The organism is Geomonas oryzae (genome assembly GCF_004117875.1).
Classification (GTDB): Bacteria; Desulfobacterota; Desulfuromonadia; order Geobacterales; family Geobacteraceae; genus Geomonas; species Geomonas oryzae.
Window position 1 is genome coordinate 1 of sequence record NZ_RAHW01000002.1, and the last position, 230,686, is coordinate 230,686.

General features: G+C 61.5%; 187 protein-coding genes, 1 other RNA gene and 1 pseudogene (1 of these 189 cut by a window edge). 94 read left to right on the forward strand and 95 right to left on the reverse strand.

Going from position 1 to position 230,686, the window contains the following annotated elements; genetic code table 11:
- Positions 1-320: 320 nt before the first annotated feature.
- Positions 321-905 carry a superoxide dismutase gene (locus D6Z24_RS04815; protein ID WP_129125432.1) on the reverse strand — a complete coding sequence of 195 codons (585 nt, stop codon included), beginning with the start codon at positions 903-905 and terminating at the stop codon, positions 321-323.
- 358 nt (positions 906-1,263) lie between these two features.
- Here D6Z24_RS04815 and D6Z24_RS04820 point away from each other — a divergent pair, with 358 nt between their 5' ends.
- The 6 genes from D6Z24_RS04820 (at position 1,264) to D6Z24_RS04845 (ending at position 7,194) form a co-directional block, all read left to right on the forward strand.
- Positions 1,264-2,508 (forward strand): efflux RND transporter periplasmic adaptor subunit, encoded by a 1,245-nt coding sequence (locus tag D6Z24_RS04820; RefSeq protein WP_129125433.1) that lies wholly within the window; start codon positions 1,264-1,266, stop codon positions 2,506-2,508.
- On the forward strand, positions 2,509-3,234 hold the full coding sequence (locus D6Z24_RS04825; RefSeq protein ID WP_129125434.1) for an ABC transporter ATP-binding protein: 726 nt from the start codon (positions 2,509-2,511) through the stop codon (positions 3,232-3,234).
- Complete coding sequence (locus tag D6Z24_RS04830) at positions 3,231-4,460, forward strand: ABC transporter permease (protein ID WP_129125435.1); 1,230 nt, start codon at positions 3,231-3,233, stop codon at positions 4,458-4,460. The genes D6Z24_RS04825 and D6Z24_RS04830 overlap by 4 nt, the downstream gene beginning before the upstream one ends.
- A 34-nt stretch (positions 4,461-4,494) precedes the next feature.
- Positions 4,495-5,976, forward strand: coding sequence for a TolC family protein (locus tag D6Z24_RS04835; protein WP_129125436.1), 1,482 nt, complete (start codon positions 4,495-4,497; stop codon positions 5,974-5,976).
- 80 nt (positions 5,977-6,056) lie between these two features.
- Positions 6,057-6,314, forward strand: a complete 258-nt coding sequence (locus tag D6Z24_RS04840; RefSeq protein WP_129125437.1) for a hypothetical protein — start codon at positions 6,057-6,059, stop codon at positions 6,312-6,314.
- Positions 6,315-6,417: 103 nt separating this feature from the next.
- Positions 6,418-7,194 (forward strand): tRNA threonylcarbamoyladenosine dehydratase, encoded by a 777-nt coding sequence (locus D6Z24_RS04845; RefSeq protein ID WP_129125438.1) that lies wholly within the window; start codon positions 6,418-6,420, stop codon positions 7,192-7,194.
- 120 nt (positions 7,195-7,314) lie between these two features.
- On the opposite strand, the gene D6Z24_RS04850 is transcribed toward D6Z24_RS04845, so the two are convergent.
- Positions 7,315-8,280 carry a DUF72 domain-containing protein gene (locus D6Z24_RS04850; RefSeq protein ID WP_129125439.1) on the reverse strand — a complete coding sequence of 322 codons (966 nt, stop codon included), beginning with the start codon at positions 8,278-8,280 and terminating at the stop codon, positions 7,315-7,317.
- Between the two features lie 189 nt (positions 8,281-8,469).
- Between D6Z24_RS04850 and D6Z24_RS04855 the strand changes: the two genes are divergently transcribed.
- Positions 8,470-9,126 carry a methyltransferase gene (locus tag D6Z24_RS04855; RefSeq protein WP_129125440.1) on the forward strand — a complete coding sequence of 219 codons (657 nt, stop codon included), beginning with the start codon at positions 8,470-8,472 and terminating at the stop codon, positions 9,124-9,126.
- Here the strand turns inward: D6Z24_RS04855 and D6Z24_RS04860 are convergent.
- Positions 9,123-9,458 carry a phage holin family protein gene (locus D6Z24_RS04860; RefSeq protein WP_129125441.1) on the reverse strand — a complete coding sequence of 112 codons (336 nt, stop codon included), beginning with the start codon at positions 9,456-9,458 and terminating at the stop codon, positions 9,123-9,125. The genes D6Z24_RS04855 and D6Z24_RS04860 overlap by 4 nt on opposite strands.
- 559 nt (positions 9,459-10,017) lie before the next feature.
- Between D6Z24_RS04860 and iorA the strand changes: the two genes are divergently transcribed.
- The 12 genes from iorA to D6Z24_RS04920 all read left to right on the forward strand — a co-directional run bounded on the left by iorA (position 10,018) and on the right by D6Z24_RS04920 (position 21,807).
- Positions 10,018-11,772, forward strand: a complete 1,755-nt coding sequence (iorA, locus tag D6Z24_RS04865) for an indolepyruvate ferredoxin oxidoreductase subunit alpha (protein ID WP_129125442.1) — start codon at positions 10,018-10,020, stop codon at positions 11,770-11,772.
- Positions 11,769-12,350, forward strand: a complete 582-nt coding sequence (locus D6Z24_RS04870) for an indolepyruvate oxidoreductase subunit beta (RefSeq protein ID WP_129125443.1) — start codon at positions 11,769-11,771, stop codon at positions 12,348-12,350. Before iorA ends, D6Z24_RS04870 begins: the two co-directional genes overlap by 4 nt.
- 172 nt (positions 12,351-12,522) lie before the next feature.
- On the forward strand, positions 12,523-13,827 hold the full coding sequence (locus D6Z24_RS04875; RefSeq protein ID WP_129125444.1) for a phenylacetate--CoA ligase family protein: 1,305 nt from the start codon (positions 12,523-12,525) through the stop codon (positions 13,825-13,827).
- Between the two features lie 12 nt (positions 13,828-13,839).
- On the forward strand, positions 13,840-14,271 hold the full coding sequence (locus tag D6Z24_RS04880; protein ID WP_129125445.1) for an ACT domain-containing protein: 432 nt from the start codon (positions 13,840-13,842) through the stop codon (positions 14,269-14,271).
- Positions 14,272-14,327: 56 nt separating this feature from the next.
- Positions 14,328-15,470, forward strand: coding sequence for an ABC transporter substrate-binding protein (locus D6Z24_RS04885; RefSeq protein WP_129125446.1), 1,143 nt, complete (start codon positions 14,328-14,330; stop codon positions 15,468-15,470).
- A gap of 40 nt (positions 15,471-15,510) precedes the next feature.
- On the forward strand, positions 15,511-16,650 hold the full coding sequence (locus tag D6Z24_RS04890) for an ABC transporter substrate-binding protein (protein WP_129125447.1): 1,140 nt from the start codon (positions 15,511-15,513) through the stop codon (positions 16,648-16,650).
- 9 nt (positions 16,651-16,659) lie between these two features.
- Positions 16,660-17,544, forward strand: a complete 885-nt coding sequence (locus D6Z24_RS04895) for a branched-chain amino acid ABC transporter permease (protein WP_129125448.1) — start codon at positions 16,660-16,662, stop codon at positions 17,542-17,544.
- Positions 17,545-17,601: 57 nt separating this feature from the next.
- Complete coding sequence (locus tag D6Z24_RS04900) at positions 17,602-18,567, forward strand: branched-chain amino acid ABC transporter permease (protein ID WP_129125449.1); 966 nt, start codon at positions 17,602-17,604, stop codon at positions 18,565-18,567.
- Positions 18,560-19,312 (forward strand): ABC transporter ATP-binding protein, encoded by a 753-nt coding sequence (locus D6Z24_RS04905; protein ID WP_129125450.1) that lies wholly within the window; start codon positions 18,560-18,562, stop codon positions 19,310-19,312. Before D6Z24_RS04900 ends, D6Z24_RS04905 begins: the two co-directional genes overlap by 8 nt.
- Positions 19,313-19,324: 12 nt before the next feature.
- Positions 19,325-20,068, forward strand: coding sequence for an ABC transporter ATP-binding protein (locus tag D6Z24_RS04910; RefSeq protein WP_129125451.1), 744 nt, complete (start codon positions 19,325-19,327; stop codon positions 20,066-20,068).
- A 25-nt stretch (positions 20,069-20,093) separates the two neighbouring features.
- Positions 20,094-21,395, forward strand: coding sequence for a phenylacetate--CoA ligase family protein (locus tag D6Z24_RS04915; RefSeq protein WP_129125452.1), 1,302 nt, complete (start codon positions 20,094-20,096; stop codon positions 21,393-21,395).
- Positions 21,396-21,486: 91 nt separating this feature from the next.
- Entirely contained in the window at positions 21,487-21,807 is a 321-nt protein-coding gene (locus tag D6Z24_RS04920) for a c-type cytochrome (RefSeq protein WP_129125453.1), read from the forward strand.
- Positions 21,808-22,060: 253 nt separating this feature from the next.
- On the opposite strand, the gene D6Z24_RS04925 is transcribed toward D6Z24_RS04920, so the two are convergent.
- The 3 genes from D6Z24_RS04925 to D6Z24_RS04935 are packed head-to-tail and all read right to left on the reverse strand — an operon-like array spanning position 22,061 to position 24,086.
- A complete protein-coding gene (locus tag D6Z24_RS04925) occupies positions 22,061-22,435 on the reverse strand; it encodes a pyridoxamine 5'-phosphate oxidase family protein (RefSeq protein ID WP_281275016.1) in 375 nt (124 codons plus the stop codon).
- Between the two features lie 17 nt (positions 22,436-22,452).
- Positions 22,453-22,833 carry a VOC family protein gene (locus D6Z24_RS04930; RefSeq protein ID WP_129125454.1) on the reverse strand — a complete coding sequence of 127 codons (381 nt, stop codon included), beginning with the start codon at positions 22,831-22,833 and terminating at the stop codon, positions 22,453-22,455.
- A gap of 50 nt (positions 22,834-22,883) precedes the next feature.
- Positions 22,884-24,086 (reverse strand): MFS transporter, encoded by a 1,203-nt coding sequence (locus D6Z24_RS04935; RefSeq protein ID WP_129125455.1) that lies wholly within the window; start codon positions 24,084-24,086, stop codon positions 22,884-22,886.
- A gap of 227 nt (positions 24,087-24,313) precedes the next feature.
- Between D6Z24_RS04935 and rd the strand changes: the two genes are divergently transcribed.
- The 18 genes from rd to D6Z24_RS05025 all read left to right on the forward strand — a co-directional run bounded on the left by rd (position 24,314) and on the right by D6Z24_RS05025 (position 47,200).
- Positions 24,314-24,472, forward strand: a complete 159-nt coding sequence (rd, locus tag D6Z24_RS04940; protein ID WP_129125456.1) for a rubredoxin — start codon at positions 24,314-24,316, stop codon at positions 24,470-24,472.
- Between the two features lie 13 nt (positions 24,473-24,485).
- Entirely contained in the window at positions 24,486-25,820 is a 1,335-nt protein-coding gene (locus D6Z24_RS04945; protein WP_129125457.1) for an FAD-dependent oxidoreductase, read from the forward strand.
- A 10-nt stretch (positions 25,821-25,830) separates the two neighbouring features.
- Positions 25,831-28,632 carry an aconitate hydratase AcnA gene (gene acnA, locus D6Z24_RS04950; protein WP_129125458.1) on the forward strand — a complete coding sequence of 934 codons (2,802 nt, stop codon included), beginning with the start codon at positions 25,831-25,833 and terminating at the stop codon, positions 28,630-28,632.
- A 222-nt stretch (positions 28,633-28,854) separates the two neighbouring features.
- On the forward strand, positions 28,855-29,145 hold the full coding sequence (locus D6Z24_RS04955) for a metal-sensitive transcriptional regulator (RefSeq protein WP_129125459.1): 291 nt from the start codon (positions 28,855-28,857) through the stop codon (positions 29,143-29,145).
- A gap of 18 nt (positions 29,146-29,163) precedes the next feature.
- The gene (locus D6Z24_RS04960) at positions 29,164-31,665 is read left to right on the forward strand and encodes a heavy metal translocating P-type ATPase (protein ID WP_129125460.1); all 2,502 of its coding nucleotides are present in this window, start codon (positions 29,164-29,166) and stop codon (positions 31,663-31,665) included.
- A gap of 3 nt (positions 31,666-31,668) precedes the next feature.
- Entirely contained in the window at positions 31,669-31,887 is a 219-nt protein-coding gene (locus D6Z24_RS04965) for a heavy metal-binding domain-containing protein (RefSeq protein ID WP_129125461.1), read from the forward strand.
- Positions 31,888-32,137: 250 nt separating this feature from the next.
- Complete coding sequence (locus tag D6Z24_RS04970) at positions 32,138-33,298, forward strand: ABC transporter permease (protein WP_129125462.1); 1,161 nt, start codon at positions 32,138-32,140, stop codon at positions 33,296-33,298.
- A gap of 9 nt (positions 33,299-33,307) precedes the next feature.
- Positions 33,308-33,976 (forward strand): ABC transporter ATP-binding protein, encoded by a 669-nt coding sequence (locus tag D6Z24_RS04975; RefSeq protein WP_129125463.1) that lies wholly within the window; start codon positions 33,308-33,310, stop codon positions 33,974-33,976.
- Positions 33,977-34,283: 307 nt separating this feature from the next.
- Positions 34,284-35,633: a TolC family protein gene (locus tag D6Z24_RS04980; RefSeq protein ID WP_129125464.1), complete on the forward strand. Its 1,350-nt coding sequence runs from the start codon at positions 34,284-34,286 to the stop codon at positions 35,631-35,633.
- Between the two features lie 34 nt (positions 35,634-35,667).
- A complete protein-coding gene (locus D6Z24_RS04985; RefSeq protein WP_129125465.1) occupies positions 35,668-37,068 on the forward strand; it encodes an efflux RND transporter periplasmic adaptor subunit in 1,401 nt (466 codons plus the stop codon).
- Positions 37,069-37,101: 33 nt separating this feature from the next.
- Positions 37,102-40,239, forward strand: a complete 3,138-nt coding sequence (locus D6Z24_RS04990; RefSeq protein ID WP_129125466.1) for an efflux RND transporter permease subunit — start codon at positions 37,102-37,104, stop codon at positions 40,237-40,239.
- Between the two features lie 148 nt (positions 40,240-40,387).
- Positions 40,388-40,855: a hypothetical protein gene (locus tag D6Z24_RS04995; protein ID WP_129125467.1), complete on the forward strand. Its 468-nt coding sequence runs from the start codon at positions 40,388-40,390 to the stop codon at positions 40,853-40,855.
- A 168-nt stretch (positions 40,856-41,023) separates the two neighbouring features.
- A complete protein-coding gene (locus D6Z24_RS05000) occupies positions 41,024-41,911 on the forward strand; it encodes a GerMN domain-containing protein (RefSeq protein ID WP_129125468.1) in 888 nt (295 codons plus the stop codon).
- 76 nt (positions 41,912-41,987) lie between these two features.
- A complete protein-coding gene (locus tag D6Z24_RS05005; RefSeq protein ID WP_129125469.1) occupies positions 41,988-43,214 on the forward strand; it encodes a two-component system sensor histidine kinase NtrB in 1,227 nt (408 codons plus the stop codon).
- Between the two features lie 14 nt (positions 43,215-43,228).
- Positions 43,229-44,578, forward strand: a complete 1,350-nt coding sequence (locus D6Z24_RS05010) for a sigma-54-dependent transcriptional regulator (RefSeq protein WP_129125470.1) — start codon at positions 43,229-43,231, stop codon at positions 44,576-44,578.
- Positions 44,579-44,918: 340 nt separating this feature from the next.
- Positions 44,919-45,446, forward strand: a complete 528-nt coding sequence (locus D6Z24_RS05015; RefSeq protein WP_246014573.1) for a DNA-binding protein — start codon at positions 44,919-44,921, stop codon at positions 45,444-45,446.
- 21 nt (positions 45,447-45,467) lie between these two features.
- Positions 45,468-46,352 (forward strand): transporter, encoded by an 885-nt coding sequence (locus D6Z24_RS05020; RefSeq protein ID WP_129125472.1) that lies wholly within the window; start codon positions 45,468-45,470, stop codon positions 46,350-46,352.
- A gap of 35 nt (positions 46,353-46,387) precedes the next feature.
- Positions 46,388-47,200: a hypothetical protein gene (locus tag D6Z24_RS05025; protein ID WP_129125473.1), complete on the forward strand. Its 813-nt coding sequence runs from the start codon at positions 46,388-46,390 to the stop codon at positions 47,198-47,200.
- A gap of 46 nt (positions 47,201-47,246) precedes the next feature.
- Here D6Z24_RS05025 and D6Z24_RS05030 read toward each other — a convergent pair whose 3' ends face one another.
- Positions 47,247-49,508 carry an ATP-binding protein gene (locus tag D6Z24_RS05030; RefSeq protein WP_129125474.1) on the reverse strand — a complete coding sequence of 754 codons (2,262 nt, stop codon included), beginning with the start codon at positions 49,506-49,508 and terminating at the stop codon, positions 47,247-47,249.
- Between the two features lie 14 nt (positions 49,509-49,522).
- Entirely contained in the window at positions 49,523-50,371 is an 849-nt protein-coding gene (locus D6Z24_RS05035; protein WP_129125475.1) for a phosphate/phosphite/phosphonate ABC transporter substrate-binding protein, read from the reverse strand.
- Positions 50,372-50,537: 166 nt separating this feature from the next.
- Between D6Z24_RS05035 and D6Z24_RS05040 the strand changes: the two genes are divergently transcribed.
- Positions 50,538-50,843: a hypothetical protein gene (locus tag D6Z24_RS05040; protein WP_129125476.1), complete on the forward strand. Its 306-nt coding sequence runs from the start codon at positions 50,538-50,540 to the stop codon at positions 50,841-50,843.
- Between the two features lie 505 nt (positions 50,844-51,348).
- Here the strand turns inward: D6Z24_RS05040 and D6Z24_RS05045 are convergent.
- The gene (locus tag D6Z24_RS05045) at positions 51,349-52,068 is read right to left on the reverse strand and encodes a creatininase family protein (protein WP_129125477.1); all 720 of its coding nucleotides are present in this window, start codon (positions 52,066-52,068) and stop codon (positions 51,349-51,351) included.
- A gap of 73 nt (positions 52,069-52,141) precedes the next feature.
- Positions 52,142-55,927 (reverse strand): PAS domain S-box protein, encoded by a 3,786-nt coding sequence (locus D6Z24_RS05050; protein ID WP_129125478.1) that lies wholly within the window; start codon positions 55,925-55,927, stop codon positions 52,142-52,144.
- Positions 55,928-56,190: 263 nt separating this feature from the next.
- Here D6Z24_RS05050 and D6Z24_RS05055 point away from each other — a divergent pair, with 263 nt between their 5' ends.
- On the forward strand, positions 56,191-57,015 hold the full coding sequence (locus D6Z24_RS05055; protein ID WP_129125479.1) for a CvfB family protein: 825 nt from the start codon (positions 56,191-56,193) through the stop codon (positions 57,013-57,015).
- 86 nt (positions 57,016-57,101) lie between these two features.
- Here D6Z24_RS05055 and D6Z24_RS05060 read toward each other — a convergent pair whose 3' ends face one another.
- Positions 57,102-57,776 (reverse strand): Bax inhibitor-1/YccA family protein, encoded by a 675-nt coding sequence (locus D6Z24_RS05060; RefSeq protein ID WP_129125480.1) that lies wholly within the window; start codon positions 57,774-57,776, stop codon positions 57,102-57,104.
- A 223-nt stretch (positions 57,777-57,999) separates the two neighbouring features.
- On the opposite strand from D6Z24_RS05060, the gene D6Z24_RS05065 reads away from it, so the two are divergent.
- Positions 58,000-58,323, forward strand: a complete 324-nt coding sequence (locus D6Z24_RS05065) for a hypothetical protein (RefSeq protein WP_129125481.1) — start codon at positions 58,000-58,002, stop codon at positions 58,321-58,323.
- A 77-nt stretch (positions 58,324-58,400) separates the two neighbouring features.
- Here the strand turns inward: D6Z24_RS05065 and D6Z24_RS05070 are convergent, their stop codons facing one another.
- The 3 genes from D6Z24_RS05070 to D6Z24_RS05080 all read right to left on the reverse strand — a co-directional run bounded on the left by D6Z24_RS05070 (position 58,401) and on the right by D6Z24_RS05080 (position 60,542).
- Positions 58,401-59,465: an NADH:flavin oxidoreductase/NADH oxidase gene (locus tag D6Z24_RS05070; protein ID WP_129125482.1), complete on the reverse strand. Its 1,065-nt coding sequence runs from the start codon at positions 59,463-59,465 to the stop codon at positions 58,401-58,403.
- A gap of 121 nt (positions 59,466-59,586) precedes the next feature.
- Positions 59,587-60,399 (reverse strand): bifunctional DNA-formamidopyrimidine glycosylase/DNA-(apurinic or apyrimidinic site) lyase, encoded by an 813-nt coding sequence (gene mutM, locus D6Z24_RS05075; protein WP_129125483.1) that lies wholly within the window; start codon positions 60,397-60,399, stop codon positions 59,587-59,589.
- A gap of 11 nt (positions 60,400-60,410) precedes the next feature.
- Complete coding sequence (locus D6Z24_RS05080) at positions 60,411-60,542, reverse strand: hypothetical protein (protein ID WP_342782619.1); 132 nt, start codon at positions 60,540-60,542, stop codon at positions 60,411-60,413.
- A gap of 402 nt (positions 60,543-60,944) precedes the next feature.
- Here D6Z24_RS05080 and D6Z24_RS05085 point away from each other — a divergent pair, with 402 nt between their 5' ends.
- Together D6Z24_RS05085 and D6Z24_RS05090 are read left to right on the forward strand one after the other, a co-directional pair.
- Positions 60,945-63,284: a PAS domain-containing sensor histidine kinase gene (locus D6Z24_RS05085; protein WP_129125485.1), complete on the forward strand. Its 2,340-nt coding sequence runs from the start codon at positions 60,945-60,947 to the stop codon at positions 63,282-63,284.
- A 312-nt stretch (positions 63,285-63,596) separates the two neighbouring features.
- Complete coding sequence (locus tag D6Z24_RS05090; protein ID WP_129125486.1) at positions 63,597-64,301, forward strand: GntR family transcriptional regulator; 705 nt, start codon at positions 63,597-63,599, stop codon at positions 64,299-64,301.
- Positions 64,302-64,314: 13 nt separating this feature from the next.
- On the opposite strand, the gene D6Z24_RS05095 is transcribed toward D6Z24_RS05090, so the two are convergent.
- The 5 genes from D6Z24_RS05095 to D6Z24_RS05115 form a co-directional block, all read right to left on the reverse strand.
- Complete coding sequence (locus tag D6Z24_RS05095; protein ID WP_129125487.1) at positions 64,315-65,232, reverse strand: sensor histidine kinase; 918 nt, start codon at positions 65,230-65,232, stop codon at positions 64,315-64,317.
- A 235-nt stretch (positions 65,233-65,467) separates the two neighbouring features.
- Complete coding sequence (locus tag D6Z24_RS05100; RefSeq protein ID WP_129125488.1) at positions 65,468-67,246, reverse strand: acyl-CoA dehydrogenase family protein; 1,779 nt, start codon at positions 67,244-67,246, stop codon at positions 65,468-65,470.
- A gap of 37 nt (positions 67,247-67,283) precedes the next feature.
- Complete coding sequence (locus tag D6Z24_RS05105) at positions 67,284-68,456, reverse strand: thiolase family protein (RefSeq protein ID WP_129125489.1); 1,173 nt, start codon at positions 68,454-68,456, stop codon at positions 67,284-67,286.
- A 41-nt stretch (positions 68,457-68,497) separates the two neighbouring features.
- Positions 68,498-70,846, reverse strand: a complete 2,349-nt coding sequence (locus D6Z24_RS05110) for a 3-hydroxyacyl-CoA dehydrogenase/enoyl-CoA hydratase family protein (protein ID WP_129125490.1) — start codon at positions 70,844-70,846, stop codon at positions 68,498-68,500.
- 24 nt (positions 70,847-70,870) lie between these two features.
- Complete coding sequence (locus D6Z24_RS05115; protein WP_129125491.1) at positions 70,871-72,679, reverse strand: AMP-dependent synthetase/ligase; 1,809 nt, start codon at positions 72,677-72,679, stop codon at positions 70,871-70,873.
- Between the two features lie 314 nt (positions 72,680-72,993).
- On the opposite strand from D6Z24_RS05115, the gene D6Z24_RS05120 reads away from it, so the two are divergent.
- Positions 72,994-73,296 (forward strand): hypothetical protein, encoded by a 303-nt coding sequence (locus D6Z24_RS05120; protein ID WP_129125492.1) that lies wholly within the window; start codon positions 72,994-72,996, stop codon positions 73,294-73,296.
- Between the two features lie 17 nt (positions 73,297-73,313).
- On the opposite strand, the gene D6Z24_RS05125 is transcribed toward D6Z24_RS05120, so the two are convergent.
- The 10 genes from D6Z24_RS05125 to D6Z24_RS05170 form a co-directional block, all read right to left on the reverse strand.
- The gene (locus tag D6Z24_RS05125) at positions 73,314-75,026 is read right to left on the reverse strand and encodes a putative bifunctional diguanylate cyclase/phosphodiesterase (RefSeq protein WP_129125493.1); all 1,713 of its coding nucleotides are present in this window, start codon (positions 75,024-75,026) and stop codon (positions 73,314-73,316) included.
- Positions 75,027-75,028: 2 nt separating this feature from the next.
- On the reverse strand, positions 75,029-78,541 hold the full coding sequence (locus D6Z24_RS05130; protein WP_198419509.1) for a PAS domain S-box protein: 3,513 nt from the start codon (positions 78,539-78,541) through the stop codon (positions 75,029-75,031).
- Between the two features lie 17 nt (positions 78,542-78,558).
- The gene (locus D6Z24_RS05135; protein WP_198419510.1) at positions 78,559-80,142 is read right to left on the reverse strand and encodes a sensor histidine kinase; all 1,584 of its coding nucleotides are present in this window, start codon (positions 80,140-80,142) and stop codon (positions 78,559-78,561) included.
- On the reverse strand, positions 80,139-80,537 hold the full coding sequence (locus tag D6Z24_RS05140; RefSeq protein ID WP_129125495.1) for a response regulator: 399 nt from the start codon (positions 80,535-80,537) through the stop codon (positions 80,139-80,141). Before D6Z24_RS05140 ends, D6Z24_RS05135 begins: the two co-directional genes overlap by 4 nt.
- Before the next feature lie 170 nt (positions 80,538-80,707).
- Entirely contained in the window at positions 80,708-82,948 is a 2,241-nt protein-coding gene (locus D6Z24_RS05145; protein ID WP_129125496.1) for an ATP-binding protein, read from the reverse strand.
- A gap of 14 nt (positions 82,949-82,962) precedes the next feature.
- On the reverse strand, positions 82,963-85,002 hold the full coding sequence (locus D6Z24_RS05150) for a pilus assembly protein PilZ (protein WP_129125497.1): 2,040 nt from the start codon (positions 85,000-85,002) through the stop codon (positions 82,963-82,965).
- A gap of 66 nt (positions 85,003-85,068) precedes the next feature.
- The gene (locus D6Z24_RS05155) at positions 85,069-85,557 is read right to left on the reverse strand and encodes a response regulator (protein ID WP_129125498.1); all 489 of its coding nucleotides are present in this window, start codon (positions 85,555-85,557) and stop codon (positions 85,069-85,071) included.
- A 12-nt stretch (positions 85,558-85,569) separates the two neighbouring features.
- Positions 85,570-86,712 (reverse strand): sensor histidine kinase, encoded by a 1,143-nt coding sequence (locus D6Z24_RS05160; protein ID WP_129125499.1) that lies wholly within the window; start codon positions 86,710-86,712, stop codon positions 85,570-85,572.
- Positions 86,713-86,912: 200 nt separating this feature from the next.
- Complete coding sequence (locus D6Z24_RS05165; RefSeq protein ID WP_129125500.1) at positions 86,913-87,464, reverse strand: DNA-3-methyladenine glycosylase; 552 nt, start codon at positions 87,462-87,464, stop codon at positions 86,913-86,915.
- 23 nt (positions 87,465-87,487) lie between these two features.
- Entirely contained in the window at positions 87,488-88,117 is a 630-nt protein-coding gene (locus tag D6Z24_RS05170; RefSeq protein WP_129125501.1) for a DUF4136 domain-containing protein, read from the reverse strand.
- A 179-nt stretch (positions 88,118-88,296) separates the two neighbouring features.
- Here D6Z24_RS05170 and D6Z24_RS05175 point away from each other — a divergent pair, with 179 nt between their 5' ends.
- Complete coding sequence (locus tag D6Z24_RS05175; RefSeq protein WP_129125502.1) at positions 88,297-88,779, forward strand: universal stress protein; 483 nt, start codon at positions 88,297-88,299, stop codon at positions 88,777-88,779.
- A gap of 25 nt (positions 88,780-88,804) precedes the next feature.
- The gene (locus D6Z24_RS05180) at positions 88,805-88,978 is read left to right on the forward strand and encodes a rubredoxin (RefSeq protein WP_129125503.1); all 174 of its coding nucleotides are present in this window, start codon (positions 88,805-88,807) and stop codon (positions 88,976-88,978) included.
- A gap of 45 nt (positions 88,979-89,023) precedes the next feature.
- Here D6Z24_RS05180 and D6Z24_RS05185 read toward each other — a convergent pair whose 3' ends face one another.
- On the reverse strand, positions 89,024-89,284 hold the full coding sequence (locus D6Z24_RS05185; protein WP_129125504.1) for a hypothetical protein: 261 nt from the start codon (positions 89,282-89,284) through the stop codon (positions 89,024-89,026).
- A 110-nt stretch (positions 89,285-89,394) separates the two neighbouring features.
- Here D6Z24_RS05185 and D6Z24_RS05190 point away from each other — a divergent pair, with 110 nt between their 5' ends.
- The 11 genes from D6Z24_RS05190 to D6Z24_RS05240 all read left to right on the forward strand — a co-directional run bounded on the left by D6Z24_RS05190 (position 89,395) and on the right by D6Z24_RS05240 (position 115,258).
- On the forward strand, positions 89,395-90,075 hold the full coding sequence (locus D6Z24_RS05190) for an ABC transporter ATP-binding protein (RefSeq protein ID WP_129125505.1): 681 nt from the start codon (positions 89,395-89,397) through the stop codon (positions 90,073-90,075).
- Positions 90,068-92,566: an ABC transporter permease gene (locus tag D6Z24_RS05195; protein ID WP_129125506.1), complete on the forward strand. Its 2,499-nt coding sequence runs from the start codon at positions 90,068-90,070 to the stop codon at positions 92,564-92,566. Before D6Z24_RS05190 ends, D6Z24_RS05195 begins: the two co-directional genes overlap by 8 nt.
- An 84-nt stretch (positions 92,567-92,650) precedes the next feature.
- On the forward strand, positions 92,651-93,328 hold the full coding sequence (locus D6Z24_RS05200; RefSeq protein ID WP_129125507.1) for an arylesterase: 678 nt from the start codon (positions 92,651-92,653) through the stop codon (positions 93,326-93,328).
- Between the two features lie 212 nt (positions 93,329-93,540).
- Positions 93,541-95,154 (forward strand): PfaD family polyunsaturated fatty acid/polyketide biosynthesis protein, encoded by a 1,614-nt coding sequence (locus D6Z24_RS05205; protein WP_129125508.1) that lies wholly within the window; start codon positions 93,541-93,543, stop codon positions 95,152-95,154.
- On the forward strand, positions 95,151-102,551 hold the full coding sequence (locus D6Z24_RS05210; protein ID WP_129125509.1) for a type I polyketide synthase: 7,401 nt from the start codon (positions 95,151-95,153) through the stop codon (positions 102,549-102,551). Before D6Z24_RS05205 ends, D6Z24_RS05210 begins: the two co-directional genes overlap by 4 nt.
- 2 nt (positions 102,552-102,553) lie before the next feature.
- Positions 102,554-109,720 (forward strand): beta-ketoacyl synthase N-terminal-like domain-containing protein, encoded by a 7,167-nt coding sequence (locus D6Z24_RS05215; RefSeq protein WP_129125510.1) that lies wholly within the window; start codon positions 102,554-102,556, stop codon positions 109,718-109,720.
- 280 nt (positions 109,721-110,000) lie between these two features.
- Complete coding sequence (locus tag D6Z24_RS05220) at positions 110,001-111,044, forward strand: 3-oxoacyl-ACP synthase III (protein ID WP_129125511.1); 1,044 nt, start codon at positions 110,001-110,003, stop codon at positions 111,042-111,044.
- Positions 111,041-111,925: an alpha/beta fold hydrolase gene (locus D6Z24_RS05225; RefSeq protein ID WP_129125512.1), complete on the forward strand. Its 885-nt coding sequence runs from the start codon at positions 111,041-111,043 to the stop codon at positions 111,923-111,925. Before D6Z24_RS05220 ends, D6Z24_RS05225 begins: the two co-directional genes overlap by 4 nt.
- Positions 111,926-111,942: 17 nt before the next feature.
- Entirely contained in the window at positions 111,943-113,592 is a 1,650-nt protein-coding gene (locus D6Z24_RS05230; RefSeq protein WP_129125513.1) for a fatty acid CoA ligase family protein, read from the forward strand.
- Positions 113,580-114,572: an NAD-dependent epimerase/dehydratase family protein gene (locus D6Z24_RS05235; RefSeq protein WP_129125514.1), complete on the forward strand. Its 993-nt coding sequence runs from the start codon at positions 113,580-113,582 to the stop codon at positions 114,570-114,572. The genes D6Z24_RS05230 and D6Z24_RS05235 overlap by 13 nt, the downstream gene beginning before the upstream one ends.
- Entirely contained in the window at positions 114,569-115,258 is a 690-nt protein-coding gene (locus D6Z24_RS05240; protein ID WP_129125515.1) for a 4'-phosphopantetheinyl transferase family protein, read from the forward strand. The genes D6Z24_RS05235 and D6Z24_RS05240 overlap by 4 nt, the downstream gene beginning before the upstream one ends.
- Before the next feature lie 79 nt (positions 115,259-115,337).
- Here the strand turns inward: D6Z24_RS05240 and D6Z24_RS05245 are convergent, their stop codons facing one another.
- The 4 genes from D6Z24_RS05245 to D6Z24_RS05260 form a co-directional block, all read right to left on the reverse strand.
- Entirely contained in the window at positions 115,338-115,721 is a 384-nt protein-coding gene (locus D6Z24_RS05245; protein WP_129125516.1) for a type II toxin-antitoxin system YhaV family toxin, read from the reverse strand.
- A gap of 2 nt (positions 115,722-115,723) precedes the next feature.
- On the reverse strand, positions 115,724-116,590 hold the full coding sequence (locus D6Z24_RS05250; RefSeq protein ID WP_129125517.1) for a hypothetical protein: 867 nt from the start codon (positions 116,588-116,590) through the stop codon (positions 115,724-115,726).
- A gap of 7 nt (positions 116,591-116,597) precedes the next feature.
- A complete protein-coding gene (locus D6Z24_RS05255) occupies positions 116,598-116,864 on the reverse strand; it encodes a hypothetical protein (RefSeq protein ID WP_129125518.1) in 267 nt (88 codons plus the stop codon).
- A gap of 106 nt (positions 116,865-116,970) precedes the next feature.
- Entirely contained in the window at positions 116,971-117,261 is a 291-nt protein-coding gene (locus tag D6Z24_RS05260; RefSeq protein ID WP_129125519.1) for a hypothetical protein, read from the reverse strand.
- A 203-nt stretch (positions 117,262-117,464) separates the two neighbouring features.
- Here D6Z24_RS05260 and D6Z24_RS05265 point away from each other — a divergent pair, with 203 nt between their 5' ends.
- From D6Z24_RS05265 to D6Z24_RS05280, 4 genes are all read left to right on the forward strand, one after another.
- Positions 117,465-118,085, forward strand: a complete 621-nt coding sequence (locus tag D6Z24_RS05265) for an OmpH family outer membrane protein (protein WP_129125520.1) — start codon at positions 117,465-117,467, stop codon at positions 118,083-118,085.
- A gap of 204 nt (positions 118,086-118,289) precedes the next feature.
- Positions 118,290-118,757 carry a DUF2844 domain-containing protein gene (locus D6Z24_RS05270; RefSeq protein ID WP_129125521.1) on the forward strand — a complete coding sequence of 156 codons (468 nt, stop codon included), beginning with the start codon at positions 118,290-118,292 and terminating at the stop codon, positions 118,755-118,757.
- Positions 118,744-120,198, forward strand: coding sequence for a DUF3443 family protein (locus tag D6Z24_RS05275; RefSeq protein WP_129125522.1), 1,455 nt, complete (start codon positions 118,744-118,746; stop codon positions 120,196-120,198). The genes D6Z24_RS05270 and D6Z24_RS05275 overlap by 14 nt, the downstream gene beginning before the upstream one ends.
- 264 nt (positions 120,199-120,462) lie before the next feature.
- A complete protein-coding gene (locus D6Z24_RS05280; protein WP_129125523.1) occupies positions 120,463-121,986 on the forward strand; it encodes a S10 family peptidase in 1,524 nt (507 codons plus the stop codon).
- Between the two features lie 7 nt (positions 121,987-121,993).
- On the opposite strand, the gene D6Z24_RS05285 is transcribed toward D6Z24_RS05280, so the two are convergent.
- Positions 121,994-122,761 (reverse strand): DNA/RNA non-specific endonuclease, encoded by a 768-nt coding sequence (locus D6Z24_RS05285; RefSeq protein WP_129125524.1) that lies wholly within the window; start codon positions 122,759-122,761, stop codon positions 121,994-121,996.
- A 79-nt stretch (positions 122,762-122,840) separates the two neighbouring features.
- Complete coding sequence (locus D6Z24_RS05290) at positions 122,841-123,041, reverse strand: hypothetical protein (RefSeq protein WP_129125525.1); 201 nt, start codon at positions 123,039-123,041, stop codon at positions 122,841-122,843.
- A gap of 220 nt (positions 123,042-123,261) precedes the next feature.
- Between D6Z24_RS05290 and D6Z24_RS05295 the strand changes: the two genes are divergently transcribed.
- Entirely contained in the window at positions 123,262-124,143 is an 882-nt protein-coding gene (locus D6Z24_RS05295; RefSeq protein WP_129125526.1) for a hypothetical protein, read from the forward strand.
- A gap of 12 nt (positions 124,144-124,155) precedes the next feature.
- Here the strand turns inward: D6Z24_RS05295 and D6Z24_RS05300 are convergent, their stop codons facing one another.
- From D6Z24_RS05300 to D6Z24_RS05320, 5 genes are all read right to left on the reverse strand, one after another.
- Positions 124,156-126,129, reverse strand: a complete 1,974-nt coding sequence (locus tag D6Z24_RS05300) for a (Fe-S)-binding protein (protein ID WP_129125527.1) — start codon at positions 126,127-126,129, stop codon at positions 124,156-124,158.
- Positions 126,130-126,298: 169 nt separating this feature from the next.
- Entirely contained in the window at positions 126,299-127,627 is a 1,329-nt protein-coding gene (locus D6Z24_RS05305; RefSeq protein ID WP_129125528.1) for an electron transfer flavoprotein subunit alpha, read from the reverse strand.
- Positions 127,628-127,686: 59 nt separating this feature from the next.
- Positions 127,687-128,499 carry an electron transfer flavoprotein subunit beta/FixA family protein gene (locus tag D6Z24_RS05310; RefSeq protein ID WP_129125529.1) on the reverse strand — a complete coding sequence of 271 codons (813 nt, stop codon included), beginning with the start codon at positions 128,497-128,499 and terminating at the stop codon, positions 127,687-127,689.
- A 102-nt stretch (positions 128,500-128,601) separates the two neighbouring features.
- Entirely contained in the window at positions 128,602-129,405 is an 804-nt protein-coding gene (locus tag D6Z24_RS05315) for a GNAT family N-acetyltransferase (protein ID WP_129125530.1), read from the reverse strand.
- Positions 129,406-129,407: 2 nt separating this feature from the next.
- Positions 129,408-130,262 (reverse strand): radical SAM protein, encoded by an 855-nt coding sequence (locus tag D6Z24_RS05320; protein WP_129125531.1) that lies wholly within the window; start codon positions 130,260-130,262, stop codon positions 129,408-129,410.
- Between the two features lie 772 nt (positions 130,263-131,034).
- On the opposite strand from D6Z24_RS05320, the gene draG reads away from it, so the two are divergent.
- A complete protein-coding gene (gene draG, locus D6Z24_RS05325; protein ID WP_129125532.1) occupies positions 131,035-131,973 on the forward strand; it encodes an ADP-ribosyl-[dinitrogen reductase] hydrolase in 939 nt (312 codons plus the stop codon).
- A 477-nt stretch (positions 131,974-132,450) separates the two neighbouring features.
- Here draG and D6Z24_RS05330 read toward each other — a convergent pair whose 3' ends face one another.
- The 9 genes from D6Z24_RS05330 to nifV form a co-directional block, all read right to left on the reverse strand.
- Positions 132,451-133,242 (reverse strand): NAD(+)--dinitrogen-reductase ADP-D-ribosyltransferase, encoded by a 792-nt coding sequence (locus D6Z24_RS05330; protein ID WP_129125533.1) that lies wholly within the window; start codon positions 133,240-133,242, stop codon positions 132,451-132,453.
- Positions 133,243-133,331: 89 nt separating this feature from the next.
- Entirely contained in the window at positions 133,332-133,661 is a 330-nt protein-coding gene (locus D6Z24_RS05335; protein ID WP_129125534.1) for a NifB/NifX family molybdenum-iron cluster-binding protein, read from the reverse strand.
- Positions 133,662-133,891: 230 nt separating this feature from the next.
- On the reverse strand, positions 133,892-134,155 hold the full coding sequence (fdxB, locus tag D6Z24_RS05340) for a ferredoxin III, nif-specific (protein WP_129125535.1): 264 nt from the start codon (positions 134,153-134,155) through the stop codon (positions 133,892-133,894).
- Between the two features lie 174 nt (positions 134,156-134,329).
- A complete protein-coding gene (nifX, locus tag D6Z24_RS05345) occupies positions 134,330-134,719 on the reverse strand; it encodes a nitrogen fixation protein NifX (RefSeq protein WP_129125536.1) in 390 nt (129 codons plus the stop codon).
- Between the two features lie 215 nt (positions 134,720-134,934).
- On the reverse strand, positions 134,935-137,691 hold the full coding sequence (locus D6Z24_RS05350; protein ID WP_129125537.1) for a bifunctional nitrogenase iron-molybdenum cofactor biosynthesis protein NifEN: 2,757 nt from the start codon (positions 137,689-137,691) through the stop codon (positions 134,935-134,937).
- A 156-nt stretch (positions 137,692-137,847) separates the two neighbouring features.
- Positions 137,848-139,311: a nitrogenase molybdenum-iron protein subunit beta gene (gene nifK, locus D6Z24_RS05355; RefSeq protein WP_129125538.1), complete on the reverse strand. Its 1,464-nt coding sequence runs from the start codon at positions 139,309-139,311 to the stop codon at positions 137,848-137,850.
- A gap of 73 nt (positions 139,312-139,384) precedes the next feature.
- Positions 139,385-140,827, reverse strand: a complete 1,443-nt coding sequence (gene nifD / locus D6Z24_RS05360; RefSeq protein WP_129125539.1) for a nitrogenase molybdenum-iron protein alpha chain — start codon at positions 140,825-140,827, stop codon at positions 139,385-139,387.
- Between the two features lie 44 nt (positions 140,828-140,871).
- The gene (gene nifH, locus D6Z24_RS05365; RefSeq protein ID WP_129125540.1) at positions 140,872-141,741 is read right to left on the reverse strand and encodes a nitrogenase iron protein; all 870 of its coding nucleotides are present in this window, start codon (positions 141,739-141,741) and stop codon (positions 140,872-140,874) included.
- Between the two features lie 594 nt (positions 141,742-142,335).
- Positions 142,336-143,478 carry a homocitrate synthase gene (gene nifV, locus D6Z24_RS05370; protein WP_129125541.1) on the reverse strand — a complete coding sequence of 381 codons (1,143 nt, stop codon included), beginning with the start codon at positions 143,476-143,478 and terminating at the stop codon, positions 142,336-142,338.
- A 437-nt stretch (positions 143,479-143,915) separates the two neighbouring features.
- Here nifV and D6Z24_RS05375 point away from each other — a divergent pair, with 437 nt between their 5' ends.
- The 3 genes from D6Z24_RS05375 to D6Z24_RS05385 all read left to right on the forward strand — a co-directional run bounded on the left by D6Z24_RS05375 (position 143,916) and on the right by D6Z24_RS05385 (position 145,862).
- Positions 143,916-144,293 (forward strand): response regulator, encoded by a 378-nt coding sequence (locus D6Z24_RS05375; protein ID WP_129125542.1) that lies wholly within the window; start codon positions 143,916-143,918, stop codon positions 144,291-144,293.
- Positions 144,294-144,302: 9 nt separating this feature from the next.
- Entirely contained in the window at positions 144,303-145,136 is an 834-nt protein-coding gene (locus D6Z24_RS05380; RefSeq protein ID WP_129125543.1) for a glycosyltransferase family 25 protein, read from the forward strand.
- Between the two features lie 66 nt (positions 145,137-145,202).
- Entirely contained in the window at positions 145,203-145,862 is a 660-nt protein-coding gene (locus D6Z24_RS05385) for an HAD family acid phosphatase (RefSeq protein WP_129125544.1), read from the forward strand.
- 339 nt (positions 145,863-146,201) lie between these two features.
- On the opposite strand, the gene D6Z24_RS05395 is transcribed toward D6Z24_RS05385, so the two are convergent.
- Positions 146,202-146,954 (reverse strand): DUF1499 domain-containing protein, encoded by a 753-nt coding sequence (locus D6Z24_RS05395; protein WP_129125546.1) that lies wholly within the window; start codon positions 146,952-146,954, stop codon positions 146,202-146,204.
- A 63-nt stretch (positions 146,955-147,017) separates the two neighbouring features.
- Positions 147,018-148,019 (reverse strand): methyltransferase, encoded by a 1,002-nt coding sequence (locus D6Z24_RS05400; RefSeq protein ID WP_129125547.1) that lies wholly within the window; start codon positions 148,017-148,019, stop codon positions 147,018-147,020.
- Between the two features lie 375 nt (positions 148,020-148,394).
- Between D6Z24_RS05400 and D6Z24_RS05405 the strand changes: the two genes are divergently transcribed.
- Positions 148,395-149,768: a sigma-54-dependent transcriptional regulator gene (locus D6Z24_RS05405; RefSeq protein ID WP_129125548.1), complete on the forward strand. Its 1,374-nt coding sequence runs from the start codon at positions 148,395-148,397 to the stop codon at positions 149,766-149,768.
- A 292-nt stretch (positions 149,769-150,060) separates the two neighbouring features.
- Positions 150,061-150,342, forward strand: a complete 282-nt coding sequence (locus D6Z24_RS05410; RefSeq protein WP_162605075.1) for a carboxypeptidase-like regulatory domain-containing protein — start codon at positions 150,061-150,063, stop codon at positions 150,340-150,342.
- Positions 150,343-150,605: 263 nt separating this feature from the next.
- Here D6Z24_RS05410 and D6Z24_RS21780 read toward each other — a convergent pair whose 3' ends face one another.
- Positions 150,606-150,767, reverse strand: a complete 162-nt coding sequence (locus D6Z24_RS21780; RefSeq protein WP_246014575.1) for a hypothetical protein — start codon at positions 150,765-150,767, stop codon at positions 150,606-150,608.
- Positions 150,768-151,260: 493 nt separating this feature from the next.
- On the opposite strand from D6Z24_RS21780, the pseudogene D6Z24_RS22060 reads away from it, so the two are divergent.
- From D6Z24_RS22060 to D6Z24_RS05425, 4 genes and pseudogenes are all read left to right on the forward strand, one after another.
- Positions 151,261-151,455: pseudogene (locus D6Z24_RS22060) on the forward strand (carboxypeptidase-like regulatory domain-containing protein); the annotation flags it as partial.
- Positions 151,456-152,292: 837 nt separating this feature from the next.
- A complete protein-coding gene (locus D6Z24_RS21785) occupies positions 152,293-155,721 on the forward strand; it encodes a fibronectin type III domain-containing protein (protein ID WP_246014576.1) in 3,429 nt (1,142 codons plus the stop codon).
- Between the two features lie 324 nt (positions 155,722-156,045).
- Positions 156,046-156,558, forward strand: a complete 513-nt coding sequence (locus D6Z24_RS05420) for a hypothetical protein (protein WP_129125551.1) — start codon at positions 156,046-156,048, stop codon at positions 156,556-156,558.
- Between the two features lie 129 nt (positions 156,559-156,687).
- Positions 156,688-157,695, forward strand: a complete 1,008-nt coding sequence (locus D6Z24_RS05425; RefSeq protein ID WP_162605076.1) for an exosortase/archaeosortase family protein — start codon at positions 156,688-156,690, stop codon at positions 157,693-157,695.
- 85 nt (positions 157,696-157,780) lie between these two features.
- Here D6Z24_RS05425 and cysK read toward each other — a convergent pair whose 3' ends face one another.
- The 5 genes from cysK to D6Z24_RS05450 all read right to left on the reverse strand — a co-directional run bounded on the left by cysK (position 157,781) and on the right by D6Z24_RS05450 (position 162,697).
- Positions 157,781-158,734 carry a cysteine synthase A gene (gene cysK / locus D6Z24_RS05430; protein ID WP_129125553.1) on the reverse strand — a complete coding sequence of 318 codons (954 nt, stop codon included), beginning with the start codon at positions 158,732-158,734 and terminating at the stop codon, positions 157,781-157,783.
- A gap of 155 nt (positions 158,735-158,889) precedes the next feature.
- Entirely contained in the window at positions 158,890-159,957 is a 1,068-nt protein-coding gene (locus tag D6Z24_RS05435) for a sulfate/molybdate ABC transporter ATP-binding protein (protein ID WP_129125554.1), read from the reverse strand.
- A gap of 11 nt (positions 159,958-159,968) precedes the next feature.
- On the reverse strand, positions 159,969-160,841 hold the full coding sequence (gene cysW, locus D6Z24_RS05440; RefSeq protein WP_129125555.1) for a sulfate ABC transporter permease subunit CysW: 873 nt from the start codon (positions 160,839-160,841) through the stop codon (positions 159,969-159,971).
- Between the two features lies 1 nt (position 160,842).
- Positions 160,843-161,691, reverse strand: coding sequence for a sulfate ABC transporter permease subunit CysT (cysT, locus tag D6Z24_RS05445; RefSeq protein WP_129125556.1), 849 nt, complete (start codon positions 161,689-161,691; stop codon positions 160,843-160,845).
- A 4-nt stretch (positions 161,692-161,695) separates the two neighbouring features.
- Positions 161,696-162,697 carry a sulfate ABC transporter substrate-binding protein gene (locus D6Z24_RS05450; RefSeq protein WP_129125557.1) on the reverse strand — a complete coding sequence of 334 codons (1,002 nt, stop codon included), beginning with the start codon at positions 162,695-162,697 and terminating at the stop codon, positions 161,696-161,698.
- A gap of 461 nt (positions 162,698-163,158) precedes the next feature.
- Between D6Z24_RS05450 and D6Z24_RS05455 the strand changes: the two genes are divergently transcribed.
- From D6Z24_RS05455 to mnmA, 7 genes are read left to right on the forward strand one after another with little or no spacing between them, the layout of a single operon-like run.
- Positions 163,159-164,412 (forward strand): O-acetylhomoserine aminocarboxypropyltransferase/cysteine synthase family protein, encoded by a 1,254-nt coding sequence (locus D6Z24_RS05455; protein ID WP_129125558.1) that lies wholly within the window; start codon positions 163,159-163,161, stop codon positions 164,410-164,412.
- A 48-nt stretch (positions 164,413-164,460) separates the two neighbouring features.
- Positions 164,461-164,676: a sulfur carrier protein ThiS gene (thiS, locus tag D6Z24_RS05460; RefSeq protein ID WP_129125559.1), complete on the forward strand. Its 216-nt coding sequence runs from the start codon at positions 164,461-164,463 to the stop codon at positions 164,674-164,676.
- Complete coding sequence (locus tag D6Z24_RS05465; protein WP_129125560.1) at positions 164,673-165,485, forward strand: HesA/MoeB/ThiF family protein; 813 nt, start codon at positions 164,673-164,675, stop codon at positions 165,483-165,485. Before thiS ends, D6Z24_RS05465 begins: the two co-directional genes overlap by 4 nt.
- Position 165,486: 1 nt before the next feature.
- Positions 165,487-165,888 carry a Mov34/MPN/PAD-1 family protein gene (locus D6Z24_RS05470; RefSeq protein ID WP_129125561.1) on the forward strand — a complete coding sequence of 134 codons (402 nt, stop codon included), beginning with the start codon at positions 165,487-165,489 and terminating at the stop codon, positions 165,886-165,888.
- A gap of 36 nt (positions 165,889-165,924) precedes the next feature.
- Positions 165,925-166,869, forward strand: a complete 945-nt coding sequence (locus tag D6Z24_RS05475) for a 4Fe-4S dicluster domain-containing protein (RefSeq protein WP_129125562.1) — start codon at positions 165,925-165,927, stop codon at positions 166,867-166,869.
- A gap of 21 nt (positions 166,870-166,890) precedes the next feature.
- Positions 166,891-167,115: a sulfurtransferase TusA family protein gene (locus tag D6Z24_RS05480; protein ID WP_129125563.1), complete on the forward strand. Its 225-nt coding sequence runs from the start codon at positions 166,891-166,893 to the stop codon at positions 167,113-167,115.
- 30 nt (positions 167,116-167,145) lie between these two features.
- Positions 167,146-168,216 carry a tRNA 2-thiouridine(34) synthase MnmA gene (mnmA, locus tag D6Z24_RS05485; protein ID WP_129125564.1) on the forward strand — a complete coding sequence of 357 codons (1,071 nt, stop codon included), beginning with the start codon at positions 167,146-167,148 and terminating at the stop codon, positions 168,214-168,216.
- A 3-nt stretch (positions 168,217-168,219) separates the two neighbouring features.
- Here the strand turns inward: mnmA and modC are convergent, their stop codons facing one another.
- The 4 genes from modC to D6Z24_RS05505 all read right to left on the reverse strand — a co-directional run bounded on the left by modC (position 168,220) and on the right by D6Z24_RS05505 (position 172,923).
- A complete protein-coding gene (gene modC / locus D6Z24_RS05490; protein ID WP_129125565.1) occupies positions 168,220-169,278 on the reverse strand; it encodes a molybdenum ABC transporter ATP-binding protein in 1,059 nt (352 codons plus the stop codon).
- A complete protein-coding gene (gene modB / locus D6Z24_RS05495; protein ID WP_129125566.1) occupies positions 169,278-169,961 on the reverse strand; it encodes a molybdate ABC transporter permease subunit in 684 nt (227 codons plus the stop codon). Before modB ends, modC begins: the two co-directional genes overlap by 1 nt.
- Positions 169,962-170,406: 445 nt before the next feature.
- On the reverse strand, positions 170,407-172,056 hold the full coding sequence (locus tag D6Z24_RS21495; protein WP_162605077.1) for a methyl-accepting chemotaxis protein: 1,650 nt from the start codon (positions 172,054-172,056) through the stop codon (positions 170,407-170,409).
- Positions 172,057-172,140: 84 nt separating this feature from the next.
- On the reverse strand, positions 172,141-172,923 hold the full coding sequence (locus D6Z24_RS05505) for a tyrosine-protein phosphatase (protein WP_129125567.1): 783 nt from the start codon (positions 172,921-172,923) through the stop codon (positions 172,141-172,143).
- Between the two features lie 158 nt (positions 172,924-173,081).
- On the opposite strand from D6Z24_RS05505, the gene D6Z24_RS05510 reads away from it, so the two are divergent.
- From D6Z24_RS05510 to ssrS, 5 genes are all read left to right on the forward strand, one after another.
- On the forward strand, positions 173,082-174,056 hold the full coding sequence (locus D6Z24_RS05510) for a 4Fe-4S dicluster domain-containing protein (RefSeq protein ID WP_129125568.1): 975 nt from the start codon (positions 173,082-173,084) through the stop codon (positions 174,054-174,056).
- Complete coding sequence (locus D6Z24_RS05515; RefSeq protein WP_129125569.1) at positions 174,053-174,901, forward strand: FAD/NAD(P)-binding protein; 849 nt, start codon at positions 174,053-174,055, stop codon at positions 174,899-174,901. Before D6Z24_RS05510 ends, D6Z24_RS05515 begins: the two co-directional genes overlap by 4 nt.
- Entirely contained in the window at positions 174,898-175,656 is a 759-nt protein-coding gene (locus D6Z24_RS05520) for an NADH-quinone oxidoreductase subunit B family protein (RefSeq protein ID WP_129125570.1), read from the forward strand. The genes D6Z24_RS05515 and D6Z24_RS05520 overlap by 4 nt, the downstream gene beginning before the upstream one ends.
- Positions 175,640-176,911, forward strand: a complete 1,272-nt coding sequence (locus tag D6Z24_RS05525) for a Ni/Fe hydrogenase subunit alpha (RefSeq protein ID WP_129125571.1) — start codon at positions 175,640-175,642, stop codon at positions 176,909-176,911. The genes D6Z24_RS05520 and D6Z24_RS05525 overlap by 17 nt, the downstream gene beginning before the upstream one ends.
- Before the next feature lie 309 nt (positions 176,912-177,220).
- A non-coding RNA gene (ssrS, locus tag D6Z24_RS05530) (6S RNA) lies at positions 177,221-177,405 on the forward strand.
- A 495-nt stretch (positions 177,406-177,900) separates the two neighbouring features.
- On the opposite strand, the gene D6Z24_RS05535 is transcribed toward ssrS, so the two are convergent.
- Positions 177,901-178,749: an NAD-dependent epimerase/dehydratase family protein gene (locus D6Z24_RS05535; protein WP_129125572.1), complete on the reverse strand. Its 849-nt coding sequence runs from the start codon at positions 178,747-178,749 to the stop codon at positions 177,901-177,903.
- Between the two features lie 167 nt (positions 178,750-178,916).
- Between D6Z24_RS05535 and D6Z24_RS05540 the strand changes: the two genes are divergently transcribed.
- The 4 genes from D6Z24_RS05540 (at position 178,917) to D6Z24_RS05555 (ending at position 182,768) form a co-directional block, all read left to right on the forward strand.
- A complete protein-coding gene (locus D6Z24_RS05540) occupies positions 178,917-179,480 on the forward strand; it encodes a tetratricopeptide repeat protein (protein ID WP_129125573.1) in 564 nt (187 codons plus the stop codon).
- A gap of 16 nt (positions 179,481-179,496) precedes the next feature.
- Entirely contained in the window at positions 179,497-180,927 is a 1,431-nt protein-coding gene (locus D6Z24_RS05545; RefSeq protein WP_129125574.1) for a nicotinate phosphoribosyltransferase, read from the forward strand.
- Positions 180,928-180,955: 28 nt separating this feature from the next.
- Entirely contained in the window at positions 180,956-181,588 is a 633-nt protein-coding gene (locus tag D6Z24_RS05550) for an isochorismatase family protein (protein ID WP_129125575.1), read from the forward strand.
- Between the two features lie 112 nt (positions 181,589-181,700).
- Complete coding sequence (locus D6Z24_RS05555; protein WP_129125576.1) at positions 181,701-182,768, forward strand: 3-deoxy-7-phosphoheptulonate synthase; 1,068 nt, start codon at positions 181,701-181,703, stop codon at positions 182,766-182,768.
- Positions 182,769-182,983: 215 nt separating this feature from the next.
- On the opposite strand, the gene serA is transcribed toward D6Z24_RS05555, so the two are convergent.
- The 10 genes from serA to trpE form a co-directional block, all read right to left on the reverse strand.
- Positions 182,984-184,582, reverse strand: coding sequence for a phosphoglycerate dehydrogenase (serA, locus tag D6Z24_RS05560; protein WP_129125577.1), 1,599 nt, complete (start codon positions 184,580-184,582; stop codon positions 182,984-182,986).
- A 70-nt stretch (positions 184,583-184,652) separates the two neighbouring features.
- Positions 184,653-185,273 carry a phosphoribosylanthranilate isomerase gene (locus D6Z24_RS05565; RefSeq protein WP_129125578.1) on the reverse strand — a complete coding sequence of 207 codons (621 nt, stop codon included), beginning with the start codon at positions 185,271-185,273 and terminating at the stop codon, positions 184,653-184,655.
- Positions 185,274-185,330: 57 nt separating this feature from the next.
- Positions 185,331-186,686, reverse strand: coding sequence for a TrpB-like pyridoxal phosphate-dependent enzyme (locus D6Z24_RS05570; protein WP_129125579.1), 1,356 nt, complete (start codon positions 186,684-186,686; stop codon positions 185,331-185,333).
- Between the two features lie 46 nt (positions 186,687-186,732).
- Positions 186,733-187,533, reverse strand: coding sequence for an indole-3-glycerol phosphate synthase TrpC (gene trpC / locus D6Z24_RS05575; RefSeq protein WP_129125580.1), 801 nt, complete (start codon positions 187,531-187,533; stop codon positions 186,733-186,735).
- A gap of 3 nt (positions 187,534-187,536) precedes the next feature.
- A complete protein-coding gene (gene trpD, locus D6Z24_RS05580) occupies positions 187,537-188,595 on the reverse strand; it encodes an anthranilate phosphoribosyltransferase (protein ID WP_129125581.1) in 1,059 nt (352 codons plus the stop codon).
- Positions 188,596-188,649: 54 nt separating this feature from the next.
- Positions 188,650-189,219 carry an anthranilate synthase component II gene (locus tag D6Z24_RS05585; RefSeq protein WP_129125582.1) on the reverse strand — a complete coding sequence of 190 codons (570 nt, stop codon included), beginning with the start codon at positions 189,217-189,219 and terminating at the stop codon, positions 188,650-188,652.
- Between the two features lie 234 nt (positions 189,220-189,453).
- Entirely contained in the window at positions 189,454-189,900 is a 447-nt protein-coding gene (locus D6Z24_RS05590; protein ID WP_129125583.1) for a response regulator, read from the reverse strand.
- A gap of 95 nt (positions 189,901-189,995) precedes the next feature.
- Positions 189,996-191,876 carry an ATP-binding protein gene (locus tag D6Z24_RS05595; RefSeq protein WP_129125584.1) on the reverse strand — a complete coding sequence of 627 codons (1,881 nt, stop codon included), beginning with the start codon at positions 191,874-191,876 and terminating at the stop codon, positions 189,996-189,998.
- Between the two features lie 23 nt (positions 191,877-191,899).
- On the reverse strand, positions 191,900-193,948 hold the full coding sequence (locus D6Z24_RS05600) for a response regulator (protein WP_129125585.1): 2,049 nt from the start codon (positions 193,946-193,948) through the stop codon (positions 191,900-191,902).
- Positions 193,949-194,333: 385 nt separating this feature from the next.
- Positions 194,334-195,809, reverse strand: coding sequence for an anthranilate synthase component I (trpE, locus tag D6Z24_RS05605; RefSeq protein ID WP_129125586.1), 1,476 nt, complete (start codon positions 195,807-195,809; stop codon positions 194,334-194,336).
- Between the two features lie 127 nt (positions 195,810-195,936).
- Here trpE and D6Z24_RS05610 point away from each other — a divergent pair, with 127 nt between their 5' ends.
- Both D6Z24_RS05610 and htpG read left to right on the forward strand, forming a co-directional pair.
- Positions 195,937-197,004, forward strand: coding sequence for a 3'-5' exoribonuclease (locus D6Z24_RS05610; RefSeq protein ID WP_162605078.1), 1,068 nt, complete (start codon positions 195,937-195,939; stop codon positions 197,002-197,004).
- Positions 197,005-197,554: 550 nt separating this feature from the next.
- Complete coding sequence (gene htpG / locus D6Z24_RS05615; RefSeq protein WP_129125588.1) at positions 197,555-199,489, forward strand: molecular chaperone HtpG; 1,935 nt, start codon at positions 197,555-197,557, stop codon at positions 199,487-199,489.
- A 312-nt stretch (positions 199,490-199,801) separates the two neighbouring features.
- On the opposite strand, the gene D6Z24_RS05620 is transcribed toward htpG, so the two are convergent.
- The 18 genes from D6Z24_RS05620 to D6Z24_RS05705 all read right to left on the reverse strand — a co-directional run bounded on the left by D6Z24_RS05620 (position 199,802) and on the right by D6Z24_RS05705 (position 220,884).
- Positions 199,802-202,783, reverse strand: coding sequence for an ATP-binding protein (locus tag D6Z24_RS05620; RefSeq protein WP_246014577.1), 2,982 nt, complete (start codon positions 202,781-202,783; stop codon positions 199,802-199,804).
- A gap of 224 nt (positions 202,784-203,007) precedes the next feature.
- Positions 203,008-203,886 (reverse strand): response regulator, encoded by an 879-nt coding sequence (locus D6Z24_RS05625; RefSeq protein ID WP_129125590.1) that lies wholly within the window; start codon positions 203,884-203,886, stop codon positions 203,008-203,010.
- A gap of 170 nt (positions 203,887-204,056) precedes the next feature.
- A complete protein-coding gene (locus D6Z24_RS05630; RefSeq protein ID WP_129125591.1) occupies positions 204,057-204,704 on the reverse strand; it encodes a TPM domain-containing protein in 648 nt (215 codons plus the stop codon).
- Positions 204,704-205,579, reverse strand: a complete 876-nt coding sequence (locus tag D6Z24_RS05635; protein ID WP_129125592.1) for a TPM domain-containing protein — start codon at positions 205,577-205,579, stop codon at positions 204,704-204,706. The genes D6Z24_RS05630 and D6Z24_RS05635 overlap by 1 nt, the downstream gene beginning before the upstream one ends.
- Before the next feature lie 51 nt (positions 205,580-205,630).
- A complete protein-coding gene (locus D6Z24_RS05640; protein ID WP_129125593.1) occupies positions 205,631-206,215 on the reverse strand; it encodes a LemA family protein in 585 nt (194 codons plus the stop codon).
- A gap of 95 nt (positions 206,216-206,310) precedes the next feature.
- Complete coding sequence (locus D6Z24_RS05645) at positions 206,311-207,528, reverse strand: amylo-alpha-1,6-glucosidase (RefSeq protein ID WP_246014578.1); 1,218 nt, start codon at positions 207,526-207,528, stop codon at positions 206,311-206,313.
- Positions 207,525-208,364 (reverse strand): metallophosphoesterase family protein, encoded by an 840-nt coding sequence (locus D6Z24_RS05650; RefSeq protein ID WP_129125594.1) that lies wholly within the window; start codon positions 208,362-208,364, stop codon positions 207,525-207,527. The genes D6Z24_RS05645 and D6Z24_RS05650 overlap by 4 nt, the downstream gene beginning before the upstream one ends.
- Positions 208,365-208,629: 265 nt before the next feature.
- Positions 208,630-210,039: a serine hydrolase domain-containing protein gene (locus tag D6Z24_RS05655; protein WP_129125595.1), complete on the reverse strand. Its 1,410-nt coding sequence runs from the start codon at positions 210,037-210,039 to the stop codon at positions 208,630-208,632.
- A gap of 290 nt (positions 210,040-210,329) precedes the next feature.
- The gene (locus D6Z24_RS05660; protein ID WP_246014579.1) at positions 210,330-211,166 is read right to left on the reverse strand and encodes a cytochrome c3 family protein; all 837 of its coding nucleotides are present in this window, start codon (positions 211,164-211,166) and stop codon (positions 210,330-210,332) included.
- Positions 211,167-211,287: 121 nt separating this feature from the next.
- Positions 211,288-212,187: a cation diffusion facilitator family transporter gene (locus tag D6Z24_RS05665; RefSeq protein ID WP_129125597.1), complete on the reverse strand. Its 900-nt coding sequence runs from the start codon at positions 212,185-212,187 to the stop codon at positions 211,288-211,290.
- Positions 212,181-213,899, reverse strand: coding sequence for a single-stranded-DNA-specific exonuclease RecJ (gene recJ, locus D6Z24_RS05670; protein ID WP_129125598.1), 1,719 nt, complete (start codon positions 213,897-213,899; stop codon positions 212,181-212,183). The genes D6Z24_RS05665 and recJ overlap by 7 nt, the downstream gene beginning before the upstream one ends.
- 115 nt (positions 213,900-214,014) lie before the next feature.
- Positions 214,015-214,590 (reverse strand): tetratricopeptide repeat protein, encoded by a 576-nt coding sequence (locus D6Z24_RS05675; RefSeq protein WP_129125599.1) that lies wholly within the window; start codon positions 214,588-214,590, stop codon positions 214,015-214,017.
- A gap of 9 nt (positions 214,591-214,599) precedes the next feature.
- Positions 214,600-215,502: a protein translocase subunit SecF gene (secF, locus tag D6Z24_RS05680; RefSeq protein WP_129125600.1), complete on the reverse strand. Its 903-nt coding sequence runs from the start codon at positions 215,500-215,502 to the stop codon at positions 214,600-214,602.
- 14 nt (positions 215,503-215,516) lie between these two features.
- Positions 215,517-217,115, reverse strand: a complete 1,599-nt coding sequence (secD, locus tag D6Z24_RS05685; RefSeq protein WP_129125601.1) for a protein translocase subunit SecD — start codon at positions 217,113-217,115, stop codon at positions 215,517-215,519.
- A gap of 36 nt (positions 217,116-217,151) precedes the next feature.
- On the reverse strand, positions 217,152-217,475 hold the full coding sequence (yajC, locus tag D6Z24_RS05690; RefSeq protein ID WP_129125602.1) for a preprotein translocase subunit YajC: 324 nt from the start codon (positions 217,473-217,475) through the stop codon (positions 217,152-217,154).
- A gap of 32 nt (positions 217,476-217,507) precedes the next feature.
- The gene (tgt, locus tag D6Z24_RS05695) at positions 217,508-218,632 is read right to left on the reverse strand and encodes a tRNA guanosine(34) transglycosylase Tgt (RefSeq protein ID WP_129125603.1); all 1,125 of its coding nucleotides are present in this window, start codon (positions 218,630-218,632) and stop codon (positions 217,508-217,510) included.
- Between the two features lie 133 nt (positions 218,633-218,765).
- A complete protein-coding gene (queA, locus tag D6Z24_RS05700) occupies positions 218,766-219,791 on the reverse strand; it encodes a tRNA preQ1(34) S-adenosylmethionine ribosyltransferase-isomerase QueA (RefSeq protein WP_129125604.1) in 1,026 nt (341 codons plus the stop codon).
- 1 nt (position 219,792) lies between these two features.
- Positions 219,793-220,884 (reverse strand): SpoIID/LytB domain-containing protein, encoded by a 1,092-nt coding sequence (locus D6Z24_RS05705; RefSeq protein WP_246014580.1) that lies wholly within the window; start codon positions 220,882-220,884, stop codon positions 219,793-219,795.
- A gap of 366 nt (positions 220,885-221,250) precedes the next feature.
- Here D6Z24_RS05705 and D6Z24_RS05710 point away from each other — a divergent pair, with 366 nt between their 5' ends.
- The 4 genes from D6Z24_RS05710 to D6Z24_RS05725 all read left to right on the forward strand — a co-directional run bounded on the left by D6Z24_RS05710 (position 221,251) and on the right by D6Z24_RS05725 (position 225,750).
- Positions 221,251-223,365 carry an HD domain-containing phosphohydrolase gene (locus D6Z24_RS05710; RefSeq protein WP_129125606.1) on the forward strand — a complete coding sequence of 705 codons (2,115 nt, stop codon included), beginning with the start codon at positions 221,251-221,253 and terminating at the stop codon, positions 223,363-223,365.
- Positions 223,366-223,457: 92 nt separating this feature from the next.
- On the forward strand, positions 223,458-224,420 hold the full coding sequence (locus tag D6Z24_RS05715; RefSeq protein ID WP_129125607.1) for an ABC transporter ATP-binding protein: 963 nt from the start codon (positions 223,458-223,460) through the stop codon (positions 224,418-224,420).
- A 53-nt stretch (positions 224,421-224,473) separates the two neighbouring features.
- A complete protein-coding gene (locus tag D6Z24_RS05720) occupies positions 224,474-225,403 on the forward strand; it encodes an ABC transporter ATP-binding protein (protein ID WP_456237285.1) in 930 nt (309 codons plus the stop codon).
- 62 nt (positions 225,404-225,465) lie between these two features.
- Positions 225,466-225,750, forward strand: coding sequence for an ArsR/SmtB family transcription factor (locus D6Z24_RS05725; RefSeq protein ID WP_162604587.1), 285 nt, complete (start codon positions 225,466-225,468; stop codon positions 225,748-225,750).
- 56 nt (positions 225,751-225,806) lie between these two features.
- Here the strand turns inward: D6Z24_RS05725 and D6Z24_RS05730 are convergent, their stop codons facing one another.
- From D6Z24_RS05730 to D6Z24_RS05745, 4 genes are all read right to left on the reverse strand, one after another.
- Entirely contained in the window at positions 225,807-227,147 is a 1,341-nt protein-coding gene (locus D6Z24_RS05730; protein ID WP_129125609.1) for a TldD/PmbA family protein, read from the reverse strand.
- A gap of 217 nt (positions 227,148-227,364) precedes the next feature.
- The gene (locus tag D6Z24_RS05735; RefSeq protein WP_129125610.1) at positions 227,365-227,814 is read right to left on the reverse strand and encodes an N-acetyltransferase; all 450 of its coding nucleotides are present in this window, start codon (positions 227,812-227,814) and stop codon (positions 227,365-227,367) included.
- Positions 227,811-229,472: a DNA repair protein RecN gene (gene recN, locus D6Z24_RS05740; protein ID WP_129125611.1), complete on the reverse strand. Its 1,662-nt coding sequence runs from the start codon at positions 229,470-229,472 to the stop codon at positions 227,811-227,813. Before recN ends, D6Z24_RS05735 begins: the two co-directional genes overlap by 4 nt.
- Positions 229,473-230,339, reverse strand: coding sequence for an NAD(+)/NADH kinase (locus tag D6Z24_RS05745; RefSeq protein ID WP_129125612.1), 867 nt, complete (start codon positions 230,337-230,339; stop codon positions 229,473-229,475). It lies immediately after the preceding gene.
- 138 nt (positions 230,340-230,477) lie between these two features.
- Between D6Z24_RS05745 and D6Z24_RS05750 the strand changes: the two genes are divergently transcribed.
- Positions 230,478-230,686, forward strand: partial view of a glycogen/starch/alpha-glucan phosphorylase gene (locus D6Z24_RS05750; protein ID WP_129125613.1) — the start only. Its footprint extends 2,287 nt past the window's final position; only the first 209 of its 2,496 coding nucleotides appear in the window; the start codon lies at positions 230,478-230,480; its stop codon lies off the right edge, out of view.

Sequence of the window (230,686 nt, forward strand, 5' to 3'; positions counted from 1 at the left end):
TAAGATCGGGTTGCGACAACGGCGGCCTCCTGAGTATTTGTTGGTTGGGGAACCTCAAAATAACCCAGTGCTGTCGTTGTCGCATTTATTTTTTGTGCCCCGTTCCCGGAATTTCCTGAAGAACCTTCGCAAAGGGGGGAGCGCGAGGTCACCTGCAGCGCTTCGTGGACACACCCGTCATTCCCCGAAACTCCCGGATGAACCTTCGCAAAGGGGGGCGTCATGCTCATGCAGCGCTTCGTCGACATCTATGAAGAAAAAAGGAAAGGGCCTCCGTTTGCGAGGCCCTTTCCTTTACTCTTCAACCCGGACTGCCCTGATTACATCTGCATCCTTTCCTCGGCTTTGGTCCACTCGATGTTCTGGAAGAAGGAGTTGATGTAGTCGGCGCGCTTCAGCCCGTAGTCGGTCATGAAGGCGTGCTCGAATACGTCCATGACGAGGATGGGAACGCAGCCTGCTGGATGCCCGGTGTCGTGTTCGTTAATCCAGAAGTTCAAAAGCCTGCCGTTGGTCACGTCCTGGTACAGGATCGCCCACCCGATGCCGCGCATGGCGCCCACCGATTTGAAGTCCTGCACCCACTCATCGAAACTACCGAAGTCCTGGTGCAACCGCGCGGCCAGTCTGCCGTCCTGGTTGATGGGCGTGTTCCCGCCCAGGTTCTCGAAGTAAAGCTCGTGCAGTCTCATGCCGTTGAATTCCCAGCCGAAACGCCGCTTCATCTCCGCAAACATGGGATCGGCTCCCTTGCCGTCCTTGCGCAGTTGGATGAGCTGTTCGTCCAGGGTGTTGGTGTTTTTGACGTACCCCTGGTACAGCGTGAAGTGGTTGTTGAGGAGCGCCTCGCTAAACCCTGGCATGCCTATCAGTTCCGAGAAGTCTTTCGCCGTGAACGCCGCCATATTCTGTCTCCTTTTGTTGGATTTACCGGCCAGCAAAAACACGGCCCAATTGTATAGGAACGATTAGCCCTGTCAAATCCTTGGGCGCATCTGTTGCCGCGCAACCATACTCTCACGATTCGACCGGTCGACATCCTGCGATAACCTCGAAAGCGGGGACGTTCGGTGAGGGAAAGGTAATTTTTGTTGACCCTTAGTTGCAGGATGTTTAAAGTGCTGGTTTGGCCGCAGGAAAGAGAAAATGCTGCAATCATTTCATCTTTCTTGCACATTTAGCATTTACCGTACTGGGCAGATGACCTCGATGCGGAGGCTCAGATGCTATTGCAGGGATAATGATCATGAATGAGGTGGATCAGTGAAAAGAATCATAGGCGCCGTAATACTCCTTTCCGTTCTGGTAACGGCCGGTTTCTTCTACTTCAAACAGCCGCCCAAGGTCGAGTACAAGACGCAAAAGGTCGAGCGGGGCGCCATAGCCTCATCCGTCTCGGCGACCGGCACGCTGAACGCCGTGGTCACCGTCCAGGTCGGTACCCAGGTTTCCGGCACCATCGCGAAGCTTTACGTCGATTTCAATTCCCAGGTGAAAAAGGGGCAGCCGATCGCCCAGATCGACCCGGCGCTCTTCAATTCGGCGGTCCAGCAGGCGCGGGGCAACGCGCTTAACGCCGAGGCCAACCTCGCCAAGGCACGCGTTACCGTGAGCGATACCAAACGGACCATGGCGCGCAACAAGGAACTTCTGAAGGAAGGGATCGTTGCCCAGAGCGACATGGACGCAGCACAGACCGCTTATGACGCGGCCGTAGCCGGCGTCAGGGCCGCGGAAGCCGCGGTGATGCAGACCCGCGGCGCCTTGAAACAGGCCGAGACGAACCTCAACTATTCGACGATCAGGTCGCCCGTGGACGGCATCGTCGTGTCCAGAAACGTCGACGTCGGCCAGACCGTCGCCGCTTCTTTCCAGACGCCGACTCTTTTCACCATCGCCCAGGACCTGACCAAGATGCAGATCGACACGAGCGTGGACGAGTCCGACATCAGCAAACTGAAGGTGGGCCAGAAGGCTACCTTCACCGTGGATGCCTATTCGGACCAGCAGTTTGAGGGGACGGTCGTTCAGATCCGCAATGCCCCGGTGGTGACCCAGAACGTCGTCACCTACGTGACCGTGATCGCCGTCGACAACAAGGACCTCAAGTTGAAGCCCGGCATGACGGCGAACGTTTCCATCGAGACGGAGAAGAAGGACAACCTGCTCAAGGTCCCGGCCGCCGCGCTGCGCTTCAAGCCCAAGTCAGGCAAAGAGAAGGCCGCCAAAGGAAAGACCGGACCGGGAAGCATGACCGGCACCGGCGGCGGTTCCGGCGCGGGAACCGGCCCCGGAGGAAAGCCGGGCGGGAAGGAGCGCGGGCAGACCGTCTACCTGCTCAAGGGGGAAAAGGCGGTTCCGGTATCGATAAGCACCGGCATCTCCGACGGCGGCATGGTCGAGGTGGTGAGCGGAAACCTGAAGGAAGGGGACGACGTCATCATCGAGCAGGCGGGCCAGGACAAGAAGAAGGGCGGCATGGGATCGCCGATGGGGCCGAGGTTCTAAATGGACGAAGTGGTTCGGCTAAACGACGTGGTGAAGATATACACGATGGGGGAGGAGCGCGTCGAGGCGATGAAGGGGGTCTCCTTCACCGTGAACCGCGGCGAGTTCGTCTCCATCATGGGTGCCTCCGGGAGCGGCAAGTCCACCTGCATGAACATCCTGGGTTGTCTGGACGTTCCCACCAGCGGCAGTTACCTCTTGGACGGCGTGAACGTCGGCGAGCTTTCCGCCGACGCGCTCGCCGAGGTGCGCAACAAGAAACTCGGCTTCGTTTTCCAGGGCTTCAACCTCCTCGCCCGGACCACGGCGCGCCAGAATGTGGAGTTGCCGCTCGTGTACGCCCAGATCCCCGCAGCCGAGAGGAAAAGCCGTGCGCTCGAGGCACTGGAGAAGGTGGGGCTTGCAAGCCGTGAGGGTCACTACTCGAATCAGCTCTCCGGCGGACAGCAGCAGCGCGTGGCCATCGCCCGCGCCCTGGTGAACCGCCCGTCCATCATCCTGGCCGACGAGCCGACCGGCAACCTGGACTCGAGGACCACCATCGAGATCATGGCCATCTTCCAGGAGTTGAACCGTCAGGGGATCACCATCATCATGGTGACGCACGAGCCTGATGTCGCCGAATTCACCAGTCGGCACATCATCTTCCGTGACGGCCTGATCATATCGGACGAACCGTACCAGGCGAAGACCGCGGTCCCGCCTGTCGAGGTGGAAAAGCTATGACGACCCTGTGGCAAAGCCTTCTCATAGCGCTGCGCGCGTTGCGGGTGAACAAGATGCGCGCTCTCCTCACCATGCTCGGGATCATCATCGGCATCGGTGCTGTGATCGCCATGGTCGCCATCGGCTCCGGCGCGAGCAAGATGATCTCCGACCAGATCTCAAGCATCGGCTCCAACCTCCTCCTGGTGTTGCCCGGTTCGGTGACGAGCGGCGGCATGCGTTCGGGCGCGGGCGGTACCCAAACGCTCACCTACGACGACGCCCGGGCCATCAAGGCGGAATGCCCGTCGGTCGGAGCGGTGGCTCCCAGCGTGCGGGGCTCGGGCCAGGTGGTCTTCGGCAACCAGAACTGGTCCACCGTGCTCTTCGGCGTCACTCCCGACATGGTGACTGTGCGCGACTGGACCATCGTGGCGGGTCGAAACATCACCCAGTCCGACGTCGACGGCGCCACCAAGAACTGCTTGATCGGTCAGACCGTCGTTGATAATCTCTTCGGCGGCACGGACCCGATGGGGAAGATCATCAGGATAAAGAAGATCCCCTTCACCGTGGTGGGTATTCTCGGACGCAAGGGACAATCTCCCCAGGGGCAGGACCAGGACGACGTGATCTACGTTCCGCTCAGAACCGCCCAGAGAAAGCTTCTGGGAAGCCAGTTTCCCAACGTGGTCGGCTCGATCATGGTGCAGGCGAAGGACGCCGAGGTGCTCGACAAGGCCGAGGAAGAGGTCACCGAACTTTTGAACCAGCGCCACCGCATCGGACCGAACCGCGAGGTGGACTACACGATCAGGAACCTCTCCGAGCTACTCGCCGTCACCGAGCAGTCCTCAAAGGTCATGTCCATTCTCCTCGGGGCGGTCGCTTCCATCTCCCTCGTAGTCGGGGGGATCGGTATCATGAACATCATGCTGGTTTCCGTCACCGAGAGGACCAGGGAGATCGGCATCCGCATCGCCATCGGCGCGAAAAAACGTGACATCATGCTGCAGTTTCTGACCGAAGCGGTGCTTTTGACCACCTGCGGCGGGATCATCGGCATGCTTTTAGGCGTCGCGGGGGCGCGTCTCGTGGCGAGCCTCATCGGGTGGCCCACCCTGATCTCGGTCAACACCATCATCATCGCCTTCGGCTTTTCCGCCGGGGTAGGGGTCTTCTTCGGTTTCTATCCGGCACGCAAGGCTGCGGCGCTGAACCCGATCGACGCCCTGAGATATGAGTAATCACGCAACATCGCTGATCGAAAGGATCGCACCTATGAAGAGAAACAGAAATACCGTGGTCGCATGTGCCTTCAGTATCGTGCTCGGTACCGCAGTCACCGCCTCGGCACAGCCCACCGTCAGCCTGAAACTGCAGGACGCCATCACCATGGCGTTCGAGAAGAACCTCGACCTCAAGGTCGAGCTCTACAACCCGGCGATGGCGGAGGCCGACATCCGGCGCAATTTAGGCATCTACGACCCGCTGCTCACCCTGGGCGCAAACTACCAGCGCTCAAACAGCACCAACACCCTGACCTTCAGGCCGCAGGCGATCGACCAGGTTACGGCAAACGCCGGGGTGAGCCAGCTGCTTCCGACCGGCACCCTCCTAGGCGCAACGGTGACGAGCGGTTGGGTGAATAACTCCACGCGTTACTACTCGACCGCGCTCGACCTGACCCTCCAGCAGCCGCTGCTCAAGGGCTTCGGTCGCGAGAACACGGAACTGGCCATCAACGTTTCGCGCTTCACCAAGTCGGAAACGCTGAACGCGTTCAGGACCCGGCTGAGCGACACCATCGTCCAGGTGCGCAACGACTATTTCAAGCTGTACAACCTGCGCGAGATTCTCGAGGTGCGCAAGACCTCGCTCGCGCTGGCGCAGCGCATCCTCCAGGACGACCGTGGTAGGGTGAAGGCGGGTGTACTGCCGGCCTACGAACTCTTGAACTCGGAGTTCCAGGTGGCGACCCGCGAGAAGCAGGTCATCGACGCGGAGCGCGCGGTGCGCGACCAGATGGATGTGCTGCGCGTCGAGCTGCAGCTTCCTTCCGGAAGCGAGATCGTGCTTGCCGACGAGCCGTTTCGCGGCGATTACGCCGTCGCCGAGGATCAGGCCCTGTCCCGTGCCATAGCGAGCCGCCCGGAGCTCGCGACCCAACGCGACGTCATCAGGATCAACGACCTGCAGCAGCGCGTGGCGAAGAATCAGACGCTGCCGGATCTGACCCTCAACGCGACGGTCGGGACCGGCGGTTTTGACCGCGGTTTCTTGAGCGGACTTGAGAAAACGGCGACCATCGACGAGCCTACCTGGGGTGTCGGCGTGCAGTTCAGTTATCCGCTCGGCAACCGCGCGGCGGAGAACGACTACATCAGGAAGAAGCTGGCGCTCGAACAGTCCAGGACCCAGTTGCAGAGCCTGGAATCCGGAATCACCCGGGATGTTAAAACGGCGATACGGCTGGTAAACGCAAACTTTCTGCAGCTGGACGTGACTGCGCGGGGGAGGGCGTACGCGGAAGACCGGCTGCGCGCCTTCCAGAAACGCCACGATGTGGGGCTCGCCACAACGAAAGACGTCTTCGACGTGGAGAACGACCTTGTTGCTGCGAAGGGAAACCAGATCCAGGCGCTGGTTGATTACAACAACGCGATAACGCAACTGTGGCGGGTGACCGGCGAAATTCTCGAGCGTGAAGGGGTACAGGTCAGCGAAACCCAGGCCGACCCACTCTATGAAAAAATGAAGTAGCAAATGCGTCAGTAATGGATTTGCCTCCCGGCTGAAGCACGCTAGAATTGGCGGGTGCTAACGCCGGCCGGGAGGTCTCTATGCAAAGGATGCGCTACGAGCATGTTCACCAGATCAAGTTCACCGCGGTCGGGGCGCGGACCATCGGTGACTTGATCCGCAACTTCGAGGAGAACCTCGAGCTGTTCAAAAGGTGGGAAGAGAAGGGGATTCAGCTCGATCCTCACGGCGTGGGGAGCAACTACGCCATCTTCTTCACCTATGACGAGAAGGTTGCCCAAGAAGAGAACTTCGAACGGATACGTACGGAGTCGGGAAACCCTCTGCCGAGGCGCTGATAGTTGTTGAGCCGCCGGTTAAACTTTCACTTCCAAGATACGTCCCACCTGTGCGATACTTTGCCGTCACCATCACCTCGATAGCGTTTAAGGCAAAGGAAACATGTCACATCTGCACCGCTTCTCCCGTACCGAACTTCTCATCGGACCCGCCGGACTCAACACCCTCAAAAATGCAACCGTCGCCATCTTCGGACTGGGCGGGGTAGGGAGCTACGCCGCCGAGGCCCTTGTGCGCGCCGGGGTAGGGCGTCTCGTCATCGTCGACTTCGACGAGATCTGCCTCACCAACGTCAACCGACAGCTCCACGCCATGGACGGCACCGTCGGCAAGGCCAAGGCCATGGTCATGGCCGAAAGGATGCGCCAGATCAACCCGCAGGCGGAGATCGTCCCGTACCAGGACTTCTATTCCGCGGAAAACAGCGAATTCCTGCTGGGTGAAGACTACGATTACGTGGTCGACGCCATCGACCATATCACCAGCAAGCTGCACCTCATCCGCACCTGCCGCGAGAGGAACATCCCGATCATCTCCAGCATGGGGGCGGCCGCAAAGCTCGACCCGACCAAGATCGGGGTCGCCGACATCTCCCAGACCCACAAGTGCCGCATGGCGCGCTCGGTAAGGAAACTGTTGAAGAAGCAGGGGATCGAGAGCGGCGTGAAGGTGGTTTTCTCCACCGAGGAGTACCGCGAGCAGGAGGTTAAGGACGGCGGCTGCAAGGGGAACTGCATCTGCCCGAACAAGGAAGACCAGAAGTTTTCCTGCGAGCACCGGCGCGTGATCTTAGGGAGCGTTTCCTTTATTCCTTCCATCTTCGGACTGACTATGGCGGGGGTCGTGGTGAATGACCTGTTGGGGGCGCGGAAGGAGTAGTTTCCTGATTGGGAGGGCTTTTCAATTGCTGGTTGGCTGGTCCAACTAAGGCAAATCCCCCCTGTCCCCCCTTCGCCAAGGCTACGGGGGGCAGGCTCCCCCTTCGCAAAGGGGGGGACGTCAGCGCTCGTGCGGCGCTTCGTGGGAACACACACCTTGCTCCTCGAGATTGTCCCTATCCCCCCCGCAATTTTCGCTCTTTCGTAGGCAGTGGTCGCGCATGCGTAGGGCGTTTGTCGCGGCGTAGCCGCGGCGGCAGTTGTTGAACATGATGAAGGTGGTTCGCGCAGTCTCGCTCAGGCGCAAGGCGTGACGGGCGATCTCTTCCAGTTCCGCTTCGGGGTACAAGTACTCGTCGGTGGGCGCTCCGCCGTGCCAGGAGTCGCCGTTTCTGCCGTGCAGCCTCAAATAGGCGATGCCGGTGGTCGCTTCGGGGTGGAAAGGGGCGGTTGAGAGGTTGCCGTACTGGGGTTCGTCGCAGGTGATGTAGGTGATCTTGTGCTCTCGGAGAAAGGCGAAGACCTGATCGCGGTGATGCGCGGTGAACCAACTGCCGTGCCTGAACTCGACGGCAATCGGTACTCCAGTCATCAATTCCCTGCAGTAGCCAAGGTAGGCGAGGTTCGCCTTGCTGAAGCCGAACCACGGCGGGAACTGGAATATGACGAATCCCATCTTGCGCGCTTCCTTAAGCGGCGCCAGCGCTTCCAGCATCTCCCGGGCAACCCCCTTCAGCAATTCGGGCTCGGCTAGGTGCAACTCCTCTTTCACCCGATCTGACTCCGGCAGCATCAGTCGCAAATGCTCAGGGAGCCTTCTGGGGTCGATGTTGTGGCCGGTCAGGGCACCGAATGCCTTGGCATGAAAGAGAAAGTTCGGCGGGGTGCGGCTGACCCATGCGTGGGCCATCTCAAGGGTGGGGATCTGGTAATAGGAGCTTTCGATCTCAACGGTGTCGAAGCGGTGGGAGTAGTACTTTAACCGGGCCTTGGGCGTGCCGGCGCCGTGCGGATAGAAGGCACCGCTTTCGATGAGACTGCTTTCCGTCCAGGAGCAGGTGCCGATACGGATTCTGCCCGGTGCCATAGTAGCCTCCGAACTCTCCTTTTCAGTAGCAGAGGCGTCCCCTCTCCCGGAGGGGGAGGGACAGGGAGGGGTCGCACAGCGTCTTTTAACGGCTTCCCCCCCTCCCAACCTCCCCTCTCCAGGGGGAGGAGTCCAATTCAAGGGAATGCGCTATTGTCGGGCGCCGCACACTCGAAAAGGGAAATGGTAATGGATCGATCTTCCAAGAACCGTCTGACCCAGCACATGCTGCCGCACTTCGCGGGGGATACCCTTTTTGATCGCATTGCCCGTGCGGTGTGCCGGGCGGGATGTCTGCCGCGCAAGGAGCTTTACGAGGCATGGGAGGTGGCGCGACGGGTGCACCGGCGCTTCCGTGGCGGACGGGTCGTGGACCTCGCCGCGGGACATGGCCTGCTGGCGCAGGTGCTGCTTATCCTCGATCGAGACATATCGTCGGCGGTTGCCGTCGACCTCCGTATTCCTGAGAGCGCGGCGCGCCTGGCCGCCGAGGTGGCCGCCGACTGGCCCGCCGCTGCGGCGCGCTTTCAAATCCTGCAGCAGGATCTCAATGAAGTAGAACTGAACCCCAGCGACCTGGTCGTTTCGGCCCACGCCTGCGGCGCACTGACCGATCTCGTTCTGCGGCGTGCCGCTGCTGCGCGCTGCCGGGTCGCGGTGCTTCCGTGCTGTCACGACCTGCTGACCTGCGATGACGGAAGCCTCAAGGGGTGGCTCGACGGGCCGCTCGCCATAGACGTCACCCGTGCTGCCTGGCTGCGCGCGCAGGGATACCGGGTCTACACCCAGACCATCCCCGGCGACATCACCCCGAAAAACCGGCTGCTCATGGGAGAGCCGATCTAAAGAACGATATGGTTCAACAGGAAGCTCACGATCGAGAGCACCAGGCTGAACAAAAGCGCCCATCCGAAGCCGTGCACCGTGAAGCCGCTCACCAACGCGCTTGTCAGCATGATGAGCAAGGCATTGATGACGAAAGTGAGCAGTCCAAGCGTCAGGATGTTCAAGGGGAGGGTGAGCAGCAACAGCACCGGCTTGATGAAGGTGTTGATCAACCCCAGAACCAGTGCCGTGATGAGTGCTGCACCGAAGCCGGTGAGGCTAACGCCCGGCAGAAGATATGCTGTGATAACGATCGCTAGGCCGTTTAACAACCACTTGATGATGATTCCCACGTCGAACCTCCTTTAATCCTTCCCAAAGACCCGCAAATTATACCTGATTCTCCTTAAGCACAAGTTGAACATTGCTGTGTTCGGAATGAACGAACTTTTATATGCCTCCTGGCTCCGGTTACGCGGCAGGTAAAGGCAAATCCCCCCTGTCCCCCCTTCGCAAAGGCTACGGGGGGCAGGCTCCCCCTTCGCAAAGGGGGGAACTATGGTGCTTATGCAACACGTTGTGGCCAGTTGTGCTCAGCGCTTCACCGAAATCTGAGTAGAACCATTTGTCAGGAAATGGGGCAATGGACTCTTTGACATGACCAACTAAAAGATCTTGTTTCACCTTCGGGTTTGAGCACGTCAAAACGATGTTAATTATGACAGTAAACATGCCGTCTCTAGTATGTCATAAATCTTTCTAACACTGCTCAAAAGGCTCATCTCATCGCGCCTAACTCCGCATAAATACTTATTTTAGCGATTAACTCGTTCCTATAAAGCAGTTGACAGCGCAGCCAATACTCTAGTATATTTCGCCGACTCTCACATTAATAAAGAGGACCGTCTATCTATGAAGGAAATACTTTCCGGCAACGAAGCCATTGCCAGAGGTGCCTACGAGGCAGGAGTGAAAGTCGCCTGCGCCTACCCGGGCACCCCTTCCACCGAGATACTTGAAAACACCGTCCGCTACAAGGAGATCGATTCTTCTTGGGCCACCAACGAGAAGGTTGCTCTCGAGGTAGGCATCGGCGCTTCTTTCGTCGGGGCCAGATCTCTGGTCACCATGAAGCACGTCGGCGTCAACGTCGCGGCCGACCCTCTTTTCACGCTCTCCTACACCGGCGTTAACGGCGGCCTTGTGCTTGTCTGCGCCGACGATCCGGAGTTGCATTCCTCCCAGGACGAGCAGGATAGCCGCAACTACGCCAAGTTCGTCAAAATCCCGATGCTGGAGCCTTCCGATTCCCAGGAGTGCCTCGACTTCACCAGGCTCGCCTACGAGATCTCCGAGAAGTACGACACCCCTGTGATGCTGAGGACCACCACCCGCATCTCGCACAGCAAATCCGTGGTGACCTTTGGCGAGCGCATCGACACGATCAAGGATGCGAAGCTCGAAAGGAACCCGGCCAAGTTCGTCATGCTCCCCGGGAACGCGCGCGGGCGCCACTATGTGGTCGAGGATCGTACCCTCCAGCTTTCCAAGGACGGCGTCTCGCTCCCCATCAACCGAGTCGAGATGCGCGGAACGAAGATGGGGGTCATCACCGCCGGTATCAGCTATCAGCACGTGCGCGAGGCGCTTCCCGAGGCGTCCGTTTTGAAGCTCGGCATGGTGCACCCGCTTCCTTTCGACCTGATCCGCGAGTTCGCCTCCAAGGTCGACAAGCTCTACGTGGTCGAGGAACTGGACCCGTTCATCGAGGAGCAGGTCAAGGCGATCGGCATCCCTGTCACCGGCAAGGAGATCATCCCGATCTGCGGCGAGCTTACCCCGGGAAGGGTGAGAAAGGCCTTCGGTCTCCCCGAGAACGCGTCCTCTACCGTCGAAAAACTCCCCGGGCGTCCCCCCAACATGTGTCCGGGCTGCCCGCACCGCGGCGTCTTCTACACCCTTAAGCAATTGAACGCCTACGTCTCCGGCGACATCGGCTGCTACACCCTGGGCTTCATGCCGCCTCTCTCCGCGATGGATACCTGCGTATGCATGGGTGCCTCCATCGGCATGGCGACAGGCGCGGCGAAGGTACTTCCTCCCGAGGAGAGGAAGAAGGTAGTGGCCGTGATCGGCGACTCGACCTTCCTGCACACCGGCATCAACGGCCTCATGGACATGGTCTATAACAAGGGGGCTGCGACGGTGATCATCCTGGACAACAGGATCACCGCGATGACCGGACGCCAGGAAAACCCCGGTTCCGGCCATACCCTGATGAACGATCCCACCAACGAGGTGGATTTCGAGCTCCTGTGCAAGGCGATCGGCGTCAAGAACGTGCGCACCATCAACCCGCTCGACCTGGACGAGTGCCGCACCGTCATCGCCGAAGAGATGGAGCGTCCCGAGACCTCGGTGATCATCACCGACAAGCCCTGCGTCCTCATCAAGAGGGAAGGGGTGTTCAAGCCGGGCGCACCGCTGCAGGTGGTTGACGATGCCTGTGCCGGCTGCCGCGCCTGTTTGAAGATCGGCTGCCCGGCCATCGAGTGGATTCCTGGGAGCGGCAAGAAGGGCAAGGCCCACATCGATCCGCTTCTGTGCAACGGTTGCGACGTCTGCAGCCAGCTGTGCAAGTTCTCTGCGATCAAGGAGGCAAAATGAGCGACAAGGTAACCAATATCGTCCTGGTAGGCGTTGGCGGCCAGGGCATTCTGCTCGCCGCCGAGATCCTTTCCGAGACCTTCATGCTGGCAGGCTTCGACGTCAAGAAGAGCGAGATCCACGGCATGTCCCAGCGCGGCGGTTCCGTCGTGTCGCACGTCCGTTATGGCAAAGAGGTGTTCTCCCCGATGGTGCCGGAAGGCGACGGCGACATCCTCTTTGGTTTCGAGCTTATGGAGAGCTACCGCTACCTTTCCCTTTTGAAACCGGGTGGGACCGTGGTGGTGAACGACCTCTGCATCGCGCCTCCCTCCGTGCTCATCGGCCAGGAGCAGTACCCGGCCGACATGGCGCTCAAGATCCAGGAGCTCTTCCCGGACTGCCTGCTCGTCGACGGCCAGAATCTCGCCATCCAGGCGGGCAACGCGCGCGCCGCGAATACCGTGCTGCTCGGCGCCGTGTCCAAGCGTCTCGATATCGAGGAGAAGTACTGGATTGAGGCAATCGAGAAGATGGTGCCGAAAAAGGCGCTCGAGGTGAACCTCAAGGCGTTCCAGATGGGGCGCGGGCTCAAGTAACGTCAAAAGCATATTTGTAACGCAAAGACGCAAAGACGCTAAGACAGACAAAGGCAAAAGCATTTAGGGGTTAAACCAGTTTTAGGTATTCTTTGCGCCCTTGCGGCTTTGCGTTAAATAAGCCTTGAGAGTCTTTAAGCCTGCGCTGTCAGTATCAGTTAAGGAGTCAGTCATGTTTTTCAACGAGGAATTCGAGACACTGCCGAGGGAGGCGCTCGAGGCGCTGCAGCTGAAGAGGCTGAAGGCGATGGTGGCGCGCGTCGAGAAATCGGTTCCCTTCTACAAGGAGGCGCTCGCCAAGGCGGGCGTCACCGCGGACTCGATCCAGTCGCTCAAGGATCTGCAGCGGCTCCCCTTCACCTACAAGCAGGACATGCGGGACTCCTACCCGTACAACCTTTTCGCCGTGCCCATGGAGGACATCGTTCGTATCCACGCCTCCTCCGGCACCACCGGCAAACCGACCGTCGTCGGCTACACCAAGAAGGACATCGAGACCTGGAGCGAGCTCATGGCGCGCTCCTTCATGGCGGCCGGTGTGCACAAGGGTGACATCATCCACAACTCCTACGGCTACGGCCTCTTCACCGGCGGCCTTGGCGCACACTACGGCGCCGAGCGGCTGGGCGCTTCGGTCATCCCGATGTCGGGCGGCAACACGAAGAAACAGATCATGATCATGCAGGACTTCGGTTCCACCGTGCTCACCTGCACCCCTTCCTACTCGCTCTTCATGGCCGAGGCAGCGAAAGAAGAGGGGATCGATTTCCGCGACCTGAAACTCAGGGTCGGCATCTTCGGCGCCGAGCCCTGGTCCGAGGAGATGCGCCGCGACATCGAAGGGAAGCTGAACCTCTCCGCCGTCGACATCTACGGCCTTTCCGAGATCATGGGACCGGGCGTCGCCATCGAGTGCTGCGAGGCGAAGAAGGGGCTCCACATCTGGGAGGACCACTTCATCCCGGAGATCATCAACCCGGAGACCTGCGTGGTGCTTCCCGAGGGTCAGATGGGCGAGCTGGTCATCACCACCATCACCAAGGAGGGGATCCCGCTCATCCGCTACCGCACCCGCGACATCACCTCCATCACCTACGAACCCTGCATCTGCGGCAGGACCCACGCCCGCATCGCGCGCATGAGCGGCAGAAGCGACGACATGCTCATCATCCGCGGCGTCAACGTCTTCCCGTCCCAGATCGAGGCGATCCTCATGGGTGTCGAGGGGGTCGAGCCGCACTACGTCCTCATCGTGGAGAGAAAGGACAACCTCGATACACTGGAGGTCCAGGTCGAGGTGGGCGAGAACCTCTTCTCCGACGAGATCAAGCATCTCCAGGCACTCTCGTCCAAGATCGAGAAGCAGATCAAGGAGATGCTCGGCGTCACCTGCCGCGTAAGGCTCGTGGAACCGAAAAGCATCACCCGCAGCGAAGGGAAGGCGAAACGCGTCATCGACAACAGGAACAAAGCCTAAGGGGGAAAAGTCATGTACGTAGAACAGATCTCCATATTCATCGAAAACAAGTTCGGACGTCTGGCGGAAGTGACCCGCATACTGGGTGATGCCGGTGTCAACATCCGCACCCTTTCCTTGGCGGACACCTCCGACTTCGGCATCCTGCGCCTCATCGTGAACGACACGGAGAAGGCGCGGACCGTGCTCAAGGAGCGCGGCTTCACCGTCAGCAAGACCGACGTCGTAGCTGTCGAAATCCCGGATCGTCCCGGCGGGCTCGCCGACATCCTCCAGGTGCTGGACGGCGACGGGATCAACGTCGAGTACATGTACGCGTTTGTCGAGCGCTGCGGCGAGAATGCCGTGATGATCTTCCGCTTCGACGAGACGCAAAAAGCGATCACCACCTTGACCTCCAAAAACTTCAACGTGCTGCCGGGGGAGAGACTCTACAGCATGTAGTTTCTGTACGACCTGTTCATATTCAATGCGATTAACCAAGTAGAGGGGGGCAACAGATGAGAAAGATGCTCGCTGTAATCAGTATCACCATGCTGCTTCTGACCACCGCCACCGCGGCCTTTGCCGCCGGCACCATCAAGATCGGCGGACTCTTCGCCGTCACCGGCCCTGCCTCTTTCCTCGGTGAACCGGAAAAGAAGACCCTTGAGCTTCTTGCCAACGAACTAAACGCCAAAGGCGGCATCAACGGCTCCAAGGTCGAGGTCGTCATCTACGATACCGGCGGGGACGTCACCAAGGCTCTCCAGCTCGCCAACAAGCTGATCAAGAACGACAAGGTCGTCGCCATCGTCGGACCGAGCACCACCGGCGAGTCCATGGCGGTTGTCCCCATCGCGGAAAAGGAGCAGGTCCCGCTCATCTCCTGCGCCGCCGGGATCAAGATCACCGAACCGGTGAAGAAATGGGTCTTCAAGACCCCGGCGAACGACCATGTCGCCGCGGAGAAGATCCTCATCCAGGCTGAAAAGCTGAAGCAGAAGAACATAGCGCTCATCACCGTTTCCGATTCCTTCGGCTCCTCCGGGCGCGAACAGCTGAAACAGATGGCGGCCAAGCGCGGCTTCAAGATCGTGGCGGACGAGGTTTACTCGCCGAAGGACACCGATATGACGCCGCAGCTCACCAAGATCAAGGCGGCCAAACCGGATGCCATCATCTGCTGGGGAACGAACCCCGGCCCCGCCATCATCACCAGGAACATCCAGCAGCTCGGCATCAAAACCCAGATCTACCAGAGCCACGGCGTTGCCTCCAAGAAGTACATCGAGCTGGCGACTCCGCAGGCATCCGAAGGGATCATGCTGCCGGCTGGCAAGCTCGCCGTCTTCGACCTGCTGAAAAGCAGCGACCCGCAGGCGAAACTGCTCAAGGACTACAACACCTCGTACAAGAAGAGCTACGGCGTTGAGGCTTCCACTTTCGGCGGCTATGCCTATGACGGGTTCCAGCTCATACTGGCCGCGGTGAAGAAGGGTGCCACCACCCCGGCGCAGATCCGCGACGGCATCGAGAAAAACGGCCGGCTGGTCGGGGTATCCGGCATCTTCAAGATGACCCCGGCGGACCACAACGGGCTCGACCTCGGTGCTTTCGAGATGGTGCGCATCGTCAAGGGCGACTGGGTAATCGTGAAATGAGAATCGCGGCTAACGCCGCACCAAAGGGGAGGGAGGATCTGTGAAAAAACTGGTCTCGACTGCTTTTGCTTCGCTTGCGTTGTTTTGTCTGTCCACCGCCGCACTGGCGGCTCCTCCGATCAAGATCGGCGCGCTCTTCGCCGTAACAGGCCCGGCTTCTTTCTTGGGCGAGCCCGAGCGCAACACCGCCCAGATGGTGGTCGACGAGATCAACAAGGCAGGCGGCGTGAAGGGGCGCAAGCTGGAACTGATCACCTACGACACCGGCGGGGACGCCACCAAGGCCGTCCAGCTCGCCAACAAGCTGGTGAAGAACGACCAGGTCGTCGCCATCATCGGCCCGAGCACCACCGGCGACACCATGGCGGTCATCCCGGTCGTCGAGAAGGCCCAGGTGCCGCTCATCTCCTGCTCGGCCGGCATCAAGATCACCGATCCGGTGAAGAAGTGGGTCTTCAAGACCGCCCAGAACGATACCCTCGCCGTCGCGCGCATCTATGAGCAACTGAAGAAGGAGAAAAAGAGCAAGGTCGCCATCCTCACCGTGTCCGACTCCTTCGGCTCCTCTGGGCGCGAGCAGCTTAAGGCGCAGGCCAGGCATTTCGGCATCCAGATCATCTCAGATGACACCTACGGTCCGAAAGACACCGACATGACGCCGCAGCTCACGAAGATCAAGTCGGCCAAGCCGGACGCCATCATCTGCTGGGGCACCAACCCCGGTCCCGCGGTCATCGCGAGGAACGCGAAACAGCTCGGGCTTGCCATTCCGCTCTACATGAGCCACGGCGTATCCTCCAAGAAGTTCATCGAGCTTGCCGGCGATGCGGCCGAGGGGATCAGGCTTCCGTCCGGGAAAGTGCTCGTTGCCGACCTGCTGCCCAAGAGCGACAAGCAGAAGGGTTCCCTGCTCGCCTTCATCAAGGACTACCAGAACCACTACAGGGCGGAAGGCGACCACTTCGGCGGCCACGCGTGGGACGCCATGATGCTTCTGAAAGGTGCCATCGAGAGGGGAGGGGACACCCCCGCCGGGATCCGCAACGCCCTGGAAGCGACCCGCAATTTCGCAGGCATCGGCGGCGTGTTCAGCTACTCCGCCAAGGACCATGCGGGGCTCACCAAGGACGCCTTCACCTTGGTCGAAGTACGTAAGAAAGACTGGGTGCTGGTCAAGTAAAGAGGATTCATGGAGCTTCTAAACCAGGTAACGCAGTTCGTCATATCGGGGCTCGCCACCGGTTCCATCTACGCCCTGATCGGACTGAGCTTCGCCATCATCTTCAACTCGACGGGGATCATCAACTTCGCCCAGGGTGAGTTCGTCATGCTGGGCGGGGTGCTGACCATCTTTTCGCTGAACGTGCTGCAATTACCGCTTGCGGCGGCCATCGTGGCCGCCGTGGCGGTGACCACGGTAATAGGCATCCTCTTCGAACGGCTGGCGATCCGACCGCTCAAGAACGCGACGCCGCTTGCTCTCATCATCATCACCATCGGCGCGAGCATCCTCATCCGCGGCGTGGTCATGCTCCTCTGGGGGAAAGACACCCAGGCACTCCCGGCCTTTTCCGGGACCGACCCCATCACCGTCGCGGGAGCGACGCTTCTGCCGCAGCACCTTTGGATCTTCGGCGTCACCGTGATGGTCATCGTCGGCTGCCGCCTTTTCTTCAACCACACCATCAGCGGCAAGGCGATGCGCGCCTGTTCCTTCAACCGCCGTGCCGCGAACCTCGTCGGCATAAGCGTCGGGCGCATGGTGCTCTTTTCCTTCGTGATCAGCGCGGCGGTCGGCTCGCTGGCGGGGGTCATCATCGCGCCCCTCACCATGACCTCCTACGACGTCGGGGTGATGTTAGGCCTCAAGGGGTTTTGTGCCGCGATCATGGGAGGGATGGGGAGCGGTCTCGGGACGGTGCTCGGCGGGCTGATCCTCGGCACCCTGGAGTCCCTCGGTGCAGGTCTCGTTTCTTCAGGCTACAAGGACGCCATCGCGTTTTTCATCCTGCTCCTGATCCTCTTCATCCGTCCTCAGGGGCTTTTCAAGAAGGGCGAAACCGAGCGGGTGTGACGCTCTCTTTTGAAGCGGTTCCCGTTTTACAAACGACGCTGAACGACAAGGTTTACTTTGAGATCCGACAGAATTAAATTCATCGTTTTCGCTCTTGTAGTGCTGCTGTTACCGCTGCCGTTGTCGGGGGGGTACCTGACCAACGTCCTCATCTTCGTCGGGATCAACGGCGTGCTGGCGCTCGGGCTGAACCTCCTGCTAGGTTACGCCGGGCAGATCTCGCTCGGGCAGGCAGCCTTCTTCGGTTTGGGCGCTTACGGCTCGGGGGTGCTCACCACCCAGTTCGGCTTCAATCCGTGGGTGGCGATGGTCGTGGTGGCCCTGTGCGTCGCCGTTTTCGCCTTCGCCCTCGGCTTCCCGGTGCTGCGCCTGAAAGGGCATTACCTCGCCATGGCGACCCTCGGCGTCGGCGTCATCGCAAACATCGCCTTCAACGAGACCGTCGACCTCACCGGCGGCCCCTCCGGGCTATCCGGCATCCCGAACCTCGCCATCGGCACGCTCACCTTCGACTCGGACCTCAAGAACTACTACCTCGTCTGGTGCTTCGCGCTCGGTATGATCCTTCTCTCGCTGAACCTCGTCAACTCCCGCTTCGGCAGGGCGCTCAGGGCGATCCACGACTCCGAGGTGGCGGCGCGCGTCATGGGGGTGAACGCAAGGCTCATGAAGGTGCAGGTCTTCACGCTCTCCGCGTTCATGTCCGCCATCATGGGGAGCCTCTACTGCCATGTCATGACCTTCATCTCGCCCGCCTCCTTCGGGTTCGGCTTTTCCGTCGAGGTTCTCACCATGGTGGTCATCGGCGGTCTGGGAAGCGTCTACGGCTCAATCCTCGGGGCACTCTTGCTGACCCTGCTCCCGGAGATGCTGCGCGCCTTCCAGGACTACGACATCATCGTGTACGGCCTGCTGCTCGTCACCATGACCATCTACATGCCGGGCGGGCTGGTCCAAGGGATACCCGCACTGTTCAGGCTCATCATGCCGGCGAAGAAAGGCTCGGAGGTGGGCAATGCTTAGCCTGAACGGCATCGGCAAGAGGTTCGGCGGGCTCACCGCTCTCGACGGTATCAGTTTCGAGGTAGGGAAGGGGGCCATCACCGGCATCATCGGCCCCAACGGTGCCGGAAAGACCACCCTTTTCAACGTCGCGACAGGAATTTATCCCCCTTCCTGTGGTGCCGTGCTTTTCGAGGGGAAGGACATCTCCAAACTCCCGCCGGAAGGGCGCGCGCGCCTGGGTCTGGTGCGAACCTTCCAGAACATCGAGCTTTTCGGGAAGATGACCGTTCTCGAGAACGTGATGGTCGGGCTGCACACGCAAAGCGGCTCGGGGCTCTTCGCCTGCTCGTTCAGGATGCCGTGGCAGATGAAGGAGGAGCGCCGCATCCGCGAACGGGCCCTCGAACTGCTCGAGTTCGTCGGCATCCCGGAACTGGCCGATGTGCAGGCGGGAACGCTCTCGTTCGGCAAGGGACGCCTGCTTGAGATTGCACGCGCCATGGCGCTCGAGCCGAAGCTTTTGCTCATGGATGAGCCTGCCGCCGGACTAAACAGCGGCGAGACCGCGGAATTGGGCGATTTGATCAAGCGTATCCGGGACCTGGGCGTAACCGTGGCCCTCGTCGAGCACGACATGGAACTGGTCATGGACATCTGCGACCATCTCGTCGTGCTGAACCTGGGGACCAAGCTGGCGCAGGGGACGCCGCGCGAGATCCAGGACAACAAGGCGGTCATCACGGCTTACCTCGGGGAAGAGTAGGCGAGGACAGAGATGCTTAAGATCAAGAACATAAACGCCTACTACGGCAAGGTGCACGCCCTGAAAAACGTGTCGCTGCACCTGAAGCCGGGCGAGATAGTCACCCTCATAGGCGCGAACGGCGCGGGGAAGACGACGCTTCTCAACACCCTTTCAGGCATCATCCCGACCGCAAGCGGCGAGATCGTGCTGGAGGGGAGGGACGTCGCGGGGCTTTCCGCGGACCGCATCGTTTCTCTAGGGCTTTCGCAGGTGCCCGAGGGGCGCCAGGTTTTCAACCCGCTCACCGTCGAGGAGAACCTCGAGCTCGGCGCTTATCTCCGTTATCGCACGAGGGGCGAGAAGAGTGAGATCGCCGCGGATCTGGAGAAGATGTTCCTGATGTTCCCGAGGCTGAAGGAGCGCAGGCGCCAGGCCGCAGGGACCCTTTCCGGCGGCGAACAGCAGATGCTCGCCATCGGCCGGGCCCTCATGGCGCGTCCGAGGCTATTGCTTTTGGACGAGCCGTCCATGGGGCTCGCACCTCTGGTCGTGCAGGACATCTTCAAGGTCATCGAGCGTCTGAGGGGCGAGGAGGGTACCACCATCCTGCTCGTCGAGCAGAACGCGCGTGCCGCCCTGAAGGTCGCCGATCGCGGTTACGTCCTCGAAACAGGTAAAGTGATTCTTGAAGGAAAGGCGTCCGAGTTACTGGAAAACAAGGATGTCCAGCGCGCCTACCTTGGCCGGGATAAGAAGGAAATTTGGGAGCGTTGATACTGTAATTGAAGAGAGGTTTTACATGCAGATTTGGGATCCCGATTACGAGTGCATGCCGCGAGAAGAAATCGAGCAGCTTCAACTGGAACGGCTCCAGGCTACTCTGAACCGCGTCTACAAGAACGTCACCTGCTACCGCAACAGGTTCAAGGAGATGGGGATCGTCCCCGAGGATGTACGCTCCCTCGCCGACCTTTCGAAACTCCCGTTCACCACCAAAGAAGACCTGCGTCTTAACTACCCGTACGGCATGTTCGCGGTGCCGCTGCGCGAGGTCGTGCGCATCCATTCCTCTAGCGGCACCACCGGCAAGCCGACCGTCGTCGGCTACACGAAGAACGACCTCAAGGTGTGGTCGACCCTGGTCTCGCGGTTCATGACCGCGGCGGGGGTCAACAGCGACGACGTGGTCCAGATCGCCTTCGGCTACGGCCTCTTCACCGGTGCCTTCGGCCTGCACTACGGCTCGGAGATGATCGGCGCCTCGGTCATCCCGATGGGTGCAGGCAACACCGAGAAGCAGATCATGATCATGCAGGACTACCGCACCACCGCGCTCGTTTCCACCCCGAGCTACGCGGTCACCATCGCCGAGCGCATGGAGAAGATGGGCGTCGACCCGAAAAGCCTCACCCTCAAGGTCGGCCTCTTCGGCGGCGAGCCCTGGTCCGAGGCGATGCGCCGCGAGATCGAGGAGCGTCTCGGCATCACCGCCACCGACAACTACGGACTCTCCGAGGTCATCGGCCCGGGTGTCGCCGGCGAGTGTCTCTGCAAGCGCGGCATGCACATCTCGGAGGATCATTTCATCGCCGAGATCATCGATCCCGATACCGGCGCGGTGCTCCCCCCGGGGAGCGTCGGCGAACTCGTGCTCACCTCGCTCACCAAGGAGGCGTTCCCGATGGTGCGCTACCGGACCCGCGACATCACCTCGCTCGACTACGCGAAATGCGATTGCGGCAGGACCTTCGTCCGCATGAAGAAGACCATGGGGCGCTCCGACGACATGCTCATCATCAAGGGGGTGAACGTCTATCCCTCGCAGATCGAGGACGTGCTGTTCGCCATCGAGGGGTGCCAGCCGCACTACCAACTGGTCGTCGACCGCAAGGGGGCGCTGGACACCCTGGAGATCCGCATCGAGGTGACCGAGAACATCTTCTTCGACGAGATGAAGATGCAGAAGGCCTTCCTCGACAAGGTCGAGAAGAAGATCGACTCGGTACTCGGCGTCGGCGCCGTGGTGAAACTGGTCGAGCCGAACAGCATCCCGAGGGCCGAAGGCAAAGCCTCCAGGGTCATTGACAACAGGAAAATCTAGACTAGCATTGATTCCGCTTTTGCCGTCCTAAAGTCACAGCCTTGACCGCTGTGAACTGTTGGGCGCAGGAAAACATCCAAGGAGGAATCAGATGAAGAAAACTATCGTTGCAGTTGTCGCCGTAATGTCTATGTCTGTGATGGTCGCTCCCGCCTTTGCTGCAGCGAAGGTAGACGCGAAGGCGAAATTCGATCAGCACTGTGCCGCCTGCCACCCCAAAGGTGGCAACATCATCAACCCGAAAAAGACGCTCAGCAAGAAGTCCCTTGCCGAAAACGGGGTCAAGTCCGAGAAGGACATCGTCGCGAAGATGCGCAACCCCGGTCCGGGCATGACCAAGTTCGACGCCAAGGCGGTGCCCGATGCCGAGGCCAAGGCCATCGCCAAGTACATCCTCGCCACTTTCAAGTAGTCAGTTTTCACGCAAAAGACGTATTACAAACACCTGTCGGCCCTGGGCCTTCAGGTGTTTTTTTGTGAAAAAATCGGCTGGGTAGGGGAGATGCGGCAAGGTAGTTGATGTCTTTGGGGTGTTTGTACGCACAAAGCAGATCCGCCCTGTCCCCCCTTCGCCAAGGCTACGTGGGGCAGGCTCCCCCTTCGCCAAGGCTACGTGGGGCAGGCTCCCCCTTCGCAAAGGGGGGAACCTGAGGCCTTATGCCGTCTTACAGGGTCTGCTTTGCCGAGGTGATTTTTATCTCGAGAACGGCGCGCGCCCAGGGGAACTGGGCCTTGGTGGAGTCGTAGGTGGCGCCGCTGTCCACCACGGTCCCTTGACCTTCAACGAGAAAACCTGTGCCCGGACCGTGCGTTCCTTCGACTTCACGGGTTCCCAGCGTCATGAGGACCCTCGGGTTCTGCGCCAGGTTGTTTTCCGTGAGGTGCATGTAGCCCACCGGCACAAGAAGCTTGCCGTCGTCGCTGATCCTCAGGTAGCTGTTCCAGGTGTTGACCATGTGGGGGCCTTCGATCCCCTGTGTCACAATCGCCACCACGCCTTCGTGCGCCATCACTTCTTTCATCTTCTCCGGGATCATCATATTTCCTCCTTTGGTGGCTACCACTGTCTCAGTTCGATGGGAAAGCCGTCGCAGTCATGAATTTCGGCCCGTTTGGAAGGCCCAAGTGTCACGGGTCCCCAACTTGGGGTGATGCCTTTGCCGGCAAGATAGGCGAGGGCGGCATCCATGTCCTCCACCTCCAGCGCCATCATCCGGTAACCGGTTCCCCATGGCTCTGCCGCGGTTATCGTCGGGTCCTTGACCCGCATCAGCTCCAGCACGGTATCGCCCAGCGCCAGGTACGCAATTTCCTCCAGCGGCGCAGCTGTCACGGACATCCTTTGTTTAACGGAAAACCCCAGGATGTCCGTGTAAAACGCGATCGAGCGCTCCAAGTCGGTAGGGATTATCTCTATATGATCGATTCGCTTGAACATGATGACCTCTTTATCGGTGTATGTACTTACCGCTTTATCAGTGCAGAAATTCAGTTTGGATTCTCAATGAGTGTAGCATCCTGCGTCTTGCCTGGAACCCGCATCCACTGTGCCGCGATGAGCGAAATGACTCCTAGCACGCTGCCTGCTATGAAAGGGATGCGGTAATCCATCATCCAGAAGTAACCGCCCAGGGCGGGCAGGAAAACGGCTGCTATGTGATTGATGGTGAATCCGACTGACATTGATGACGCGATATCGGCCGGATCGGCCACCTTCTGGAAGTAGGTCCGGATGGCAACGTCGAAATTGTAGAGGATGTTGTCCAGTATGTACATGAACATGACGAGATTTTTCGACGAGGTGAAGGCATAGACGAGGAAGATGACGATGACGCCGCTGTACTCGATGGAGGAGATGGAGCGTTCCCCGAAATGGTTGATCGCCTTGCCGATCTGGGAGTTCAAGACGTAGGCGACCACGTTGTTGACGATGAAAAGAATGGTCATCTCGCGCACGGTGAAGTGGAAGACCTGGACGAGAAGCAGGATGGAGAAGACGACGAAGATCTGACGGCGGGCGCCGGATAGCAGGGTCAGGATGTAAAAGAGCGAGTAGCGGCGCCTCAGGATCATCTTTTTGCGCTGCGGCACGATCCCCGCGTGGGTCGGGTTCTGGAAGAGTCCCCAGATGCCGGCGGCAAGTACGATAGCACCGATGGCCAGGTACATCCCCCGGTACTGAACAACCCCGCTAAGACAGAAGACGATGATGCCGGCTATGACACTCGATACGGCGGCAAGCGCGCGTAACCGCCCGAAGATGAGCGGTGAGACCGCCGTAGAGAAGTACTGCAGCGTGAGGGACTGGTTGGTGGTCTCGTAGTAGTGGAACCCGAAGCTCATCACCACGGTGGTGAAGATGACCCAGCCGTAGGAGGGGATGAGAGCGGTGATCCCGGTGCCGAGCCCCAAAAGCGCGACGGAGAGCGCGGCGAGTTTGTGTTCACGGACCAGCAAAAGCACGAACACTACGAGCAGCGTCAAAAGGCCGGGGATCTCCCGGACCGACTGGGTGATGCCGACCTGGCTGCCGTTCAGGTGCACCATCTCGGCGGCGAAGTTATTGAAAAGGATGGTGTATCCCTGAAGCCCGATGGTGGAAGCGGCGGTAAGCACCACCAGAAAGCGCAGCATCGGGCGCTGCTCGGAGGAAAGCAATGAGGTGTCTAGTTTGCCTGGTGCAGCTTTCATCGGTACTCCAGTGTCGTGATTTTTCGCTGTCGCGCACAATTAACGAGCAGCGCGGTCGGCTATCTTTAGCACCAATAATTCCCGCTGTATATACTGCTCTCTCTAATGATCTGGACGACTTGACATTACTTTGGCGGCGGCTACTTTTTATGGATGTTTTTTCGGCACCCGGATGGGTGAATGACTTAAAACCGGTACAGTAACTCGCGGTGAAAAAGGAGGATGTCATGCAGAAATTTCGTTGCACAGTGTGTGGTTATATCTATGACCCGGAAGTAGGCGACATCGACAGTGGTGTGGCCCCGGGGACTGCCTTTGAAGACATTCCCGAAGACTGGGTCTGTCCTGTCTGCGGCGTAGATAAGAGCATGTTCGAGCCCGCCTAACTTCGGAGTATCCATGAAGACTGTCATCATAGGCGGCATTGCCGCCGGGTTGTCCGCGGCGAGCCAGATCAAGAGGCAGGATCCCGAAGCCGAGGTGGTTGTGCTGGAGAAAAGCGGCGACGTCTCCTACGCGGCCTGCGGCATGCCCTACAACCTGTATTTCAAGGAAAAGCCGGTGGAAAAGCTGTACGCGATGCCCCTCGACACGATCCGGAAGGAGAGGGGGGTGGACTACCGGCTGTATCATGAGGTCACCAGGATCGACGCGTCAGGAAAGAGTGTCGATGTGACCGATCTGAAGAGCGGTCACAGCTACCGTGAAAGTTACGACTTCCTTGTTTATGCGACGGGCAACAAGGCGATCCGCCTGGATTACCCCGGCTTTGACAGCGAAGACGTCTTCTACTTCAGAACTCTGGAAGATACCCGCCGGGCCAAGTCTTTCCTCTATGAGAAACCGCCCGCCAAGGTGCTGCTGATAGGCGCCGGTTACACCAACCTCGAAGTTGCCGACGTCCTCACCAACATGAAACTGAAGCCGGTGATCGTCGAAAAGGCGGCCATGATCCTTCCCTCCTTTTGCGAGGAAGTGCGCGCCAAGGTGATGGAAAAGGCGGCCGAGAAGGGGCTCGAGCTCCTGACCGGGGTGGATATCGAGGAAAAGGCCGGACGTGTGGTCCGCACCTCGGCGGGCGCCTTCGAGGCGGACATGGTCGTAGTCGCCGCAGGTGCGCGCCCGAACACCGCTCTCTTCGCGGCGGCAGGCGGTGAACTCGGCGTCGCGGGCGCGGTGAAGGTGGACCGTTTCCTGCGCACCAACCTGGACGGCGTCTTCTCCGGCGGCGATTGCGCGGAACACTACGTGCGGCAGCTCGGGCGGAATTCCTACTTCCCCCTCGGACCCGCGGCCAACAAGCAGGGGCGCCTTATCGGCCAGAACATCTGCAACCCGGAAAAGATGGCCGAGTTCTGGGGCGTCGACCAGACCGCCGTCTTCAAGTTCTTCGACTACACCGTCGCCACCACCGGCCTTTCGGAGTTGCAGATGCAGACGCTTGGAAAGAACGTGGTCAAGGTGACGGTGGATGCCCCCACGCGCGGCGAGTTCCCCGGCGGCGGCACCATGCGCATCGTCCTTTTCTGCGAGAAGGGAAGCGGCCTCGTGCTCGGGTGCCAGATGGTCGGCGAGGACGTGGTGGCGAAAAGGCTCGACGTGCTCGCGACCGCTATCTACAAGGGTATGACCGTTTTCGAAGTAGCCGAGCTCGACCTTAGTTACTCCCCTCCGTACGCACCGGTTTGGGACCCGGTTCTCGTGGCGGCAAACGTCGCCGTAAAAAAAGTCTGAGGAGACCAGCATGGCCAACAACAGCTACAACACCCTCTCCACGCTCAACGTGGACGGCAAGACCTATCGGTATCACTCGCTGAAGGCTTTCGCGGCCAACTCCGGCATCGACATCTCCAAACTTCCGTACTCCATGAAGATCCTCCTTGAGAACCTTCTGCGCCGCGAAGACGGTGTCGTGGTGAAGAAAGAGGACATCGAGGCGGTCGCCCGCTGGGATGCGAAGGCGGAACCGGACAAGGAGCTGCAGTTCATGCCTGCGCGCATCCTGTTGCAGGATTTCACCGGCGTCCCCGCCGTCGCAGACTTGGCCGCGATGCGCTCGGCGCTGGACCGGCTCGGCGGACGCCCCGCCGACATCAACCCGATGCAGCGCGCCGATCTCGTCATCGACCACTCGGTCCAGGTGGACCAGTACGGCAGCCAGCTCGCCCTCCAGGCAAACTCGGTTCTCGAATTCGAAAGAAACCACGAGCGTTACCAGTTCCTGCGCTGGGGGCAGTCCGCCTTCAGAAACTTCAGCGTCGTCCCCCCGGCGACCGGCATCTGTCACCAGGTGAACCTCGAGTACCTCGCACAGGTGGCCCTTGTTAACACGGTCGACGGAGAGGATTGGGTGCTCCCGGACACCCTGGTGGGGACGGACTCCCACACCACCATGATCAACGGTCTCGGCGTAGTCGGCTGGGGCGTGGGGGGGATCGAGGCCGAGGCGGCCATGCTCGGGCAGCCCTGTTCCATGCTGATCCCGCAGGTGGTCGGCTTCCGGTTGACCGGTTCCCTAAGTCCAGGTGCCACGGCGACCGACCTCGTGCTTACCATCACCCAGATGCTGAGGAAGAAGGGGGTGGTAGGCAAGTTCGTCGAGTTCTACGGCCCCGGCGCCGCTTCGCTCAACATCGCCGACCGCGCGACCATAGGCAACATGGCGCCCGAATACGGCGCCACCATCGGCGTATTCCCGGTGGACGAGCAGACCACGGCATACCTGCAGCTCTCCGGCAGGGGCAAGTTCGTACCGCTCGTGGAGGCGTATTTCCGCGAGCAGGAGTTGTGGCGTTCCTCAGACCGACCCGAGCCTGTCTTCAGCGACACCCTCGAGCTCGACCTCGCCGACGTGGAACCGTCCCTTGCCGGACCGAGCCGCCCGATGGACCGGGTCCGCTTGAAGGAGGTGCGCGGCTCGTTCAGAAAACAGCTCGTCACCCTGAAGCAGCAGGACGCGGCGCACGTCGACAAGGAGACCCTGAACCGCTGGCTCGGCGAAGGGGGCTCGCCGGTCACCGTGGCGCCCGAACTGATGGCCGAGCACCCCGACAAGGCGCTTGGTAACCTGGGACAATGCGTCCCGGTGCGCCAGCCGGACGGAACGAGCTACAACCTCTGTCACGGCTCCATCGTCATCGCGGCCATCACGAGCTGCACCAACACCTCGAACCCGTCGGTCATGATCGGCGCAGGTGTGCTGGCGAGAAACGCGGTGCGCCGCGGGCTCCAGGTGCGCCCCTGGGTGAAGACGAGCCTCGCTCCCGGCTCCAAGGTGGTCACCGATTACCTCGCCGCGGCCGGACTCACCCCGTACCTGGACGCCCTGCGCTTCCACCTGGTGGGGTACGGCTGTACCACCTGCATCGGCAACAGCGGTCCGCTGGCGGACCATATCTCGCGCGCCGTGGTGGAGGGTGACCTCGCCGTCGCGGCGGTGCTTTCCGGCAACCGCAACTTCGAGGGGCGCATCAACGCACACGTCCGGGCCAACTACCTCGCCTCGCCGCCGCTCGTGGTCGCGTACGCGCTGGCGGGCAACATCAACATCGACCTGACCCGCGATCCGCTCGGCACCGACCCGAACGGCATGCCGGTCTACCTGAAGGACATCTGGCCGGATGACAAGGAAGTCGCCCAGCTCGTTCAAAGTTGCGTGCACGCCGAGTCCTTCGCCACCAACTACGCGGACGTCTTCCATGGCGACGACCAGTGGCGCGGGCTCTCCGTCCCGAGCGGCGAGTTGTACCAGTGGCAGCAGGACTCCACCTATATCAAGGAGCCGCCGTTCTTCCTCGATCTGCCGGCGCAACCCGAGTCGATCGCGGACATCAAGGGGGCGCGCTGCCTGGCACTGCTCGGCGATTCCATCACCACCGACCACATTTCACCGGCGGGCTCGATCGGCAAGGGCACTCCGGCAGGACGCTACCTGATGTCGCTCGGCATCGAGCCGAAGGACTTCAACTCCTACGGGGCACGCCGCGGCAACCACGAGGTGATGGTGCGCGGCACCTTCGCGAACACGAGGATCAGGAACGCGCTGGTAGCCGGTGTTGAAGGTGGTGTCACCAGGCATTTCGCCCAAGGGGACGCCACCGGCACTCAGACGTCGATCTTCGAGGCCTCAGAGAAGTACCAGTCCGAAGGGGTTTCGCTGGTCGTCATCGCAGGCAAGGAGTACGGCACCGGCTCTTCCCGCGACTGGGCGGCCAAAGGAACCAAGCTCCTCGGCATCCGCGCGGTCATTGCCGAGAGTTTCGAGAGGATTCACCGCTCGAACCTGGTGGGGATGGGCATTCTGCCGCTGCAGTTCCTTCCGGGTGACAACTACAAGAGCATCGGGCTGGACGGGACCGAGACCTTCGAGATCGCCGGCCTCGACGCACTTGTTCCGGGTCAGGAGGTTGAGGTCGCGTTCTCCAGGGTCGACGGGAGCACCGGGTCCTTCAAGGTCCTAGCCCGCATCGACACCTCCAACGAGCTCGACTATTACCACCACGGCGGCATCCTGCCGTACGTGCTCAGACAGTTCCTCAAGGCGTAATCCGACCGACAAGCGCCCCCTCCCGGCCGCTCTTAACTCCCTCCCCTGGAGGGGGAGGGCTGGGGAGGGGGAGCTTCCCCCCTCCCGACCTCCCCCCCCATGGGAGAGGCTCCACACCAACTCCTGGACGACCTTTTCCATCTTGACAGTGGATACCCATGGGGGGTATGTTTATTTCGGAATGCATACCCCGTGGGGGTATCAAAAGAGCAGGAGGGAGCCATGACTGACTCACCTAAAGACAAGCTGACAATGCGCGTCAAGAGGATCGCCGGGCAGGTGGCCGGGATCGAGCGGATGCTGGATGAGAAGCGCTATTGCGTCGACATCCTGAACCAGATCTCCGCCGTACGCTCGGCGCTGGATGCACTGGGGGTGGAACTCTTGACCCGGCACCTGGAGAACTGCGTGTTGGGGCAGGGGGGCGAGAAGCAGCACGAAAGCGCCAAGCCGATGAGCCAGCAGCAGCTGCTGGACGAGGTGAAGACGGCGCTGTCGCGTTTTTTGAAGTAGCAAAGGGAGGAAATGGATATGTCGGAACAACTGGTTTTACGCGACCCCGTCTGCGGCATGGACGTGTCGAAATCCGCGCCGTTTAGCGCCGTGCACGAGGATGTCACCTACAAGTTCTGCTCGGCAAGCTGCATGGAGAAGTTCGTCGCTTCGCCGGAGAAGTTTCTCAAGGAGGCGCCCGCCGACGCGCCGAAGGCCGCACCCGCACCGGGAACGGTGGATCAGTGCGAGTTCCCCCTCTTGGGGATGAACTGCGCAGGGTGCGCCGGGCGCATAGAGAAGACGCTGAACACGACTCCGGGCGTCGTCACCGCCGCGGTGAACTTCGCGACGACGCGCGCTACGGTCAAATACGACCCGAACGCCACCGGCCCGGATGCCCTGAAACAGGTGGTGCGGGACATGGGCTACGACGTGCTGGAAGCGGGCGCCGGCGGCGAGGCAACCGACGAGGCCGAGATGCTGGAGGCCCAGACGCAGGTGCACGAGGCGCAGTACCGCAAAAACAGGACCAGGTTTTTCATAGCGCTCGCCCTCACCATACCGGTCGCCTTCCTGGCGATGGCAGGGCACGTGGTTCCGGCCCTGGCCGACGCTCTCAACTTCCCCGGCCGCGCATGGGTTGAACTTGCACTCACCACGCCGGTTCTTTTCTGGGCCGGGCGCGAGTTCTTCACCGGTGCCTGGGCGGCCGCCAAGCATCGCGTCGCGGACATGAACACCCTGGTCGCCTTGGGTACCCTGTCCGCCTACATCTTCAGCCTCGTTGCCACCATAGCGCCCGAATGGCTCATGGCCGGGACCTCCGCCGCGGACGGCGCGGCAGCGGGACATGCCCACGGCATGGCGGCACCGGTAGGCGTCTACTACGAGGTCGCCGCCATCATCGTCACCCTGATCCTCATGGGGCGCCTGCTCGAGGCGCGCGCCCGCAGCAAGACAAGCGGTGCCATCCACGCCCTCATCGGCCTGCAGCCGAAGCTCGCGCGCGTCGTGCGCGACGGCAAGGAACAGGACATCCCGATTGCCGAGGTGCAGTTGGGCGATGTCATCGTGGTGCGTCCCGGCGAGAAGGTCCCGGTGGACGGCGAGGTGATCGAGGGGAATTCATCAGTCGACGAGAGCATGCTGACCGGTGAACCGTTGCCGGTGCAAAAGCAGACCGGGGACACCGTTATCGGCGCCACCATGAACAAGACCGGCTCCTTCCGCATGCGCGCCACCAGGATCGGCAAGGACACCGTACTGCAGCAGATCGTCCGACTGGTGCAGCAGGCGCAGGGGAGCAAGGCGCCCATCCAGCGTCTGGCCGACCTGATCGCGAGCTACTTCGTCCCGGTGGTGATCAGCCTCGCCATCGCGACCTTCGTGGTCTGGTTCGACGTCTCTCCGCAGGAGACCCGGCTCAACATGGCCGTTCTGACCTTCGTCTCCGTGCTGATCATCGCCTGCCCGTGCGCACTCGGGCTCGCCACGCCAACCGCCATCATGGTAGGCACCGGGCGCGGCGCGCAAAGCGGCATCCTCATCAAAGGGGGCGAGGCGCTCGAGACGGCGCACAAGCTGACCACCATCGTTCTCGACAAGACCGGCACCATCACACGCGGGGTCCCGTCGGTGACGGATATCGAAGCGCAGGGGATGGACCGTAGAACTCTGCTCCAGTTGGCCGCCTCAGCTGAAGCGGGAAGCGAGCATCCTCTTGGCGAAGCGATCCTGCGCAGCGCGGAAGAGGAGGGGATCGAGAAGCTCCCGGTCTCCGGCTTCAACGCCATCCCGGGACACGGCATCGAAGCCGAGGTCGGCGGCAGGAAGGTGCTGATCGGAACGCCGCTGCTGCTCAAGAATCACGGCATAGAGGTCGATGCCGCATCCGCTCACGACCTCGCCGATGCAGGGAAAACGCCGATTTTCGCGGCCGTGGATGGTGCCTACGCCGGTGTCATAGCCATTGCCGACCCGATCAAGGATGGTTCTGCCGGAGCCGTAAAAAGGCTGCATGAACTCGGACTGGAAGTGATCATGCTGACCGGCGACAACAGGCGCACCGCCGACTCCATCGCACGGCAGGTCGGGCTCGACCGTGTCGTCGCCGAGGTCCTCCCGGACGGCAAGGGGGAGGAAATCAGGAAACTGCAGGCGCAGGGCAAGGTGGTCGCCATGGTTGGCGACGGCATCAACGACGCACCGGCCCTGGCCCAGGCGGACGTCGGCATCGCGATGGGAAGCGGCACCGACGTCGCCATCGAGGCGGCCGACATCACCCTCGTAAAAGGGGACCTGAACGGCGTCATCTCGAGCATCGCCCTGTCGCGGGCCACCATCGCCAACATCAAGCAAAACCTTTTCTTCGCCTTCATCTACAACATCCTCGGCATCCCGATTGCGGCGGGCATCCTGTACCCGTTCACCGGCTGGCTGTTGAGCCCGATCATCGCCTCGCTGACCATGGCGATGTCGTCGGTAAGCGTCGTCACCAACGCCCTGCGCCTGCGCGGGTTCACCGTGGAAAGGGGATAGATCATGGATACCGCACCGATCATAGTCACCTTGGGCGGCATCGCCCTGATAGCCTTCACCCTCTGGTTCTTTTTCGGGAAGAAGAGCGCGACCCAACCTTCATCACCGAAGGGCGCCCTCTATGCCTGCCCCATGCATCCCTGGATTACCAGCAGCGACCCGACCGCGGATTGCTCGATCTGCGGCATGAAGCTGGTAAAAAGCGACGAAGTCGGGAAGTAGCAAGACGGCCGTGTGTGGAATATTCCTCGAGGCACGTTGAATATTCTTCCGCGGCCGTGCCTCGTTTTTCCCTTCCGCGTCAGGATGCAACGAAGTTTCGGCTACTTGAGACAGATCCAAAGGCTTGGCACGCACCTTGATAATGAGAAGGCCGGTAGTCGTTGAAGACAGATGCCGTGGGATACCGCCTCCTCGGTCCCACGGCATCGACCGAGCACCCCACGAATCGACCCCGCATCACGGAGACAAGATGAAACTGCACACCATCTCGATCAACAACCTGAAACGACGCAAGGCGAAGATGGCTTTCCTCACCATCGGCCTCATGGTCGGCATCGCCACCATCGTGACCCTCGTCACCCTGACCCGTTCCATGTCCAACGACATAGAACGCAAGATGGACGAGTTCGGCGCGAACATCCTGATCACACCGCAGAGTAACGGCCTGTCCATGAACTACGGCGGCATCAGCCTTGGCGGCGTCACCTTCGACCAGCGCGAGATCAAGCAGGAAGACCTGGAGAAGGTCCGCAAGATCAAGAACAACAAGAACATCTCGGCGATCTCGCCCAAGGTGCTTGGCGGCGTGAAGATAAACGGCCACGACGTGCTGCTGGTCGGCGTCGAATTCCCCGCCGAACTGAAGATGAAGCAGTGGTGGCAGATTTTCGGCGAGGAACCGAAGGGTGAGCACGACATACTCCTCGGCAGTGACGCGTCCAATACGTTGAACGCAAGTTCCGGCGACACCATCGAGATAAAAGGTGAAAAGTTCAAGGTGGCGGGGGTGCTGAACCAGACCGGCTCACAGGACGATTCGCTGGTTTTCGCCTCGCTTCCGAAAGCACAGAAGGTCCTCGGCAAGGAAGGAAAGATCACCATGGCCGAGGTGGCCGCCCTCTGCTCCGGCTGCCCGATCAGCGACATGGTGAACCAGATCGCCGAACTGCTTCCGGACAGCAAGGTTTCCGCAATTCAGCAGGTAGTCGCCGGGCGTCTTAAAGCGCTGGACCAGTTCAAACGTTTCTCCTACGCCATGGCGGGCGTGGTCGTCTTCATCGGCTCCCTCATCGTCTTCGTGACCATGATGGGTAGCGTGAACGAGCGCACCACGGAGATCGGCGTCTTCCGCGCCATCGGCTTCAGGAAGAGCCACATCATGCGCATCATCCTGCTCGAGGCGGCGTTGGTCAGCATCCTGGCCGGTCTGCTAGGCTACGCGGCCGGTATGGGCGGGGCGAAGCTCGCCCTGCCGTTCATGGCCGAAACCAAGAACGCGCATCTCGTGTGGGACACGACGATCGCCTTCGGCTCGGTAGGGCTCGCGCTGCTCCTGGGCATCCTGGCGAGCCTCTACCCGGCACTGCACGCAAGCAAGATGGATCCGACCGAAGCCCTCAGGGCCCTTTAAGAGGACGACATGGCTATCATAGAAATCAAGAACGTGAAGAAGCAGTATCAGACCGGAGCGGATCTGGTTGAGGCGCTGCGCGGAGTGGACATAACCATCGAGGCCGGTGAGTTCATCACCATCATGGGGCAGTCCGGTTCAGGGAAGAGTACCCTGCTGTCCGTTCTCGGCGGCATGAACCATCCCACTAGCGGTGACGTCGAGATGGCAGGGGTCAAGCTGTACCAGTTGGGAAGCGAGCAGTTAGCCGACTTCCGGGCCCAGAACCTCGGGTTCGTGTTCCAGTCCTTTCACCTGATCCAGTACCTCACCGCGCTGGAAAACGTCATGCTCCCGCTTGCCATCGTGAAGATGAGCACGGCGCAGAAGAGGGATGCGGCGCAAAAGGCGCTCGAGCGGGTCGGTCTCGGCGCGAAAACGGACCGGCTTCCGAACCAGCTCTCCGGCGGCGAGCAGGAGCGCGTCGCCATCGCCCGCGCCATCGTGAACAACCCGCACATCCTTCTTGCCGACGAGCCGACGGGGAACCTCGACTCCAAGACGAGCGAGGAAGTCATGGCGCTGTTCAGGCAACTGAACGAGGCGGGGCAGACCGTGGTAATGGTCACGCACAACCCCGAAAACGGTGCTTATTCGGATCGGACCATACACTTGAAGGACGGTCTTATCAGCGACTAGTATCGCAAGCCCCTCGCGGTCCTTTGTCATGTGAGGGGGGGAAAACACGACTTCAGCCTGAGGAATCTGGAGAACACGCTTTTTTTCACTCAGTGTTCTTCAGATTTTTCCTTTTATGCCGAAAAATATCAGGGTATTGCGTTAAATATTCCCCGGTGGCTGTATAATATTCCACGCCGTCTGGTGAATATCCTTCTCGCACAGCAGCATCTTCTGCAGTGAATCACTTCTAAGTCAGTATGTTACGCGCCCGGCACGGATCGTGTAACGCCAAAGCTAAAGATATCGCCAAGTTTCCGGAGTCACCATGAAATACCGGCTATTTCCGCTGTACCTGTTACTGTCGCTGCTGTTGGTCGCCCCCGCGGCCCACGCCGACGCCGCGAAGCCCGCCACCGAAAACCTCGACCAGCTGGTGCAATCCGCCCTGGAGAACAACCCTGAACTGAAGTCATCCTCCGCGCGGTGGCAGATGTACAGAAACCGCATCAAGCAGGCGGGCGCCCTCGAAGATCCCATGCTGATGCTGAAGATCCAGAACGGTGTCGTCACCGACCCGGTCAACTTCAAGCGCGACGGCATGACCCAGAAGGTGATCGGCATAAGCCAGTTGTTCCCCTTCGCCGGAAAACGGCAGCTCAAGGAGGACATCGCCGCCGCCGAGGCGGAAGGGTACCACTGGAGCGTCGAGGAAAGAAAACTTGAACTCACTCGGATGGTGAAGGAAACCTACTACCAGATCTACTCCACCGACCACTCCCTCGCCATCCTCGACAAGAACATCAAGATCCTCGACGACTTCATCACCCTGGCCCAGACCAAGTACTCGGTGGGGCAGGGGGCGCAGCAGGACATCTACAAGGCGCTCCTGGAGCGCTCCAAGATGCTCGACATGAAGATTTCCCTCGAACAGCAGCGCAGAAGCCTCGAGGTCAACCTCAACCTGCTGCTGAACCGTCCGCAGACCACCAAGGTGGGCGAGATAAGCGACTTCAAGCTCACCCCGTTCGGTTACACACCGGATCAGTTGCTCGACATGGCCGAGGAGAGCCGTCCGCAGTTGAAGACGGTCCGGGCCCAGATCGAGAAGGGTAAGGCGGGGCGCCTCTTGGCGCAGAAGGAATCCTACCCGGACTTCAACGTCTCCTTCGAATACATGCAGCGCGACAAGGCGATGGGAAGCGACGGCTCCGACATGTACTCGCTGGGCGTCACCTTCAACCTCCCCATCCAGAAGGCGCGCCGCCAGGCGATGGTGGCCGAGTCCACCTCCGAGGTGAGCATGGGTGACGCCGAGCTCGCGGCGGTCAGAAACACCATCTCCTCCGGTATCAACGATCTTCTCGCCCAGATGGATCGGCGCAGGAAACTGGTCGATCTCTACACCACCGGGATCATCCCGCAGGCCGAGCAGTCGCTTGAATCTGCCGTCATCGGCTACCGGGTCAACAAGGTCGACTTCCTGACCCTGCTCGACAACCGGGTGACCCTCTTCAACTACGAGCGCGAGTATTACGACTCCATGGCGGACTACCAGATGAAGCTTGCCCAGTTGGAAGCGCTGGTCGGCAGGGATCTCTCTTCTGCGCCTACCTCTGATGCACCTCCGGTGCAGGAGCCGAGCAGCCGGAGCGAACATGCCGCAGGGCACCAGTGATGTTATTTAATTTCCACCCACGAGGTATCTACCTATGAACAAAAGCTTGAAGGTTGCGGTTCCCATCATCCTGGTCCTGGTCGCGGCAGCGGGCGGCGGATACTACTTTTGGCAGCAGAAACACCAGGCTCCCGCGGGAAAGGAAAAAACCGCCCAAGGGCCGGTGCTCTACACCTGCGCGATGCACCCGTTCATCATCAAGGACAAGCCGGGAACCTGCCCCATCTGCGGGATGCAGCTGATCAAGAAAGTCGAAGGGGCGCAGGCGAGCCCGGAAGAGCAGAAGATGCTCGGCCATGTCTCCCTCTCGCCGACCCAGTCGGTCATGGCCAACGTTGCGACGGTGCCGGCAGACTACGAGCCGCTCTCCAAGGAGATCAACGCGGTCGGCATCGTGCAGTACGACCAGGCGAAGCAGGCTAAGGTCACCGCGTGGGTCGCGGGGCGCATCGACAAGCTGAACGTGAACACGGTAGGTGCCTACGTCTCGAAGGGGAGGCCGGTCGCGGAGGTCTACTCGCCGGACCTCGTTGCCGCCCAGCAGGAGTACCTTCTCGCCCTTAGAAGCCGCGACCAGTTCAAGAAGTCGAGCATAGACGCGATTTCGCAGGGAGGCGAGGGGTTGGTCGCCTCGGCGCGCCAAAGGCTCAAGCTTCTTGGCGTGAAGGATGCGCAGATAGCAGGCCTCGAGAAGGCCGGGCACCCCAACATCAAGCTCCCCGTCTACACGCCGCTCTCCGGGATCGTGATCGAGAAGATCGTCCAGGAGGGGCAATACGTCAACATGGGCGATCCCCTCTTCAGCATCGCAGACCTCTCCAGCGTTTGGGTCGAGGTCGAGGTGTACGAAAACGAGTTCTCCTTCGTGAAGATGGGGCAGCACGTCGAGATCGTTTCGCAGTCCTACCCGGGCAAGACCTTCGCCGGGCGCGTCTCCTTCATCTATCCCTTCCTGGATCCGAAAACCAGGACCGTGAAGGTTAGGGTGGATCTGCCGAACCCCGGGTTGAAGCTCAAGCCGGACATGTTCGTCAACGCGAGCATCAAGGCGCCGCTTGGAAAGGCACTGGTGGTTCCGGCCACCGCGCTCATGGACACCGGGAAGCGCCAGGTGGTCTGGGTCGAGTCACAGCCGGGGATGTTCGAGCCGCGCGACGTGCAGGTGGGCGCCCGTGTGGGGGACAAGGTGCAAATCCTCTCCGGCGTGAAACAGGGCGAGAAGGTCGCGGCTTCCGGCGGCTACCTGATCGACTCCGAGTCGCAGCTTTCCGGCGGCTCCGGCGGCGGCGCGCACGAAGGGCACGGCGGGGCGGCTCCCAAGCAAGGCGCTCCCGCTGCTCCGGGTGCGGGCGGCCACGAGGGACACGGCGCCCCGGCCGCACCGGCCGCTCCGAAGAAGGGTGGCGGTCTGGACATGGGCGACATGAAGATGTAACTGCGGGCACTCCATTGAACACTGAGGTTTTACATGATTGAAAAGATCATCGAATATTCCGCCCGCAACCGAGTCATCATCCTGATGATGTTCGCCCTTCTGATCGCGTGGGGGGTGTGGGCCGTCTATAAGACGCCGGTGGATGCCATCCCGGACCTTTCCGACAACCAGGTAATCGTCTTCACCGACTACCCCGGCCGCTCGCCGCAGGTGGTCGAGGACCAGGTGACCTATCCCCTCGCGGTGAACCTGCAAGGGCTCCCGCAGGTTCGCGCGGTGCGTGCCTCCTCCGCCTTCGGTTTCTCCATGATCTACGTGATCTTCGAGGACAAGGCGGACATCTACTGGGCGAGGACCCGCGTCCTGGAACGCCTGAACTACGCGGCATCGCTGCTTCCTGCAGGTGTTGTGCCGACCCTCGGTCCCGACGGCACCGGTGTCGGCCACGTCTTCTGGTACACCCTGGAAGGGAAGGGGTACGACCTCGAACAGCTGCGCACGCTGCAGGACTGGTTCGTCCGCTACCAGTTGAACACGGTTCCCGGCGTGGCCGAGGTCGCCTCCATCGGCGGGTTCGTGCGCGAGTACCAGGTAGACCTGGATCCGAATCGCCTCTTCGCCTACAACATCAAGGTGGGGCAGGTGGCCGATGCGATCAAGAAGTCGAACAACGACGTGGGGGGCAGGCTCCTCGAGCAGGCCGACGCGGAGTACCTGATCCGCGGCCGCGGCTACGTGAAGTCGACCGCCGACCTTGAAAACATCGTCGTGGGCGCCGACATGCGCGGCACCCCGATCTACGTGAAAAACCTAGGTACGGTGCAGTTGGGCGGCGCCATCCGACGCGGCATGCTCGACATGAACGGGCAGGGTGAGGCGGTTGGCGGCATCGTGGTCATGCGCTACGGCGAGAACGCCAAGGACGTCATCGACCGGGTCAAGGAGAAGATCGTTTCGCTCGAGAAGGGGCTTCCTCCCGGCGTGAAGATCATGGTTTCCTACGACCGAAGCGACCTGATCGCCCGCGCCATCGACACGCTGAAACACTCGCTCATAGAGGAGTCGATCGTCGTCTCGCTGGTGATCCTCGTGTTCCTGCTCCACTTCCAGAGCGCGCTGGTCATCGTGCTGACCCTGCCCATCGCCGTGCTGGTCTCCTTCATCACCATGAAGCTCATGGGGGTCACCTCCAACATCATGTCGCTCGGTGGCATCGCCATCGCGATCGGCGTCCTGGTCGATGCGGGCGTCATCATGGTGGAGAACTGCTACCGGCACCTCTCCGAGATGACGCCCGAGGAGCGCCAGGAGAAGCGCCTGGAGGTGATCATCGCCTCGGCCAAGCAGGTTGGGCGCGCCATCTTCTTCTCGCTCGCCATCATCATCCTCTCCTTCGTCCCGGTCTTCCTGCTCGAGGGACAGGAAGGGAAGATGTTCCACCCGCTCGCCTTCACCAAGACCTTCTCCATGATGGGCTCGGCCTTCATCGCCATCACGCTGGTCCCGGTGCTCATGTACTTCTTCATGAAGGGGAAGATGCCGCCGGAGAGCTCCAACCCGGTCTCCAGCTTCTTCATAAAGCTTTACTCGCCGGTCATCAGGTGGGTGCTCAAGTGGAAGAAGACCACCATCGCCCTGAACGTCGTCGCGCTCGCCATCGCCATCCCGATGTTCATGAGCATAGGCAGCGAATTCATGCCTCCCCTGGACGAGGGGTCGCTCCTTTACATGCCGGTAACGCTTCCGAACATCTCGATCAACGAGGCGAAACGCCTGATCCAGGTGCAGGACACCGTGATCAAGAGCGTCCCGGAGGTGGAGCACGTGCTCGGCAAGGTGGGTCGCGCCGAGACATCGACCGACCCGGCGCCGGTCTCCATGTTCGAGAGCATCATCATCCTCAAACCCAAGGACCAATGGCGTCCGGGAGTAACCAAGGCGGACATCGTCTCGGAACTTGACGGCAAACTGCAGCAGATAGGTGTCAGAAACGGCTGGACCCAGCCGATCATCAACCGCATCAACATGCTCTCCACCGGTGTCCGCACCGACCTGGGCGTCAAGATCTTCGGCTCCGACCTGAACGTCCTGAAGGATCTGGCGGTGCAGGCCGAGGGGATCCTGAAGACGGTGCCGGGCGCCGCCGACGTCGTCGCCGAGCGTGTTACCGGCGGCAACTACATCGACATCGATATCGACCGCGAAGCGGCGGCGCGCTACGGCGTGCAGGTAGGCGACATCCAGGAGGTCATCTCCACGGCACTTGGCGGCGAGATGCTTTCCACCTCGGTAGAGGGGCGCAACCGCTTCCCGATCCGCCTGCGCTACATGCGCGAGTTGCGCAGCGACATCCCCTCCATCCAGCGCATCCTGGTCTCCGGCATGGAGGGATCGCAGGTCCCGCTTTCCCTGGTCACGAAGCTGAAGGTTTCCACCGGTGCGCCCGAGATCAACAGCGAGGGGGGGCTTTTGCGCTCCATCGTCTTCCTGAACGTGCGCGGACGCGACATGGGCGGTTTCGTGAACGAAGCGAAGACGGTACTCGAAAAACAGCTGAAACTTCCCCCGGGATATTACGTCGCGTGGTCGGGGCAGTGGGAAAACCAGGTCCGCGCGAAGGCGAGGCTGCAGATGCTGGTGCCTGCAGGCATCCTGATCATCTTCATCCTGCTCTACTTCACCTTCCACTCGGCGCTCGAGGCGAGCATGGTCATGCTCTCCGTACCATTCGCCCTGGTGGGCGGGGTCTACCTGGTGAAGCTTTTGGGGTACAACATGTCCGTCGCGGTCTGGGTGGGGTTCATCGCCCTTTACGGCATCGCGGTCGAGACCGGGGTCGTCATGGTCATCTACCTGCACGAGGCGTTGGACCGGCGGCTCCTCAAAGGGCCGGTCACCGAGCAGGACATCTACGACGCGACCTTCGAGGGGGCCGTCTTGCGCCTGAGACCGAAGCTCATGACCGTTGCCGTCGCGCTTCTCGGTCTCGTGCCGATCATGTGGTCGTCGGGAACCGGCGCCGACGTGATGAAGCCGATCGCGGCACCGATGATCGGCGGCATGATCTCCTCGGCGGTGCACGTACTCATCATGACGCCCGTGATCTTCGTCCTGATGAAGAAGCACGATCTCAAGAAGGGGAAACTTAAGTACTCCGGCATGAAGCACTGACAGGAGAATATGCCACGATGGCAGTGGAATATTCTTCAGACGCCCCTGTGACAGAAGCGACTAGATCAGTAAATACGCAGGTTTAACTATTGGCACAACGTGTGCTAAACGAAGCATGATTACTTTTTCACATCAAAGGAGAATGAACATGAAGAAACTCATCGTCCTCGTAGCAGCAGCACTCGCACTGACCGCACCGATCGCTTCCTTCGCCATGGATCACGGTTCCATGAACATGGAGCACGGCGGCCACGACATGGGCGGCGTTGCACACGAAGAAGTCGTCAATGGCGTGAAGGCAACCTTCAAGGTCATGAGCATGAAAGAGCACATGGCTGCTATGAAGATGGAACTTCCCAAGGGGATGAAAGAGACTCATCACCTTGCCGTAGAATTCAAGGACGCCAAGACCGGCAAGCCGATCACCGAAGGCGACGTGAAGGTGAAGGTACAGGGGCCTGACAAAGCCGATCAGACCAAGGACCTGATGGGGATGCAGGGGCATTTCGGCGCGGACTTCGACTTCTCCAAAAAAGGGAAGTACGGCGTCATGTGCAAGTTCAAGGTGAAAGACGGGCAGGTGCGCAGCTCCAAGTTCTGGTACACCGTAAAGTAGTTCATCCGGGGGCGGCTTCCGCGTAAGGAGCCGCCCCCGTTCCGCCTCCCACACCGCACTTCGCTCATCTTCTTCCGTCCCTGCTACAGCTGTTTTGAAGCGTATCTTATTGAAGTATTAGATTAATCATCTGGCGTTTTTACCGAAAATGGCTTAGAGGATCATTCTATGGAAAATTCTAACCTCTTCAGGCTCTCCAGTTTGGCCGCACTCCTTTTCCTGATGGTCGTCTTTGCCGGATGCAACGCCCGCAAGGAGCCTCCCGCCGAGGCTAAGGGCAGGGTGAACGCCACCGGCGCCTTCGTTTCCCAGTTCGGTCCGGTCCCACCCATCGACAAAGGAACCTGCTACGGCTTCGTCATCTACTTCCCTTCGGCTAAGGAGCCGGGCAGGGTGCTTCCTTTCCCGTTCTTCAGCTTCGACGAGGGGAGCCTCAAGAAGGTGGCTCTGGGCAAACTGGTGGCCGGCATGGGAGATCTTCCCGCCTACCATGGAGAGCTGGCGCAGCCGTTTCCCGCCGGTACCCGTGTCCTGGATGTCTCGCAGGCGGGCGACACCGTGACCGTCAACTTCAGCAAGGAACTTGCCGGTACGCAGCTCGACACAAAGGCGCAGCAGTCCCTGGTCAGCGCGGTCGTCCTGACCCTGCGGCAGTTCTCAGGCGTATCCCGCGTGGCCATCAAGGTGGACGGTGCGGATACCCCGCTCAACAAACTCACCGCATCCGTCGACGAAAAGGGCGTTCTCCCGCTCGCTCCGCCCAGACTTCTGGGCGTAACCGGGATGAAGGAGAAGGGGCGATCCGACATAGAGGAGATCGACGCGTTTTTCGACCGTCCGGTCGACATCAAGGAACTCACGCTCTCCGCTGACGGCAAGAAGATCGAAGGGGAAATCTACCAGTCGGTGTTCGACATGGCGGGTGTTCTGAAAGCGAAGAAGCCGCAACCATACCCGCCGGGAACCACCATCAAGGTGCACTGGAAGGTGGTCGACAAGATCGGCCGGGCCTCATCGGGCGACACCGATGTCGCTTTGGAAGTAAAAGAGCACTGACCTTAGTCGGCGCTGTTGCGAACGTTGAGGGAGGCGGTGGCACAGTCACCGATCCGAAAGATGACGGTTAAAGCTCATGTTTAAGAAGGCAGCGCTGCTGCTGATCATCCTCGTCACTTTCCCCATGCTCTGGTTCTCGATTTACGATTACCGGCAGGCAGGCCCGATCGCACAGGAGAACCTGCGCGGTCTTGCCCTTTCCCTCACCACGGCCATAGAAAACCTGGCCGCGAACGATCCTTCTTTCAAGCCCCTGCACGCCTTCCACCCGGTCGATGTCGCCTACTTCGCGTTCATCGACCGTCGCGGTGTCTACCGTTTCCACTCCAACAAGGATCTCATCGGCATCGCATCCGATCCTAAATCCGCAGGGGGAACTCCGCTGGAGACCCGGTCGGAAACCCGTGTGCTCCTTGGCACCGGAGAGCGCGCCTACCAGTTCACCTCGCCGGTAACCGTGCAGGGGGAGCCTCTTGCCTTGGTGCTCACCCTGCATACCTACCGCGCCGACGCGGTTATCCGCCGGGCCCGCCTCAACGCGACCATCGTCATTGGCCTTGTCCTTGCCGGATGGCTCTTCTGCATCGTGCTGATCCGGTATGAGCGACGGGAGGAACGCCACAAGCAGGAACTGGCCCGACGCGAGGCTCTCGCCAAACTGGGCGAGATGGGGGCACTGCTGGCCCACGAAATCCGCAACCCTTTGGCCGGCATCAAGGGGTTTGCCCAGGTCATCGCGGCAAAACCGCAGGAGGCGCGCAACGGTCCTTTCGCCCAAAGCATCGTTACCGAAGCGGTACGCCTCGAGGCCCTCGTCAACGATCTGCTCGCCTACGCGGCGCACGAGCCGTCGGCAATCGGGGATTTCCAGCTCTGCGACCTGCTCGATCAAGTCCTTTCCCTGCTGGAGCCGGAGGCGCGCGCCCAAGGGGTCGAGATGACGGTTGAGTGTGCCGGCGGCGTTTCGGCCCGGGCGAACCGGGACCGGGTGGAACAGGCCCTTTTGAACCTCGGCAGGAACGCACTCCAGGCCATGCCGGACGGCGGGACGTTGCGGTTCACCGCAGAGGGGCAAGGAAGGGAGACGGTCATCACCGTGGAGGATAACGGACACGGCATCGCAGAAGAGCACCGCCCGCACGTATTTGAGCCGTTTTTCACCACCAAGTCGCGCGGCACCGGCTTGGGACTCGCCCTGTGCAAGAAGATCGTGGAAGGAAACGGCGGCAGCATCACGCTGCATAGCAGGGAAGGGGAAGGGACCAGGGTTGTCCTCAGCCTTCCGGCAGCTGCGCATAGATAAAGGAAGGAGCCGAGATGAAGGGAACCGTGTTGGTAATCGAGGACGACGACACTTTTCGCAGTTTCCTGCAGACCATCCTGCAGGACGCAGGGTACGAGGTCGAATGCGCGGCGGACGGCGCGAAAGCCTTGCGCGAGTTGCGCCGGCGCAGCTTCGACGTGGTGGTCTCCGACCTGAAGCTCCCCGGAAAGAGCGGCCTCGAGATCTTCCGCGAGACGCGCGCAGACTTGGCCGCCCCGCCATTCATCTTCCTCACCGCCTTCGGCGCCGTAGAGGAGGCGGTCTCCGCCATCAAGGAGGGAGCGGTCGATTTTCTGACCAAACCGCTGCACGACCCGCAGGCGCTCATTGCGCTCGTTAGCCGCACCATAGAGGCTGAAGGAAGGGCGCGCGAGTACCTTTCCCTCAAAGAGGCGGTGGCGGCAGGACTCCCTCCGGAGGAACTTCTCTTCGCCGGGGACGCGATGCGCGTGGTGCGCCAGCTTGTGTACGACGTCTCCGGCACCATGGCGAACGTCCTCATCATGGGGGAGAGCGGAACCGGCAAGGAGCTTATCGCGCGCACCGTGCACCTCTTGAGCCCGCGCAAAAACGCCGCCTTCGTCGCCATCAACTGCGCCGCGATCCCCGAAAACCTCCTGGAGAGCGAACTCTTCGGCCACGAGAAAGGCGCCTTCACCGGTGCCGTTCAGGCCCGGCAGGGGAAGTTCGAGCTTGCCAAAGGGGGGACCATCTTCCTGGACGAGATCGGCGAGATGCCGCTTCCCCTGCAGGCCAAGCTGTTGCGCGTGATCCAGGAGCGCGCTTTTGAAAGGGTAGGGGGGACGCGGGAAATCAAGGCGGACGTCAGGATCATCGCCGCCACCAACCGCAACCTGCGCGAAGAGGTGGCTGAGAAGCGCTTCCGCGAGGACCTGTACTACCGGCTGAACGTCTTTCCTCTGCCGCTGCCGCCGCTGCGCGACAGGGAGGACGCCATCCCCATCCTGGTCGAATACTTCATGCAGCGCTTTTGTCAGCAGATGGGGAAATCCCTCAAAGGGATCGATTACGATGCGATCACGACGCTGCGCCGCTATCACTGGCCCGGGAACATCCGGGAACTGCAAAACGTCATGGAGCGCGCCGTCATCCTTTCCAGGGACCTGGTGAGGCAGGAGGCGCTACCGGAAGAAATCATTTGCCAGTCGGAGGGACGATGCCTCTGCAGCCGTGACCGGCTGAAAGGGACGGAACGTGAGATGATCACCCAGGCGCTTACCAGGCACGGCGGCAACAGGCGTCTTGCCGCCGAGGAGCTCGGCATGTCGCGCCGTTCGCTGCAGTACAAGTTGAAGGAACACGGCTTGCTCGAGGAGAGCTAGGTGGTGCAAACGGCCGGCCGGGATGTGCAGCTTTTTGCACCGAATAACACCCTCATCAAAAACACTCTTTCATTGAAAGCGCACTATTACAGGCTCTTACCCGATTGTCTTACGGTGGCACGGACCGTGCTCATCTACTGATCGTGGTGCACCAAAGGGAGGAGTTTGCGGATCTGCAGTTCGCGACTCCAAGGCAACGGACTGAGAGGGGAGAACGATGAGAGTATTGGCAGTCGCATTGGTAGTGATATCGGCCGCGGTGCTGCTTAACGGATGCTGCATGTTGCATCCGATGTGGTGACCAATGACAAGGTGGTGAAATGTTATGTCGTACAGGAGGTTGACCTTAACGCTGATCTTGTCGATCTTTCTCAGCGGTCCCGCGGGAAACGCTTCCGCCGGATTTCTCGGTTTCGGTTCCGAGGAGAAAGGGAAAACCGGGTTGGACTTCAACCGGGGCTACGACCTCAACACCGTAGGGGTCGTGAACGGGCATGTCTCGTCGTTGCCGCACGCAGTTGAAAATGGGCAGTACGCCTTCGAGATCCAAACCGGGGGCGGCCCCGTCGACGTGACCGTCGGGCCGGGCTCTTACTGGCAAAAATCCGGGATCGCCGTCCGAATCAACGACGAAATCAGCGCCAAAGGCGCGAAAGCACAGGGGCAGGATGGGAAGCAGTACCTGCTTACCCAGAAGCTGGTGAATCGTACCACGGGCACCACGGCAGAACTGCGCAACGAAAACGGTGCCCCGGTCTGGTCCGGCAAAAGTTCGGGTTCTTCTGGGTTTCGTTCCCAGGACGGACGCTTCGGTGGCGGATTCATGCGAGGCGGCGGCATGATGGGCGGCGGCATGATGCGGCGCTAGCGGCGGCGCGATGGAGAGGTGATGATAAACACGTTTCACCGTAGCAAGGTCTGGTTCGGCTTACTGCTGGCAGCCGCTTTCGCGGCCCCTGGAACCGCGATGGGGGCGGGACCAGCCGTCTCGGCCTCGCTTGGCTTCGAGTTTGCTTCGGGCGACTACGGAACAGGAACCACGACGCGCTCGCTTTACCTCCCCTTTACCCTGACCGTCGCGCCTACCGAAAGACTCGGCTTCTCACTTGAAGTACCTTACGTCTACCAGAGCAACTCGGCGGTCAACACCGGAGTGCTCCTCGGCTCCGGCGGCCAGATGGCGGGGATGCGGAAACAGGTTGCTGCCATGGGCGGTTCCATGGGCGGAACCTCAAGCGGGAGCGGAGGCGGTACGATGTCGTCGGCCGCTCCTGATAACTACGGACGTTCCGCCAGCGGAGTAGGGGATGTAACGGCGAAGGCGGGGTATGTGCTGGTGGAGGAAGGGGAGCTCATGCCCAGGATCAGGCCTTACCTGTCGGTGAAGTTCCCCACCGGGGACAAAGACCGCGCCCTCGGTACCGGCTCCTTCGATGAGGGGGCCGCGGTCGAGTTTTTCAAACAGCTTGGCAACTGGTACTCCTTCGCAGAAGTTGGCTACACCTTTCAGGGGCACTCGTCGGTCCTGCCTCTCAAGGATTACGTGAGCTTCAACGCCGGAACCGGTTACGCGGTAACAGAAAAGCTGCTCCCGATGCTGATCGTGAAAACGTCTTCGGCGCCCATCTCGGGGAGCAGTCAACTGCTGGAGACACGACTCAAGCTGAAGTATCTGGCGACCACCAGCACCGGCATCGAAGCCTATGCCGGCAAAGGTTGGACCCGCAGCAGCCCCGATTTCACCAGCGGGATTTCCATTACTTACGATTTCTAAATTCCCAGTTATAAGAACAGTTACAGGAGGATGATATGAAAACACGGTTCATCGGGTTTGCGGCGGTCGTCGCGGCAGGGATGTTGGCAGGCTGTGGCGGCGGTGGTTCTTCTACGACGGATACGACCAAGGTCGCAGGGAAAGTGGCTGACGGCTATCTGCAGTACGCCACCGTGTTCATGGACAAAAACGGAAACTACCTCCCCGACGCGGGTGAGCCTTCCGCCCAGACCGACGAAAACGGCGCATACACGCTCACCGTAGATCCTGCCGACGTCGGGAAATACCCCATCGTCGCCATGGCGGTGCAGGGCGTTACCATCGACAAGGATACCGGCATGAAGGTGGCCAAGAGCTACCTGATGAGCATGCCGAAGGAAAGCGTCTCCGGCACGGTGAGCAGCAACTTCATCAGTCCGCTCACGACCCAGGTACGCGAGATGCTGGAGACCGGAAACTACACGATGGACCAGGCGATGACCCAGTTAAGGGACAGGCTCCACCTTGATTCGGGGTCGAACGTTATGGGCGATTACATCGAAGGGCAGAACCCGACCATGCACAGCACGGCACAAAACATGGCGACCATCATGGGGGGGCAGATGGGACAAGTGTTCGCCACTTCCGGCTCGACGACTACGGTGGACGTGAACCGCTACCGCGGCATGATGGGGGCCATGTTCAGCAACATGTCCTCGGTGCGCGCGGCGAACACCAATACGGACATGACTCAGCTGATGAATCAGATGACCTCCACGCTTGACACGATCAGCATCGCGCAACCCTTCCACAACATGTCTTCGTACTATCGCCAAGGCATGATGGGGAGCGGCGGCATGGGGATGTAACGCCGGACCGGGCGCCCGGATCACACCAGCCGGGCGCCTTCGTCTTTCAACTCGCTAACGCCTCGCGAACCTTCAAGGCGAGCGACTCCACGCTGAAAGGCTTCTGCAGAAAGCACATCTCCGCTCCTATCTTGCCCCTTTCGGCTATGACGTCCGACGTGTATCCGGACATGAACAGGCACTTCATTTCCGGGCGGCTTTCCAACAGCCGTTCCGACAGGTCTCTGCCGTTCATGCCCGGCATGATGATGTCGGTCAAAAGCAGGTCGATCTTCTCTTTGCTGTTCTCGGATATGTCGATCGCTTCCTCGGGTGAGGCGGCCGGATAGACTCGATACCCAAGCTGCTTCAAGATGGTGGCGCCGATTTCCATGATGGCGGGCTCGTCCTCGACCAGCAGTACCGATTCCGTCCCTCCGGCCGGACGTTTCTTCTCCTGCGTCACTTCTCGGGAACTGGTTGCAACTGCCGGAAAATACACGGTGAATACGGACCCTTTTCCAACCGAGCTGGTGACCTCTATGTGTCCGCCGTTTTGCTTCACTATGCCGAAGACGGTCGCAAGCCCGAGTCCGGTCCCGCGTCCGAGCTGCTTCGTCGTGTAGAAAGGCTCGAAGATCCTCTCCATCACCTCCGCGCTCATGCCGCAACCGCTGTCCGCCACCACCAGTCTGACGTACGCCCCTGGAGCGAGGTCTCCGACACGGGCCCGTTCCGCACTGCCAACCATGACGTTGTCTGTGAAAATCTCGATCTTGCCGATGCCGGCAATGGCATCGCGGGCGTTGACGCAAAGGTTCGCCATGACCTGGTCCAACTGGCTTGGATCGAGTCGCACATGGCTCAACTCGAAGCCCGGGGACCAGGAGAGATCGATGTCCTCTCCGATGAGGCGGTGCAGCATCTTGAGCATCCTGGCGATGGTCTCGTTCAGGTCGAGCACTTTGGGCTCGGCGTGCTGCTGGCGGGAAAAGGCGAGGAGTTGCCTGGTTATCTCTGCGGAGCGGCTTGCCGCGTCCAGAATCTCCCGAAGCCTGTCCTGCATCTGCCCGGAAAGGTCGTTTGCCAACAGGGCAAGTTCCGCATGGCCGATGATAACCCCGAGCATGTTGTTGAAATCATGGGCTACACCGCCGGCGAGTTGCCCGATGGCCTCCATCTTCTGCGACTGCGCGAGCTGGTGCGCGAGCACGCGCCGCTCTTCCTCCATCTCGGCCTTCTCGGTAACGTCCTTGATCACCAGCACCATGCCGCCCAGCTGATCGGCCGCGTCAAGAATCGGAGCGCCGTTGACGGTCACCGTACGGTCGGTACCGTTTTTCGAGCGCAACCGACGCGTGCCCGGCAGCTCCAGCGTGCGTCGTGCCTCAAGCACGGAGAGCAGCTCACGCAAAGCGTCTGCGTCACCGGCGCCCCCCTCGATCCGCAGCACGCGGTCCAGGTGCTCCCCTTGAACCTCATCCTGCTTCCATCCGGTGAGCGTCTCGGCAACGTGGTTCAAAAAGACGATCCTGCACCCGGTATCGGTAGCGATCACGCCATCGCCGATGGACTGCAAGGTGACTGCGAGACGTTCCTGCTCTGCCACAAGGCGCTTTTCCGCCTCATGCAGGCGCGCGGACGAGTGGTTGAGCGCGTCGGCAAGGCTGTCGATCTCCAAGACCCCGCGCTGGACCGGCACTTGCGCCCCTTTGCGGTCCTGCAACTCCCCGGCGAACCGGCTCAGTTCGCGGATCGCGCGCAGCGGCGGACGCACCACCAGGACCATCAACAAGGTTCCCACGAGGATCCAGAGCGCGCCGATCTGGAGTGAGCTGCGCCATGCGGCGTGCTGCAAATCGCGCGCGGTTTCCAGCGTTAGTGCCATCCGCACCCAACCGAGGTGGTCTCCGGCCAGGATCGGAGCCCAGCTGACCAGTTGGTCACCTTCGCGGCCGAGACTCGGCTCGCGCCCGCGCGGCGCAGGGAAATGCCTGACATCGTAGGTCAGGTGCGGCGCCTCTCCGCGCGAGGGACGTACCACGTTGCACAGCACGTTGCCGTCCGGCTCGATGACCAGGACGCTCAGCACCTCCGGGATGTGGGCCGCATTCATCATCTGGCTTTCCAGCCCGGCATAATCCTTAACAACCAGAAAATTCGCGGCATTATCTGCGTAGCTGTGAGACAGCACTCGAAGGTTGTTCGACAGAGACTGCACGTAGACTGACTGTTGCCTGCTGCCTATGCGCCAGCCGTACACCGCGATCATCGCAGTGAGGATCATGGTGAGGGAGACGATGATTTTTACGTCGAGACGTTTGAACATTGAGTGAATCCCGGTTATTTCGGCTGCTGTTTGTCCAATCGCTCGAAGTCCACTTTGGCGAAGAAGGAGTAATCACGGTTATAGTCGGCACGGATCGGCTTTGACAGTTTCACCGTGTCCAGGATCTTTCTACCCTGGTCGGACTCGTCCAGTCGAAGCAGGGCCGCTGTCACCGTTTCCTGTACGTGCTTCGGCACGCGCGGGTGGGCAGCGAAAGGGTGGGGTGCCATTCTTTCCGTTTCCAGGATGACGCGGAACTCCTTTCGCATCTCGGGTACGTCGTTCATCATGCTGGTGTCGAGCGTGGCTCCCGCGTCGGCCTTTCCGACCAGAACGCTCTTCGCTACATTGATGGTCGACCCGCTGAACGAGACGTTGTAGTCGATCGCACCCTGTCCGGTCAGCATGGAATGGCGCGTGATGACGCTGCAGACGTTCTTCGGTCCGACAAAGGCGATGGTCTTTCCCTTTAATTCGTTCACCTTGGTATAAGGCGAGTCCTTGCGCACGAAAACCTGTCCGCGGATCATGTGGGAGCTGCGCACCAGCGGAATGTACTTCTGCTTCTGGTAAGCGAGGAAGAACATGTTGGGAGGGGCGTAGAGAAAGTCGGTCTGCCCGGCCTGCGCATCGGCCAGGAAGGTATTGATCTTGTCGTAAAGCTTGAGCTCGATCCTGACGCCGGTTTCTTTGGATAGATGCTCCACGAGCGGTCTCCAGTTCTTGTGCAAGGTGACCGCGGGGAGGTTAGGTACGACGGCAAGGGTGTAAACCCTTTCGGCCGCCGAAGAGGAGCAGGGGAGGGCAATCAGCAGAAGCAGTAACAACGTAAGACAACAAAAGCCATTCTTGAGGTAAAACATCATCTCCCTCCACGTATGAGCTCAGCTGCTTTGGTCATAAAAACCTCACGACCAAGATATTAATACCATGTATTTGGGAAATGTCAGTCATTGCTGCTTGATTTATAATTTGAGTCTAATATCATCAATCACTATGACAGAAAATACGTTCTGGAAAGGGAGAACAATGAAGAAAACGACTCTTGCAATATTTGCGGTGATGAGCCTTGTGCGTGGTGCGGGGGTGGCCGGGGCAGATACTGTCGAGATCACCTACAGTTCCGGGAAGGTTCAGACGGTCGAACTGGAAGGCAAGGCCAAGGAAGTTCAGGACATCAGACTAAAAGAAGTGACGGCAGTACCGCTGCCGGAAAAGATGAGGGACTTCTTCAAAGGAGAAAAGCCGGGACAGCAGCCCACAGTGAATGAGCAGCCGTCACCCGCCAAAAAAACCGGTCCCACCTTTAAATGGGCGCCACCTGTCTCCGAGTAGTAGCAATCCGCCATTTCGGCGCAACGCAGTCTGGAAGAGAGGAGAGAGCAACTCCCGTCCTCGACCGTCTTGATGCCGCCCCCGCCTTCCCTTCATGTTACGTCCCATAAGATATATTATGTCAAGTTGAAGATGTCTTTTGGCGAAGTGATGCGGCGCCGACCTCCCTTGCCCACGATACGAGGCCTATAGCTGGTGTCCCATTACCGAAGCTCGTTTCACGATCTGGTCTGGAATCGACATCGGATGGAGCATCCACTGCCGTCCATTGCTCCTACTCTGCTCCGACTCCGCCCGTCCCATTCGTCGCACTCGACGTTCAGGGGCCGCGTCACGATGCTTCGCACATTCCTGCCAGAACGACAGCCTGCCCATGTCGGCACGCCGATTTGCCCGTGACATCACCTGTTGACGCCATGAACGCAAAATCAGGTGCAGGCCTACCCCTGCACCGGATCAAAAAGTCCCTTTAAACGGCAAATTTGGAGGCCGGTTTTTCGGCGCCTCACCAGCGCCTGCTTTCGAGCGCCCGAACCAGCTCCACGACCTTGTCAGCCACCAGTGATTCCAACAACTTGCCTTTTTCCGCGGTGGCTTTGCCGGGATCTCCCCAGACACCGCCCGGCCAGAAGCTGCGCTTGTCGCGCACCAGGATGCCGGTCGGAAAACTCGGATATTCGGCTGCGGCGGTACCCTTGACCAGATGCGGATGCGAATGCATGATACGCGAGGTCTCGATCTCGCCGGCATGTGCGTCGCCGCGCGTCTCGATCAGGTGCGCGCCAGTTTCCTTCGCCAGGTCGTACTCCGTGACCACGGCCATGTTTATCTCCGGCAACTCCTGAATCAGTTCTTCACCGGCGTCCTGCAGCGCCATGCGATGCGATCCACCGGCATGTCCGGTCAAAACTATGAAGTTCGCCAGTCCCTGTGCATGCAGCGAACGTACGATGTCCTTGAGAAGCGCCTTCAAGGTTCCGGTGCTGATGGAAATCGTGCCGGGATGACGCGACGTGGACCGGCAGGAACCGTAATGGATCGGCGGCACCACAAAGAGCGGTATGCGCTCGGCGGCACGCTTGCCGACTTCGTATGCCTCGATGGTGTCCGTCGACAAAGGCAAATGACTCCCGTGTTCCTCGACGGAACCAAACGGTATGTATACGGTCTTGCAAGTGCGCAATCCCGCGGCGAATTCCTCCATGGTCATGTTTTCAACGATCATTTTACCGCCTAGGTGTTCGTTTTTATTGGGTTTAACCACCCTCCCCTCTCTACAGGACGAAGAGGGGAGACGGCTATGCGTCGAGCATCTCCCGGACCTTTCTCGCGAGTTCGAGCGGCTTCGCAGGTTTTTTAATGATATCGACCCCTTCCATGAAAATCCCCTTGTCCTCGATGACGTCCGCCGTGTAGCCGCTCAGGGCCAAAACCTTAAGGTGCGGGGAGCGCTCCCGGAGAGCCTCACAGAGCTGTTTTCCGTTCATCTTGGGCATGATCACGTCGAGCAGCGCCAGACTTATGTCGTGTCCGTTCGACTCGAACAATTCCAGGGCGTCCTCGCCGCTGCCTGCCAGCATGACCCGATAGCCGTAACGCCTCAAGACCGATTCCACGAGCCTCCCCACAGCCGGGTCATCTTCGACTACAAGGATGGTTTCGTTCCCCCCTTCGGGAATGAACGTCTGGGCGGCTTCTTTCGACTTGATGGCCTTCTCTGCCAGCGGAAGGTAGATGCTGAAAGTGGTGCCGAAGCCTTTCTGGCTGCTTATGGTGATGTAGCCTCCATGCTGCTTGATGATGCCGTAGACAATGGAGAGACCTAGGCCGGTGCCGCGTCCCGGGAGCTTGGTGGTGAAGAAGGGCTCGAAGATCTTCCGCTGTGTCTCGGCGTCCATCCCGCCCCCCGTATCGGCAACGGTGACAAGGGCATAGCGCCCTGGAACGCCGTAGCCGTGCAGGCGATGGAATTCGTTGTCGAGGGTGACCGCCGCCGTCTTGATGCTGAGCTCCCCGCCGCCGGGCATGGCGTCCCTTGCGTTGGTAGCAAGGTTCATCAGCACCTGTTCCAACTGCCCGCTGTCGGCCATCACCGGCAGCGGCACCTCGCTGAAATCGGCCTTCAGAGCGACGTCTTCGCCGATGATGCGCATGAGGAATTTGGAATGCCGGCGCGCCAGCTCGTTTAGTTCGACCTGCTGCATCACCATGACCTGCTTCCTGCTGAACGCGAGCAGACTCTTCGTCAGGTGCGTCGCACGGTCCGCGGCATCGAGGATCTGCTCCATGTTTTCGAGCATGGGATCCCCTTCGGGCAGCGAGTGCTGGAGTAACTGGCCAAACCCCATGATCACCGTGAGGATGTTGTTGAAGTCGTGCGCAACGCCGCCTGCCAATTGACCGACCGCCTCCATCTTCTGGGCCTGACGCAACTGTTCTTCGAGCTTTTTGCGCTCGCCTATGTTCTCCATGAAGGCCATGTAATGGCTGATCGCGCCGGAAGCGTTACGGATGGGCGAGATGGTGGCATGTTCCCAGATCATGCTGCCGTCCTTGCGACGGTTGTAAAGCTCTCCGGTCCAGACTCGTCCCGCCGAGATGGTCTCCCACATCCCCCGGTACAGTTCCGGAGCGGTCGTACCGCTCTTGAAGATGCGGGGATTCTGACCGGTCACTTCGTCTGTGGTATAGCCGCTCACCTGGGTGAATTTAGGGTTCACATACTCTATATTGCCGTGCGGATCGGTGATCAGTATGGAGACCGGGCTCTGCATGACGGCCTGGGAGAGCTTCAGCAACTGTTCCTCCGACTGCCTCCGCTCCGTCACATCCTTGTAGATCACCACGGAACCGACCAATTCACCACCTTCACGGATGGGACTGCAGGTGTATTCCGCATAGAAACTGGAACCGTCCTTGCGCCAGAACAGCTCGTCACTCCCCTGGTAGGGGCGTCCCTCGCAACAGGCGGCGGCCATGGCGCATTCATCTTCCGGGTAGTGAGAGCCATCCTCGCGGGTGTGATGCATGAGGGCATGCTGGGATCTGCCCAAGAGCTCTTCCTGGGACCAACCGACCATCTGGGCTGCAGCGGGATTGGCAAAGGTGATTCTGCCGTCCCTGTCGACGCCGTTGATCCCCTCGCCGGCAGCATCGAGGATGAGCTGAAATTGGCGCCTTGTCTTTTCATGCGCCTCCTGGGCGTTCTTGCGGGCCGTTATGTCCTCGACGGTCTGGATCGCACCTAACACCGTGCCGTTCCTGTCACGTATCGGAGCTGCGGTCAGCGTCAGATGATGGAGCTCACCTTTAGGATCGTGATAGGAAGTCTCCGCTTGAATCGCCCCGGCAATCAGCCCAGAGCTCATGTTGTTGCTGAAGTACCTCTCTATCCCTGCGATGTCGCCGTCCAGGACGAGGTCGGCAAGTAAAGGCCGGCCATCGTCGTAAAAGAGGCTTGCGATCTGTCGTTGTCCGAGAACGTCAGCCGCCTTCACACCGGTCAAGGCTTCGAATGCGTAATTCCAGATGATGACGCGGTGCTCGCTATCCAGCACGAAGGTCGGCATCGCGGAGTTGAGAACCAAACTTTCCGCAAACTCCTTCTGCGCCTGGAGCGCTGCTTCCGCATGTTTTCGCTCGGTGATGTCGAGCATGACTCCGACCAGACCGCCGCATGAGCCGCTTGGTGCGGCAAAGCTGGTCTTGAAGAACATGACTTCCCTGGGGGTATGCTGGCCGTCGTAAGCCCGGCTTTCGTACACCTGCACCCCGCCTTTGGACAGAAGCTCCAGGTCGGCGCGCTGATGGATGTCGGCAAGCGCGGGAGTGGTTAGATCCAGCACCGTCTTGCCGAGTACGGCCTCCCTGGTCGTACCGGTGAAATCGAGGAAGGCCTGGTTGCAGCCGAGGTACCTGCCGTCGGGCCCCTTGTAGAAAACCGGTATCGGGGTCACCTCGATAAGCTTCTGTGAGAACTCCAACTGCCGCTGCAGTTCGGTCTTTTGCTGATCCAGCTCGTGAAGAAGCTGGTTGAAGGCATCTCCCAGCACACCGAGTTCGTCGCCGGTTTCGACGACGATGGGCGTTGCCTGCTCTTCTTTGCCCTGGGCGAGCTTCCTGATTTGCTCGGTGAAGGATACAAGCGGTGCAGTGAGGAATTTCATGCACAGCCACACGACGAGAGTGGATGCGAGCAGCACCACGACGAGGGCGCCTGCGATGTAACTGCGGACCTTGCGGATCGGGGCGTATGCCTCCTGCTGCGGAAAGTTGCTGGCGAGGATCCAGCCGGTGGTTTTGAGCCGCTTGAAGGAGCTGATCACATGGACGCCGCGTGAATTTGTCGTCTCCCCGGTACCTTCGAACCCGGCGATCGCCTTGTCATAAAGCACGTTCACCCCAGCAGGGACGTCCTGTTTCAGGATCCGGCTGCGATCGGGGTGGGCAATCATCACCCGGTCCCTGTTGTAGAGGTAGATATAACCTTTTTCCCCAAGGACTATGGTCCCCAGCTTGGTGAGGACGTTGGGCCTCGTGAGGTCAAGGCTCCCTGCGAGAACGCCCGCCACCTCGCCGTGCTCATCCAGTAACGGCGCGGTCAGCATGACGATGGGATGATGGTGCGGCTGAGCGGAGATGAACGGTTGGGAGATACGGGGCTGGCGCGTGGCCAGGGTCTCCTTCAGGTAGTCACGGTAGAGAAAATTCTTCCCGATGATACCAGGTTCGTACGGGTTCCCTGAGACCAGGGTCCCCTGGGGGGAGAAAAGGAACAGCCCGTTGTCGAACATGGCAAGAGTATCGGGGCGCTCCGCGAAAAAACGGCTCAGTGCGGCGGGGTTATGCAGGTCCTCTTTTTTAAGCGTGCTCGCCGTGGCGACGAGTTCCGTCTGCATGATGCGGAACCTGTCGTCGATCTGGTCCGCGACGGCGGAAACCATGTTGAACTGCTGGGTGAACAACAGGGCCTTTAGCTGGTCGACGAAGTACAACTGGGCGGTGAGCGCAAGAACGGTAAGCAACCCGGCGAAAAGCAGGGAGATGGCAACCGTCATCTTGGTCTTCATGCTGAAGGACCGCAAGCGGCCTCCTTTTATGGCGGAGTTATCGCACGACGACTGCACGCACGACTTGCAAACATAGTATGAAAGAAGAAGCGATGTCTATATAAAACATGGCCGGCAGGGATAGCGGAAAAGCCTGTTTGATTGCGGTCTTCCCGCCATACCCGACTAAGCCTGGCCGTGTTGCATCTAAGAAGTGAAAAAGATCGTTAGGCTGAGGAAGCGATCTGTTATAGTATCGGTGCCTCGCCGGCAATGCATTAGGAAAAGGAGCGAAACAAATGCTGGAGATCGGCAAGTACAACCGCCTTGAAGTTAAGAAGCTGAGCGCCATCGGCGCCTATCTGGACTCGGAGCTTGGAGAGATCCTGCTGCCGACCAAGTACATGCCCCCCGGGTTGCACCACGGCGAGCACCTGAAGGTGTTCGTCTATCTCGACTCGGAGGACCGCCTCATCGCCACTACCCTGGAGCCAAAGGCGCAGGTCGGCGAGTTCGCCCTCCTCGAGGTGAAGGACGTAAGCCGCGTGGGGGCTTTTCTCGAATGGGGGCTGGAAAAGGACCTCCTGGTGCCGTTCAGGGAACAGCCCCGCCCGATGCAAAAAGGGGAAAGGTACATGGTGCGGGTTTACCTCGACCCGTCCGGCCGTATCGCGGCTTCGGCGCGGCTCGCCAAGTTCCTGGAGAAGTCCCCTGCCGGGCTGAAGGAAGGGCAAGAGGTAGAGCTCACCTTGTACGAATTCGGCGACCTGGGCGCCAAGGTGATCATCGACGGGCGCTATGACGGCCTCTTATTCAGAAGCGAGCTTTTCGGCAGCTACCAGGTGGGCGACACCCTTCCCGGCTATATCGGCAAGATCAGAAACGACGGCAAGATCGACGTGACCTTGCGCAAGTCAGGAAAACAGGACGCCGCCGGCGGCCGGGAAACGCTGCTGCGGATTCTGAGCGAGCGCGGCGGTTTTCTGCCGGTCGGGGACAAGTCCCCTCCGGAACTCATCGCCGAGATGTTCAGGATGAGCAAAAAGAGCTTCAAGACCTTGATCGGCAACCTCTACAAGGAGGGGGTCATCGAGATAACGAAGGACGGGATCAGGCTGCGCTAGTCTGTTTGCAGCGACTAAAAGAGCCCCGGGTGGTCGACACGCCGGGGCTCTTTTATTTTCTACGTAGGGAGCGTCCCCCGCTGTTTTTACCTGCGGTTACCGAAGAACCTGAGCAGGAGCAGGAACATGTTGATGAAGTCGAGGTAAAGGGTCAGCGCGCCGAGGATGGCCCCCTTCCCTCCCGAGCCGCCCATCTGCTTGATCCTCTGGGTGTCATAGGCGGTGAGACCGGTGAACACTATGACGCCGCAAAGGCTCATGACCCAGTTGACCATCGGGCTTTGCAGGAAGATGTTCACAAGAGATGCGATCACCACACCGATGAGCCCCATGAAGAGAAAGCTCCCCCAGGAAGAGAGGTCGCTTTTGGTGAGGTAGCCGTAGAGGCTCATGGCACCGAACATGCCTGCTGTCACCAGAAAGGTCGACGCGATCGAGGATTGGGTATAGGCGACGAAGATCGTGGACATGGTGACGCCGTTCAAGGCTGCATAGACGAGGAAAAGGGCGCTCGCCGTGGCGCTGCTGATCCTGTTGATGGCACCGCTAATGGCAACCACGAGGCCGAGTTCGCCGAAAACGAGGGCGTAGAAGAGCAGCCGGTTGCCTAAGATGGCCTGTAAAAGAACCGGCGAAGATGCGGTAACCATGGCGACGAAGGCGGTGAGGAACAACCCTCCCCCCATCCAGCCGTAGACGCCGCGCATCACAGAGCTGTTTGCGACGGTTATCGTTCTGTACTGCGTCTGGTATCTTTCCATTGATGCTCCTTGTGTGTCCGACTCTTTTAGAACCGGAGGTCATGTTCGTAGTTTCAGCTCAGCCATCATTTATACCATTACAACTGACACCAGGGCATCAAAATAAACACCGCCACCGGAATTTTCAAGGCTGCGTGATACAATCTAGGCTTTCGTTTCGGCGAGCGTCGAAAGAAGACGCCGCTATTACGGCTTTTGCCGCACATATAAAGGAGGACGTACCATGTTGAAGAAATCAGCCATCCTTGTCTGTATCATTTCGATGGTCCCGGCCGCAGCCGGCGCCCAGGAGGTGACCACGCTCGCCCAGGCCCAGCCTGCGGAGGAGGCCCCGGCCACGGTCAACCTGATGCCCCGGGAAAACCGTACCGGCGTGGTCCTGGCTGCGAACGATGTACAGGGGACCCGGGAAGAGCGCCCGAAAAAGACGCACACCGGTCTTACCTTCAAGGAATTCTGCGACGTCCACTTCGGCGAGTACCGTTGGGTGTACTGGGTCGGCGCCGTCGCGGCGATCGTGGCCATTCATGTGGTGGCAGCAGACTAGCCACCCAAAAAAGGGCGGCAGGAAAAACTTCCTGCCGCCCTTACCGTAAACTCCCCTACCCTTACCACCACTGCACCCTATTTCGCCCTTTCATACTGCAAGGGCCACGGCAGGTCCACCCCGAGCGCCTTGGCGGCATGCAGCGGCCAGTACGGGTCTCTCAGCATGGCGCGCGCGAGCAGCACGGCGTCGGCAAGCCCGGTGGCAACGATCTGTTCGGCTTGCGCAGGATCGGTGATGACCCCGACGGCCCCGGTGGCTATCCCCACCTCCTTCCTTATCTCGGCAGCAAACGGTACCTGGAAGCCCGGTCCAAACGGCGGCATAGCCTCCGGAACGAGTCCCCCCGAGGAACAGTCGATAAAATCGATCCCCATCTCCTTGAGCGCCCGGACGAGGTAAAGGGTCTGTTCCAGGTCCCAGCCCCCCTCCATCCAGTCAGAAGCGGACACCCGGACGAACACGGGGAGGTGCTCGGGCCAGATGTCGCGCACGGCTTTCGCAACCCTGAGAGGAAAGCGGCAACGGTTCTCAAGCGACCCGCCGAAATCGTCGCTGCGCCGGTTCGAAAGCGGCGAGAGGAACTCGTGCAGGAGATAACCGTGCGCCATGTGGATCTCCACGACCTCGAAGCCGGCGTCGATACTGCGGCGGGCTGCTGCGGCGAACTGGCCTAAAAGGGTCTCCAGGTCCTGAACGGTGGCTTCCCTGGGGAGTACCGGCTCCTCTTTCGAGAAAGGGACCGAACTCGGCGCGACGGTCTGCCAGCCGCGGTTTCCGGCGTCCACGGGGCGCCCCCCCTTCCACGGGAGATCGGTGGAGGCTTTGCGCCCGGCATGGGCCAACTGGATCCCGGGTACGGAGCCGTGCTCCTTGATGAAACGGGTTATCGGTGCGAAGGCTGCGGCGTGCTCGGCGCTCCAGATGCCGCTGTCGTCAGGCGAGATCCTTCCCTGCGGCGTCACCGCGGTGGCCTCCACCATGACCAGTCCGGCTCCCCCGACGGCACGGCTTCCCAGATGCACCATGTGCCAGTCGGTAGGGAGCCCGTCCCTGCTGGAGTACATGCACATCGGAGAGACGAAAATGCGATTTTTGATGACCAGTTCGCGCAGGGTAAGCGGGGTGAAAAGACGGCTCATGTTGAGATGACCTCCAGGTTGTTTGACATCTGCGGCAGTTTACCAGGCAGCGCATCAATTTCAATGAGAGAGGAAGGGAGCATGCTCCAAAGGAGACGTCATGCCCTGAAGGGGGCTCTGTTCAGCGCTGGCAGTGAGCGCAGTAAAAAGTGGAACGGTTGCCGAGCCTGCCTCGTCGGACGGGCGCCCCGCATTCCCGGCACGGTTTCTTCTCCCGGCCGTAAACGTAGAGCTGCTGCGGAAAGTAGGCGAGCTTCTCTTCGGTGCGGGTGAAGTCCATGCTGGAGCTGCCGGTGGCGATGGAGACGGACAGCGTCTCCTTCACGGCGTCGACGAGGGCCGCGCATTGCGCCTCGCTCAGGCTCCCCGCGAGGGTGTCGGGGAGCATGCGGCAGCGGAAAAGGCTTTCGGCCGCGTAGATGTTTCCGATCCCGGCTACAACGGCGGTGTCCATGATGAAGCGCTGTATGGCAACCTTCCTGTTGCGGCTCAAACGGTACAGGTACCCGGTGTTTAAGGCGTCGGTCAGCGGCTCCGGCCCGATCTTTCTCAGCAGATGATGCTGCATGGGGTCCTGGTCGGTCCAGTGGATCGAGCCGAAGCGACGGTAGTCGTTAAGGCGCAGGACGAGCCCCGAGTCCAGTACCAGGTCGAAGTGGTCGTGCGGCCCGGGCGCCGTCGTGGCAGGCACGAGCCGCAGGTGCCCGGTCATGCCGAGGTGAAGCAGCAAAGACCCGTTGGGAAACTGAAGGATCAGGTATTTGCCGCGACGCTCAACCGACGCAACGGTCCCGCCGCACAAAAGATGCGGCAGGCCGGCCGGGACCATGGCGCGCAGCTTTGCGCCGTGTACGTAAACCGCCCTGATGCGGGCACCGGTAAGGGCACGGGTGATACCTAGACGGGTGACTTCGACTTCCGGCAGTTCAGGCATCGAGGTTCCTTTTACTTATCGAGCGGCATCGGGTTGCAGACGTTCTCCGTGGAGTTTGCCTCGACTCCGCAGGTAAAGCAGACCACGGTGGGGTTTGTCGTTATGTGCTCGATCTCTTCAAAGCGCCCCATGCTCTTAAGCATGCATATATGTCCTTTGTGCTCAGCTCCACATTGGCAGACTTTAGTTTCCATGACGTCTCCTTGCCTCAAAATGGCCGATTCCGGCTCTCAGAAGGTACTGCAAAGGGGCATTTGCAGTCAATAGGTTCCGTGGCTTCTGGCACAAGGCCAGACCTGCCCTGTCCTCATGCAAACTTTCTAGAAAACTTTTTCATAATTTACAGTTGCCAGAGAGAAAATTTGTGTTTATATTAGAAAGCATTGTTAATACCGGTCTTATCAGCCATGCGGCCGCCGGGTCACTGCCAGACACTGACAGCACTAACAGTAATGGGGCTGTGGCTCAGTTTGTTTCCGGTAAACTATTCGGGAAAAAGGCTCGACGTTATGAGGAAGATCATGATTGCCCAAAGGGGTAAAGACATGAATCGAGTTGCGCATCTGCAAAATCACGTGAAGAACCAGGGCCGGAACAGCTCCGTCAGCCGGGCCGGGAGCCCTACGCCCCCCACCCTTTCCTGGGAACAGGTTTTGTGCAACATTTTGGAGCACACGCCGTTGGGGCTTTACCGGACCGACCTCACCGGACAGGTGCCCTCCCGGTCGGACGCAACAGCCGTAGAAAACCGGGTCCGATTGTCTGCGGCGGAGCGCAAATCCCTCACTGAAAGCTTTCGCTGCGCCATGGAAAACGAGGCCCAGTGGTCGCAGCGCTTTTGCCGTCGCGCCGCCGATGGCCGCCTCCGTTGGCTGCAGACCGTCATCGCAAAACTTGGCGATGCCGGCGGTACCCAGATCGGCTATCAGGGGTTCACCACCGACGTGACGCATGAGGTGCAAGAGCAACACGAAGTTGCGGTCACCGAGGAGCGCCAGAGGCTGGCGATCGAGGCCGCCGGACTCGGTATCTGGGATCTGGACGTCTTGACAGGCAACTGTTTCTTCAGCCCTTACTGTTTCGAAATGCTCGGTTATGCCCCGGGCCAGATGCAAGGGAGCCTTGCCGACTGGATCAACATCATCCATCCGGAATACCTGGAAAACGCGCGCAGGTCTCTTGAGGAGTGCATCGAAGGCCGCATCGACAAGTTCGAACTAGAATTCCGCCTGAAGACCAACGAGGGAAAGTGGCGCTGGTTCCGTTGCACCGGCAAGGCGGCGACGAGGGATGCCTTCGGACGCGGTTTCCGGCTGGCGGGCACCCTTCTGGACGTCAACCAGGCCAAGATGATGGAACATCTGCTGCGCATGGAGCACGACCTGCTGAACCTGATCACGGCAACAAGCCCCGTGGGTATCATGTTCATCGAGCCCGACGGCAACACCGCTTTCGCCAATCCAAGAGCTGAAAAAATCCTGGGGCTTGCCAAGAAAGAGATGCTTACACGCGGGGAGTGGTCCCTCTTAAGGACGATCCGGTCGCCGGAGAAAGACAGCGGCGAGGAGGAATCGCTGGAAGATGTGCTGCGCCAGGGGGTATGCCTGCAAAACGCCTGTTTTCTCTTCACGCGTCCCGACGGCTCCAGCGTATTTCTCTCCATAAGCACCGCACCTTTTCTCGACAAGGCGAGCAAGGTGAGCGGCACCGTAGTGACCCTCGAGGATGTAACGGAACAGAAAAGGCGGGAACAGGTCATCTCGGACAACGACCACCTGTTGCGGGAAACCCAGAGGATAGCGCAACTGGGGAGTTACGTCCTGGACCTTGAACAGCAGCACTGGGGATGCTCCAGCAAGCTGCGCGAGATCCTCGGCATCGACGAGCGCTACCCGATGACCCTTCAGGGTCATTTCGACCTCGTTCACGAGGAGTTCCGTGCCCGGTTCGTTGAAAGCTACCGTTCGGCGATCGCCCACTCCCGCCCCTTCGAAATGGAGTACATGATCAAGCGACACAGCGACGGCGAAGAGCGCTGGGTGACCGAGTGTTGCGAAGTGACACGGGACACCGCCGGCAAGAAACGGCGCATGATCGGGACGATAAAAGACATCACGGAACGAAAGGCGGCCGAAGAGGCGATCCGCAACCTAAACAACGAATTGGACCGCAGGGTCATCGAGCGCACTTCACAGCTCGTTGCCGCGAAAAAGGAGATCGAATCGTTCAGCTATTCCGTCTCTCACGACCTGCGTGCGCCGCTTAGGCACATCAACAGTTACAGCTCGATTCTGGTGGAGGAGCACGGGGCCGCCCTGCCGGATGAGGCACGCTACTACCTGGAGCGGATCTGCACGGCAAGCAACAGAATGGGGAAACAGATCGACGATCTGCTCGCCCTCACCCGGGTAGGTCGCGCCATCATGAAACGCACCACCTTTAACATCAGCCAGCTGGCCGCGGAAGTCGTCGACATGATCCAGGATGACGATGTGTCCAACGCTGCGGAATTCGTGGTGCATCCCGCCATCGACGCATACGGCGACGCCGCACTGGTGCGGCTCGTGCTGCAAAACCTGCTCGGCAACTCGGTGAAGTACTCTTCCAGGAATCCCAATCCGCGCATCGAGTTCGGCCAGACCACGGTCAACGGTGCTTCGGTATTCTTCGTCAGGGACAACGGCGTAGGCTTCGACATGGCCTACGTGGAAAAGCTGTTCCAGCCCTTCCAGCGCCTGCATGGCTCCGAATTCGAGGGGACCGGCATCGGGCTCGCGACGGTGCGCCGCATCATCGAGCGTCACGGGGGGAGCATCTGGGCCGAAGGAAAAGAGGGCGAAGGGGCGACCTTCTACTTCACCCTTTCCCACCCCCGCAAGGCCTGAGAGGGGGGGTCCCCCCTCTCGGTCGGCTTGCACCACACCCCTTCCCACTTTAAAACAGCGTCCAATAAACCAACCACACCCGTATCATCACCATCACCAAAGTTGCCGGCGCTGCACCCATTAAAGCGCTTTTGCCCTCGCGTATCCTTTCAATCCGCCTCGATACGACATTTTTTCTACCTGCCCGCAAGAAAAAAAGTTGTCATTTCGACAAAACTATGTTTTACAATTAACAAAGTTCCGGTTACCATGAATAGCGACACCGTAAACAGCGCGACAAGAGTCGCCTGCGGTCTCACGTGCGAGGGCTTTATGAAAAAAAGCTGCCAGATGGTGGAAAGGGCCTTGGTGGAAGGACTGCTCAAAGGGGAGTTCAAACCGGGGTGTCCGCTGTCGAGTGAACGGGAACTTGCGGCACGGTTCGGGGTCAGCAGGGCTACGGTGCGGGAGGCGCTTCAGAAGCTGCAGAGCGCCGGGTGGATCTCGGTGCAAGAGCGCCACACCACCGTCGTCAACGATTTTTGGTCTCACGGCGACCTGGAAATCCTTTCCTCGATCACGAGAAACAGCGAGGAGTTCCCGCCGGACCTGGCCGCCCATCTTTTGGAGTTGAGACTCCAGTTCGCCCCTGACTATGCGCGCAGGGCGATCGAAAACAACGCGGCCGGGGTCGCCGCGATCCTCAGCAAGGCCGAAAAGTTGCGCAACTGCGCCTCGGCACTAGTGAAGTTCGACTGGGAGTTGCACCTTGCCATGGCCGTCATGTCCGGAAACCGCGTCTACCCGCTCGTACTGAACAGCTTTTCCGGCGTCTACTCGAAGCTCAGGTCTTCGCTTTTCACCAAAGAGAAACACCGGCTGCAACTGCGCAGCTACTACCGCGAGATGCTCGCCGCGGCAAGTGCCGGCAACGCGCTGCTGGCCGAGAACATCACCCGCACGGCCATGCTCTTCAGGCTGAACGATTTCAAGAATTGTTTCGGCCCGCTGCAGGGTGAACTGCCGGCACCCGCCTGAACCGGGGGCGTTCTCACGTGGCGATGGTGAAATAAAAAGAAGCGCCGACGTCGGGCTGCGCCTCGGCCCAGACCCTGCCGCCATGGCGGTGCACGATGCGCTGCACCGTCGCTAGCCCTACCCCGAGCCCCGGGAAATCCTCCTCGCGGTGCATGCGCTGAAACGGGCTGAAAAGCCGGTCGGCGAAGCGCATATCGAAGCCGACGCCGTTGTCGCGCACGAAGAAGACGCGCTCTCCCCCCTCCTCCCTGCTCCCCACCTCGATTACGGCGGGGTCTCTCATCGCGGTGAACTTCCAGGCGTTCCCGATCAGTTGTTCAAGGACGGCTCTCATAAGGACCGCGTCACCGTGCGCATGCAGATGCTCCTGGATCTTGAACTCCGCCTTCCGTGCCGGATCCGCCTCCTTCAAAGTCGCAGCGTGACTCGTTGCCATCTGGCTCAAATCGAGGTTCAGCAGGGTCATCTCCTGCCGCCCGATCCTGGAAAGCCCAAGGAGAGCCTCGACCAGGTTCTCCATCTTCCGCCCCGCCCTGATGATGCATTCGAGGTAGCTGTGCGCCGTGGCTTCCAGCTTGTCGCCGAAATCTTCCTGCAAAGCGTTGCTGAAGCCGATCATATGCCTGACGGGGGCGCGCAGGTCGTGGGAGATGGAGTAACTGAGGGATTCGAGCTCGCGGCTCACGTTGTCCAGGGAAGCCTTCAGGCGCACCGTCTCGTCGTGCAGCCGGCCAAGTTCCCTCTCGGCTTCGGCGCGTGCGGCCTGCTCCTGTTTGAGCTTCGCCTCCGCTTGCTCAAGACGGAGTTCCAACTCCTCGGCGCTTCCGCGCGTCTCGTGCCCGGCATCACGCTTCGCTGCGGGCTCAGCCGCGGCCGCAGCCGTGGTCCCATGCTTTCCGTGCTCATCAACGACGCTTTTCGGCCCCGCCATCTTTCCCTCCCTACGCTACTGGCACAGAGAACCTTAAAACTCTCTTAAAGGGACATTGTGCCACAAGAATTGCCTTCAGACTATCCCCGACTGCATTATTTTTGTTCTTACAAAAGACTATGTCAGAAAAGGGTGGTCATCAGAGAGTCTTTACGACCGGACAAGCGGTTTTCCGGAAACGACATGAGCCGGCGACACGGCAGTGTACGCCGGCTCTTTATGCACTGCTGCCGTGCTAGAAAGGATATTTTTCGGATTCTATGACCGCGTCGGCTAAAAGCCGCTTTGCATCCAGAAGACCGGACGCGCCGTACTTGGTGAAACGCCTGACCGCTCCCAGCAAGACGGCCAGCGCATCCCCCTCTTCCGAGTAGAAAGCTGCCTTTCGTGCCGCGGAGGCCGCCTGTTCGTTCGCGCTGAAGGCGAAGGTGAGCACCGCTGCGGCGACGGTTTTCCGGCGTGCCTCGCTGAGGGCGGGCAGGATTTTCTCCGCGCGCAGCACGACGCTCTCAAGGGCGAAGATGCCGATCACCACGTCGGCAAGAGCGAGGAGAAGCTCCTGCTCCTCCTTGATCCGGGCCTGGTATTTCCGCGCCGCGGAGCCAGCAAGGACGAGGAAGAGCTGCTTGAGACCCGCAAGGAGCGCCTTTTCGCGCGCGAAGGGAACCGACTCGTCGAACTCTTCGAAGGACGGGGTGGTGAGGGCGTCGAGCGCCTTCATCGCCTCGCGCTCAAGCTGGAGCTCCCCCTTCATCGCCCGGGTCAAAAGGGTGCCGGGGATGAGCAGACGGTTGATCTCGTTGGTCCCCTCGAAGATCCGGTTGATGCGCTCGTCCCGATAGTAGCGCTCCGCCGGATACTCCTGGATGAAACCGTAACCGCCGTGGATCTGCACCACCTCGTCGGCCACGAAAGCGAGCACCTCGGAGCAGAACACCTTGGCGATGGCGCACTCCATGGCGTACTCCTCGATGCCCCGCTGGTAGACGTCGTAGTAGTTCGGGGTCTCCTTCGGGATGGTGGCGAGCCGGTCGTCGATCAGTCCGGCAAGGCGATAGACGACCGATTCGGAGGCGAAGATCCCGGCGGCCATGTCGGCGAGTTTCTCCCGAATGGCGCCGAACGAGGCGATGGGACGACCGAACTGCTTTCTCAGTACCGCGTACTTGGCGCCGTCGGCAAGGGCGCCCTTGGCCGAGCCGGTGACCGCAGCACCGAGCTTGAAGCGTCCTATGTTCAGCACGTTGAAGGCTATCTTGTGCCCCTTGCCGATCTCGCCCAAAAGGTTCTCCACCGGCACCTTCACGTTGTCGAGAATCACCTGGGTGGTCGATGATCCCTTGATCCCCATCTTCTTCTCTTCGGGGCCGACGCTCACACCTTCCATGCTCCGCTCGACGAGGAACGCGGTGAAGTGCTCCTTGTCGATTTTCGCGAACACGGTGTAAAGGTCTGCGATGGCGCCGTTGGTGGTGAACTGCTTGGTGCCGTTCAAGACGTAATGGGTGCCGTCGGCGGAGAGTGTGGCGTAAGCCCTCGCCCCGAGGGCGTCACTGCCGGACTCGGGCTCGGTGAGGCAGTAGGCGGCCACCCACTCCCCCGTGGTCAGTTTCTCCAGGTAGCGCGCCTTCTGCTCTTCGGTGCCGTAATAGACGAGAGGAAGCGTCCCGATGCCGCTGTGGGCCGCGTAGACGACCGAGAAGGAACCCGAGCCGGAGATCTTCTCGGCCGCCAGCATGCTGGTTGCCTTGTCGAGTTCCAGTCCGCCGTACTCCTCGGGGACGTCGATCATCAGGAGCCCCAGTTCGCCGCAGCGGCGCAAAAGGTGCACGACCTTCTCGAAGTCCTGGTGCTCTATGTCGTCCCGGACCGGGATCACCTCGTTCACTACGAACTGCTCGGTGGTGGCGCCGATCTGGCGCTGTTCGTCGCTGAAGTCCTCAGGGACGAAGACGTCGTCCTTGCCCGTCTCGGTGATCAGGAATTCCGCTCCCTTGAATATTTTCGCTGCCATGACACACCTCACGAAATGGTGGTTGCTGCTCCAAGGCTCAGAGCAGTTCGAAGATCCCGGCCGCCCCCATGCCGCCGCCGATGCACATGGTTACCATGCCGTGGCGCGCCTGCCGGCGCCGCATCTCGTGCAGCAAGGTGGCCGTCAGTTTGGACCCGGTGCACCCAAGCGGGTGCCCAAGCGCGATGGCGCCGCCGTTCACGTTCACCCGCGCGGGGTCGAGTTTAAGCTCACCTAAACAGGCAAGCGTCTGCACCGCGAAGGCCTCGTTGAATTCGAAAAGATCTATTTGCTCGGCGGCAAGCCCCGCCATCTTGAGCGCAGCCGGCACAGCCTCGACCGGACCGATACCCATGATCTCGGGGGGGACGCCTCTGACGGCGAAGCAGATGAAGCGGGCGAGCGGTTTCATGCCGCTTCTTTTGAGGAACTCCTCGGAGACTACAAGGACGGCCGCGGCGCCGTCCGTCATCTGGGAAGAGTTCCCGGCGGTGACCGTACCGTTCACCTTGAAGGCAGGTTTCAGCTTTGCAAGGGCCTCCAGCGTGGTGTCGCTTCTCACCCCGTCGTCCGCGTCGACCACCTCTTCATGGCACTTCATCTTCCCCTTTTCGAGGACGCAACGAGAGGCGGGTACCGGGATGATCTCTTCGGCGAACTTCCCCTCGGCGATGGCGCGCGCGGCCTTTTGGTGGCTTCCAAGGGCGAAGGCGTCTTGATCCTCGCGGGATATGCCGTACTTCGCCGCGAGGAGTTCCGCCGTGATCCCCATCGAGGCATAGCTCTCGGGCCAGGACGCGACAAGCCCGGGATTGGCGCTGTACTTGTTGCCCCCCATGGGGATCATGGACATGCTCTCGGTCCCCCCCGCGATGATGCAATCGGCGAAGCCCGCGATGATCCGGTCCGCCGCCGCGGCGATGGTCTGCAGCCCCGAGGAGCAGAACCGGTTCACGGTCTGGCAGGGGACCTGGTAGGGGATCCCCGCCCTCAGCGCGGCTATGCGCGCGACGTTCATCCCCTGCTCCCCTTCCGGAAAGGCGCACCCGAGGATGACGTCCTCGACCTGCATCGGGTCGACCCCGGTGCGCTCCACAAGCCCCCGCAGGGCGGCGGCGGCCAGGTCGTCCGGGCGGACGTCCTTCAGTTTTCCTTTGTAGGCCCTGGTGGCCGGGGTGCGTACTGCTTCGACTATGTATGCTGCGCGCATGGCTCGCTCCTTTTTCGTTTCCGCCCAACGGGAAGGCGCCCTTAGTTCCGTAGCGGCTTTCCTTTCTTCAGCATGTGCTGGATGCGCTCCAGGGTCTTTTTCTGACCGCAGAACTTGAGGAACATCTCGCGCTCCAGGTCGAGAAGATGCTCCTCGGTGATCATGGTCCCGGCCGGCACGTCGCCGCCGGTGATGACGTCGGCGATTCCGGAGGCGAGGTAGCGGTCGTAGGCCGAGATGAAGCCCCCCTCTTCAAGGTTCCAAAGCTGCGTCTTGATGCTTGCCGCGATGGAGCGCCCCGGGGCTTTGAGATCGGTCGCCGGTCGGCCGGGACGGTAGTTCGACGCGAGCGCGATCGCCTTGAGCTTCGCGTCATGAATGCGCCGGTCGAGTGCCAGGGAGATGCCGTCGCCCGGACGCATAAGCCCCATCCGCAAAAGCTCGGCGGCGGAGGTGCTCACCTTGGCCATGGCTATATTGCGGTAGTTCTTGAGGATGAACGGCGTCACGTCGGCGTCCTGCTCCTCGGCAAGCCTGATGGCGCGTAAAGCCATTTCCTTCGTGCCGCCGCCCGCCGGGATCAGTCCCACCCCGATCTCCACGAGTCCCATATAGGTCTCGGCATGGGCGTTCATGGCGTCCGCATGCAGGCAGGTCTCGCATCCGCCCCCCATCACCAGGGCGTGCGGCGCCGCCACCACCGGGACCTTCGCGTACTTGATCGCCATCATGGCACGCTGGAAGGCGCGTACCGTGAGGTTCAGGTCGTCCCACTCCCCTTCCGCCACGGCCATGGCGATCAGCATGAGGTTCGCCCCGGCGGAGAAAAGGCTCCCATCGTTGGCGATGACCATGCCGATGCCGTCCTGTTCGGTCCTGCGCACCCCATTCCGGATCATGGCGAGGGTGTCGTTGCCGATGGTGTTCATCTTGGAGTGGAACTCGAGGCAGAAGACCCCGTCGCCCAGATCGACGAGGGAGGCGGCGCCGTTCTTCTCCACCACATTCCCTGCGTTTTTAAGCAGGGTGAGGGAGATCTCCCCTTCGCTTCTCGGCACCTCGCGCCACTCCCGGTCCGCGATGCCGTAGAAAAGGCGCTTGCCATCCTCGGTGCGGTAGAAGCTTTCCACCTCGTTTAGAAGCTGAGGCACGGCGACGCCGTCCTTGCCGGCGCGCTCCACGAAGGCTGCGACCCCGATTGCATCGAGGAGCTCGAAGGGGCCGAGTTCCCAGTTGTACCCCCACCGCATGGCGTTATCGACGTTCACCACGTCGTCGGCGATCTCCGGGATGCGTTTCACCGTGTAGATCAGCGTGTCCCTGAGCGTGCACCAGGCGAGGCGGGCGCCCTTGTCGTCCCCCCGGATCAGGGACCTCACCCGGGCCGCCGGGTCGTCGACCTGTTTTGCCGCGCCCACCGAGGGGAACTTGGGGGATGCGGCCGGGTGAAACGCGCCGCTCGCCGGGTCGTAGAAGAACTTGGTGCTGACGCCGTCGACGGTCTCGCGCTTGAAGAAGCCCCCCTTCCCTTTGCGGCCGGTAAGGCCTACGGCCACCATGCGCCGCACGCTCTCCGGCACGCGGAACAGCTCGCGTTCGTCGTCGCCGTCAAGAAGTTCGTAGCTGTTGTCCATCACGCGGACCACGGTATCGATGCCGACCAGGTCCCAAAGGGCGAAGGTCGCCGTTTTCGGGCGCGCCATCGCCTGGCCGGTCACGGCGTCCACCTCCTCGACGGTGAGTCCCATCTCCTCCATGTGGCGCCAGGTTGCGGCGCCGGCGTAGGTGCCGATCCGGTTTGCGATGAAGTTAGGGGTGTCCTTGGCGAAAACCACCCCCTTGCCGAGGCGTCTGCGCAGGAAACCGGCCATCGCCTTGAACGTCCCGGGGTCGGTCTCGGCGCAGGGGACCATCTCCATGAGGCGCATGTAGCGCGGAGGGTTGAAAAAATGGGTCACCATGAAGCGGGGGCGCAGTGAAGCGGGGAGCACCCGGGCCAGTTCGTTGACCGACAGCCCGCTCGTGTTGGTGGAAAGCACGGCGTCCTCTGAGAGGTTGGGCACCACCACGTCCTGCAAGAGCCGTTTCTTCACTTCGAGGTTTTCCACGACCACCTCGATGACCCAATCGCACTCTTTGAGCCGCTGCGCATCGTCCTCGAAATTGCCGGTCTCGATGCAGCGGGCGTACTCGGGGAGGTAGAGCGCCGCAGGCTTTGCCTCCGAAAGGGCGGCGAGCGCCCGCCGCGCGACGACGCTGCGGTTGGTTCCGGCCTCATCCGGTACCAGGTCGAGCAGCAGCACCTCGAGCCCAGCATTGGCGAGATGCGCTGCGATGGCGGCGCCCATGACACCTGCGCCCAGCACGGCAACCTTGTTGATCTGTCTCATAAATCCTCCCGCTAAACGCCGGCTTTAGTTGTCGGCGGCGTACATCCTGTCGATGGCGTCCTTGTAACGTTCCGAAATCACGCGCCGCTTCAGCTTGAGGGTCGGGGTGAGTTCGCCCGCCTCCAGGGTGAAATCGCGCGGCAGCAGCACGAAGTTCTTGATCGTCTCGTAGTGGGCGAGTTCCTCGTTCACCGCCTCCACGCGCTGCCGGTACAACTCAAGCACCGGTTCGTGCACCACGAGGTCGCCGAGGTCGTTATAGGCGATCTTCTGTTCGCGCGCGAACTCGAGGAGCTTCTCCAGCGTCGGGACGAGAAGCGCGGTCAGGTAGGGCCTGCGGTCGCCGCAGACGTATGCCTGGGAGATGTATTTGTCGCGTTTCAGGAGGTTCTCGATCGGCTGGGGGGCGACGTTCTTACCCCCTGCCGTGACGATCAGCTCCTTTTTCCGGTCCGTGACGAATACGAAGCGCCCCTCGATGCGGCCGATGTCGCCGGTTTTGAACCACCCGTCATGCAGCGCCTCCCGGGTCTCCGCCTCCTCCTTGTAGTACCCCATCATCACCTGCGGACCGCGGACGAGGATTTCTCCGTCCTCGGCCACGGCGATCTCGGTTCCCTCAAGCGGAGTGCCGACGCTGCCAAAGCGCATTTCCGAAAAGGTATTGGCGCAGACGACGGGACTCGTCTCGGTGAGCCCGTACCCCTCGAGGATCGGCACGCCGATGCTCCAGAAAAACTCGTTGATCGCGGGATCGAGGGGGGCGCCGCCGCTGGAGCAGAACTTCAGGTTCTCCCCGAAACGAAGGCGCAGTTTGCTGAACACGATCCGGTCCGCGATGGCGTGCTTAAGGGCGAGCATGAGCGGGACCTTTTTATCCACGTACTGCGCCTGGACCCAGGCGCGGCCTATGGCGAGGACCGTCCTGAAGAGCTTTCTCTTGTAGAGCGAGAGCTGGTGCACGTGCTCGTAGATGCGCGAATGGATCTTCTCGAAAAGCCTCGGCACGCAGACCATGATACTCGGCTGTATCTCGAGCATGTTCTCCGCGATCTTCTCGATGCTGTCCGCAAAGGCGATCATCGCCCCCTTCGCGATGGGAAGATAGTAGCCGGTGGTCCTCTCGAGTACGTGGCTCAAGGGTAGAAAACTAAGAAACACCTCGCCGTCCCCCAAGACCGCGACCTTCTCCATGGTGGCAAAGACGTCGAAGAGGATGTTCCGGTGCGACAGCATGGCGCCCCTCGGAATCCCGGTCGTGCCCGAGGTGTAGATGATGGACGCGAGGCTTTCCGGCTCGATGGCATCCACGACCGCCTCCAGCTCGGCCCGCTCATGTTCGGTGATCGGGTCGTCGATCTCGGAGAGCTGGTAGAACGTGGTGAGCGGCAGTCCGGGCTCCCCGAGAAAACGCTCGAATGAGACGACGAGCTGCACCATGGGGATGGCGTCTTTCACCTTTAGAAGCTTCCGGTACTGCCATTTTCCGGAGATGAAAACGATGCGCGCATCGCCGTGATTCAGGGTGTGTGCGATCTGATCCGGCGTGTTGCTCGGATAAACGGGAACGGTGACGGCACCGGCACAAAGGATGCCCATGTCAGCGATGATCCAACCGACACGGTTTTCCGAGAGAATGGCAACCTTGTCGCCAGGCTTAATGCCGAGTTTGCGCAGGCCGCGCGCCACCATGAGGGCGCGGTTGTAGAACTGGGCGTAGCTCAGGGTGACCCAGTTTCCCTGCTTTCTGAACTTCACGGCAAGCCGGGCGTCCTGTTTGGTCGCCTGATGCCGCAGCAGGTCAGGTATGGATCGAAACGGCACCTTTTCCACGGCAGACTCCTCGGAGTAGGAAAAACATCTCCCATAGTTAAAAGATAATGGATGCAATGCGCATTACAAGCAGAAAGAGAGCCCGTGGCAAAAAAAGACAGTATCTGTTGTTGTCAGTGACTTACGTGACAGTCGCAGCATTTTGGAGATGAAGGATTTGACAAGTCAGCGGTAGATCAATACTATCCGGCAATATGTATTGCCCCTCACTTAGGTTTTCTTCAGAAGGGATCCGAGCCGCAGATACAGTCGTTCAGCTTGCGGTAAGGCATTCGGCACTTTTAAAAAAAGCTTCAAAGCGCAAGGAGTTAACTATGATAGAAACCATGATTTCGGAGATGGAGTCCGCATTCTGCAAAGGTATCTTCAGCAAGAAAACGACCTTCAGGTTTCGACTTGAAGATACCACCATCGTGATAACCGTGGATGGGGATGGCTACCAGGTGGAAAGAGACGGTACGGCTGTTGCGGACTGCGACTGTGCTACCAGCGCCGAGATCTTCCGAAAGATCTGGTACGAAGGGTACCGGCCCGGAATCATGGATTTTCTTTCCGGTGCGATCGTATGCGACAACCCGCTGCTTTTGCCTCAGTTTCTACGCGCCTTCGGCAGATAGCGGTTGCCTCCTGCACGTCATGGCGGAGCCGGTACGACCAGCCTCTCGAATTCGACCGCCGCAAGCGGCTTGCCGATCAGATCACCCTGCACCTCGTCGCAGCCCCTGCTCTCCATGAGCAACAGTTGCTCGGGGCTCTCGACGCCGACCGCACTTACCCGCAGCCTCATGCTGTGCGACATGCAGACCACCGCCGTCACCACATCGAGCGCCTCCGGCTCGATGACGGTGTTGCTGATGAAACTACGGTCGATCTTCAGTTTCGCGACGGGAAGCCGTCTGATCCTCTGCAGCGACGATGCGCCGGTGCCGAAGTCGTCGACGGCAAACGCGACGCCTCGCTCGGTGAGCCGGTGCATGTTCTTTTGGCCGAGCGTCCCGCCGTCCATGATGGCGCGCTCGGGAACGTCCATCTCGAGGGACCAGGGGCTCAGCCCGTTATCAGAAAGTTCCCGCAACACCATCTCCGGCAGGTCGGGCTGCTGCAGTTCGCGGCCGGTGAGATTCACGGTGAGTTTCAGGTCGAGCCCCAGCTCCTGCCATCTCCTTGCCTGTGCACAGGCACGACTTATCACCCAGGCACCGATCGGTATGATGGCGCCGGTCTCTTCGGCCACTGTTAAAAACTGTGCGGGCAGGAGCACGCCTTGCCGGGGGTGGCGCCAGCGTAAAAGCGCCTCGGCGCCGCAGATGCATCGACTTCCCAGGCTGTAAAGCGGCTGATACAAAAGCTCGAGTTCCCCGTTATGAGCCGCCACGCGCAGACTCCGCAGGAGGGTTTGACGGTTGGCAGTCCGCGCGTTGATCTCGTCGTTGTAAAACTGGTAGCTGCTCCCGTCGCGCTGCTTCGCCGCATACATAGCCGCATCCGCTTTTTTCAGCAGCTCCTCGGTGCCGTCTCCGTCTTCCGGGTACATGCTGACGCCGACGCTGGTGGTCGCCTTCACCTCGACCCCCTCCAGCCGGAAGGGGGCTTCGAACACCCCCATGATCTTGTGCACGACCAACCCCACGTCGTCGGTCTGGGACAGGTCCGGCATGAGGACGTTGAACTCGTCCCCGCCGATGCGCGCTACCGTGTCGGACTCGCGCACGCAACCTTTCAACCTGCGGGCGACCGATTGCAGGAGTTCATCTCCCGCGGCGTGCCCCAGGGTGTCGTTGATCTGCTTGAAGTGGTCCAGGTCCAGAAAGAGCACGGCGAGGCTCTTTTTGTTGCGGCGCGCCTGGGCAAGCTCCAGGGTGAGAAAGTCCATGAACAGCTTCCGGTTCGGCAGGTCGGTGAGCGTATCGTGCTGCGCCTGGTGCATCATGAGCTGTTCCATGCGCCTTAGCTTGATCTTCTCCCCTACCCTTTCCATGATGCGGAACAGTTCCGGGTAGTTCACCGGTTTGAGCAGGTAATGGTCGATGCCGATCTCGATGGCGTTCAAGAGGTAGGACGTTTCGCTGTGTGCGGTGACGGCGACGATGGTGGCATCCCGGTCGATCTCCTTGATCTCGCGGGCCATCGCGATGCCGTTCATGCGGGGCATGTTGAGGTCGGTGATCACAACCTCCGGCTTGTATTCACGGTACATCTCGAGACCGGCGGCACCGTCGTCGGCCTGGTAGATCTTCGCCTCGGGGTAGTTCAGCGAGAGCATCCTCCCGAGCATCTCGCGCGCTTCGACCTCGTCCTCGACGAGCAGAAGCGCCGCTCCGCTGAAGAGCTTTCCGGCCCGGTCCAAGGCTACACCTCGATACGGAAACGTGCGCCTTCGCCGGTGTTGGTCACCGTGAGCGCTCCGTTCATGTTCTTTTCCACGATGGTCTTGGACATGAAAAGCCCTATGCCGGTCCCCTTGTCCGGCCCTTTGGTGGTGAAGTACGGATCGAAGACCTTTTCGATGATCTCCCGGGGGATCCCTCCCGCGTTGTCCTCGATGGTGATCACCGTCTTACCTTCCGCCGTATAGAGCCTCACTTCCACCCGAGGGTGCTCGACTTTTCGCTCCACCAGGGCATCCTTCGCGTTCATGAGGATATTTAGTAGCACCTGCGCGAACTCGTTCGGGATGCCGACCACCCTGGCGTCCGGATCGGCCTGCAGGTCGATCTCCACCTTTGCCGCAGCGAAGGCCCCCTGGAGGATGGCCAAGGTCTGCTCCAGGACGTCCAGGGCACGGAACCGCTGCTTTTCCTTGTCGGGGCCGAAGAAGTTCCTGAAACCGTCGATGGTCTGGGACATGTAGTTGATCACCTTCATGGCGCGGGCCACGCTCGTGTCGAGGTAATCCTTGTTGAAGAGCCCCCGGTCGTAGTAAGTGGGGAGTTCCTGCACGATGAGCCCCAGGGTGTTCAGGGGCTGACGCCACTGGTGCGCGATGTTGGCGATCATCTCCCCCATGGCGGCAAGCCGCCCCTGCCTGATGAGAAGCTGTTCCTGCCGGCGCAATTCCTCCACCGCCCTTAGACGCTCGGTCATCTCCTCCCTGAGCGCCTCCTGGGACATGACGATATCCGATATGTTCATGCATGCGCCGACCAGCCTGAGCGGTTTGCCGTCTTCGGAATAGGAGACCCGCGCCCGCATGCTGAGCCAGCGCACCTTGCCGTCCAGATATCCGACGGTGCGGTACTCCGCGCTGTAGAGCCCGGCCCCTGCGGGAGTGCGTGCGTCATTCACGATCTGCTCAAGCCTCCCCCTGTCTTCCGGGTGGACACGCTGCAGCACCGTGGCCAGATCGGTTTGGGCATCCTTTGGGAGGCCGTAATGTTGCCGCGCGATCGCCGACCACTCCCCGGCGCCGGTGGCCAGGTCCATGGAGAAGATGCCGAGACCGGTCGTCTCCACCGCGAGTTTCAGGGTCGCCTCGCTGTCCTTGAGCGCCTGTTCGGCCCGCTTGAGTTCCGTGAGATCCACGGCGAAGCCGATCCCTTCGTCGTCGGTGTCAGCCATGCGCGCAAGGGCGGTGAGCGCCGCGACCCTCTGTCCGTTCTTTGACCGTACGAACACCTTCTCGTAAGTCTTGCTTATACCGCGGGAGATGATCTCGTCCATCGCGCACCTGTCTTTTGCGTAGTCCTCGGGGGCGGTGACATCGGCGAGATTCAGGTCGCCGCTTCGGCACTCCGTCCCGGTGTGGCCGATCAGGTCGCAGTAGGCGTCGTTGGCATCGGTGATCCTGCCGTCGCGGTTCCAGAAGAAGATGGCGATCAGGTTCGACTCGTAAAGCCAGCGGAATCTCGTCTCGCTGGAACGTAGCCGTTCCTGTACCCCCCTAAGTTCGTCTATGTCGGTGGCGGTACCGTACCATTTGACCACCCCGCCCCGTTCGTCGCGTTCGGCCGTGGCCCGGCTTAGGTGCCAGCGATAGCTACCGTCGGCACCTAGAACGCGCTGTTCGTTCTGGTAAGTCTTCCCGGTGGCGATCGACTCGGCCCATAGCTCGGCCGTCCGCCGCCGGTCGTCCGGGTGTATGCAACACGCTATCAGTTCCGAAGGTGCCTCGCCGCTGTCCTGCAGGAAATCGGCGCCGATGCCTGTATAGCTGTGAAAGTGGGCGTTCAGGTAATCGATGGTGCCGTCGGGTTCCGCCGTCCAGACGATTTGGGGCATGGAGTCGGCGAGGTTGCGAAGCCTCCTCGTGGAACGCAGGAGCTCCTCCTCGGTCGCCTTGCGGCGGGTCACATCGAAGATGACACCTATGAAACGGCAGGAGCTTCCCACCGGCTCGCAGATGAAACGTCCGATCACGTTGACCCACACGGCATCACCGCTGTCAGCGCGGATGATCCGGTGCTCCGAGCTGAAGAGTTGGCCACGGCGACAGGCCTCATCAAGAGCCGAGCGGACCCGTTCCTTGTCCTCGGCGTGGATCAGGTCCTGCCACATGGAAAGCGAGGCGGGGGCGGGATCCTTCTCCGGCGCCGGGTATCCCATGAGGAGGAAGTGCCTGCGTGACCAGGTCCCATCTCCGGTAGCTACGTCGATGTCACAGGCCCCCATCTCGGCGGCATCAAGAGCAAGCTTCAGGCGCTCCTCGCTCTCGGCAAGCGCCTTGGCCGCCATCCGGCTTTCCGTAACATCGGTAAAAGTGGCAAGCCCGGAGATGATGCTGCCGGACATGTCGCGCAGCGGGGTCGCGTTGATGCTCACAAAACCGCGTGAGCCGTCCCCCCTGAGCACCTGGTACTCTTCACCGGGCACGGTCTCCCCCTTCGTTATGGCGCGGCTCAACGGTATTTCCTCTGCCGGGACATGGCGTCCGTCCAACCGGTACAGTTTCCAGCTGTCGAAATCGGAAACGGTGGTCGTCTCCTCCGGTTGAACGCGGAAGATGGCACGGATGATGTCGTTTTGGTACACGACCTTCCCGGAGGATGCCTCGGCCACCACCACGCCGACCGGAAGCTGCTCGACTACCATCTCGAAGCGGTTCTGCTGGAAAGCAAGCTCGCGGAGCATGGCCTCGTGCTCGGCCTGGGCCGCCTTGCGCTCCGAGACGTCGCGTGCGATGGTCTGGACCGCAGGGCTTCCCCGGTACACGATGACGGTGGACGAGCCTTCCATGAACCGCTCCTCGCCGTCCAGGCGCCTGATGCGGAACTCGAGCAGCGGAATTTCCTCACCGTCCTTCATCGCCCCGATCTTCTCGGCAATGGCCTCCCTGTCGTCATGGTGCATCAGTTCGTACAGCGAGTGACGGCGCAGGGTGTGGAGATCACGCGCGCCGAAGACGCCGAGCGCGGCGCAGTTCGCGTAGAGAAAGTCGCCGTCGCGGTGCACGAGCACCGGGTCCGGGGCCATCTCCACGAGATTACGGTAGTAGCGCTCGCTTTCCCTCAAAAGGCGCTCCATCTGGACCCGCTCGGCGTCTTCGCGGGCGATGATGGAGATGCCGGTCAGATTTCCGCTGCTATCGAGGATCGGGGAAAGGGTGAGGGACACGGGGACTTCGCGTCCCCCTTTGGCCAGGCGCACCGTCTGCAGGTTGCGGATGCGCTCGCCGCGCAGGATCTTCTCGGTGATCTCGCGCAGCTCGTCACGTCTGCTGTCCGGGACGAGGAAGGATATGTTGCGTCCGACCGCCTCTTCGGCGCTGTAGCCGTAGAGCGTTTCGGCGGCGTGGTTCCAACTGGTGATGACCCCATCACGGGTCTTGCTCAGTATCGCGTCATCGGAGGAATCGACAATGGCGGCAAGATGAGCCATGGCCTCTTCGTTACCTGCGGTCTGAATTGCGCCGGGTTTACCTGTCATGACGCCTCGCTGGGTGCTCATCCCTGCCTTAGATAGCTGCCAGACTCCGGGTTCTCAGCCAGGGTGAAATAAAAGGTGGCACCCTCGCCCACCTCCCCTTCCGCCCAGATGCGCCCGCCGTGCCTGAGCACGATGCTGTGCACGATGGCGAGCCCGATGCCGGTACCGTTCCAGGCGAACTCGCCGGGCGTGTGGATGGTCTGGAAAGGTTTGAAGAGCTTGTCGGCGTATTTCATGTTGAACCCGACGCCGTTGTCCCTGACGAAGTAGACCGGCACCCCTTGCTGCTCGGCGACACCGAACTCGATGCGGGCGCGCTCCCTTTTGGAGGTGAACTTCCAGGCGTTGTACAGCAGATGCTCGAGCGCCTTTTTCAGCAGGGCCGGGTCTCCGTTCACCCTCAGCCCATCGGCTATGACGAACTCCACCTCGCGTCTGGGATGTGAGACCGCGAGATTACCGGCAACGGTTTTTGCGATGCCGCTCAAATCGGCGTCGACGATGGAGAGGGTGCAGCGCGCGAGGTGGGTAAGGCTGTTGAAGGCGTCCATGATCAGCTTGATCTGCTGCACCACGAGCCCCGCCCGCTCGGCGTACTGGCGGCAGTCGGCGTGGCCGCAGGTGCCGCAGTCCTCCAAAAGCGCGGTGCAGTACCCCTCCAAGCGGGCCACCGGCGCCCTGAGGTCGTGAGAGACGAAATAGCTGAAGCTCTCCAGTTCGCTCACCGTAGCCTGAAGCAGCGAAGTCCGCTGCTCCACACGCCGCTCCAGTTCCCCGGTGAGGGTGCGCACCTGCTCCTCGGCCCGTTTCAGCTCAGTCACGTCATGGCAGGTGCCGATCACGGTCCTGACACCGCAGGTGTCGATTAAAGTCTCCGCCTCGAGTCTTACCGTCCTTAACGAGCCCTCCGGGCGCAGGACGCGGCAAAAAAGCGGCCCGGCAAGCCCCGCCTCCCCTGCCCCCCAGATCGACCGAAGAACGAGGTCGCGGTCTTCCGGGACGAAGCGCTCCAGAAAGGAGGCCGGCGAGGGGGTGACGGCGCCGGGCTCCACGCCGCAGATGCGGTACAGCTCGTCGGACCAGCTCATGGCACCCGATTCGAGATCCTGCTGCCAGCTCCCCAGTCGTGCTATGCGCTGCGCCACGGCAAGCTGCCGCTCGTTTTCTTCAAGACGCCGGTGCTGCCGCTCCACGAGCCGCTTCAAGGCGATCTGTTCCAGCACCTTGTCTAAAACCGAAAAGAGTTCCTGGTAGTTGAGGGGTTTCAGCACGTAGTTGTGCACGCCGATCTCTATGGCGCTCAAAAGGTAGGAGGTGTCGCTGTGGGCCGTGACTGCTATGATCGTCACCGCGGGGTTCATCTCCTTTATCTCGCGCGACATCCTGATCCCGTCCATGAGCGGCATGTTGATGTCGGTCATGACGATGTCGGCTTTATGCTCCCGGTAAAGTTCCACTGCGGCGAGCCCGTTCTCCGCGACGTAGACCTCGAGCATCGGGTAGTTCATGGCGAGCATCCTCGTCACCATCTGACGGGCATCAGCCTCGTCCTCGACGTAGAGCATGCTGGCTGCACCCAATTCCCTGGCCCCTTCGCTCATGCGCGCCCTCCGCCCCGCGACAGGACAGTTCTGAGCCGGTCCGCGGTCATCGGCTTGTAGATGTAATCGACGACGCCTAGCTCCCAGCATGTTTCCTGATCGGTCTCGTTGTCCGAGGAGGTCAGTATGGCAACGGGAAGTTCGCGCAGCCGCTCGTTTTGACGTACGAACTGGAGGATGTCGAGGCCGCTTATCTTTGGAAGCTTCAGATCCAAAAGCACCAGCCTGATCAGGTCCTGACTACCTTCCTGTTCCACGCGCCGCAAAAGCTCACTCGCCTCTTCGCCGTCCCGTGCGACCAGTATCTCGTCAGTGCAGACCTTACGTATGATGCGACTGGCCAGAAACACGTCGTCGGGGTTATCTTCAACGAGCAGGATGAATGACTGAGCCATCGGCTTCTCCGTGCCCCTGAGGGTAGCTGCAGACCGCAAAACAGCCGAGCGTTTGGAGGAAGGTTTCGGCTCGGCTGACTGTGCTGCGCCGCACTGCATTTATCGCCACACATTAGCACCCGCTTATTCTAACCACATGCACCACCTTGTCAAACCGCGCCTTCCCTACTTCACCCAATGGGAACCTCAATGGTGAACTCAGCCCCCTTGTCCACGTTGCGGACAGTGAGCCGCCCCGGGATGTTCTTTTCAATGATCACCTTGGACATGTACAAACCTATTCCCGTCCCCTGCTCGGGGCCTCTGGTAGTGAAATAGGGGTCGAAGATGCGGTCCATGATCTCTTCAGGAACCCCGCCCGCGTTATCCAGTATCCTGACCGCGGCGTACCCCCCCTCTGTGTTGACGGTGATGGTGATGATGCGTCGTTCGACCTTGCGATCCAGAAAGGCGTCGCGGGCGTTGAACAGGATGTTGAGGATGGCCTGGGAAAACTCGTTCTGGTGGCCCGTCACCACCGGGTCATCCGCGGCGTCGAACGCTACGTCGATGTGCAGGTGGCGGAAGCTTTCCCGGACCAGCGACAGCGTGCGCCCCACCACATCGGCGACCTTGAAGGGTGCCGCGGCCTTGTCGGGCCTGAAGAAGTTGCGGAAATCGTCGATGGTGCGCGAGGTATGGTTCAGCACCTTCATGAACCTCTCCACGCTGTCGTTTAGGTAGTCACGGGTGAAGCTGCCGTGGTCGTACATGACGGGGAGCTCCTGCACGATGAGCCCTAGCTCGTTCAACGGCTGACGCCACTGGTGCGCGATGTTGCTGATCATCTCGCCTAACGCCGCCAGGCGGCTTTGCTGCAGCAGCATGCGCTCCTTTTCACCCAACTCCTCAAGCGCCTTCAGCCTCTGCGCGGTCTCCTCCTCCAGCTCGAAAAGGGTCCGCGAAAGCTCCTCATGCTGCAGTTCCACTTTCTTCCGGCTCAACTCGAGATCGGCGGTCCGTTCGGCCACCCGGGCCTCCAGATCCTCCTTTGCCTGCTCAAGCGCGCCGATGAGCTCGCAGTTGCGGTAGCTGATGCCGATCACCGAGGCCGTGCCCATCATGAGGCTCACGTCACGCTCCACGAGAGGGCGCTTGCTCCTCGCGTTCTCCGCGGTCAAAACCCCGATGGACATCCCCTCCGAGGTGATGGGACAGCAGATGAACGACCTCGTGCCGTTTTTGACGGCGCAGGCCAGGGTGCGCCTGCCGAGGGTCTCCTGTTCCCGTTCGAGGTCGTTTACCAGGAAGGGGCGTTTTTCGTTGAAGCAGGCGACGTAGACGTCACGGCCGGCACCGTTTTGATCCAACGGAAGCGTCAGCCCGTTCAGACATTCAAGCTCCCGTGCGCCGTAGCCGTACGAGGCGCGCAACTCGAGCCTCCCGCTGTTGCCGTCGGCGAGGAAAATGGCGCCCCGGTCGTATTCGAGCCGGCGCTGCATGATGTCGGCGACATCGATGAGCATCTCCTCGATGCGCGTGAAATTGCCGAGCCGCTGCCCGATCTCGTTCGTCAGCATCGCGGTGTTGTAGTTCAGGTCGATCTGTTCCAGAAGGTTGTCGATGGAGTCCTTGGTGCTGCTAAGGCTGTCCTTGACGGCCCGCTTCTCGCTCCCCTCCGCGGCGAGAGCCACCAGGAGCAGCAGGATGAGCGACCCGAGCAGGGCGTACCCCGAAGCCGTCCCGACGACGGCAAGGGCTACGTTTATAAGCGCCAGGGTCGGCACGAGGGTATTGCGCAGCTTCTTCAGGTAGGTGTAGGCGCTCTTCTCCCAGGTGACCACGTAACGGCAAACCGGGTCGCCTCGAAAGATGCACTCGGGCTGCTGGATGGTGGGGAGGTGCCTGATTTCGGGGAAGTACTGCAGGTCGGTCAGCTTGTGGTTGAACATGAGGACGATCGCCTCGAAAAACCCGATGCGGTTTTCGCACTGGTATTGCTGCTCCAGCCCCTGCTCGACGGGCGTGACCGTGATCTCGACGGAGTTCGAGGCGAGGCGGCGCGACCGGTAGCTCGTACTTCTGGTGAAGTTCGCGGTCGCCTTGCTGATGATCTCGAAGGTGCTCGAGGCGTCCACGAGCCCCAGTATGTACTGGCGCATGGCGCCAAGCACGTCCGGAGAGGCGGCGTAGCGTCCCGCCTCCCGCGCGATACGCGGGTTGCCCGTCATCTGCAGGAGCTTTTCGTAGAAGCGGTCCACCTGGCTCTGGCTGAACCAGTGCGCCTGGTCGGCCACCTCGTACTCCTTCATCCCCGCGTACTCCAGGAGCTCAGCGATGTCGACGTGGCTGTACTTGTGTTTTATGAGCAGGATGAAGGAATTGATGATCCTGCTGTTGTATAGCGGCTTGTCGCGCTGGGAAACTTCCATGTCGGCTCCGGGTATCACTGCGCCTTGCGCGGCCCTTTGAGGAGACCGTCGCAGTAGTGCAGAAAATGGTCCGTGTAACGCATGTCGAGGACCCAGAGCAGGTAGGTCTTTTCGACGGGAAGGTCCTTTTCCACGGCATAGGAGTGCGGAAAAACCAAGGCCGGCATCCCCCCTCCCTCGTAGTGCCTGCTCACATGGCGCAGCGACAGCTCGATCAAAGCGCGCGGCAAGCTGTCATCGATTACGAAGAGGGTCACGCAGTTGGTGAGTTCCGCCATGTTGAAACCGGCGTCGGTGCAGTTGACGAGCAAAAAGGCCTTCAGGCTCCCCTTGCGGCGCAGGGAGTAAAGGTGGACTTCCTTGCGAAAGCCGAGTTCGTGGTATTCGCGCGCGAGCCCCTTGTCTCCGTTGTCCCCCGGGCGAAGGTCGAAAGCCTCGATGAGGGCACCGCCTGAGACGTGCCGGTAGAAGCTCCCCATCTCGGAAAGATCGAAGGCGCTGCTTTTGGAGAGTTCCCACTGCGGCGGAAGCTCTTCGCCGCACCCCTCGTTTTGGTAGTGAAAATAGGCGAACAGGTCGAGCGAGCAGGTACGCTGGTCCGCATGCTTCGTCGCGAAACCGCCGAAGACACGCGCCGGGAAACGGTTGTCGGGACGGTAGTAACAAAAGGCATAGCGCAGCCGCGCGAAGGCGAAACTCTCGAGTTCACTCAGGTAGTGGCTTACCTGGTCCAGTACGGCGATCCCCGCCTTGACGGCAGACTTGCGCGCCGCGTGGTGATGTATCAGCCACGCATTGCTGTAGAAGCGGACCATGGCCAGGTGCCCTAAGATGACGCCGTGGTCCAGGTAGATGAAGTGGCGGGCGATCTGGGGATTGCCGCTGTAAAGCCGCGCGTAGGTCTCCTTGATCCTCTCCTTGTTCTCCTGGAAATGGGCGTATTTTGCCGGGTAGATGAACCCGGTCTGGAAGAAGAAATCCCACAGGTCGTCGAGATCGACCTCGGTGTCGACGTAGGACTTGCGGTTCGTCACCTGGTGCAGCAGCGAGAGGAGTTTCACGTGGTCGCCTATTTCCATGTCCAAAATGGCGAGGCCGCAGCGCACCAGCTTCTCGTCCCCCTTTTCGCCTGCCGGGTTGCGGGAAAGCACCTGGGCAAGACAGCAAAGGCTCATGCCGTGCCCGAAGGTGATCTTGAGACCGGGGATCATCAAACCGGGCATGAGCAGAGAATCCCCCTCGCTCTCCTGGACCGAGAAACCGGTGCCTGATATGTCGGTGACCATCAGGTTAACGCGCTTCCCTATCAGGGGGTGATTGAAGACGACGTTCGGCGTCGGGACGAGTTCCTGGCGGTAGTTGCGATACTTCTTCGCCTTGAAGCGGCGTATCGAGCTGTGCCGCAGGCTAAGGACAAAAGAGCAGGAGCCGCCGGCGGACTCCATGGCATGGACGTCGAAGACACCGGAATAGAGCATGGTTTCGCCGCGAAAAAGGCGCAGGTGCACCGGCTCTTCCGTGTTGATCCAGCGCAGCGTTTCCGGTTTCTCCCACGTGCCGGAAATACGCAGCGATACCGGGGTGTAGTCGACCAGGCTCCCGTCGAAGAGGACGCCGTTTTGCATGAGTTGCGCGGAAACTCCGTCCGAGAGGTGCCGCCGGATCCTGCGCGCCTGGAACTCGCGACAGGCCGGTGGGAGCATGAGAGCAAAGCCGCAGTCGTCAATGGTGACCGGCTCGGGATTCACCACCAGGTATTTCCTGCCGTCGGCTATGAGGAGGTAATCGAAGCGGTAGCTCTTCAGGAGTTCCCTGAGGCTCGGCACGTCCTCCCACAGACAGTCAAGCCTCTCACCCGCACAGGGAAGAGGCCGTGCCTTCAGGAAGATGGACTCGTCGTAGGCTACGTGCCTGAGCGCCACCAGGATGGACTGGTTCTGGAAATTGATGTAGTTCAGGCGGTTAACCAGATGACTGCGGCTGACACTCTTGCCGGTGGCAGGACTTTCCGTATCGGAGGGAACAAGATGAAGTCTCGGTACCGCGTCTCCCATGGCTACCTCGCAGGGTGACCCCGGGGAGCGCGGCGTGGCGCAGTCGGGGCTGGTTACAGACGCCGCCTAGGCGGCAGGGCCGTACTCTCCACCGGCCTCCGCAGCTTCCGCGCCGACCCCGGGAGGAACGTTGAAGCCGAGCCAGTACTGCGCCACCCCCTGCATCAGCACCAGGAGGGCGTTGAAGGAATTGGGTTTGATAAGAAAGGAGTTGCAGCCGAGTTCGTAGGCACGGTTCAGGTCCCCTGCGGGAACGGGGACGGTGAGCACCACGACGGGCAGCCGCCTGAGCGCCGGCTGTTCGCGCAGCCAAGAGAGAAGCCCCACCCCCGAGATGTGCGGCAGCTTGAGGTCGAGAAGCATCAGCATGGGCAGGGGATGCAGTTCGCGGTCACCGAAGTCTCCAGCGCCGCTTAGGTAGGCGATGGCCTCTTCGCCATCGTGCGCCAGTTGCACCGGCGTGATCACCCCGACCCGCTGCAGGGCGAGACGGGTGAAATGCGCCTGATCGGTGTCGCTGTCGACAAGGAGAACGGTGTGGTGCACGTAGCTCATGGCCAAGCCTCCCTACTGCTCCTTCCTGAGTTCGATCCAGAACCGGCTCCCCTCCCCTTCCTGCGACTCGAGCCCTATGTGCCCCCCCAGCCGCTGCACGGCTTTTCGGACGATGGCAAGCCCCACCCCGGTACCCGGGTAACTTTCGATACTGTGCAGCCGTTCGAAGATCTTGAAGATCCTCTCCTGATGTTGCGGCGGGATGCCGATGCCGTTGTCCTGGATGTAGAGGCGGCAGTACTCACCGGCATCCTCGGCCCAGATGCGCAGCAGCGGGACCACCCCCTTCGGCACGAACTTGATGCCGTTGGTCATCAGGTTCAGCAGCACCTGCACGAGCACCGTGTGGTGCGCGATCACATCGGGGAGATCTCCGGCAACCTCAAGGCGGTACCCCTTGCCGCCGCTTGCGAGTTCCAGCTGCTGAGAGGCATCCCGGACCGCCTGTTGCAGGCTGACCGGCTCCAGGGTGATCTCCTGGCGGCTCACACGGCTGTAAGCCAGAAGGTCCTGGATCAGCCGGTCCATCCCCTGGGCCGCCGTCTTTATGCGCACGAGGTAGGCGTTTCGCTCGGCAGGGGACTGGAATTCATCGTCTAGCAGGATTTCCGCGAAGGCGTGCATGGCGCGGATGGGAGCGCGCAGGTCATGGGAAACCGAGAACGCGAAGGTGTCGAGCTCCTCGTTGATCTCCTCGAGCTGGGAGGTACGTTCCGCGACACGGCGTTCAAGGGTCGCGGCCTCGTATTCCAGGCGCGCGTTCAATTGCGCTATCTTTTCCTCCTCCTGCCGGTACTTCGTGCAATCGCTGATCACGAAGCCCAGATGCTCTTCGGTGAGCGCGAAGATCCTGATCCGGTAGAAGTGGCCTTCGTGGCTTACCTCGCCCAGTTCCTGGGACCCGCCGAAGGCCGCGATCCGGTGACAGGTCTCACGGAACCCCTCCGCCTCCAGCCACCCCGGGAAGCAGTCGCTGACCCTGCAATTGCCGAAGTTGAAGGACCGGCACTGACATAATTTGACGGCTGCCGGGTTCATCTCGATGATGAGGGGCATTGCCTCCGGGTTTCTCACGTCCAGACGCAGGATTGCCAGCCCTTCTCTCATGTTGGTGAACATCAGTCGGTAGAGTTGTTCGGCCTGTTCCATGTCCATGATGGCCTCTCCCTGGGCAAACGCAGAAGAGTATAGCGGAGAGTTATTAGATTGCACCAATGTTTCACAACTGGTAGTGCCCTTTAGCAAACTTGAGCGGCGGACGCCCGGGCAGTGGCAACGGATCGGTGCGGGAGCCTGTGGTCGCACAGGCATAGTTCGGCGATGGCGTGGGTGGAATGGTGGCGCTTTGGCGGGTGTCAGCGTTTTGATACGTGGGGATTTTCCGAAAGGTAGAAGCGTAGCGGCTTGGCGGCCCAATCACCGGCGTAGGCGACGCCGATGCGCGGACGCGCGACGATGCGCCTCTCCTCTTCGTCCCTGCGCGCCGCGACGAAGAGGTCTCCGCTCAATAGATCGTGCCCGTTACAGCGCAAATCGACTCCCATGGCGCGACAGAGAAGGCCGGGGCCGCAGGTTCGCTCGTGTACGTTTCGCACCGGCTCGAGGGCGCGCAAGAGCACGGCACAGGCGTTTCCTTCACGCTCGGTTACCACGTTCAAGCAGCAGTGGATGCCATAGATGAGGTAGACGTAGGCAAATCCGGGGGGACCGAAGAGGATGCGGGTGCGCGGGGTGAGCCCCCTGGAGGAGTGAGCGGCAAGATCCTCCTCCCCCAGGTAGGCCTCGACTTCGACGATCTTCCCCACCCGCGTCTCTCCGGCGACATCGTGTACGAGGTAGGCCCCTAAGAGATCGTGTGCGACGGTTACCGTGTCCCGATCGTAGAAGGAACGCGGCAGCGGTGTCAAAGGGAGGGAGCGCACCGCCGCACCTAAAGAACACCTTCCTTGCGGAGCGCCTTGACCACCTTGCCGGCCAACTCCTTGCCGACGCGGGTCACCTTCTCCGGTTCGGTCGCCTCGACGGTCCCGGCCCAGAGCAGCTTGTCCGATCGTGCATCGAAGAGGTTCACCTGCATGGTGGCGATGTCGTAGGTGGTCACGTAGGTCGGCCCGTACATGGCCATGGAGCGGTAATAGCCGGGGAAATCCCAGTCCGGGAAGGCGGGCGGGTACCAGTAGCCGGGGTACGGCGTGGCGACGGCGCTCGGCTGCACCGTGGTCTGGCGCTCGACCTTGATGGTCTGCACGGTAAGAACGGCCTGCGCCCCGACCCGTCTCACGGCGCGGTCCAGCGCGTACCAGTCGGGAAGCGCATTGCCAGGGATGACCGAGTAGCTCGCGACCCCTTCGACGCCGTGGCGGCTCAGTTCGCTCACCAGGGTGTCCTCGTACACCACGCGGCTCGACTGTTTCGGGGCGAACCCGACCACCAGCACCTTGCGGATCCCTTCGCCGCGCAGCGTGGGGTTGCGCCAGGTATCGACCATCGAGACCGAGGCGCAGGAGCAAAGCATGGCGGTGAGGCAGATAAGGACGGCTATCCTGAGCATGTTACGCATGTGACACCTCCGACAACAGGCTGAAGTTTTCGTGATCACGGCGGCTCATCCGGTGCCCGGGCAAAAGACCCGAATACTTATACCAAGTTGCTGCGGGTTGGCAATCGTATATACTGGGTGGGTCTCGTCGGCCGAAAGCCCGGACCCGGGGCCACATCCACCAAATCAGGAGGCAAGCGATGGAAAATTTCAAACGCGTTCTCGTGGTAAACAGGATGAGTGAGTACTGTCGGGATGCGGTGCAGGCGGGGATCTCGATTGCCAGGAAGTACGGCTCGGAGCTCATGGTGCTGCATATCGCCACCAGCACGGAAGGAACCTTGAGCATGGCGGGGGGTGCGCTGAACGCCCCGAGCGCCATTCCCGACGAGGTGAAGAACTACGCGAGCACCCAGGAGCGTGCAAAGGACGAGTTGGAACAGATGATCGGACAGGAGATCCGGTCGGGACTGCCGATCAAGGTGATCATCAAGGAAGGCAAACCGGTTGACGAGATCGTGCAGACGGTGAAAGACGAGCGGATCGACCTGATGGTGCTCCTTTCCCACGAGGAGGGCCGCCTGGAGCACATGCTCTTCGGACGGGACAACGACGCCGTCCTGCGCAGGATGCCTTGCAGCATCCTGCTCATAAAGCGCGAACCCGAATCGGTCGAGTGGTAGTCGCGGAGGCGACGGGAGAATGCCCATGCAGAGATGGATCTGTACCATCTGTCAGTACGTTTACGACCCTGCCGAAGGTGATCCTGTCAACGATGTCCCGCCTGATGTATCCTTCGAAGAACTGCTCCCTGACTGGCACTGCCCCGTGTGCGAGGCGGCCAAGAGCTTCTTCGAGCCCCTGGCGGAAGAACCGCACTGACAAAAGCGAAATTACCGGCTGGACGAACAACCTGCGGAGCAGGTCTTATGACCTGCTCTTCTTTTTGAGACCTGCCTCACTTTGGCGTGGCGCTCTCACAGTCGGCAACTCCTGGAACCGCTCAGACTCCGGATGTTTGCAGACTACGTCATAGCCGACCGGCAGGGCGTAGCCGCACTCGGTCTCGTCGAGGCAGCAGTAAAAAAGCTCCCTGCCTAGTCCGGGCATCACGGCACCGACGCTGCTGGTCCTGCAGTCGTCGTAGCGGTCACCTCTTTTTCGGCATCGACTTTTGACAATGGCCATGGCGCCCTCTCCTGGTTGCGTAGTGCGGGAGAGTATAATAAAAATTCCTTAACTGTAAACCCGGTCGGCAAAAAAGCCGGAAAGAGTGCGCGGCACCGGAACCACACCAGATGACCATCCTGCAAGCCAACGAGATCACGAAAAAGTACCGCATCGGCAACCGGGACATCACCGTCCTAGACAGCGTCACCCTGGAGGTGGCCCAAGGAGAATTCCTGGTGGTGAAGGGTGAGAGCGGCAGCGGCAAGTCGACGCTCCTCACCATCCTCTCGGGCCTGGACCGCCCGGACCGCGGCCGCATCTCAATCGAGGGGCGCGACATCACCGACCTGGACGAAGATGCCTTAGCCCCCCTTAGAAACAGCGCCTTCGGCTTCGTCTTCCAGTCCTTCCATCTGGTCCCCTCCCTTAGCGCGCTGGAAAACGTCATGTTCCCGGCCGAGCTCAAGGGGGACAAGGAGGCGCGCACCAAGGCGCTTGCCCTTCTCGACCGGGTAGGCTTAGCACACCGGGTCGCCAGCTTCCCGCACCAGCTCTCGGGAGGGGAGAAACAGCGCTGCGCCATCTGCCGGGCGCTTATCAACGCCCCGCGCCTCATCTTCGCCGACGAGCCTACCGGCAACCTCGATTCCGCGAACGGCGAGGCGATCCTCGCCCTTTTGCTGGAATTGCAGCGCGAGCGCGGCACCACCATGATCCTCGTCACCCACAGCCCGGAAATAGCCAAAAGCGCCGACCGGGTGATCACGCTGAAAGACGGCCGGATCGTCACGGGCGCCGACCATGGTTAACACCCGCTTCATCCTGCGCCAGATGACCGGCGCGAAACGCCAGTGCGCCGTCTTCATCCTCTGCGTCGCCCTCTCCATGGTCACCCTCGTCTCCTTGGGCAGCTTCAGGGAGAGCGTCGACCGCTCGCTCTTGCGCGACGCCCAGTCGCTGCACGCCGGCGACATCATCGTCAGGTCGCACGCCCCCCTACCCGCTCCCCTCGAGAATGAAATCGCGCGGCTCGTTCGGTCCGGTGAGCTGAAAAGCGCCCGCTACTGGGACTTTTACACCGTGGTCCAGAAAGCAAAGGATGAAGGATCGCTTCTGTGCGACGTGAAGGTAGCGGAGCCCGCATACCCCTTTTACGGGCAGGTGACGCTTCGTTCCGGCCGTCCGCTTAAAGAGGTGCTGAAAGCCGGGAGCGCGGTCGTCGAGCAGCAGTTCCTGGACCGTTTGCAGGTGCGTCTGGGGGATGCCGTCAAGGTCGGCAACGCGACGCTCATCGTGCGCGACGTGGTGCTCGCCGAGCCGGACCGGCCGGTGAACTTCTTCTCGCTTGGTCCGCGCGTTTTCGTAGCCGCCGCCGATCGCGAGACACTCGGGCTGATCGGGCTAGGCAGCCGGGTCGATCACGTGACCCTTCTGCAGCTCGCAGACCAGGGAAAGCTCGATGCGACGGCGGAGCGCCTGGGCAAGCTGGCCGACCAGTCCCGGGTGCGCGTGGAGACCTACCGGAACGCCGGCTCCCGGGTGAAGCGCTTCTTCGACAACCTCCTTTTCTTCCTGAACCTGAGCGGCATCTTCACCCTGCTCCTCTCCGGCTTCGGGATCCAGAGCACGCTTTTCGCCCTCCTTAAGGAACAGGAGAAGACCATAGCGGTGATGAAGGCCCTCGGTGCCGGAAGCCGTTTCATCATCGGGCACTTCCTCGCCCTGACCCTGGTGCTCGGTTTCATCGGGTCCCTCCTTGGGCTTTGCGGCAGCGTCTTCCTGCAGCATCTGCTTCCCGCGCTTTTCAGCGGCCTCATCCCTGCGCGGGTGACGTTGCAGATCTCGTTCAACGCCGTCTGGCAGGGGATGTCGATAGGCCTCATGGCGGTATTGCTTTTCACCGCCCTCCCCCTGTACCGCCTGAAGGAAGTGAAGCCGCGCGCCATCTTCGGAAAGGAGGAGACGACCGCCCTATGGAGCCGCTCCACCTGGCTCATCGCCGGTGCGGGGACCCTTTTTTTCCTCGGCATGGTGCTGGTGCGGCTGCGCGACCTGAAGACGGGGCTCTACTTCATGGCCGCACTGGTACTCCTCATTCTCGTATCCTACCTGCTTGCCGGTCTGGCGTTGCACCTGCTCAGAAGGAGCGCTCCGGGAAACCTCGTGCTGCGGCAGGCGTTGAAGGGGCTCTTCCGGCCGCACAACGCGACCCTCTCCATCATGGTCACGCTCTCGGCGGCACTCGGCGTCATCTTCTCGATAACCCTGGTGGAGAAGAACCTCGACGCCTCCTTCATCGAATCGTTCCCCCCGGGGGCACCAAACGTCTTCCTGATCGACATCCAGGCAGGGCAGAAGGACGAGGTCGCCGGTCTTCTCGGCCCAGGCGCCACTTACTACCCCACCGTCAAGGGGACGGTGAGCGCCATCAACGGAGCGGTCATCGATCCGGAAAAGGAGCGGCAGTCGCGGGGAGACAACCTCGGCCGCGAGATGAACCTGACCTACCGGAACGGGCTTTTGTCCGACGAGAAGATCGTGTCGGGGCAAACCCTGTTCAGGAAGGACTGGGGCGACGCCATGCAGGTCTCCGTGCTGGACACCGTGCTCAAGATGCACGAGATGAAGGTGGGCGACCGCATCACCTTCCGGATCCAGGGGGTGCCGATGACCGCGCGGGTTGCCAGCATCAGGACCCGCGCCAGCAGCGGCTTCACCCCGTTTTTTTATTTCGTCTTTCCCGAGCAGGCGCTCTCCGACGCGCCGCACACGATCTTCGCGGCAGTGCGCGTGGACAAACGGAAGATTTCCGCGTTGCAGAACCAGGTGGTGGCCCGTTTCCCCAACGTCAACGTGATCGATCTTACCGAGACCGCCCAGCTCTTCGGCAGGATCATGGGGAAGCTCTCCACCATCGTCCGATTCTTCACCTCGTTCAGCATCGTCGCCGGGGTGTTGATCGTGGTAGGTTCCGTGTTCGCCACCCGATATGCGCGCATACAGGAAGCCATTTATTTCACCGTTTTGGGAGCGAGGAGGCGGTTCGTGCTCGGCGTATTTGCCGTGGAGAACCTTGTGATCGGCAGTGTAAGCGGGTTCATCGCCCTGTTGATGTCCCAGGTTGCCAGCCGGCTGATCTGCACGAAGGGTCTGGACATGGCCTATGCCCCCTATCCCGTCGACAGCCTCTTGCTGGTGGCGGCGACCACCGCGCTGGTAGAAGTGGTTGCGCTGGCCGCAACAATCCCCCTGGTCCGTCAAAAGCCGGTGATCTTCCTCCGCGAGCAAACCGATGAATAGTCGTCGTTCAAAAGTTTTCCCATTATTCCCAGGCCTCCCATTAATCCCATAATTCCCATCCCAGCCTTTAAAGGAGCCCCACCCATGCGCCACCCCACCCCCCGCCAACTGCTCACCCTCTTCACCCTAACCCTCTGCTCGACCATGGGTGTGGGCCCCGCCATCGCCGCCGGCACCGCGAAGCCCGCGGCAACCTCCTCAAAGGGCACCATAGTCGCCTTCGGCGACAGCCTCACCGCAGGCTACGGCGTTGCCGAAAGCGACTCCTACCCCGCGCAATTGCAGCGCAAGCTGCATGACAACGGGCTTCAGTGGACCGTGATCAACGCAGGCATCAGCGGCGAGACAAGCTCCGGAGCGCTTGCCCGCGTCGACTGGGTCATGAAGCTCAAACCCGATATCGTCATCCTGGAAACCGGCGCCAACGACGGCCTGCGCGGGCAGGACCCGGAGCTCACCCGGAAGAACCTCGACAGCATCATCACGAAGCTACAGTCCAAAAACGTGGTCGTGGTGCTCGCCGGAATGCGCATGCTGAAAAACCTGGGTCCCGCCTACACGAGCAAGTTCGCCGAGGTGTACCGACGCGTCGCCAAGGAGCACAAGACCATCCTGATCCCCTTTTTCCTGGACAAGGTCGCGGGCAAGGAAGGGCTAAACCTCTCAGACGGCGTCCATCCGACCGGCAAGGGGTACGCCATCGTGACCGAAAACATCTACCCCTATGTCATCAAGGCGATAAGTCAGAAGACGCGGCGCTGACCATTCGGAAACGGCTAAAAGTTGCCCTGAACCCGCGTCTTCTCTTGCTTTTTCGCTCGATTTAATGTACAGATGCTCTGTTAAACTGGGCATCTTTGCTTACAGTCGGTGGACCAGTCTCCTCAACTCCCGACTCTTGTCCTTCTGCCGATTCAACACCTTTACGCCACCGCAATTCCGCTGCTGATTCGCTGGCAACAGGAGAATCCCGTTTGGATCTTTTTTCACTTCAGGGCGATGCAAGCGTTCGCTCTGCCAGACCCGACAGTTTCGAGCCTGACGCTATGAGCCTCAACGACGCGCTTCGTGAGATACGCCATCCCCTGTACCTGCAGAAGAAAGACGGTCGCCTCGTCCCAAACCTTGGGAGTGCCGAGGGACTGACTTCCTTCGCCGGATACGCCCCCGCGTGCCTCCCGGAAAACCTGGGCGACCCGTCCTTTTGCCGTGAGCTCGGCATCCGCTACCCATACCTGGGCGGCTCCATGGCCAAAGGGATCAGTTCCGCCGCCATGGCCGAAGAACTTGGGCGCGCCGGCATGCTCGGCTTCTTCGGCGCAGCCGGACTCCCGATAGCGAAGGTCGCCGAAACGGCCGACCGCCTGAAGGCTTCCTTGGGCGACATCCCGTACGGCTTCAACCTGATCCATTCCCCGCACGAGCCCGAACTCGAGAAGGAACTGGCCGAGCTATACATCCAAAAGGGTGTCCGCATCATCGAGGCGTCGGCGTTCCTCGGCCTCACGCTCCCCCTGGTTCGCTACCGCCTGCACGGCATCCATCGCGCCGCGGACGGAAGCATCGTCACGCCGAACCGGATCATCGCCAAGGTTTCGCGCGAGGAGCTCGCCGCCAAGTTCTTCGCCCCCGCCCCGGAAAAGCTCCTGCGCGCGCTGGTGGAGAACGGCTCCATCACGCCCGAGCAAGCCGAGCTCGCCGCCCATGTCCCCCTGGCCCAGGACGTGACCGCCGAGGCGGATTCCGGCGGGCATACCGACAACCGCCCCGCCATGGCGCTCTTCCCGACCATCCTCTCGCTCGCCGCGCGCCTGGAGCGCCAGTACGGCTACGACTGCCGCCTGCGCGTCGGTCTCGGCGGCGGCATCTCGACCCCGGCGTCCTGCGCTGCAGCATTCGCCATGGGAGCAGCCTACGTCATGACCGGTTCCGTCAACCAGGCCTGCGTCGAGTCCGGCACCTCCGATACCGTGCGCGCCCTTCTGGCAGGCACCCGCCAGGCCGACGTCACCATGGCCCCAGCCGCCGACATGTTCGAGATGGGGGTCACCGTTCAGGTCCTCAAACGCGGCACCATGTTCCCGATGCGGGCCGCGAAACTCTACGAGATCTACCGCGCCTACGGCAGCCTCGAGGAGATCCCGGCGCCAGAGCGCGAGAAGCTGGAAAAGACCATGTTCCTCGCGCCGCTCGAGGAGATCTGGCGCGGCACCCGGGACTACTTCCTGAAGCGCGACCCGTCCCAGGTCGAGCGCAGCGAGCGCGATCCCAAGCACAAGATGGCGCTCGTCTTCCGCTGGTACCTCGGCATGGGCGCCCACTGGGCGAAGGACGGCGTGGAAAACCGCAAGATGGACTACCAGGTATGGTGCGGCCCCGCGATGGGGGCCTTCAACGAATGGACCGCGGGCACCTTCCTGGAGACGCCCGCCGAGCGCAGGATCGTCACCGTAGCGCTCAACATCCTGCACGGTGCGGCGCACCTTACCCGTGCCAACTTCCTGCGCGCCCAGGGGATCGAGCTCAAACAGGAAGAGATCGCACCGCAACCTCTCGATATCGCACAAATCAAGGAGTACCTTTGTTGAAAACTGATGATCTGAAGCCCGCCACTTCCAGCAACGGAAATCAGCTTGCCATCATAGGCATCGGTTGCCTCTTCCCGCAGGCCGGTGACAAGGACGCCTACTGGGCGAACATCACCGACGGGGTCGACGCGATCACCGAAGTCCCCCCCACGCACTGGCCGGTGGACGCCTATTTCGACGAGGACCAGAAGAGCCCGGACCGCACCTACGGCCGTCGCGGCGGGTTCCTTTCTCCGGTCGATTTCAACCCGATGGAGTTCAACATCCCTCCGAACGTGCTCGAGGCGATCGACACCTCGCAGCTTCTGGGTCTCATCGCCGCAGGCCAGGCGCTCAAAGACGCGGGTTACGGCCCCGAGCGTACCTGGGACAAGAGCAACGTTTCCGTCATCCTCGGGGTCACCGGCACGCTGGAACTGGTCATCCCGCTGGGAGCGCGCCTCGGGCACCCGATCTGGCGCTCCGCCCTCAAGGACGCGGGTGTCGACGAGGATACCGCCAAGGACGTGGTCGAGCGCATCTCCGACTCCTACGTCTCCTGGCAGGAAAACTCCTTCCCGGGGCTTCTCGGCAACGTCGTCGCGGGCAGGATCAGCAAACAGTACGACCTGGGCGGGACCAACTGCGTCGTCGACGCCGCCTGCGCCAGCTCCTTCAGCGCCCTGCATCTCGCCTCCATGGAGCTCAATTCCGGCAAATCCGACATCGTCGTGACCGGTGGCATCGACACCTTCAACGACATCTTCATGTACATGTGCTTCAGCAAGACCCCCGCACTCTCCCCAAGCGGCAACGCGAAGCCTTTCGACGTCTCGGCGGACGGGACCATCCTCGGCGAAGGGCTCGGGATCGTGGTGCTGAAGCGGCTGGCGGACGCCGAACGCGACGGCGACCGGATCTACGCCGTGGTCCGCGGTGTGGGCTCCTCCAGCGACGGCAAAGGTGACGCGATCTACGCACCGAGCGCGGCCGGGCAGAAGAAGGCTCTCCTCGACGCCTACAAGAACGCCGACGTCACGCCGCAGAGCATCGGCCTTTTGGAAGCGCACGGCACCGGCACCAAGGTCGGCGATGCCGTCGAAGTGAGCGCGCTGCGCGATGTTTACGGCAAGGCCGACGCACCGTGGTGCGCGCTCGGCTCGGTTAAATCGCAGATCGGCCACGCGAAGGCGGCGGCGGGGTCGGCGGGCCTTATCAAGGCCGCCCTCGCGCTGCACAACAAGGTGATTCCGCCCACCATCAAGGTGCAGACCCCGCAGAAAGAAGTGGTCGCGGACAACTCGCCGTTCTACCTCCCGAACAGCAAGCGCCCCTGGTTCCCGCGTCCCGACGTACCGCGCCGGGCGGGCGTTTCCGCCTTCGGCTTCGGCGGATCCAACTTCCACGTCGTACTCGAGGAGTACCGCCCTGAGAAAGAGGCGGCGGACTGGGACGGCCACACCCAGATCATCGCCCTTTGCGGTGCCGACGCGGCAGCCATCTCGGCAAAGCTCGACACCGTCCCGGCAGGGAGCGCGGAAGCCGCTTCGGCCTGGACCGCGGTGCGGGATTTCGCCCTCGCCTCCCGTTCCTCGTTCGACGCCAAGGCCGCCTGCCGCCTCGCGCTCGTCGTGGAACGCGACAGGACGAACCTCTTCTCGCTGGTGAAAAATGCCCGCGCCATGCTGGCAAAGAACGACAAGTCGGCCTGGCAGACACCGGACGGCGCCTACTTCGCCTGCGGCAGCATCCCCGGGAAGCTCGGCGTCCTCTTCCCTGGCCAGGGCTCGCAGTACAACGGCATGCTGAACGACCTCGCCTGCGCCTTCCCGCAGGTGCTCGATGCCGTCGTCGCCGCAGACCAAGGCTTCCTCTCCGACAACGGATCGAGGCTGTCCGATCTCATCTATCCCCCGTCCGCCTACGACCAGGCGACGCGCACGCAGCAGGAAGAGGCGCTTCGCGCAACAGAGGCCGCCCAGCCCGCCATCGGTGCGACGAGCCTCGGTGCGCTCCGCCTGCTCCAGGCCTTCGGCGTCGCCCCGGAAGCGGTCGCCGGTCACAGCTACGGCGAACTGACCGCGCTCTGCGCCGCCGAAAGGCTCGACGAAGGCGCCTTCCACGAACTCTCCCGCCTGCGCGGCAAGCTGATGGGCGCAGGCGACGGGGACAAGGGGAGCATGCTTGCGGTTTCCGCCCCGCTCGCAAAGATTGCCGAAGTGGTTGCAGCCGAAAAGCTCGATCTCGTCATCGCCAACAAGAACGCCCCGACCCAGGCAGTACTCTCCGGTGCCACCGCCGAGATCAAGCGCGCCGTAGCCATCTTCAAGGAGCGCGGGCTCACCTGCAAGGAACTGCCGGTAGCGGCAGCGTTCCACAGTTCGCTCGTCGCCGACGCGGCAAAGCCGTTTTTGGCCGCACTGGAAAAGATCGACATGCCGCAGGGCCGGATCCCGGTCTACGCCAACACCACCGCCGCCCTCTATCCGGCCGACACGGCCCAGGCGAAGGCGCAGCTTGCCGCCCAGCTGGCCAAACCGGTTGAGTTCGTAGCGGAAATCGAGGCCATGTACGCGGCAGGCGTCACCACCTTCGTCGAAGTAGGCCCCGGCAACAGGCTGACCGGTCTCGCCCAGGCGATCCTTTCCGAGCGTCCGCATCTCGCGGTAGCCCTCGACGCCTCTTCCGGCAAGCGTTCCGGCATCGCTGATCTCGCCCGGGTTCTGGCTCAGTTGAGCGTGCTCGGTTACGGCGTCAACCTCGCCCTCTGGGACGAAGGCCATCGTCCTGCCCTAGCAACGGGAAAGAAACCTGCCCTCAGCATCCCGATCAGCGGCGCGAACTACGTGAAACCGAAGCAGAAGAAACCGCCGGTTCCGCCCAAGCCCGTCGCGGCGCCCGTTGCTACTGTGCAGGCAGCCCCAGCAAGCACAAGCCAGGTCGCCGCTCCGGTTCAGCATGCGGCGCAGCGTCCCCAGGCGTCCCAGCAGGTTGCGGCGCCGTCAGCGCCCGTGGCGCAGCCGACCTTTGCGCCCGTGCAGGCGGCAGGCCAGGAGTCGCTCAGCGAATCGTTGCGTCTGGCGCGTGAAGGGATGGCAGTACTGCAGAAGATGCAGGAAGACACCGCCCAATTGCACCGTCGTTTCCTCGAAGGGCAGGAAGTCGCCGCCAAGACCTTCCAGGCGCTTCTCGAACAGCAACAGCAGCTCGTCATGGGCGGCATGAGAGCCCCTGCGGCGACCGTCGCGCCTCAAGTTGCGCCCGCGGCACCGGTACAAGCCGCAGCGTTTGTCGCGCCCGCACCCGCCTATACTCCGGCAGCCGTGCCGTCGGTACCTGTCACAGCACCGGCAGCACCGGCAGCAGTCTCGCAGCCCGCAGCCGCTGTTCAGGCAGCAGCCGTCGTGGCACAGGGCGCACCCGTAGCATCTGCCAAGCCCGCTGCGGACAATGAGCACATCACCCAGGCCCTGCTCGCCGTGATCGCCGAAAAAACCGGCTATCCGGTTGAGATGCTCGAGCTCGACATGGGCATGGATTCCGATCTCGGCATCGACAGCATCAAGCGCGTGGAGATCCTTTCCGCGCTGCAAGAGCGTCTGCCCGGCAGCCCGGTAATCGGCCCCGAGCACTTAGGCACCCTGCGCACCTTGGGGGACATCGCCGGCCACCTCACGGCAGGCTCCGCAGCCGCAGCCCCGGTTGCAGCCCCCGCTGCCACCGCGCCTAGCGCAGCCGCGCCCACCGGGTCCTCCGACGGTGCAGCCAAGGTCACCGAAACCCTTCTCGCGGTGGTGAGCGAAAAAACCGGTTATCCCATGGAGATGCTCGAGCTCGACATGGGCATGGACTCCGACCTCGGCATCGACAGCATCAAGCGCGTCGAGATTCTCTCCACACTACAGGAGCGTCTCCCCGGCGCCCCGGTGATCGGTCCCGAGCATTTAGGCACCCTGCGCACTCTCGGCGACATCGCCGGTCACCTTGCCGCAGGCGCCGTGTCCGCGGCCCCGGTAGCAGTTGCCGCGTCCACCGGGTCCATTGCGTCCGCGACGTCCACGGTGTCCACCGCCAGCTCCGCCCAAATCACCGAGACCCTCCTCGCAGTAGTGAGCGAGAAAACCGGCTACCCTGCCGAAATGCTCGAACTCACCATGGGCATGGATTCCGATCTCGGCATCGACAGCATCAAGCGCGTTGAGATCCTCTCCACGCTGCAGGAGCGTCTCCCCGATTGTCCGACCATCGGTCCCGAGCACCTGGGCACCCTGCGCACCTTGGGCGACATCGCCGGTCACCTCGCCGCAGGCGCCGCTTCAGCCGCCCCGGCAGCAGTCGCCGCGTCCACGGCGTCCGGCGCGTCCACAGGGTCCACGGTGTCCACCGTCAGCGCCGCCCAGATCACCGAGACCCTTCTCGCGGTGGTGAGCGACAAAACCGGCTATCCTGCCGAAATGCTCGAACTCACCATGGGTATGGACTCCGACCTCGGCATCGACAGCATCAAGCGCGTCGAGATCCTCTCCACCCTTCAAGAGCGTCTCCCCGAGTGCCCGACCATCGGTCCCGAGCACTTGGGCACCCTGCGCACCTTGGGCGACATCGCCGGTCACCTCGCCGCAGGCGCCGCAGCTGCCCCGGCAGCAGTCGCCGCGTCCACGACGTCCACGGCGTCCATCGCGTCCACCGGGTCCACGGTGTCCACCATCAGCGCCGCCCAAGTCACCGAAACCCTCCTGGCGGTCGTGAGCGACAAAACCGGCTACCCCGCCGAAATGCTCGAACTCACCATGGGCATGGACTCCGACCTCGGCATCGACAGCATCAAGCGCGTAGAGATCCTGTCCACCCTTCAGGAGCGCCTCCCCGAGTGCCCGACCATCGGCCCCGAGCACCTGGGCACCCTGCGCACCCTGGGCGACATCGCCGATTACCTCGCCGCTCCCGCGAAAGCCGCCGCCCCGGCCGTAGAGCCCGCGACACCCGCCGCAGAAGCAATCCCGGCCCCCGTCGCCGAGCCGGTACAGGCCGCACCGCAAAACATCCAGCGCAGCACCGTCGTCCCCATGCTCCTCACCGAGAACGACGATGCCGACACCATCACACTCGCCAACGACGGCGAAATCTGGGTCACCGACGACGGCTCCGCCTTCGCGGCGGAACTCTGCGGCATCCTGCTCGAGCACGGCTGCTCGGTGCGCAAGGTGAACGCGGCACAGGCAGGCCAGATCGCCCCGGCCGGCAAGCTTTCCGGCCTGGTAATCTGCGCTCCGGTAACCGGCACCGACGACCAGTTCCTGGAAAACGCCTTCCTCCTCGCGAAAGACGCGTCAGCGGCACTCGTCGAGTCCGCCAGCGCCGAAGGCGCCGTCTTCGTCACCGTTTCGCGCCTTGACGGGGCGTTCGGTTTCGGCCCCGCCAAGTCCCTCAAGGACCCGCTCTCCGGCGGCCTCGCCGGCCTCGCCAAGACCGCAGGTTACGAGTGGCCGGAAGTCTCCTGCAAAGCTATCGACCTCGGGGAGTTCGCACATCCCGCCGCTTCGGCCGGCGCCGTCGCCATCGAGATGCTGCGCCGCGGCCCGAACGAGATCGGCCTCACCCCGGAAGGGCGCTTCGCACTGCAGACCACCGTGCTTGAAACGGCTCCCGCGCCGGAAGTCCCCGCGCTGGAAAAAGGCGACGTGGTCGTGATCACCGGCGGCGGACGCGGTGTTACCGCGGTCTCCGCCCTGGCGCTGGCAAACGAGTACCACCCCTTCCTGGTACTTTTGGGCCGCTCGCCCGAACCGCAGGAAGAGCCCTCTTACCTCGCAGGCCTCACCGAGGAGGCGGACATCAAGCGCGCCATCATGCAGAACGCAACCGGCAAGCTGCACCCGCGCGAGATAGAGGAGCGCTACCGCTCCGTGGTGGCCGGCCGCGAGCTGCGCGCCACCCTTGAAAGCATCGCCGCCACCGGCGCCCAGGCCATCTACCGTTCGGTCGACATCCGCGACCAGAGCGCCATGGAACTCCTTCTGGGTGAGGTGCGCCGCGCCCACGGCCCGATCCGCGGCATCGTCCACGGCGCCGGGGTCCTCGCCGACCGCCTCATCGTCGACAAAACGGCCGAACAGTTCGAGCAGGTCTACAGCACCAAGGTGCACGGCCTCCGCTCCCTGCTGCACGCGACCCGCAACGACGAGCTGAAGGTCATCGCCCTCTTCTCCTCCTCCACCGGCCGCTTCGGCCGCGTAGGCCAGGTGGACTACGCGGTCGCCAACGAGGTGCTCAACAAGACCGCCCAGGTCGAGGCGCGTCGCCGCTCCGGCTGCCGCTGCGTCAGCATCAACTGGGGCCCATGGGACGGCGGCATGGTCACCCCTGCCCTCAAAAAGGTGTTCGCTTCGGAAGGGATCGGCGTGATCGGTCTCACCGAGGGTGGCTCGTTCCTGGCCCGCGAGATCGCAGCCGACGACGCGCCGGTGGAAATAGTCGCCATCGCCGAGCTTCCCGAGCAGGCAAGCGTCGCTGCCCCCGCACCGGCCAGGGCGCAGAACCTCTCCGAGGCCTTCGCGCTCACCCTCACCGTGCCCGAGTACCCCTTCCTGCGCTCCCACGTGCTGGACGGCAAGGCGGTCCTCCCCATGGCGGTCATCGTCGAGTGGCTCGCCCACGGCGCGCTGCACGGAAATCCCGGCTTCCGCTTCCACGGTTTCAACGACCTGCGCATCTGCAAAGGGGTCGTCTTCGAGGACAACACCCCCTTCACGGTGAACGTGATGGCCGGGCGCGCCGTGAAACGCGAGTCCTTCTGGCTCGTTCCGGTCGAGCTCTGCAGCCCGGGCGTCAACGGGAAGACCATCCTTCACGCCCGCGCCGAGATCGTACTCGCCACGAAGCACCCGGAGGGGATCCGCTCCATAACCGAGATCCCGAACACCCCCTACCAGCCGCTCGAAGGGGTGATCTACAATAACGAGCGCCTCTTCCACGGCCCCGACCTGCACGGCATCGAGCAGGTGGACGGCTGCTCCGCGAAGGGAATCGCCGCCACGGTGAAGGGCGCCCCGGCACCCGGGAAATGGATCAGGCGACCGCTCAGAAGCGCCTGGATCACCGATCCGCTCGTTCTCGACAGCGCCTTCCAGATGATGATCCTCTGGAGCTTCGAGCGCTTCGGTGCAGGCTCGCTGCCGTGCTTCGCGGCACGCTACCGCCAGTTCCAGGAATCCTTCCCGCGCGAAGGGGTGCAGGCGGTGATCCGCGTAACGCAGGAGAGCGCGCACGGCGCCAGCGCCGACATGGAGTTCCTCGACCGCGCCAGCGGCAAACTCGTTGCGCGTCTCGAAGGTTATGAGTGCGTCATCGATCCGTCCCTCAAACAGGCCTTCCAGCGCAACAAGCTGCGCACCGTGACGGTCGTGGGGGCGGCATAGGCATGAAGCAGCAGTCCCCATCCGTAGCAATCGTCGGCCTCGGCGGGATCTTTCCCGACGCGCCGGAACTGACCGTCTTTTGGGAGAACATCCGCAACGGTAAAAGCGCCGCCCGTGAGGTCCCGCAGGGGCGCTGGGCCGTCTCCGCCGATACCGCCTTCCACCCGGAGGCCGGTAAGCCGGACCACGTCTATTCCAGGCGCGGTTGCTTCATCGAGGCGATCCCCTCCGTTTCCGAGCTTTCGGGCCTGCAGTTGGACCCGAAGCTCGCCGACGGGCTTGATCCCGCCTGCCACCTCCTGCTGAACGCCGGCAAAAGGGCCTTCGACAGCGCGGTAACCGCTAAACTCGACCGTTCCCGCATCGGCGTCATCATCGGCAACCTTGCCCTGCCGAGCGAATCGTCGGCGCAGCTCTCCCGCGCCCTCCTCGGGCGCTCCTTCAAGGAAAAGCTCCTGGGGCACGCCGGAAGCGACCCGATCCCCAATCCCCTTAACCGCTACGTCGCAGGTCTTCCCGCCGGGCTTCTCGCCTCCGCTCTAGGCCTTGGCGGCGGCTGCTGCACCCTGGATGCCGCCTGCGCCTCGTCGCTCTACGCCATCAAGCTCGCCTGCGACGAACTCCTTGCCGGGCGCGCCGACGCCATGCTCACCGGCGGTCTCTCCCGGCCCGATCCCCTCTTCACCCAGATGGGCTTCTCGCAGTTGCGCGCCCTCTCGCGCCGCGGCATCTGCTCGCCGTTCGACGCCTCCGGCGACGGCCTGGTCGTCGGTGAGGGTGCCGGCATCTTCGTCCTGAAGCGCCTCGACGACGCCATAGCCCAAGGTGACAGGATCTACGGCGTCATCAGGGGGATCGGCCTTTCCAACGACGTGGGGGGAAGCCTGCTCGCCCCTATGGCGGACGGCCAGTTGCGCGCCATGCGTGCGGCCTACGTGAAGGCCGGCTGGAACCCGCAGGACGTCGACCTGATCGAGTGCCACGCCACCGGCACCCCGGTCGGGGACGCGACCGAAGTCGCGAGCCTCAGGGAGCTCTGGGGCGAGGTCCCGGGCAAGCCGTGCGTGATAGGGTCGGTCAAGTCGAACATAGGGCACCTGCTCACCGCCGCCGGTTCCGCAGCGCTCACCAAGGTGCTTCTCGCCATGAACGAGGAGACGCTCCCTCCGACCGCCAACTTCAGCCAGGCGCCCGAAACCTTCCGGCTCGAGGAAAGCCCGTTCCGCGTCCTGACCCAGGCCAAGCCATGGAAGAGGCGCGCCGACGGCGTACCGCGCCGCGCCGCGGTCTCCGCTTTCGGCTTCGGCGGCATCAACGCCCACCTCCTCGTCGAGGAATGGCTCCCGGAAGCAAAAGCCGCGACAGCCGCGCCTTCGAAGCAGGTTGGAGCGGTGGCAGTGGTCGGCCTCGACGCCCGCTTCGGCAAGTGGCAGGACCTCACCTCCTTCCGTACCCGCGTCCTCGGCGGCGACGAGGGGGCGAAGCCTTCCCGTCCCACCGACTGGTGGGGCGCCGATAAGTGCGCCTGGTTCGACCGTGAAAAGTTCAAGGAGACCCCGTTCACCGGCTACTTCCTGGACGAGTTCTCCCAGGGAACGGACCAGTTCCGCATCCCGCCGCGCGAGCTCGAGGAGATGCTCCCGCAGCAGCTTCTCATGCTGCAATCTGCTGCCGCCGCGATGAAGGATGCGGGACTCGACAACAGCGACAACCTGCGCGCCGGCGTCTTCGTCGGCATCGCCCTCGACCTGAACAGCACCAACTTCGCCTTCCGCTGGTCCATCGCGGAGAAGGCACGTGAATGGGCGAAGGGGCTTGGCCTGGAACTTTCCGACGCCGAGCTTGAGGCGTGGATCGCCGAGCTGCGCGAAGAGAGCGGGCCGGCCCTGACAGCGAACCGCACCATGGGCGCCCTCGGGAGCGTGGTGGCGAGCCGCGTCGCGCGCGAGTTCCGCTGCGGCGGCCCAAGCTTCACCATGTCGAGCGAGGAAAGCTCGGGCCTGCGCGCCCTGGAGACCGCGGTGCGCCAACTGCAGTCCGAAGAGATCGACCGGGCCATCGTTGGTGCAGTAGACCTCGCGGGCGACCTGAGGGCGGTCATCGCGCAGCACCTGAACCGCCCGTACTCCGCCTTCGGGAGCGCCACCCCGTTCGACCAGTCCGCCGACGGCACCGTCATCGGCGAAGGGGCGGCCACCGTGGTCCTCAAGCGACTCGAGGACGCGGAGCGCGACGGCGACCGCATCTACGCCGTAATCGAGGGGATCGGCGCCGCCAGCGGCGAAGTGATCCTCCCCGGCGCGGACGCCTACCGCCACGCCCTGGAGCGTGCCTACGGCGAAGCAGGGTTGACGCAGCAGAGCGTCGACTTCATCGAGGCCCACGGCAGCGGCTACGCCGGTGAAGACCGCATGGAAGCGGCAGCCCTGAGCGCTTTCTTCGACGAGCCCGGTGCCGTGGCCAAGCCGCGCCGTCTCGCCGTTGCGAGCGTCAAGGGGGACATCGGCCACACCGGCGCCGCCTCCGGCCTTGCCTCGCTCGTGCGCGGCTGCCTGGCTCTCTACCAGGAGATCATCCCCGGTGCCCGTACGGGCGAACGCCCGCTCGACGCCGTCTCCGGCTCAGGCGCCCTCTTCCTACCCGCCGGGTCGCGCTACTGGCTCAGAAACCGCAGCGAAGGCGCACGCCACGCGGGCGTCAGCGTCTTCGGGGTGGACGGCAGCGTGAGCCACGTGGTGCTGAAGGGTTACGAGAAGGTTCCGGAACGCGCCGCACAGGAACGCGTGGCGCCGCTTGGCGCATGGGACGAGTTCCTCTTCTGCCTCACCGGTTCCGACCGTCAGGAACTCTCCGAGAGGCTGCGGCAGTTGCGTGAAGCAGCGGAGGCAAAGCCCGCCCCGGACCTCGCCGTCCTCTCCCGGAAGACCTGCTCCGACGCCAAGGAAGGCGCCGAGGCGCCACTTGCCGTGGCGCTCGTGGCACGCAGCGCCTCCGAACTGGCATCGCTTTGCCTGCAGGGGGAGCGTTTGCTTCAAGAAGACGCAGCTTACGCCGACGCGGTGCTGCACCCGTCGCTGCGCGACCGGCTCTTCTTCAGCGCGGACCCGATGGGCGCCGCAGCGAAGATCGGCTTCGTCTATCCCGGTTCCGGGAACCATTTCATCGGCATGGGGATGGAGCTCTCGGCGCGCTGGCCTGAGATCTACCGGCGCCAGGACGCGGAAAACCTCTACCTGCGCGACCAGTTCCAGCCCGAGCATTTCTGGAACGGCGCTTCGCTGGAGAGCGTCAATGAAAACCACCTCGCCGTCATCTTCGGCCAGGTTGCGACCGGATGCGCCGTTACCGACGTGGTGCAGCGCTTCGGTATCAACCCGAACGCGGTGATCAGCTACAGCCTGGGCGAATCGGCCGGTCTCTTCGGCACCCGGACCTGGACCGAGCGCGACCTCATGCTCACCCGGATGAAGGCATCGACCCTCTTCACCCGTGACCTCGCCGGAGAATGCCGCGCCGCACGCAAGGCGTGGGGCGAGCCCGAAGGGAAGGAGATCAACTGGTGCATCGGCGTCGTCGACGCACCGGAGCGCGAGGTACGCCGCGCGCTGAAGAAGACCTCCCGCGTCTACCTTCTCATCGTGAACACGCCGGACGAGTGCGTCATCGGCGGCGACGTGAAGTGGGTGAAACACCTGGTCGCCATGCTGGACTGCCGTTTCTTCCCGCTGCAGGGAGTTACCACGGTCCACTGCGAGGTGGCGCGCGAGGTCGCCAACGCCTACCGCGACCTGCACGTCTTCAACACCAACCCGCCCGCTGGGGTCACCTTCTACAGCGGCGCCGCCGGTAGTGCCTACCAGGTGAACCGCCGCAGCGCCGCCGAATCGATCCTTTCCCAGGCGGTCGAGGGGATCGACTACCCGAAGGTGATCGAAGCGGCCTACGCCGAAGGGGTGCGCTACTTCATCGAGATGGGGCCGGGCGCATCCTGCAGCCGCATGATCGGACGCATACTCGGGAACCGCCCCCACGTGGCCCGCTCCGTCTGCCAGCCCGGCACCGACGCCAACTCGGCACTTTTGAGGCTCCTGGCGCAGTTGACCGCCGAGAGGGTGCCGGTCGACCTGGAACCGCTCTTCGCCGCGACCGCGATATCGACCGTCCTGCCGTCCGCAGCGAAGAAAGGCCTGCGCTTCACCACCGGCGGAACCCCGTTCGCCCCGACCGCTCCGCAAACTGTGCGACCGGCGCAGCCGGAGCCGGCGCCTGCCGCCGCGCCGTCCAGAGCCGCGCTTGGTTCGAGTGCCGCGCCTGCCGCAAAAGAACCGGCTGCGGTTCACGCCTCGGGCACGGCGACACAGATAAGGCAAGGCGCAGATGCGCCGGTACTTACCCGGCAAAATCCTGTTACGTCACATGTGTTTGCACAACCCGCACCTGCAGCGCCGACCGCTTCACATGCGGCCCAGGCACCGGCAATGGAGTCGCAGATGAAGCAGCCGGAAGCTCAAGCAAGGCCCACCGCAGCGCCCCTTGAACCCGAAATCGGGCAGGTTACCGAACCGCTGCTGCGTCAGTTCGCCCAGACGCAGGACGCGAGCCGTCAGGCCCACGAGGCCTACCTGCGCATTGCCGACGATCTGAACCGTTCCATCGCGCAGACCCTCGCGCTGCAGATCTCGCTCCAGCAACAGATGCTCGCGGCGGGGATTCCGGTCGAAGAGGCGACACACGCAGCAGCGCCGGGCTCGCTGACGCAAGGACTCGCGGCTCAGCCGTCCGCCTCCCCTATCCCTGCACCCGCCCCCTACCCCGGCGCCCTCCCCGCACTGTACGATTACGACGCGTGCCTCGAGTTCGCGATAGGTTCCGCCGCCAAGATGCTCGGCCCGGAGTTCACCGAAATCGACAGCTACCCGACCAGGGTAAGGCTGCCGGACGTGCCGCTGCAGCTCGTGCACCGCATCGTCGCCCTCGAGGGGGAGCCGAAATCGATGACGCACGGCCGCGTGGTCACCCAGCACGACGTGCATCCCGGGGCCTGGTACCTGGACGGCGGCCGCATCCCGACCTGCATCGCCGTCGAAGCGGGCCAGGCGGACCTGTTCCTTTCCGGCTACCTCGGCATCGACTTCATCACCAAGGGACTCGCCGTCTACCGGCTCCTCGACGCCGTGGTGACCTTCCACCGCGAGCTTCCGGCTCCGGGCGAGACCATCAACTACGACATCCGCATCGAGCGCTTTTTCAGGCAGGGAGAGACCTACCTGTTCCGTTTCCACTTCGAGGCGACGGTGAACGGAGAGCCGCTTCTCTCCATGCGCAACGGCTGCGCCGGGTTCTTCTCCCAGGAGGAGCTCGACGCCGGCAAGGGGATCGTGCGCGGCGCGATCGACCTGCGCCCGCGCACCGGAAAGCTCCCGGCGGACTGGCGCTACCTGGTGCCGATGCAGCCCGCTTCCTTCAGCGCGGCGCACCTCTCTGCCCTCAGGCGCGGCGACCTCGCCGGCTGCTTCGGCCCGCTCTTCGCCGGTCTGCCGATCAAGCGCCCGCTCACCATCCCGGGGGGACGCATGGAGCTCGTGCATCGCGTCACCGAGCTTTCCCCGGACGGCGGGCGCTGCGGGCTCGGCTTCATCAGGGCCGAGGCGGACATCCACCCGGACGACTGGTTCATCACCTGCCATTTCGTCGACGACCGCGTCATGCCCGGCACGCTCATGTACGAGTGCTGCATGCACACGCTGCGCATCTTCCTGCTCCGCCTCGGCTGGGTCGCCGAGTCCGACGGCGCCGCGTGGCAGCCGGTCCCCGGCGTGGCAAGCCAGCTCTGCTGCCGCGGACAGGTGCTCGAGACGACCAAGGTGGTCACCTACGAAGTGACGGTACGGGAACTCGGCTACCGCCCCGAGCCATACGCCATCGTTGACGCGCTCATGTACGCCGACGGCAAGCCGATCGTGGAGATCACCAACATGTCGGCCCGCCTGACCGGGACCGATCAGCAGACGCTGCAGCGTCTCTGGCAAGGTGCAGCTCCCGCCGCGGCGCTCCAGGCGGCCCAACCTGCGGCGGATTACGACCGCAAACCCGCGATTTACACCAAAGAGCAGATCCTCGCCTACAGTAACGGAAAGCCGTCCGAGGGGTTCGGCGACCGCTACAAGGTGTTCGACAGTGAGAGAAAGATCGCCCGTCTGCCGGGCCCTCCCTTCCAGTTCATGGACCGGGTCACCGCCGTCGCGGGCGAGCCGTGGGTGATGGCGCCGGGGGCCATGGCCGAGGCGCAGTACGACATACCGGTGGATGAGTGGTACTTCGCTGCAGACCGCCAGCCGCGCATGCCTTTCTGCGTGCTGCTCGAGGCCGCGCTGCAGCCCTGCGGCTGGCTCGCCGCCTACGTGGGCTCCGCGCTCATGAGCCCGACCGACATCTCCTTCAGGAACCTTGGCGGCACCGCGGTGCAGCACCGTCCGGTCACCCCGCAAAGCGGCACCCTGACCGCCACCGCGAAGCTCACCAAGGCGGCCACCTCGGGGGGCATGATCATCCAGGAGTTCGACTTCTCGGTATCCGACCGCCAAGGCGTCATCTACGAGGGGGAGACCATGTTCGGGTTCTTCGCCAAGGAAGCGCTGGCGAACCAGGTCGGGATACGCGAAGCCGCACCGTACCAGCCCACCGCAGCCGAGGTGTCGCGCGGGCGTTCGCTCCCCTACCCCGAGTCCCATCCCTTCCCGGAGAAGTCGCTCCGCATGATCGACCGGATCGAGCTGTACGTGGCCGACGGCGGCCCCGCCGGGCTTGGCTACCTGAAGGGGACCAAGCGGGTGGTCGCCGAGGACTGGTACTTCAAGGCGCATTTCTACGAAGACCCGGTCACGCCTGGGTCGCTGGGGCTCGAGTCGTTCCTGCAGCTCGTCAAGTTCGCCGCCGTGCAGCGCTGGGGATGGCACCAGGGGGACACCCTCGCCGCCGTGGCTCTCGGGCACAAGCACCGCTGGCTTTACCGCGGCCAGGTGGTGCCGACCGACAAGGAAGTCACCGTGCTGGCCTGGATCACCGCCGTCGACGAAGAAAGGCGCATCCTGACCGCCGCCGGTTACCTCTACGTGGACGGCAGGGCCATCTACCAGATGGAGGATTTCACCGTCCAAGTGACGGCTTAACCTCCGTCCAACGCCCCCTCTCCCTCCGGGAGAGGGTCGGGGTGAGGGCGCTGCTGTCTGCAATTTGTCACTTCGTGGCAACGCCCTCACCCGCCCTTCGGGCACCCTCTCCCGGGGGGAGAGGGTAGTGGGATCTCCAGTAGATAGAGATGGAGAGAAGAGGGTTCAGAGTTTTTTGCCTTTTACATGAATAAGTTTTTTCCTCCGCGCCCTCTGTGGACCTCAGAGTCCTCTGTGTTCCGCTTTTAAAGCTTTAAAGCAATTCAACTTAAGGTGATAGATGAAGTATTCCAAGGTATATATCGAATCTTTCGGCTACGAGCTCGCGCCGGTCGTGGTCACTTCCGACGAACTGGAAGCGCGCCTCGAGCCGCTTTACAAGACGCTGCACTTCTCCCCCGGACAGCTCCAGGCGCTGACGGGGATCCGCGAACGCCGCTGGTGGGAGCCGGGCTTCCAGCTCTCCAAGGGGGCCATCGCGGCGGGCAAGAAGGCCCTTTCCGCTGCGGGGATCTCCGCCGGCGACCTCGGCGCCCTCCTCTACACCGGCGTCTGCCGCGAACGCTTCGAACCGGCCACCGCATGCCGCGTTGCCGCAGGCCTGGGCGTCTCCGGAAACGCCGCGGTCTTCGACCTCTCCAACGCCTGCCTCGGCGTCTTAAACGGCATCCTCGAGGTGGCGAACCGCATCGAACTCGGCCAGATCAGGGCGGGCCTCGTGGTCTCCTGCGAGAGCGCACGCGACATCAACGACATCATGATCAAGAAGATGCTCGAAGACCGCAGCATGGAGAACTTCGCAAGTTCTCTCGCCACCCTCACCGGCGGCTCCGGCGCAGTGGCGGTACTCCTCACCGACGGCTCCTTCTCCAAATCCGGCCGCAGGAGGCTGCGCGGCGGCATCACCCATGCCGCACCGGAACACCACGCGCTCTGCCTCTGGGGCATCACCCCGGACGGCAAGGGTGGCTACGAGCAGTCCATGAGCACCGACGCGGTGAGCGTGATGAACTACGGCGTCGACCTCGGGCGCCGCACCTGGGATGAGTTCCTCCCCGAGGTGGGGTGGCGCGAGAGCGACGTCGACCGCGTCGTCTGCCACCAGGTCGGGAGCGCACACCAAAGCGCCATCCTTAAGACGCTCGGCATTCCGCTGCACAAGGACTTCACCACTTACGAATTCCTCGGCAACATGGGTACCGTCTCCCTGCCGCTCACCGCGGCCCTCGCCGACGAGCGCGACGTCCTCTCCGCAGGGGACCGGGTCGCCCTGCTCGGGATCGGCAGCGGACTTAACTGCCTCATGCTGGGGGTCGACTGGTGAGAGACGAAGTAAAAAAGCACTACCCCTTCACCGGCCGCACCCTCGATCTCGACGGCCTCTCCTACCACTACCTCGACGAAGGTACCGGCGAGCCCGTGGTCATGGTGCACGGGAACCCCTCGTGGTCCTTCTACTACCGAAACCTCGTGCTCGCGCTCAGGGACCGCTACCGCTGCATCGTGCCCGACCACATCGGCTGCGGCTTCTCGGATAAGCCGGGCGACGACCGCTACGATTACACCCTCTCGCGCCGCATCGACGACCTCGAGCGCCTGATCGACTCCCTTAACCTGGAGGGGAAGATCAACCTCGTGGTGCACGACTGGGGCGGGATGATCGGCATGGGTTACGCGAGCCGCCACCCGGAGCGCATCGGCCGCATCGTCATCCTCAACACGGCGGCCTTCCATCTCCCGAAGGAGAAGACCTTCCCGCTCGGGCTCAAGATCTGCCGTGACACCCTGCTCGGGACCCTGCTCGTACGCGGCTTCAACGCCTTCAGCATCGGCGCCTCCATCGTCGGATGCAAGAAGAACCCGATGTCGAACGAGCTGATGCAGGCGTACCGTGCGCCGTACGATTCCTGGGCAAACCGGATCGCGACGCTGCGCTTCGTGCAGGACATCCCGCTAGCGCCCGGCGACCGCAATTACGCGCTCGTGAGCGAGATCGCGGACGGACTGCACCGCTTCGCCGAGATCCCCATGGCGATCTTCTGGGGCGAGCTCGATTTCGTTTTCGACACCACCTTCCTTGCCGAGTGGAAGCGCCGCTTCCCGAAGGCCCAAGTGCAAAGCTACCCCGACGCCGGGCACTACATCCTCGAAGACATGAAGGACGAGGTGGTGCCGCAGATCGCCGACTTCCTGAAACGCACCTGACCGGAGCACCTGAGACCATGGCAGAGACCGAACTCGTCAACATAGCCGCGCACCTGCCGGAGATGGCCCGCCGCCAGCCCGACACCAGGGCGATCATCTTCCCGAAGGGGAAACGAAGCCTCTCCTTCTCGGAACTGAACCGGCTGAGCGACCGGATCGCGCGCGGTTTGCTCGACAACAGCATCTGCCGCGGCGTGCGCACCGTGCTCATGGTGACGCCGAGCCCCGAGTTCTTCGCCCTCACCTTCGCCCTCTTCAAGGTGGGCGCGGTGCCGGTGCTCATCGATCCGGGCCTCGGAATCAAAAACCTCAAGCAGTGCTTCGCCGAGGCGCAACCGCACGCCTTCATCGGAATCCCGAAGGCGCACGTCGCCCGCAAGCTCTTCTCCTGGGGTAAGGAGACCATCCGCACCTGCGTCACCGTCGGCCCGCGCCTCTTCTGGGAGGGGACCACCCTCGCCGCCATCATCGCGAACCAAAAGGACGATTCCCCCTTCACCCTGGCGCCGACCATGAAGGAGGACGTCGCCGCGATCCTCTTCACGAGCGGCAGCACCGGCGTCCCCAAGGGGGCCGTCTACAGCCACGGCAACTTCGCCGCCCAGGTGCAGGCGCTCAAACAGGTGTACGGCATCGAGCCGGGCGAGATCGACCTCCCCACCTTCCCCCTCTTCGCCCTCTTCGCCCCCGCGCTCGGCATGACCGCCGTTATCCCGGAGATGGATTTCACCCGCCCCGGTTCCGTCGATCCGAAGAAGATCGTCGGCCCCATCAACGAGTACGGCGTGACCACCATGTTCGGCTCCCCGGCGCTCATCAACCGCGTCGGACGCTACGGCGTCGAGCACGGGGTAAAGCTGCCGACCCTGCGCCGCGCCATCTCGGCAGGCGCGCCGGTTCCCGCCTCGGTACTCGAGCGCTTCACCAGCATGCTGAACCCCGGCGTCCAGGTCTTCACCCCCTACGGCGCCACCGAGGCGCTCCCGGTCTGCTCCATCGGCAGCAGGGAGATCCTCGAGGAGACGCGCAAGATCACCGATGCCGGGGGCGGCGTCTGCGTGGGACGGCCGGTCGATGGGATCCGCCTCGAGATCGTCCAGATCACCGACAACCCGATCTGCGGCTGGGATGACTCGCTGCGCGTGCCGGCCGGGAAGATCGGGGAGATCGTGGTGCAGGGCGAGCAGGTGACGCGCGGCTACTACAACCGCCCGGAATCGGACCACCTCTCGAAGATCGCCGACCCGGCGACCGATTCCTTCTTCCACCGCATGGGTGATCTCGGCGGGATGGACGAGGAGGGTCGCGTCTGGTTCTGCGGCCGCAAGTCGCACCGCGTCGAGACCGAGGCCGGTCCCTTCTACACCATCCCCTGCGAGGCGGTCTTCAACACCCACCCCGCCGTCTTCAGGAGCGCGCTCGTCGGCGTAGGCGAGCCCGGCAGCCAGCGACCGGTCATCTGCATCGAGCTCGAGAAAGGGGTTCAGGTCGACCAGGAGAAGGTGCGCAAGGAACTCGCGGCGCTCGCGCAGGAGCACATCCACACGAGCTCCATCGACACCTTCCTCTTCCATCCTTCCTTCCCGGTTGACATCAGGCACAACGCGAAGATCTTCCGCGAGAAGCTCGCGGTCTGGGCCGCGGAGAGCCTCAAATGCGCGCGCTAGTCACGGGCGGAGGCGGGTTCCTCGGCTTGGCCATCGTGCGGCAACTGCACGCCCGCGGCGACGAGGTGATCAGCTTCTCGCGCGGCGACTACCCCGAGCTTGCCGCGCTCGGCGTCGAGCAGCGACACGGCGACCTGGCCGACCCGCAGGCCGTTTTGCAGGCCGCAGCAGGATGCGACATCGTCTTCCACGTCGCCGCGAAGGCGGGGATCTGGGGCGATTACGAGGAATATTTCCGCGCCAACGTGACCGGTACGGAGAACGTCATCGCCGCCTGCCGAGCGCTCGGCATCAAACGCCTCGTCTACACCAGCTCGCCGAGCGTGGTCTTCGACGGTTCCGACGTCGAGGGGGCGGACGAAGCGCTCCCCTACCCCGCCCATTTCGAGGCGCCCTACCCGCAGACCAAGGCGCTCGCGGAAAAGGCCGTGCTGGCCGCGAACTCACCCGAGCTCGCGACCGTTTCCCTGCGCCCGCACCTCATCTGGGGGCCGGGGGACAACCACCTGGTGCCGCGCATCGTGGCCAAGGGACGTGCGGGAAAGCTCAAACGCATCGGTAAAAGGGCATGCCTCGTCGACACCGTTTTCGTGGAGAACGCGGCCGAGGCGCACCTGAACGCAGCCGACCGCCTCGCCCCCGGGGCGCCGCTTGCCGGCAAGGCGTATTTCATCTCCAACGGTGAGCCTATTCCCCTTTGGGACATGGTGAACCGGATCCTCGGCGCCGCGGGCGTTGCCCCGGTGACCCGCACCGTCCCTCCCGCCGTTGCATACGCTGCCGGCGTCGCATGCGAGTTCCTCTGGAAGCACCTTAAGCTTTCCGGCGAGCCGCCCATGACGCGCTTCGTAGCGAAGGAACTCGCCACCGCACACTGGTTCGACCTCTCGGCGGCGCGCAGGGATCTCGGTTACGCCCCGCGCGTCAGCATCGACGAAGGGATGGAGCTGCTGCGCCGGTCCTTCGGGAGTGAACGGTGATCGAAGTTGCCGGATTGGAAGGCGCGGCGGTACGCTACCGCATTCTTTCCCTCCAGCGTGATCCGGACGAGCGACTCCGCCTTATCGGGTTTCTGTCCGAGGCGGAACTGCGCCGCGGTGCGAGGCTGTTGGACGCTAAAAAGCGCGAGGAGTTCCTGGTAGGGCGCGGACTGCTGCGGGAGATGCTCGCTAAGCTTCTGTGCGTGGAGCCTCGTGAAGTCGAATTCTGCGAAGGGGAATTCGGGAAGCCGTATCTGCGCGACCAGCAAGGACTCGGCGACGGGGTTCGCTTCAACGTCTCCCATTCGGGAGCGACGCTGCTTATGGCGGTAAGCCGCGGCCGCGAGATCGGCGTCGATCTGGAAGAGACCAGAGAGGATCTGGCGTTTCGCCCCATGGCGGAGCGCTATTTTTCTTTGCGGGAGAAAGAGGAGCTTTTCGGACTGGAGCCGGGGGAACAGCTGGAGGCCTTCTACCGCTGCTGGACCAGGAAGGAAGCGTACATGAAGGGGACTGGAAGCGGCTTTTCGCAGCCTTCCACCGGTTTCGACGTGTCGCTTCTTCCCGGCGAGCCTCCGGCCCTGCTCGGGCATCGCGGGGATTCGGGCGAGGTTCAAAGATGGAGCATCATTGATCTCGACTCCGGTCCCGGCTACTGCGCCTCGCTCGCGCTTTCAGTACAGTAATAGCTGTTTCTAGAACTGCATCAGATTAGCCTTGCCTCGCGTCCATCCCCCTCTCCCTCCGGGCGAGGGAACCGCCCCACTATTTCATCCTGAACGCCCGGTACGCATCCATGTGACTCTTGTACTTGGTGAGGCTCACCTCGCTATTCAGCCAGGCGTAGATGATCGCGTTGGTCTCCTTGTCCCACTTGAAGAAGAGCCGGTGCTCCTTGGTCGGCTTCGCCCTGCGCCACTGCCGGTAGGCGTGCCCCTCGGCCTCACCCTGGTAATAAGAGGCGTGCTGCGGGTCCGCCGGTATCTCGTCCTTGATCGCCCGATAAACCCGCGCCAGAAGCTTCGCCTGCGGCGAGTTCATGTACGTCTGCGGGTTCCTCTCCCGCTCCTTCGCCACCACGTTTATCAGCTCGTCCAGCACCTGCTCGAACGCGGCGTGGAAGCGGATGCGCGACTCGTTACTCACCATGATCAGACCTCCACGCCTCTGACCAGTTCCTCGATCAGCTTCATCTTGTCCGGGTCCGGTACCTTGATGTTGTCGGCGCTGCCGGCCAGCTCACGCTCCATGTAGTCATAGAGTTCGTATATGGTCCCGTTCTCGACGGAGAAGGAGAAGACATCGAAAATGCGGGGATGACAGGCGACGGTCGCGAGCCTCTCGGCAATCAGGTCCTCGTAGTAGGTGGCTACCAGGTTGTCCGGAAGCACGAACCGGTAATGGATGAAGGAGGAAGCCCTGCCGGCGACCAGTTCGTAACGGTAACTAGAGAGGATGACGTCGGTCTCTGAAAATGCGGTGCCTATCGCAGCCAAAACGACCTTGAGATCCTGTTCCGCAAGCCCTTGGGCGGCAAGGATCGCCGTCACCTTTTCGAAGTCCCCCTGCCGCGGGTGGTGTACCCCCTCGTGACTCTCCTGCCACTGGGAGAGGAGCTTGTTCAAGAGGGAAAAACGACCGGTCAGCGGAGCAATGCCGATCGCAGCGTTCAGAAGCTTCTGGTCCTTCGGCGCACGGTCTAACGCGAGCAGGGTGTACTTGGCGGACTCGTTCCAAAGACAGGAGGTTTCGAGGGAATAGGCATAATACATGAGGCCCAGGTGGGACGGGGAAAGCTCGATAGCCTGGGCGTATTCAGCAGTCATCGCCTCGATGTTGTGTTCGAGACAGGCCACCATGCCGAGCAGGGCATGCGCCGAGACAGGGTCCTTCTTGAGCAGGGAATGCGCCGCCTTGCGATACCGGGCAAGCTTCAGCCCCTGGGTGACGTCCCGGCGGGTGAAGCCCCCCAGTTCACGGAGCAACTGGGCAAAATCGGGCTGTTTCCAGAAAAGCATGTGGAACTCAGGAAAGCTCGGTGCCGCAGAACCGGCACGAGGTCTCACGCCATTTGGAGAATTCGCGGCACTTCGGGCACTGGCGATAATGTCCGTCTACCGGGCGCAGCGGGCGCTGGAAGAAGGTGACCATCACGGTGGGAGGAAAGCAGAAGTTAAGCAGGAACCACAGGAGGGGATTTCTCCCCTTGGTGTAGGCGACCCAGGCGCCGATAAGCCCGGGCAACAGGAAAAAGACGCCGATGTAGCCCCACTCCATGATCTCTTTAGGCATGTCTGCTCCATGTTATGGCCGCCATTCCAATGACGGCGGCATCAGGTTTCGAGCTAGGAATTGCATCTGCCGACGCCCTCACCCCGCCCCTCTCCTTTTAATCTACTCATGTCTTGGGTTCGGTCCGCGTTATGGTGCTGCGCACGTCGAGACCGAGCAACCTGGACGCCTCGTGCATCGCGTTCAGGTAACGCTCCTTGAAGTGCGGCAGAGCCTCAACGGGGTCTTCTTCATCGTCCCAGGGAAGCTTGGTGCGGGCAAGCACGATGAGGATCTCCTCAAGGGCATCCCTTTTCTGTTTCATCTCGCGGATCTCTTGCAGAGCCTCCTGCAACAGCTCCGTCTCCGCACTTTGGCTTTCGATCGCCGACTGCAGCTTCTGTAGTATATCGGTCATAGATCGCTCCTCTTGAGTGGAGGCATCCTAGCAGCGTGCCGTATACGAGTCAACAGCGTTTATGTGCTCACGCAGCAGCCGTTTTCGCTGCTTCGACGCGCTCTACACGCACGATCAGAGCGTTTCTTTTAATTGCCAAACCGCAATAAAGGTTCTATGCTCTGCAATCGCAGTCACCACTACACAGACAAAAGGACGATTACATGAACAGGTTCGCAACGTTACTCATCGGCTCCGCCCTCAGCACGCTTGTCGCCGCCTATGGTTTCGCCGCCGAGTCCGCACCTGAAGCGGCAAAGCCCGCTGCAACACCTGCCGCTCCGGCCGCCGTCGCTCCTGCCGCTCCCGCAGCATCTGTCGATGCCACTTTGGCAGCAATCAAAATCGGTTTCGTCGACATGAGCAAGATCGCCGAGGAAAGCGCAGAGGGAAAGGCCGCAACCGACGCTTTGAAGGCGAAGTCCGAGAAGCTTCGTAAGAAGATCGAGGCTCAGCAGAAGCAGCTGGAGAAACAGAAAGAGGCCATTCAGGCGAAGCTTCCCAGCATGACTCCGAAGGAGCGTGCCGCCAAAGGGAAGGAGTTCGAGAAAAAGGTCGACGAATACCAGAAGATGGTGCGCGCCAGCGAACTCGAGGTTACCAAGCTGCAGGACAGGCTGACCAAGGAGGTCGGAGGGGTTATCAAGAAGGCGTCCTCCGACTTCGCGAAGGCGAACGGGTACCTCCTCATTGCCGAGGAAAAAGCCGTGCTCTTCCTCGACGACAAGGTTAAACCGAAGGACCTCACTGAGGAGATCATAGCCTTCATGGCCAAGTCCAAGTAACCCGCATTTAACCCGTTAAACCGGAGCCGCCCCACTTTACCAAGGGGCGGCTTTTTTTGTCCCACCTGTCTCTGCTTGGCATTCTGCTTTCCCCCCCTTCACTTTGCAAAAAATTAACAACCTCCAACAAACCTTGCCGGTGCATGGTAGAATCCCCCCTTGTTCGCGTCCGGAAGGAATTTCCACAACATGAAGGGGGAAATCATGAACCTGCGTTGCCTCATGTCGCTCTGTCTTGCGGCCACCATCTGCTTCTGTCACGGCCGGGCAGAAGCAACCCTTGGCGAACCGGCAGACACGATCGCAAAGGACAAAAAGGCGTTGGCGGCCGTGTCCCAAAAGTCGCTCAGCAGCGCACGTTTTCGGGTGCAGCAAATGGCATCCGGAACGACCAGAACCGCTATCAGGGAGTACGTGACTCCCACCGGTGTCGTCTTCGCGGTGGCTTGGAACGGACTCGTTCACCCTGATCTCAAGGTGCTCCTCGGCTCCTACCACGACGACTACCGAAAGGCGCTCTCGCGGCGGGCTCGCACCCCCGGGCGCCGCGAGATGAAACTCGTGTCGGGGCGGCTGGTTGTGGAGACGTGGGGACACATGCGCAATCTGCAAGGGCGGGCATACCTTCCGGCACTGCTCCCCGAAGGAGTGAACATCGATGAGATACGTTAACCTATCGGCGTTGCTCACCATCTGTTACCTCTTCTTCATGGCCGGTTGCGGCGGCGGGGGTGGCGGTGGTTCGCACCCCTCCCTGACCTCGATCACGATCACGCCTGACGCCTCCACGCTCGCCGTCGGCTCGACCACGCAGCTCACCGCGACAGGCACCTACTCCGACAACAGCACCAAGGACATCACCAACGACGTCACCTGGAGTTCGTCAGCCGCAGGCACGGCGACGGTAAGCAACACGCAGGGTAGCAAGGGGCTGGTAACGGTCATCTCCCAAGGGCCGGTAACCATAACCGCCACACTGGGCGATTTTTCCGACTCCACGGCGCTTACTACGACACCATCCGCCAACGCGGCAAACGTGATGAAGATTACTGTGAACGGATCGTTGTGTGCCGCAGGGAGCTACATCAACAAGCCGTGTGTCAGCGTCACCATCTGCAATCCAGACCTCTCCGCCTGCCAGACGGTTAACGACATCCTGCTCGATACCGGCAGCTTCGGCCTGCGCATTTTCCAACAGGCCATCCCCAACCTTACCCTGCCGACGGTCGCAAGCGGCACGGGCGCCCTCACCGGATGCGTAGAATTCGCCGACGGGAGCTCGCTTTGGGGACCAATCCGCAGGGCGATGGTGAAGCTTGGCGACGAGCCGTACGCCTCGGTGCCGATCCAGGTAATCAACTCGAGCTTCGGGTCGCTCCCCCTCCCCTGCGCCAACGCCGACCCCACACCGGTATCTTCCGGCTTCAACGGCATCCTCGGGGTCGGCCTCTTCAAGGAGGACTGCGGTCTCGACTGTGCCTTCACCGCCGCTAACGGGGTGTACTACAGCTGCATCGGCACATCCTGCACCGGCGTTGCCGTCCCGCTGTCGGACCAGGTGCAAAACCCGGTGGCAGCCCTGGCCACTGACGGCAACGGCGTCATCGTGCGGCTACCGTCGGTACCTTTTGGCGGCGCCTCGTCCATCGACGGTTCGCTCATCCTCGGGATCGGCACTAGGAGCAACAACACGCTCACCTCCCCGACCGTTTTGCGTACCGATTCCGCCGGAGACGTGACCACCGTGATCGACAGCATCAGTTCCTTCGGTTTCTTCGACACCGGGTCGAACGCGCTGTTCTTCCCGAACCCGGATTCTTCACTGCTACCGGTCTGCCCCTCGCCGAACACGGACTGGTACTGCCCACCGGCAACGAGGACACTTTCCGCGACCAACACCGCGGCGAACGGCTCACCGTCCTCTACCGTCAGTTTCAGCATCTCCAGTCTTGAAACGCTGTTCAATACATCGAATAACGTTTTCGTCGATATCGGCGGTCCGTCCAGTTTCGGCTTCGACTGGGGACTTCCCTTCTTCATGGGACGCAGCGTCGCCTTCGGCATCGAAGGAGAAAGTTCCACGCTCGGCACCGGGCCGTACGTGGCGTACTGATAGAGCGCACGCAAATCACTTTCCGACGCCTCCTCCACCCGATCCCCCTCTCCCTCCGGGAGAGGGCCGGGGTGAGGGCGTTGCCATGGCGAACATGGTCGCTTCGGGACAGCGCCCTCACCCGCCCTCCGGGCACCCTCTCCCAAAGGGAGAGGGACCCTGCCGAGGCCTCCATTTAATGTGCGGGTTTGACCCGGAGAGCGCCTTCAGCTACTATGACTCCTTGTGATGTCCTGCAATTGTCGTCAAGGAGGCGCTCAAACAATGAAACTGCTCGCCCTGCTGCTTGTCCTGCTCGCATCCTCACTTTCCACCCCTTCTTTCGCCGCGCCCCCGACCGACACAAAGCAGGAGCCTGCCGCCAAAAAGGAAATGCAACCGATCCCGCCTGCAGCTGCCGCCGAGGTGACCAAACACAAGGTGCGCATCGACGGCAGGGAAATCGCCTACGAGGCGAGTGCGGGGACACTCCCGGTGCAAAACGACGCGGGGGAAACCGAAGCGGAGATCTTCTACGTCTCGTACCGCGTACCGCAGGCGAAAACGGCGCCTCCACGCCCACTGCTCTTCATCTTCAACGGCGGCCCCGGCGCCGCCTCGGTGTGGCTGCACCTCGGAGCGCTCGGGCCGAAACGGGTGCAGATGCTTCCCGACGGCAACATGCCGGCCCCTCCGTTCAAGCTCACCGAAAACGCCTCGAGCTGGCTCGACCTCGGCGATCTGGTCTTCGTCGATCCGGTAGGAACCGGCTACAGCCGCGGCACCAAACCGGAGCTCACCAAGAAGTTCTCCGCGGTACAGCCGGACATCGACTCTCTGCAACGCTTCATCAGGCTCTACCTGACCCGCAACCAGGCCTGGAGCGCCCCGCTCTTTCTTGTCGGGGAAAGCTACGGCACCTTCCGCTGCGCCGGTCTTTCCGAACAACTGCTGGAGCACGGCGTAGCGCTAAACGGCGTCATCCTCATCTCCAGCATCCTGAACTTCCAGACCATCGCTTTCGACTACGGCAATGATCTTCCCTACCAGCTGATCCTTCCGAGTTACACGGCAACCGCCTGGTATCACAAAAAGCTCGCACCCGAGCTCATGGCAGATCTGGATCGGACTCTCGCGCAGGCGGAGCGGTGGGCATCGACGGAATACGCACAGGCGCTGGAAAAAGGCGACCGGCTTGACGCGGAAGGGAAAAAGAGAGTGGCGGCGGAGTTTGCGCGGCTGACCGGGCTGGATCCTGCGTTCGTAATGAACCGAAACCTGCGCGTCGACAACAGGGATTTCGCGCGTGAGATTCTGCATAACGAGGGACGGATGGTGGGGTTCATGGACAGCAGGTTCAACGCCGAGAACCCGGAACCGGCGAAATCCGCCGGTTTCGATGCGACGATCGCCACGATCCGCCCCCCCTTCACCGCGGCGATCAACACTTATCTGCGCGAGGAGCTCGGCTACCAGTCGGATCAGGAGTATTTCACACTGGGGGGCGGTATAGGGCGGTGGGATTGGGAGGCGAAGAACAGCTATGCCGACACGGCGGAAAACCTGCGCAACGCCATGGTGAAGAATCCGTACCTTAAGGTCTGGGTCGCCTCCGGCCTCTTCGACCTCGCCACGCCGCACTACGCAGCCGAGTACACCATGGCTCACCTGGGGATCGATGAAAAATTGCGGGAGAACGTGACCATCAGGCGTTACCGCTCCGGACACATGATGTATCTCGAGACGGAAGCGCTGGTGCAGCTCAAAAAGGACGCCGCACGGTTCATCGGCTCGGCCGTAAAGCGCTAAAGCGCCTCTACTGCCAGAGCCCTGCCGGTTGCGCCGTTTCGATCCGGTCCTGCTCCTCGCGCGGCAGGACCGAGAAGAAGTCGAGCCCGGTCCGCTTTTCCACCTCGCGCACCGGGACTAGGTACTTTGGCATGTCCTCCGTTTCGAGCGGCTCGTTGGGCATGATGACGGCGATCGCCTCGCGCCGTTTCGGATCGAGAATCACCTTGTATAGCGCCTCGGGAACCGCGACCCGGTTGCGACCGATGGTCTTTCCGCCGGTAACCGGATAGATCGGGCCGCTGTAGATGAAAAGCTCGCCGCGCTTTTGGACCCACGCGCGCACCTTCCCCTCCAGCTCGGCCCAGATGCCCCGATTCATCCCCTCACCCGCCTGGGGCACCATGTTCGAGAGGTAGAAGCTTTCGGACATGGCCTGCTCGTCCCACGCCATATCCGCCGCAGGAGCCATGTGCCCCCTGTCGTACCCCGATCCCTTGTAATCGGAAAGCTCGGCGCGACTCCCCCTCGGGAGATCGACGTCGGGTCGGAAGTTGTTTCCCCTTTTCAGCTTCGAAAGCAAGCGCTCCCGCGTCATGCGCTCGGCGACCCAGACCGGGGTCTTTTTGCCGGCATCATGGCTCAACAGGTACCCCTTGCGGCACAAAAGATCGCCGGAATGACCCGGGACGCCGAAGGCTGCATACTCTCCGCAGTCATCGAGGGCACCGCCAAAGGCAGCGCCGGCACTCAGAAAAACGATAAGGACGAGGTTGAATAAACCGGTTCGAAGCATGGAAGGACCGCCTTGTATCCGCTCACGGCGGAGGATGCAGGCGGCAGTTTAACAGGAGTAACGCAACAGAAGCAACACCCTACAGCAGATCGCGTTCCGTCTCGACGTTGTTCATGTGGAGCTTTCTGTTGATTTCCCTAACGTACTCAGGTTCCGACTTGGACGGCCCGCGCAATTCGGACAGGTAGTCGAGGTACAACTTGAACAGGTAACAAAACAGTCCCAGTCCCAGACAAGGGAGCACGCACCCCAGCACCAGAATGAACCCGGAATATACCACGCCGACCTCCTTCGTTGTGATCTCAGGATCCAGCGTGGCAAATATATATTAGCCTAAATTAATGTCAAGCATGCCTACCATTAATGTGGCGCATGGTCTCCCGTTCAGCGATGGAGTTGCGAGTGGCTATGAAAAAAAATTAACCATCCTCGTTTACACAGGAACAAAATCATCTATCATAGCCATTGTCTTCACATGCCAGTCTCACTGCGAGGTGTCAATGACAATGCACGAGGATTTCCTGGGCAACCACAGCCACAGTCCCGCAGCACAAGCGTTTCATCGTACCTCTATCTCGGGGCAGGCCGCCGAGGTAAAAGCAAAGCTGATTCACAATGTCAGAAGAAACTCGAAAAGGTACGGCGTCCTCACCTCCTCTCACATCCTGACCGTCCTGGCCCAGGATCTTCCCGCCGACTTTCATCGCCCGCTTCTGGAATCCATCTCGCACGACCCGCTCTGCAGCGACATCCGCACGCTTTTGACCCCTTCGGGGCAGCTCTTCTTCTACTCGATCGCACATATGAGCATCGAAGATGCCGCGACGAAGGGACAGCTCGAGGAAGTGAAGTTCGCCATGGCGCAAAGGATCCGCCGGGACTCACGCATCGCCACGGCACTCACGCCACTGAACGCCATGTTCGCGCAGTTCCATGAGATGACTCCGGTGAAGGTCTGCTCCATGCTGAACGAGATGCAGACACAGGCGCACTACCGTGACATAAAGACGGTCTCTTCCACGAACGGCGAACTTTACCTCTACTGCGACGCCCATGTAACCGAGAAGTACGCGACCATGCTTGCGAGATCCGCGGTCAGCGACGCCTGCCAGACCATAGTCGATACGGTACGGGAAGAATCGCGACTTTACCCGAGACCGACGAAGGTGTCCGCCTTCACAAGTCAGGTCTACGGCATACCACCGACGACGCTCCAGCCATGCATCATCCGGGTGCTCAATGCGACGGAATTCGCCGACATAAGGAAGCTGGTGCATCCCGAGACCGAGGCGGAATACCTTTACTCGAACCTGCACATGACCGAGGAGCAGGCGGTCGCGCTTATGAAGTGGCTCGAGGAAGGACGCCGGCCTTCGACATGAAACCGTCCGGCACTAAAGCGCAAGAGCGACGACCTCGGCGATGTCCTTCACCTGAGTCGTGCTTCCCGCTACTTCCTTTATGCCGTCCTCGAACATGGTCATGCAAAACGGACAACTGACACAGACGGTAGCCGGGTTTTGCGCCAGCGCTTCCCCAACCCTGTTCCGGTTGATCGGCGTCCCCTCGTGCTCTTCGAGCCACATCCTCCCGCCCCCTGCGCCGCAGCAGAAGGCGTTCTCGCGGCTGCGCTCCATCTCCACCAATTCCGCTTTGGTGCTTTCCCGCAGCACCTCGCGCGGCGCATCGTACACCTCGTTGTGACGCCCAAGGTAGCAGGAATCGTGAAACACCACCTTCCCTAGATCGACCGTCTGAGACAAGTCGAGCCTGCCACGTTGCATGAGGTCCCTGATCAGCTCGCTGTGGTGCACGACCTCAAGCTCCATGCCGTACTGGCGATAGTCGTTTTTGAGCGCGGTGAAGCAGTGCGGGCATTGGGTAATGACCTTCACGACCCCTTTCTCCCGGAACTGCCGCACGTTCTCCCGCGCCATCAGGTCGAAGAGGTATTCGTTGCCGAGGCGGCGGACGCTGTCACCGCAGCATTTTTCATCCCTTCCAAGGACCCCGTAGGAAACACCCGCCGCATCGAGCACCCGCGTGAGAGCGACGCTCACCTGTTTGTTGCGTGCATCGAACGCCCCGGAGCAGCCGACATAGAGAAGATACTCTGTCTTCCCCGCCTCAAACGGGCGCAGTTCCAGTTGCGAACTCCACTTGCTCCGTTCCGAAGGCGCCATCCCCCACGGATTTGAGCGCTGCTCCATGTTTTCGAAGAGGTTCAGCAGTTCCTCCGGAAACCGCGCCTCCATCTGCACCAGGTGACGCCGCATCTTCACGATTTTCGGCAGGTGTTCGATGAAGACCGGGCACGCCTCCATGCACGCGCCGCAAGAAGTACAACTCCAAAGTGCGGCCTCGCTGGTCGCGTCCTTGCCGTTCGCCCCGATGAGCGAGACGCAGCGTTCGGCATCGGCATCGCCGACCAGCTTTTCCATCACGGCGCCGTTTCGCAGCACGTTCTCCTTGATGGCATGGATCACCTCTCGCGGATTCAGCGTTTTGCCGGTCGCTGCTGCGGGGCAAGACTGTTGGCAGCGGCCGCACTCAGTGCAGGAAAAAGAATCTAGCAGATCCTTCCACGAGAGCCGGTCCACGGTGGCGGCGCCGAAGCGGTTTCCTTCGGCGAACTCCTCGCGCTCCTGGGTATTGCTCTTTCCCATGGTGCGCAAGAAGACGTTGGGTACGGCGGTAAGGATGTGCATGTGCTTGCTGTACGGCAGGAAGTTCATGAAGCCGAGCAGCACCACGGCATGGATCCACCAGAAGAGGCGTTGCGCAAAATCCAGGTTTCCGGCAAGCGGAGATGCCTGGAGCAGATGCGCGGCCAGGTTGGACACGGGCGTTGCTGCGGAAGTGGTGAGTGTCCCCTGCACGATGCGCACGCCGTTCAGCCCGAAGTAGGCAAGCATCAGTGTCGCGATCATCGTCAGGATGAAGTAAGCCTCGAAGGTTCGTGCTCCTTCAAAGGGCGGAGCCACGGTGCGGCGCAAGGCGGCCACGCACACCGCGAGCAGCGCGGCGAGCGAGCAGATATCGAACAGTAACAGGAGAGCGGCGTGTATCGGTCCGGGGAGAAGATCGAAGGATAGCGCAGGGATGACGCCGGAAACGAGAAACTCAAGGTTCGCCGCGGCGAGGACCAGGAAGGCCCAGAAGATGACGCCGTGGTTCACGCCGAAGGGGCGGCTAACCACCCGCTTCTGCCCGACGGCATAGATGAGCATCTCTCTGAAGCGGGCAACCGGTCGGTCGAAGCGGTTTTCACTTGTGCCGACGGCGACCAGCGCCAAACGGCGATAACAGCTCACCGCGAACGCGGCGAGAGAAAGAGTCAAAAGGGTGATGAATAGAGTCTGTTCCATGGGTGCTCCGTTAAGTCGATATTAGGACGACTGGGTTCACATTCCCTCTCCCTCCGGGAGAGGGTGCCCGAAGGGCGGGTGAGGGCGCCGCCATACAGGGACAGCTCGCTAATTGCCGCGCCCTCACCCTGCCCCTCTCCCGGAGGGAGAGGGGATTGCAAAGGCCCCGTCAAGCCAGTGAGGTCGAAGCTGCCGCCCTTCCCTTCACATCCCTGATCCCGGCGGTGAGTGCCGGAACCACCTCGAAAAGGTCGCCGACGATGCCGAAGGTCGCCACCTCGAAGATGGGCGCCTCGGCGTCGCGGTTGATGGCTATGATGACGTCGGAGTCCTGCATCCCGACCAGGTGCTGTATGGCGCCCGAGATGCCGCAGGCGATGTAGATCTTCGGACGCACCGTCTTTCCGGTCTGTCCGACCTGTCGGTCCTGCGGGAGCCAACCTGCGTCGACGGCGCTGCGCGAGCCCCCCACCACACCACCGAGTTCCTCGGCAAGCTCTTCAAGCATGGCGAAGTTCTCCTTGGCCATGAGGCCGCGACCGCCTGAAACGATGAACTCGGCTCCCGCCACGTCGACCTTCTCCTTACTCCCCTTTTCGGTGATGACCTCGAGTACGCGTGTGAAAATCGACGCTTCCGATACGGGACAACTCTCCTCCATGATTGTGCCGGTGGTGCCTGTGCGCTGCGCCGGCATGGGCATCACGTGCGGACGGACCGTCGCCATCTGGGGACGGAATCGGTCGCACATGATGGTGGCCATGATGTTGCCGCCGAAGGCCGGGCGGGTCTGCATCAGGTTCCCCTTATCATCGATGCCGAGACCGGTGCAGTCCGCGGTGAGCCCGGTCTTTACCCGTGTCGCCACGGCGCCTGCGAGATCACGTCCCATCCCCGTCGCCCCCATCAACACGACCTCCGGCTTGTGCTTGCCGATGAGATAACACATCGCCTCCAGGAAGGGCTCGGTGCGGTACTGGCGGAACACGGGATCGTTTATGAGATACGCCTGGTCGGCCCCGTAGCTGAAGGCGAGGTCGGCGAGAGGCTGGATGCCGCTGCCGATGATAACCGCCGAGAGCGGCACGCCGAGCTTGTCGGCGAGTTCGCGCCCGATCCCGGTGAGCTCCCAGGAGACTTTGGCCGCTTCACCGTCGTTTTGTTCGATGAAGACCCAGACCCCCTTGTAGGCCGAGATCCTGCGACGGCGTTCGAGCTCCTCCTCGTCCACCTCCTCGCCGCCGTGTTTCTCAAAGCTTGCGATGATGGCAAGTTCCTCAGGGGTGTAGAACATCTCCAGGGCGCCGGCCGGGCACGCCTTAACGCACTTCACGCAGCCGATGCATTTGTCGGCAGCGATGATCGGTTCGCCCTGTTCGCTCATCTCTACGCCGTTCACGGGGCAAACGCTCTGGCAGCGTGCGCCGCAGGCGATGCACTTGCCGCTTATCACCCGCGCCTTGCCGCGCGGCCTTTTCAACTTTTGTGGTTCAGTCATGGGTTCACCTTTTTTATATGGTGTCGGCCATCCGACTGGTCGGACTGGTCCGACTGGGGCTAGACGGCCAGCATGTCACCTGCAATCAGCCGCTCGAGCAGCAAGCGGGCGGCGCCCGCGGGGTCGTTCATGCCGTCGCCGACGATCTCCCCTTCCTTCCTCTCCGGTGAGAAGATCCGGCTTACCCAGGTGGGGGACCCCTTGAGTCCGACGCTGTTCACATCAAGCTGCAACTGCTCGTTGCTCCACACCTCCACTTCGGCTTTGGCTGAAGCAAGCCGCATGGGTACGGTCGGGTAACGCGGCCGATTCAATTCGCGCACCACGGTGATCATCGCCGGCAGTCGCGCTTCCACGATCTCGTAACGCCCCTCCAGCTTGCGCCTCACCGTGATCGTCCTCTCCACCAGATCTATTTTCTCGATCCGGTCGACAAGGGTCAGCTGGGAAAAGTCAAGGCGCACCGCGATACCGGGACCGACCTGGGCGGTGTCACCGTCGATGGTCTGCTTGCCGCAAAAAACGATTCCCACTTCTTCATCTTCGCGGAGCTTGGCTATGGCAGCGGAAAGCACGTTGCTGGTGGACAAGGTATCGGCACCGCCGAAGACCCGGTCGGAGAGAAGGACGCTTCGGTCTACTCCGAGCGCGAGCGCTTTTCTGAGCGTGGCTTCCGCGTTGGGTGGTCCCATGGAAAGCGCCACCGCCTTGAAACCATGGCTGTCCTTGAGGCGCAGACTCTCCTCCAGGGCGTGACTGTCATAGGGGTTGATGATGAAAGGAATCCCGTCTCTCACCAGCGTGTTGGTCACGGGATCGATCTGTACCTGCGTCGTATCGGGAACCTGTTTGATACAGGCGACCACAATCATAAGCCCTCCATTATTGGCATAGCAACGGGTTGAACTTTGTACTTACCGCCTTACAGCTGTACCGACATATCAAATTATCGACTTACAGCCTGGCATAACTAATCACCCCATACTTCCCATACTTGCCAAGGCAAAGACGCTTTGAGGATGGTAAGCAGGAACGACTCCAAGATACATCAGCGAGTTGTTGCCGCGGATCGAGAAACCTTTGCGTGTAAGCAGCGAGGCTGCAGCGACATTGCCGGCGGGAACATCCAGAAAGACCGCCTCGCCGGTACTCCCTAAGGCGAGTTCAAAGAGAGCTGCTCCCTGCTCATCTCCGAGCGCTCCCCACGGCCCCACTTGCATCCCCCCCTCCCAATGCTGCGTGCAAAGAAAGGAGCACTCCCCGCAAAACACCCGCCCTCTGCTGCTGGTTACCTGAAGCAGAGCCTCACGCCGGTCGCCCCAGCCGTAAGCATCCACCTCTGCGATAACTTTCCGATCAATGGGAGCGGCGGAAAAGAGTTTGGGAGCCGCACTCCCCTCCCCCACCCAGCGGTTGATACTGTCGATGGTGACGAAGCCGAGCTTGCGGTAAAGATACGCACCTTTCGCCGATGCCGTGAGCCAGATCGTTTGCACACCCGCACAAAGCAGCGCGTCAATGGCGCCGCGCATCAGTTCCATCCCTATGCCGCGCCTGCGATGTTGCGGGGAAACGAGCAGGTTGCCGATCCATCCGCTTTCGTCGTGACGCACCGAAGTCACGTAACCCACGGCTTCGTTTCCGTCCCGCTTCACCAAGCACCCCTGGGGGAAGGCCTGCAGCAGGAACTTCAGTTCCCACTCGTCGCAGATCCACCCCTCGGCGGTAGCCATGGCGATAAAAGGGGCTATATCGTCGTTGCGAAACGGTGCCGTCATGATCAGAGGGGCGCCGTGGCTAGCTGCAGGTTCTCGCCAATGAGCCCAACCGCGTCGGCACGGCACTGTTTGCAGTGTTTGAACTGCCCGATCGTTTTCTCGTTGTCGCGTCGCAACGCATCGAGCCTTTCCGCTGAAGGTGCTTCGATGTGGGCGAAATCGGCCTGCGGAATGAGGGGCATGATGTTCATCACAAAGGCGCCAAGTTCCTTGACCTTTTTGGAGATGAGCGGGATCTGATCGTCGTTTATTCCCGGGATGAGCACCGTGTTGATCTTAATGGTCATCCCGAGCTCGGCCGCAAGACTGATCCCCTCCAGTTGTTTTCTCACCAGTATCTCGCCCCCTTCTTCGCCGGTGTAGGTGGTGCCGTTGTAATGCACATGGGAGTAGATCCTGCCCCCCACCCTGGGATCGAGGGTATTGAGCGTTACGGTGAGGCTGTGCAACCCAAGCGCATGCAGAACCGGCATCTTGTCAGGCAACAGCAGACCGTTGGTGCTCATGCACTTGATAAGGTGCGGGAATTCCTGATCCACAAGCTGGAAGGTCCGGAAGGTCTCGTCGTTGAAAAGCGGATCACCCGGACCTGCTATACCGATCACCTTGATGATCGGGCCGGTGATGGGGCTCGCCATCACCTCGCGGACTCTGACGATCGCCTCTTCGGGGGAAAGCAACCGGCTGGTCACGCCGGGGCGCGATTCATTGGCGCAGTCGTGGCGCCTGGTGCAGTAACCGCACTTGATGTTGCACTTGGGAGCCACGGCGAGATGCATCCTGCCGTTTTTGTGGTGGTTGCCGCCAAAGCAGGGATGCCCCTGGATCTTCTCCATCTTTTTGCACGCTGTTGCCATGACATCCTCCTTGATCCTCGCTCCAGGCTGCCCCTGAAACGAAAAATGCCCGGTCGGATAGTGTTCTCCGCCGGGCATCGTTGCCGTCAATGTGAGATACCTCTTTGTATCTGTTGATCCTCGTTGAGCATTTAGCGTGCCAGTCCCACTGGCTGAGCACGTCTACACAATCCGCCGAACCCGTCCTTTCTGGAGATCCGCACTGCAGCATTCGTTGCCGCAAAAGGGTTTAGGCGCTTTTTCCCGACGTCGCCGCCGTAGCATATGCGTGTGTCCGACCACGCCGTTTGGAAACCGGCATTTGCGGAGTCGGCTACAGGCTCTAATGCCTATCAGATACCCATGAGACTATTTTTTGTGCACAGTGACGCGGCGTGATGGCGGCAATCTCCGCAGCTAAAGTTCTTCAGAAAATTGCGGGGACGGCACAAAGTGTGGCCACGAAGCGACGCAGGTGACCTCGCGCTCCCCCCTTTGCGAAGGGGGGACGGGGGGGATTTAGCCTTGTGTTCGCCGCACTACGCCGGTTGGACTGAATCCAAAGGTGTTGCGTCTATCACCGCGGTTGCTCGGCTTCTAGCGTCTGCTTGCACGATGACCGCTTCAGCGGGTGTTTACCTGGGCAAATCCCCTCTGTCCCCCCTTCGCAAAGGGGGGAACGTTAGAGCATGCTCTCTGGTACGAACGAGTAACCCCAGTGGCTCCCCGGAATTTCCTGAAGCGACAAGATTTTTTAGAGGGAAGCCGGAGTGGATATTGCAGCGCAAATTGCATGACTGGCCATTCTTTCCATAGCGAGGTTCTTTCCAGGGCAAGGGGCGCTTTCATCGGGCTCGCGGTCGGGGACGCGCTCGGAGCTCCGGTGGAATTCATGACCCGTGGCGAGATAAAGGGGAAGTATGGCGTCTTAAGAGAAATGGTGGGAGGCGGATGGCTTAGACTCAAACCGGGACAAGTGACCGACGACACGGAGATGTCGCTCTGCCTCGCACGGGCAATCAGCCGTGCCGGAGGTTGGAGTCTGAAGGATGCCGCCGACAACTTGGCGGGATGGCTGAAATCCAAGCCGATAGATGTCGGAGACACCTGCCGGCGCGGCATTCGGAACTACATGCTGCACGGCACCACCGAGACCCCACCGAACGAATGGGACGGCGGCAACGGCGCCGCTATGCGGACCCTGCCCATCGCCCTTTGTACCGTTGGCGACGCCACCCTTCTCGAGACCTGCACCATCGACCATGCCCACCTGACCCACAACCATCCTCTCTCCGACGCGGCCACCCTTTATCTCGGCCGGTTGCTGCATCTGGCCCTTACCGGCCGCTCCATGCAGCGCATAAGGCGCGAAGCAGCCGACCTGATTGCCCTCTACCCGAATTTCAACTTCGAGCCGTACAAGGGGCTAGCGTCAGGGTACGTGGTCGACACCATGCAGACCGTCTTCCACTGCTTCTTCAGATCACGTTCTTTCGAAGGATGTGTGACGGAAACGGTAAACCAGGGAGGCGACGCCGACACGACAGGCGCCATAGCCGGCGCACTTGCCGGTGCGTACTACGGCGAGGAAGCGATTCCTCTACGGTGGAAGAAGAAGCTGCCCAAGGGACTTGTGAGCGAGATTGTTGAACTCTCGGAGCAGTTGGTGCAGCTATCGCCGCTATTTAAAGAAAATCAGAATAAAATCCTACTGCTCCACCGCTCCGGATGATTTATCTACCGCTCCGGATAACTTATCCATCGCTCTGCACAACTTATCCATCGCTCTGCACAATTTATCTACCGCTCCGGACAACTTATCCATTGCTCTGCACAACTTATCTATCGCTCTGGACAACTTATCCGTCGCTCTGCACAACTTGTCTGTCGCTCTGCACAACTTGTCTGTCGCTCTGCACAACTTATCCGTAGCTCTGCCCAACTTATCCGTCGCTCTGGACAACTTATCCGTCGTTCTGGACAACTTACCCGTCGCTCTGCACAACTTACCCGTCGCACTGCACAACTTATCCATCGCTCTGCACAACTTATCCATCGCTCTGCACAACTTATCCATCGCTCTGGACAACTTGTCCGACGCTCTGCACGACTTATCTATCGCTCTGAACAACTTGTCCGACGCTCTGCACGACTTATCTATCGTTCCGGACAACTTATCTGTCGCTCTGGACAACTTTCACTTATCCATCTATGCAGTGCACATGAGCCGTCTGACCCGGAACTCCCCGCCGACTACAAGGCACTCCCCCTCCCCTTTTAATATCGAGTTGGGCAAGAGTTCACTGAAAAAGAAGATCTTGGCGAGCGGGACCTGCACCTCCCAGACAATGAAACCAAACTCCCAGGCGCGCTCTTCGTCGGTCGTGAATGAGTTCAGGTTGTTGAGCCGCACGATCTCTTCACGCTTCGAAAGCGTCTCCAGTTTATCATGCTCGCAGCGTTCGAAGGTGCCTCGGTACAGGGTGAGATGCTTGCGGTCGGGATATCGTTTGGCGAGTTCGTACTGGCAGTATTCGTAGAGCAGATCGAGCTGGGAGTTGATGGCGGAGGTGCGCGCGCTACCCTTGGTGCGGTCGATGGCGTACTGCAAGTAGTTTTCGTCGTGGATACCGGCGATGCGTACGTTGTGGAAGGTAGGTGCAAGCCCCATCCGGCTCTCCACCCATCCTTTCAGCACTGCTCCCTCCACGGAGTTTGAATCCATCATCCACCCTCTTAGAAAGCGGAGATAGCTGTTTTTAAGGCTCTTTCGCGCCAGGGCCGTTTCCTGCTGCCATTGATGCAGCTGGAATTTCACCGACATGTAGTCGTTGAAGACCGAGGCGCGCTCTTCGGCGGAGCTTATGCCGTCGAGTTTGTCGAAAAGGAACCGGTTCACCGCGCGCACGCCCTGGATCTCGAGGGTTTGCGGGTGGTCGTTGAAGTGACGGGAAGCGATTACCCACGGGGGAAGGTTGCAGTGGTTGAATGAATTCTCCATTGAATCGCCACTTTTGATACGGATTGAGGTTGAGGTTGAAACCGGGACCTGCACGGCTTAGCCGGAGTTTCCAGCAAGCAACTGGTGTCCTACAGCACTTTGGCAAGATCCTTCAAGACGGGCTCTATCTCGCCTTCTATCACGTACGGCTCGACGCCCAGACGTTCGAGTTCGCCCTTGGGGGCTTCACCGATCATTGAACATACGACGGCACGGCATCCTTTGAGGGCGTCGGCGGTATCTTTCAACGTATGAGCCCTGAGCGGATGCTCCGGGTCGAAGCGACAGTACTTCTCAACTGGGCGCTCTTCCAGAAAGGTGACGACCTCGTCCTCGACCTGGTAGATCAGGAAGCGTTCGACGTGCCCGAAGTGCTGGTTGATTTCCTTGCCATCCCTGGACGCGACTGCGAAAAGCATAGAGACCTCCTAAAGACAGAGAAAGACGAACTCCACCGCGTATGCCACCTGTCTTATCCGTATAAGTCCCCTCTCCCTTTGGGAGAGGGCTAGGGTGAGGGCATTGCGATCAGGCAACCTGTCGCTTCGTGGCCAAGCCCTCACCCGCCCTTCGGGCACCCTCTCCCGGCGGGAGAGGGGGATTGGCGAGAAAGGGGGACAGGCACCTGCGGAGCCAGTCCCCCTTACCTTTATGCCACCACCGGCTCGAAGGTGAAGCACTTCTTGGAGCAGGTCCTGCCGCAGGCCTGGCAACCGATACAGTTGCCGGGATTCTCAACCTTCATGAACATCTTGGCCGAATCGTCCTCGTCGACCTCTTCGAAGTTGAGTACGCCGTGGGCGCAGACCTTGAAGCAACGGCCGCAGCCGATGCAGGTTTCCTCGTCAATGGAGGTGATGAACTGCGGGGTCCACTCTTTCTTGTCCTTGGTCAAGCCGGTGATGTAAGCCATGATTTATCTCCTTTTTTCGATGTATTGATTGCCGCTTATAGATTCATTGCTTGAACTTTTAACACTCCTGCAACAACGTCCCCTCCCCTGGAGGGGGAGGGCCAGGGAGGGGGCGCGCAGCGGCTTGATAAAGCTTCCCCCCTCCCAACCTCCCCCCTCCGGGGGGAGGAGTTACTATTCCTCGTCGAGGAAGGATGCCGCGTGGTCCTTGTTCATCGCCTTGCGCAACCAGGGGGGAGGATTGCCGCGCAAAACTTCCTGCATCCGTTCGATCGACTCCTTTAGCCCCACCTCGACGTTGGTCTTCATGGGGTGGATCCGCTTGGCGACCAGCTTGGCAGCGGCCGGTCCACCGATCTGCATGGTATAGACGATGGCGCAGTCGGACAGGAGATTCGCCCTTGCAGCAATGCGGTCCTCCTCATCACTGCCGCTTTCGCCGACAGTGAGGGTCTGAACGTAATGCGCCTCCTCCGGCCCAACTTCCCACACGTGGAAGGCATCAGCCTGCCCGAAATGCATATCGATGGATTCACCGGTCTTGCTCGTAAAAGCGATTTTCATAGCGGTCTCCTTTTGAATTGAGGTAAAGCGTCTCGTCAGCGGCAAATAGGTCCTACCCACGGGGGAGGCTGGGAGGGGTAAGTCTGATCGTGCCGCTTCGCGCCCCCTCCCTGCCCCTCCCCCTCCGGGGGCGGGAATTGTAAAAGCCCGGCCAGATAACTCCTCCCCCCGGAGGGGGGAGGTTGGGAGGGGGGAAGCCTCTAGCCTCGTCGGGTTCAGTTGTGCGCCAGCTTCTGCGCTTCTTTCGCGTTTGCCTGGAAGATGTTGGCAACTTCGAAGATGAGGTTCAGCGTCCCCTGGTAGCCGACCCACATCTTGTGATGCGAGCCGAGCCGGTCGAAGACCGGCATCCCCGTCCTCAGATGTGCCCCTATGCCCAGCTTCTTGGCGGCCTGCCTGCCGTTCGAATTCGCCACCAGCAGGTCTGCGCCGGCTGCGGTGCTTTCCAGATCCTCCAGGTCACCCACGAAAAGGTTCTCTACCGGCAACAGGTCCAGCCCGCGCGTCCTCGTCGCGGCGATGGCTACTTGGATCTCGCAGCCAAGGCTCGCAAGGAAAGCGGTCATCCCCTTCAGGTGGTCTGCCTCAAGCGCAAGAGCGATCTTCTTCTGCCCGAACTGGTAATGGCAGTCGACCATGGCGTCCATGAGGCGACTCCTCCAGCGCCTGAGCTTCTCGGGAACGGGACGCCCGGAAACCTTGGCAAGCGTCGCCATCAGGAGGTCGCACTCTGCGAGTCCGGTGATCGAGGTGAAGCCGTAACTTGGGATGCCGTACTTGTCCTTCAGAACTGCGGCGGCATCAGCGAGAGAATCTCCAAAGTAGAGCGTTGCCACGCTTCTACCCGCAGCCTTGATCCGTTCCACGGCGATCCCACCTACCGACAGTGCCGAGACCGTCGCGTCTATGTGTCCGTCCAGTGCGTTGGAGATGTCGGGAACAATGATCGGGTCGAGCCCGAAAGCCTGGCATAACTCTCCGATTTCCTCGACTTCAGCCGGTGTCAGATGACATCCGGGCAGGATACTTACCTGTCCAGGTATGGGGATATCCCATTCCGGAATGGTAGCGAGAATCGCCTCGACCGCGGCGGCATACCCTTCCTGCATGGAGCCGCAATAATCCGGGGTGGACGCATGGATCACCGGGATGTGGTCATGCTCGGGATGGGACTCGCGGAACTTCACGATCGCACTCCTCACATCGTCGCCCATGGTCTCGGTCAGTCCGGTGGTCATCACACCGACGACGGCAGGCTTGAACTTCTCCATGACCCGGTTGAGCCCGAGTTTCAGATTCTCCCAACCGCCGAAGATGGCGGCCTCCTCGCTCATGCTGGTCGAGTTGAGCGCGATGGACTCCTTGAAGTGACGCGAGAGCTGCAGCCTGATGAAGGTGGAGCACCCCTGCGCGCCGTGCAAAAGCCCGAGCATGCCGTCGATACCGAGGTAGGCGAGCGTTGCGCCGAGGGCCGGCGAGTTCTTCTGCGGGTTCACCGTCGCGTTTTTCGTCGGGACCTTCACCCGTGAGCCCTTCATATCAACTGAGGCAAGACGCGCCGCGTGTCCCGCGGTGAACGCAACATCCGCCTCGAGAGCCGCTTCATCCTTCTCCCAGGGGGCCTTCCCGTTCAGCGCGGACCAGATCGGGTTGTTCACGGTCAGATCCAGCTGCTTCGCGAAGGTGACCATGCCGGAATAACCGGCGTAGGGGTGACTGCGGCCGTGGTTGATATCCAGAAAAGGCGTCTTGGTCTTGAGGGCCAGGTATTTGGTCTTTCCTCCGGCAACGATCAGGTCGGGAAGCTTGTCGTACATGACGGATAGAAGCCCGGCGGTGCTCGTGTCCGCGATGATGGAGGCGTCCTCGTGCATGAGCGCCTTCATGCGGTAGAAGTCCTCAAGCGTGGAGTTCTGCGTTCCGGCCGCGAGGATGTCGACACCAAGCTCGGCGAGTGCGTTCACCATGGACCAGGTCTTGACGCCGCCGGTGAAGAGAACCGCCCTCTTCCCGGCGAGCCGCTCGCGGTAGGGCGCCAGTTCGGCGCGGCAGGCCGCCTCGCACTCGGCGATGAGCGCCTCGACCCGCTCCTGCATGACCCGCTTCTCCAGGCCGTTCACTTGGTCGTCCAGTTCGCGGGCGATGTCGCGCAGCGCCTTCGCCACATCGGTCATGCCGTAAAAGGATTCCTCCAGGTACGGGATGCCGTAATTCTTCTGCATTTTCTTGGCGAGGTTCGTGAGGCTCTTGGAGCAGACGATGACGTTCAGCTTCGCACGGTGTGCGTAGCGCAGGTCCTCGAATTTCGCGTCGCCGCTGATGCAGGAGAGGACGCGAATGCCGAGCCGGTCGAAGAGCGGCAGCATCCCCCACAGATCGCCGGCGATGTTGTACTCGCCGATCAGGTTGATGTCGTAGTCGGTGGTGTATTCGGGCTCGGCGGTGCCGATCACGTACTTGAAGAGGGTCTCGCCCGCCAGGCGGTTGCCGATGTTCTTGTCGCCGATGAAACCGGGGGTGTTCACCGGGATCACCGGTACGCTCACCTTGTCGCGGGCCGCCTTGCAGACCGCTTCGATATCGTCTCCGGTCATGGAGGTGACGCAGGTGGCGTAGACGAAGATGGCCTTCGCCTCGGGGTAGCGCGCCGCCAGTTCCTGAATGGCGCGGTAGAGCTTCTTCTCGCCGCCGAAGATCACGTCGTTTTGCAGCATTTCGGTGGTGAAGCCGCGGCGGTAGATCTGGGAGTCGGAGGAACGCGCGCCGCGGTTGTCCCAGGAGTTTCCGGCGCAGGCTATGGGGCCGTGCACCAGGTGAATCACGTCGGTTATGGGCATGAGGACGACGCGCGCGCCGTCGTAGGCGCAGCTTCTCTCGGTCCCTTCGCCCGGTTCGGATTTCTTGCAGAACTTGGGAGCCCCGGCGTCGTGTGTTTCGCAATCTGTCGTGTCGTACCAATCCGGCTTCGCCATTGGAGCCTCCTTTCGTGTGGGGCCGAGGGGAAAACCATTAGCCACGGAGAACTTCTGAGAACATCTGAGAAAACCAAAACGCTTGAAGTTAAAACCTTGGTTTTTGCCTCTCTCCGATTTTCTCAGATTGTCTCCGTGGCTATGGTTTTTGGGGTTTTATCTCATCATCTCGAAGTTACGGTCGTCGCAGGTCTCGTCACGGATGTCGATGAACTTGTTGCAGATGGTGGTGAGCATGTTGATGGCGCCCTGGTAGCCGATAAGCGGCATGCGGTGCAGGTTCACGCGGTCGAAAATCGGGAAGCCGAAGCGGAACAGCGGCACCTTCGCGTCGCGGGCCATGAACTTGCCGTGGGTGTCGCCGATGACGGCGTCGACCGGGTCGGTCATGAGGAGGCTCCTCATGTGCCAGAGGTCCTTGTTGATGTAGATCTTGCACCCGGCGCCGTAGGGGGAAGCGTCAAGCAGCGCCTGCAGTTCCTTCTCGAGCTTCTTCGTCCCCTTGCTGCACAGGATGTGGTACGGCCGCGCACCCATCTCCAGAAGGAAGGTGACGTACCCGATCAGGTAGTCGGGATCGCCGTAGAGGGCGAACTTCTTGCCGTGGATGTACTGGTGCGCGTCGGTCATGGCATCGACGGCGCGTCCCCTCTCCGCCTTCAGCGACTCGGGGATCGCCTTGCCGAATTCCTTGGCTAGGGTCATCAGGAGTTGGTCGGTCTTCGCGACGCCGAACGGGGTCGGCATGGAGATGTGCTTGCCGGAGAAGTTCTCCTTGATCCAGCCGAAGGTCTTGGTGCTCGCGTAGGGGGCGACGGTGAGGGTCACCTTCCCGTTGATCGAGTCCGCCGCATCCTCGAGCGGTGTGCCACCGGGATAGGCACGGTAGGTGCCGTCGAGCGGGGAGTCGAAGGACTCGGAGATGTCGGCAAGGAGCGTGTTCGGGATCCCGATTTCCTTGAGGATCCTCTTGTACTCGCGGTAGTTGCCGGTATTGGCGTCGAACCCGGCGATCAGGTTCAACTTACCGGTGCAGCGTCCCTCGATCTTCTTCCCATCGGTGAGGGTCTGCAGGATGGAGAGGAGCATCGCGTCGTAGCCGTGAACGTGCGAGCCGTTGAAGCTCGGGGTGTTGGCGTAGGGGAGCGGGTAGTCCTGCGGCACGATTCCCTTGTTCCGCGCGTTCTTGATGAACGTGGTCAGGTCGTCGCCGATGACCTCCGGCATGCAGGAGGTGAAGATCGCCATCATCTTCGGCTTGTAGATGGTGTAGGCGTTCTCCAGACCCTCGTGCAGGTTGTTCTGTCCCCCGAACACCGCGCCGTCTTCGGTCATGGCGTCGGATACGGCCGGCGCAGGCTCGCGGAAGTGACGGTTGAAGGTGGAACGGTAGTAGGAGGCGCACCCCTGGGAGCCGTGCACGAAGGGAAGCGTCCCCTCGAAACCGTGCGCGGCGAGTTCCGCGCCGAGCGGCTGACAGGCGTGTGCGGGGTTGATCACCAGCGCCTGGCGGGCGAAGTTCTTCTCCTTGTACTCCTCGCTATTGATCCACTCGGAGACCCGGGTCACTTCCTCTTCGGGTATCTCGGTGACATATTTCACGGCAGCTTCTGCAGTCATAGTATTGCTCCTTTCGGCCGGAGACTAATCCGTCACACGGCGGAAGTTAAAAACGGGTTGAGGTTCTGGCGTACTAGAAAGGCGCGTTGACGAGCTTCCAGGTCGGGCTGTTCACCGCCATGTCGATGTCGCGGGCGAAGATCGGGAAGCCGTTGTAGGCGTGGTACGGACCGGAGTAATCCCAGGAGTGCATCTGGCGGAACGGGATGCCCATCTTCTGGAACAGGTACTTCTCCTTGATGCCGGAACCGATGAGATCGGGACGCAGTTCGTGGACGAACTGCTCGAGCTCGTGCTCGGAGGCGTCGTCGTAGATGACGGTCGCTTCGGGCATCTCGGGTGAGGTCCTCTCGTAGTCGTCGCCGTGGGCGAACTCGTAACCGGAACCGACCACGGTCATGCCGAGGTCCGCGTAGGCGTTCACGGTGTGGCGGGGACGCAGGCCGCCGACGTAGAGCATTACCGTCTTACCTTCCAGGCGCGGACGGTACTCGTCGATGACCGCCTGCATGATCGGGTCGTACTTGGCGATGACCGCCTCGACCCTTTCCTTGATGTAGTCGTCGAAGTACTCGGCGATCTTTCTCAGGCTCTCGCGGATCTTGGTCGGGCCGAAGAAGTTGAACTCGACCCAGGGGATGCCGTATTTCTCTTCCATGACGCGGCACATGTAGTTCATGGAGCGGTAGCAGTGGATCAGGTTCAGCTTCACCGTGTGTGTTGCGGCGATCTTCTCCAGTTCGCCGTCGCCGGTCCATACCGCCTTGACGTTGAGTCCTATTTCTTCAAGCAGAGGTTTAACGCTCCAGACGTCGCCGCCGATGTTGTAGTCGCCGATCAGGGCGATGTCGTACGGGCTTTCCGGCTCGCGGAATTCGCGGGTCCCGATGATGTGGTCGCGGATCGTGTCGTTGGAGATGTGGTGGCCAAGGGACTGGGAAACGCCGCGGAAGCCCTCGCAGTTGCAGGGGATGACCGGGATGTCCAAGTCCTTCGACGCGGTCTTCGCGACCGAGTTGATATCGTCACCGATAAGGCCTACCGGGCACTCGGAGAGGACCGAGATCCCCTTGGCGAGCGGGAAGAGCTCGTGGGCCTCTTCGAGGAGCGTCCTTAGCTTCTTGTCGCCGCCGTAGACGATGTCCTTCTCCTGGAAGTCCGAGGTGAACTGCATGGCGAACTGTGAGACGCCGTTCACGCCGGTGACCAGGTTGCGGCGCGTGCCCCAGGAGTACCAGCCGCAGCCGACCGGGCCGTGGGAGACGTGCACCATGTCGCGGATCGGGCCCCAGACGACCCCTTTGGCACCGGCATAGGCGCAACCGCGGGCGCTCATGATGCCGGGAACGGTCTTCCTGTTGCTCTTGACGCAAGCCCCCTCCCCCGCGTTCGGGGCAAGGTGCGGCGCCCTTTTCTTCTTCGCTTTATCGGGATAGATCTCCATGGCAGCATCGATCATCGCCTGGGTCGATTCCATGGTGATCCCTTCTACCTTCTTCTTCGCTTTTTCAGACATAACTGGCTCCTTTTAAGGGGCGGCGCGGGCCGCCCCTCCCGAATTTAGACCGCTGCCGCCTCGGCCACGCCCACGATGCTCTCGTCCTCGGCTTCCATGATGCCGTACTCCATGAGCAGGTCTTCGAGCTCTTCCATCTCGAGCGGGGTCGGAACCACCAGCATCTTGTTCTCGGCGATCTTCTGCGCCAGGGTGCGGTACTCGTTCGCCTGCGGGTGTTCCGGGGAGTACTCGATGACCGTCATCCTGCGCAGCTCGGCGCGCTGCACCTGGTTGTCGCGGGGAACGAAGTGAATCATCTGGGTGCCGAGCTTCTTGGCGAGCGCCTCGATCAGTTCGTATTCCTTGTCCGTTTTCCTGGAGTTGCAGATGAGGCCGCCCAGGCGTACCTTGCCGGAGGAGGCGTACTTCAGGATCCCCTTGGCGATGTTGTTGGCCGCGTACATGGCCATCATCTCGCCGGAGCAGACGATGTAGATCTCTTCCGCTTTTCCTTCGCGGATCGGCATGGCGAAACCGCCGCAGACGACGTCGCCCAGAACGTCATAGAAGACGAAGTCGAGGTCCGGGGTGTAGGCGCCGTTTTCCTCGAGGAAGTTGATGGCGGTGATGACGCCGCGCCCGGCACAGCCCACACCCGGCTCCGGTCCGCCGGACTCGACGCATTTGACGTCGCCGAAGCCGACCTTCATGACGTCTTCGATTTCGAGATCCTCGACGGTGCCGAGATCCCTGACGAGGTCCATGACGGTGTCCTGGGCCTTCGCGTGCAGGATGAGGCGGGTGGAGTCCGCCTTCGGATCGCAGCCTACGATCATGACCTTCTTGCCGATGGAGGCGAGGCCTGCCACGGTGTTCTGGGTGGTGGTGGATTTGCCGATGCCGCCCTTGCCGTAAATCGCGATCTGTCTCATGTCTTCTCTCCTTTTGGTTGCCCCGCCGACCGCCGCCGCCCTCAGGGGGGAGCGCTTAGTCACCGTCGCCGGCCAGTCCGGCGATCCTGGCACCTGGCATGCTCCTGTCGGGGCCGATAGCGGTGCGAGGCTCTTTTGATGTGCGGGGCCTAAATAAAAAAGGCGCTCCGTTACTGCTAACGTGGGCGCCTTTGCCAAAACTGCGGAATCGAATACGACGTCGTATCCTTTATTCGATTGTTGCCTTACTCTTAGCAGCTACCGTGCCAAGTTGTAATTGTAGGCTATTGCTTGGTTTTACCCCTGACCGTGTGCTTCTTCTGCCGCCTTCGAAGTTGTATACCGGGGCAACTGCCCAAGTATTGTGCAGCGTGCGGTGGCGACTTCTGGGACTTCTGGGACTATCACTACAAAGCGCGGCATCGAGTCCCCCTCCCCTTGCGGGAGGGGGGCAGGGGGTGGGGGAAGGTGCAATCATTTAGGTATCTTGTGGCTTCACCCACCCCCCCGGCCCCCTCCCGTCAAGGGTGGGGGAGAGTTGGAAACGGGACAACGGGGGGGACAGGGGGGATTTGCCTTAGCCGGCCCAAGCAGTTACGCCGCCAACGACACGCCGCGCCCCTCGTGCAGCTTCAACAGGTCCCGGGGGGCCAGTGGGCCCTTGATGCGCTGCGCTGTGCTGCGCACCTTTTCCATAAGCTCCTGCGCCTCTTCCCTCGAAATGGGTATGCCGATCTGACGATAGCTCTCCACGATTCCGTTGGTGCCGGAATGTTTCCCGGCGACGATGTGACGCGTGAGCCCAACCTCCTCCGGTGAAAAGAGCTCGTAGTTGCGCGGGTCCTTCAAAACCCCGTCCGCGTGCAGCCCGGACTCGTGCGCGAACACCTTCTCCCCCACCACCGCTTTCCAGGCCGGGACCTCACGATTAGAGGCCCGCCCGACGAGCCGCGAAACGCCCCGGAAGCGTCTCGTGTCGATACCGACGTCTATGCCGCAGGCAACTTTGAGCGCCATCACCACCTCTTCGAGAGCCGCGTTGCCCGCCCGCTCTCCGAGACCGTTCACCGTGGTGCTGATGCTGCGCGCCCCTCCCCTCACCCCGGCAAGGGCGTTCGCCGTCGCGAGCCCAAGGTCGTTGTGGGTGTGCACCTCGATCTCCAACTCCGGCACGGCCGCGGTAAGTCGCGCCACCTTCTCGTACATCCCGAACGGTTCCAGGACGCCCAGGGTGTCGCAGAAGCGAAAACGGTCGGCGCCGTGTTCTCTGGCAATGGAGAGAAGCTCAATCAGGAAGTCGCCATCGGCCCGGCTTGCGTCCTCACCTCCGACACACGCGTAGAGCCCCTTTCCCTTAGCGAAATCGAGAGCCCGCTTCAACTGATCCTTCACCCAATCCCTCGTTTTGTTGATCTTGTGCTCGATCATGATGTCCGAGACGGAGAGGGAAATGTCGACGGCCTCGACGCCGCAGGCAAGACTCGCCTCGATGTCCGGGATTACCGCGCGGTTCCAGGTGATGAGCCGCGCCGACAGGCCGAGTTCTACGAGGGCCCTGATCGACGCCCTCTCCTCCTCCCCCATCGCAGGAATGCCGCATTCCAGTTCGTGGACCCCCATGGCGTCCAGATGTCGCGCGATGGCGATCTTCTCTCGTGCGCTGAAGACGACACCAGCGGTCTGCTCGCCGTCACGCAACGTGGTGTCACCGATACGTACCTTCACGTCCTCACCCATGTCGCCTCCTTCCGGGGAACATGCGTCCCCGTGTCAAAGCGTAACGGGCGCCGTTGCCCGGAAACTGCGCCAGCCGCAGTCTGAGCAAACCTTCAGCAGGAGCTGTGCCAGATGAATGCCGGTGCTCGGTATACAGGCGCACACAGAACTGTAAGCAGCAAAGATTACGGTGTTTCCAAGGTGTCACCATTGCGCCCCGTGGAGCACCGAATACTGGTGGAGGCTGACCTGGCGTTATGCGGAGCGCTTAAAATAGCGGCACAATGAGTCGTCCAGCGCCGGGAAACGCTATTGATAAGGACGACAGGTTGGTCATAGAAGTACTCTCTTTGAAGTTTTTCGTTGTTCCACATTAACCCCGGTGCTATGATCCGCGAACCAATCATTCCACATCTGCATATTCCGGTTTTCAATTGTCCAGAACGGAGGCACATGCCATGGCTTTGAAAGACGTACGGATACTTATCGTTGATGACGAGTCCTTTTTCCGCGATTCGCTGCGGGAGACGCTAGAGAGAATCGGTTTCACCGTGGTTGGGGAGGCGGCAGACGGCAGACAGGCGGTGCGGCAATATCTGACCCACCGACCGCACATCACCATCATGGACGTCTACATGCCTGAGAAAAACGGCATCGACGCCACGCGTGAGATCCTCGCCATCGACCGGAGTGCAAATGTCCTGACGAGCAGCGCCTCAGACTGCGCAAGCGACACGCAAGCGGTGCTCAAGGTCGGTGCGAAGGGGGTTCTGAAGAAACCATTCGAAGCAAGGGAAATATACAACACCATCAGGACAGTGTTGTGTGGCAGGTAAGGAGGATACGTGCAGGGAAATAAAGGTTCGTACCAGGGCTTTTACATCAATCTCGAACGCTCCGTACGGAGAAGGGAAGCCCTTGAGCAACGGCTATCGGAGAGCGGCTTGGCGGGAAAATACCTGCGTTTTCCAGCCATCGACGGCAGCGCCATCACCTACGGTCCGGACGCCGCCCGCGGAACCACCATACTAGGATGCACGTTGAGCCATCTCAGCGTCATAAAAAGCCAGCTAGGCAAAGAACGGCACATCCACGTTCTTGAGGATGACGCCGTGCTGCACAACGACATCGACCGGGTATTCGAGAAGTTCGTGGAGGTCAAGCGAGATGATGAGTGGGATATCCTCATGACCGACATTTTTCTGCCGCCGGACCTCTACCTCTTCAAGTTTCTGCACGAAAGATATCAAAAGCTGTCCGCCACCGGTTCCATCTCATTTCTAGATATCGGGTCGTGGGAATTCGCTGGCGCCAGCTCATACTTCGTCAACAAGCGCAGCATGGATAGGTTCCTGCAGATGATGGAGCACGCTTTCCCGCCGGAAACGCCTTACGACCTGAGAATCAGGGAGCTAGCCAAGCGAGGTGAACTCAAGGTTTTCGCCTGTTTCCCATTCTTCAGCACCGTATCCGAACTGAGCAGCGAGTCCACCATATCCGGGGACTTTACACACGTGCTGCCGCTCACCGAGTACCGCCGTGCCTTTTACGTGTCGGCCGACTTGAAGGCTATCGCAGGCGACCTGGAAGCCCTTTGCACCGAAGAAGCGGACACGCTGACCAGGATCTATCTCAACCTCGTAAGGTGCCTGGTCAGTCCGCAGCACGAGGCTTTCTAGCCCCCCACCCCATCTGCCTCCGAAGTTATAGAATCCTGCGGCAAGAAGACATCAAGGAGATCTGCAATGAGAAGAATCAACGCGGCAATAGTGTCCCTTGCACTGTTAAGCGCACTCGGCAGCAGCGCGAGCGCGGCAACCACCCACTACGTCACCCTTGAGGGACTGGAAAAAAGCCTACCCGCCACTCCCATCGTCGCCGGGTTCGACATCGACGACACCGTGCTCTTTTCCACCCCAGCCTACTACTACGGCGCCAACAACGGGGAAGGTCCCGGCGGCACGAACCGCTACGGCTCCGACTATCTGGCCAACCCGCAGTTCCGCAAGGACCTGAACCAGGACCTGGACAAGTTCAGCATGAAGAAGAAAGCAGGTGAGGAACTGATCGCTATGCACAAGCGTCGCGGTGACACCATCGTCTTCATCACCAAGCGAAACTGTTATGACGACGATGCCGAGGTGATCCAAAAGCGCCTGAACAGGCTTTTCGCTCTCAGCTCGCAAGTCTTCTGCACCAACGAGAAGTCGAAGACTCCGTACCTTGAGAAAACCGGAACGCGGATCTATTACGGCGATGCCGACACCGACATCGAATATTCCATGCAGGTCAAAGGCGACAAGGTAAGACCGATCAGGGTGGAGCGGAGCAGGATGTCGACCAACAAGGGGGGATACCACCCGGGGAAATACGGTGAGGAGGTCCTAGTCGATTCTGATAACTAGGCGAAGTGGTTTAGGACTCAGTTAGTCAGCATAGGGTGACAAATCAGACACTGCTCTTTCGGCGGGTGGTTCTTAGGCAGCGGTGTTGAGCTTTTGCGATGACAGGCGGCGCAGAGAGCCTCGGTTTCAGGCTGACTCTGCCCGCCCTTTACCGCCGCGTAAATCGGTTTATGCCGCTCGTCCCGCGGGACTGTTTTTCCCTTACCTTTACCGACTCCAACGGACAAAACGGCGACCAGTCCCAAACACGCCGCCACCATCAACCAATCTCTTCCAGTCAACTTCACGATCCTCTCCCGCCATCGTCCGGATGGCGCATTTCTTCAAGTGCCGGTGCAGCTAGATATGCCCGGGAACCATCTTCGCCAGGAACGCCCGGATCCTCTTCGCATTGGTCCCGACATCGCTGATACCGACCCTGGAAACGGAACGGACGTCGAGCAGCGAACGGTCGCCGGCCGGCACGATCCTGATCGCGATGTCGTCCTTGAACCCGAACCAGCGCGTCGTGTCGGTCGCCTCTATGACCCCCTCCGCCGGACGCTCGGCCACCACGGTCCACTTCAGCTCCCGCGCGGTCAAAAGCGCCCTTTTGTACGCCTCGCCCGCGGGCATCGAGAGCACCACGGTCTTAAGGTCCGGATACGCCTTCAACTGCTGCGTGGCGACGTCGATTCCCCCGTAGCGAACCCCGGCGCCGCGCGCGCTGCTGATCGCCACGAAATGAGGCGGGTTACTGAGATCGGTGCTGATGTCGTGGATGCGCGGGTAGCTTTGCGCCTGGAAATTCCAGTAAACCGGAACGGCGAAGGCGAACAGCGCCACGATGAGGGCAAGCAAGGAGATGAAGATCCCCTTGAAGTGCCGCCGCCGGACCGACACCACGGAGGACGCGAGGGCCAGCACGGCGCAACCGAAACCGATGTAGCCGGCGGCCTTTATCATGGCGAAACCGGTCCTGAAGTTCCAAAGGTTCAGCCTGGCGCCGGGGCCGGACGAAAGTAGCAGCAGGAAGGCGCAGGCTGCGCATGCAGCGGCGAATAACGGCAGAACCAGACTTGTTCCGGCGGCTGAAGGTCTCTTCTCTTCCATACACCCTCCATTCGGGACGTCACCCCGATTCCACCAAGACGCTACGCCGGCACCTTGAGCCGGTCAGGGGACGATGCCGGCGACCACGCCGGCACCGTTGGGCAGTTCTATAGGCAGGCGGCGCACGCCCTTCGCTCCGGCCGACTCAAGCATCCCGAAAAGCTCGCTCTCGCTGTAGGACTGCCCGTCCGGAGTGCCGAGCAGCATGTTCAGCGAGAAGAGCGCGGGGAAAACCGGGGCGTCCCTCGTGTCGTCGAGGATGAACTCCTGGACCAGGATCATCCCTCCCGGTTCGAGCGCGGCGACCGCCTTTTTCAGCACGCTCCGACAGGCATCGGGACCGATACCGTGCAGCACATGGGAAAGCCAGGCGACGTCGAAACCGCCCGGCAGATCATCCTGCTCGAAGTCGACGGCGATGAAGCCGATGCGGTCGGAAAGGTCGAAGCGGGCGACGGTCCGCTCCGCGAAACCGCGCGTAGTCGGAAGATCGCAGATGACGGCGTCGAGTCCCGGGTTTTGCCGGCAGAAATGTATCGCGTAGGTGCCGGGACCACCACCCAGATCCATCAGGCGCCTGCGCCCGCTGAGATCGATCTGCGGCACGATCTTTGGGGCGATCATCTGGGCCAAGTTGAACATCCCCATGAGGAAGCTTTCCCTTGCGCTCTCGGCGTCCTCGTGCGAGACGCGCTCCCGCACGGGATGACCGGTCTGCACGGCTTCGTCGAGCCTGCTCCACCCGTTCACCAGGTGATGGTGATGCATGATGATGTGCCCGAGGTAGTCGGGTGAGGTGCGGGAGAGGAACTTTGCGGCGAAGGGGGTGGCGAGGTACTCCCCTTCCCTCTTTTCGAGAAGCCCCAGTGCCGCCAGGGCATCGAGGAGCATGGCGAGACCGCGGCCGTCGCAGCCGATCTCTTCGGCAAGCCTTTGAGCGGATGACGGCGCGGCGGATAAGGGCGTGAATACGTTGAGTTTAACACCGGCGTGAAGGGTACAGGTGCTCCAGTAGCTTCCGGAAGTCTCAAGCAGTGTCGCGGGCGACCATTCTTTCTTTTCCACACTCCCCCCTGAAGAGCCGAGGTCGTCCTTGCAGGCGCCAAGACGACCATCGTGCTGAAATCATTGAACCCGGCAAGTCTACCCGGCGTGGACTTTAGCGTCAAGCAGAGCCGCCCTCAACAATTCCGAATACCACCCACTACGGCTGCTCGAACGGTGCAACCAGAGCAGGAGAGGGATCGTCTCGTCGACTGGGACGACATCGGATGAGGTCCGAAAACGTGGCTGCCCCTTTGCAAAAATTGTGGTTAATTATCCGTGGCAAAAATAAATACGATGCTTTATAGTCCCCAACACCAGTACAGGCGTTCGAAACCCTTTACACAGCGCAGGTTTGTTGAGCTCTATGACACTTCGCATTCTCAGGTACGACCCATGGCAAATGAAAAAATTCTTGTCATAGGCAGTGACGTTCACACTCGCTCGATGCTGGAAACACAGTTGGCAGCGTCAGGGTACTGCCCCATCCTTGCCGATAGCGCATGCCGCGCTCCCGATCTTCTCGCCATCGACAAGATCGATCTCGTGCTCCTGGAACATGCCCCGCCCCACATGGACGGGATCTCCGTGCTGGCCCAGTCGAGAAAACTCTTCCCGCATGTCCCCTTCATAGTCGTATCAAGCGCCTCTTCCCTGGAATCCGCCATCACCAGCGTGAAGGCAGGGGCCACGGACTTCCTTGCGCAGCCTTTCGACCCGGACGACCTCCTCTGCCGGATCGCCAGGGCCCTTGACAACACCCCGCCCGCCAGCGAGACGCAAGACGGCGGTTTCACCTTCCAGCAGATTTCCAGCAGCTCTCCCAAAATGGTGCGGGTCCTGCAGATGGCGCAACAGGTCTCATACTACCCCCAGACCACCGTCGCGCTTTACGGGGAGAGCGGTGTCGGCAAGGAGGTGTTGGCCCGCGCCATCCACGCGGCAAGCGGGCGCGACGAAAGCAGGTTCGTGGCGGTCAACTGCGCCGGCATTCCGGCGAACCTCCTGGAAAGCGAGTTGTGCGGCCACGTGCGGGGCGCCTTCACCGGAGCCGACCGTGACCGCGAGGGGATGTTCAGCCTGGCCAAGGGGGGCACCATACTCCTGGACGAGATAGGCGACATGCCGCTTGAGCTCCAGGTCAAACTGCTGCGCGTGATAGAGGAGCGCAGATACACACCGCTTGGCTCCGCACGGCAGATAAAGGCGGACTTCCGAGTCATAGTCGCGACCCATCACGATCTGAGGCAGCTCGTTCAGGAAGGACGGTTCCGCTCCGACCTGTACCACCGCGTGAACGCCTTTCCGATAACGATACCGCCCCTTCGAGAGAGAAAGGAGGAGATCCCGCTGCTGGTCGACAACTGCCTGAACCATCTCAGAAAGGAGATGGGGAAACCGCTACCAGGGATATCCAAACGCGGCATGGACTTCATCATGGGGTACGACTGGCCTGGCAACATAAGGGAGCTGAAGAACTCGCTCGAGCGCGCAGCCATCATGGTGGAAAACGAGCTTATCACCCCGTCGCACCTTGCCTTTCTCAGTCCGGGACATCCCGAGGGAAGAAGGGAGCGCCGCAGGCTTAGGTTGAGCGGCGGCAACGACCACCCGTTCGAACTGCATCTCACCCTCGACCCCGATGAGTTCTCCCTGGAGAACATCATAAACAAGGTGCTGCACATCACCCTCACCCGCTGCAACAATAACAAATCCCTCGCTGCCCAGCTGTTGAAGACCGACCGCAGGGTGTTTTACCGCCTGAAGTAACTCTCTCCCCGCACATAACGCCTGTTTCAGCGCAGCTTCCCGATCATGCCGGCTGTACGTTTTCCGTACAGTTCGTACCGTATACGTACAAATCCTATTTTTAATAATTTTCTAAGTATACGAAATCCTTTACCCGCATGGTTGGCCCGGGATTTGCCAATACAGGTCCCAATCCGTCCAACGGTGAAAGGACCCGTATTGCGACATAGACGCTAGCTATCGCAGCACTTATTCGATGGAGGAACATGTGATGAGAAAAGGAGCTTTGAGTTTGACAGGAATGGTCATAGGCATGGTGGCATTCACACAGATCGCGTGGGCGATTGGAGGAAGGGTCTCCTACCCTGACGGCAAACCGGCCTCGGGCGCGGACGTGAAGGTGGAACTGCTGGACGTCGGAAGTTACAGCCTCAAAACCGACGCCGCCGGCCGTTTCACAATTCCCGACGTCGATTTTCTGGAGGCGCTGATCCAGGTGAGAGGCGCGGACGGCCAATCGTTCACGGCGGCGGCCCTGCCGGCGAGGATGTTCGAGGGAAACGGGGTGTCACTTGTATTGCAGCCAAAGAAATAGCCGGACCCGGCAAATACACAGCGAGGGACTGATATGAAATCGAATTGGAAACATACGGCGCTTTTTCTGGCCGCCCTGCTCGTCATGCTGCTCGGGACAAGCGGTCTGGCATTCGCCTGGACTCTCTCAGGCACGGTCTACGGCGGCAGCACGCCGATGTCCGGCGCCACCGTGAAGCTCAGTAACGCGGCCGACGCGACTGCCGCCGGCACGGCGAGCACGACCGCCACAGGCGGATATTCGCTAACCGTCTCCGACGGCAGCTACAACATGACCATCACCCCCGCCGCGGGAAGCGGCTTCTCGGAGTCGGTGGTGAACGGCATCGTCATAAGCGGTGGCGACGTGGTCCAGAACGTCGTCCTCATGTCGCAGACGAACGCAACCGTGAGCGGGGTCGTGCGAGCCCCGGACGGCACGGGCATCAGCAACCTCTACATCAGGATCATCAATTCAGTAACCAATTACGTGGATGGGACAGCCGTCACCGACACGAACGGAGCATTTAATTGCAGCATAATGTCAGGCACTTATTTCATCGAAGTCTATTATAACGGAGTATCAAATGTTCCACTCCCAAGCGGCGGGTTCTATTACAGGCTCTGGAACAACGCAACCATTACTGGCTCAGTCACACTTCCCAACGCAACACTCCCACTGGTTACACTGAGCGGTAAGACGACAAACAACAAAGGTGAAGCGATCGCTGGCGTCCAAGTAAAAACTGGCGACACATGGGACACCACAAGCGGCTATTACAAATCCGCTGTCTACACCCAAACGGTCACTTCTGACAGCTCAGGGAATTTCAAGATGACGTTGCTGTCAGGCACTTACAGTTTCACACTCACCCCACCGACGGGCAGCGGCCTTGCCATCACCACAGTTAACAACCAGGGCATTACTACCGACGTGAGCATGGATCTGGCGCTCCAAGGAGCAGACGCAAGCGTTTCAGGCGTCGTTAGATCTCCTGACGGGACAGGCATCAGCAATGTTAGAGTTAAGGTGTTTGACCAAAATGGCGGCTTATTTCAAGGTTCCGCAATCACTGATGCCAACGGCGCCTTTACCGTCAGCGTCATAGCTGGAACCTATGCCATCATTGTGGAAACGTATGGAACGACCAACGTACCAGTACCAAATTACTTCTACTATAAGATGTGGAGCAATCAGTCCGTCAGCGGCGCGACTATTCTTCCTCAAGCCACGCTACCACTTCTTACTTTAAGCGGCAAAACGGTCACCGGCGGCGGTGCAATCGTCCCAGGTGTTGGAATATACAGGAACTATAATTACAACACCTCATCTGGCATCGCAAATTACTACGCAAGCTACGTCTCCTCGCAGAGTGTAACTTCAGACTCTAACGGAAACTACTCAATGACGGTGTTAGCCAACACCGGTTACAATTTCACCATAACCCCCGCCAGTGGCACGGGTTACGGTGCGGCCACCTTCAATATTAACTTATCTTCAGACACTACATATAATTTTATCGTGCCGGCGATTGATTCAAGTATTTCCGGGGTGGTCAAGGCCCCTAACGGGATTGGCATAAGTAACCTCAAAGTGACCGCTATAGATCAGAACGGCATAGGACAGGGATCATCTATTACAGACTCCAGCGGTAACTTCTTCATAAATGCTGTATCTGGTACCTATATAGTGATGGTTCAAAGCTACGGAACGACCAACGTCCCTACACCTAGTTATTTTTATCATAGGCTCTGGAGCAATCAGGTAGTTAGCGGGGCTACTAATCTGCCTGGTGCGACACTCCCTATGGTTACCTTAAGCGGCAAAACCACGGATAGCGTGGGCGTCGGCATACCTAATGTACAGGTGTATCGTGATTACAAATACAATTACGGAACCTACCTAGGTGGCTATTATACGACCTATATAGAGGGCCAGACGGTCACAACCGACGCTGGCGGCAACTACAGTATGACCGTGCTCAGCATGAGCGATTACGGCTTAACCATCACGCCCCCCACCGGTAGCGGGTTCGGCACCCTGCGCCTGACCACCGGCATAACGACAAACGTGCGGCAGAACATCATTCTCGCCCTCCCCGACAAGGCGGCACCGGTCATCCTCACCGGGCCGACGGTAGCTTCGAAGACCGACACCACCGCCACCATAGAGTGGCAGACCGACGAACCGGCCAAGGGTGGCGCCGTCTACGGGGTGAGCGATCCTCCCGGAACGACCGCGGCGGAAGCATCCTTTGCAACCACGCATTCCGTGCAACTCACAGGGCTTATCGCCAACACCACCTACTACGTGCGGGTGAACGCGACGGACCTGTACGGTAACGGCCCGGCAACGAGCACGGTCATCAGCTTCACCACGATGCCTACCCCTGACAAGACGCCTCCCACGATCCTCACCGGCCCCACGGTGAGCAGCATAACCCAGGCGTCGACGGTCGTTGAGTGGACGACTGACGAACCGACGACCGGCGGAGTCATCTACGGCCTTACCGCGACGCCCGACCAGACGGTGACGGACACGGTAACGTCCACCACGCACCGCATCACCCTGACCGGCCTCTCGAGCGAGACCGATTACTACCTAAAGGTGACGGCAACCGACACGGCCGGCAACGGTCCTGTTTCCGCCATTGGCTCCTCGTTCAGGACGCTGGCAGCCCCGGACACAACCGCACCGGTCATCAACGAAGGCCCCATGGTCACCAGCGTCAGCGACACAGGTGCAACCGTCGAATGGGTGACGGACGAACCTTCGACGACCGGCGTTTCCTACAACGACGGTGTCGCCCACGGCGTCTACAATGACGACACGCTCACCACCAGCCATTCGGCGAAACTTACGGGACTCGCCCCGACCAAGACCTATAACTTCACCGTCTCCTCGAAGGACACCTTCGGCAACGGCCCTACCCTCAGCAAGGAAGGGAGCTTCACCACCAAGGCCGCTCCCGACACCGCGGCGCCTGTCTTCACCCAGATCCCGATCGTGAAGAACACGACGCACCAGTCGGTGGTTCTTTACTGGGAAACCGACGAGGGAGCCGCATGCACCATCCAGTACGGCACCAGCGAGTCTCTCGGCATGGAGGACGCGAAGACCGAGCTGAACATGGTCCACAACAGGGCGCTCACCGGCCTTCTCCCAGGCACGATCTACTACTTCCGCGTGGTTGCCAACGACGCAGCCAAGAACACCGTCACGAGCAAAACCTACTCCTTCAAAACGGAGTTGATCCCAGACACCAATCCTCCGGTCATCACCAAGGAGGCGGCGGTCATCTACTCGAACGACAGGGCGGCGACCATAGCGTTCGAAACGGACAAACCGTGCGATACCGTGATCAAGTACGGTCCGAACGGCAGCCTCGGGCTGCAGAAATCCAGCAGCGACAAGGTCAACGAGCACCAGACGACGCTCACCAACCTGGAAGGTAACACCTCCTACACGGTACAGGTCTCCTGCACCGACATGTCGGGCAACACCGTGGTGGCATCGGCCGGCACTCCCTCCACCTACCTGGCCATGAACTACGCCTTCATCCTGAGCGACGCCGTGATCGGTGCCGCGGGCAACGGGTTCATGACCAAGTCCGTAGCCGACACCACCGCCCCGGTCATCACAGAAATACCGCAGGCGATCGCCGTCACATCGAACATGGCCCGCATCCACTGGCTCACCGACGAGATAGCAGACTCTCAGGTACTTTACGCGCTCCAGGGACAACCCCTGACCAACGCGGCGGGCAGCATCGTAAAATCGGCCGGGCACTCCGTCGCCCTGACCAACCTGCAGGCCGGCACCACGTACCAGTTCAAGATCAGATCCACCGATCCCGCAGGGAACACGACGGAGTCCGGCGTCTATTCCTTCACCACCGCCGCGTTGCCCGACACGACCCCTCCCGTCATCTCCGCCATCTCCGCTTTAGGTGGTGACCGCAAGATCGACGTGAAATGGAATACGGATGAACCCTCGACCACAGTGCTCAGGTACGGCACCACCCCCCTGGCTCTGACCGGCCAGGTCTCCGTCTCCGGTTCGCGGACGTCCCATGCGGTAACCCTCTACAACCTTGTGCCGGGCACCACCTACTACGTGGCACCGCAGGCCGTTGACGGCTCCGGCAACAGTACGCAGGGAGGTACGCAGCAGCTGACGCTTGGCGGGGCCGCCCCGACAAGCTTCACAGTGACGGCCACGTCAGGTTCCGGTGGAACGATCGCCCCGGCAAGCCAGCAGGTTTTCAGCGGATACCAGTTGGCCCTCGCCGTTCAGCCCGCTCAAGGGTACCTGATCAAGTCGGTTGCCGGCTGCGGAGGGACCCTGTCCGGCAACGTGTTCACAACCGCGGCGATCACGGGGAGTTGCGCCGTTTCCGCGACCTTCACACCCGATCCCGCCCAAGTGGTGCCCCTGACCAGCACAGCCAAACCGGCACCGGGCACCTACTCGGGGGGGACCCTACTTGTGCGACTTTCCGCCAGCAGGCCGGGTGCGACCATTTACTACACCACCGACGGAACCACCCCCCTTCTCTCACCTAAGACCTACAGCGGACCGATTGCTGTTACCGGGACGCAAACGGTGAAGTTTCTGGCGAAGGACGACTTCGATACGGAAGCGGTCAACAGCGCCACCTACACGGTGAACACCGACGGACAGCCGTCTGCGACCTACGACGGTAAGTCCGGCTCAAGCTTCACGGTCACGCGCCAGAGCGCGACAGGCAGTGCGACCGTGTACAGCGGCACGCAGAAAAGCTTTACCGACAGCGGAACACTCACGCCCAACACCATCTACACCTACAGCGTCGCCTCAGACAGCGAGGGAGCAACAGAACTCATGTCGGTGCGCACGCCGCTCTACACCGGGTGGAACATCGTCGCGGTGCCGTTCGACCTCGCATCGGGAATCTCGCCCAGCTCGCTTTTCGGCAGCCAGGTGAGCGCCGTGTACCAGTGGACCCCCAGCGGCGCCACCGCCGAGGACAGCACCGCGGTGCTCGGCTTTTACAAGAACGTGACCACGCTCCTGCCGGGTTACGGCTACTTCGTGAAGGCGGGTACGGCGGGAACCACCTTCGCCTACAGCGGAAGCTCGGCGCCGCAGAACGTCGACGTGATCCTCAAACCGGGCTGGACCATGATCGCGAACCCCAACAGCACGGTCAAGACCGACATCGCCACCAACTGGCTCGTGGACGGCTCACCGCTCGGCACCGCGGTCGTCGCCAACAAGATCGGCGGCGGCATCTACTGGTGGAACGGAACCACGTACGACTCCTGGTCCATCGTGAACGGCAATCCGCAAATCGAGCCGTGGAAAGGGTATTGGATCCTGAACCTCGACTCCACAAACCATTCGTTAACCATCAAGTAGATATTTCATACCAGGCGGGGCTTTACCCCAAAGAGAGAGGAACAAACGATGAAAATAAACTACTGCAAAACCGGCCTGGCCGTAACATTCACCCTGTTTTGCGCAACCACATGCTGGGCGGGGCCACCTGCACCGCCGAGCATCCCGTCTACGCCGGTCGGGGGCGCCGAGTCAAGCGCTTTAACCATGATCGCCATTGCCGCCTACGGCCTGTGGAAGAGCCGCAAGTAACGCAGCCGAAGCGCAAGCGGCTGCCTGAGCCCCGGGGATTCGAAATGGAGTTCCCGGGGCTCAGGCGCCACTTGCCCAACCTGGGGCCAAATGATGTCTCTTTCTAGTTTCATATCCTTCACCGCGTCGCTATTTCTTGCCGCCAGCGTGGCGGCCATGGGACTCTCTCCCATGACCGCCACGTTAAAGGTTTCGAACGGGCAGCTGTACGACTACATCGTGATCGGCGAACATCCAAAGGCGACGGAGGGCTTCGACAACGCCTACGACATCATCTCTCCGGGAAACCTCAACGCAGACATGGGGGAGCCTTACATCAGCGTCGTGGCCCCACATCCGGAATGGAAGCCGGCGCGAGAGATGCGCAACGACATCAGGTCACCCGCGGCCAAAATGATGTGGGAGGTGTCGATACGGTCGAGTCTTCCCGTGGGCATCCCGCTCTGGATCGAGCTGGACCCTGACCAGAGCAGGATGCCGCGCGGGACGAGGCTGACCATTGAAGACCAGAAGCGGCACATCGTTCTTGACGGGCACAAATGCAGCATTCCCGCACCAGGACCGGGGAAGACCGAGAAGCTTTTGCTGATCGTAGAGCAGCAGTAGGAAAAAGGCACCGCTCCCTCATGCTATGAGGCTACGGTGTGTGTGCGCGGCCTTTCTGGTCATAACCGCTTACGGGATCCGGAAGGCGGTGAAAAGGTGCTGGCCGGTTTGTAAATGGAGGAAAATGAGATGGATGCCGCGGTTTGCGAAAAGAATACGAAGCCCGAAGCTGGCATGCTGTTCATCCTGCTCGTTGCAGCGTCGGTGGCGGTCACGTCCCTGCTGCCGCCTGCTTTTTTCACTTTATGGCGCGAGCTTGCCATAAAAGGCGCATCCCTTATGGGAGCGTTGACCGGGATGACGGTAACCTCGGGCGGGGACATCCTTACGGTCAACGGGTTCCCGATGCGGATCATCCACGAGTGCACCGCTTTCAATTACGTACTGATCCTGTCGACGGCGATACTTTTCTACCCCCGGCACACGCTGCAATACAGGCTCGCCGGGGTGCTCGTCGCAGCCCCGCTCGTGGTTATCCTCAACGCGCTGCGCCTGGTCATTTCGGGATTTGCCGGGACCGTATCCATGAATCTGTTCAACTTCGTCCACGAGTACCTTTGGGTCGCGCTCTTCTCGCTTCTCATCTTCGGGATATGGAAGGTGTGGGTGGACAAGAGGCTCGTCCTGAAGAAAACGGCAATAACGCAGATCGCCCTCGTCGTCGTGGCGTCTTCAGCGTTTTTCTACCTGCTGACGTCCCAGTCGCCTACGTATGGTTCGATGCTCGCCGCCGTGGCAACGGCGGCACTCAAGCTGATTGCCTTGGACCCCGGTGCGGAAACAGCCTATGTTTCCGGCGATATACTGGGGCATGCGAAAGGCGTTGCCTGTACCGTTCCGTTCAACCTCGACTATTGCAACGTGGCGGTGCTGGCAGGACTCGTCCTGCCGTTGCAGAGGAAGGGGGACATGAAGACCCTCGGGTTGACGTTATTCACCGTCGTCAGCGCGCTTCTGCTCAACGCCATTTTGATGGCAAGTTCGGTGTACCAGATGGCCGTGCACGGGAAAAAGGCATTCGACGCTTACATGACGATCCAACACGGGCTGCTGCTCGCGGTCCCCTTCGTGCTTTGGTGGATCGTGACAAGCGGCGCCAAGGAAGGGAATAAGGCTGACATTCCCGTCAGGAGGTGAACTTCCGAATAAAGTAACCGGCTGGAACGAAAAAAGCCCCGGAGAAATCCGGGGCTTTTCTTTATTGATGAGAGGAGAGTCTCTCTTATGCCTCGTCGAAGAGTGCGGTGGAGAGGTAGCGCTCGGCGAGGTCGGGGAGGATCACCACGATGGTCTTCCCGGCGAACTCGTCCAGGTTGGCGAGGCGGACGGCGGCTGCCGCTGCGGCACCGCTGGAAATCCCGACCAGGAGCCCTTCCTCCTTGGTGAGCCGCTTGGCGAATTCGATCGCCTCGTTGCTCTCGACCTGCTCGACGCGGTCGATGAGCGAAAGATCGAGTGTGTCGGGGATGAAACCGGCACCGATCCCCTGGATCTTGTGCGGGCCGGGGCGCAGTTCCTGACCGGCGAGTTTCTGCGTGATCACCGCGCTTTCCTTCGGCTCGACGGCCACCGCGACGACGTTCTTCCCCTTGGTCTGCTTCAAATAGCGCGTGATGCCGGAGATGGTGCCGCCGGTGCCTACGCCGGAGACGATGACGTCGACGGCGCCGTCGGTATCGGCCCAGATCTCGGGGCCGGTCGTTTTCTCGTGAATGGCCGGGTTAGCCGGGTTCTTGAACTGCTGCGGCAGGAAATAGCGCGCCGGATCGGAGGCCACGATCTCCTCTGCCTTGGCGATGGCCCCCTTCATCCCGGCGGAACCAGGGGTAAGGATGAGGTTCACCCCGAGTGCGGCCAGGACCCTGCGACGCTCGATGCTCATGGTCTCGGGCATGGTGAGGGTCAGCTTGTAGCCGCGGGCGGCGGCAACATACGCCAGCGCGATGCCGGTGTTTCCGCTGGTCGGTTCCACGATCTCGACACCCGGCTTAAGCACGCCACGCTCCTCGGCATCCCAGATCATGTTGGCGCCGATACGGCACTTGACCGAGTAGGCGGGATTGCGCCCCTCGACCTTGGCCAGAACGGTTGCCTTGGCCCCCTTGGTCACATGGTTCAGACGCACGAGCGGCGTGTTACCGATGGATTGGGAGTTGTCCAGATAGATACGTGACATGGCGGTTGCTCTCCTTTTTGTTTGGATCCCGGCGCATGGTGCCGGATGCATATGTTTCTTGCAGGCGTTTTGTATTTTTATATTTAACCTGTAACATTGTCAACTATTTTATTTACGTTCTTGATAGACAGACTGTACTTTGATCCGGGGCGCCGCTATATCTGGTAATCATTGACAAAAAAACGAACGTTGCGCGGGCTGGCGAACACTTGCTCACCCACCTGCAGGGCAAGTACCTCCGCCACATCGCGTGAAAGATCAACCTCGAGCTGCTCACCTCCTGCATGCAGCAGGTCAACCCGCACCAGGGGCCCCACACGCAGTACGCCACGCACCTGGGCCGTGATGTCTTCAATCCCGTTACCGTGCCGTGATATCTCGATATCGTGCGTGCGTACGTATCCGATCGCGGGACCATCGCCGCCGGAAATGGGAACCGAAGTGGGAAGCCGCACCCCGCCGAGCTGTGCCACGCCGTTATCGATTCTGCCGTGGAAGAGGTTGACCTTGCCGAGAAAATCGAAGACGAAGGGGTTCGCCGGGTGGTCGTAGACTTCGCTCGGCGTCCCTTCCTGCACGACCTTGCCCCGGTTCATCACGACGATCCGGTCTGCGACTTCGAGCGCCTCCTCCTGATCGTGGGTCACGAAGACGCTGGTGACATGGATCTCGTCGTGCAGTTGCCGCAGCCAGCGGCGCAGTTCCTGGCGCACCTTCGCGTCCAGGGCTCCGAACGGCTCATCCAGCAGCAGCACACGGGGTTCGACGGCCAGCGCACGCGCAAGGGCGACCCGCTGCCTCTGCCCCCCCGAGAGTTGCGATGGGTACCGGTCCCACAGATGCTCCATCTGGATGAGCTTCAGCAGTTCGAAGACCTTGCTCCTGATCGCCTCCTTGTCGGGCCGGGTCTTTTTCGGCTTCACTGAGAGCCCGAAGGCAACGTTGTCGAAGACGTTCATGTGCCGAAACAGGGCGTAATGCTGGAAGACGAAGCCCACCTTGCGCTGTCGGGCGTCGTGCGGGCTCGCATCCTCCCCGTTCAGAAGGACTCTCCCATCGTCGACGCTCTCCAGTCCGGCGATGATGCGCAATAGGGTCGTCTTGCCCGATCCTGACGGGCCAAGGAGGGCGACCAGTTCCCCGGAGGGTACCGAGAGGCTGACGTCTTCCAGAGCTGCGAATGCGCCGAACCGTTTGCTCACATTTTCTATTTCAATGCTCATCTTTTCTCCTTTCACGCCCCGCCCTTCTGAAACTGGCGCAGCTTCCACTCGGTAAACGTCTTGAGCGCAAGGGAAACCAGCGCCAGCAGGGCAAGCAGCGAGGCCACCGCGAATGCGGCGACGAAATTGTACTCGTTGTAAAGGATCTCCACCTGCAGCGGAACGGTGTTGGTCGCGCCGCGCACGTGCCCGGAGACGACGGAGACGGCACCGAACTCCCCCATCGCACGCGCGTTGCAGAGGATAACCCCGTACAGAAGTCCCCATTTCACGTTTGGCAATGTGACCCGGAAAAAGGTTTGCAGCCCCCCGGCCCCGAGGGTGAGCGCGGCCTCCTCTTCTTCGCGCCCCTGTGCCTCCATCAGCGGGATCAGCTCTCGCGCGACGAACGGGAAGGTGACGAACACGGTGGCGAGCACGATGCCGGGCACGGCGAAGATGATCTTTATGTCGTGCGCCTGGAGCCAAGGGCCCAGCCACCCCTGCAGCCCGAAGACGAGGACGTAGACTAGCCCCGAGACCACCGGAGAGACCGAGAAGGGAAGATCGATCAGGGTCACGAGCAGGCTTTTCCCTGGAAAGGTGAACTTCGCGGTGCACCAGGAGGCGACGATGCCGAAAAAGAGGTTGAACGGCACGCAGAAAACTGCCGTGACGAGGGTTAGCCTCATTGCGGAGAGGGCGTCGGGTTCGATAAGCGCCGCCCGGTACTCCTGCCACCCCTTCGAGAGCGCTTCGGAAAAAAGGGCTCCCAGCGGCATCAGCAGAAATAGAGAGAGAAAGAAAAGGGTGCAGCCAACCAGGAGCAGCCGGACGGCCAGGGGCTCGGCGAGAGCCCCAGCCTTTTGGACGCTAAAGGCGCCTGGATAACGGGATCTGTTCATGTCATTGCTCCGCATAGCGTCGGCTCCATTTCTGAAGCAGGTTCAGCGCCAAAAGCACCATGAAGGAAATCACGAGCATCACCACGGCTACCGCCGTGGCGCCTGCGTAATCGTACTGCTCCAGCTTGGTGATGATCAGCAGCGGCGTGATCTCGGACACCATCGGCATGTTGCCGGCGATGAAGACGATCGAGCCGTATTCGCCCACCGCACGCGCGAAGGCGAGGGTGAAGCCGGTCAGGACCGCCGGAAACATAAGGGGGAATACGACCCTCGAAAAGATCTGCCAGCGGTTTCCGCCGAGGCACGCCGCCGCCTCCTCCACCTCGCGATCGAACTCCTCAAGCACCGGCTGCACGGTGCGCACCACGAAGGGGAGACCGATGAACACCATGGCCAACCAGATGCCCACCGGCGTGAAGGCGACTTTCACGCCAAGCGGTTCCAGCACTTTTCCGAGCCAGCCGTTGGAGGCGAAGATGCCGGCTAGGGTGATGCCCGCGACCGCGGTCGGGAGCGCGAAGGGAAGATCGACGAGTGCGTCGAGCATCCTCCTTCCTGGAAACCGGTAGCGGACCAGGGTCCAAGCGACGATGACGCCGGAAAAGGCGTTGGTCAGGGCCGCGAGCAGCGCGGCGCCGAAGGTGACGCGGTAGGAGGCCAGCACGCGCGGCGCGGCGACGGCGCCCACGAAGTCGTCCCAGGTCAGGGTGGCCGCCTCGAAAAAAAGGGTCGACAAGGGGACGAGCACGACTATGACCAGGCAGAGGAGCGTATACCCCATGGTAGGGGCGAAGCCGGGCAGGGTGCCCCACCCGGCGGTGCCATTTTTCCGCAAGCTTCTTGCCATGACATCACCTGCCCGGCCTGTAGATCTGGTCGAAGGTACCGCCGTCAGCAAAATGGGTCTTCTGGGCCCTGGTCCACCCGCCGAAGGTCTGATCAACCGTCACGAGCTTGAGCTTCGGAAAGAGTTTCGCGTATTTGCCGGCCACCTTCCGGTCCGAGGGACGGTAGTAGTTCCGGGCCGCGATTTCCTGCCCTTCCTGCGAGTAAAGGTATTTCAGATACTCCTGCGCGACGACGCGGGTTCCCTTGCGGTCGACTACCTTGTCCACGAGTGTGACGGGAGGCTCTGCCAGGATGCTGAGCGAAGGCACCACGATTTCAAACCGGTCCCTCCCCAACTCGTTCACGGCCAGAAAGGCCTCGTTCTCCCAAGCGATGAGGACATCCCCCTGCCCGCGCTGAACGAAGGTGGTCGTGGACCCTCTGGCACCGGAATCGAGCACGGGCACGTTGCGGAAGAGCTTTCCGACGAACTCCCGGGCGGAAGCCTCGCTGCCCCCTTTCTGTTTCAGGGCGTAGGCCCATGCGGCAAGGTAATTCCACCGCGCGCCACCGGACGTCTTCGGGTTAGGGGTGATGACGCTTACCCCAGGGCGCACCAGATCGTTCCAGTCCCTGATCTGCTTGGGGTTTCCCTTGCGCACGAGGAAGACGATCGTGGAGCTGTAGGGTGAGCTGTTTTTGGGCAGCCGTTTCTGCCACTCCTTGGGAATGAGCTTGGCCTTGTTGTGGATCTCGTCCACGTCATAGGCAAGGGCGAGCGTGACCACGTCGGCATCAAGGCCGTCGATGACCGCCCTAGCCTGCTTACCCGACCCGCCGTGCGACTGCTTCACGGTCACATCCTGACCAGACTTCTGTTTCCAGTACCGGGTAAAGGCCTTGTTGTACTCCTGGTAAAGCTCTCTGGTCGGATCGTAGGAGACGTTGAGCAGCTCGGTGGCGGCAAACCCCTGTGATACGTGAAAGAGTGTTACGACCAGCAACAGCACGATAATACGATACATTTTTCCCTCCTTTTTTGGCGGGCCGCAGCACCGTATTACGGGGAAAGCGGCTCGCGGTTATCGAAAAGCTACATGACACGGATGAGAGACGGTTGCGGCGCGCCCGAACCCATCTACTCTACCAAACAAGTGGACATAGCCTTAACATTACCCGAATTTATTAGTCAAGTAATTTTATAAAAAACCGTAGAATATTGTTGCGTGAAATACTAAATAAATCGGCTATTAAGTGAATAATAGCAGCTACTTGAGCTCATGACATCGCACAGGATAAAAAATCATCACCAGATATGATTTAGTTGATCAGCAGCTGATTTTAGGCGGAAAACCTTTCCACACTTGCACACGGTAGATACCCGATAAATTTCTTGACAAAATGAGTAACTAAAATTACCCTCGCACAACCCTTGCGCCGAGCGGTGATTACTCGGTGCCATGCAAAAGGAATCGAAGGAGTGACCGTGGGAGTAGTTGACGGCAAATTGAGGCTCGATACGAAGCTGATCCATGGCGGGACAATCAGGGACGCTTCCGGCGCCACCAAGACACCGATCGTCCAGGCCTCAGCCTTCGCCTACGAGACCGCAGAAGAATTGGAAGACGTCTTCAGGGGAAGAGCGGTAGGCCAGGTTTATACGAGAATCGGCAACCCGACCTTCGAGAGCCTGGAAAAGCGACTCGCCGCGGTGGAAGACGGCATAGCGGCCGTCGTCACCTCTTCGGGAATGTCGGCCATCACCACGGCGGTCATGGCCGTTGTGCGCAGCGGAGACGAGATCCTTTCCTCCTCGTCGCTTTTCGGCGGCACCTACTCCCTGTTCCACGACACCCTTGCGAACTACGGCATCACCACCCGTTTTTTCGATCCGGGCGACCTGTGGGCCCTGGAGGCTGGGATCAGCGAGCGGACCAGACTCATCTTCGTGGAGACCATTGGCAACCCGAAGATGGACGTCCCCGATATCGCGGCATTCTCGGCGGTGGCGAAAAAGCACGGCATCCCGCTCATGGTGGATGCGACCGTCTCGACGCCCTACCTAGCGCGCATGCGCGAGTTTGGCGCCGACATCATCGTCCACTCGACCAGCAAGTACATAAACGGCACGGCCAACTCCATCGGAGGGGCCATCGTCGATGCGGGCAGCTTCAACTGGAACAGCGCCCTCTTCCCGCATTTCGAGCCCTTTTTCAAGAAGTATCGCAACTTCGCCTTCACGGCACGGGTGAGGAAGCTGATCCACAAGGACTTCGGGGCCTGCGCGGCACCGCTGAACGCGTTTCTCTCGGGCGAGGGGCTCGAGACGCTGGCCCTCAGGATGGAGCGTCACTGCTCGAACGCCATGAAACTCGCCACCTTCCTGCACGCACACCAGAAGGTCGCCTGGGTTAACTACCCGGGGCTTGCCGACTCGCCGTTCCACAACGTCGCGAGACGCCAGTTCAACGGGCGCTTCGGCGGGCTGCTGACCTTCGGCCTTGCCGACCGGGCCGCCGCCTTCCGGTTCATCAACGGCCTCTCCCTCGCGAAGAACCTCGCCAACATCGGGGACACGAAGACCCTCGTCATTCACCCGGCCTCCACCATCTGCGCCGATTACACGCCCGAGGTGAAGGCGCTCATGGGCGTCTCCGAGGAGCTGATACGGGTATCGGTCGGAATCGAGGCGCCGGAGGACATCCAGGACGACTTCGCCGCCGCTTTGGAACAGGTTTAACGCTGTTTTTTGCCTTATTTCTATGCTATCAAACGAGGAGCGCATCTAATGAACCTTATGGTCAACGGCAAGCCTGCCAGCATCACCGAAACAGAACCCGTCTCCATCACCTACCTGCTCGAGGCGCTGCAGGTGGAACAGCGCGAGTACGTCACCGTGGAACTGAACGGCGACATCTTAGACCGCGCGCAGTTCGACGGGACGAAGGTGCAGAACGGCGATACCGTAGAGTTTCTTTATTTCATGGGTGGAGGTAGACCGTGAAGCTCACCGAAGAGCAGATCAACCGCTATTCGCGTCACATCCTTCTTAAAGAGGTCGGCGGCAAGGGACAAATGAAGCTGATGAACGGCAAGGTGCTCGTGATCGGCGCCGGCGGCCTCGGCTCCCCGATCGCGCTGTATCTCGCCGCAGCGGGCGTCGGGACCATCGGCGTCGCCGACGCCGACCAGGTCGACCTCTCCAACCTGCAGCGCCAGATCATCCACGGCACCCCGGACGTCGGCAAGGCGAAGGTCCTTTCGGCCAAGGAGAAGATGCTCGCCATCAACCCGGAAGCTAACGTGGTCACCTACGAGACATGGGTGAACGCGGACAACATCCTCTCCATGATCGAGGATTACGACTTCGTCATCGACGGCACCGACAACTTCGCGGCAAAGTTCCTCATCAACGACGCCTGCGTGCTCGCCGGCAAGCCCTACTCGCACGGCGGCATCCTGCAGTTCGACGGGCAGACCTTCACGGTGGCACCGGGTGAGTCCCCCTGCTACCGCTGCGTCTTCCCGGAGCCTCCCCCCAAGGACGTCATCCCCACCTGCTCCAGGGCGGGCGTCATCGGCGTCCTCCCCGGCATCATCGGAACCCTGCAGGCGACCGAGGCGATCAAGTACCTCCTCGGGATCGGGGAACTTCTGCACGGAAGGCTCCTCACCTACAACGCCCTGCGCATGCGTTTTCGTGAGGTTCCCATCCGCAGGAGCCCGAAATGCCCGATCTGCGGCGAGCACCCGACCATCACCGAGGTGAAGGACGAACTCGACGCCATGACCGTCTGCGACCTGGGGCACTAGCATGCTGGAGATCCCCAGGGAGATACTGGAGGCGACCTTCGCCCAGGCGCAGGAGGGTTTCCCCCTCGAGGTGTGCGGCATGATGGGCGGGGTGGGACACCGAGTCACCACGCGCTACCCCATGACCAACACCGACGCGAGCAACGAACACTTCACCATGGACCCGAAGGAGCAGTTCGCCGTGGTCAAGGCGATGCGCGCCGCGGGCGAGGAGATGCTGGTCATCTACCACTCGCACCCCGAGTCGCCGGCCCGCCCCTCCCAGGAGGACATCCGGCTCGCCCTCACCCCGAACGTCCACCACCTGATCGTCTCCCTGGAAAGACCGGGCGAGCCGGTGGCGAAGGCGTTCCGAATCACCGCCGGGGTCGTTGAGCCCGTGCAACTTACCATCGCAGGGTAGCCCCCCCTACCCTTTGCTATCGAACAGGAGAGCGTTTTGGCAGAACAGAAGATAGATCTGAGGAACCTGAAGGCCGGCGGCTTCATCAAGGAGCGCGGCAAGGATTTGTTCACGGTGCGCCTGCGCGTCCCGGGCGGGAGGCTTTCCGTGGACCGCCTGGCGAAGATCGCGGAAGTTGCGCAGAAGTACGGCAAGGGGTACGTGCACCTGTCGGTGCGCCAGTCCATCGAGCTCATCAACGTGAACTTCGCCGATTTCGACGCGGTGGTCGCGGAACTGGGCGAAGAGCAGCAGAAGGTCGCATCCTGCGGCGCCCGGGTGCGCGTTCCGACCGCCTGCGGCGGCTGCGAGTACAACCCCAACGGCCTCATCGACACCCAGAAATCGGCCCTCGAGGTGGACGAGAAGCTCTTCGGCACCGCCACCGGCCATCACAAGTTCAAGGTATGTTTCGCCGGTTGCCCCTTCGACTGTCCCAAGTCGTCCATCAACGACGTCGGCTTCCAGGGTGCCGTCTGGCCCAGCCTCGACGCTGACGCCTGCATCGGTTGCGGGCTGTGCGCGAAATCGTGCACCGAGGGTGCCCTCGCCATGGCGGACGGCAAACCGGTATTCGACGCACAAAAATGCATCTACTGCGGCGACTGCATCAAGGTCTGCCCCACCGGCGCCTGGAGCGCGGCGAAAAAAGGGTACACGGTCCGCATCGGCGGAAAGTGGGGACGCCGCCCCCTGGTGGGAACGCTTTACGCCACCTTCCTTCCGGAGGAGCGTGCCGTAGACTTCATCGCCGCCGTCCTCGCCTGGTACCAGGAGAAGGCGGAAGGAGCCGGCCGCGTGCGTCTTGGCGACATCATCATCCGCGAGGGTTGTCAGTCGCTTCTCGACCACCTGCGCCGCGACTTCGCGGGTTTCGTCGTCGCCGAAACCGTCCCCCCGCAGGTAATCGTCAACCAGATACCGCTTCCGGGCCAGGCCTGAAGCACCGGTAAAGGAATCAGCATGCAAACCATCGATTTAAGGGGTGTAACCTGCCCGACCAACTTCGTCATGGCAAAGCTCGAGCTCGAGGATATCGAGGCGGGCACCACCGTCGAGTTTCTGCTCGACGACGGGGAACCGGTCAAGAACGTGCCGCGAAGCCTGAAGGACGAGGGGCACAAGCTGCTCGGCCTGAAGGAGCAGGACGGTTACTACACGCTTCTCCTGGAAAAGGGTGCGGATTAAGAGGCAGGCGCTTCAGCGGGAATGAAAGAGATGTCAGAAAGAAAAAGAGTACTTGTGGCAATGAGCGGCGGCGTCGATTCCTCGGTGACCGCCGCGCTTTTGAAGGAACAGGGTTACGACGTGATCGGGGTGTCGCTGCAGCTCTACGATCGTCCAGAGAACACCCCCTCCGGCGGCAAGACCTGCTGCTCGCTCACCGACGTCATGGACGCGGCCCGGGTGGCGAAGCGCATAGGCATCCCCTTCCAGGTCATCGACATGCGCGGGCGCTTCAAGGAGCTGGTGATCGACGACTTCGTCGCCGAGTACGCGGCCGGGCGCACCCCGAACCCCTGCGCACGCTGCAACGAAAGGATCAAGTTCGGCCTGCTCCTCGAGACGGCCGACGCCCTGAACGCCGAACTCCTCGCCACCGGGCACTACGCGCGCATCGAACAGGACGAGGCGGGCATATTCCAGCTCCGCAAGGGGGACGATCCCCGAAAGGATCAGACCTACTTCCTGTTCGCCATGAACCAGCAGCAGCTCTCGCGGACCATCTTCCCGGTCGGTCGACTGGAAAAGCCCGAGGTGCGCGCCATAGCCGCCCGCTTCAATCTTCCGGTGGCCGGCAAGCAGGAAAGCCAGGAGATCTGCTTCATCCCGGACAACGACTACGTCCGCTTCCTGGAGGAAGCAGGCGTCACCCTGCCCGCAGGCGAGATCACGGACCGGGAAGGCAAGAGGCTCGGCGGCCACGACGGCATCCACCGGTACACGGTGGGGCAGCGGCGCGGGCTCGGCATCGCCTGGAAAGAGCCCCTCTACGTGACCGCACTCGATGCCGAAAACGCGCGGGTCGTGGTGGGCCCGAAAGAGGAGCTTTTGCGCACCTCGCTTGTCGCCGACCAGCTCACCTGGACCTCCACACCCATCTCAGGGGTCTTCAACGGCACCTGCAGCATCCGCTACCGGCAGCAGCCGGTCCCTTGCCGCGCCGAACTGCAGGCGGACGGCAGGCTCAGCATCGAGTTCGACACCCCGCAGTCCGGCGTCACCCCGGGACAGGCCGCGGTCCTCTACGACGGCGACCGGGTGGTAGGCGGCGGGTGGATACGCTGACCTTCAGCTGAGACGCCTGAAAGAGGCGGCCTTGATCACCGCATAAACCTCGTTGCGCGCCTGAATGGCCAGATCGTCCGCGGCCTGGACCACCACCTCGGCGATCAGGGTCTCGTGGCCGCAGCGCAGCTCCACCCCCACCTTGTTCCCGGACGGGAAGGTGTCCACCACGGTGCATTTCAGAAGGTTCCTGGCGCTCACCGCCTCCGGGTGGCGCGTGAACAGGATGATGTCGCGCGAGGAGAGCTCGAAGACCGCCATCGGCTCCTCGTCCCCTGCCGAGACGAAGAGCTCCTCCAGCCCCCACCGGTACACGTACAGCCCACCCATCTTGCGCAGCTTCTCCAGCTGCAGCACGTTGATGTAACCCACCTGGCTCCCCCCCATCCGCTCTCGAGCGAGCTCTTCCGGCGACGTCTGCGCCAGCACACGGCCGCCCGCCATGGAGATGACCCGGTCCGTCATGAGCCTGATCTCGAGGAGCGAGTGCGAGATGAAAAGGTAAGGAATCCCGAACCTTTCACCGGCACGTTTCAGGTAATGGATGATCGGCAGCTTGAGGCCGTCGTCGAGCGCGGAGAGGGGCTCGTCCATGAGCAGGAGGCGCGGATTGGCCAGGATGGCGCGACCGAGCGCCACGCGCTGACGCTCCCCTCCCGAGAGGCGGTTCACGCCGCGCCCCAGGAGTTCCCCGAGCTGGAGCACCGACACCAGGGTGGCGAAATCGACGCTGCGCCGCCCTGCCCGGCTCCTTTTGTACCCGTACCTCAAGTTCGCCTCGACGCTCAGATGCGGGAACAGGCAGGCATCCTGGAAGACGAGCGAGATGCAGCGCCGCTGCGGCGGTACGTTGATCCCCCTCTTGCTGCTGAAGAGGCACTCCCCGTCCAGCCATATCTCTCCCTCCTCGGGCCTCTCGAGTCCTGCGATCAGCCTGACCAGGGTGGACTTGCCGCTTCCTGAGGCGCCGAAGATGCCGACCTGGCTACCGGAGGCAGTGCAGTCGAGGTCGAGGTTGAAGGGACCTCCGAAACTCTTGCGCAGGTTGAGACTCAGCTCCATCAGGTCCTCCTTGCCAGGCGCTTGACGAGCGCCTCGTGGCCGCTAAGCACGAAAACGGAAATGCCTACGGCGACGGCGCACAAAGAAAGGGCGGCCCGCTCACCGCCCGGCGATGATGCGTAATCGTAGATGGCGAGCGGAATCGTCTGGGTGCTGCCCGGCATGTTCCCGGCGACGATGATGGTTGCGCCGAATTCACCGAGGCTTCTCGCGAACATGAGGGACGCGCCGGAGACGACACCGGAGACGGACAAGGGGAGGATCACGGACAGAAGCGTGTCGACGGGCCCGGCTCCCAGGGTGCGCGATGCCTGCACCAGCCTGCCGTCGATCCCCTCCATGGCGATCCTGATCGATCTGACCAGAAGCGGAAAGCCGACGATGGCCGACGCCAAAACGGCAGCCTTCCAGTTGAAGATGAGACGCACGCCGAACAGATCGAGCAGAGGTGCAAGCCAGCCGTTTCTGCCCAGGGAGACCAGCAGCAGGTACCCCATGACGACGGGAGGCAGCGTAAGCGGAAGGTTGACCAGCACCTCGAGCAGCACCTTGGCCCGGAAGCGGAAGAAGGTCATCAGGTAGGCGTAGAGAAAGCCCAGTGGGAGACTGATCAGGGTCGCCGTAAGGGCTACCTTGAGGGAGAGGATGATGGCGTCGCAATCGGCACTGCTCAGAAGGGGCATGGCTCACCTCGCTGTGATGGCCATCTTCTAGCAGGTTCCGTTCCAGATGCAGTAAACGCTGAAACGCCCTTGTTTTCAGGCATCATCGCGCTGCGGAATGAGCGTCCGGGCCTACGCCGCGGGCGTTTGCTGAAATTTAAAGCAGCAGGATGACGTCGAATGCGCATTGCAGTGCGAAAAGATGCGGCCCCCCCGAGAGACGGATAGATGCCCGCGAAGCGATTTCCTGAGCTCGCGCTCCCCTAATCTGCGAAGGGAGGGCATTAACCGGCCACGGCAAATCCCCCCTATCCCCCCCCTTCGCAAAGGGGGGGAACTCAGGGCTCATCCAGCGCTTCGTGGGAGGTGAATCCGTAGCGCCAAGGAGAGTCTTTAGAAGATCCAAAGAGAAGGGGGCGGCTTCATGTGAGGCCGCCCCCTTTCCTGCTGTAAAATGTCGGTCGGCTCAGCCGGCGAGCGTGAACCGGCTCACGATGCGTTCGAGATCCTTGACGCATCCGGTGAGCTGGGAGGCCTGCCCCGCGCACTGGTTCGCCCCATCGGCGGTCCCCTGCACCAGGTCGGTGATCTGCCTTATGTTGCCGCTGATCATCCCGGTGGTCGAGGTCTGCTCCTCGGCAGCCTGGGCGATCTGTACCACTTCTCCCGCGACGGCGTTCACCTGCTCCAGGATCTCTTTGAGCGCCGTGCTCGATTTGGTCGCCTCGGCGGTGCCGTTTTCGACCTCGTGCACCCCTTCCTCCATGGCGGAAACGACCTCCTTGGTATCGGACTGGATCGCCTTGATCATGTCGGCAATTTCCCTCGTCGCCCTGGTGGTCCGCTCGGCAAGGGCCCTCACCTCGTCGGCGACGACGGCGAAGCCACGCCCCTGCTCGCCGGCACGGGCCGCCTCGATGGCCGCGTTCAGGGCGAGAAGGTTGGTCTGGTCCGCGATGTCCTCGATGGTCCCGATGATGAGCCCGATCTGGTCGCTGCGTTCTCCGAGCTGTTCGACGGTCGTGGAAAGCCCTTTTACCCGCTCGGCGATGCGCTGCATCACGGTGATGGTGTTGCCTACCACCGACACGCCCGTTTCAGCTATGTCGCTCGTGGTGCGCGAATTGTCCGCTGCGTGTTGGCAGGTCCTCGATATCTCCTGGGACGTTGCCGCCATCTCTTCGCTGGCGGTGGCGATGGTGACGGTCTCGGTAGCGACGACCCCGGCGTTGCCCGCTATCTGCCCGGAGGCGACCGAGAGCTGATCCGCAGCGCTGACGAGGGTGGTCGAGGTGGCGTTTATCTGGTGCATCACCTCGGCGAAGCGCTCGACCATCGCCTTCATGGTCTCCATCATCGTCCTGACGCTCCCCCTCCCCTCTACGGCAACCTGCACGGAAAGATCCCCCCCGGCGATACGCTCGAGGACCGTGGTGCAGGCGGAAAAAGACCCCTGGATGCTCCTGATGATGAAGAGGCTCAGGAGCACGCAGCCGAGGGTGACCGCGATGCACAGGACGATGAGCACGGCAAGCGAGCGCGACAGCTCGCTGACCGTCGTTTTTTCCAGGGCGCTCCCCTTGCTGTTGGCGATTTGCACCAGCTTGTCGATGATCGAGCGGTGCTCCTCGTACAGGCCGGTGAGTCTGTTCAAAACTTCGCCGGCCTTTGAGGCATCGCCCGAGGCGACTGCGGGGAAGAATTCATCCGTCGCGGTGCGGTAAAACTGCTCCGCAGGCCGATAGGAGGACTCAACGAGCAGGGTCTTCTCCTCGCCCGCGGCAAGCTCCTTGCCCCAGAAGGCGTGGCGCTCTTCGTATTCACCCTTAAGCTCCTTGAAGGATTCCTGCAGTTTTTGCAGCTTGGCGGGATCGGTCTCACGGGAGGCCTGCAGTACGACGAGGTAGGACTCGATGATGTACTCGGGAGGGGGAAGGATGTCGGCAACGAGATCCTTCCCCTGGACGATCTGGGCGTAAACAGGGCCGTTAACCTTTACCCTGTTTATGATGGAATGCGCCGTGATGGAAACCAGGATCAGTCCTGCGATAGAGACTGCCGCCATGGTGACGATCAGTTGCAGAATACTGAACCTTGATATCTTGGACTTGCTCATCGTTACCTCTCAGAGGGGTTCGTTCACTCCGTCAACCGTTATCGGCTTCCCTCTGGAGGTGCTTGAGGCAAAAATGCGCTGCTTTTACGATGACTGCAGTTGGATCCCTTTCAGAAACGCCAAGGCGGCCTCCTCGCCGACCTCGGCCGTTATGGCCTCCCTCCCTTTTTGCAGCATCTCGGCGAGCCCCTCGGGACGGTGCGCATCGCTGCCGATGCAGGCATAGAGACCGTGACGCAGAAACAGCAGGGCACGCTCCCGGACCTCGTTCCCGTAACGCCCGGCGAAGCTGCCGAGGTTGCCCTGAAACACGCACCCCGCGCGCTTCATCTCCATGATCGTCGAGTCGTCCGACAGTTCGGGCGTCTTCTGCCACCCCATGACCGAGCATAGCGCTCCATGCAGGCCGTGCTCCCGCACCTGCGGATCGAAGGCGCGGCACCGCTCCGGATGCGCGATCAAGGGTTCGAGACCGAGCCGGAAGAATCTCTCCACCATGGGGTGCAGCAGTTCGGGGCCGTCCCGAAAGGGGACCTCCACCAGCATCCTCCTCTCCTCCGGCCTCGCGTGGACCGATTCGAGCAGCAACTCAGGCAGAAACTCGTCGAGATAGTGTTCGCATCCCGGCAAGAGTCGAAGAGGGATGCCGGCGTCGTTTATATGCCCCTGCAGCACGGTCACCGCGCTGGCAACGCGGGAGGGATTATTCTCAAAGCAACCGCGGATCATGTGCGGGGTGCAGACTACGGTACCGAACCCGAACTCACTGAGGATCTTTGCGATGGCAATGGACTCTTCGAGATCGGTCGCACCGTCGTCAACGGCAGGCACTATATGGCAGTGATAGTCAGTGAAATCTTTCTCCATATAGTTTCTGTAGCACCTATGCCGGTCGAAGTCAAAAATCGCCGGTAAAAAATACCGTTTCTCCTTGGAACCTGAACCTGAAACGCTCGCCGTCGCAGTATGGCACTTGCCTTTGCCTTCTCCGCCGATAAAATTGAGCCTTGTGCAAGGGGGTAAAAATGGAGAAGTCCTTCCTCGAAGCGACACGGCTAAACGGTTTCCTTGAGAAGCTACGGCTGTTCGGCGCATTGCACGGTCCGACCGTGACCGACGCCGGAGTCACCACCTTCGCCCCCGTTACCGACCCCGCACAACTCTTAACGGATTACCGCAGGACCCAGATCCCCCCCAAGAAATACCTGCTCCCTTTCAGGGAACAACTCCTGAGCTACCGGGACGGGCGCTACGCCGAGCCCGCCGAAGCCCCCCCCGCCATCGTCCTTTTCGCCCTTCATCCCTGCGACCTGGCCGGGATCGCCTACCTGGACCGCGTCTTCCTCGGCGACAACACCGATCCGGGGTATGCGGCGCGCAGGGCGCGGCTCACCCTGGTCGGCATCTCATGCGAGCCTGACGACTTCTGCTTCTGTTCTGCTCCTGATGCCGCGGCAAACTGCGACGCATTCCTCGCGACGACCAAGAACGGATACCTCTTCTCAGCGCTTACCGCGCGGGGAGAGGAAATCGCCGCGGCGGCAGCTGATCTGCTCAGCGCATCCGACGTGTCTCAGCCGGCGGCAGCGCTGCAGTCGGGAACGGGCGTCGCCCCCCAGGACCCGGAACTGCGCTTCTCGGACAACCCGCTCTGGCAGAAGTTTGCCGACACCTGCGTCTCATGCGGTGCCTGTTCGGTCTGCTGCCCCACCTGTTACTGTTTCGACGTGCGTGAATACCCCGCTCTGGACGGCGGGGGCGTGCGCATCAGGGAGTGGGACAATTGCCTCTTCGCAACGCACGGAGAGGTGGCGGGCGCGAACTTCCGCCCCACGCGCCTCGACCGCCTGCGCTACCGTTTCCTGCACAAATACTGCGGCTTCACGCCGCTGCAGGGGATCACCTCGTGCGTGGGCTGCGGGCGCTGCAAGGCCGTTTGTCCCGTCGGCATCGACCTGCGCGAGCTCTTTTGTGCGGCAGGCGGGGAGATGTCGTCATGAGCGAAAGGGTGAGAGACATGCACCTGCCGTTCACCGCGCGTCTTTTGGAGCGGACCGAACTCACCGAGGATACCGCCCTCTTCCGCATCGCCCCCGAGGAGGCGGCCCTCCCGCAGCTGTCCCGTTTCGTCCCCGGTCAGTTCGTTCAGATCTCCGTTCCCGGCGCCGGAGAAGTCCCGATCTCGCCCGCCGATCTCCCGGGAGGTGACGGAACGCTTGAACTGTGCGTGCGCCGCGTGGGGCACGTGACCGAGCTGTTGCACCAACAGCTCCCGGGTGCACCGCTCGGCATCCGCGGCCCTTTCGGCAACGGATTTCCTCTTAAGGAAATGGCCGGGCATCCCGTCCTCCTGCTCGCCGGCGGGCTCGGCATCGCTCCGCTGCGCTCCCTTCTCATGCATCTTCTCAGGCACCGCGACCGTTTCGGCGAGATAACCCTGATGTACGGAGCCCGCCAGCCGAGGGTCATGCTGTTTCGCGAGGAGCTGGCTGCGCTCGCCGCCCGCGGGGAGATGCGGCTGTACCTCACCGTCGATTTCGCACCGGAGACGAACGGCATCCAGTCCTGCGCGGTCGGGCTGCTGCCGGATCTCCTGAAGGGGTTCCGCTTCGACGCCGCCGCGACCTACGCCGCGGTGTGCGGTCCCCCTCCCCTTTACCGCTGCCTCATCGCCGATCTCGAACAGGCGGGGGTGGCGTCGGGACGCATCATGCTGAGCCTCGAACGCAGGATGCGCTGCGGCGTGGGGCGCTGTTGCCACTGCGGCATCGGGCAGAAACTTTGCTGCGTGGACGGCCCGGTCTTTCGGGCAGGCGAACTGAAAGCGATACCGGAGGCGCTGTGAAACCTGTAAGGCTCGCCATAGCCGGACTCACCGCCTGCTCCGGCTGCCAGCTCACCCTGCTCAACTGCGAGGACGAACTCGCGGATGTGCTGCGGCGCTTCGAGCTCGTTTATTTCCCGATGGCGCAAAGCGGCGGCCGCAAGGAAGGACCGTTCGACGCCGCCCTCGTCGAGGGTGCCGTTTCCACTCCGGCAGATCTCGACATGCTCTTCAGCCTGAGAAACGCGAGCCGCCTGCTCGTGGCGTACGGAACCTGCGCCGCTTTCGGCGGCGTTGCTGCCATGAACAACGGCCAGTCAACGAGGGAGGAATTGCTCCGGACCGTGTACGGTGGGCAGGGGAGCCTGCCTGAGAGCTTTGCACCGGCGCCCTTCGGCAACTTCGTGAGCGTTGACTGGACCATACGCGGCTGCCCTCCCGAGAAGGATGAGGTCGTGGAACTGCTGGCGGCACTCCTTGCGGGGACCCTCCCGCCGGTTAGGTCCTACCCGGTCTGCACCGAGTGCCGCAGCAGGGAAAACCTCTGCCTCCTTTTGGAAAAAGGGGAGTTGTGCCTTGGGCCGGTCATACAGGGGGGGTGCAACGCGCGCTGCCCGGCAACGGGCATCGCCTGCGAGGGTTGCCGCGGCCCGGTGCGGGAAGCGAACGTGGCACAGGAGCTGGAATTGCTCCTCGAGCGCGGTTTCGGTCGCGACGAGATCGAACGCAGGATGAACAGGTTCAAGCCGGGGTGGGACTATGGGCAGCGTCGTTGAGATAAACCCGTTGACGAGACTCGAAGGGCACGGCAGCGTCAAGGTCTACCTTGATGGTGCCCGCGTCGAACGGGTGGAGCTGCACCTGAGCGAGTCCCCTCGCCTCTTCGAGGCCCTCCTGGTCGGGAAGAGCTATGCCGAGGTCCCCGACATCGTCTGCCGCATCTGCTCACTCTGCTCGACGGTGCACAAGGTCACGGCGCTGCTCGCCGTCGAGGACGCTCTCGGCATCGAGGTCTCCGAGCGGACCTCGCTCACCAGGGAACTCATGCTGAACGGCGCCACGGTCCAGGACCATGCGCTGCACCTGTATTTCCTGGTGCTCCCCGACCTGCTGGGCGTTCAGGGCGTCGCAGAGCTTGCGGGCACGGCGCCGGAACTTGTCAAGCAGGGACTCGCCGTCAAAAAGGTCGGGAGCCTCATCCAGGAGACGGTCGGGGGGCGCCTGATCCATCCGGTGAACATCCGCCTTGGCGGGCTGGGACGCGCGATCCCGAAGCATGAACTTACGCAACTAAGAGACGAGCTGCGCCTCGCGCTTCCCGCCTGCAGGGAGGTCTGCCGACTCTTCAGCACCCCGTTTCCCTTCCCGAGACTCCCGGAGCCCGCCTTTCTCGCCCTCGAGCCGTCCTCGGCTCCGCTCGCCTCGCGGCGCTTGCGCCTCGGTGGTGACCGCTCCTTCGCCGTAAGGGAATATCGGGAACATGTAGAGGAAACGCTCCTTCCGCACTCCAACGCAAAACTTTCCAAGGTGATGGGGGTGGATGCGACCGTGGGAGCCCTGGCCCGCCTGCATCACGGACCCGCCTTGAGCGAAGGCGCGCGTGAGATCTTCAAGGCACACAGGCATGAACTGATCGGGAAGGACATACGCGGCAACAACCTCGCCCAGGCCATCGAACTCTGCGACGCTGCCGAGCGCGCCCTGGAACTCGTCGAGCGTCTATTGGAACTGGGAGCCGCCCCCGAAGCCGGCATCGCTGCGGCGCCGCACGGCGGCACGGGAACCGCGGCGTGCGAAGCGCCGCGCGGGGTGCTCATTCACAGCTATTCATTCGACGACGCTGGCATTTGCACGCAAGCCGACGTGATCACCCCGACCGCCCTGAACCAGGCGGCGATGGGGCGGGACCTGCTGGCGCTGGCACGCGGCATGGAGGGCGAAGAAACGGCGCGCATGACCGCCGCGCTCGAACGGCTGATCCGCTGTTACGATCCGTGTATCTCGTGTTCGGTCCACACTTTCCCACTGTAACTTAGGGACCCGGTGCTGACTCGGGGCGCGGTCAGGAAGCAACTTTTGTTGCACCCTGACACGGAACATGACATCCAGGTGAAGGGCAACTGTCATACCAACAAGCAATAAAACTGGTCAGACAGGTCCCCGGAGCCGCTATGTCGCGGGGGAAAAGACGGCGAAATAACTGCCGCTTTAAGGGACAGGCATAACACAAAAAAATGCAGTTTTTCAGCCATTTGCATCAGATGAAATTAATTTCATCTCCATGTTGACACTCTCTGGAGCGTTGCTACAATACCATCAAGCTTTCGCATGAGAGTGCGAGCCGCTCTGGAATACTCGTAGCGCATCCATTTGGGTCCCTGACTACCTTTTCATCACACTGTCTCTGGTTTCAGACGTGGTGTGCAAGCCCTCATAGGCAGAGGGAAGCCTGAAGCGTCTCACCGGGGAATGTTGCGACAGAGGTCAGTAATCCAAGTCTTCCCGCACGGTGTTCCGGAGCAACCAAATTGGCGTTACTGGGAACAACGCTGAAAGCGACTTATCTCATCCGCCAGGCGGTTCGCCGCTTGAAAAAGGGGTGCCAAACGGAAAACTGCTGCGCGGCGGCACCGACCACGCAGCAACGACCGCGACGCTTCACCGACGGATTGGAAGAAAGTGTTCCGCTTTAACGCCAATGTACGAAAAGGCCCATGGACATCCATGGGCCTTCTTTATTAAGTCCTTATAAATCAAAGATATGCGTCACACCCCGCTACAACGCCTCATAAATATAAGTAGTTATATTATCAGGGCAAATGTCGCTACCGATATTCCACAAAACCTGTGGAAAACTCTGTGGGAAAACCTGGCCTGAAGTTTAGAAAGTGGCGTTACCGTCGCTAATGATAGCATTTTGCCTCTTTTTTAGGCACCACTTTTCCACGTCCACACGGCACAAAAACGGCCGCGACTGGTGAGCCGCGGCGGTCCTTACCATGCACCGCAAGCCTGTACGTTCACCCCTTGAGCCCCTCCTCCAGATTCGGGTAAAGCAGGGTGATGCCGAGTTCCCTCAGCATCTTGGCGTTATCGACGATGCGCCCTTCGGAGAAATAGGAGATCATGAGCGGCGTCATCACCTTGCGCGCCTCTTCCATGGTGACCTGCCTGGGCCTTTGCAGTCCAAGCTTGTCGGCGGCGGCGTTGAAGTAGGAGGTCATCGTGCTGGGGGCCCCGTCGCTTACGTTGTAGATCGCGCCATCCGGCCCCCTGTCGAGGGCGGCAAGGCAGATGCGCGAGAGATCGTCGGCATGGATCCTGTTGCTGGGAAGCGCCTCCTCCTCGCGCAAGACCGGCTGGCCCGTGGTAAGCTGCGACACCGGCAGGCGGTCCGGCGCGTAGATCCCCGTTACACGTAGCACGACCACCGGAACGCCGTGCTCCGAGCCCCATTGTTGAACTATGCGCTCCGCGTGCAGCCGTCTCTTGCCGCGCGCGGTCTGCGGCACCGCCTCGGTTTCCTCGGTGACCACCTCGCTGCCGTGGTCCCCGTAGACGCCGCTCGTACTTATATAGACGATCTTCTCCGGCTCGTTGCCGGCGCCGATAACGGCAAGGAAGTTACGCATCCTGGTGTCCTCGATCCCTCCGCCCGGCGGAGGAGCCAGGTAGATGACGCCGGCACCGCGGGTAGGAAGCACCGCCAGCGTTTGCGGCTCATCCAGGTTCCCGGCGCAGTGCGTTACCCCCTCCAGCGGAGGAACCTCTCCCCTGTTGAAGGTGCAGACCTTCATACCCCGCTCCAGCGCGAGAGAAGCGACCCTGCGCCCGATGGCGCCGCAGCCGATGACAAGCAGATGTTCCATACGATCCCCTTTCCGAATTATTCCCCGCCACGACAAGTCCCGCGGCGCTTCCTTTATCTACCAAATGGCGCCGGGTATGTCAGCAAAAACCTGGACAGCGCCGGGGCCGCCCCTTTTTGTAAATATTTTCTAACATGCTATCTTTGTGCTTTCCGCGGAGGTTCGCTATGAAGCACCGCAAGGGCACATACCTCGCACTGCTCATCGTCACCGGCTTTGCCACCGGCGCCCTTGCCCCAATGGATGAACCGCTCAGGATCGGTTTTGAGGAGTATTTCGAAGCGGACGACTGGTTCGAGGCAGGGGTGGAGCTGAACGGCGACGGGAATTATCCGGAGGCGGCCGAGGCGTTCAGCAGAAGCATCGCTCTTGAGCCGCGCAACGCGCTGTCCTGGTTGAACCTGGGCACCGCCCAGGCGCTCGCCGGTGATTACCCGCACGCCATAGACTCGCTCAGGAAGTCGGTGGAGCTCGATCCTTATCTCGCCCTTGCCATATCCAACCTCGGCGAAGTCTATTTCAGGGTGGACCGCTACGGGGAAGCGGCGACCGCTTACAAGGATCTCCTCTCTCTCTGGCCCGGTAATGCAAACGCACTTTACAAGCTGGGACTGTCACATCTCATGCTGAACGATGCCGGCAAGGCACAGGCGGAGTACCTATTACTGAAAATCATCGACCCGGAACTGGCAGAAAAGCTGCATCGTGCGATAATTCAGGGTGCCAAATGACTGAAAGGGAGGCGCCATGCGTTACTCGCCGCTGATTACCGACCTTTATGAGCTAACCATGCTCGCAGGCTACCATGAGCAGGGGATGCACGAACGTCCCGCCGTTTTCGACCTCTTTTTCCGTCACAACCCGTTCAAGGGTGGATACGCCGTCTTTGCCGGTTTGGAGCAGGCGCTTTCCTACCTGGAAGAGCTCTCCTTCAGCGAGGAGGAGCTCGCCTACTTAGAGAGCCTGAAACTCTTCCGCCCGTCGTTTCTCGCATACCTCGCCGGATTCAGTTTCCAAGGAAAGGTCACCGCACCCGCGGAAGGGACCGTGGTGTTCGGCACCGAGCCGCTTGTCACCATCGAGGGAGGACTCGCCGAGGCCCAGTTCGTGGAAACGGCACTTTTGAACATCATCAACTTCCAGACCCTCGTCGCCACAAAGGCCGCGCGCATCAAACAGGCCGCCGGGGACGCCACCGTCCTCGAATTCGGCCTCAGGCGGGCCCAGGGTCCGGACGGCGGTTTGTCGGAGGCCCGGGCCGCTTACGTAGGCGGGGTGTGCAGCACGAGTAACGTCCTGGCCGGCATGCGCTACGGCATCCCGGTGAGGGGCACCCACGCCCACAGCTGGATCATGGCTTTTCCTGACGAACTGACCGCATTCCGCAGCTACGCGGACAATTTCCCCGACAGCTGCATCCTCCTCATCGACACCTACGACACACTCGGAAGCGGGCTTCCCAACGCCCTCGCCGTCGCCCGGGAACTGCGGGAGCGCGGCCATGAATTGGTCGGCGTGCGCATCGATTCGGGAGACTTGGCCTATCTCTCGCGCCAGGTCAGAAGCGCCTTCGACGCAGCCGGCTTTCCCGGTGTTAAGATCGTAGCCTCCAACGAACTGGACGAGTTCGTCATCGAATCGATCAGAAGCGAAGGGGGGCAGGTGGATATCTACGGCGTCGGGACCCGGCTCGCCACCTGCGCGGGCGAAGGGGGAGGCGCCCTCGGCGGAGTCTACAAGCTCGTGAAGATAGACGGCGAGGCGAAGCTTAAGATAACGAGCGACCTGGCTAAGGCGACCCTGCCGGACCGCAAGCGGGTGCTGCGCGCCGTGGCCCCCGACGGCTCCTTCATCCAGGATGTCATCGCCCTGCATGACGAGGAGGTCCTCCCGGGGGCACAGGTCTTCGATCCGGCCAACCCGATCCAGCACAAGCGGATACCGCAAGAAGCACGACTGGTAGAGTTACGGAGCACGGTGATGGAGCACGGCAAAAGGTGCGCCCCTTCCCCTACCCTGCAAAGCTGTGCCGAGCTATCCAGCCGCGAACTAAGACGGCTGCCCGAGGGTTGTCTGCGCCTCGTCAACCCGCACTTGTACAAGGTCTCCATCAGCGCGGGTGTCAACACGCTTCGTCTTAAATTGATGTCCCAGATCCAGAGCAGGTACGGCGGGTAACCGCTCAACGCCTGCAAAGGAGGTCTCGATGAAAAGGAGAGCCGCCCTTCTTGTCGTAGATGTTCAGGTTGATTTCTGCCCCGGCGGAGCGTTGGCCGTTCCGGAAGGCGACCAGGTCCTGGCGCCGCTCAACCGCTACCTCGATCTCTTCAGCGAGGCGAGTACCCCCATATTCGCCTCCCGGGACTGGCACCCGCCGACCAGCAAGCATTTCCGGGAAAACGGAGGAATCTGGCCGCCGCACTGCGTCCAGGGAACCGCCGGAGCTGCCTTTCACCCCCGCCTGAGGTTCCCGGAAGGAACCATAGTCGTCTCGAAGGGGATGGCCGACTGGGACGACGGCTACTCCGCAATGGGTGGCGTTACGGGAAACGGGACCCGGCTCACCATGCTGTTGCAGCGCATGGCCTTGGACCGCCTCTACGTCGGCGGCCTCGCCACCGATTACTGCGTCAAGGAAACGGTCATGGAGGCACTAAAGGAAGGCTTTGCCGTCACGCTCCTAACCGACGCGATACGCGGCGTGGACGTTGAGCCGGGCGATTCCCATCGCGCTGCCAAGGCGATGCTGGAGGCGGGTGCCGAGGAGGCGTCCTTCGACTCGGTGCGCCTCGCGCTCACCGCGGACCGAAACGGCGCGGATCACGCCGGACGCGGCTGAACAAAAATATGCTCAGGGCAAAATTCCAACGCCCCCGGGCATTTTTTTTTGACAGCGGATTGGAAACGCGCTAGATTACGCCACATTAAAAACTGCTAGCGCGGAGTCCACGATGATTAAGACCAACAACCTGAAGATCAAAAGCATCACCCCGATCATTGCACCGACCGACTTGCGGCAGGTCTTTCCGATCTCCGAGCAGTCGGGCAACTGCGTAACCGAGAGTCGCGCAGCCATCGCCAAGATACTGCGGGGCGAGGACAAGAGGCTCATGGTTGTGGTCGGCCCCTGCTCCATCCACGATCCCAAGGGGGCGCTGGAGTACGCGGAGAAGCTCGCCGCCCTCTCGAAGGAAGTATCGGAGGAGCTCCTCCTCATCATGCGCGTCTACTTCGAGAAGCCGCGCACCACGGTCGGGTGGAAAGGGCTCATCAACGACCCGGGCATGGACGGCACGCATCTCATCTCCAAGGGATTGGGCATCGCGAGGGGCCTTCTCTGCAAGGTGACCGAGATGGGGCTTCCGGTAGCGACCGAGATGCTCGATCCCATCACCCCCGAGTACCTGGCCGACCTCCTTTCCTGGGGCGCCATCGGCGCGCGGACCACGGAATCGCAGACGCACCGCGAGATGGCGAGCGGGCTTTCCTTCCCGATCGGTTTCAAAAACGGCACCGACGGAAACCTTCAGATCGCCATCGACGCCATGAAGGCTGCGCTCCATTCGCACAGCTTCCTCGGCATCAACCGCGACGGGCTCTCCTCGATCATCCAGACCACCGGCAACCCCGACGTCCACATGGTGCTCAGGGGCGGCAACAAGAAGCCGAACTACTACCCCGAAGACATCGCGAAAAGCGAGGAGATGCTCAAGAAGGCGGGCCTCACCCCGACCCTCATGGTGGACTGCAGCCACGGCAACTCGGAGAAGAAGTACGAGCGCCAGCCCGAGGTGCTTAGAGCCGTCGTCGACCAGATCGTCGCAGGCAACCGTTCCATCTCCGGCGTGATGATCGAGAGCTACCTCAAAGACGGCAACCAGGCGCTGCCGAAGAACCTGGCCGAACTCGAATACGGCGTATCCATCACCGACAGCTGCATCTGCTGGGATACCACCGAAAAGGCCCTGCGCGAAGCGCACCAAAGGCTGAAGGCCTGCGGCGGGAGGAAGGTGGCATAAACCGAGTCACCCCCGGAACACAGAGGTCTCGGAGGTCCACAGAGGACACAGAGGTGTAAAACAGGCAAATAATTATTTGCGACTTTCAAATCCTCTGTGACCGCTTTGGCTTATCCTCTGTGACCTCTGTGATCCGGGTTTTAAAAAACTGACCGATAAAAAAAGCCCCCCGAGCTGACGCCGGGGGGCTTTTTCGTTCTGCTGTCATCGCAACGCTACTTCGCGGTGACGAGGTAGAGCGGTTTCACGAAGTTGGCTTCGGTCGCCTCCCTCACCTCTTCCACGACCTCGGTGGGGACTGCGGAGTCGAGGGAGAGGATGACCATCGCCTCCCCTTTCTTCTCGCGGCGCCCGAGGTTCATGGCGGCGATGTTGATCTCGTGCTTGCCGAGGATGGTGCCGATCTTGCCGATGATGCCCGGGCGGTCGCCGTAGGCCAGAAGCAGCATGTGCTCTTCCGGGCGGAAATCCATCTGGTAGTCGCGCAGCTTCACGATGCGCGGCACCCCTTCGAACACGGTACCAGAGATCAGGCGTTTCTCGCCGGAGCCCTCGATGGTAACGGTGATCATGTTGGAGAAGTCATCGGAGTGGGTGCTCTTCACTTCTTCGACCACGATCCCCATGTTGTCGGCGACGAGCTGGGCGTTAACCATGTTCACTTCCTGCTCGACCCTGCGGTTCAAGAGGGAAGCGAGGCCGCAGACGGTGATCGGGGTGCAGTCGTACTGAGCGAGGCCGCCGGTGTAAGTGAAGGTGATCTTGTTCAGGTTGGTGTCGACCAGCTGGATGATGAAGTCGGCCAGCACGTTCACGAGGTTCAGGTACGGACGCATCTGCCCCATGAGGGAGGCGTCGAACTTCGGGATGTTGATGGCGTTCTCGATCGGCTGCTCGTCCATGTAACGCAGGATTTCCTTGGCCACGTCCACGGCTACGTTGACCTGCGCCTCGAAGGTGTTGGCGCCGAGGTGCGGGGTGACGACCATCTTTTCGTGACCGATGAGCTTCTTGAGGACCTCGCTGTCGGGCGGCTCCTGGCTCCATACGTCGAAGGCTGCACCGGCTACGCGGCCGGAATCGAGTGCTTCCAGCATCGCCTCTTCGTTGATGATCCCGCCGCGGGCGGCGTTGATGATGATCACGCCGTCCTTCATGGCGGCCAGTTCCTTTTTGCCGATCATGTTGTGCGTCTCGCTGGTGAGCGGGGTGTGCACGGTGATGATGTCGCAGTTCTTGATGATTTCGTCCAGGGTCACCAGCTTCACGCCGAGGTCATGGGCGCGCTTCTCGGCGATATACGGGTCGCAGGCGAGAACCTCGCACTCGAACGCTTTCAGACGGGTGGCGACGCGGCCGCCGACCTTGCCGAGGCCGATGACGCCTGCGGTCCGGCCTTTGAGCTCATAGCCGGTGAAGGGAGCGCGTTTCCAGGCGCCACCCTTGAGGGAGCCGTTCGCCTTGGTGACATTGCGGCAGAAGGAAAGAAGCAGCGCCATGGCGTGTTCGGCCGCGCTGTTGGTGTTGCCGAAGGGTGCGTTGACTACGATGACGCCTTTGGCGGAGGCATAGTCCACGTCGACGTTGTCGACGCCTACGCCGGCGCGGGCGACGAGCTTCAGGTTGGTCGCTGCGTCGAGCAGGGGCTTGTCAACGGTGGTGCCGCTTCTGGTGATGATAACGTCGTAATCACCAATGATCGAGTAAAGCTCTTCTTTCTTCAGTCCCAGCTTGATGTCCATCTGCACGCGCGGGTCACGCTGCAAAATTGCCAGTCCTTCCTGAGCCACCTCATCGGTTACGATAATCTTCATTGCCACTCCTTTGCTTTGGGTTAGAAACCGTTCTACTTTCTACGTTCTACCTTCTACGTTTAAGTCTGCTTCAGATCGGGTGCGGATGTTTTGCCAGCTGGATGAAGCGCCGCACCTTGTCGGGGTCCTTCTTTCCAGGGGCAGCCTCGACGCCGCTTGAGACGTCTACCGCGTACGGTCGCACCTGTGTCACGGCGGCGGAGATGTTGTCGGGGGTGAGCCCTCCGGCAAGCACGATGGGGCCGTGCTCTTTGGCGGCTATGGCGCATTCCCAGTCGAACACTTCGCCCGTCCCCCCGTAGGCGTTGGGCGAGTACGCGTCCAGCAGGTAGGCGGCCACGTGGAATTCCGGCAGCGGGACGAGGCTCTCGGGTCCGCGGACGCGAAAGGCCTTCATGACGCGGCGCCTGACCAGACGGCAGAACTCGGGGCTCTCCTCGCCGTGCAGCTGGATGATATCGAGACCGCAGTGATCGGCGGTCCGGTTCACCACGTCCGGATCGGCGTTGACGAATAGTCCCACGACCTGCACAAGCGGAGGGAGCTTGGCGATGATCCCGGCCGCAACATCCGGGGTGACGTGACGGGGAGACTTCTCGAAGAAGACGAAACCCAGGGCGTCGGCTCCGGCATCAACCGCAAGGAGAGCATCGTCCACCGATGTTATGCCACAGATCTTGACCTTTGTCATGGGCGTATACCCTTAGAATTGTTCAATTTGCTGCCGACGGCCCGCCGAGGCAGACTTCTACAGGCATACCTTGGGGAGCCTTTCCAGCGACTGGCGGATCGACTCCTCGGGGTACTCGTAGTCTTCCAGCTTGCCGGAGAGGTACGCATCGTAAGCCATCATGTCGAGCTGACCGTGACCGGAAAGCCCGAAGAGGATGGTCTTCTCCTTCCCCTCCTCCTTGGCGAGCATCGCTTCGTCGATGGCGGCACGCAGCGCGTGGGAAGACTCGGGCGCCGGAACGATCCCCTCGGTCCTTGCGAAAAGAAGCGCCCCTTCGAAGCAGGCATTCTGCTTGTACGCCTTCGCCTCGATCTCGCCGGCATGGTAGAGCTGCGAGATGAGCGCGGACTCGCCGTGGTAACGAAGCCCGCCGGCATGGATACCCGGCGGCATGAAGTCGTGCCCCAGGGTGTACATCTTGGTGATCGGCGCGAGTTTCGCCGTGTCGCCGTAGTCGAAGGCGTAGACCCCCTTGGTGAGGGTCGGGCAGGAGGCGGGCTCCACGGCGAGGCAGCGCACCTTCTTGCCGTTGGCCCGGTCGCTGAGGAACGGGAAGGCAAGACCGGCGAAGTTGGAACCGCCGCCGCAGCAGGCGATGACCACGTCGGGGTAGTCCTGCGCGAGCGCCATCTGCTCTTTCGCCTCGAGGCCGATCACGGTCTGGTGCAGACAGACGTGGTTCAAGACGCTCCCGAGCGCGTAATTGGTGTCGTCGTGGGTCGCGGCGTCCTCGACCGCCTCGGAGATGGCGATGCCGAGACTGCCAAGGTTGTCGGGGTCGTGCGCGAGGATGGTGCGCCCGGCGTTGGTGAACTCGGAGGGTGACGGGATCACCGTGGCGCCCCAAAGCTGCATCATGCTCTTTCTGTAGGGCTTCTGCGTGCAGGAGACCTTGACCATGTAGATGGTGCACTCAAGGCCGAACATGGAGCAGGCAAGGGCGAGGGAGCTCCCCCACTGCCCGGCGCCGGTCTCGGTGGCGAGCCTGCGGATGCCGGCCTGCTTGTTGTACCAGGCCTGCGGGATGGCGCTGTTCGGCTTGTGCGAGCCGGCAGGCGACACACCTTCGTACTTGTAGTAGATCTTCGCCGGGGTTCCGAGCGCCTGCTCGAGCCTGCGCGCACGGAACATGGGCGTCGGACGCCAGATGCGATACTTCTCACGCACCTCTTCCGGGATGTCGATCCAGCGCTGGTTCGACATCTCCTGCTCGATGAGCGACATCGGGAAGATCGGGGTCATGTCCTCGGGGGTAACCGGCTTCAGGGTCGCCGGGTTGATCACCGGCTCGAGGGGACCCGGCATGTCGGGGATGATGTTGTACCACTGTTTCGGGATGCGCGATTCATCAAGCAGGAACTTGGTATTCATAGCCTCTCCTTTTCAGTCGGAACATTGCATTCCATAATACGGCGCCCTACCCCACCAGTTCGGCGAGCTTCGCGCCAACGTCGGCCTCGCGCATGAGCGATTCGCCGATCAGGAAAGCATGCAGCCCCTTTTCCATGAGGTGCACGATCTCCTCGCGTTTGTTGATGCCGCTCTCCGCGACGATGATGCGCCCGGCGGGGACCATGGCTGCCAGACGCTCCGAAGTGGCGATGTCCACCTCGAAAGTGCGCAGGTTCCGGTTGTTGATGCCGATCATGCTGCAGTCGGTCTGCAGCGCCATCTCGAGCTCACGCTCGTCGTGCACCTCGAGGAGCACGTCCATGGAAAGATCGCGCGCGAGAGAATGGAAGTCGCGCAACTGCGGCACGTCGAGCATGGCGGCGATGAGGAGGATGGCATCGGCCCCGGCGGCGCGGGCCTGGTAGATCTGGTAGGGATCGAAGATGAAATCCTTGCGCAGCAAAGGAAGCGAGACCTGTTCACGGATCAGGGCCAGGTAGCTCAGGTGCCCCATGAAGAAATGTTCGTCGGTGAGCACGGAGAGGCAGGTGGCGCCGTTGTCCTGGTAGGTGGTGGCGATCTGCAGCGGATCGAAATCCGCCCTGATCAGCCCCTTCGAAGGGGAGCCCTTTTTGACCTCTGCGATGATGGGGGTCCAGCCGGATCCGAGCGAGTTGATGATGGCGTTCTGGAAGCCGCGCGGGGTGTCCTCGAGATCGCCTAAACGGTCCATGATCTCGTTTAGCGGCACGTCGGACATCGCCGCTTCCAGCTCGCCCTGCTTGTAGTCCACGATCTTCTTAAGTACGTCGGGTACCTGGGTCATCTGCTACTCCACTTCGTTCGTGAGCGCGACGAGCCGCTCAAGCTGTTTCAGCCCCCGGCCGGAGTCGATGGTCTCGGCGGCAAGCCTGAGCCCCTCGGCGACGTCCTGCACCTTGCCGGCGGCAAGCAGCGCGTAGGCCGCGTTCAGAAGCACGATCCTGCGCTTGGCGCCGTCCTTGCCGGAGAGGATGTCCCGGACGATGACGGCGTTGCCCTGGGCGTCGCCGCCGTGCAGTTCGGTAAGCGGCGCGCGCTCCAGGCCGAACTGCTCAGGGGTTATCTTGTACACCTTGACCCCATCAGGTCCGACCTCACCGATGGTGCTCTCGCCGGTAAGGGTGACCTCATCCATCCCGTCGCAGCCGTGCACCACGTAACCGCGGCGGCACCCGAGCTTTTTGAGCACGTGGGCGAGCTTTTCGACCAGGTCCTCGCGGTAGACGCCGAGCACCTGGCAGTCCGCCGCGGCCGGGTTGGTGAGCGGCCCCAGGATGTTGAAGATGGTACGCACGCCGATTTCGCGGCGCGGCCCTATGGCGTGCTTCATGGCGCCGTGCAGCGCCGGGGCGAACAGAAAGCCGATGCCGATCTCCGCGATGCTGCGCTCGACCGTTTCGGGGGTCACGTCGAGGTTCACGCCGAGCGCCTCCAAAACGTCCGCCGAACCGCAGGAGGAAGAGACCGCACGGTTTCCGTGCTTGGCGACCTTGACGCCGCAGGCGGAGACGATGAAGGCGACGGTGGTGGAGATGTTGAAGGAATTGGTGCCGGAGCCGCCGGTACCGCAGGTGTCGAGGATGGTCTCGCGGTCGAGGTTGATGTCGTCGCGGTCGATGCCGAGGACGCTCTTGCCGACCCGGATCGGCATGGCACGGTCGCGCATGACCCGCGCGGCGCCGGTGATCTCGTCCACCGTCTCCCCCTTCATCCTGAGGGCGGTGATGAAGGAGGCGATCTGCGCGGGCGTGGCGCCGCCGGACATGATCTGGTCCATCACCTCGATCATCTCCGCCTCGCTCAGGTTCTCCCTTTCGACCACGCGTGCTATTGCCTTGCGAATCATGGCGACTCCTTCAAAAAAGAATTGAAAGGCCGGGAGAGCTCTCCCGGCCGGATACTATCTCGACATCTCGAGGAAATTCCTCAAAAGGTCCATCCCCCCCTGGGTGAGAATGGATTCCGGGTGGAACTGCACCCCCCATAGCGGCAGGGTGCGGTGCCGCATCCCCATGATCTCCCCCTCTTCGACCCAGGCGGTCACCTCCAGCTCGGCGGGAAGCGTATCGCGCTCGACGATGAGGGAGTGGTAGCGGGTGGCGGCGAACGGGTTCGGGAGTCCCTTGAAAAGTCCCTGACCGTCGTGATGGATGGGCGAGGTCTTGCCGTGCATCAGGGTGGCACTCCGGATTATCTTCCCGCCGAAGGCGTAGCCGATGGACTGGTGCCCCAGACAGACGCCGAGGATCGGGATCTTGCCGGCGAAGCGGCGGATCGCCTCGACCGAGATGCCTGCCTCCTCGGGTGAACACGGCCCGGGGGAGACCACGATCCGGTCCGGCGCGAGCGCCTCGATCTCGTCAAGGGTGATCTTGTCGTTGCGGAAAACCTTCACCTCCTCACCCAGTTCGCCGAGATACTGGACGATGTTGTAGGTGAAGGAGTCATAGTTGTCTATCATCAGGAGCATGGCTGGTAACCTGCGGGAACCGGAGGCGCTGACGCGGCGCAGCGGAACCCCACTCTTTTGGTGTCTTAATGCGAATCGCAAAAATATAAAGGTTTTGCCGAAGAAACTCAAGAGATTCCGACAGGAAATGCACAAAAGAGGCGGATCGGGAGGGGGCGCGGCAGGTAAAAAGGGGGGATATCCGAGCCGACGGTGCGGGAATATTTCACACCCCCAAAAAGAATTTTGCCCTCCCTAGCCGGAGGGGCGTTTGTTCCACGCAAGCCAGTAGAAACCGAGGTCTTGCAGCAGGCGGCTGAAGGAGTCGAAATCCACCGGCTTGGTGAGATAGCTGTTGGCGTAATGGTCGTAGGCCTGGGCGAGGTCACGCTCGGCCGCCGAGGTGGTCAGGATGACTACCGGTATCGCCTTCAACTGTTCCGAAGCCTTCACCTGTTTGAGCACCTCTATGCCGTCGACTTTCGGTAGCCGCAGGTCAAGCAGTACGAGGTGCGGGCGCGGGTAGCTCAACTGGTCGACGAAGCGTCCGCGGTTGTGCAGGTAGTCGAGAGCGGCCTCGCCGTCCTCGACATGGAACACGCGGTTGGCAAGCCCCGCGTCGGAGAGGTTTCTGAGCGCAAGCTCCGCGTGGTCCGGGTTGTCTTCCACCAAAAGAATGCACAACGGTTCGCCTTCCACCATGTGTTCCCCCCTTCTGAATAGTTCATCTCGCACAGAGATCAGCCCCCTCCCGTCAAGGGAGGGGGAGTCAGGCCCTGTTGTTCGAACAGACGTTCTTAAGCATCCGTCGCCGCGGCAGGCGGCGCCATGTTGAGCGTGAAACAGAAGGTGCTCCCCTCCCCTACCCCCTCCGACTCGACCCACAACTTCCCGCCATGGAACTCGACGATGCGCCGCGCGAGGGCGAGCCCGATCCCGGTCCCCTCGGAACGGGCATCGAGCTTGTTGAAGAGGCCGAAGATGGTCTCATGGTACTGCTGCGCCACCCCCATGCCGTTGTCGCGGACCGTGAAGACCACGCCGCCATCGCCGTCACGCTTCCCGATCTCGATGCGGGGGTGCGGCTGATCACCGGCATACTTGATGGCGTTTTCCAGAAGGTTCTGGAGCACCTCGCAGATGCGTCGCTGGTCGCCCCACACCGTGGGGAGTTCCTGCTGCAGCAGCACCTCGACGCCTCGCTGCTCCAGCGGGCCTGCCAGTTGGGCGAGCACCTCGTGGGCCAGGGTGTTCATGTCGATAAGGGAAGGCGGGTTCACGATGCGGCCGACACGGGAGAGCTCGAGAAGGTCTTCAAGGAGTGCGGTCATCTTGTCGGCGGCGGCCATGATGCGGCGCACGTCGCCGTCGAGTCGCTGCGACTGGCCGTTTTGGAGATCCTTGATGACGGCGCCGGCGAACCCCTTGATGGTGATGAGTGGACTCTTGAGATCATGGGACACCGTGTAGGTGAAGCGCTCGAGCTCGGCGTTTTTCGCCTCCAACTCGAGTTCGCGCTCCTTGCGCTCGCGCACCTCGCTTTCCAGCAGAAGCGCCTGTTCCCTGAGTGCTTCATCGGCGCGTTTCCGGTCGGTGATGTCGCGGTTGCTCGCCCTGACGCCGTTTTCCGCGCCGTCTTTCGTGTAGACGACGCGGCAGATGTGCGAGATCCAGCGCACTTCGCCGTCCGGACGCACGATGCGGAAATCGATCGGCTTGGGGTTCCCCTCGAATGAGGCGTGTTCGTGGTCCAGGTAGGCGGCCAGGTCGTCCGGATGGATGACCCTTTCGATGAGGGTGTGGTCGGCATAGAACTCTTCATGGCCGTACCCGCAAAGCTGCTTGCAGGAGGGGGAAACGTACCTGAAGCTGCGGTCCGGCGCCTGCCAGTACTCCCAGTCGTCGGTGTAATCGGCGACGGTGCGGTAACGCTCCTCGCTCTGCTCCAAAACTCTGGCGCTGCGGCTCAGGACGCGCGACCCGGTCCCGATCATGCCGAGACCCAAAAGCCAGAGGATCGAATGGCTTGCCACCCCACCCATCATGACCGAGGCGAACGCCCCCTCGTTCGGCTCTATGGGCACCGACGCGCTGATCCCGCCGCGGATGTCCCCCAGCTTGTACCCCTGGCCGGCGTGGCACTTGAGGCACCCCTCCTCGGTGATGAAGGGGCGCATGAGCCTCATGTACCTGCGGCCGTTCATGACCTGCACCTCGCTCACCTCTTTTGCCCCTTGCTCGAACTTGACCAGAGCCCGGGCCTCCCACGGGTCCGGTACGTTTTCGGAACGGATCGGCTTCAGGCTCGTTATGTGGCCCCGCACCAGGTTTTTCTGGCTGTCGGCGAGTTCGAAGACCTGGCGGGTCATGTAGGCGGGATTGACCAGGGTGAGTGCGCGCCCGGAGGGGGTGCGGATGTCGCGCTCGGGGATCTGGGAGAGGTTCGGGTTGGGCGGGTTGGAAGCGCTCACCGTGACGTACACGCCGCCGTGCTTCGTCGCCCAGCGGCGGTAGAGGCTGTCCTTCTCGTAGGTGGCCCGCGCCTCGGCGCGGGCGATCTCGATCACGGTGTCCTGCTCGTGCTTGTAAAACCATGCAAGGGAAGCCGCGATGCCCGCGGTCCAGAACAGGGCGAGCACAAAGGAGAAACGGCGTATGGTGCGTATCTGGGTTACCATGCCTGCGGCTACTCCTTTGGGCGCTAGGGACGGTCCAGCATGTCGCGGACCTTTTGGAGCAGGACGGCAGGCTTCACGGGCTTCATGACGAGCTCGGCCCCCTCGTCCAGATCGCTTCTGCTGCGGATGATGTCGGCCGTGTAGCCGCTCGTGAAGAGGATCTTGGCGTCGGGGCAGAGGCCGCGTATGTGCTCGGCCGCCTCCTTGCCGTTCATTACGGGCATGATGATGTCCATGAGCACCAGGCTGATCTGCGGGTTCTCCTTGAATTTCTGCACCGCCTCCAGGCCGTTTGCCGCATGGATGATGGTGTAGCCGAACTGCTGCAGGATAGAGGAAACCAGGTCGAGGACGTGCAGGTCATCTTCGGCGACCAGGATGGTCTCCGTCCCCTGCATCACCGGCTCGGGTGCGGGTGCCCCCCTTTTCTCGCGCTTTTCGGTGGCGATGGCCGGAAGGTAGACGCGGAAGGTGGAGCCGATGCCGGGCTCGCTGTAGACGTTCACGAACCCCCTGTGCTGCGTGATGATCCCGTACACGATGGCGAGACCGAGCCCGGTCCCCTTGCCGACCACCTTGGTGGTGAAGAAGGGATCGAAGATCTTCTTCCGCGTCGTCTCGTCCATCCCCTCCCCGGTGTCGGAGATGGTCAAAAGGGCGTACGGGCCCGGCTCACCGAAGCCGTGGGCGTGCACGAAGTCCTCGTCTATCTCGTGGTGCTCGGTCTGGACCATGAGCCGGCCTCCCTTGGGCATGGCGTCGCGAGCGTTGGCACCAAGGTTCATCAGCACCTGCTCGACCTGGCCCGTATCGACGACGGCCCAGAGCGGCTCCTCGGACAGGGAGGTGGTGAGAGCGATGTCCTCGCCGATGATGCGCTGCAGGAACTTCTCGACCCCCTTGACGATTTCGTTCAGGTTCGCCGGAGCAGCCTTTACCTCTCCCTTTCGGCTGAAGGCGAGGAGGCTCCGGGTCAGGTTGGCGGCCCGATCCGCAGCGGCGGAGATCTGCAGCACCTTGTCCCTGACAGGGTTGCCGTCCGGGAGATCCAGCTTCAAAAGTTCGCAGTACCCGCCGATCACGGTGAGGATGTTGTTGAAGTCGTGGGCCACGCCACCCGCGAGGATCCCGACCGCCTCGAGCTTTTGGGAGTGGCGCAGCTGCTCCTCGAGCTTCACACGCTCGGTGATGTCGAGCGCGATGGCCAAAAGCCGCTCGCTTCCATCCACGACGATCCGCTCACAGTAATACTCCCCTTTCAGAACGCGGCCGTCCTTCGCGTGGAGCGTGACCACGTGCCCCGTCACGACCCCCTGCCGGCTGAGTTCTTCCAGCAGCGTCGCGCGGTCCGCCGCGTCGATCCAGCCGAGGGAAGTCGAGGTTCTGCCGAGCACCTCCTCTCGGCTGTAACCCGACAGTTCCAGGAACTTGCGGTTCACGTCGATGAAGACACCGTCCTCCATGTCGGTGATGACCATGATGAGAGGGGCGCTGTCGAAGGCCTTGTGAAATTTCTCCTCGCTAAGACGCAGGGTCTCCTGGGCGAGCTTTCGTTCAGCGATCTCATTTTTCAGAAGAAGTGCCTGTTCCTGCAGCGCTTCTTGAGCCATTTCGCGTTCCGCCACCTCGTGCTCCAGGCGGTTGCTTTGTACCCTTAACGCCTCCTCGGCCCGGCGGTGCTCAAGGATGTGGTCCCACTCGCGCAGGGCGCGCTCGACGATGCGCGGCATGGCCTCGAAAACCTCGGGCATCTTGACCACGTAGTCGATGGCACCTGATTTCATCGCCTCGACCGCAACCTGTTCGTTGCCGTGCGAGGTCATCATCACGACCGGGGCGATGTCGGCGGACTGGGCCACCAGATCTCCCCCCTTGCCGTCAGGCAGAAGGTAGTCGGTGAGCACGATGTCGTAGTCACGGCTGCGCACCCGGACCAGGGCTTCCTCGAGGCTTCCGGCGACGGTCAGCTCGTACTGGTCGGTACATTCGCTGAAGCCGCGCCGTATCAGTTCGGCGTGGGAATCGTCATCTTCGACAATGAGGACCTTCTTCACGGGACAAGCGCTACCCATACAATCGGCTCCTGCGGCGGCATTAAACAGATCGGACGGAAGGTGGGATTAACGGCAAAATTCTACTATGTTTTTTCCGCTTGTCTGCTATTTCCTTCTATTTGTAAAATTAAATTACACACATTTTGACGAATTATCTACACCTGGGTTTTCGAAAAAGCATTACGCCCCAGGACATAGTGAATGATTAACATATCGGATCAGCGTGAAAATCTTTGTGAGGGTATGCTTTGCCAGTAATCGAAAAACGGCAGTCAGTAGAAAAATTATCAAATGAACGTAAACAGCAAGAAGTGCCACTCCCCTCAGAAGAAACGTCCAGCCGACAATAAAAAAGGCGGCCGGGAATGCCGGTCGCCTTTTACGCCTTGAGAAGATATGGACTCTACTCGATGCCGCGCTCGGCCATCTCGATCGCCTTCACCACGGCCTTCGCCTTGTTCACCGTCTCCATGTACTCGGAGGCGGGGTCGGAGTCTGCCACGATGCCGGCACCGGCCTGCAGATGCACCTTGCCGTCCTTGATGACGAGGGTCCTGATGGCGATGGCCATGTCCATGTTGCCCGAGAAGGAGAAGTAGCCGACTGCCCCGCCGTAGACCTCGCGCCGCGCGACTTCCAGCTCGTCGATGATCTCCATGGCGCGCACCTTCGGTGCTCCCGAAAGGGTCCCGGCCGGGAAGGTGGCGCGCACCACGTCGAAGGCGTCGAAGCCCGGGGCGAGGTTCCCCTGCACGTTGGAGACGATGTGCATCACGTGGGAGTAGCGCTCGATGACCATCAGCTCGGAGACCTTAACGCTTCCCGTGGTGCAGACGCGCCCGAGGTCGTTTCTCCCGAGATCGACCAGCATGACGTGCTCGGCGCACTCCTTGGGGTCGGCCAGAAGGTCCCGCGCCAGCTCCTCGTCCGCGGCAGGTGTCGCACCGCGCGTACGGGTGCCGGCGATGGGGCGCAGCTCGACGAGCTCCCCCTCCTTGCGCACCATGACCTCCGGAGAGGCTCCGACCACCATGGTGTCCTCGAGACGGAGGAAAAACATGTAGGGCGACGGGTTCAGCGTCCTCAAAACGCGGTAGATGTCGAAAGGATCGACGGTCAGCTCGCCGGAGAAGCGCTGGGAGAGCACCACCTGGATGATGTCGCCGCTTTTCACGTACTCCTTGGCGCGCGTCACCGACTGCTCGAACTCCTCGCGCTTCACGTTGGAGGTAAGTTCCACCTTCCCGGTGGCGGCTTTCTTCGGCTGCACGGGAAGGGGCTTCTTCAGGCGCTCGATGAGCCCTTCGATTTTGCTCACCGCGTCGACGTAGGCCTTCTCGGGAGAAGTACCGCCGTCCAGATGCGCGTTGGAGACGACCTTGATCTTCTGACTCAGGCTGTCGAAGATGATCATGGTGTCGGTGATGATGAAGTAGGCGTCGTAGGTGTCGATGAGCCTCGGGTTGCTGTCCGGCAGGGTCTCGAAATGGCGCACCGCATCGTACCCCAAATATCCTACGGCGCCCCCGAAGAACCTCGGGATCCCGGCCACCTCGACCGGCTGATAACGGGCCATGTAGTCGCGGACGTAGTTTAGCGGATCGGTTACCTCGACGCGGCTCACCGCACCCCCCTCCACGATCTCGACCCAGTTGTCCTTGCCGCGAATCACCACGGCCGGCGACGAGCCAAGGAAGGTGTAGCGCCCCCACTTCTCCCCCCCCTCGATACTCTCGAGCAGAAAACCGAAACGGCCGTCGTCGATCTTCTTGAAGGCACCTACCGGAGTGTCCAGGTCGGCCAGGATCTCACGGTAGACCGGAATCAGGTTGCCTTGTGCGGACAGGGTCTGGAACGAAGCGAAATCGGGGAAATACATGGGGCTCCTTGTTGCGCTGCGAGGTGTTTGGTGGGGCTATCCCCTTGCCGGGCAAAGAGTTTTAGCCCGACCTTATTAACATAGCTGGGAAATGGTGTCAAGAAACGGGGGACTCTGGTAGAATCTGTTGCTAATGAAAACCGTGCCGGTACTGAACACAATTAAAAAGCGCCTTTCGGCCTTCGCCCTGAAGGTGGTCGACCTGATCGTCCGCTTCAAGCGCGCGACGGAGAAGATGTTCCTCTCCTGGGACAAGTGGGTGAAACCGGAGGGGAGCATCGCACGGGAGAAGCTCCTCTCGCGTTTCCCGCGCTACCTTAAGGAGCCTGCCGGAAGCGTGCGCTGCGGCGAGGGGTGGTATGAGCTTGTATGGGACCTCTGCACCGCCATCGAGGCGATGGAGCACCTCGGCATGCCGCGCATCGGGCACTTCAAGGCCGAGGAGCGCCTGGGGGGGCTCTTGGTCCGGGTGGAGTCCGGTTCCTTCATCGTGAAGGAGCTAGCTCGGGATGCGGAGCACAGGGCGGCCGCAATCTGCGAGGAGTGCGGCGAACCGGGATCGCTTCAGTTGGGCCACGGTTTCGCGAAGACGCTCTGTCCGTTGCACGCGGCGCAGCGCAGGCCCCATAAGGCGAAGAGCGTCCCCATTCCCGCAAACCTCGCCACCCAAAGACCGAAGCTACTTTTCCTGGACACCGAGTTCACCGATTTCGATTATCCGCAGTTGATCAGCATAGCCCTGGTCGCCGAGAGCGGCGAGAGCTATTACGCCGAACTGGAAAACGGATGGAGCCGCGAGGGGTGCTCCGCTTTCGTGGTCGAGAAGGTGCTGCCGCAATTGACCGGCGGCGAATTCTTCCAGGAAAGCGGCTACGCGGCGCGCCGGTTGGGCGCATGGCTCGCCGGTTTCGGTGTCCCGGTACGCGTAGTGACCGATGCGCCGGGGTACGACTGGGTGCTCATGCTTGAGCTTTTGCATCACGAACTCCCCCCCAACCTCTACCCCACCCCGCTCAATTTCTACAGCGAGAGCCTTCCCGAACTGCGCCCGATCCTGAAGCAGGCCCACGACGACGCCTTAAGCGATCTTTCGCCGCACCACGCCCTGCACGACGCCGAGGCGCTGCGCGAGGCGTGGGAGGTGATGAAAGAGCACCTCCACCCAGCCATCCTGCGACAGTACCTCAAACTTTGAAAATACGGTGCAGGCTTCAGTGCCGGCGCCTGCGCGATAACGTCATCCCTTTCGCGGATAGCGTTGGCGGGGACCCAAATAGCGCTATCCCCGCCCAGATAAGCTTATTCTGCCGCGAATAGTGTTATTCCCGCTCCCAATAAGCTTATTGGCCGGCGAATAGTGTTATTCCGTCACAGATAAGCTTATTTCCTCGGCGAATAGTGTTATTCCGTCGCGGATAAGCTTATTTCGCCGCGAATAGTGTTATTCCCGGCCGGATAACGCTATTCGGCCGCGAATAGTGTTATTGCGTCCAGGATGACGTTAACCTGCGGCGGCGGGACGAACCGGAACACAGAGGACACCGAGGAAAAGCCAAGTCCCACACAGAGGAACCGCATTAAGCGGGTTTTTATACCGTTAAGGCCTTTCCTCGGTGCCCTCTGTGCACCTCCGTGACCTCTGTGGTAAAGCTTTTCCTTTTTTTCCTCCCGCCCCTTGAAATCCGCACCCGCAATGCTTATGTTCCGTCGAGCACCCACTCAAGCACAAAGGAGACCACGAAGACATGGCCAAAACCGTCAAGAAGTTCGAGACCGAGGTCCAGCAGCTTTTGGACCTGGTGATCCACTCCCTCTACTCCAACAAGGAGATCTTCCTCAGGGAGCTTATCTCTAACGCATCTGACGCGATCGACAAGATAAAGTTCGAGTCCCACTCCAACATGGAACTGCTGGAGGGGAATGCCGACTGGAAGATAAAGCTGCACGCCGACAAGGAGGCCGGCACCCTCACCATCACCGACAACGGCATCGGCATGAGCATGGACGAGGTGGCCGACAACATCGGCACCATCGCCAAGTCCGGCACCAAGAGCTTCGTGGCCGCCCTCAAGGAAAAGAACCTTTCCGAGAACCCGGAACTGATCGGCCAGTTCGGCGTTGGCTTCTACGCCTCCTTCATGGTCGCCGACAAGGTGGAGCTGACCACCCGCAAGGCGGGCGAAAAGCAGTACGGCTGTCGCTGGGAATCGGCCGGCGACGGCTCCTACTCCATCGAGGAGGTCGAGAAGGAGACGCGCGGCACCGAGATCGTGCTGCACCTCAAAGACGACATGAAGGAGTTCCTCGACGAGTGGAAGATCCGCTCCATCGTGAAGAAGTACTCCGACTACGTGCAGTACCCGGTTGTCATGGACGTGACCCGTACCGAGCCGATTAAGGACCAGGACGGCAACGTCATCGAGGGTGGCGGCACCATCGAGAAAACCGCAGAAGAGACCTTGAACTCCATGAAGGCGATCTGGACCCGCCCGAAGAGCGAGATCACCGAGGAGGAGTACGAGGAGTTCTACAAGCACATCTCCCACGACTACGACAAGCCGCTCTCCACCATCCACTACTCGGCCGAGGGGGTGAGCGAGTTCAAGTCCATCGTCTACATCCCGTCGCACAAGCCCTACGACCTCTTCCTGCGCGACCACAAAAAGGGCGTGCACCTCTACGTGAAACGGGTCTACATCACCGACAACTGCGAGGCGCTCCTCCCGGACTACCTCCGTTTCATCAAGGGTGTGGTCGACTCGGCGGACCTGCCGCTCAACGTCTCCCGCGAGATCCTGCAGGAGGACGTGCAGATCAAACGCATCCAGAAGTCGCTTGTCGGCAAGATCCTATCCACCCTCTCCGAGATGAAGGAGAAGAACATCGACGACTACCTGAAGTTCTACGGCGAGTTCGGCCCGGTGCTGAAGGAAGGGATCCACTTCGACTACGCCAACAAGGAGAAGCTGCAGGACCTCCTCCTCTTCGAGAGCTCCAAGACCGAGAAAGGGAAGTTCGTATCGCTAAAGGAGTACGTCGAGCGCATGCCCGAAGGACAGAAGGAGATCTACTTCATCACCGGCATGTCGCGCGAGTCCGTTGAGAACTCCCCCTACATGGAGGCCCTGCGCAAGAAGGACTACGAGGTCCTCTACATGACCGACCCGGTCGACGAGTGGGTGGTGCAGGCGATCAACGAGTACCAGGAAAAACACCTGAAGGCGATCGACAGGGGCGACCTCGAGCTGGACAGCGAGGAGGAAAAGAAGGAGAAAGAGGCGAAGAAGGAGGAGGCCAAGAAGGAGTTCGGCAGCATCCTCGACTTCATCCAGGAAACGCTCAAGGATAGGGTCAAGGAGGTACGTCTCTCCTCCCGTCTCACCGAGAGCGCCTGCTGCCTGGTGGCGGACGAAATGGGGCTGAACGCCAACATGGAGAAGATCCTGAAGGCGATGAACCAGGAAGTGCCGGAAGCGAAAAGGATCCTCGAGTTAAACCCCGAGCACCAGATCATGCAGGTGATGACCGCCATGTACGAGAAGGACAAGTCGAACCCGAAACTCGCCGACTACAGCGAGCTCCTCTTCGACCAGGCCCTTCTGACCGAAGGCTCCCCGATCAAGGACCCGCTCCGTTTCACCAGGCTCGTGAGCGAGCTCATGGTGGTCGGCGGCAAGTAGGCGGCAACGCACTACGTATGACGAAAGCCGGGAGGTATTTAGCCTCCCGGCTTTTTATTTCTTCAAGTACCAATAAGCAAATCCGCCATATCCCCGGCGTTGTCCGGTTTGGCGTTTGCACCAGCTTGTTTCAACTACATCCGCCTCTCCCTCGCCCTCCGGGAGAGGGGCGGGGTGAGGGAGTCGCCTACGAAGAAAGAGTGTTGCATGCGGCAGCGCCCTCACCCGGCCTACGGCCACCCTCTCCCGAAGGGAGAGGGGCGCTGGCAAAAAGCGGAATTGGTTGATGCAAAAACTAAATCGGACGACGGTTTACTCCCCCAGCACTCCCCGCAGCGTCCTGCTCATCTCGCTCACACGATACGGCTTTTGGATGAACCCGGAAGGCCCGGCACCTGCGAACTTCATGGTGACCTCCTGCTCGTTGTAGCCGCTTGAGATGACCACCTTCACATCGGGCTGCAACTCCCGCAGAGCCCGGAAGGTTTGTTCGCCGTCCAGATTGGGCATGGTGAGGTCCAGGAGTACGCAGACGATCTCCTCTTTATGCCGGCGATAAATTTCAAGCGCCTCCTGTCCGTCGCAGGCGACCAGCACGCTGAACCCCATGGTCTCGAGCATGTCGCGCCCGAGCCCCCGGATGCTCTCCTCGTCGTCGGCGAGCAGGACGGTGCCGCACCCCCGCCAGAGGGGACCAAGATCGGCAAGCTCGTGGTGATCGGCATCCCCCTCCACGCAAGGGAGCAGTAGGCGGAAGGTACTCCCCCTCCCCTTTTCGCTGTAGACCTTGATGGCACCGTGGTGCGCCCTCACGATCCCGAGAACCGCTGCCATGCCGAGTCCGCGTCCCGTGAACTTGGTGGTGAAAAATGGATCGAAGATCCTGGGTATCACCTCGCGGTCCATGCCGCAGCCGTTGTCGGAAACTTCGAGCACCACGTAGTCCCCTTCGGGGAGCCGGTCATCGATCCACGATTCGGAGAGGTACGCGCGGTCGCAGTAAAAGCGCTTGGTGCTGATGACGATCATGCCGTTGGCGTCGCCCACCGCTTCGCTCGCGTTGAGCACGAGGTTTAAAACGACCTGTCGCAGTTGCGTCGCGTCGCCGCTTACCGGCGGGAGTTCCGGCGCGAAGTCGTAGCGCAGCATCACCTTCTTGGAGATGGAGACCTCGAGCATCTGCCCCATCTCCTGCACCAGCCGGGTCATGTCGAGTTTCTCGATGACGAACTTACCTCTGCCCGAATAAGCGAGCATCTGCCGGGCGAGGTCGGCGGCACGGCTTGCGGCCTGCTCTATCTGGGTCAGGTTTTCGCAGGCTGGCGCATCGGGCGCCATCCGCATCAGCGCCAGGTCGGCGTTGCCGAGGATCACCATTAAAATGTTGTTGAAGTCGTGGGCGATACCTCCCGCCAGCACCCCGAGGCTCTCGAGTTTCTGTACGTGGAGCATCTGGGATTCGATCAGTCGCTTCTCCTGTTCAAGGCGTTTGCGCTCGGTCATGTCCACGGCGATGAACATCAAGTGGTGTTTTCCCTCCACCTCGAAACGCGACAGGAAGCATTCCACTTGAAGCTGTTTTCCGAACGAGGATGTCGTATCGATCTCGATACTCCTCGTCTGGCCGTCTGAGAGCACAAGCTCGGCTGCAACACGCATCCCGGCCTCCCAGGAGGGAACCTCCCGGAAATTCTGACTGAGCAGCAGCTGCACGGTCCCGCCGGCCAGATCCGCCGCCGCCTGGTTCGCCTTCACGCAGGCGCCGCTCTCCCCTTCGTAGACGAGAATAGCGGTGGGAGAGGAAGCAAGCAGCGATTCGAGCATGGCGAGAGCCCGGTCGCGCGCCTCCTCGATCATCTTTCTCTCGGTGATGTTGTCGTACACGCCGAGTATGCCGGTCACGGTCCCCGTATCGTCGCACAGGGGAACCTTGGTCGTATCCACCCACAGGCGCCGACCGCTCGCCTGCAACTGCTGCTCTATGATGTGGTACTTGGGACGGTTGCTATCCATGACGGTGCGGTCGTCGTTGCGGTAAGCGTCGCTCTCCTCCCGCATCCAGGGGAGGTCGTAATCGCGCTTGCCGGCGATCAGCTCCGGGTCGTCCAGTCCGGCCGCTTTGGCGAAGACGATGTTGCACCCCTGGTAGATGCTGTCGCGGTCCTTCCAGAAAACGAACTGGGGGATGGTGTTGATGATCTGGGCGAGCATGTTGCGCCCGCGGCGCAGTTCCTCTTCCGCGCGCTCCCTAACGGCGAGCTCCAGTTTCAGTTTTTCGTTGGTGAGACGTTGCGCCTCGGTTCTCTCTGCAACCCTCACCTCGAGCTCTTCCCTCGCCAGTCGTTGTTCTTCCTCGGCCTGCAACTGGCGCCGCAAACGCAGATAGATAACGCGGGACATCGCGGTGGTGACCATAAGGAACAGCACGACAAGCGACATGATCTGCGTGAGCTCGCGGTACCAGCGGGCCAGGATCTCATCAGGAAGCAAAGCGATGCTGACGTACATGGGATAACGGCCGACCTTGCTGAAGGCAACGAGCCGCGGCGTACCGTCGTTGGTCCGCTCGGCATAGTAGGTATCGGTCGACATCCCCTTGGCGATGCGCTTTTGCATCTCGGAGGAAGCGGGCTTGCGTCCGAGGTCGGTGCTGACCGGAAGCTGCTGCGGAAAGCGCAGGATCAATCCGAGAGACTCGTCCCGCAGCGTGATGCGCCCCCTCGCACCGACGTCGATGGTCGAGAGCATGTTCCGTATCTTCTCCAGGGGGATGGCGCAGTAAACGACTCCTGCGAAAGCACCGTTCGGGCCGGAAACCCTACGGGCGAGGATGACCACCCATTTGCCGCTGATGAGCCCCAGTACCGGCTTGGAAATGACCAACGCAGCCTGCGGGGTGTCGCGCAACTTGATGAAATAATCGCGCTCCGCAACGCTCTTGTTCGAGCCGGGCTCGACTCCGGTGCCGTAGAGGATGTCCCCATTGCCGTCGGCCATGCGTATGCTGTCCAGGGCCGGGACCCGGGTATGCTGCGCGATGATGAAAGCGTTCAGGGCGTCCGTGGAAATCCCGCCCTGCCGATGCTGCCGTTCGGCTTCGTCCACAACGCTGAGAAGCGCGATGTCCGCGGCGTCGAAAACGCCGGAGATACTGTAGACGAGCATCTGGGTGAGGTTGCGCCCCTGGGTTGCCGCGTTGCGCAGGTACTGGTCCCGACTTTGGCGCAAGGTCACCGTCCCCAAAACGATGACGAAGAGGTTGACGGCAAGAACCAGTGCAACGGTACGCGCCATCAGCGTAGTCCCCGATGTTTTTGTTGTTTCCGGCAGCGCACTGCGCATATCTGATCTCCAGCGGTCTGGACGTCAACTCGTTAACCGGCCGTACGAAGCGCGCACGGCGGCGGTACTTACCGGTACCTTATCGGCACAGCGCAATAATTTCATTAGTTGAATTGGGATATGAGGAAAAGAGGAAGAGACGGCCGTCGTAAAACGGCCGTCCGGAAAGGAAGGGATCAGGCCGTTTTGCCATAGAGGGCTTCCCTGCTCGCAAAGGCCCGCTTCACGCGGGTGAGAAGCCCAATCTCCTTCACCGGTTTCAGCACGAAGTCGAAGAAACCCTTCTCAAGGGCTTCCTTCTCCTCGTCGGGGGTCGCCGCGGCGGTCATGAGGATCACCGGCATGTAGCGGAACTCGGGGATGTTGCGGATGGCGAAGAGAAACTCGTACCCGCCAAGCTTGGGCATCACCTTGTCCGTGATGACCAGCTTGGGCTTCAGGGTGAAGATCTTGCTGAAGGCATCCATGCCGTCGAGGGCGGTTTCCACCTGGTACCCCTGGCGGGTCAGTATCTTCGCCACCATCTCGCGGGAGAGCTGATCGTCCTCGACAAGGAGGATGGTCTTGCTCGCGCCCCCGCCTATGGTCTGACCCAGGTAGTGCCGGGCGATGGCGCGGTTGATGTCGAGGCGGGTGGCGACGTAGAGCACGAGTTTCAGGTTATGCTGCGCCGAGATGCTCGCGAAAAGGTGGTCGGTGGTCGGGTCGGCTACGGCGAGCCCGAGTCTGCCGTCATCCAGCTTGAGCGGGAAGATGCAGTGTTTCACCGCCATGTCGATGGGAATGAGACTGAGGACGTTGGCCTGATAGCTGTACTTGGCAAAGTCGCCGATTTTTCTCACGTGGTACTGAATCGCCAGCGCCTCCGCCAGCTCTTCGGGCGTCACGAGGCCGATCACCTCCAAAAGCTCGCCCAGGCGTATGTTTTTACTCTTGGCGTGCGCGATGAGACGGTCCACGGAGGACCTGGTGAGGAGGCCGCGCTCTACGAAGATCTCCCCGAGAGGCTTGCGGATCGGCGCGGGGGCGGGACTGGGTTTTACATCTGCGGTCATGCTACTTCTCCTGCAGGACAAAAATGGTATGAACGACGCCCTGCCGCAGAGGCCGAAAGACCGGCCGTCGCAACGGACGGGGGTGCGGCGGGCGCAGGGCGAGCCATGATAATGAGAAACAACGGGACGGGCTGTCAATCTTCATATCGGCAGGATCGCAAAAAAAATAATCAGGAAATGATGAGGTTGTCGGCCAGCTCGTTGCGGTCGTCCGCCCTGCGGGGAAAGTGACGAGAGAGCTCTTCTCCGCAGGCGGCGATGACGCCGCAGACAGCCTCGCCGCCTCGACCGGCTCTAAGCCCCTGGGCGAGTACTGCGGCGAGCTTCTTCCAGTAGCCGGGGGGTATCTTTTCGTTGATGCCGCGGTCACCCACGATCCAGACCTTGCGCTCGAGCAGGGAGATGAAGATGAGGATCCCGGTTTCCTCCCGGGTCTTATAAAGCCCCTGCTGGTAGAAGGCGACCAGGGCGCGCTCATGCACCGCCTCGGTCAGACGCCTGGGGCCGACGAAGGAGAGCTTGAGCTGCGGAAAACGGCGCAGTAAAAAAAGCAGCGGCAGGTAAAGCAGGGCCACTACCGGTATGTAGGTCCAGATGGTGACGTGGTGCCACAAGACGGCGACCGCGACGCCGAAAAAACCGGCGAGCAGCAGGGCGCCTAAAGCCTCCGCCTCACGATAGCGGTCGCTTTCCGTGACCACCATGGTGGCGATTTCTCCGCTGGACGCCGCTTCGGCACGAACCACGGCCTGACGGATCGCCTCCTTTTCGGCGTCGCTGAAGTAATTGTGAGCAATCGACTTATGCGAAAGATCCATCACCAGTCTCCCGAAGCACCGCCGCCGCCGAAACTGCCGCCGCCGCCTGAAAAGCCGCCCCCTCCCCCGCCGAACCCGCCTCCTCCGAAGCCACCCCCTCCGAAACCTCCGAAGAAAGGTGGTCCGCCCATGAAGCCGCCACGTCCGCCTGAGGAGAAGAGAAAGGCGATGAACAGCCCGGCAAGAAAACCTACCACGGCAAGTATGCCCAGAAGCAGCATCGAGATCCCGGAGAAGGATATGAAAGCCGCGATGGGAAGTCCGACGGCTCCGGCCACCCCGCCGAGAAAGCGGGAGATGCCGCCCAAGAACACGGAGGCGACCAGCACGAACAGGAGCAGGGTGAGGATGGGGGGAGCGCCCTTCTTGCCGTGACGCAGATCGGTCGTCGGTTCGGCCTTGTACTCGCCGCGGACCGTGGCCATGATGGCTGAGACACCTCGGGCGATGCCGGCGTCGAAGTTCCCCTGTTTGAAGGCGGGCGAGATCTCGTTGCGGATGATGCGCCCGGACATCAGGTCGGTCAGCGTACCTTCGAGACCGCGCCCCACCTCGATCCTGATCTTGCGATCGTTCTTAACAACCAAAAGCAGCGCGCCGTTGTCCTTCCCTTTCCGACCGATCTGCCACTTCTCCACGACTTTTATCGAGTACTGCTCGAGGACCTCCCCTTCCAGGCTCGGAATGGTGAGGACTACGATCTGGGTGGAGTCGCTCTTCTCGAAGGCGGTGAGTTCGTCCTCGAGTTCACGTGCCGCCTGAGGAGAGAGCATCGAGGCGTAATCGTTCACGTGCCCGCGCAAGGGCGGCACCTCGGCGGCCCAGGAGCCCCCCGCCAACAGAAGCGCTATCAAAAGGAAGAGCAGTTTCTTCATGAACTCCCACACCTCGCTCGCAACCTGCTGCGTTTCGACCAACCGATAAAGTTAGAACTTGACCTTCGGCGCCACCTTCGCTCCCTCTTCGGCCTTGAAGGGCTCCTTGCGCTGCAGGTGCAGCATAACGGAGTTGGTGAGCGAATTTGGGAAGGTGCGGATCGAGGTGTTGAAGTCCTGGACCACCTGGTTGTAACGCACGCGCGCCACGTTGATGCGGTTCTCGGTCCCTTCCAGCTGGTTCTGCAGGTCCATGAAGTTCTGATTGGCCTTGAGCTCAGGGTAGCGCTCGACGACGACCATCAGACGGGAAAGGGCGCCGGAGAGCTGGGACTGCGCCTGCTGGAAGTTCTGCATCGTCTTAGGGTCGTTGATGGCGTCCTTGGTGACCTGCATCGAGCCCACCTTGGCACGCGCTTCGGTGACCGCCTTCAGCGTATCCGCCTCGTGTTTCGCATACCCTTTCACCACCTCGACCAGGTTGGGCACCAGGTCGGCGCGGCGCTGGTAGGAGGCCTCCACGTCGCCCCAAGCTGCGAATACGGCCTCTTCCTTGGCCTGCATGGTGTTATAGCCGCATCCGGAAAGGGAAGCGATGGTCAAAAGCGCAACGAACATCAGTATCAAGCGTCTCATAGTCTTATCCTCCTTGAATAGCATTGCACAATAATAATCATGAGAGGGGCGAATGTCACCCTCTAAGCGGAAAAAACAAGGAATTTCAGTATGCCTCAGGTGATGAGACGAAGATCGCCGGTCAGGCTGCAGCCGGCGAGCAGGTACATGGCGGCGTTCCACGACTGCCTCGGCATTCCCATCGGTTCCCCGGACCTGCCGTGGAACCACTCGTTGAATTCCCATCCGTTGACGCTGCTGCTGTGAGCCATCTTGACCAGTTCCTCCCGGGCCATCGCCTTCTCTCCAAGTGCCGCGAGCAGCATCACCCAGAAGCCTCCCACAAAAGGCCAGGCGCCGCCGTTATGGTACTGCCAGGGGAGGTTCTGTCTGTGCCGCGCCATGTAAGAGCGCCAGGAGCCCGAGCGCTCGTCGATGGGAACCCCGACCACGCGCACCGGATGCGGTTCGTGCGCCCCGAGCGCGACCACCGCGGAAACCATTTTACAGGCGTCGGAAGGGTACCCGAGACCGGTCAGGTAGGCGAGGATGTTGCCGAAGATGTCGACCTCCTCTCCCCACGCGGAGAGGTTGACCCAGCTCAGCATGAAGGGGGTGGACCGGCTGCGGTTGCGGATGTAGTGGCGCATGAGGCGCACGCGCTTTTGGAGAGGGACGGCTGCATCGAATGGGTGGAAGAGTTGCTGCGCGAAACGCCTGGTCTCGCCCGCAAAGGGAAGCTCGTAGAGCCGTTTGACCCAGTACCAGAGCGCGTTGGTGTAAAGGACGAAACCGGAGCGCGGCATGATGTCGGCCCAGTCCGAGGCCTCGTTTTGCTGCAAAAGGTGCCATCCCTGATGTTCCTGGCATTGCAGCCACTTGATGGCGCGGTCGGATTGCGCGGAAAGCCGCTCGGCCAGGGTACGCTCGCGGTGGGTGCGGTCAAAAAAGTGGAGGGCGATCAGCCACCAGAGGGTCGCGTCGATACACCCTGCGTACCAGAAGTCGACCTCTCCGGTTTCCGGCTTCACGTACTTCGGGATCTGGCCGTTGCCCGCCTGGTGCCGTGCCAGGGTCAGCAGCCCCCGCTCGGCCGCCAGTACGAGGGAGTCATCGCCGGAAACGGCCATGCCGAGGGCGCAGATGGCGGCATCGCGGCCGAAGATGGCGTCGTAGTTGCGCGCGCTGGAGCGGTCGTTGCGCGCCGAGGCGAGCACGCCTGAAGGGGTGGAGTTTTCCAGCAGAAGAGCGATCGCCTCGCGGCGGCACTGCTCGAGCAACGCGGTGTCGGCATCCCCGCACCGCTCGGCGGGCAGGAAGGGAGCGTCGGTCACTTGAGGGGCACCATCTGGTAGCTCGCCCGGCCGTTTTTCACCCGAACCACGATGATGTGATAGACGCGCTCGCCGTAACGGCTCATCCAGGCAAGCGGAGCCCCCGCCCCGCCTGAGATGAAGGCGGGCTTGCCGCCGAAGAGGTCACGGTCGTAGACATGCGAGTGGGCGAAGAAGCTTGCCTGGACCGGACTTGAAGAGGCGATGACGCGCTGAAGCTCGGCGGCACCTTCGCTAAAGGTGTGACCTCGCCAGCGAGAAGTCTCGGGCGGCACGTGCATGGCAAGAAAGGTCGCTTGCGGCGCCGTAGCGAGCTCCTTCTCGAGGAAGGAAAGCTCCGGCGCCTTCAGCTCCTCGCCGGCGTTGTCGACGACCAGCACCCTGAGGCCGAGCCGCTTGCTCCCGAACCGGTATTGCCTCGGCGCAACCAGCTTCTCGAAGACGGCGGGGCTCTCATGGTTGCCGAAGACCACGAAGACCGGGATGGCCGGGACGGTGCTCTCCACGAGCGACAGGAACTTCCTCGTTTCCTCCTCGCCGCCCTTGTCGGAATAATCGCCGCCATGGAGGATGAAGAGCGGCCGGTAGGTGGCCGCGACGCTCAGCGCCTTCTTGAAGACCGCCTCGTTGCCGCGGCTGTCACCGAGCACTACGAAGCTGTAGTCGCTAGGCGACGCCTTCGCCGCAAGCTGCTGCATCAGGTCGCTGGAACGCTTAAAGAGGGTCTCGGCATGAGCTGCGGAGACGGTCCCGAAACAGACCAGCAGTAAAAGGGTTAAGATGGAAAAGTAAGAGCGGAACTTGCAGGTGCGTGAATGACTAAAGGTTGGAGACATTGGGATTGTTGATCTCGATGCAGAGTTTGCACAGCTTCTCAATGGTAGCTACCTGTGTGGCAGTGAGCCCCGTAGTGTCAGGCAGCCGAAACGAGCGACAGTCACAGCAGCGACAGAGAATCCCAAGATCAAGACCTGTATCGTACGTTTCCATGTCAGAGCCCCAGCGAAAGCATGTGCCGTTTTTAATCTGGGCGATGGTAACACAATCTGAAAGCTAAGGCAAGGTTCTTGAGACGGTGCTCGGAACGACAAAGTCTGCGGATCAGCTTCTTGAGAGTGTGCGGCGCTTTTTGACGCCCGCGCGTGTCTTGCCGGTTTCGTTCTTGGCGACCTTGGCGGTGATCTTGCCGCGATGCCCGGCGCGGGCCTGGACCACACGACGTCCCGGCTTGACCGAACACTTCGCCGCGCGACGATCGTCACGGTGCCCGAACAAGGCCAGCCTGAAACGGCGCGGCTCCTTCCTGAACGCGGCAGTCGACGCCGCGATGACGCGGGCTTTCATGACCTCCGCCTCGACGACAGGCACCTCATCCCCAGCCCCGCCCCTGAAGTCGGCGGCGGCAACGGTGGAAACGTTGCGGCGCAGCTGGTTGAAGTTGTGCACGTTGCGGTAATCGACGCGCCTGGTCAGCATGATCACGAACATGTCCTGCTGGGGGTCGATCCAGATCGAAGAGCCGCTGTAGCCGGTATGGCCGTAGGAGGCATCGGAAAACAAGGTCCCCTTGGGTGCGGAGAACGGCGACGAGATATCCCAGCCGAGACCGCGCTTCACCCTGCCGTTGTTGCAGAGATACGGGGTGGTCATCTGGCCGACCGCTTCTTCCGAGAGGATCCGGGTGCCGTCGAGGGTCCCTTTGCCCAGCATGAGCCTTGCGTAACGTGCCAAGTCGTACGCCGAACTGAAGAGGCCTGCGTGACCGGCGACCCCGCCCAACAGGCGGGCATTCTGATCCTGCACCACCCCACTCTGGTTGCCGGAGGTGGGGGCGATGTCGCTGCTGCCGTCGCGGGAGGGAAGAAATGCGGTATCGCGGGTGCCGAGGGGATCGTAGATCTCCTTGCGGCAGAACTGGTCCAGCCGCTCACCTGAGACGCGACGGACCATCTCCCCCAAGAGGATGAAGTTTATGTCGGCGTACTCGAAGCCGGATCCGGGCAGGCGGGAGCGCTGCACGGCCACCTTGCGCACGAGCCCCTCAACGCTGCGGTCCGAACCTACCATCACGTCGGAAAGGCCCGAGGTGTGGGTCATCAGGTTGAGGATGGTGATGCTTCCCTTGTCGGTGCCGGCAAGTTCCGGGAACCAGCGGGAAAGAGGATCGGTGAGTGCGATGCGTCCCTCGTCCAGGAGTTTGATCACGGCCGGGGTGGTGGCGATCACCTTGGTAAGGGAGGCGACGTCGAAAACGGTACGGTCGGTGATGGCGGGCGCCCCGGCAGCGGAACTCACCTGGCCGCGCGCCGCGGTGGCGAGGATCCCCTCGTGATTGCCGACCACTACCACCCCGCCTGCGATGAGGTCGTCGGCCATGGCACGCTCCAGAAGGCGATCGAGGTTTGCAGTGGTGATGGGAGCGGTGACCGCGGGGTCAACGGCGGCATGGAGCTGGACCGGAGCCAGCAGAGGGAACAGCAGGAGCAGCAAGGAGAGGACTATAACGCGCACGAGCTTCCTTTTACGTTCCGTGTTGCCACAGAAACTTCTAGTTAGGACTGCGGTTGACGTTGCCTTGCAGAAGCCGTCACGGCAGCGCCGGACTGCTCCGACTGCTCCGACTAGCCGGGGTGGCCGGATTGAACTTCTGCTGGAGGAGGATGCCGGGCGGGCAACCAAGCTGTTAGCTACGATACCGGAGCGGAGTGGATTTTTTTGTGACGGAGGTCACGTTTTGGGCGCTGAAACAACAAAAGGCCCCGGGGATTCCCGGGGCCTTTTGTTTGCCGAAGAGGCGAAGCTTACTTCATGCTCGGCAGGTCGTGAACATCGAGGTGGCAACCCAGGCATTTCGGGAAGCGGTCCAGGATGGTCTTCGGATGCGGAGCCTTGTGGCACTCGGTGCACTGCGGGATGTAGCCGTGCTTCGATTTGTGGCAGGAAGCGCAGGCGACCTTGTTGTGGCGGCTTGCGGTCTTCCTCAGTTTCTCGGCGATCTTGCCGTGGCAGGAAGCGCAGGTCTGGTTCCAGTCGGTCCCCTGGTAGGTGACCATCTTCGGCTTGTGAACCGAGTGGCACTTGGCGCAGGCTTCAACGGGCTGATCCCTGTAGTGCGGCCTGTGGCACATGAAGCAGGACGGCTTGTAGCCGTGCGAGGTGTGGCAACGGTCGCAGGAAACGTTGGTGTGCTTGCTCGGGAACTTGACCAGCTCGGCCTTCTCGTCGGCATGGCAGGTGGCGCAGGCGCCGGCAAGCCGCGGGGTCATGGCAACCTTGCGCGGGGTGTGCGGGTTGCTGTGGCAGCTGGCGCAGTCCTTCGCGGTGGGGCCGTGGATATCGGTGTGGCAGGAGGCGCACTTCGGCATAACTTCGTCGTAGTTCCCCTTCTTCGGGTTGTAAGCGTGGATCACGGTGTGGCAGCCCTGGCAATCGAAACGGTGCTTGCCGCCGGCGTTCTTCAGGCCGTTGAAGGCCCCGGTGTGACACTGGGCGCACTGCTGCGGGGTAAGCGCAGCCGGAGCGGTGGCGTACATCTCGGGCTTTTCCGGGATGTCAACAGTCGCCATCTTGGCCGCAAAGGCCGTGGAAGCGACGAGAATCAAGGCCGCGATGAACAGCGACAGACTACTCTTTTTCATCATTCCTCCCCCAAATAACATTGTATTCACTGCAATCGACTGATCGTAATACTACCTAACATGAGTATCTGTCAAGAGAGTTGTGATAAAAGTCGACCGAAAAGGTGCTGTAAAGAGTAAGTCACAGCCGGATGAGATCCTCGTGGGGTTCGTCGGAAGGATTTATGTGGATCATGACATCCCCGACGTTGCTGAAGTGGTCGAAGATGCGCCGCTTGACCTCGGTGGCGATATCGTGAGAGTGCTTGACCGTCATGTCGGGGGGCATGTCGAGTTTCAAGTCCACGATGAGGTACTGTCCGGAGTGACGGGCCCTTATCTCGTGCACCTGGTCCACCCCCTCGACCGATCCGGCAAGCCGCGAGATGGCGTCGAGGACCTCCTGTTCCGGCTGGCCGTCCATGAGCTCATGCGCCGAGGTGCGGAAGGTATGGATACCGATGTGAAAGATGAAGAGCGAGGTGACGCCGGCGGCGATCGGGTCCATGATGCCGACGCCCAGATAGGCGCCGCCGACGCCGGCCAGGGTGGCGATGGAGGTGACGGCGTCCTTTCTGTGGTCCTTTGCTATGGCGAGAAGCGCCGGGCTCCCGAGCCCCCCCCCGACCCGCATGGTGTAGCGGTACAAGGATTCCTTGGCGACGATGGTCGCCGCCGCAGTGATGACGGCGACGAGCGCCGGGACCGGATAGCGCCCCTCCATGACCGTCGTGGCGGCCCCGTAGAGGACCCAGGCGCCGGTGCCGAAGATGACGAGCGAGATCAGGATCGCCGAGAGGCTTTCCACCTTGCCGTGCCCGTAGGGATGATCCTCGTCGTACGGTTTTCGTCCGACCTTCAGGGCCACGATGGTCAAGCCTATGGCGATGAAATCGCACGCGCTCTCGATGCCGTCGGCGAAGACTGCCTCGGAATGTCCGAAATGGCCGGCGGCGAGTTTAGCGACCATGAGCACGGCGTTGCTCCAGAAGCCGATCCGGATCACGCGGTCCGCCTTGTTGAAGCGTTCGCCCCTCAGCATATGCCCTCCGGGCGCAGGTCCTTCACCGTGAGCTGGAGCGAAGTCCTGCCGTTCCATACGTTGATCCCCGGCGAGAAGAGGAGATCGACCCGCCCCTCGGGCACCCCTTTCTCGGCAAGCCCGAAGGCGATGGCGTCGAAACTGCGCCCCCCCTGCCCTACCCTGAGCTTCAGGTGCCCTCCCCTCAGCACGCGGCTCTCCTCGACCACGGCGCCCTTTAAAACGAAGAGCGGTTCCGGGTTCCCCATGCCGAACGGCTTCAGCCGCTCGAGCTCTTTCACGAGCCCCTGGTCGATGGCGCGGGCCTCGAGCTCCAGGTCATAGGCGAGCGTAGGCGTAAGCGCATCGGCGTCGAGGACCTCCCGGGCCGCTTCATCGAAACTGAGCGCGAAACGTTCCAGCTCGTCCTGCGCTATGGAGAGGCCGGCGGCATGGCTGTGTCCGCCGAAGCGCAGCAGGTGATCGGCGCAGCTTTTGATGGCGTCCAGCAGGTGAAAACGCGAGATGCTGCGCCCGGAGCCCCGCCCGGTGCCGTCTTCGAAGGCGAAGAGGATGGCGGGACGGTGGAACATCTCCACGATGCGGGACGCGACGATGCCGATCACCCCCGGATGCCACATCTCGGAGCCGAGTACGATGCTCTTTCTCCCGCGGCAGGCACCCTGCTCGAGCATGGCGCGCGCCTCTTCGAAGGTGGCCCGTTCCAGGGCCTGGCGCTCGGCGTTCGCCTCGTCGAGCTCCTTTGCAATGGTTCGTGCGCGCGAGGGATCGTTGCAGAGCAACAACTCGAGCCCGAGGGCGGCGTCCTCGAGCCTCCCGGCCGCGTTGATGCGGGGGGCGAGACGGAAGCCGACCGCGCCGCAACCGATGTCGTCCGCGATCCCCGCCACCTCCTTGAGCGCCTCGATGCCGACCCTGCTCCCCGAGCAGAGCTGTTTCAGCCCGTAGCTCGTCAGCACCCGGTTCGTCCCCAAAAGCGGCACCACGTCCGCGATGGTGCCGAGAGCCACAAGGTCCAGGTACTCCCTCAGGTCGGGCTCGTTGCCGCGCACGAAGCGCCCCTCTTCGCGCAGCCGCGCACGCAGGGCGACGACGAGATGAAAGGCGACACCTACGCCGGCCAACGATTTGAAGGGGAACGGGCAGCCCGGCTGCAGCGGGTTGACGATGGCGCAGGCGTCCGGCAGTTCCGAAGCCGGTGCGTGATGATCGGTGACGATCAGGTCGACCCCTGCCTCGCGGCAAAGGAGAGCCTCGGCGACCGCGGTGATGCCGCAGTCCACCGTGACGAGGACCTTCGCGCCCGCCTGTGCCGCGGCGGACACGCCCTGGGCGGAAAGGCCGTACCCTTCGGTGAGCCGTTTCGGGATGTATGGGAAGCAGTCGATGCCGATGCGCCTGAAAAAGCTGATGAGAAGCGCGCACGAGGTGACGCCGTCCACGTCGTAGTCACCGTGCACGCAGACGCGTTCGTTGTCGGAGAGGGCGCGCGAGAGCCGCTCCACCGCCTGCGCCATTCCCTTTAAAAGCATCGGATCGTGCAGCCTGGAGAGGACCGGGTTAAGGTACGCCTCGGCTTCGTCCGGAGTCGAAACGCCGCGCTGCGCGAGAAGGCGCGCGATAAGCGGGGAGACGCCGCTGCGTGCGAGTTCCTTGACGGCCCCCGCATCGGCTTCCCTCTCCCGCCAGCATCTGTCCGTAACAGGTTTCATTCACCCTCCGCCCAATGAAAAACAGTGAGCAATAATATCATAAGCGCCGCCCGCCCGCGAACCTAATGTGCGGCGGCGCCGGGCAAAAAAAAACCCGCCGAAGCGGGTTTTTCTTCTACTTTTTGAAGCTTGGAGGCATGTTCCCGAGGGTAGCAAGATCGCTCTGGATCTGCTGCGCCGTAGGGCTCGTGGAGTCGAACTGCAGGTACTTCATCCAGACCTCTTTGGCCTTTTCGGGCTGCTTCAGGTCCTGCCAGTACACCACGCCCAGGTTGTAGAGGCTCTGCAGGTGCTTGGGATCGATGGTCTGCGCCTTCTCGAAGTTGGCGATCGCCTTGTCGTACCAGCCGATCTTGCGGTACATGATCCCCTGGTCGGTCATCACGTTCAGGTTTTTCGGGTCCAGTTCCAGGGCTTTGCCGTAGGCGTTCACCGCCTTCTGGGGCTGATCCGTGTCGAAGTAGTCGTTTCCGAGCTGGATCCACGCCTGCAGGTTGTCCGGATCCTTGGCGACGATCTTCTCCGCCTCGGTGATGCGGCGCTGGTAATCGGTCGGGGAACCGGCGCCCTGCGGGACCGACATGGTCTGCTGGGGCGCCTTGTTGTGCCCGGCGATGCTGAAGATCAGGTACCCGCCGAGAAGGCCCACTATCAACGCCACCACGATGGTGAGTACGTTTTCCCTGTTCACGGGACCTCCTTAGACGGCCTCAACCTCGACCGCTTTCTTTTCCCAGACCGCGACGATGGGGCTCGCCACGAAGATGGAAGAATAGGTGGCCACCACGACCCCCACGACCAGCGCGAAGGCGAAGTCGTGGATCACCTCGCCGCCGAAGAGGTAGAGAGAGACGGCGGCAAGGAAGGTGGTCACCGAGGTGATGATGGTACGGGAAAGGGTCTCGTTGATGCTGCGGTTGAAGATGGTGAGCATCGGGTCCTTGAGACTCTTGTGCATGTTCTCGCGGATACGGTCGAAGACGACGACGGTATCGGTGAGCGAGTAACCTGCGATGGTGAGCACCGCGGTGATGAAGAGGATGTTGACCTCGCGGTGCAGCACGTAGAACACGGCGATCATGGCCAGCACGTCGTGCATGGTGGCGACGACCGCGCCGACGCCGAATTTGAAGTCGAAGCGCCAGGCGATGTAGAGGATGATGCCGAGCATGGAGAGCGCCACGGCGACGAGGGTATCCTGCTTCAGCTTCTCGCCGATGGACGGGCCGATCTCGGTGGAGCTTTCAACGGTGAAGCTGTTTCCGGGGATGCCTGCTTTCAGCGCGTCGGCAACCGCGTCGGCGGACTTGCCGGTCGACTTGTGCATCTTGATGAGGATCTGGTTGCCGCCGGTAACCTCCTGCAGCTCCACTTCCTTGATGCCGGCCTTGCCGAGCGCGTCACGCACCGCCTGACTGTTGGCGGGCTGGGCGAACTTGATCTGCATCGAGGTGCCGCCGGAGAAGTCGATCCCCATGTTGGCGGTGCCGCGGGCGATGGCGATGATGCCGAGAATGCCGATGATGGCCATGATGCCGGAGACGAGGAAGGAGAACTTCCTCATGCCGATGAAGTCTATGTTGGTCTTCTTGATCAGTTCCATGTTCGTCCCCCTCCTTATATGCTGAGTCTCTTCACGTGTACGCGCTCCAGGAAGGCGTCAAAGATCACCTTGGTGGAAACGAGGGACGTGAACAGGTTGATGATGATACCGAGGCTCAGGGAGACGGCGAAACCCTTGACCGGACCGGTGCCGAACTGGAAGAGCACCGCCGCGGTGATGAGAGCGGTCACGTGCGAGTCCATGATGGTGAGAAACGCCTTGTCGTAGCCGGCATCGAGGGCTGCGTGCGGCGTCTTGCCGAGCCGGAGCTCCTCCCTGATCCTCTCGAAGATGAGGACGTTGGAGTCGACCGACATACCGACCAGCAGGACGATAGCGGCGATGCCCGGCAGGGTCAGGGTGGCGCCCAGGGCCGAGAGCGCGCCCATCAGGAAGAGGATGTTCAGCACCATCCCGAAGTTCGCCACCATGCCGGAGATCTTGTAGTACATCGCCATGAAGCCAACGACGAGGACGACGCCGATGAGGCCCGCCATGAGACCCTTGTGGATCGAGTCGCGACCGAGGGAAGGACCGACGGTGATGTTCTGCAGGATCTTGACCGGTGCGGGAAGCGAACCGGCGCGCAGCACGATGGCGAGGTCGGCGGCGTCCTTCTCGGTGAAGGAGCCGGAGATCTGGGCACTGCCGCCGGAGATCCTCTCGCGGATCACCGGAGCGGAGTAGACGTTGCTGTCGAGCACGATGGCGAAGCGCTTGCCCACGTTGGCAGCGGTCACCTGGTCGAACAGACGCGCACCGGTCGAGTTGAACTCGATGGCGACGTAAGGCTGGTTGTACTGGGAATCGATCCTGATCTGGGCGTCGGTCAAAAGCTCGCCGGTGATCATCGCCTTCTTCTTCACGACGAGCGGCGTCTCGCTGACCGCGCCGGTGGCGGGATCGGTCCGCTTCTCGAAGAGGAGCTCGTCGTCCTCGGGGAGCGAGCCTGCGGTCGCGGTTGCCGCGTTCACGGACTCGTCGACCAGCTTGAACTCGAGACGGGCGGTCTTGCCGATCAGCTCGATGGCGCGCTTCGGATCCTTGATGCCCGGAAGCTGCACGACGATGTGGTTGATACCCTCGCGCTGGATCACCGGCTCGGAAACGCCGAACTGGTCAATCCTGTTGCGGATGGTCTCCAGGGCCTGCGCCACGGCGCGGTCCTTCCTGGCCTGGGCTTCCTTCTCGTTGATGCGCAGCTGCATGTTGACGAAGCCACCCTCGTCGACGAGCGGAAGGGCTTCGAGGTCGGGGTACTTCTTCTTGACCATGGCCTGCACCTTGTCGGCGGAACCGCGGTCGTAAAGGGTGAGCTGCACCTTGTCGCCGCCAAGACGGGCCACCTTCTTGAAGCGGAGGTTCTGGGCGTTCAGCGAGTCTTCCAGGTCGGTCGCGATCAGCTCGAGGGAGCCTTCGACGGCCTTCTGGGTCTCTACCTCCATGACGAGGTGGGTACCCCCCTGCAGGTCAAGACCCAAGTGGATCTTGTCCTTGGGGAGCAGACCGCTCCACCACGTGGGGAGCGTGTCGACCAGCGTCGGCGTCAGGTAGACGCACGAGGCGATGATGAAAATGAGGATGAGAGAAATGCGCCAGGTATAACCCTTCATGGGAAAAGCTCCTTTCGGAAAAATTGGATCAATGCATTAGTCCTGCTTCACAGACGCAATGTACCCCTTGTTGATCCTGACGTTGACGCCGGGAGCGATCTCGAGGGTCACCACCTGGTCGTCCAGTGCGGTCACCTTGCCGTGCATGCCGCCGGCAGTCACGACCTGATCGCCTTTCTTGAGCGCGTCCAAAAGCGCCCTGTGCTCCTTGGCCTTTTTCTGCTGCGGCCTGATGAGCAGGAAGTAGAAGATGGCGAACATGAATACCAGCGGGATCAACCCCTGGAACTGGGCCATCATACCTCCGCCCGCAGCAGCACCCTGGGTGGGAGCAGCCATCGCAAACGCCAAACCTAACATTAGTTACCTCCTGGATTGTTTTCTTGCTCTTTTCACTGGTGCAAAGCGGCGCTTCTTGCCGCATAAAAGTCTTTCCTGAACTGCACGAATTCGCCCTTGCCGATCGCCTCCCGCACCTCTTTCATCAGGTTCAGGAAGAAGTGCAGGTTGTGCCAGCTGTTAAGCCGCGAGGCGAGGATCTCCTGGCTGCGGTACAGGTGCCTTAGATAGGCCCTCGAGTAGTTGCGGCAGACGTAACAGTTGCAGAGGGGATCGATCGGCCCCTGCTCCTCGGCGAACTGCGCGGCCTTGATGTTGATCCTGCCGAAGCTCGTGAAAAGCGCACCGTTGCGCGCGTTTCTCGTCGGCATGACGCAGTCGAACATGTCGAAGCCGTTGTAGACCGCCTCGACCAGGTCCTCGGGCGCCCCGATCCCCATGATGTAGCGCGGCGCGTCTTCGGGAAGGATGTCGCTGCACTCGGCCATCATGCCGTGCATCACTTCCTTTTCTTCGCCTACCGAGAGGCCGCCCAGCGCGTAGCCGTCGAAGCCTATGTCGGTGATCTGCTTCGCGCTCTCGCGCCTCAAGTCCCCGTGCATCCCCCCCTGGACGATGCCGAAGAGGGCCTGGTCCTCGCGCTTGTGGGCCTCCTTGCAGCGCCTCGCCCAGCGCGTGGTCAGCTCGAGCGATTTCTCCACGTAGCGGCGCTCCGCCGGGTACGGCGGACATTCGTCGAAGCACATGGCGATGTCGGCGCCGAGCGCCTCCTGGATCGCGATGGAGACCTCGGGAGAGATGAAGTGGCGCGAGCCGTCGATGTGGGAGCGGAACTTCACCCCCTCTTCGGAGATCTTCCTCAGCTCGCCTAAGGAGAAGACCTGGAAGCCGCCGGAATCGGTCAGCATGGGGCGGTCCCAGTGCATGAAGCGGTGCAGGCCGCCCAGACGCCCGATCAGCTCGTGCCCGGGGCGCAGGTAGAGGTGGTAGGTGTTCGCCAGGATGATCTGGGAGCCGACTTCGACCAGTTCCTCCGGCGTCATCGCCTTGACCGTCGCCTGCGTGCCGACCGGCATGAAGATCGGGGTCTCGATCCTGCCGTGCGTTGTTGTCAGAGAGCCGACCCGGGCCGCGCAGCCCGGGTCCTTCTTGATGAGTTCAAACGATATGGCTGACAATAAATGGTTCCCGTTACTGAATTCTGTGATCGGTTTTAAGTCCCCCTTCGCGAAGGGGGATTTAGGGGGATTTCAGCCGGCTAGACAAAGGCAAATCCCCCCTGCCCCCCTTCGCAAAGGGTGGTAAAGGCCCTTAGGAGATGAACATCGCATCCCCGTAGCTGAAGAACCTGAAGCGCCGCTTCACCGCCTCGCCGTAGGCCTCAAGCATGGTCTCCTTCCCGGCGAATGCGCACACTAACATAAATAGTGTCGATTTGGGGAGATGAAAATTAGTTATCAGTGCATCGACCACGCGGAAACGGTACCCGGGGAGGATGAAGATGTCCGCCTCACGCTCCCCGGCAACGAGTTCCCCGGAGGCCGCGGCATGCTCGAGGGCCCGAAGCGAGGTGGTTCCAAGGGCGATCACCCTCCCCCCCGCCTCCTTGGTGCGGCGGATGGCGGCGGCGGTCTCCTCGGGGATCCGGTACCTCTCGCGGTGCATGGTGTGCTCGGAGAGCTCCTCCACCCGCACCGGCATGAAGGTCCCAAGCCCCACGTGCAGGGTGACCGGCGCGATCGCGACGCCCCGGCTCCGGATCTCGTCCAAGAGCTCCGGGGTGAAATGAAGCCCGGCGGTCGGGGCGGCGACGGCCCCCTTCTCGCGGGCGAACACGGTCTGGTAGCGCTCCAGATCCTCCCCTTCGGGCTGCCGCTTGATGTAAGGGGGAAGCGGCATGCTCCCGGCCCCCTCCACCCAGCTCATGAAGTCGGCCGCCCCCTCGAAGAGGACCTGCCACTCCCCGTCCTCGCGCGACACCACGGTCGCGGTGACGCCGCCGGTAAGGAGGATGCGGGTCCCCTCGCCGGGAGAGCGGGAGGCCTTGATGAGGCAGCTCCAGATCTCGGCCGTGCCGGGGAGGCGACGCACCAGGAAAACCTCGACCGCTCCGCCGGTCTCCTTCTGCCCTTTGAGCCGCGCCGGGATGACGCGGGTGTCGTTCAAAATAAGCAGGTCGCCCGCCCGGAACTCTCCGGCTATGGAGGCGATGGTGGTCTCGGCAACCGCCCCGCTTGCCCGGTCCAGGGTCAAAAGCCTGGAGGCGTCCCTGCGGCTCGCCGGGTGCTGCGCGATCAGCTCCGGCGGAAGTTCGTAGTCGAAATCGGAAAGACGCATGTTATCGACCGTACCCCTCGGCAAGCTTCACCCCGGGGTAGTAGTAGGTCAGGATCTCCTTGTAGGCGAACCCCTCGTTGGCGCGCCCCTTGGCGCCCCACTGGCAAAGGCCTACCCCGTGCCCGGAGCCGGTGCCGACCACCTGGAGGTCGTCGCCTTTCATGCGCAGTTCGAAGTTGGTGCTCTTGACGACGCCGTAGCCGAGCGCCTTTCTGAAGGCGACGCCGGGAACGGCCACCTGCCCGCGGGCGCACTCGGCAACGACTTCCTGCACCCTGCCGCTTTGGTTGCGGCCCCGCACGCGCAGCTCTTTAAGCCCGGAGACCTGATACCCGGCCGACCTGAGCGCGCTCTCCACCTTGCGCATGGTGAGGTTAACATCCCATCTTATGGGGTTGGACTCGCTGCAGTAGCGGCAGGGGACGCCCTGGAGATACGGGATGGAGAGCCCCCAGACGTTGCGGGAGGACTCGGTGTGCCCGGCGCAGTTGGAATGGTAGAAGGCCTGGATGATCTTGCCGTCGTAGGTCAAGACCTCTCCGGCGGTCTCGCGCACCCCGTAGGCGGCGCGGCCGTCCTCGGCGTCGGCCCCGTCGTAGACCTGGTCCATCACGCTCGACTCGAGCTGGTACGCGGCACCCCGGCGCGCCTGGATCTGGTACATGGCGTAGGAACGCGCGATGACCGCCTGCGCCTTGATCGCCTCGATGGGCCAGGCGGAGCTGATCTCGCAGTTGATGAGCCCGATCAGGTATTCCTCGAGCGGCAGCTCGTTCACGACGAGGAGCCCCTTGTCTCCAGGGGTGACCTCGATGAGGGCACGGTACCCTTTGCCGTTCACGGTGACGCGGGAAAAAGCCGAGGCGACCAGCCGGTTCACGGTCCTGCCGTTCACGGTTACCGCTCTTCCCGACCTCTTCACCTCGAGGGGCATCTCGACCCGAAGCGGTTCGCCGCTGCCGTCGGTGAGAAGCACGCCGTCGCCGTCGATGCGGACCGTTTCCGCCCCTCTCATCAAAGCGACCCGAACCATCTCGGGTCTCGTCGCGGCGGCGCTCGCTCCGGCGACGAGGCAGATGACAACTATGATCAACGTCCTGAAGAAACTCATCAATTCCGTTTACACTTGGGTTTGGCGCGAGCCTGAAAAGCCCTAGATATAAACCATGGAACAGCCGACAAAGTCAATAATTTTGTCGTTCTAATGCTTGGCTGCAGGGGGCGGAATTGGCAAGCGTTTTGCTATCATTCTCATTAAATGTATGACGGCACCGTTGCGCCCGGGAGGGGTTCCCTCCCCCGTCTCGCGCTAAAGTGCCGAACTCAATCGGTTTGGAGCCGTCGGCGCGGCGCCGCCGACACCAAATAAACAGTTGCCAGAAGTCGAAAAAAAGGCTATATCGCTGAGTGGCCTAGCGTTTTTGCGTGATTTGCCGCACACCTATAAGTACGGAACCGTATGTGCAACTCCCTTAAAATCAAGATACTGACCCTGGTCACTGTCATACTGGTGGTCATTATCTCTACGGTGGCCTATCAGAACTACCGGCAGCAGAAGGAAATGCTGCACGAGATCGCGAACCGCAACACCTCGGTACTCATAGAGACGATAAAGAGTTCCGTTGCCAACGCCATGCTCTCCGGCCGTTCCGACGAGGTCGCCGCCATCTTCGCGCGGATCAAGTCCCGCGAGTTCGTGAACTCCATCCGGATCGTCGACGAGTCGGGGAAGATCCTCAACTCCGCCGACCGCGAGGAGATCGGCACTACGCTCCCCGAGCTCGGGCGGCAGCAACTGCCGACCAGGAACCTCTCCGTGCTCCCCGAGGACGGGGTCTTCCTCTCCTACGCGCGCATCTTCAACGCCCCCCAGTGTTATAAATGCCACCCGGCAAGCAAGGAGACGCTCGGTCTTCTCGAGATCAAGCTCTCGCTCGGCTACATGAACGGGTTCATCACCCGGGAGCGCAACATAGCCGTGGTCTCCGCGATCATGCTCGTGCTCCTCACCGTGGCGACCATATTCGTATTCCTCGTCATCTACGTGGAGCGCCCGATACGCAAGCTGATCCGTTCCATGGAGAAGGTGGAGCACGGCGAATTCGACCAGGAGATCAGCCTCACCTCGAGCCAAGAGATGTACACCCTCGGCAGCAGCTTCAACCACATGGTCGGCACCATGACGAACCTCATGGAGGCGACGGTCAACCACGAGCGGGAACTCGCCCGCGCCCAGGAGAAGCTGGAACACCACCGCGAAACGCACCAGATGAACGGCAGGCTCGAGGAGCAGATCCGCGAGATCGAGAACCTGAACATCACCCTCGAGGAGCGCATCGAGGAGATCGAGGAGGCGAACTACAAGATCGCCGACCTCGCCGGGGAGCTGGAGGACAAGAACACCAACCTCGAGAAGGCGGTGGCCAAACTCTCCACCCTGAACCGCCTGGGTCTCGCCATCAACTCCACCATCGAGGTCGAGGACCTCTACCAGCTCGTGGTGAAGACCACCATGGACACGCTCCAGGCCCAGGTCGGCTATATCGTGCTGTACGACGCCGAGCGCGGCGAGCTGCGCATCACCAACCTGATCGGCTACCGCGACCCGAACGCGCAATACCTGCGCGTCCCGATGAAGCCCTCCAGCGTTTCCAGCTGGGTGATCCAGAACAGCAAGCCGCTGCTCATCACCGACATCGCCCTGACGCCGGAGTTCGACCGGGTGAGCCCGCTCGGGTTCGAGAGAAAGACCCTGATCTGCGCGCCGCTCATGGTGAAGGACGAGATCATCGGCACCCTCACCGTGGTCAACAAGCTGAACAACACGGTCTACAACCACGAGGAGCTGGAGCTCCTCTCCACCATCGCCGCCCAGGCCTCCATCGCCATGAAGAACGCGATGCTCTACGACGAGCAGCAAAAGACCTACCTGAACACGATTCAGGCGCTCGTCTCCGCCATCGAAGCCTCCGACAGCTACACCCGGGGCCACTCCGAGCGCGTCACCCGTTTCTCCCTCGCCCTCGCCCGGAAACTCGAGCTCCCGGCCAACCGCCTTAAAGTCATCGAGCGCGCCGCCATTTTGCACGACATCGGCAAGATCGGCATCGACCTCTCGCTTTTGCACAAGGAGGACGTCCTCACCAGCGAGGATGTAGCCGAGTTGCAGCAGCACCCGAGCATAGGGATGAAGATCCTGGAGCCGATCGAGTTTTTGCACGACGTCCGCCTTTGCATCGGACAGCACCACGAGCGCTACGACGGCAAAGGGTACCCAAACCGCCTCACCGGCCAGGAGCTGCTCCTCGAGTCCAGGATCCTCGCCATCGCCGACAGCTTCGACGCCATGACCTCGGACCGCCCCTACCGCAAGGCGCTCAAGCTGGAGGTAGCCATACAGGAGCTCGCCGAAAATGCCGGAACCCAGTTCGACCCCGAGCTCGTGCCCATCTTCATCAAGCTGTTGAAGACGCCGAATTTCCTGCCGCACCGCGAGGAGTACCTGGGTCTGCACGTGGTGTCGGCCTCGCAGAAATCAAATAACAACGCGTCACACTCCCTTATTGCCCAGTAATCCGAATAATGGTATAAGGTAAACTTTTGCAGCGCGGCCCGCAGAGCCGGTTCGCGCCATTTTTGTACCCCAACAGGTAACCGGAGAGCCTCGTGCCGGCACTTCTCGAAATAACAGGACTGCGTACCGAGTTCCGCGTGAAGGGCGGGACGGTGAAAGCGGTGCGCGGCGTGGACCTCGCCGTGGAGGCCGGGGAGACCCTCGCGCTCGTCGGCGAATCGGGCTGCGGCAAGAGCATCACCGCCGCCTCAGTACTGCGCCTGGTCCCTCCCCCGGGCAGAATCGTCGCCGGTTCGATCCGTTTCAAGGGGAAGGAGCTCCTGGAGCTCTCCGAAGAGGGTATGCGCGAGGTCCGCGGCAACCGGATCGCCATGGTGTTCCAGGACCCTATGACCTCTCTGAACCCGGTCTTCACCGTCGGCTCTCAGGTGGCGGAGGGGCTCAGGATCCACCGCGGCCTCTCGGCTGCAGCCGCCGAACGCGAAGCGGTCGAGCTCCTCACCCAGGTCGGGATTCCGGCGGCTAAAGAGCGCATCAGGGATTACCCGCACCAGCTCTCGGGGGGCATGCGCCAGCGCGTGATGATCGCCATGGCGCTTGCCTGCGGACCGGAGCTCGTCATTGCCGACGAGCCGACCACCGCCCTCGACGTCACCATCCAGGCCCAGATCCTCGAGCTTTTGGACCGGCTCATGGCGCAAAACAAGATGGGGCTCGTCCTGATCACGCACAACCTCGGCATCGTGGCCGAGCGCGCCCACAAAACCGCCATCATGTACGCCGGCGAGATCGTCGAGAGCGCCGCCACCGAGGAGCTCTTCGCAAACCCGCTGCACCCGTACACGAAGGGGCTTCTCGCCTCGCTTCCAGAGTTCGGCACGCCGGGCGAAAAGCTCGCCACCTTCGCCGGCGGGGTCCCCGACCTGAAAAGCGACTTCGTCGGCTGCCCCTTCAGGGAGCGCTGCCCGATCGGGGACGCGGAGTGCGGCAAAGCTGACATCGAAATGCGCGAGGTGGCGCCGGGACATCTCGTGCGCTGCAGGAAGGTATCGTGACCCCCATACTTACCGCCGAAAACCTGGTGAAAGAGTTCCCGGTGCGCGGGGGGATGTTCGCCCCAAAAAGGACCTTGACCGCCGTCGCAGGGGTGGACCTGGAGCTTTACCCGGGGGAGACCCTGGGTCTTGCCGGCGAGTCCGGCTGCGGCAAATCGACCATGGCGAGACTTCTAACCGGGCTCACCGCGCCGACCTCCGGGAGCATCCGCTATCATGGTCGCGAACTCGCCGCCATGTCGAAGGAGGAGCTCACCCGCTACCGCAGCGAGGTGCAGATGGTCTTCCAGGACCCCTTCTCCTCGCTGAACCCGCGCATGCGGGTCGCCGAGATCGTCGGGGAGCCGCTCGCGATCCACGGCATCGGCAACGCGTCGGAGCGGCGCGAACGGGTGGCGGAACTCATGCAGCGAGTGGGGCTTTCCCCCGAGCAGATGATGCGTTTTCCCCACGAGTTTTCCGGCGGGCAGCGCCAGAGGATCGGGATCGCCCGCGCCCTCGCCGTAGCCCCGAAGCTCGTGATCGCCGACGAACCGGTTTCCGCGCTCGACCTCTCGATCCAGGCGCAGATCATCAACCTGCTCCAGGAGGTGAAAAAGGACCTCGGGCTCGCCTTCCTCTTCATCACCCACGACCTCTCGGTGCTCAGACACATGAGCGACCGGGTGGCGGTCATGTACCTCGGGAGGATCGTAGAGACCGGAAGCCGCGACGCGGTGCTCTCGCGCCCCCTGCACCCTTATACCGAGACGCTGCTCTCCGCCATCCCGAGCATCGATCCGAGCAGGCGCAGAAAGCACGTGATCGCCAAGGGGGAGCTCCCCTCCCCGGTGTCGCCGCCCAGCGGCTGCCCCTTCCACCCGCGCTGCCCGTACGCGCGCGAGGTGTGCAGCCGGACGCGCCCCGAACTCGTTGAGAAGGTACCGGGACAAAAAGCCGCCTGTCATTTCTCTGAGGAAATCTACCTAGGCGGCAGCAAGTAATTCGTTGACAAGTCCAATTAGCATATATAGATTGTTTTCTAGCACAGACGGAGGATACCAACTTGGCATTTGACAAGACGAAGGATTACGGGAAAGAAGCGGAAATGCTGAAGGTGCTCGGGCACCCGATCCGCCTGAAAATAGTTGCGGGGCTTTGCGCCCAGGAGTGCAACGTGAAGCACATCTGGGAGTGCCTCGCATTGCCGCAGGCGACCGTGTCGCAGCACCTGGCGCTTTTGAAGAACAAGGGGATCATCGAGGGGACCCGCGACGGGGTCGAGGTGCACTACGCCGTGGTGAGCCCGTTCGTGCGCAGGCTGATCGAGATCCTGCACGCCGAACCGTAAAAGAAGCATTCAGGCGGGAATGGCTTTTGTGCCGCACCCTTTTGGGGGTGCGGCATTTAAGTGCCGCTCACGTCCAGTTCCGCGATCCTGAGCGACGGCGCCCCGGTTGATCCGAAGAAGCGCAGGTCGCTGCCGACCATATCCACCTTCCTGAAGAGTTCCAACAGGTTTCCGGCAAGGGCGAGCCCCTTCACCGGATACCTAAGCTCCCCCCCTTCCACGTAGAAACCGGAGGCCCCCACCGAGAAATCGCCGGTAATGGGATTTGCCGTATGCATCCCCATCACGTCGGTGATGAGCACACCCTTGGCCACGCCGCCGACAAGCGCGTCTGCGCCCGACGTTCCCGGCTCGATGAAGAGGTTGTTCGCACCGAGCCGGGGCGGGTTCTTGATGGCGCCGCGCTGTGCGTTCCCGGTGGAGGCAGCACCAAGGCGCTTCGCCCAGTAACTGTCGTAGAGATACCCCTGAAGCACGCCCGCGGTGACGAGCGGCGTATCCTGCTGCGCCACCCCCTCGCCGTCGCAGGGGGCGCTCCCCATCCCCCCCTCGAGAAGCCCGTTGTCGCGCACCGAGACGAGCTCGGAAAAGATGCTCTCCCCTACCCTCCCGGCGAGGAGCGACTTCCCCTTGTGCACGCTCTCGGCGAGAAAGGAGGTGGCTAAGACGTCGAGGAGGTCCGCCGCCACGCGGTTGTCGAGCACGACCTGGCAGCGCATGGTGGGAAGAGTGCGGGCGCCTAAAAGCGCCGTCGCCTTGCGGCCGGCACCGGCGGCCACCTTTTCGAGATCGATGGCGGCAAAGCTCGGGGCAAAGGCGAAATCCCAGCCGGTCTGTGCGTCGCCGTCGGCCTCGGCCACGGCGGAAACGCTGCAGCTGTTGTAGCTTCCCATCGTCGCGGCATTCAGGCCGTGCGAGTTCCGGACCAGGGTATGGTAGACCGACTCGCCGTAGCTGCACTTTCTCACCCTTTTCACGCGCGGATCGTAGGCGCGCACCAGGCGTTCGAGCTCGAGGGCGCGCCCGATCTTCATTTCCTCGTCGATGGAAGGAAGTGCGGGGTCGTAGAGCCAGGGAAGTTCGGGGTAGGCCGCGGCGGGTCCGGGAAGGGTGTACCAGGAATCCGGGCTCTGCATGCGGGCGGCGACCAGGGCCGCGTCCACCATCCGTTCGAGCGCGGCCGGGTCCATCGTGGTGGAGAAGGAGAAGCCGAGCCCGTCGCCTGCCAGGAGGCGCACCGCCACCCCGAAAGGTTCCGCGCTGCGAAAGGCGTCCACCTTTCCCTCTTTCACCTCGATGGCGAGATCGCGCGAGGCGTAGAGTGCGATCTCCCAGCCGTCGATCCGCCTTTGCCTGATAAGGCGCTCCACCGTCTCAGCGTGACGGGTCAGTTCCATGGGTACCTCGCAAAAATTGGTCAACTTGAGAAAGTTGCGTGAAGCGCCCCTCCCTCCGGAGGGGGGAGGCTGGGAGGGGGGAAGATTCTAAGGGCGACAGGCACCTGCGGAGCCAGTCACCTGGGCTGCGCCCCCTCCCTGTCCCTCCCCCTCCGGGGGCGGGGACGCCAGAGGGGCAGGCCCCTTCAAGAGGTGCAGAGAGCTACTGGTTGGCCCCTCAGAGCTCCAGTATCATCGCGATCTCGTCGCAGTCGGGGAACTTCACGCACTTGATGCAGTCGCCCCACACCTTGTGCGGGAGTTCGGACTTGTCGGCCACCTTGAAGCCGAACTTCGCGAAGAAGTCGGGCTTGTAGGTTAGGCAGAAAAGACGCTTAAGCCCAAGCGAGCGCGCCTCATCGATGCAGGCGCCCACCACCTGGCTCCCGATGCCGCGCCGCCCGACGCTCTCGGCGACCGCCACGGAGCGCACCTCCGCCAGGTCCTCCCAGACGATGTGCAGCGCCGAGGTGCCCAAGAGCTGCCCGTCCTCCTCGAAAACGTAGAAGTCGCGCAGCGCCTCGTATAGTTCGGAAAGCGAGCGCGAGAGCATCTCGCCCCGGCTCGCGAAGTTGGTCAACAGTTTCTGGATGTCTTTTACGTCGCCGATTCTGGCCTTTCTGATCATCTTGCCGCCTCCTGAATCATCTCCCTGGCGTGTTCCAGGGTCTTGTCGGTGACGCGCGCGCCCGAAAGCATGCGCGCCACCTCGGCCACCCGCTCCTCTCCTTCCAGGAGCTGGACGCTGGTGGCGGTCCTTCCGTTTTCCACCCCCTTCTCCACCTTCAGGTGCTGGTCCGCGAAGGCGGCCACCTGCGGGAGATGGGTGATGGCGAGCACCTGCTGTTCGCGCGCCACGCGCTTCAGCTTTTCGCCTACGAGCGCCGAGGTCGCGCCCCCTATGCCTGTATCCACCTCGTCGAAGATCAGGGTGGGGACCTCGGAGTCGGGGTGGAGCTGCTTCAAAGCGAGCATGAGGCGCGAGAGTTCGCCCCCCGAGGCGACCTTGGCGATCGCCCTCGGCGGCTCGCCCGGGTTGGGGGAAAAGAGGAACTCGGCCCGTTCGAAGCCGAAAGACTTGGGATCGGCGCTTCTCTCGAAGGAGGTCTCGAACACGGCGTGTTTCATGGCGAGCTCGGAGAGTTCGCGCTCCATCCCTTCCTTTAGCCGGACGGCTCCCGCCTCGCGCGCGCCGGTAAGTTTTGCGCCGAGCGCCGCCAGTTCCTCTTCGAGAGCACCGATGCGCGAGAGCAGCTCCTCGCGGGTCTCGCCCCGGTTGGTGAGCGCGGCGAGTTCGGCGTCGATCTCGGCCTGGTAGGCGAGGATCTCCTCCACCGTTGCGCCGTATTTCTTCTTCAGGCGGTTGATGAGGTCGAGCCGATCCTCGAGCTCCTCGAGGCGCGCCGGGTCGGAATCGATGCGTGCTGCGTAGTCGCGCAGGGAAAGGGCGGCGTCCTCGAGCTGGGCGTAGGCCGTTTCCAGCGCAGCCGCGACCGGTGCCAGGGCCGGGTCGATGCGCCCTGCGTCGCCCACCCCCTGGATCACGCCGGTGAGACCGCCGAGGATGGTGGCGTCTCCGCCGTAAAGCTCGTCGAAGGCACCCTGGGAAACCTCCATGAGTCTGCCGCTGTGGGCAAGGCGCACGCGTTCCTCGGAGAGTTCCTCCTCTTCGCCGGGGACGAGCTTCGCGTCGGCGATCTCGCCGCTTTGAAAGGCGATGAGGTCGAGGCGGCGCGCCGCTTCGCGCTCACCCTCCTCGAGCGCCTTCAGTTCCTGCCTCGCCCCCTGGTACTCGTCGAAGCGGGCGGCGAACTCGTGGCGCAGGGGGAGGCTCCCCGCGAAGCCGTCCAGAAGCAGCAGGTGCTGGTCGGTCTTCAAAAGGGTCTGGGCGTCGTGCTGGCCGTAGATGTTGATCAGGCTGCGGCACACCTCGGCAAGAAGGGCCGTGGTGGCGAGCCCGCCGCCGATGAAGACGCGGTTCTTGCCGCCGGGCGCCACCGAGCGACGCACGAGGAGCTCACCGTCGCACTCGATCCCCGCCGCGGCAAGAGACTCGAGAAGCGCGTCCCGCCCGGTGAGATCGAAGACCGCTTCCACGGAGGCCTCCTTCGCGCCGGAACGGATCAGGTCCGAGCTGCCGCGTCCGCCGAGGATCAGGTTCACGGCATCGATGATGATCGACTTTCCCGCACCGGTCTCGCCGGTCAGGATGTTGAGCCCGGGGCTGAATTCCACGTGGAGTTTGTCGATGATGGCGAGGTTGGTGATCTGGAGTTCTCTGAGCACTTACCGTTCACCCCACTTGAGCTTGGTGCGGAGCACCTCGAAGTAGTCCTTGCTGCGGGACTGGATGAGCCGGGTCACGTGCGCGGCCTTGGTGATCTGAACGGTATCGCCGGAGACGAGCTTCATGCCGACCTGCCCGTCGAGGGTTAAAAAGACGGACTCGTCGGGGGCGTAGTTCAGCTTTATCGCTATGTGCGCGTCCGCCGCCATGACGAGCGGCCGGTTGGTCAGGGTGTGCGGGCAGATTGGCGTAAGCGAGATGCACTCGAGCTCGGGGTGGAGGATCGGCCCGTTCGCGGAGAGGGAGTAACCGGTGGAGCCGGTGGGGGTCGATATGATGAGGCCGTCCGCCTTGAAGGTGGTGAGGTAGCGCCCGTTCACCGAGGTCTCCATGTCGATGATCCTCGCCAGCGCCCCCTTGTTGATGACCACGTCGTTCAGCACGCGGTGCAGCTCGACCACCTCGCCGTCGCGCTCGACGCTCGCCATGAGCATCATGCGCTCGCTCACCTCGAAATCGCCGGCTAGGCTGCGCTCGACCGAGGGGTAGAGCTCCCCAAGGGTGATCTCGGTGAGAAAGCCAAGGCTCCCAAGGTTCACCGCGAGGATCGGTACGTCGCGCTCCCCCAAGAGCCGGGCCGCCGCGATGAGGGTGCCGTCGCCGCCTAAAACCACGACCAGGTCGGCATCCTGCGCGACGTCCGAGCTCTCGGCGCTTTCGGCCAGCGTCGTGCGCCTGAGACGCCTGGAGAGGTGTTCCTCTACCTGCGCGGTGACGCCGCGGGCCGCCAGCCACTCGATGAGCTCCTCTGCGACCCCGAGACAGCGCGGATCGTGCACTTTGGCGAAAATGGCGATTTTTTTCATCACTGGCCCTTTACTTGTACTGTAATCTAGGATTTACTAGCACAGTTGTTGTATCATGTCCAACGGAAAACTGGGGCGGTGCGGCTGCTCCAATTGACGCCTTTCCCGTAATAACTACGTGCAGATGCAGGGTGACTCATGACCGAAGAGCAGATCGGTATCAACGAAGAACTAGACGAGCAGATGCTCATCATAAAGTCCTTCCTGGAACACCTGGAATACACATTGGGGAAGGACAAATACTCCGCCACCCCGTATGACAGGTATAACGCTCTCGCCTATGCGGTAAGGGACCACCTGGTTGAGCGCTGGCTCGACACACAACAGGCCTATTACAATTCCGACAA

Excerpts from the sequence above, each read along its gene's own strand:
- D6Z24_RS04815 (WP_129125432.1), bottom strand. The coding sequence starts at position 905 with ATGGCGGCGTTCACGGCGAAAGACTTCTCGGAACTGATAGGCATGCCA.
- D6Z24_RS04825 (WP_129125434.1), top strand. The coding sequence starts at position 2,509 with ATGGACGAAGTGGTTCGGCTAAACGACGTGGTGAAGATATACACGATG.
- D6Z24_RS04830 (WP_129125435.1), top strand. The coding sequence starts at position 3,231 with ATGACGACCCTGTGGCAAAGCCTTCTCATAGCGCTGCGCGCGTTGCGG.
- D6Z24_RS04835 (WP_129125436.1), top strand. The coding sequence starts at position 4,495 with ATGAAGAGAAACAGAAATACCGTGGTCGCATGTGCCTTCAGTATCGTG.
- D6Z24_RS04840 (WP_129125437.1), top strand. The coding sequence starts at position 6,057 with ATGCAAAGGATGCGCTACGAGCATGTTCACCAGATCAAGTTCACCGCG.
- D6Z24_RS04845 (WP_129125438.1), top strand. The coding sequence starts at position 6,418 with ATGTCACATCTGCACCGCTTCTCCCGTACCGAACTTCTCATCGGACCC.
- D6Z24_RS04850 (WP_129125439.1), bottom strand. The coding sequence starts at position 8,280 with ATGGCACCGGGCAGAATCCGTATCGGCACCTGCTCCTGGACGGAAAGC.
- D6Z24_RS04855 (WP_129125440.1), top strand. The coding sequence starts at position 8,470 with ATGGATCGATCTTCCAAGAACCGTCTGACCCAGCACATGCTGCCGCAC.
- iorA (WP_129125442.1), top strand. The coding sequence starts at position 10,018 with ATGAAGGAAATACTTTCCGGCAACGAAGCCATTGCCAGAGGTGCCTAC.
- D6Z24_RS04870 (WP_129125443.1), top strand. The coding sequence starts at position 11,769 with ATGAGCGACAAGGTAACCAATATCGTCCTGGTAGGCGTTGGCGGCCAG.
- D6Z24_RS04875 (WP_129125444.1), top strand. The coding sequence starts at position 12,523 with ATGTTTTTCAACGAGGAATTCGAGACACTGCCGAGGGAGGCGCTCGAG.
- D6Z24_RS04880 (WP_129125445.1), top strand. The coding sequence starts at position 13,840 with ATGTACGTAGAACAGATCTCCATATTCATCGAAAACAAGTTCGGACGT.
- D6Z24_RS04885 (WP_129125446.1), top strand. The coding sequence starts at position 14,328 with ATGAGAAAGATGCTCGCTGTAATCAGTATCACCATGCTGCTTCTGACC.
- D6Z24_RS04895 (WP_129125448.1), top strand. The coding sequence starts at position 16,660 with ATGGAGCTTCTAAACCAGGTAACGCAGTTCGTCATATCGGGGCTCGCC.
- D6Z24_RS04905 (WP_129125450.1), top strand. The coding sequence starts at position 18,560 with ATGCTTAGCCTGAACGGCATCGGCAAGAGGTTCGGCGGGCTCACCGCT.
- D6Z24_RS04910 (WP_129125451.1), top strand. The coding sequence starts at position 19,325 with ATGCTTAAGATCAAGAACATAAACGCCTACTACGGCAAGGTGCACGCC.
- D6Z24_RS04915 (WP_129125452.1), top strand. The coding sequence starts at position 20,094 with ATGCAGATTTGGGATCCCGATTACGAGTGCATGCCGCGAGAAGAAATC.
- D6Z24_RS04920 (WP_129125453.1), top strand. The coding sequence starts at position 21,487 with ATGAAGAAAACTATCGTTGCAGTTGTCGCCGTAATGTCTATGTCTGTG.
- D6Z24_RS04925 (WP_281275016.1), bottom strand. The coding sequence starts at position 22,435 with ATGATGATCCCGGAGAAGATGAAAGAAGTGATGGCGCACGAAGGCGTG.
- D6Z24_RS04930 (WP_129125454.1), bottom strand. The coding sequence starts at position 22,833 with ATGTTCAAGCGAATCGATCATATAGAGATAATCCCTACCGACTTGGAG.
- D6Z24_RS04935 (WP_129125455.1), bottom strand. The coding sequence starts at position 24,086 with ATGAAAGCTGCACCAGGCAAACTAGACACCTCATTGCTTTCCTCCGAG.
- rd (WP_129125456.1), top strand. The coding sequence starts at position 24,314 with ATGCAGAAATTTCGTTGCACAGTGTGTGGTTATATCTATGACCCGGAA.
- D6Z24_RS04945 (WP_129125457.1), top strand. The coding sequence starts at position 24,486 with ATGAAGACTGTCATCATAGGCGGCATTGCCGCCGGGTTGTCCGCGGCG.
- acnA (WP_129125458.1), top strand. The coding sequence starts at position 25,831 with ATGGCCAACAACAGCTACAACACCCTCTCCACGCTCAACGTGGACGGC.
- D6Z24_RS04955 (WP_129125459.1), top strand. The coding sequence starts at position 28,855 with ATGACTGACTCACCTAAAGACAAGCTGACAATGCGCGTCAAGAGGATC.
- D6Z24_RS04960 (WP_129125460.1), top strand. The coding sequence starts at position 29,164 with ATGTCGGAACAACTGGTTTTACGCGACCCCGTCTGCGGCATGGACGTG.
- D6Z24_RS04965 (WP_129125461.1), top strand. The coding sequence starts at position 31,669 with ATGGATACCGCACCGATCATAGTCACCTTGGGCGGCATCGCCCTGATA.
- D6Z24_RS04970 (WP_129125462.1), top strand. The coding sequence starts at position 32,138 with ATGAAACTGCACACCATCTCGATCAACAACCTGAAACGACGCAAGGCG.
- D6Z24_RS04975 (WP_129125463.1), top strand. The coding sequence starts at position 33,308 with ATGGCTATCATAGAAATCAAGAACGTGAAGAAGCAGTATCAGACCGGA.
- D6Z24_RS04980 (WP_129125464.1), top strand. The coding sequence starts at position 34,284 with ATGAAATACCGGCTATTTCCGCTGTACCTGTTACTGTCGCTGCTGTTG.
- D6Z24_RS04985 (WP_129125465.1), top strand. The coding sequence starts at position 35,668 with ATGAACAAAAGCTTGAAGGTTGCGGTTCCCATCATCCTGGTCCTGGTC.
- D6Z24_RS04990 (WP_129125466.1), top strand. The coding sequence starts at position 37,102 with ATGATTGAAAAGATCATCGAATATTCCGCCCGCAACCGAGTCATCATC.
- D6Z24_RS04995 (WP_129125467.1), top strand. The coding sequence starts at position 40,388 with ATGAAGAAACTCATCGTCCTCGTAGCAGCAGCACTCGCACTGACCGCA.
- D6Z24_RS05000 (WP_129125468.1), top strand. The coding sequence starts at position 41,024 with ATGGAAAATTCTAACCTCTTCAGGCTCTCCAGTTTGGCCGCACTCCTT.
- D6Z24_RS05005 (WP_129125469.1), top strand. The coding sequence starts at position 41,988 with ATGTTTAAGAAGGCAGCGCTGCTGCTGATCATCCTCGTCACTTTCCCC.
- D6Z24_RS05010 (WP_129125470.1), top strand. The coding sequence starts at position 43,229 with ATGAAGGGAACCGTGTTGGTAATCGAGGACGACGACACTTTTCGCAGT.
- D6Z24_RS05020 (WP_129125472.1), top strand. The coding sequence starts at position 45,468 with ATGATAAACACGTTTCACCGTAGCAAGGTCTGGTTCGGCTTACTGCTG.
- D6Z24_RS05025 (WP_129125473.1), top strand. The coding sequence starts at position 46,388 with ATGAAAACACGGTTCATCGGGTTTGCGGCGGTCGTCGCGGCAGGGATG.
- D6Z24_RS05030 (WP_129125474.1), bottom strand. The coding sequence starts at position 49,508 with ATGTTCAAACGTCTCGACGTAAAAATCATCGTCTCCCTCACCATGATC.
- D6Z24_RS05035 (WP_129125475.1), bottom strand. The coding sequence starts at position 50,371 with ATGTTTTACCTCAAGAATGGCTTTTGTTGTCTTACGTTGTTACTGCTT.
- D6Z24_RS05040 (WP_129125476.1), top strand. The coding sequence starts at position 50,538 with ATGAAGAAAACGACTCTTGCAATATTTGCGGTGATGAGCCTTGTGCGT.
- D6Z24_RS05045 (WP_129125477.1), bottom strand. The coding sequence starts at position 52,068 with ATGATCGTTGAAAACATGACCATGGAGGAATTCGCCGCGGGATTGCGC.
- D6Z24_RS05055 (WP_129125479.1), top strand. The coding sequence starts at position 56,191 with ATGCTGGAGATCGGCAAGTACAACCGCCTTGAAGTTAAGAAGCTGAGC.
- D6Z24_RS05060 (WP_129125480.1), bottom strand. The coding sequence starts at position 57,776 with ATGGAAAGATACCAGACGCAGTACAGAACGATAACCGTCGCAAACAGC.
- D6Z24_RS05065 (WP_129125481.1), top strand. The coding sequence starts at position 58,000 with ATGTTGAAGAAATCAGCCATCCTTGTCTGTATCATTTCGATGGTCCCG.
- D6Z24_RS05070 (WP_129125482.1), bottom strand. The coding sequence starts at position 59,465 with ATGAGCCGTCTTTTCACCCCGCTTACCCTGCGCGAACTGGTCATCAAA.
- mutM (WP_129125483.1), bottom strand. The coding sequence starts at position 60,399 with ATGCCTGAACTGCCGGAAGTCGAAGTCACCCGTCTAGGTATCACCCGT.
- D6Z24_RS05080 (WP_342782619.1), bottom strand. The coding sequence starts at position 60,542 with ATGCTTAAGAGCATGGGGCGCTTTGAAGAGATCGAGCACATAACGACA.
- D6Z24_RS05085 (WP_129125485.1), top strand. The coding sequence starts at position 60,945 with ATGAATCGAGTTGCGCATCTGCAAAATCACGTGAAGAACCAGGGCCGG.
- D6Z24_RS05090 (WP_129125486.1), top strand. The coding sequence starts at position 63,597 with ATGAAAAAAAGCTGCCAGATGGTGGAAAGGGCCTTGGTGGAAGGACTG.
- D6Z24_RS05095 (WP_129125487.1), bottom strand. The coding sequence starts at position 65,232 with ATGGCGGGGCCGAAAAGCGTCGTTGATGAGCACGGAAAGCATGGGACC.
- D6Z24_RS05100 (WP_129125488.1), bottom strand. The coding sequence starts at position 67,246 with ATGGCAGCGAAAATATTCAAGGGAGCGGAATTCCTGATCACCGAGACG.
- D6Z24_RS05105 (WP_129125489.1), bottom strand. The coding sequence starts at position 68,456 with ATGCGCGCAGCATACATAGTCGAAGCAGTACGCACCCCGGCCACCAGG.
- D6Z24_RS05110 (WP_129125490.1), bottom strand. The coding sequence starts at position 70,846 with ATGAGACAGATCAACAAGGTTGCCGTGCTGGGCGCAGGTGTCATGGGC.
- D6Z24_RS05120 (WP_129125492.1), top strand. The coding sequence starts at position 72,994 with ATGATAGAAACCATGATTTCGGAGATGGAGTCCGCATTCTGCAAAGGT.
- D6Z24_RS05130 (WP_198419509.1), bottom strand. The coding sequence starts at position 78,541 with ATGACAGGTAAACCCGGCGCAATTCAGACCGCAGGTAACGAAGAGGCC.
- D6Z24_RS05135 (WP_198419510.1), bottom strand. The coding sequence starts at position 80,142 with ATGAGCGAAGGGGCCAGGGAATTGGGTGCAGCCAGCATGCTCTACGTC.
- D6Z24_RS05140 (WP_129125495.1), bottom strand. The coding sequence starts at position 80,537 with ATGGCTCAGTCATTCATCCTGCTCGTTGAAGATAACCCCGACGACGTG.
- D6Z24_RS05145 (WP_129125496.1), bottom strand. The coding sequence starts at position 82,948 with ATGGAAGTTTCCCAGCGCGACAAGCCGCTATACAACAGCAGGATCATC.
- D6Z24_RS05150 (WP_129125497.1), bottom strand. The coding sequence starts at position 85,002 with ATGGGAGACGCGGTACCGAGACTTCATCTTGTTCCCTCCGATACGGAA.
- D6Z24_RS05155 (WP_129125498.1), bottom strand. The coding sequence starts at position 85,557 with ATGAGCTACGTGCACCACACCGTTCTCCTTGTCGACAGCGACACCGAT.
- D6Z24_RS05160 (WP_129125499.1), bottom strand. The coding sequence starts at position 86,712 with ATGGACATGGAACAGGCCGAACAACTCTACCGACTGATGTTCACCAAC.
- D6Z24_RS05170 (WP_129125501.1), bottom strand. The coding sequence starts at position 88,117 with ATGCGTAACATGCTCAGGATAGCCGTCCTTATCTGCCTCACCGCCATG.
- D6Z24_RS05175 (WP_129125502.1), top strand. The coding sequence starts at position 88,297 with ATGGAAAATTTCAAACGCGTTCTCGTGGTAAACAGGATGAGTGAGTAC.
- D6Z24_RS05180 (WP_129125503.1), top strand. The coding sequence starts at position 88,805 with ATGCAGAGATGGATCTGTACCATCTGTCAGTACGTTTACGACCCTGCC.
- D6Z24_RS05185 (WP_129125504.1), bottom strand. The coding sequence starts at position 89,284 with ATGGCCATTGTCAAAAGTCGATGCCGAAAAAGAGGTGACCGCTACGAC.
- D6Z24_RS05190 (WP_129125505.1), top strand. The coding sequence starts at position 89,395 with ATGACCATCCTGCAAGCCAACGAGATCACGAAAAAGTACCGCATCGGC.
- D6Z24_RS05195 (WP_129125506.1), top strand. The coding sequence starts at position 90,068 with ATGGTTAACACCCGCTTCATCCTGCGCCAGATGACCGGCGCGAAACGC.
- D6Z24_RS05200 (WP_129125507.1), top strand. The coding sequence starts at position 92,651 with ATGCGCCACCCCACCCCCCGCCAACTGCTCACCCTCTTCACCCTAACC.
- D6Z24_RS05215 (WP_129125510.1), top strand. The coding sequence starts at position 102,554 with ATGAAGCAGCAGTCCCCATCCGTAGCAATCGTCGGCCTCGGCGGGATC.
- D6Z24_RS05220 (WP_129125511.1), top strand. The coding sequence starts at position 110,001 with ATGAAGTATTCCAAGGTATATATCGAATCTTTCGGCTACGAGCTCGCG.
- D6Z24_RS05230 (WP_129125513.1), top strand. The coding sequence starts at position 111,943 with ATGGCAGAGACCGAACTCGTCAACATAGCCGCGCACCTGCCGGAGATG.
- D6Z24_RS05235 (WP_129125514.1), top strand. The coding sequence starts at position 113,580 with ATGCGCGCGCTAGTCACGGGCGGAGGCGGGTTCCTCGGCTTGGCCATC.
- D6Z24_RS05245 (WP_129125516.1), bottom strand. The coding sequence starts at position 115,721 with ATGGTGAGTAACGAGTCGCGCATCCGCTTCCACGCCGCGTTCGAGCAG.
- D6Z24_RS05250 (WP_129125517.1), bottom strand. The coding sequence starts at position 116,590 with ATGCTTTTCTGGAAACAGCCCGATTTTGCCCAGTTGCTCCGTGAACTG.
- D6Z24_RS05255 (WP_129125518.1), bottom strand. The coding sequence starts at position 116,864 with ATGCCTAAAGAGATCATGGAGTGGGGCTACATCGGCGTCTTTTTCCTG.
- D6Z24_RS05260 (WP_129125519.1), bottom strand. The coding sequence starts at position 117,261 with ATGACCGATATACTACAGAAGCTGCAGTCGGCGATCGAAAGCCAAAGT.
- D6Z24_RS05265 (WP_129125520.1), top strand. The coding sequence starts at position 117,465 with ATGAACAGGTTCGCAACGTTACTCATCGGCTCCGCCCTCAGCACGCTT.
- D6Z24_RS05270 (WP_129125521.1), top strand. The coding sequence starts at position 118,290 with ATGAACCTGCGTTGCCTCATGTCGCTCTGTCTTGCGGCCACCATCTGC.
- D6Z24_RS05275 (WP_129125522.1), top strand. The coding sequence starts at position 118,744 with ATGAGATACGTTAACCTATCGGCGTTGCTCACCATCTGTTACCTCTTC.
- D6Z24_RS05280 (WP_129125523.1), top strand. The coding sequence starts at position 120,463 with ATGAAACTGCTCGCCCTGCTGCTTGTCCTGCTCGCATCCTCACTTTCC.
- D6Z24_RS05285 (WP_129125524.1), bottom strand. The coding sequence starts at position 122,761 with ATGCTTCGAACCGGTTTATTCAACCTCGTCCTTATCGTTTTTCTGAGT.
- D6Z24_RS05295 (WP_129125526.1), top strand. The coding sequence starts at position 123,262 with ATGACAATGCACGAGGATTTCCTGGGCAACCACAGCCACAGTCCCGCA.
- D6Z24_RS05300 (WP_129125527.1), bottom strand. The coding sequence starts at position 126,129 with ATGGAACAGACTCTATTCATCACCCTTTTGACTCTTTCTCTCGCCGCG.
- D6Z24_RS05305 (WP_129125528.1), bottom strand. The coding sequence starts at position 127,627 with ATGACTGAACCACAAAAGTTGAAAAGGCCGCGCGGCAAGGCGCGGGTG.
- D6Z24_RS05310 (WP_129125529.1), bottom strand. The coding sequence starts at position 128,499 with ATGATTGTGGTCGCCTGTATCAAACAGGTTCCCGATACGACGCAGGTA.
- D6Z24_RS05315 (WP_129125530.1), bottom strand. The coding sequence starts at position 129,405 with ATGACGGCACCGTTTCGCAACGACGATATAGCCCCTTTTATCGCCATG.
- D6Z24_RS05320 (WP_129125531.1), bottom strand. The coding sequence starts at position 130,262 with ATGGCAACAGCGTGCAAAAAGATGGAGAAGATCCAGGGGCATCCCTGC.
- draG (WP_129125532.1), top strand. The coding sequence starts at position 131,035 with ATGACTGGCCATTCTTTCCATAGCGAGGTTCTTTCCAGGGCAAGGGGC.
- D6Z24_RS05330 (WP_129125533.1), bottom strand. The coding sequence starts at position 133,242 with ATGGAGAATTCATTCAACCACTGCAACCTTCCCCCGTGGGTAATCGCT.
- D6Z24_RS05335 (WP_129125534.1), bottom strand. The coding sequence starts at position 133,661 with ATGCTTTTCGCAGTCGCGTCCAGGGATGGCAAGGAAATCAACCAGCAC.
- fdxB (WP_129125535.1), bottom strand. The coding sequence starts at position 134,155 with ATGGCTTACATCACCGGCTTGACCAAGGACAAGAAAGAGTGGACCCCG.
- nifX (WP_129125536.1), bottom strand. The coding sequence starts at position 134,719 with ATGAAAATCGCTTTTACGAGCAAGACCGGTGAATCCATCGATATGCAT.
- D6Z24_RS05350 (WP_129125537.1), bottom strand. The coding sequence starts at position 137,691 with ATGGCGAAGCCGGATTGGTACGACACGACAGATTGCGAAACACACGAC.
- nifK (WP_129125538.1), bottom strand. The coding sequence starts at position 139,311 with ATGACTGCAGAAGCTGCCGTGAAATATGTCACCGAGATACCCGAAGAG.
- nifD (WP_129125539.1), bottom strand. The coding sequence starts at position 140,827 with ATGTCTGAAAAAGCGAAGAAGAAGGTAGAAGGGATCACCATGGAATCG.
- nifH (WP_129125540.1), bottom strand. The coding sequence starts at position 141,741 with ATGAGACAGATCGCGATTTACGGCAAGGGCGGCATCGGCAAATCCACC.
- nifV (WP_129125541.1), bottom strand. The coding sequence starts at position 143,478 with ATGGGTGAGGACGTGAAGGTACGTATCGGTGACACCACGTTGCGTGAC.
- D6Z24_RS05375 (WP_129125542.1), top strand. The coding sequence starts at position 143,916 with ATGGCTTTGAAAGACGTACGGATACTTATCGTTGATGACGAGTCCTTT.
- D6Z24_RS05385 (WP_129125544.1), top strand. The coding sequence starts at position 145,203 with ATGAGAAGAATCAACGCGGCAATAGTGTCCCTTGCACTGTTAAGCGCA.
- D6Z24_RS05395 (WP_129125546.1), bottom strand. The coding sequence starts at position 146,954 with ATGGAAGAGAAGAGACCTTCAGCCGCCGGAACAAGTCTGGTTCTGCCG.
- D6Z24_RS05405 (WP_129125548.1), top strand. The coding sequence starts at position 148,395 with ATGGCAAATGAAAAAATTCTTGTCATAGGCAGTGACGTTCACACTCGC.
- D6Z24_RS05410 (WP_162605075.1), top strand. The coding sequence starts at position 150,061 with ATGGTGGCATTCACACAGATCGCGTGGGCGATTGGAGGAAGGGTCTCC.
- D6Z24_RS21780 (WP_246014575.1), bottom strand. The coding sequence starts at position 150,767 with ATGCCCGTGCCGTCCGGGGCTCGCACGACCCCGCTCACGGTTGCGTTC.
- D6Z24_RS21785 (WP_246014576.1), top strand. The coding sequence starts at position 152,293 with ATGACCGTGCTCAGCATGAGCGATTACGGCTTAACCATCACGCCCCCC.
- D6Z24_RS05420 (WP_129125551.1), top strand. The coding sequence starts at position 156,046 with ATGTCTCTTTCTAGTTTCATATCCTTCACCGCGTCGCTATTTCTTGCC.
- D6Z24_RS05425 (WP_162605076.1), top strand. The coding sequence starts at position 156,688 with ATGGATGCCGCGGTTTGCGAAAAGAATACGAAGCCCGAAGCTGGCATG.
- cysK (WP_129125553.1), bottom strand. The coding sequence starts at position 158,734 with ATGTCACGTATCTATCTGGACAACTCCCAATCCATCGGTAACACGCCG.
- D6Z24_RS05435 (WP_129125554.1), bottom strand. The coding sequence starts at position 159,957 with ATGAGCATTGAAATAGAAAATGTGAGCAAACGGTTCGGCGCATTCGCA.
- cysW (WP_129125555.1), bottom strand. The coding sequence starts at position 160,841 with ATGAACAGATCCCGTTATCCAGGCGCCTTTAGCGTCCAAAAGGCTGGG.
- cysT (WP_129125556.1), bottom strand. The coding sequence starts at position 161,691 with ATGGCAAGAAGCTTGCGGAAAAATGGCACCGCCGGGTGGGGCACCCTG.
- D6Z24_RS05450 (WP_129125557.1), bottom strand. The coding sequence starts at position 162,697 with ATGTATCGTATTATCGTGCTGTTGCTGGTCGTAACACTCTTTCACGTA.
- thiS (WP_129125559.1), top strand. The coding sequence starts at position 164,461 with ATGAACCTTATGGTCAACGGCAAGCCTGCCAGCATCACCGAAACAGAA.
- D6Z24_RS05470 (WP_129125561.1), top strand. The coding sequence starts at position 165,487 with ATGCTGGAGATCCCCAGGGAGATACTGGAGGCGACCTTCGCCCAGGCG.
- D6Z24_RS05480 (WP_129125563.1), top strand. The coding sequence starts at position 166,891 with ATGCAAACCATCGATTTAAGGGGTGTAACCTGCCCGACCAACTTCGTC.
- mnmA (WP_129125564.1), top strand. The coding sequence starts at position 167,146 with ATGTCAGAAAGAAAAAGAGTACTTGTGGCAATGAGCGGCGGCGTCGAT.
- modC (WP_129125565.1), bottom strand. The coding sequence starts at position 169,278 with ATGGAGCTGAGTCTCAACCTGCGCAAGAGTTTCGGAGGTCCCTTCAAC.
- modB (WP_129125566.1), bottom strand. The coding sequence starts at position 169,961 with ATGCCCCTTCTGAGCAGTGCCGATTGCGACGCCATCATCCTCTCCCTC.
- D6Z24_RS21495 (WP_162605077.1), bottom strand. The coding sequence starts at position 172,056 with ATGAGCAAGTCCAAGATATCAAGGTTCAGTATTCTGCAACTGATCGTC.
- D6Z24_RS05505 (WP_129125567.1), bottom strand. The coding sequence starts at position 172,923 with ATGGAGAAAGATTTCACTGACTATCACTGCCATATAGTGCCTGCCGTT.
- D6Z24_RS05510 (WP_129125568.1), top strand. The coding sequence starts at position 173,082 with ATGGAGAAGTCCTTCCTCGAAGCGACACGGCTAAACGGTTTCCTTGAG.
- D6Z24_RS05515 (WP_129125569.1), top strand. The coding sequence starts at position 174,053 with ATGAGCGAAAGGGTGAGAGACATGCACCTGCCGTTCACCGCGCGTCTT.
- D6Z24_RS05525 (WP_129125571.1), top strand. The coding sequence starts at position 175,640 with ATGGGCAGCGTCGTTGAGATAAACCCGTTGACGAGACTCGAAGGGCAC.
- D6Z24_RS05535 (WP_129125572.1), bottom strand. The coding sequence starts at position 178,749 with ATGGAACATCTGCTTGTCATCGGCTGCGGCGCCATCGGGCGCAGGGTC.
- D6Z24_RS05540 (WP_129125573.1), top strand. The coding sequence starts at position 178,917 with ATGAAGCACCGCAAGGGCACATACCTCGCACTGCTCATCGTCACCGGC.
- D6Z24_RS05545 (WP_129125574.1), top strand. The coding sequence starts at position 179,497 with ATGCGTTACTCGCCGCTGATTACCGACCTTTATGAGCTAACCATGCTC.
- D6Z24_RS05550 (WP_129125575.1), top strand. The coding sequence starts at position 180,956 with ATGAAAAGGAGAGCCGCCCTTCTTGTCGTAGATGTTCAGGTTGATTTC.
- D6Z24_RS05555 (WP_129125576.1), top strand. The coding sequence starts at position 181,701 with ATGATTAAGACCAACAACCTGAAGATCAAAAGCATCACCCCGATCATT.
- serA (WP_129125577.1), bottom strand. The coding sequence starts at position 184,582 with ATGAAGATTATCGTAACCGATGAGGTGGCTCAGGAAGGACTGGCAATT.
- D6Z24_RS05565 (WP_129125578.1), bottom strand. The coding sequence starts at position 185,273 with ATGACAAAGGTCAAGATCTGTGGCATAACATCGGTGGACGATGCTCTC.
- D6Z24_RS05570 (WP_129125579.1), bottom strand. The coding sequence starts at position 186,686 with ATGAATACCAAGTTCCTGCTTGATGAATCGCGCATCCCGAAACAGTGG.
- trpC (WP_129125580.1), bottom strand. The coding sequence starts at position 187,533 with ATGACCCAGGTACCCGACGTACTTAAGAAGATCGTGGACTACAAGCAG.
- trpD (WP_129125581.1), bottom strand. The coding sequence starts at position 188,595 with ATGATTCGCAAGGCAATAGCACGCGTGGTCGAAAGGGAGAACCTGAGC.
- D6Z24_RS05585 (WP_129125582.1), bottom strand. The coding sequence starts at position 189,219 with ATGCTCCTGATGATAGACAACTATGACTCCTTCACCTACAACATCGTC.
- D6Z24_RS05590 (WP_129125583.1), bottom strand. The coding sequence starts at position 189,900 with ATGGTGGAAGGCGAACCGTTGTGCATTCTTTTGGTGGAAGACAACCCG.
- D6Z24_RS05595 (WP_129125584.1), bottom strand. The coding sequence starts at position 191,876 with ATGGTAACCCAGATACGCACCATACGCCGTTTCTCCTTTGTGCTCGCC.
- D6Z24_RS05600 (WP_129125585.1), bottom strand. The coding sequence starts at position 193,948 with ATGGGTAGCGCTTGTCCCGTGAAGAAGGTCCTCATTGTCGAAGATGAC.
- trpE (WP_129125586.1), bottom strand. The coding sequence starts at position 195,809 with ATGTATTTCCCCGATTTCGCTTCGTTCCAGACCCTGTCCGCACAAGGC.
- htpG (WP_129125588.1), top strand. The coding sequence starts at position 197,555 with ATGGCCAAAACCGTCAAGAAGTTCGAGACCGAGGTCCAGCAGCTTTTG.
- D6Z24_RS05620 (WP_246014577.1), bottom strand. The coding sequence starts at position 202,783 with ATGGCGCGTACCGTTGCACTGGTTCTTGCCGTCAACCTCTTCGTCATC.
- D6Z24_RS05625 (WP_129125590.1), bottom strand. The coding sequence starts at position 203,886 with ATGACCGCAGATGTAAAACCCAGTCCCGCCCCCGCGCCGATCCGCAAG.
- D6Z24_RS05630 (WP_129125591.1), bottom strand. The coding sequence starts at position 204,704 with ATGGATCTTTCGCATAAGTCGATTGCTCACAATTACTTCAGCGACGCC.
- D6Z24_RS05635 (WP_129125592.1), bottom strand. The coding sequence starts at position 205,579 with ATGAAGAAACTGCTCTTCCTTTTGATAGCGCTTCTGTTGGCGGGGGGC.
- D6Z24_RS05640 (WP_129125593.1), bottom strand. The coding sequence starts at position 206,215 with ATGAGACGCTTGATACTGATGTTCGTTGCGCTTTTGACCATCGCTTCC.
- D6Z24_RS05650 (WP_129125594.1), bottom strand. The coding sequence starts at position 208,364 with ATGTCTCCAACCTTTAGTCATTCACGCACCTGCAAGTTCCGCTCTTAC.
- D6Z24_RS05660 (WP_246014579.1), bottom strand. The coding sequence starts at position 211,166 with ATGAAAAAGAGTAGTCTGTCGCTGTTCATCGCGGCCTTGATTCTCGTC.
- D6Z24_RS05665 (WP_129125597.1), bottom strand. The coding sequence starts at position 212,187 with ATGCTGAGGGGCGAACGCTTCAACAAGGCGGACCGCGTGATCCGGATC.
- recJ (WP_129125598.1), bottom strand. The coding sequence starts at position 213,899 with ATGAAACCTGTTACGGACAGATGCTGGCGGGAGAGGGAAGCCGATGCG.
- secF (WP_129125600.1), bottom strand. The coding sequence starts at position 215,502 with ATGGAACTGATCAAGAAGACCAACATAGACTTCATCGGCATGAGGAAG.
- secD (WP_129125601.1), bottom strand. The coding sequence starts at position 217,115 with ATGAAGGGTTATACCTGGCGCATTTCTCTCATCCTCATTTTCATCATC.
- yajC (WP_129125602.1), bottom strand. The coding sequence starts at position 217,475 with ATGTTAGGTTTGGCGTTTGCGATGGCTGCTCCCACCCAGGGTGCTGCT.
- queA (WP_129125604.1), bottom strand. The coding sequence starts at position 219,791 with ATGCGTCTTTCCGATTTCGACTACGAACTTCCGCCGGAGCTGATCGCG.
- D6Z24_RS05710 (WP_129125606.1), top strand. The coding sequence starts at position 221,251 with ATGTGCAACTCCCTTAAAATCAAGATACTGACCCTGGTCACTGTCATA.
- D6Z24_RS05720 (WP_456237285.1), top strand. The coding sequence starts at position 224,474 with ATGTTCGCCCCAAAAAGGACCTTGACCGCCGTCGCAGGGGTGGACCTG.
- D6Z24_RS05730 (WP_129125609.1), bottom strand. The coding sequence starts at position 227,147 with ATGGAACTGACCCGTCACGCTGAGACGGTGGAGCGCCTTATCAGGCAA.
- D6Z24_RS05735 (WP_129125610.1), bottom strand. The coding sequence starts at position 227,814 with ATGATCAGAAAGGCCAGAATCGGCGACGTAAAAGACATCCAGAAACTG.
- D6Z24_RS05745 (WP_129125612.1), bottom strand. The coding sequence starts at position 230,339 with ATGAAAAAAATCGCCATTTTCGCCAAAGTGCACGATCCGCGCTGTCTC.